Origin of the sequence: Streptomyces sp. NPDC127595 (genome assembly GCF_042671685.1) — a bacterium.
In the GTDB taxonomy this organism is placed as follows: domain Bacteria; phylum Actinomycetota; class Actinomycetes; order Streptomycetales; family Streptomycetaceae; genus Streptomyces.
This window is the reverse complement of the sequence record NZ_JBHXWK010000011.1, coordinates 1-224,918: the sequence shown is the minus strand read 5'-3', so window position 1 is coordinate 224,918 and position 224,918 is coordinate 1. Positions and strand designations below refer to the sequence as shown.

At 70.0% G+C, this 224,918-nt stretch carries 217 protein-coding genes, 2 pseudogenes and 1 riboswitch (1 of these 220 running past the window's edge); of the genes and pseudogenes, 114 read left to right on the top strand and 105 right to left on the bottom strand.

Annotated elements, in window-relative coordinates; all coding sequences use genetic code 11:
- From ACFVKT_RS31115 to ACFVKT_RS31035, 17 genes are all read right to left on the bottom strand, one after another.
- On the bottom strand, window positions 1-358 hold the 5' portion of the coding sequence (locus ACFVKT_RS31115; RefSeq protein WP_385737707.1) for a hypothetical protein. The gene continues 23 nt to the left of window position 1, outside the view; 358 of the gene's 381 nt are visible here — the first part of the coding sequence; the start codon lies at window positions 356-358; its stop codon lies beyond the left edge, outside the window.
- Between the two features lie 134 nt (window positions 359-492).
- Window positions 493-684, bottom strand: a complete 192-nt coding sequence (locus ACFVKT_RS31110; RefSeq protein ID WP_385737705.1) for a transcription factor WhiB — start codon at window positions 682-684, stop codon at window positions 493-495.
- Window positions 681-1,271 (bottom strand): WhiB family transcriptional regulator, encoded by a 591-nt coding sequence (locus tag ACFVKT_RS31105; RefSeq protein WP_385737703.1) that lies wholly within the window; start codon window positions 1,269-1,271, stop codon window positions 681-683. Before ACFVKT_RS31105 ends, ACFVKT_RS31110 begins: the two co-directional genes overlap by 4 nt.
- Window positions 1,268-1,651: a hypothetical protein gene (locus ACFVKT_RS31100; RefSeq protein ID WP_385737701.1), complete on the bottom strand. Its 384-nt coding sequence runs from the start codon at window positions 1,649-1,651 to the stop codon at window positions 1,268-1,270. Before ACFVKT_RS31100 ends, ACFVKT_RS31105 begins: the two co-directional genes overlap by 4 nt.
- Window positions 1,648-2,133, bottom strand: coding sequence for a RusA family crossover junction endodeoxyribonuclease (locus ACFVKT_RS31095; protein ID WP_385737699.1), 486 nt, complete (start codon window positions 2,131-2,133; stop codon window positions 1,648-1,650). Before ACFVKT_RS31095 ends, ACFVKT_RS31100 begins: the two co-directional genes overlap by 4 nt.
- Entirely contained in the window at window positions 2,126-2,413 is a 288-nt protein-coding gene (locus ACFVKT_RS31090) for a hypothetical protein (protein WP_385737697.1), read from the bottom strand. The genes ACFVKT_RS31095 and ACFVKT_RS31090 overlap by 8 nt, the downstream gene beginning before the upstream one ends.
- Window positions 2,410-2,781: a hypothetical protein gene (locus tag ACFVKT_RS31085; RefSeq protein WP_385737695.1), complete on the bottom strand. Its 372-nt coding sequence runs from the start codon at window positions 2,779-2,781 to the stop codon at window positions 2,410-2,412. Before ACFVKT_RS31085 ends, ACFVKT_RS31090 begins: the two co-directional genes overlap by 4 nt.
- The gene (locus ACFVKT_RS31080; protein WP_385737693.1) at window positions 2,781-3,143 is read right to left on the bottom strand and encodes a hypothetical protein; all 363 of its coding nucleotides are present in this window, start codon (window positions 3,141-3,143) and stop codon (window positions 2,781-2,783) included. Before ACFVKT_RS31080 ends, ACFVKT_RS31085 begins: the two co-directional genes overlap by 1 nt.
- A gap of 5 nt (window positions 3,144-3,148) precedes the next feature.
- The gene (locus tag ACFVKT_RS31075; RefSeq protein ID WP_385737691.1) at window positions 3,149-3,982 is read right to left on the bottom strand and encodes an exonuclease domain-containing protein; all 834 of its coding nucleotides are present in this window, start codon (window positions 3,980-3,982) and stop codon (window positions 3,149-3,151) included.
- Window positions 3,979-4,866 carry a hypothetical protein gene (locus ACFVKT_RS31070; protein WP_385737690.1) on the bottom strand — a complete coding sequence of 296 codons (888 nt, stop codon included), beginning with the start codon at window positions 4,864-4,866 and terminating at the stop codon, window positions 3,979-3,981. The genes ACFVKT_RS31075 and ACFVKT_RS31070 overlap by 4 nt, the downstream gene beginning before the upstream one ends.
- Window positions 4,863-5,735 (bottom strand): PD-(D/E)XK nuclease-like domain-containing protein, encoded by an 873-nt coding sequence (locus ACFVKT_RS31065; RefSeq protein ID WP_385737688.1) that lies wholly within the window; start codon window positions 5,733-5,735, stop codon window positions 4,863-4,865. Before ACFVKT_RS31065 ends, ACFVKT_RS31070 begins: the two co-directional genes overlap by 4 nt.
- A complete protein-coding gene (locus ACFVKT_RS31060) occupies window positions 5,735-6,190 on the bottom strand; it encodes a hypothetical protein (protein WP_385737686.1) in 456 nt (151 codons plus the stop codon). Before ACFVKT_RS31060 ends, ACFVKT_RS31065 begins: the two co-directional genes overlap by 1 nt.
- Complete coding sequence (locus tag ACFVKT_RS31055; RefSeq protein ID WP_385737684.1) at window positions 6,190-6,426, bottom strand: hypothetical protein; 237 nt, start codon at window positions 6,424-6,426, stop codon at window positions 6,190-6,192. Before ACFVKT_RS31055 ends, ACFVKT_RS31060 begins: the two co-directional genes overlap by 1 nt.
- Window positions 6,426-7,049 (bottom strand): hypothetical protein, encoded by a 624-nt coding sequence (locus tag ACFVKT_RS31050; RefSeq protein WP_385737683.1) that lies wholly within the window; start codon window positions 7,047-7,049, stop codon window positions 6,426-6,428. Before ACFVKT_RS31050 ends, ACFVKT_RS31055 begins: the two co-directional genes overlap by 1 nt.
- Window positions 7,046-7,264 (bottom strand): hypothetical protein, encoded by a 219-nt coding sequence (locus tag ACFVKT_RS31045; protein WP_385737682.1) that lies wholly within the window; start codon window positions 7,262-7,264, stop codon window positions 7,046-7,048. The genes ACFVKT_RS31050 and ACFVKT_RS31045 overlap by 4 nt, the downstream gene beginning before the upstream one ends.
- Before the next feature lie 79 nt (window positions 7,265-7,343).
- Window positions 7,344-7,529, bottom strand: a complete 186-nt coding sequence (locus ACFVKT_RS31040) for a hypothetical protein (RefSeq protein WP_385737680.1) — start codon at window positions 7,527-7,529, stop codon at window positions 7,344-7,346.
- 5 nt (window positions 7,530-7,534) lie between these two features.
- A complete protein-coding gene (locus tag ACFVKT_RS31035) occupies window positions 7,535-7,759 on the bottom strand; it encodes a helix-turn-helix domain-containing protein (protein ID WP_385737678.1) in 225 nt (74 codons plus the stop codon).
- A gap of 238 nt (window positions 7,760-7,997) precedes the next feature.
- Here ACFVKT_RS31035 and ACFVKT_RS31030 point away from each other — a divergent pair, with 238 nt between their 5' ends.
- Window positions 7,998-8,459, top strand: coding sequence for a helix-turn-helix domain-containing protein (locus ACFVKT_RS31030; protein WP_385737676.1), 462 nt, complete (start codon window positions 7,998-8,000; stop codon window positions 8,457-8,459).
- A 13-nt stretch (window positions 8,460-8,472) separates the two neighbouring features.
- Window positions 8,473-9,018 (top strand): hypothetical protein, encoded by a 546-nt coding sequence (locus tag ACFVKT_RS31025; RefSeq protein WP_385737674.1) that lies wholly within the window; start codon window positions 8,473-8,475, stop codon window positions 9,016-9,018.
- Here the strand turns inward: ACFVKT_RS31025 and ACFVKT_RS31020 are convergent.
- Window positions 8,945-10,549: a recombinase family protein gene (locus ACFVKT_RS31020; RefSeq protein ID WP_385737672.1), complete on the bottom strand. Its 1,605-nt coding sequence runs from the start codon at window positions 10,547-10,549 to the stop codon at window positions 8,945-8,947. The genes ACFVKT_RS31025 and ACFVKT_RS31020 overlap by 74 nt on opposite strands.
- A 318-nt stretch (window positions 10,550-10,867) precedes the next feature.
- Here ACFVKT_RS31020 and ACFVKT_RS31015 point away from each other — a divergent pair, with 318 nt between their 5' ends.
- On the top strand, window positions 10,868-11,236 hold the full coding sequence (locus ACFVKT_RS31015) for a cupin domain-containing protein (RefSeq protein ID WP_385737670.1): 369 nt from the start codon (window positions 10,868-10,870) through the stop codon (window positions 11,234-11,236).
- Between the two features lie 74 nt (window positions 11,237-11,310).
- Here the strand turns inward: ACFVKT_RS31015 and ACFVKT_RS31010 are convergent, their stop codons facing one another.
- On the bottom strand, window positions 11,311-11,865 hold the full coding sequence (locus ACFVKT_RS31010; protein WP_385737668.1) for a methylated-DNA--[protein]-cysteine S-methyltransferase: 555 nt from the start codon (window positions 11,863-11,865) through the stop codon (window positions 11,311-11,313).
- A 369-nt stretch (window positions 11,866-12,234) separates the two neighbouring features.
- Here ACFVKT_RS31010 and ACFVKT_RS31005 point away from each other — a divergent pair, with 369 nt between their 5' ends.
- The 7 genes from ACFVKT_RS31005 (at window position 12,235) to ACFVKT_RS30975 (ending at window position 21,002) form a co-directional block, all read left to right on the top strand.
- Window positions 12,235-13,107 carry an MHYT domain-containing protein gene (locus ACFVKT_RS31005; RefSeq protein ID WP_385737666.1) on the top strand — a complete coding sequence of 291 codons (873 nt, stop codon included), beginning with the start codon at window positions 12,235-12,237 and terminating at the stop codon, window positions 13,105-13,107.
- A gap of 40 nt (window positions 13,108-13,147) precedes the next feature.
- Window positions 13,148-15,277 carry an excinuclease ABC subunit UvrB gene (gene uvrB / locus ACFVKT_RS31000; protein ID WP_385737664.1) on the top strand — a complete coding sequence of 710 codons (2,130 nt, stop codon included), beginning with the start codon at window positions 13,148-13,150 and terminating at the stop codon, window positions 15,275-15,277.
- A gap of 205 nt (window positions 15,278-15,482) precedes the next feature.
- Window positions 15,483-16,049 carry a TerD family protein gene (locus ACFVKT_RS30995; RefSeq protein WP_365428467.1) on the top strand — a complete coding sequence of 189 codons (567 nt, stop codon included), beginning with the start codon at window positions 15,483-15,485 and terminating at the stop codon, window positions 16,047-16,049.
- Between the two features lie 53 nt (window positions 16,050-16,102).
- Complete coding sequence (locus ACFVKT_RS30990) at window positions 16,103-18,130, top strand: TerD family protein (protein WP_385737663.1); 2,028 nt, start codon at window positions 16,103-16,105, stop codon at window positions 18,128-18,130.
- A 285-nt stretch (window positions 18,131-18,415) separates the two neighbouring features.
- Window positions 18,416-19,405, top strand: a complete 990-nt coding sequence (locus tag ACFVKT_RS30985) for a TerC family protein (RefSeq protein WP_385737661.1) — start codon at window positions 18,416-18,418, stop codon at window positions 19,403-19,405.
- Window positions 19,406-19,533: 128 nt separating this feature from the next.
- Complete coding sequence (locus tag ACFVKT_RS30980; RefSeq protein WP_385737659.1) at window positions 19,534-19,836, top strand: hypothetical protein; 303 nt, start codon at window positions 19,534-19,536, stop codon at window positions 19,834-19,836.
- A 65-nt stretch (window positions 19,837-19,901) separates the two neighbouring features.
- On the top strand, window positions 19,902-21,002 hold the full coding sequence (locus tag ACFVKT_RS30975) for a calcium:proton antiporter (RefSeq protein WP_385737657.1): 1,101 nt from the start codon (window positions 19,902-19,904) through the stop codon (window positions 21,000-21,002).
- A gap of 26 nt (window positions 21,003-21,028) precedes the next feature.
- On the opposite strand, the gene ACFVKT_RS30970 is transcribed toward ACFVKT_RS30975, so the two are convergent.
- Entirely contained in the window at window positions 21,029-22,297 is a 1,269-nt protein-coding gene (locus tag ACFVKT_RS30970) for an MFS transporter (RefSeq protein WP_385737655.1), read from the bottom strand.
- A 93-nt stretch (window positions 22,298-22,390) separates the two neighbouring features.
- A complete protein-coding gene (locus ACFVKT_RS30965; RefSeq protein WP_385737653.1) occupies window positions 22,391-23,437 on the bottom strand; it encodes a S66 peptidase family protein in 1,047 nt (348 codons plus the stop codon).
- A 102-nt stretch (window positions 23,438-23,539) separates the two neighbouring features.
- Here ACFVKT_RS30965 and aroQ point away from each other — a divergent pair, with 102 nt between their 5' ends.
- Window positions 23,540-24,013 carry a type II 3-dehydroquinate dehydratase gene (aroQ, locus tag ACFVKT_RS30960; protein WP_385737885.1) on the top strand — a complete coding sequence of 158 codons (474 nt, stop codon included), beginning with the start codon at window positions 23,540-23,542 and terminating at the stop codon, window positions 24,011-24,013.
- Between the two features lie 33 nt (window positions 24,014-24,046).
- On the opposite strand, the gene ACFVKT_RS30955 is transcribed toward aroQ, so the two are convergent.
- The 5 genes from ACFVKT_RS30955 to ACFVKT_RS30935 all read right to left on the bottom strand — a co-directional run bounded on the left by ACFVKT_RS30955 (window position 24,047) and on the right by ACFVKT_RS30935 (window position 28,404).
- Window positions 24,047-24,799, bottom strand: coding sequence for an amino acid ABC transporter ATP-binding protein (locus ACFVKT_RS30955; RefSeq protein ID WP_385737651.1), 753 nt, complete (start codon window positions 24,797-24,799; stop codon window positions 24,047-24,049).
- The gene (locus ACFVKT_RS30950) at window positions 24,796-25,698 is read right to left on the bottom strand and encodes an amino acid ABC transporter permease (RefSeq protein WP_385737649.1); all 903 of its coding nucleotides are present in this window, start codon (window positions 25,696-25,698) and stop codon (window positions 24,796-24,798) included. Before ACFVKT_RS30950 ends, ACFVKT_RS30955 begins: the two co-directional genes overlap by 4 nt.
- Window positions 25,695-26,573, bottom strand: a complete 879-nt coding sequence (locus ACFVKT_RS30945; RefSeq protein ID WP_385737647.1) for an ABC transporter substrate-binding protein — start codon at window positions 26,571-26,573, stop codon at window positions 25,695-25,697. The genes ACFVKT_RS30950 and ACFVKT_RS30945 overlap by 4 nt, the downstream gene beginning before the upstream one ends.
- A gap of 407 nt (window positions 26,574-26,980) precedes the next feature.
- Window positions 26,981-27,637: an MBL fold metallo-hydrolase gene (locus ACFVKT_RS30940; protein ID WP_385737645.1), complete on the bottom strand. Its 657-nt coding sequence runs from the start codon at window positions 27,635-27,637 to the stop codon at window positions 26,981-26,983.
- Window positions 27,638-27,717: 80 nt separating this feature from the next.
- Window positions 27,718-28,404 carry a maleylpyruvate isomerase family mycothiol-dependent enzyme gene (locus ACFVKT_RS30935; protein ID WP_385737643.1) on the bottom strand — a complete coding sequence of 229 codons (687 nt, stop codon included), beginning with the start codon at window positions 28,402-28,404 and terminating at the stop codon, window positions 27,718-27,720.
- Window positions 28,405-28,627: 223 nt separating this feature from the next.
- Here ACFVKT_RS30935 and uvrA point away from each other — a divergent pair, with 223 nt between their 5' ends.
- Complete coding sequence (gene uvrA, locus ACFVKT_RS30930; protein ID WP_385737641.1) at window positions 28,628-31,717, top strand: excinuclease ABC subunit UvrA; 3,090 nt, start codon at window positions 28,628-28,630, stop codon at window positions 31,715-31,717.
- A gap of 60 nt (window positions 31,718-31,777) precedes the next feature.
- Here the strand turns inward: uvrA and ACFVKT_RS30925 are convergent, their stop codons facing one another.
- Window positions 31,778-32,347 (bottom strand): YceI family protein, encoded by a 570-nt coding sequence (locus ACFVKT_RS30925; protein ID WP_385737639.1) that lies wholly within the window; start codon window positions 32,345-32,347, stop codon window positions 31,778-31,780.
- A 100-nt stretch (window positions 32,348-32,447) separates the two neighbouring features.
- On the opposite strand from ACFVKT_RS30925, the gene ACFVKT_RS30920 reads away from it, so the two are divergent.
- A complete protein-coding gene (locus ACFVKT_RS30920) occupies window positions 32,448-33,302 on the top strand; it encodes a helix-turn-helix domain-containing protein (RefSeq protein WP_385737637.1) in 855 nt (284 codons plus the stop codon).
- Between the two features lie 64 nt (window positions 33,303-33,366).
- Here the strand turns inward: ACFVKT_RS30920 and ACFVKT_RS30915 are convergent, their stop codons facing one another.
- From ACFVKT_RS30915 to ACFVKT_RS30900, 4 genes are all read right to left on the bottom strand, one after another.
- Window positions 33,367-34,278: a carbohydrate kinase gene (locus ACFVKT_RS30915; protein ID WP_385737635.1), complete on the bottom strand. Its 912-nt coding sequence runs from the start codon at window positions 34,276-34,278 to the stop codon at window positions 33,367-33,369.
- Window positions 34,275-35,474: a LacI family DNA-binding transcriptional regulator gene (locus tag ACFVKT_RS30910; RefSeq protein ID WP_385737633.1), complete on the bottom strand. Its 1,200-nt coding sequence runs from the start codon at window positions 35,472-35,474 to the stop codon at window positions 34,275-34,277. The genes ACFVKT_RS30915 and ACFVKT_RS30910 overlap by 4 nt, the downstream gene beginning before the upstream one ends.
- Before the next feature lie 147 nt (window positions 35,475-35,621).
- Window positions 35,622-36,569, bottom strand: coding sequence for a hypothetical protein (locus ACFVKT_RS30905; RefSeq protein ID WP_385737632.1), 948 nt, complete (start codon window positions 36,567-36,569; stop codon window positions 35,622-35,624).
- Window positions 36,570-36,796: 227 nt separating this feature from the next.
- Window positions 36,797-37,153 carry a response regulator gene (locus tag ACFVKT_RS30900; RefSeq protein ID WP_385737630.1) on the bottom strand — a complete coding sequence of 119 codons (357 nt, stop codon included), beginning with the start codon at window positions 37,151-37,153 and terminating at the stop codon, window positions 36,797-36,799.
- Window positions 37,154-37,902: 749 nt separating this feature from the next.
- Here ACFVKT_RS30900 and ACFVKT_RS30895 point away from each other — a divergent pair.
- The 13 genes from ACFVKT_RS30895 to pgi all read left to right on the top strand — a co-directional run bounded on the left by ACFVKT_RS30895 (window position 37,903) and on the right by pgi (window position 54,514).
- Entirely contained in the window at window positions 37,903-38,574 is a 672-nt protein-coding gene (locus ACFVKT_RS30895; protein WP_385737628.1) for a response regulator, read from the top strand.
- Window positions 38,575-38,669: 95 nt separating this feature from the next.
- Window positions 38,670-40,742, top strand: coding sequence for an excinuclease ABC subunit UvrC (gene uvrC, locus ACFVKT_RS30890; RefSeq protein WP_385737626.1), 2,073 nt, complete (start codon window positions 38,670-38,672; stop codon window positions 40,740-40,742).
- Window positions 40,739-41,800 (top strand): RNase adapter RapZ, encoded by a 1,062-nt coding sequence (gene rapZ / locus ACFVKT_RS30885; protein ID WP_385737624.1) that lies wholly within the window; start codon window positions 40,739-40,741, stop codon window positions 41,798-41,800. Before uvrC ends, rapZ begins: the two co-directional genes overlap by 4 nt.
- The gene (gene yvcK / locus ACFVKT_RS30880) at window positions 41,797-42,867 is read left to right on the top strand and encodes a uridine diphosphate-N-acetylglucosamine-binding protein YvcK (RefSeq protein WP_385737622.1); all 1,071 of its coding nucleotides are present in this window, start codon (window positions 41,797-41,799) and stop codon (window positions 42,865-42,867) included. The genes rapZ and yvcK overlap by 4 nt, the downstream gene beginning before the upstream one ends.
- Complete coding sequence (gene whiA / locus ACFVKT_RS30875) at window positions 42,858-43,847, top strand: DNA-binding protein WhiA (protein ID WP_365428073.1); 990 nt, start codon at window positions 42,858-42,860, stop codon at window positions 43,845-43,847. The genes yvcK and whiA overlap by 10 nt, the downstream gene beginning before the upstream one ends.
- Before the next feature lie 290 nt (window positions 43,848-44,137).
- The gene (locus ACFVKT_RS30870) at window positions 44,138-47,089 is read left to right on the top strand and encodes a M14 family zinc carboxypeptidase (RefSeq protein WP_385737620.1); all 2,952 of its coding nucleotides are present in this window, start codon (window positions 44,138-44,140) and stop codon (window positions 47,087-47,089) included.
- A gap of 190 nt (window positions 47,090-47,279) precedes the next feature.
- The gene (gene gap / locus ACFVKT_RS30865; protein ID WP_385737618.1) at window positions 47,280-48,290 is read left to right on the top strand and encodes a type I glyceraldehyde-3-phosphate dehydrogenase; all 1,011 of its coding nucleotides are present in this window, start codon (window positions 47,280-47,282) and stop codon (window positions 48,288-48,290) included.
- 127 nt (window positions 48,291-48,417) lie between these two features.
- A complete protein-coding gene (locus ACFVKT_RS30860) occupies window positions 48,418-49,629 on the top strand; it encodes a phosphoglycerate kinase (RefSeq protein WP_385737616.1) in 1,212 nt (403 codons plus the stop codon).
- Window positions 49,630-49,670: 41 nt separating this feature from the next.
- Complete coding sequence (gene tpiA / locus ACFVKT_RS30855; protein ID WP_385737883.1) at window positions 49,671-50,426, top strand: triose-phosphate isomerase; 756 nt, start codon at window positions 49,671-49,673, stop codon at window positions 50,424-50,426.
- Between the two features lie 125 nt (window positions 50,427-50,551).
- Window positions 50,552-50,782 carry a preprotein translocase subunit SecG gene (secG, locus tag ACFVKT_RS30850; RefSeq protein WP_266465805.1) on the top strand — a complete coding sequence of 77 codons (231 nt, stop codon included), beginning with the start codon at window positions 50,552-50,554 and terminating at the stop codon, window positions 50,780-50,782.
- Between the two features lie 242 nt (window positions 50,783-51,024).
- A complete protein-coding gene (locus tag ACFVKT_RS30845) occupies window positions 51,025-51,360 on the top strand; it encodes an RNA polymerase-binding protein RbpA (protein WP_082412914.1) in 336 nt (111 codons plus the stop codon).
- A 183-nt stretch (window positions 51,361-51,543) separates the two neighbouring features.
- On the top strand, window positions 51,544-52,788 hold the full coding sequence (locus tag ACFVKT_RS30840; protein WP_385737614.1) for an MFS transporter: 1,245 nt from the start codon (window positions 51,544-51,546) through the stop codon (window positions 52,786-52,788).
- A gap of 73 nt (window positions 52,789-52,861) precedes the next feature.
- A complete protein-coding gene (gene pgi / locus ACFVKT_RS30835) occupies window positions 52,862-54,514 on the top strand; it encodes a glucose-6-phosphate isomerase (protein WP_385737612.1) in 1,653 nt (550 codons plus the stop codon).
- A 202-nt stretch (window positions 54,515-54,716) separates the two neighbouring features.
- Here the strand turns inward: pgi and pgl are convergent, their stop codons facing one another.
- Genes pgl through tkt form a run of 5 tightly spaced genes read right to left on the bottom strand, consistent with a single transcriptional unit; the run spans window position 54,717 to window position 61,337 of the window.
- A complete protein-coding gene (gene pgl, locus ACFVKT_RS30830) occupies window positions 54,717-55,499 on the bottom strand; it encodes a 6-phosphogluconolactonase (protein WP_385737610.1) in 783 nt (260 codons plus the stop codon).
- Entirely contained in the window at window positions 55,496-56,572 is a 1,077-nt protein-coding gene (gene opcA / locus ACFVKT_RS30825; RefSeq protein WP_385737608.1) for a glucose-6-phosphate dehydrogenase assembly protein OpcA, read from the bottom strand. The genes pgl and opcA overlap by 4 nt, the downstream gene beginning before the upstream one ends.
- The gene (gene zwf / locus ACFVKT_RS30820) at window positions 56,569-58,092 is read right to left on the bottom strand and encodes a glucose-6-phosphate dehydrogenase (protein ID WP_385737606.1); all 1,524 of its coding nucleotides are present in this window, start codon (window positions 58,090-58,092) and stop codon (window positions 56,569-56,571) included. The genes opcA and zwf overlap by 4 nt, the downstream gene beginning before the upstream one ends.
- 4 nt (window positions 58,093-58,096) lie before the next feature.
- Window positions 58,097-59,215, bottom strand: a complete 1,119-nt coding sequence (gene tal, locus ACFVKT_RS30815; protein WP_385737604.1) for a transaldolase — start codon at window positions 59,213-59,215, stop codon at window positions 58,097-58,099.
- A gap of 34 nt (window positions 59,216-59,249) precedes the next feature.
- Window positions 59,250-61,337, bottom strand: a complete 2,088-nt coding sequence (tkt, locus tag ACFVKT_RS30810; RefSeq protein ID WP_385737602.1) for a transketolase — start codon at window positions 61,335-61,337, stop codon at window positions 59,250-59,252.
- Window positions 61,338-61,715: 378 nt separating this feature from the next.
- Here tkt and ACFVKT_RS30805 point away from each other — a divergent pair, with 378 nt between their 5' ends.
- From ACFVKT_RS30805 to ACFVKT_RS30790, 4 genes are all read left to right on the top strand, one after another.
- Entirely contained in the window at window positions 61,716-62,669 is a 954-nt protein-coding gene (locus ACFVKT_RS30805; RefSeq protein ID WP_385737882.1) for a heme o synthase, read from the top strand.
- 93 nt (window positions 62,670-62,762) lie between these two features.
- Complete coding sequence (locus tag ACFVKT_RS30800; RefSeq protein ID WP_385737600.1) at window positions 62,763-63,119, top strand: hypothetical protein; 357 nt, start codon at window positions 62,763-62,765, stop codon at window positions 63,117-63,119.
- A 125-nt stretch (window positions 63,120-63,244) separates the two neighbouring features.
- Complete coding sequence (locus tag ACFVKT_RS30795) at window positions 63,245-64,351, top strand: amidohydrolase family protein (protein WP_385737598.1); 1,107 nt, start codon at window positions 63,245-63,247, stop codon at window positions 64,349-64,351.
- A gap of 20 nt (window positions 64,352-64,371) precedes the next feature.
- The gene (locus ACFVKT_RS30790; protein ID WP_385737596.1) at window positions 64,372-65,148 is read left to right on the top strand and encodes a nucleotidyltransferase domain-containing protein; all 777 of its coding nucleotides are present in this window, start codon (window positions 64,372-64,374) and stop codon (window positions 65,146-65,148) included.
- Here the strand turns inward: ACFVKT_RS30790 and ACFVKT_RS30785 are convergent.
- From ACFVKT_RS30785 to ACFVKT_RS30770, 4 genes are all read right to left on the bottom strand, one after another.
- A complete protein-coding gene (locus ACFVKT_RS30785) occupies window positions 65,135-66,142 on the bottom strand; it encodes a heme A synthase (protein WP_385737594.1) in 1,008 nt (335 codons plus the stop codon). The genes ACFVKT_RS30790 and ACFVKT_RS30785 overlap by 14 nt on opposite strands.
- 42 nt (window positions 66,143-66,184) lie before the next feature.
- The gene (locus ACFVKT_RS30780) at window positions 66,185-66,901 is read right to left on the bottom strand and encodes an ABC transporter permease (protein WP_385737880.1); all 717 of its coding nucleotides are present in this window, start codon (window positions 66,899-66,901) and stop codon (window positions 66,185-66,187) included.
- Between the two features lie 172 nt (window positions 66,902-67,073).
- Entirely contained in the window at window positions 67,074-67,997 is a 924-nt protein-coding gene (locus tag ACFVKT_RS30775; RefSeq protein ID WP_385737592.1) for an ABC transporter ATP-binding protein, read from the bottom strand.
- 11 nt (window positions 67,998-68,008) lie between these two features.
- Window positions 68,009-68,845, bottom strand: coding sequence for an aminoglycoside N(3)-acetyltransferase (locus tag ACFVKT_RS30770; RefSeq protein ID WP_385737590.1), 837 nt, complete (start codon window positions 68,843-68,845; stop codon window positions 68,009-68,011).
- A gap of 160 nt (window positions 68,846-69,005) precedes the next feature.
- On the opposite strand from ACFVKT_RS30770, the gene ACFVKT_RS30765 reads away from it, so the two are divergent.
- The 8 genes from ACFVKT_RS30765 to ACFVKT_RS30730 are packed head-to-tail and all read left to right on the top strand — an operon-like array spanning window position 69,006 to window position 75,584.
- Complete coding sequence (locus ACFVKT_RS30765) at window positions 69,006-69,737, top strand: helix-turn-helix transcriptional regulator (protein ID WP_385737588.1); 732 nt, start codon at window positions 69,006-69,008, stop codon at window positions 69,735-69,737.
- Complete coding sequence (gene sufB, locus ACFVKT_RS30760; RefSeq protein WP_385737586.1) at window positions 69,734-71,158, top strand: Fe-S cluster assembly protein SufB; 1,425 nt, start codon at window positions 69,734-69,736, stop codon at window positions 71,156-71,158. Before ACFVKT_RS30765 ends, sufB begins: the two co-directional genes overlap by 4 nt.
- A gap of 57 nt (window positions 71,159-71,215) precedes the next feature.
- Window positions 71,216-72,397, top strand: coding sequence for a Fe-S cluster assembly protein SufD (gene sufD, locus ACFVKT_RS30755; RefSeq protein ID WP_385737584.1), 1,182 nt, complete (start codon window positions 71,216-71,218; stop codon window positions 72,395-72,397).
- Window positions 72,397-72,726, top strand: coding sequence for a bifunctional 3-phenylpropionate/cinnamic acid dioxygenase ferredoxin subunit (locus tag ACFVKT_RS30750; RefSeq protein ID WP_385737582.1), 330 nt, complete (start codon window positions 72,397-72,399; stop codon window positions 72,724-72,726). Before sufD ends, ACFVKT_RS30750 begins: the two co-directional genes overlap by 1 nt.
- Before the next feature lie 7 nt (window positions 72,727-72,733).
- Window positions 72,734-73,519, top strand: a complete 786-nt coding sequence (sufC, locus tag ACFVKT_RS30745; RefSeq protein WP_385737580.1) for a Fe-S cluster assembly ATPase SufC — start codon at window positions 72,734-72,736, stop codon at window positions 73,517-73,519.
- Window positions 73,516-74,772 carry a cysteine desulfurase gene (locus ACFVKT_RS30740; RefSeq protein WP_385737578.1) on the top strand — a complete coding sequence of 419 codons (1,257 nt, stop codon included), beginning with the start codon at window positions 73,516-73,518 and terminating at the stop codon, window positions 74,770-74,772. Before sufC ends, ACFVKT_RS30740 begins: the two co-directional genes overlap by 4 nt.
- 15 nt (window positions 74,773-74,787) lie before the next feature.
- Window positions 74,788-75,255: a Fe-S cluster assembly sulfur transfer protein SufU gene (gene sufU / locus ACFVKT_RS30735; RefSeq protein ID WP_385737576.1), complete on the top strand. Its 468-nt coding sequence runs from the start codon at window positions 74,788-74,790 to the stop codon at window positions 75,253-75,255.
- Window positions 75,252-75,584, top strand: coding sequence for a metal-sulfur cluster assembly factor (locus ACFVKT_RS30730; protein WP_030612912.1), 333 nt, complete (start codon window positions 75,252-75,254; stop codon window positions 75,582-75,584). Before sufU ends, ACFVKT_RS30730 begins: the two co-directional genes overlap by 4 nt.
- 167 nt (window positions 75,585-75,751) lie before the next feature.
- Here ACFVKT_RS30730 and ACFVKT_RS30725 read toward each other — a convergent pair whose 3' ends face one another.
- On the bottom strand, window positions 75,752-76,732 hold the full coding sequence (locus ACFVKT_RS30725; RefSeq protein WP_385737574.1) for an AbfB domain-containing protein: 981 nt from the start codon (window positions 76,730-76,732) through the stop codon (window positions 75,752-75,754).
- Window positions 76,733-77,039: 307 nt separating this feature from the next.
- Here ACFVKT_RS30725 and ACFVKT_RS30720 point away from each other — a divergent pair, with 307 nt between their 5' ends.
- The 5 genes from ACFVKT_RS30720 to ACFVKT_RS30700 all read left to right on the top strand — a co-directional run bounded on the left by ACFVKT_RS30720 (window position 77,040) and on the right by ACFVKT_RS30700 (window position 80,672).
- Entirely contained in the window at window positions 77,040-78,026 is a 987-nt protein-coding gene (locus ACFVKT_RS30720; RefSeq protein ID WP_385737572.1) for a sulfotransferase family protein, read from the top strand.
- A gap of 146 nt (window positions 78,027-78,172) precedes the next feature.
- Window positions 78,173-78,493, top strand: coding sequence for a DMT family transporter (locus tag ACFVKT_RS30715; RefSeq protein WP_385737570.1), 321 nt, complete (start codon window positions 78,173-78,175; stop codon window positions 78,491-78,493).
- A complete protein-coding gene (locus ACFVKT_RS30710; protein ID WP_385737568.1) occupies window positions 78,493-79,029 on the top strand; it encodes a TetR/AcrR family transcriptional regulator in 537 nt (178 codons plus the stop codon). The genes ACFVKT_RS30715 and ACFVKT_RS30710 overlap by 1 nt, the downstream gene beginning before the upstream one ends.
- Window positions 79,030-79,216: 187 nt before the next feature.
- A complete protein-coding gene (dapD, locus tag ACFVKT_RS30705) occupies window positions 79,217-80,206 on the top strand; it encodes a 2,3,4,5-tetrahydropyridine-2,6-dicarboxylate N-succinyltransferase (protein ID WP_385737566.1) in 990 nt (329 codons plus the stop codon).
- A gap of 229 nt (window positions 80,207-80,435) precedes the next feature.
- Window positions 80,436-80,672 (top strand): hypothetical protein, encoded by a 237-nt coding sequence (locus ACFVKT_RS30700; RefSeq protein WP_385737564.1) that lies wholly within the window; start codon window positions 80,436-80,438, stop codon window positions 80,670-80,672.
- Window positions 80,673-80,765: 93 nt separating this feature from the next.
- On the opposite strand, the gene dapA is transcribed toward ACFVKT_RS30700, so the two are convergent.
- On the bottom strand, window positions 80,766-81,677 hold the full coding sequence (gene dapA / locus ACFVKT_RS30695) for a 4-hydroxy-tetrahydrodipicolinate synthase (RefSeq protein ID WP_385737878.1): 912 nt from the start codon (window positions 81,675-81,677) through the stop codon (window positions 80,766-80,768).
- 178 nt (window positions 81,678-81,855) lie between these two features.
- Between dapA and ACFVKT_RS30690 the strand changes: the two genes are divergently transcribed.
- From ACFVKT_RS30690 to ACFVKT_RS30675, 4 genes are all read left to right on the top strand, one after another.
- Window positions 81,856-81,990 (top strand): hypothetical protein, encoded by a 135-nt coding sequence (locus tag ACFVKT_RS30690; RefSeq protein WP_385737563.1) that lies wholly within the window; start codon window positions 81,856-81,858, stop codon window positions 81,988-81,990.
- Window positions 81,987-82,679, top strand: a complete 693-nt coding sequence (locus ACFVKT_RS30685; protein WP_385737561.1) for a hypothetical protein — start codon at window positions 81,987-81,989, stop codon at window positions 82,677-82,679. Before ACFVKT_RS30690 ends, ACFVKT_RS30685 begins: the two co-directional genes overlap by 4 nt.
- 132 nt (window positions 82,680-82,811) lie before the next feature.
- A complete protein-coding gene (locus ACFVKT_RS30680) occupies window positions 82,812-83,435 on the top strand; it encodes an ArsR/SmtB family transcription factor (protein ID WP_385737559.1) in 624 nt (207 codons plus the stop codon).
- 5 nt (window positions 83,436-83,440) lie between these two features.
- On the top strand, window positions 83,441-84,178 hold the full coding sequence (locus ACFVKT_RS30675) for an SRPBCC domain-containing protein (protein WP_385737557.1): 738 nt from the start codon (window positions 83,441-83,443) through the stop codon (window positions 84,176-84,178).
- A 69-nt stretch (window positions 84,179-84,247) separates the two neighbouring features.
- Here ACFVKT_RS30675 and ACFVKT_RS30670 read toward each other — a convergent pair whose 3' ends face one another.
- Window positions 84,248-86,074, bottom strand: coding sequence for an endonuclease/exonuclease/phosphatase family protein (locus ACFVKT_RS30670; protein WP_385737555.1), 1,827 nt, complete (start codon window positions 86,072-86,074; stop codon window positions 84,248-84,250).
- Between the two features lie 346 nt (window positions 86,075-86,420).
- Between ACFVKT_RS30670 and ACFVKT_RS30665 the strand changes: the two genes are divergently transcribed.
- The 5 genes from ACFVKT_RS30665 (at window position 86,421) to ACFVKT_RS30645 (ending at window position 93,540) form a co-directional block, all read left to right on the top strand.
- Window positions 86,421-87,857 carry a hypothetical protein gene (locus ACFVKT_RS30665; protein ID WP_385737553.1) on the top strand — a complete coding sequence of 479 codons (1,437 nt, stop codon included), beginning with the start codon at window positions 86,421-86,423 and terminating at the stop codon, window positions 87,855-87,857.
- A gap of 407 nt (window positions 87,858-88,264) precedes the next feature.
- Window positions 88,265-89,713 (top strand): alkaline phosphatase PhoX, encoded by a 1,449-nt coding sequence (locus ACFVKT_RS30660; RefSeq protein WP_385737551.1) that lies wholly within the window; start codon window positions 88,265-88,267, stop codon window positions 89,711-89,713.
- Window positions 89,714-90,195: 482 nt separating this feature from the next.
- Complete coding sequence (locus ACFVKT_RS30655) at window positions 90,196-91,779, top strand: TROVE domain-containing protein (RefSeq protein ID WP_385737550.1); 1,584 nt, start codon at window positions 90,196-90,198, stop codon at window positions 91,777-91,779.
- A gap of 79 nt (window positions 91,780-91,858) precedes the next feature.
- Entirely contained in the window at window positions 91,859-92,509 is a 651-nt protein-coding gene (locus ACFVKT_RS30650) for a GntR family transcriptional regulator (RefSeq protein WP_385737548.1), read from the top strand.
- Between the two features lie 14 nt (window positions 92,510-92,523).
- Window positions 92,524-93,540 carry a 1-aminocyclopropane-1-carboxylate deaminase gene (locus ACFVKT_RS30645; RefSeq protein ID WP_385737546.1) on the top strand — a complete coding sequence of 339 codons (1,017 nt, stop codon included), beginning with the start codon at window positions 92,524-92,526 and terminating at the stop codon, window positions 93,538-93,540.
- Between the two features lie 131 nt (window positions 93,541-93,671).
- Here the strand turns inward: ACFVKT_RS30645 and ACFVKT_RS30640 are convergent, their stop codons facing one another.
- The gene (locus ACFVKT_RS30640) at window positions 93,672-95,138 is read right to left on the bottom strand and encodes an MFS transporter (RefSeq protein ID WP_385737544.1); all 1,467 of its coding nucleotides are present in this window, start codon (window positions 95,136-95,138) and stop codon (window positions 93,672-93,674) included.
- A gap of 133 nt (window positions 95,139-95,271) precedes the next feature.
- Here ACFVKT_RS30640 and ACFVKT_RS30635 point away from each other — a divergent pair, with 133 nt between their 5' ends.
- Window positions 95,272-95,838, top strand: a complete 567-nt coding sequence (locus ACFVKT_RS30635) for a TetR/AcrR family transcriptional regulator (protein ID WP_385737542.1) — start codon at window positions 95,272-95,274, stop codon at window positions 95,836-95,838.
- Between the two features lie 370 nt (window positions 95,839-96,208).
- Here ACFVKT_RS30635 and ACFVKT_RS30630 read toward each other — a convergent pair whose 3' ends face one another.
- The 7 genes from ACFVKT_RS30630 to ACFVKT_RS30600 form a co-directional block, all read right to left on the bottom strand.
- Window positions 96,209-97,405: a TerD family protein gene (locus ACFVKT_RS30630; protein ID WP_385737876.1), complete on the bottom strand. Its 1,197-nt coding sequence runs from the start codon at window positions 97,403-97,405 to the stop codon at window positions 96,209-96,211.
- Between the two features lie 85 nt (window positions 97,406-97,490).
- The gene (locus ACFVKT_RS30625) at window positions 97,491-98,480 is read right to left on the bottom strand and encodes a zinc-dependent alcohol dehydrogenase family protein (protein WP_385737541.1); all 990 of its coding nucleotides are present in this window, start codon (window positions 98,478-98,480) and stop codon (window positions 97,491-97,493) included.
- The gene (locus ACFVKT_RS30620) at window positions 98,477-99,346 is read right to left on the bottom strand and encodes a carbohydrate ABC transporter permease (RefSeq protein WP_385737539.1); all 870 of its coding nucleotides are present in this window, start codon (window positions 99,344-99,346) and stop codon (window positions 98,477-98,479) included. The genes ACFVKT_RS30625 and ACFVKT_RS30620 overlap by 4 nt, the downstream gene beginning before the upstream one ends.
- Window positions 99,346-100,284 (bottom strand): carbohydrate ABC transporter permease, encoded by a 939-nt coding sequence (locus ACFVKT_RS30615; protein WP_385737537.1) that lies wholly within the window; start codon window positions 100,282-100,284, stop codon window positions 99,346-99,348. Before ACFVKT_RS30615 ends, ACFVKT_RS30620 begins: the two co-directional genes overlap by 1 nt.
- On the bottom strand, window positions 100,281-101,651 hold the full coding sequence (locus ACFVKT_RS30610) for an ABC transporter substrate-binding protein (protein WP_385737535.1): 1,371 nt from the start codon (window positions 101,649-101,651) through the stop codon (window positions 100,281-100,283). The genes ACFVKT_RS30615 and ACFVKT_RS30610 overlap by 4 nt, the downstream gene beginning before the upstream one ends.
- 104 nt (window positions 101,652-101,755) lie before the next feature.
- Window positions 101,756-102,526 (bottom strand): DeoR/GlpR family DNA-binding transcription regulator, encoded by a 771-nt coding sequence (locus ACFVKT_RS30605; RefSeq protein ID WP_385737533.1) that lies wholly within the window; start codon window positions 102,524-102,526, stop codon window positions 101,756-101,758.
- Window positions 102,527-102,828: 302 nt separating this feature from the next.
- Window positions 102,829-103,653 carry an NAD-dependent epimerase/dehydratase family protein gene (locus ACFVKT_RS30600; protein WP_385737532.1) on the bottom strand — a complete coding sequence of 275 codons (825 nt, stop codon included), beginning with the start codon at window positions 103,651-103,653 and terminating at the stop codon, window positions 102,829-102,831.
- A gap of 261 nt (window positions 103,654-103,914) precedes the next feature.
- Between ACFVKT_RS30600 and ACFVKT_RS30595 the strand changes: the two genes are divergently transcribed.
- Both ACFVKT_RS30595 and ACFVKT_RS30590 read left to right on the top strand, forming a co-directional pair.
- The gene (locus ACFVKT_RS30595) at window positions 103,915-104,859 is read left to right on the top strand and encodes a 5-dehydro-4-deoxyglucarate dehydratase (protein WP_385737530.1); all 945 of its coding nucleotides are present in this window, start codon (window positions 103,915-103,917) and stop codon (window positions 104,857-104,859) included.
- Window positions 104,860-104,926: 67 nt separating this feature from the next.
- Window positions 104,927-106,093, top strand: coding sequence for a hypothetical protein (locus ACFVKT_RS30590; protein ID WP_385737528.1), 1,167 nt, complete (start codon window positions 104,927-104,929; stop codon window positions 106,091-106,093).
- A gap of 10 nt (window positions 106,094-106,103) precedes the next feature.
- Here the strand turns inward: ACFVKT_RS30590 and ACFVKT_RS30585 are convergent, their stop codons facing one another.
- Window positions 106,104-107,300 carry an MFS transporter gene (locus ACFVKT_RS30585; protein WP_385737526.1) on the bottom strand — a complete coding sequence of 399 codons (1,197 nt, stop codon included), beginning with the start codon at window positions 107,298-107,300 and terminating at the stop codon, window positions 106,104-106,106.
- Window positions 107,301-107,364: 64 nt separating this feature from the next.
- Window positions 107,365-108,336 carry an NAD(P)-dependent alcohol dehydrogenase gene (locus ACFVKT_RS30580; protein ID WP_385737524.1) on the bottom strand — a complete coding sequence of 324 codons (972 nt, stop codon included), beginning with the start codon at window positions 108,334-108,336 and terminating at the stop codon, window positions 107,365-107,367.
- 200 nt (window positions 108,337-108,536) lie between these two features.
- On the opposite strand from ACFVKT_RS30580, the gene ACFVKT_RS30575 reads away from it, so the two are divergent.
- The 4 genes and pseudogenes from ACFVKT_RS30575 (at window position 108,537) to ACFVKT_RS30560 (ending at window position 112,613) form a co-directional block, all read left to right on the top strand.
- Entirely contained in the window at window positions 108,537-109,121 is a 585-nt protein-coding gene (locus ACFVKT_RS30575) for a TIGR03086 family metal-binding protein (protein WP_385737522.1), read from the top strand.
- Window positions 109,122-109,220: 99 nt separating this feature from the next.
- Window positions 109,221-109,806 (top strand): annotated as a pseudogene (locus ACFVKT_RS30570) (MBL fold metallo-hydrolase); the annotation flags it as partial.
- Between the two features lie 103 nt (window positions 109,807-109,909).
- On the top strand, window positions 109,910-110,704 hold the full coding sequence (locus ACFVKT_RS30565; protein WP_385737520.1) for an HAD family acid phosphatase: 795 nt from the start codon (window positions 109,910-109,912) through the stop codon (window positions 110,702-110,704).
- Between the two features lie 457 nt (window positions 110,705-111,161).
- Entirely contained in the window at window positions 111,162-112,613 is a 1,452-nt protein-coding gene (locus ACFVKT_RS30560; protein WP_385737518.1) for an NCS2 family permease, read from the top strand.
- A gap of 80 nt (window positions 112,614-112,693) precedes the next feature.
- Here the strand turns inward: ACFVKT_RS30560 and ACFVKT_RS30555 are convergent, their stop codons facing one another.
- Entirely contained in the window at window positions 112,694-114,145 is a 1,452-nt protein-coding gene (locus ACFVKT_RS30555) for a peptidoglycan D,D-transpeptidase FtsI family protein (RefSeq protein ID WP_385737516.1), read from the bottom strand.
- A gap of 100 nt (window positions 114,146-114,245) precedes the next feature.
- Window positions 114,246-115,019 carry an IclR family transcriptional regulator gene (locus ACFVKT_RS30550; protein ID WP_365428249.1) on the bottom strand — a complete coding sequence of 258 codons (774 nt, stop codon included), beginning with the start codon at window positions 115,017-115,019 and terminating at the stop codon, window positions 114,246-114,248.
- Between the two features lie 132 nt (window positions 115,020-115,151).
- Here ACFVKT_RS30550 and ACFVKT_RS30545 point away from each other — a divergent pair, with 132 nt between their 5' ends.
- Window positions 115,152-116,681 (top strand): aldehyde dehydrogenase (NADP(+)), encoded by a 1,530-nt coding sequence (locus ACFVKT_RS30545; protein WP_385737514.1) that lies wholly within the window; start codon window positions 115,152-115,154, stop codon window positions 116,679-116,681.
- A 48-nt stretch (window positions 116,682-116,729) separates the two neighbouring features.
- Window positions 116,730-117,338 carry a DUF1349 domain-containing protein gene (locus ACFVKT_RS30540; RefSeq protein WP_385737512.1) on the top strand — a complete coding sequence of 203 codons (609 nt, stop codon included), beginning with the start codon at window positions 116,730-116,732 and terminating at the stop codon, window positions 117,336-117,338.
- 199 nt (window positions 117,339-117,537) lie between these two features.
- Here the strand turns inward: ACFVKT_RS30540 and ACFVKT_RS30535 are convergent, their stop codons facing one another.
- Window positions 117,538-118,932 carry an MFS transporter gene (locus ACFVKT_RS30535; RefSeq protein ID WP_385737510.1) on the bottom strand — a complete coding sequence of 465 codons (1,395 nt, stop codon included), beginning with the start codon at window positions 118,930-118,932 and terminating at the stop codon, window positions 117,538-117,540.
- Between the two features lie 235 nt (window positions 118,933-119,167).
- Here ACFVKT_RS30535 and ACFVKT_RS30530 point away from each other — a divergent pair, with 235 nt between their 5' ends.
- The 6 genes from ACFVKT_RS30530 (at window position 119,168) to ACFVKT_RS30505 (ending at window position 124,606) form a co-directional block, all read left to right on the top strand.
- Window positions 119,168-120,106: a GlxA family transcriptional regulator gene (locus ACFVKT_RS30530; protein WP_385737874.1), complete on the top strand. Its 939-nt coding sequence runs from the start codon at window positions 119,168-119,170 to the stop codon at window positions 120,104-120,106.
- Window positions 120,103-120,603, top strand: a complete 501-nt coding sequence (locus ACFVKT_RS30525; RefSeq protein WP_385737508.1) for a GNAT family N-acetyltransferase — start codon at window positions 120,103-120,105, stop codon at window positions 120,601-120,603. Before ACFVKT_RS30530 ends, ACFVKT_RS30525 begins: the two co-directional genes overlap by 4 nt.
- Window positions 120,604-120,678: 75 nt before the next feature.
- Window positions 120,679-121,398, top strand: coding sequence for a DsbA family oxidoreductase (locus ACFVKT_RS30520; protein ID WP_385737506.1), 720 nt, complete (start codon window positions 120,679-120,681; stop codon window positions 121,396-121,398).
- A 96-nt stretch (window positions 121,399-121,494) separates the two neighbouring features.
- The gene (locus tag ACFVKT_RS30515) at window positions 121,495-122,544 is read left to right on the top strand and encodes an aminotransferase class V-fold PLP-dependent enzyme (protein ID WP_385737505.1); all 1,050 of its coding nucleotides are present in this window, start codon (window positions 121,495-121,497) and stop codon (window positions 122,542-122,544) included.
- A gap of 54 nt (window positions 122,545-122,598) precedes the next feature.
- A complete protein-coding gene (locus ACFVKT_RS30510) occupies window positions 122,599-123,195 on the top strand; it encodes an RNA polymerase sigma factor (RefSeq protein ID WP_385737503.1) in 597 nt (198 codons plus the stop codon).
- 103 nt (window positions 123,196-123,298) lie between these two features.
- On the top strand, window positions 123,299-124,606 hold the full coding sequence (locus ACFVKT_RS30505) for a maleylpyruvate isomerase family mycothiol-dependent enzyme (protein ID WP_385737501.1): 1,308 nt from the start codon (window positions 123,299-123,301) through the stop codon (window positions 124,604-124,606).
- A 41-nt stretch (window positions 124,607-124,647) separates the two neighbouring features.
- Here the strand turns inward: ACFVKT_RS30505 and thpD are convergent, their stop codons facing one another.
- From thpD to ectA, 4 genes are all read right to left on the bottom strand, one after another.
- Window positions 124,648-125,535: an ectoine hydroxylase gene (gene thpD, locus ACFVKT_RS30500; RefSeq protein WP_385737499.1), complete on the bottom strand. Its 888-nt coding sequence runs from the start codon at window positions 125,533-125,535 to the stop codon at window positions 124,648-124,650.
- A gap of 5 nt (window positions 125,536-125,540) precedes the next feature.
- Entirely contained in the window at window positions 125,541-125,945 is a 405-nt protein-coding gene (locus tag ACFVKT_RS30495; RefSeq protein ID WP_385737497.1) for an ectoine synthase, read from the bottom strand.
- A 59-nt stretch (window positions 125,946-126,004) separates the two neighbouring features.
- Entirely contained in the window at window positions 126,005-127,276 is a 1,272-nt protein-coding gene (ectB, locus tag ACFVKT_RS30490; RefSeq protein WP_385737495.1) for a diaminobutyrate--2-oxoglutarate transaminase, read from the bottom strand.
- Window positions 127,277-127,362: 86 nt separating this feature from the next.
- The gene (gene ectA / locus ACFVKT_RS30485; RefSeq protein WP_385737493.1) at window positions 127,363-127,902 is read right to left on the bottom strand and encodes a diaminobutyrate acetyltransferase; all 540 of its coding nucleotides are present in this window, start codon (window positions 127,900-127,902) and stop codon (window positions 127,363-127,365) included.
- 910 nt (window positions 127,903-128,812) lie between these two features.
- On the opposite strand from ectA, the gene ACFVKT_RS30480 reads away from it, so the two are divergent.
- The 3 genes from ACFVKT_RS30480 (at window position 128,813) to ACFVKT_RS30470 (ending at window position 133,061) form a co-directional block, all read left to right on the top strand.
- Window positions 128,813-131,413: a YfhO family protein gene (locus tag ACFVKT_RS30480; protein ID WP_385737872.1), complete on the top strand. Its 2,601-nt coding sequence runs from the start codon at window positions 128,813-128,815 to the stop codon at window positions 131,411-131,413.
- Between the two features lie 35 nt (window positions 131,414-131,448).
- Entirely contained in the window at window positions 131,449-132,474 is a 1,026-nt protein-coding gene (locus ACFVKT_RS30475) for a glycosyltransferase family 2 protein (RefSeq protein WP_385737492.1), read from the top strand.
- Between the two features lie 101 nt (window positions 132,475-132,575).
- Entirely contained in the window at window positions 132,576-133,061 is a 486-nt protein-coding gene (locus tag ACFVKT_RS30470) for a GtrA family protein (protein WP_385737490.1), read from the top strand.
- Here ACFVKT_RS30470 and ACFVKT_RS30465 read toward each other — a convergent pair.
- Window positions 132,973-134,073 (bottom strand): pyridoxal-phosphate-dependent aminotransferase family protein, encoded by a 1,101-nt coding sequence (locus ACFVKT_RS30465; protein WP_385737870.1) that lies wholly within the window; start codon window positions 134,071-134,073, stop codon window positions 132,973-132,975. The genes ACFVKT_RS30470 and ACFVKT_RS30465 overlap by 89 nt on opposite strands.
- A 203-nt stretch (window positions 134,074-134,276) precedes the next feature.
- Between ACFVKT_RS30465 and ACFVKT_RS30460 the strand changes: the two genes are divergently transcribed.
- Genes ACFVKT_RS30460 through ACFVKT_RS30445 form a run of 4 tightly spaced genes read left to right on the top strand, consistent with a single transcriptional unit; the run spans window position 134,277 to window position 137,950 of the window.
- The gene (locus ACFVKT_RS30460) at window positions 134,277-135,206 is read left to right on the top strand and encodes a basic amino acid ABC transporter substrate-binding protein (RefSeq protein WP_385737488.1); all 930 of its coding nucleotides are present in this window, start codon (window positions 134,277-134,279) and stop codon (window positions 135,204-135,206) included.
- On the top strand, window positions 135,203-136,036 hold the full coding sequence (locus ACFVKT_RS30455) for an amino acid ABC transporter permease (protein ID WP_385737486.1): 834 nt from the start codon (window positions 135,203-135,205) through the stop codon (window positions 136,034-136,036). Before ACFVKT_RS30460 ends, ACFVKT_RS30455 begins: the two co-directional genes overlap by 4 nt.
- A complete protein-coding gene (locus tag ACFVKT_RS30450) occupies window positions 136,033-136,848 on the top strand; it encodes an amino acid ABC transporter ATP-binding protein (protein WP_385737484.1) in 816 nt (271 codons plus the stop codon). The genes ACFVKT_RS30455 and ACFVKT_RS30450 overlap by 4 nt, the downstream gene beginning before the upstream one ends.
- A gap of 10 nt (window positions 136,849-136,858) precedes the next feature.
- Complete coding sequence (locus ACFVKT_RS30445) at window positions 136,859-137,950, top strand: amidohydrolase family protein (protein ID WP_385737482.1); 1,092 nt, start codon at window positions 136,859-136,861, stop codon at window positions 137,948-137,950.
- A 67-nt stretch (window positions 137,951-138,017) separates the two neighbouring features.
- On the opposite strand, the gene ACFVKT_RS30440 is transcribed toward ACFVKT_RS30445, so the two are convergent.
- Window positions 138,018-139,064, bottom strand: a complete 1,047-nt coding sequence (locus ACFVKT_RS30440) for a hypothetical protein (RefSeq protein WP_385737481.1) — start codon at window positions 139,062-139,064, stop codon at window positions 138,018-138,020.
- Window positions 139,065-139,443: 379 nt separating this feature from the next.
- Between ACFVKT_RS30440 and ACFVKT_RS30435 the strand changes: the two genes are divergently transcribed.
- Window positions 139,444-140,352 (top strand): SCO1860 family LAETG-anchored protein, encoded by a 909-nt coding sequence (locus ACFVKT_RS30435; protein WP_385737479.1) that lies wholly within the window; start codon window positions 139,444-139,446, stop codon window positions 140,350-140,352.
- Window positions 140,353-140,524: 172 nt separating this feature from the next.
- Here ACFVKT_RS30435 and cobC read toward each other — a convergent pair whose 3' ends face one another.
- The 6 genes from cobC to cobM are packed head-to-tail and all read right to left on the bottom strand — an operon-like array spanning window position 140,525 to window position 147,046.
- Window positions 140,525-141,625: an Rv2231c family pyridoxal phosphate-dependent protein CobC gene (cobC, locus tag ACFVKT_RS30430; RefSeq protein ID WP_385737868.1), complete on the bottom strand. Its 1,101-nt coding sequence runs from the start codon at window positions 141,623-141,625 to the stop codon at window positions 140,525-140,527.
- Window positions 141,603-142,535, bottom strand: a complete 933-nt coding sequence (locus ACFVKT_RS30425) for a sirohydrochlorin chelatase (protein WP_385737477.1) — start codon at window positions 142,533-142,535, stop codon at window positions 141,603-141,605. The genes cobC and ACFVKT_RS30425 overlap by 23 nt, the downstream gene beginning before the upstream one ends.
- The gene (locus ACFVKT_RS30420; protein ID WP_385737866.1) at window positions 142,532-143,179 is read right to left on the bottom strand and encodes a precorrin-8X methylmutase; all 648 of its coding nucleotides are present in this window, start codon (window positions 143,177-143,179) and stop codon (window positions 142,532-142,534) included. The genes ACFVKT_RS30425 and ACFVKT_RS30420 overlap by 4 nt, the downstream gene beginning before the upstream one ends.
- A 14-nt stretch (window positions 143,180-143,193) precedes the next feature.
- A complete protein-coding gene (gene cobJ / locus ACFVKT_RS30415) occupies window positions 143,194-144,885 on the bottom strand; it encodes a precorrin-3B C(17)-methyltransferase (RefSeq protein WP_385737475.1) in 1,692 nt (563 codons plus the stop codon).
- On the bottom strand, window positions 144,882-146,141 hold the full coding sequence (gene cbiE / locus ACFVKT_RS30410) for a precorrin-6y C5,15-methyltransferase (decarboxylating) subunit CbiE (RefSeq protein WP_385737864.1): 1,260 nt from the start codon (window positions 146,139-146,141) through the stop codon (window positions 144,882-144,884). The genes cobJ and cbiE overlap by 4 nt, the downstream gene beginning before the upstream one ends.
- 44 nt (window positions 146,142-146,185) lie before the next feature.
- Window positions 146,186-147,046 (bottom strand): precorrin-4 C(11)-methyltransferase, encoded by an 861-nt coding sequence (gene cobM, locus ACFVKT_RS30405; RefSeq protein ID WP_385737473.1) that lies wholly within the window; start codon window positions 147,044-147,046, stop codon window positions 146,186-146,188.
- Window positions 147,047-147,269: 223 nt separating this feature from the next.
- On the opposite strand from cobM, the gene ACFVKT_RS30400 reads away from it, so the two are divergent.
- Entirely contained in the window at window positions 147,270-147,998 is a 729-nt protein-coding gene (locus ACFVKT_RS30400) for a ZIP family metal transporter (RefSeq protein WP_385737472.1), read from the top strand.
- A gap of 11 nt (window positions 147,999-148,009) precedes the next feature.
- On the opposite strand, the gene cobI is transcribed toward ACFVKT_RS30400, so the two are convergent.
- From cobI to ACFVKT_RS30350, 10 genes are all read right to left on the bottom strand, one after another.
- Entirely contained in the window at window positions 148,010-148,741 is a 732-nt protein-coding gene (cobI, locus tag ACFVKT_RS30395) for a precorrin-2 C(20)-methyltransferase (RefSeq protein ID WP_385737470.1), read from the bottom strand.
- Complete coding sequence (locus ACFVKT_RS30390; RefSeq protein WP_385737468.1) at window positions 148,738-150,177, bottom strand: cobyrinate a,c-diamide synthase; 1,440 nt, start codon at window positions 150,175-150,177, stop codon at window positions 148,738-148,740. Before ACFVKT_RS30390 ends, cobI begins: the two co-directional genes overlap by 4 nt.
- The gene (gene cobO, locus ACFVKT_RS30385; protein ID WP_385737466.1) at window positions 150,171-150,770 is read right to left on the bottom strand and encodes a cob(I)yrinic acid a,c-diamide adenosyltransferase; all 600 of its coding nucleotides are present in this window, start codon (window positions 150,768-150,770) and stop codon (window positions 150,171-150,173) included. The genes ACFVKT_RS30390 and cobO overlap by 7 nt, the downstream gene beginning before the upstream one ends.
- On the bottom strand, window positions 150,770-152,761 hold the full coding sequence (locus tag ACFVKT_RS30380; protein ID WP_385737465.1) for a putative cobaltochelatase: 1,992 nt from the start codon (window positions 152,759-152,761) through the stop codon (window positions 150,770-150,772). Before ACFVKT_RS30380 ends, cobO begins: the two co-directional genes overlap by 1 nt.
- Window positions 152,758-156,411 carry a cobaltochelatase subunit CobN gene (cobN, locus tag ACFVKT_RS30375; RefSeq protein WP_385737463.1) on the bottom strand — a complete coding sequence of 1,218 codons (3,654 nt, stop codon included), beginning with the start codon at window positions 156,409-156,411 and terminating at the stop codon, window positions 152,758-152,760. Before cobN ends, ACFVKT_RS30380 begins: the two co-directional genes overlap by 4 nt.
- Window positions 156,408-157,916 carry a cobyric acid synthase gene (locus ACFVKT_RS30370; protein ID WP_385737461.1) on the bottom strand — a complete coding sequence of 503 codons (1,509 nt, stop codon included), beginning with the start codon at window positions 157,914-157,916 and terminating at the stop codon, window positions 156,408-156,410. The genes cobN and ACFVKT_RS30370 overlap by 4 nt, the downstream gene beginning before the upstream one ends.
- Entirely contained in the window at window positions 157,913-158,854 is a 942-nt protein-coding gene (locus ACFVKT_RS30365; RefSeq protein ID WP_385737459.1) for a cobalamin biosynthesis protein, read from the bottom strand. The genes ACFVKT_RS30370 and ACFVKT_RS30365 overlap by 4 nt, the downstream gene beginning before the upstream one ends.
- Before the next feature lie 99 nt (window positions 158,855-158,953).
- Window positions 158,954-159,096: riboswitch (cobalamin riboswitch) on the bottom strand.
- A gap of 118 nt (window positions 159,097-159,214) precedes the next feature.
- Window positions 159,215-159,436: a hypothetical protein gene (locus tag ACFVKT_RS30360; RefSeq protein ID WP_365428332.1), complete on the bottom strand. Its 222-nt coding sequence runs from the start codon at window positions 159,434-159,436 to the stop codon at window positions 159,215-159,217.
- A 12-nt stretch (window positions 159,437-159,448) separates the two neighbouring features.
- Complete coding sequence (locus ACFVKT_RS30355) at window positions 159,449-160,693, bottom strand: anion permease (RefSeq protein WP_385737457.1); 1,245 nt, start codon at window positions 160,691-160,693, stop codon at window positions 159,449-159,451.
- Between the two features lie 188 nt (window positions 160,694-160,881).
- Window positions 160,882-161,625 carry a lysozyme gene (locus tag ACFVKT_RS30350; protein WP_385737455.1) on the bottom strand — a complete coding sequence of 248 codons (744 nt, stop codon included), beginning with the start codon at window positions 161,623-161,625 and terminating at the stop codon, window positions 160,882-160,884.
- A 197-nt stretch (window positions 161,626-161,822) separates the two neighbouring features.
- Here ACFVKT_RS30350 and ACFVKT_RS30345 point away from each other — a divergent pair, with 197 nt between their 5' ends.
- The 3 genes from ACFVKT_RS30345 to ACFVKT_RS30335 all read left to right on the top strand — a co-directional run bounded on the left by ACFVKT_RS30345 (window position 161,823) and on the right by ACFVKT_RS30335 (window position 166,240).
- Window positions 161,823-162,554, top strand: a complete 732-nt coding sequence (locus ACFVKT_RS30345; protein ID WP_385737453.1) for a class II aldolase/adducin family protein — start codon at window positions 161,823-161,825, stop codon at window positions 162,552-162,554.
- A gap of 1,011 nt (window positions 162,555-163,565) precedes the next feature.
- A complete protein-coding gene (locus ACFVKT_RS30340) occupies window positions 163,566-164,693 on the top strand; it encodes an alpha/beta hydrolase family protein (RefSeq protein WP_385737451.1) in 1,128 nt (375 codons plus the stop codon).
- 146 nt (window positions 164,694-164,839) lie between these two features.
- Entirely contained in the window at window positions 164,840-166,240 is a 1,401-nt protein-coding gene (locus tag ACFVKT_RS30335) for a hypothetical protein (protein ID WP_385737449.1), read from the top strand.
- A 52-nt stretch (window positions 166,241-166,292) separates the two neighbouring features.
- Here ACFVKT_RS30335 and ACFVKT_RS30330 read toward each other — a convergent pair whose 3' ends face one another.
- Both ACFVKT_RS30330 and ACFVKT_RS30325 read right to left on the bottom strand, forming a co-directional pair.
- Window positions 166,293-166,706, bottom strand: coding sequence for a VOC family protein (locus ACFVKT_RS30330; RefSeq protein ID WP_385737447.1), 414 nt, complete (start codon window positions 166,704-166,706; stop codon window positions 166,293-166,295).
- Window positions 166,707-166,801: 95 nt separating this feature from the next.
- Window positions 166,802-167,692, bottom strand: coding sequence for a neutral zinc metallopeptidase (locus ACFVKT_RS30325; protein ID WP_385737862.1), 891 nt, complete (start codon window positions 167,690-167,692; stop codon window positions 166,802-166,804).
- A 195-nt stretch (window positions 167,693-167,887) separates the two neighbouring features.
- On the opposite strand from ACFVKT_RS30325, the gene ACFVKT_RS30320 reads away from it, so the two are divergent.
- The 4 genes from ACFVKT_RS30320 to ACFVKT_RS30305 all read left to right on the top strand — a co-directional run bounded on the left by ACFVKT_RS30320 (window position 167,888) and on the right by ACFVKT_RS30305 (window position 171,961).
- Window positions 167,888-168,742 carry a hypothetical protein gene (locus tag ACFVKT_RS30320; protein ID WP_385737446.1) on the top strand — a complete coding sequence of 285 codons (855 nt, stop codon included), beginning with the start codon at window positions 167,888-167,890 and terminating at the stop codon, window positions 168,740-168,742.
- Between the two features lie 91 nt (window positions 168,743-168,833).
- Window positions 168,834-170,432: an ABC-F family ATP-binding cassette domain-containing protein gene (locus tag ACFVKT_RS30315; protein ID WP_385737444.1), complete on the top strand. Its 1,599-nt coding sequence runs from the start codon at window positions 168,834-168,836 to the stop codon at window positions 170,430-170,432.
- 384 nt (window positions 170,433-170,816) lie between these two features.
- Window positions 170,817-171,038, top strand: a complete 222-nt coding sequence (locus ACFVKT_RS30310; RefSeq protein WP_006123601.1) for a helix-turn-helix domain-containing protein — start codon at window positions 170,817-170,819, stop codon at window positions 171,036-171,038.
- A 131-nt stretch (window positions 171,039-171,169) separates the two neighbouring features.
- A complete protein-coding gene (locus ACFVKT_RS30305; protein ID WP_385737442.1) occupies window positions 171,170-171,961 on the top strand; it encodes an enoyl-CoA hydratase/isomerase family protein in 792 nt (263 codons plus the stop codon).
- A 214-nt stretch (window positions 171,962-172,175) separates the two neighbouring features.
- Here ACFVKT_RS30305 and ACFVKT_RS30300 read toward each other — a convergent pair whose 3' ends face one another.
- Entirely contained in the window at window positions 172,176-172,901 is a 726-nt protein-coding gene (locus ACFVKT_RS30300) for a nucleopolyhedrovirus P10 family protein (RefSeq protein ID WP_385737440.1), read from the bottom strand.
- An 88-nt stretch (window positions 172,902-172,989) separates the two neighbouring features.
- Between ACFVKT_RS30300 and ACFVKT_RS30295 the strand changes: the two genes are divergently transcribed.
- From ACFVKT_RS30295 to amaP, 5 genes are read left to right on the top strand one after another with little or no spacing between them, the layout of a single operon-like run.
- Entirely contained in the window at window positions 172,990-173,472 is a 483-nt protein-coding gene (locus ACFVKT_RS30295) for an Asp23/Gls24 family envelope stress response protein (protein ID WP_385737438.1), read from the top strand.
- A 55-nt stretch (window positions 173,473-173,527) separates the two neighbouring features.
- Window positions 173,528-173,713 (top strand): hypothetical protein, encoded by a 186-nt coding sequence (locus ACFVKT_RS30290; protein WP_385737436.1) that lies wholly within the window; start codon window positions 173,528-173,530, stop codon window positions 173,711-173,713.
- A 3-nt stretch (window positions 173,714-173,716) separates the two neighbouring features.
- A complete protein-coding gene (locus ACFVKT_RS30285) occupies window positions 173,717-174,136 on the top strand; it encodes a hypothetical protein (protein WP_385737435.1) in 420 nt (139 codons plus the stop codon).
- Window positions 174,133-174,810 (top strand): DUF6286 domain-containing protein, encoded by a 678-nt coding sequence (locus ACFVKT_RS30280; RefSeq protein WP_385737433.1) that lies wholly within the window; start codon window positions 174,133-174,135, stop codon window positions 174,808-174,810. The genes ACFVKT_RS30285 and ACFVKT_RS30280 overlap by 4 nt, the downstream gene beginning before the upstream one ends.
- Before the next feature lie 5 nt (window positions 174,811-174,815).
- Complete coding sequence (amaP, locus tag ACFVKT_RS30275; protein WP_385737431.1) at window positions 174,816-175,394, top strand: alkaline shock response membrane anchor protein AmaP; 579 nt, start codon at window positions 174,816-174,818, stop codon at window positions 175,392-175,394.
- A gap of 16 nt (window positions 175,395-175,410) precedes the next feature.
- Here the strand turns inward: amaP and ACFVKT_RS30270 are convergent, their stop codons facing one another.
- From ACFVKT_RS30270 to ACFVKT_RS30250, 5 genes are all read right to left on the bottom strand, one after another.
- On the bottom strand, window positions 175,411-176,166 hold the full coding sequence (locus ACFVKT_RS30270) for an SDR family oxidoreductase (protein WP_385737429.1): 756 nt from the start codon (window positions 176,164-176,166) through the stop codon (window positions 175,411-175,413).
- Between the two features lie 4 nt (window positions 176,167-176,170).
- Window positions 176,171-177,955 (bottom strand): glycoside hydrolase family 15 protein, encoded by a 1,785-nt coding sequence (locus ACFVKT_RS30265; protein WP_385737427.1) that lies wholly within the window; start codon window positions 177,953-177,955, stop codon window positions 176,171-176,173.
- Between the two features lie 289 nt (window positions 177,956-178,244).
- Complete coding sequence (locus tag ACFVKT_RS30260) at window positions 178,245-179,039, bottom strand: SURF1 family protein (RefSeq protein WP_385737425.1); 795 nt, start codon at window positions 179,037-179,039, stop codon at window positions 178,245-178,247.
- 84 nt (window positions 179,040-179,123) lie between these two features.
- Window positions 179,124-179,357, bottom strand: a complete 234-nt coding sequence (locus ACFVKT_RS30255) for a hypothetical protein (RefSeq protein ID WP_385737423.1) — start codon at window positions 179,355-179,357, stop codon at window positions 179,124-179,126.
- Window positions 179,358-179,477: 120 nt separating this feature from the next.
- Window positions 179,478-180,449 carry a DEDDh family exonuclease gene (locus tag ACFVKT_RS30250; protein WP_385737421.1) on the bottom strand — a complete coding sequence of 324 codons (972 nt, stop codon included), beginning with the start codon at window positions 180,447-180,449 and terminating at the stop codon, window positions 179,478-179,480.
- Between the two features lie 241 nt (window positions 180,450-180,690).
- Between ACFVKT_RS30250 and ACFVKT_RS30245 the strand changes: the two genes are divergently transcribed.
- The 5 genes from ACFVKT_RS30245 to ACFVKT_RS30225 all read left to right on the top strand — a co-directional run bounded on the left by ACFVKT_RS30245 (window position 180,691) and on the right by ACFVKT_RS30225 (window position 185,202).
- On the top strand, window positions 180,691-181,488 hold the full coding sequence (locus ACFVKT_RS30245; RefSeq protein WP_385737419.1) for an acetoacetate decarboxylase family protein: 798 nt from the start codon (window positions 180,691-180,693) through the stop codon (window positions 181,486-181,488).
- A 168-nt stretch (window positions 181,489-181,656) separates the two neighbouring features.
- Window positions 181,657-182,403 carry a VIT family protein gene (locus ACFVKT_RS30240; RefSeq protein WP_385737417.1) on the top strand — a complete coding sequence of 249 codons (747 nt, stop codon included), beginning with the start codon at window positions 181,657-181,659 and terminating at the stop codon, window positions 182,401-182,403.
- A 131-nt stretch (window positions 182,404-182,534) separates the two neighbouring features.
- Window positions 182,535-183,422: a sterol desaturase family protein gene (locus ACFVKT_RS30235; RefSeq protein ID WP_385737415.1), complete on the top strand. Its 888-nt coding sequence runs from the start codon at window positions 182,535-182,537 to the stop codon at window positions 183,420-183,422.
- Window positions 183,423-183,439: 17 nt separating this feature from the next.
- Window positions 183,440-184,117: a lysoplasmalogenase gene (locus ACFVKT_RS30230; protein WP_385737413.1), complete on the top strand. Its 678-nt coding sequence runs from the start codon at window positions 183,440-183,442 to the stop codon at window positions 184,115-184,117.
- A 41-nt stretch (window positions 184,118-184,158) separates the two neighbouring features.
- Complete coding sequence (locus ACFVKT_RS30225; RefSeq protein ID WP_385737411.1) at window positions 184,159-185,202, top strand: zinc-dependent alcohol dehydrogenase family protein; 1,044 nt, start codon at window positions 184,159-184,161, stop codon at window positions 185,200-185,202.
- A 10-nt stretch (window positions 185,203-185,212) separates the two neighbouring features.
- Here the strand turns inward: ACFVKT_RS30225 and ACFVKT_RS30220 are convergent, their stop codons facing one another.
- The 4 genes from ACFVKT_RS30220 to ACFVKT_RS30205 form a co-directional block, all read right to left on the bottom strand.
- Complete coding sequence (locus ACFVKT_RS30220) at window positions 185,213-186,223, bottom strand: CopD family protein (RefSeq protein WP_385737409.1); 1,011 nt, start codon at window positions 186,221-186,223, stop codon at window positions 185,213-185,215.
- 100 nt (window positions 186,224-186,323) lie between these two features.
- A complete protein-coding gene (locus ACFVKT_RS30215; RefSeq protein WP_385737408.1) occupies window positions 186,324-187,700 on the bottom strand; it encodes a CoA transferase in 1,377 nt (458 codons plus the stop codon).
- 105 nt (window positions 187,701-187,805) lie between these two features.
- Window positions 187,806-189,338 (bottom strand): S8 family serine peptidase, encoded by a 1,533-nt coding sequence (locus tag ACFVKT_RS30210; RefSeq protein WP_385737406.1) that lies wholly within the window; start codon window positions 189,336-189,338, stop codon window positions 187,806-187,808.
- Window positions 189,339-189,423: 85 nt separating this feature from the next.
- Window positions 189,424-190,947, bottom strand: coding sequence for a S8 family serine peptidase (locus ACFVKT_RS30205; RefSeq protein WP_385737404.1), 1,524 nt, complete (start codon window positions 190,945-190,947; stop codon window positions 189,424-189,426).
- A gap of 385 nt (window positions 190,948-191,332) precedes the next feature.
- On the opposite strand from ACFVKT_RS30205, the gene ACFVKT_RS30200 reads away from it, so the two are divergent.
- The 3 genes from ACFVKT_RS30200 (at window position 191,333) to moaA (ending at window position 194,439) form a co-directional block, all read left to right on the top strand.
- Entirely contained in the window at window positions 191,333-191,689 is a 357-nt protein-coding gene (locus ACFVKT_RS30200) for a DUF485 domain-containing protein (RefSeq protein ID WP_385737403.1), read from the top strand.
- On the top strand, window positions 191,686-193,305 hold the full coding sequence (locus ACFVKT_RS30195; protein WP_385737401.1) for a cation acetate symporter: 1,620 nt from the start codon (window positions 191,686-191,688) through the stop codon (window positions 193,303-193,305). Before ACFVKT_RS30200 ends, ACFVKT_RS30195 begins: the two co-directional genes overlap by 4 nt.
- A gap of 144 nt (window positions 193,306-193,449) precedes the next feature.
- On the top strand, window positions 193,450-194,439 hold the full coding sequence (moaA, locus tag ACFVKT_RS30190; protein ID WP_385737399.1) for a GTP 3',8-cyclase MoaA: 990 nt from the start codon (window positions 193,450-193,452) through the stop codon (window positions 194,437-194,439).
- On the opposite strand, the gene ACFVKT_RS30185 is transcribed toward moaA, so the two are convergent.
- Window positions 194,436-194,678, bottom strand: coding sequence for a hypothetical protein (locus ACFVKT_RS30185; RefSeq protein ID WP_385737398.1), 243 nt, complete (start codon window positions 194,676-194,678; stop codon window positions 194,436-194,438). The two genes, moaA and ACFVKT_RS30185, sit on opposite strands and share 4 nt — an antisense overlap.
- A gap of 316 nt (window positions 194,679-194,994) precedes the next feature.
- Entirely contained in the window at window positions 194,995-195,381 is a 387-nt protein-coding gene (locus ACFVKT_RS30180; RefSeq protein WP_385737860.1) for a DUF3099 domain-containing protein, read from the bottom strand.
- 245 nt (window positions 195,382-195,626) lie between these two features.
- Between ACFVKT_RS30180 and ACFVKT_RS30175 the strand changes: the two genes are divergently transcribed.
- Window positions 195,627-195,902 carry a GlsB/YeaQ/YmgE family stress response membrane protein gene (locus ACFVKT_RS30175; protein ID WP_385737396.1) on the top strand — a complete coding sequence of 92 codons (276 nt, stop codon included), beginning with the start codon at window positions 195,627-195,629 and terminating at the stop codon, window positions 195,900-195,902.
- A 70-nt stretch (window positions 195,903-195,972) separates the two neighbouring features.
- On the opposite strand, the gene tyrS is transcribed toward ACFVKT_RS30175, so the two are convergent.
- The 3 genes from tyrS to ACFVKT_RS30160 form a co-directional block, all read right to left on the bottom strand.
- A complete protein-coding gene (tyrS, locus tag ACFVKT_RS30170; RefSeq protein ID WP_385737394.1) occupies window positions 195,973-197,241 on the bottom strand; it encodes a tyrosine--tRNA ligase in 1,269 nt (422 codons plus the stop codon).
- A gap of 44 nt (window positions 197,242-197,285) precedes the next feature.
- Complete coding sequence (locus ACFVKT_RS30165; RefSeq protein WP_385737392.1) at window positions 197,286-198,686, bottom strand: metallopeptidase TldD-related protein; 1,401 nt, start codon at window positions 198,684-198,686, stop codon at window positions 197,286-197,288.
- Window positions 198,687-198,768: 82 nt separating this feature from the next.
- Window positions 198,769-200,331 carry a TldD/PmbA family protein gene (locus ACFVKT_RS30160; RefSeq protein WP_385737390.1) on the bottom strand — a complete coding sequence of 521 codons (1,563 nt, stop codon included), beginning with the start codon at window positions 200,329-200,331 and terminating at the stop codon, window positions 198,769-198,771.
- 253 nt (window positions 200,332-200,584) lie between these two features.
- Here ACFVKT_RS30160 and fabG point away from each other — a divergent pair, with 253 nt between their 5' ends.
- From fabG to ACFVKT_RS30145, 3 genes are all read left to right on the top strand, one after another.
- Window positions 200,585-201,304 (top strand): 3-oxoacyl-[acyl-carrier-protein] reductase, encoded by a 720-nt coding sequence (gene fabG / locus ACFVKT_RS30155; RefSeq protein WP_385737388.1) that lies wholly within the window; start codon window positions 200,585-200,587, stop codon window positions 201,302-201,304.
- Window positions 201,305-201,309: 5 nt separating this feature from the next.
- The gene (fabI, locus tag ACFVKT_RS30150; protein WP_385737386.1) at window positions 201,310-202,077 is read left to right on the top strand and encodes an enoyl-ACP reductase FabI; all 768 of its coding nucleotides are present in this window, start codon (window positions 201,310-201,312) and stop codon (window positions 202,075-202,077) included.
- A 151-nt stretch (window positions 202,078-202,228) separates the two neighbouring features.
- Window positions 202,229-202,573 carry a hypothetical protein gene (locus tag ACFVKT_RS30145; protein WP_385737384.1) on the top strand — a complete coding sequence of 115 codons (345 nt, stop codon included), beginning with the start codon at window positions 202,229-202,231 and terminating at the stop codon, window positions 202,571-202,573.
- A gap of 10 nt (window positions 202,574-202,583) precedes the next feature.
- Here ACFVKT_RS30145 and ACFVKT_RS30140 read toward each other — a convergent pair whose 3' ends face one another.
- Window positions 202,584-203,264 carry a FadR/GntR family transcriptional regulator gene (locus tag ACFVKT_RS30140; RefSeq protein ID WP_385737382.1) on the bottom strand — a complete coding sequence of 227 codons (681 nt, stop codon included), beginning with the start codon at window positions 203,262-203,264 and terminating at the stop codon, window positions 202,584-202,586.
- Window positions 203,265-203,352: 88 nt separating this feature from the next.
- Between ACFVKT_RS30140 and ACFVKT_RS30135 the strand changes: the two genes are divergently transcribed.
- The 4 genes from ACFVKT_RS30135 to ACFVKT_RS30120 all read left to right on the top strand — a co-directional run bounded on the left by ACFVKT_RS30135 (window position 203,353) and on the right by ACFVKT_RS30120 (window position 206,054).
- Window positions 203,353-204,696: a CynX/NimT family MFS transporter gene (locus ACFVKT_RS30135; RefSeq protein ID WP_385737381.1), complete on the top strand. Its 1,344-nt coding sequence runs from the start codon at window positions 203,353-203,355 to the stop codon at window positions 204,694-204,696.
- Between the two features lie 131 nt (window positions 204,697-204,827).
- Window positions 204,828-204,944: an SGM_5486 family transporter-associated protein gene (locus ACFVKT_RS30130; protein WP_384385033.1), complete on the top strand. Its 117-nt coding sequence runs from the start codon at window positions 204,828-204,830 to the stop codon at window positions 204,942-204,944.
- Between the two features lie 203 nt (window positions 204,945-205,147).
- Complete coding sequence (locus ACFVKT_RS30125) at window positions 205,148-205,363, top strand: hypothetical protein (RefSeq protein WP_385737379.1); 216 nt, start codon at window positions 205,148-205,150, stop codon at window positions 205,361-205,363.
- A 172-nt stretch (window positions 205,364-205,535) separates the two neighbouring features.
- Window positions 205,536-206,054: a SixA phosphatase family protein gene (locus ACFVKT_RS30120; RefSeq protein WP_385737377.1), complete on the top strand. Its 519-nt coding sequence runs from the start codon at window positions 205,536-205,538 to the stop codon at window positions 206,052-206,054.
- Window positions 206,055-206,186: 132 nt separating this feature from the next.
- Here the strand turns inward: ACFVKT_RS30120 and serB are convergent, their stop codons facing one another.
- Window positions 206,187-207,398, bottom strand: coding sequence for a phosphoserine phosphatase SerB (serB, locus tag ACFVKT_RS30115; RefSeq protein WP_385737375.1), 1,212 nt, complete (start codon window positions 207,396-207,398; stop codon window positions 206,187-206,189).
- A gap of 140 nt (window positions 207,399-207,538) precedes the next feature.
- Window positions 207,539-209,335 (bottom strand): streptophobe family protein, encoded by a 1,797-nt coding sequence (locus ACFVKT_RS30110; protein ID WP_385737374.1) that lies wholly within the window; start codon window positions 209,333-209,335, stop codon window positions 207,539-207,541.
- A 237-nt stretch (window positions 209,336-209,572) separates the two neighbouring features.
- Here ACFVKT_RS30110 and ACFVKT_RS30105 point away from each other — a divergent pair, with 237 nt between their 5' ends.
- Window positions 209,573-212,059: an FHA domain-containing protein gene (locus tag ACFVKT_RS30105; RefSeq protein ID WP_385737372.1), complete on the top strand. Its 2,487-nt coding sequence runs from the start codon at window positions 209,573-209,575 to the stop codon at window positions 212,057-212,059.
- An 84-nt stretch (window positions 212,060-212,143) separates the two neighbouring features.
- On the opposite strand, the gene ACFVKT_RS30100 is transcribed toward ACFVKT_RS30105, so the two are convergent.
- From ACFVKT_RS30100 to ACFVKT_RS30090, 3 genes are all read right to left on the bottom strand, one after another.
- On the bottom strand, window positions 212,144-212,899 hold the full coding sequence (locus tag ACFVKT_RS30100; RefSeq protein WP_385737370.1) for a transglycosylase SLT domain-containing protein: 756 nt from the start codon (window positions 212,897-212,899) through the stop codon (window positions 212,144-212,146).
- Between the two features lie 299 nt (window positions 212,900-213,198).
- Window positions 213,199-214,275, bottom strand: coding sequence for an S-adenosylmethionine:tRNA ribosyltransferase-isomerase (locus ACFVKT_RS30095; RefSeq protein WP_385737368.1), 1,077 nt, complete (start codon window positions 214,273-214,275; stop codon window positions 213,199-213,201).
- Window positions 214,272-214,967, bottom strand: a complete 696-nt coding sequence (locus ACFVKT_RS30090; protein ID WP_385737366.1) for an SDR family NAD(P)-dependent oxidoreductase — start codon at window positions 214,965-214,967, stop codon at window positions 214,272-214,274. Before ACFVKT_RS30090 ends, ACFVKT_RS30095 begins: the two co-directional genes overlap by 4 nt.
- Window positions 214,968-215,156: 189 nt before the next feature.
- Here ACFVKT_RS30090 and ACFVKT_RS30085 point away from each other — a divergent pair, with 189 nt between their 5' ends.
- The 4 genes from ACFVKT_RS30085 (at window position 215,157) to ACFVKT_RS30070 (ending at window position 217,766) form a co-directional block, all read left to right on the top strand.
- Window positions 215,157-216,302, top strand: a complete 1,146-nt coding sequence (locus tag ACFVKT_RS30085) for a GAF domain-containing sensor histidine kinase (RefSeq protein WP_385737364.1) — start codon at window positions 215,157-215,159, stop codon at window positions 216,300-216,302.
- Window positions 216,295-216,936 carry a response regulator gene (locus ACFVKT_RS30080; RefSeq protein ID WP_385737362.1) on the top strand — a complete coding sequence of 214 codons (642 nt, stop codon included), beginning with the start codon at window positions 216,295-216,297 and terminating at the stop codon, window positions 216,934-216,936. The genes ACFVKT_RS30085 and ACFVKT_RS30080 overlap by 8 nt, the downstream gene beginning before the upstream one ends.
- 144 nt (window positions 216,937-217,080) lie before the next feature.
- A complete protein-coding gene (gene chpE, locus ACFVKT_RS30075) occupies window positions 217,081-217,329 on the top strand; it encodes a chaplin ChpE (RefSeq protein ID WP_385737360.1) in 249 nt (82 codons plus the stop codon).
- 197 nt (window positions 217,330-217,526) lie between these two features.
- The gene (locus tag ACFVKT_RS30070) at window positions 217,527-217,766 is read left to right on the top strand and encodes a chaplin (RefSeq protein WP_385737358.1); all 240 of its coding nucleotides are present in this window, start codon (window positions 217,527-217,529) and stop codon (window positions 217,764-217,766) included.
- 207 nt (window positions 217,767-217,973) lie between these two features.
- On the opposite strand, the gene ACFVKT_RS30065 is transcribed toward ACFVKT_RS30070, so the two are convergent.
- On the bottom strand, window positions 217,974-218,762 hold the full coding sequence (locus ACFVKT_RS30065) for a hypothetical protein (protein WP_385737357.1): 789 nt from the start codon (window positions 218,760-218,762) through the stop codon (window positions 217,974-217,976).
- A gap of 121 nt (window positions 218,763-218,883) precedes the next feature.
- Here ACFVKT_RS30065 and ACFVKT_RS30060 point away from each other — a divergent pair, with 121 nt between their 5' ends.
- The 3 genes from ACFVKT_RS30060 to ACFVKT_RS30050 all read left to right on the top strand — a co-directional run bounded on the left by ACFVKT_RS30060 (window position 218,884) and on the right by ACFVKT_RS30050 (window position 221,280).
- Window positions 218,884-219,675, top strand: coding sequence for an ABC transporter ATP-binding protein (locus ACFVKT_RS30060; protein ID WP_362086294.1), 792 nt, complete (start codon window positions 218,884-218,886; stop codon window positions 219,673-219,675).
- Window positions 219,676-219,767: 92 nt separating this feature from the next.
- A complete protein-coding gene (locus ACFVKT_RS30055) occupies window positions 219,768-220,202 on the top strand; it encodes an NfeD family protein (protein ID WP_385737355.1) in 435 nt (144 codons plus the stop codon).
- A 130-nt stretch (window positions 220,203-220,332) separates the two neighbouring features.
- Window positions 220,333-221,280 carry an SPFH domain-containing protein gene (locus ACFVKT_RS30050; RefSeq protein ID WP_385737353.1) on the top strand — a complete coding sequence of 316 codons (948 nt, stop codon included), beginning with the start codon at window positions 220,333-220,335 and terminating at the stop codon, window positions 221,278-221,280.
- A 67-nt stretch (window positions 221,281-221,347) separates the two neighbouring features.
- Here the strand turns inward: ACFVKT_RS30050 and ACFVKT_RS30045 are convergent, their stop codons facing one another.
- The 3 genes from ACFVKT_RS30045 to ACFVKT_RS30035 form a co-directional block, all read right to left on the bottom strand.
- Window positions 221,348-221,854, bottom strand: coding sequence for an HNH endonuclease (locus ACFVKT_RS30045; RefSeq protein WP_266825462.1), 507 nt, complete (start codon window positions 221,852-221,854; stop codon window positions 221,348-221,350).
- Between the two features lie 144 nt (window positions 221,855-221,998).
- Window positions 221,999-222,538 carry a YbhB/YbcL family Raf kinase inhibitor-like protein gene (locus ACFVKT_RS30040; protein WP_385737351.1) on the bottom strand — a complete coding sequence of 180 codons (540 nt, stop codon included), beginning with the start codon at window positions 222,536-222,538 and terminating at the stop codon, window positions 221,999-222,001.
- A 41-nt stretch (window positions 222,539-222,579) separates the two neighbouring features.
- Entirely contained in the window at window positions 222,580-223,362 is a 783-nt protein-coding gene (locus tag ACFVKT_RS30035) for a sporulation protein (protein ID WP_384393312.1), read from the bottom strand.
- Window positions 223,363-223,608: 246 nt separating this feature from the next.
- On the opposite strand from ACFVKT_RS30035, the gene ACFVKT_RS30030 reads away from it, so the two are divergent.
- A complete protein-coding gene (locus tag ACFVKT_RS30030) occupies window positions 223,609-224,220 on the top strand; it encodes a DNA-3-methyladenine glycosylase (protein ID WP_385737349.1) in 612 nt (203 codons plus the stop codon).
- 46 nt (window positions 224,221-224,266) lie between these two features.
- Window positions 224,267-224,584: pseudogene (locus ACFVKT_RS30025) on the top strand (DNA-3-methyladenine glycosylase); the annotation flags it as partial.
- Window positions 224,585-224,918: the final 334 nt, after the last annotated feature.

Genomic DNA, 224,918 nt, shown 5'->3' with positions numbered 1-224,918 from the left:
CGGTCTTGGTGGTGGGCAGGTCGCGGACGTCGAATGCCGCGGTCTGGCGGGGGTCGTTGCGGCTGGCGTTGCCCTCGGGATCGACGAAGTAGAGGGAGGGCGTGCCGGACGCCTTGGGGGCCTTCAGCTCGGAGTCGATGGAGATGACGACGGGGTCGCCGTCGATGTGGCCCTTGGGCGGTTCGACGGTGAGCTTGATGACGAGCTGGCCCTTCTTGCCGTGCTCGTTGACGGCGGCGAGGAGGGCGTGCATTTCGGCGCTGATCTCTTCGTGGGCGCGGCCGCCGACGTGCTGGACGATGAAGGCGGCGAACTCGGCGGGCTGTGCCTCGGCCTCGGTCTCGTGCTGGGTTGTCATGTGCTGGTGGTGCCTTTCGTGTTGGTGGTGCTGGTGTGGTTTTGGTGGGCCGGGTGCACCCCTGCTTGGGGGAAGTCGGGGTGCACCCGGGGCGGCCGCAGCGCTGGGGGTGGCGCTGTCAGGTCGGCCGCCGGTCAAGTGGCTTTGTTGGCTGGGCAGTTGGCCCGGTGGTCGGCGATGGGGTTGGAGCGGACGAAGTCGGCGACCTTGGCGCGGCCTGCGACGCGGCGGTGGGTGCCGCAGGCGGTGCACAGGAAGTCGGCGATGGCGGTCTGGCCGGGCTCCATACGGCGTACGGCGAGTCCGCCGATCCACGGGCCGGTCACGCGGCCACGCCCGCCCGGGAGGCGGCCCACTGCGTGCGCTCGCCCACCGAGATCAGATGGCCGGGCAGGACACAGCGTGTGATGCCGCAGTCCGACGTCACCTGCCCGTCGGGGAAGTGCCCGCGGTCGGCGATGTAGCAGGCCTGCTTGTGGGTGTAGACCTGCCCCCCGAAGTGCAGCTTCTTGGGGCCGGTCCAGGCGAGGTGTCCGCCTTCGAGCTGCGAGGTGCGGGCGGCGACAATCTCGGCGAGCGTGCTGGGCTCGGGTGTCTGGTCCCTGGGTGGCCGGCGGGCCTTGGCGATGCGGGCTGCGAGGGCCGCGTTGTTCAATCCCCAGCGTTGTTTGCTGCGGAGGAGGGAGCGGCGTTCGGTTTCGCTGAGGCCGCCCCAGACGCCGTACTCCTCGCGGGTGTCGAGGGCCCATTGCGCGCAGGCTTCGATGACTGGGCATGCTCGGCAGTAGCTCTTGGCGTGCTCGATCTCAAGCACGGTGCTGCCTGGGAACATGGCGTCCGGCTCGACGCGGCAGGCGCCTTGCTTGACCCACTGGCCTGCGGGTTCGAGGGTGTCGGGGGCGCGGGTCGTCATCGGGTCACCGCCTGGTCTTCGGCGCGCCACCGGTTGACGGTGCGCTGTGTGGTCCTCACTCGGTCTGCGATCTCCGAGGCGGCCACGCGTGCCGCGGTGAGGCGGCGGCAGGCGAGGCGGGCCTCTGCCGGGGAGAGGACGGGGTACGGGCGCAGGCCGCGGACGACGCGCTGTACGGCTTCCTCGTCGATCTCCCGGTGGCGGGGGCGCTTCACGGGCGGGGTGTAGCGCAGTGGCCGGGTCGCGTGTTCGAGGTGACGCGCGGCGCCGCGGAATGCCTTGGCCTGTCCGCGGTCGGCTTCGATGGCGGCGGCGGTGCGGAGGAGCCCGGCGAAGTGGCGTGCGCGGCCGGGCTTGAGGCGGACGGTGATCTCGATCATGAGGTCACCGCCGGCGCGTTCAGCGTCCAGACGTGGATGACGCAGCCGGGCACCGACAGCACGTCGTCGGCGTCGGTCTCCGCGTACCACTTGCCGAGCTGCACATACTCGACAACCCGGGCGTCGTCTTTCCACACGACGCCGGTGAGGGCGTCCTCGGTGGAGCGGACCAGCTTGGACAGGTCCGGCGTTCCGGCGGGGCGGGCGGGTGCCGCGTCGCGCAGCAGGTGGGCGTTGCGGCCCGTGCGGTAGTGCCCCTTGGGCCGGGCGAAGGTGAACGTCATGGCGACGGCGAGGGGGCCGTCGAGGACAGTCCAGTCGGCGAGTTGCTCGGTGATCGCGAGGGCGGAGTGCTTGACGTCCTGCCGCCACGGCTTGACCTTCTTGCTGGACTCGACCATGACGCCGTTGCCCATGTGGCGCTTCGAGCCCTGGGGTGCGGGGAGGCCGTGGACGGTGATGCTGATGGTGGGCTCAGGCATTCCGGGCCTCCTCGGCGAGCGGGTCGCGGCTCGGGTTGCGGCAGTCCATGCAGATCAGCTGCCGCGTGATCCGGGTCCGGGCGTGGAGCGTGACCCTGTTCTCCGTGCTGCACAGCGCCGCGGACCTGTCGAGGGCCTCGACGGGGCGGAGCAGCAGGGGGTTCGCTGGCGCGCGGTGCTTGGCGGTCGGTTCGGGCCGGACGTACCAGCGGGCCGCGAGGGCGCCGAGGATGCAGGCGGACAGCAGGATGGCCGCGCCGATGGTGGTCTGGTCGTTCATGCGTGCTCACCTGCCAGGCATGCCGACTCGTTGGCGGCCTGGACCTCGGCGAGCCGCCGCTCGAGGAGACGGGCCCGGTCCCGCTCGCGGAGCGCGACCGCCTCGGGGCGGACCGGACGGCCGGAACGTCCGCCCTCGATGAGCGGCTCGCCCAAGACGACGGCTACCGCCGTGCGGCTCTTCTCCGCGTCGACGAGCTGGCGCATCAGCGCGGCGTCGGCCGTGACGAACTGTTCCGCGCTCGTCTTGGCAGCCGTCCGGAAAGCGTCACGTTCATCGCGGGCGGTGTCCCGCTCGGCACGCAGCCGCTCGGCATCGGCGCGCAGCGCGGCCATGTCGCGCTCGTAGCGGTGTCGGGAAACGAACATCACCACACCTCGCTTTCTGTCGCGCGGGCGAGGTCGTCCGCGATGTTGTAGTCGTCTTTCAGCTCGATCCCGGCCTGCTCCAGATGGGAGGCGAGGTCGGAGAGGCTGTAGTCGTCGCCGCGGTTGTTCGCGACGACCAGGCGGGCGACCGTCGACCGGAACGCGGTCCGTTCGACTTCGCCGTCGATGAGCCGCCAGGCGAGGGCCTGCGCCCCGCGCAGTGCGCGGACGACGGCGGCTGAGTCGGTGCGGTTCTGGTCGGCGTGCCGGAGGTCGCGGAGGGCGAGGAGGACGCCGTCGCTGTCGGCCGCGGCTACGAAGCTGAGGAGCTGCCGGGCCTGGTCGGCCTGGGCTCGGGTCATGGGCGTCATGAACCGTCACCCGCCTGTGCGGGGAGCGGACGCAGCGGCCAGTGACCATCGATGACCGCGGACGGGTCGTACTTGTCCTTGGCCTTCTCCTCGTTCCGCAGCCACGACTGGTAGTTCGCAGCGTCCTCGCGGAACCACTTCACCTGCCTCTCGTGCAGCTCCTCGACGGTGATGCCCCGCAGGGAGTTGAAGCGGTTCGGCCGCAGTGCGAGCACCCACGCGGGCCTGGCCCGGTACGGGGTGTGCGCGATGACGCCGATCCGGTACGCGGCGCGCGCGGACATGAGCGCGTCGTACTCGGCGCCGTGGGCCTGGTCCTCATCCCACTCCAGGCCGTACGTCTCGGCCGTGGTCCGCATCTGGTACGGGCCCTGCGTCTCCGAGATCCGCTTCCGGAACGGGGCGCACTGCCGGTCCAGGACCATCGTGTCGACGACCCGCGTGATCGGCTGACGGCAGATCCCTTCGAGGCTGTCGCCGAGGTGACGGCGGCACTCGCGGTCGAGGAGGTTGAGGTCGTAGCCGCCGATGTTGTGGCCGACCAGCGGGATGCCGGCGGCGACGACTTCGGCAATGGCTTTAGCGATCTCGCCGACGCCCTGCTCTGCGGGCATGCCGTGCTCGGCGGCGTACTCGTCGGTGATGCCGTGCACCTTGATGGCCTCGGGCTCCATCGGGATGCCGGGGTTGAGCGTCCAGGTGCGGGCGTCGATGCCGCGGCCGACGCCGCCGAGGATGAGGGCGCAGGTGACGATGCGGGCCGTCTCGGAGTCCTTGTCGCTGGACTCGAAGTCAAGGGCCGCCATGTGCTCCAGGTGCCAGGCGGTCATGGGCGGGCCCCCGTACCGGGCTGGGCGGCCGCCGGCCATCCCTGCTCGCCCTGCTCAACCGCAGGGGCAGCCGCGGGAGTCGTGGCCTGCTGCTTGATCTCGTCGACCGTCACGCGAGGCAGCGGGAACTCCTCATCCGCCGTGACCTCACCGCGCTGGATCGACTGGAACGCGACAAGCAGCTGAGCAACATCGTGCTCCGTCCACTTCCCCGACGGTCGGCCAAGCTTCGTCTCGATGCGGTCCTGGACGATTCCGATGCCCTCGAACACGCGGATCGCGTCGGCGATGCGCTGAGGCAGAGGCTTCCCCCCGCCGTCGGCCAGCGTTTTCGTGCAGATCTGCTTCGCCTCTTCGACGAACCACGGCGGGAGGATCGCGAAGATCGCCTCACGGACGCGGCGGGCGCCGTTGTTGGCGTTGTTCTCGTAGATGTCCCGCATGTCGACGAGCTGCTTGGGGCCGCCCTTCTGGTCCCTCTTGTGAGGGACGATGAAAGTGCTGCTGTTGCGGGAGTTCTTCTCGACGTCCCAGGCGAAGGCCTGCATCTCGGACTGTCCGAACTCGTCGTCGCGGCGCATCTCGACGAGCCCGTATTGGATGTTGCCCCAGCAGCGGGCCAGCTCCCGGGCGAGGTGCACGCTGGCGCCGGTGATGTTTCCAGAGCCGCGGGAGTAGCGGAAGAACGCGCGCTCGGCGAGGAAGATCTGTCGGCAGGACTGGCGCATCTCGGCGATCGCGGCGTTGATATCGCGGGGTACCTGCTGCGCGACGACGATTGCGGCCTGGACTTCGGCCACGGCGCGGGACTGCTCGACTGCGGTGCCCTGTCCGATGCGGGCCGGAGCGGTGGCCGGGGCCGGGCGCTCGACGGGGTAGTTCACAGGTACTCCTCGGTGTCACGGACGGCGGCCCACGTGGGCAGGGAGAGGTAGGCGATCTCGTCGCTGTAGCCGGGCCAGACGCCGGACTCGGTGCACTCGGCGAAGACTTCGAGTGCGCGCCGGTTGCGGGCGGCGCCGATGCGGCGGGCTTCGGCGTCCATCTCGACGACCGTCACGACGTACGGGGCGGTCTTCTCCTGGCAGACGAAGACGAACGCGGCACTGTCGTCGGCGAGGTCGAGGGCGCGGGCAGCTGCCCGGTACCAGTCGTCTTGCTGGTGGTAGCCGAACTCCTGCACCGCCCGCGCGAGCGCGGCCGGTTCGGCGCTACGGCACGTCTTGTAGTCCGGGATGATCAGGCGCCCGGACCGCGCGTCGGGCAGCCAGTCGAAGCGGGCCCGCCGCATGACGCCAGTGGGCCGGTCACGCCAGAACAGGGACTGCTCCGGCTTCCCGCGCGCCGGGTCGAACAGGGCCGCGGCGATCGGGTGCCGTCGCAGGGCGTCGGCCATCGAGTGGACCTGCTCGTACTCGGCCGGCTTGAGCGGGATACCGCCCTCTTCGCGGATTGCGGCGACCTCGGCCTTGACGGCGTTCGTCGTCCACTTGTCCGCGTCGACCTGAACCAGGTCGGGGCCCTCGCCGAGGACCAGCTTGTGCGCGGCGGTGCCCAGTTCGAACGTCTTCTTCGGCTCCTGCGGGGTGTCCTGCGCGTGCCGGAACAGGGCCGGGCAGGACGGCGGGAGGAGGAGACGGGCGCCGCTGGAGGAGAGGCTGCCGCGGTCGGCGTGGTACTCCTCGTTGGTCATCTGGTGGATACCGGGCTCGACGGTGAGTGCCGGGCCGGCGGCCGGGGTGGTGGTCGTCATCAGGCGTCGGCCTCCGGGTCGTACTCGGAGGCAACTTCGATGCGGGTGACGGTGTAATCCGTCGTGTTCTCGACGCCGTCCTTCGCGACGACCAGTTCGTACGGGTCGTCAGGCTCGGACTCGTCGCCGATCCAGTCGAAGATGCCGCCCGCGAACTCCGGGGAGTTGTTGAGGGCATCGGCCTCGCAGTGCTCGCGGGCGGCGTCGGAGATGGTGTACGTGCCGAGCGGGGTCATGCCCCACGCGGCGCGGTAGACGTACACGTCCGTCGTCTCCGGCTGCGCGCCGCTGGCTGCCGGGCTCTGCGCGGCGGCGAGGGCGAGCGTCGCGTGCACCTGCGCCTCGGCGGCCAGGGCCGCGCCCGTGACCGGGTCTGCGCCGTCGCCCCAGGAGTAGTGAGTGACCTTCTTCAGGAGGCGCTCGGCCTCGCGGTAGTGCTCGGGGCCAGTCGCCATCAGGCACCGTCCTTCGTGGTCGTGGGGTGGTAGATGCGGCGGCCCTTGTCGTCGATGACCGCGGTGAGCACGCCCCGCGCGGCCAGGTTTCGGAGGTCCTTGCGGACCGTGTTCCGGCCGGACGTGGGCCAGGGGCTGCGGGCGAGGATGCTGATGGCGTGCCGCGTAGTGAGCGGGCGGCCGTCGGCCTGTATGGCGGCGAGGAGGTACCCCCGGCGCGTGATCAACTCGGGCATCAGGCACCGCCCGACTCGGGCAGATCCCGGCCCACGCGGTAGTCGTGGTGCAGCGGCGAGTCGTGCGCGTCCTCGCGGAGGGCCTGCGTCGGAGCGAGCAGCGCGGTCAGCCTGTCGACTGCGGCCTCGGCCTTCGGCGTCAGCGCGAACACGATCGGGTCCTCATCGACCGTCCCCTCACGCGGCGGCGTGTGGCACTTGCAGCGGCAGCCCTCACACAGGGGAGCGGGCTCCGGGCAGCGGCACTCTTCGGCCTCGATGCGGCGCTCCAGCTCGGCAACCCGGTCGAGGGCCTTGAAGAGCGCCTTCTGCATGACGGGCAGGCCGACCTCCAACTCGGCGACCCGAGCCCGCAGCCGCTCCAGCTCGGCCTGGTCGTCCTTCCGATGCGTACCGAGGACGGCCTCCAGCTCCGCCGTCCGCTGCTCGGACCGGATCAACCGCGCGCCGTCGACACGCGCCGACTCCAACTGCCGCCGCAGCTCTACCAGCTCGGCCGCAGTCTCCGGCGACATCAGCAACTGCGCCGACTCCAACGCCAGCGCGATACCCGCAGCCGTACGGTTCTGCATCAGCGCCGCGTTGATCACACCCGCCGCCGTGTTCACGAGCCTCGTATTCACGCGGCACCGCCCAGAGGCAGCAGCTCCGCGCCGAAGATCTCCTCAAGCTCCATCCGCGTCGACATCACCAAACGCGGGCACTTCTCCGGGTCAACACCGTCGATCACGTACAGCGCCGCACCGTTCCGCGTGTGCTGGGTGACGCGCCAGACCTTGCCGTTCGGGGCAACCAAGTCGCCCGTCGTGTTCTCGGGGCCGGTAATCTGAGTGGTCACGGTTACCTCTTCTTTCTGAGTGGATGAGGGTGCCGAGGGGCTTCCTGGACCGGGCATGGTCCGGGTGGCCCCGCTTTCGTCAGGCGGCGTCGACCGCCGAGGCCTGCGACACACGGCCGGCAGGACGGGTGAAGATCCGACGGAGGGCCTCGACGACGTCGGGAGTGGGCTCCGGAGCGGCGGCGACGCACTCGTGGATGTGGGCAATCACGTCGTCGCCGAGGAGGGCCCGCCGGCGTGCGGCTGCCGCTTCAGCGGCGGACATGCCGCTCACGCGACGGACTCGCCGTCGATGCGTTCCATCAGGGTGCGGAGGTCGACGTCGTAGACCTCCGCGAGACGGAGAGCCGTGATCAGGTCAGGTTGTGTCGCTCCGCGGAGGATCCGGTAGACGGTGGAGTTGTTGATCCCGGTCCGCTTCTGAATCGCGTAGCCGCTCTTGTCACCGCGTTCGCGGGCCTTGGCCCTGAGCTTCTTGACGTTCAGCTGGTACACGTGCGTGCTCCTCCTTCCGCAGGTAGCGGTGGGTTTCTGCCTCACGAGGCAGACTTTGGCACACACATTGCCTGCCGCGCAAGGCAGGGCTCACGCGCGGCAGTAGATTTTTTCCATGCGAACGCTTGTTCGATAGCGGGAGTGACCTGTGTTAATGCAGGTCAGTGGCCGATTGGCCACCCTTGCGCGCGAGGCAATCTCTGGCTACTGCCTCGCGCGGCAGGTACTGTGTCGGGACATGACGGATGCCCCCCAAGGCCACGCAGAACGCTTCTTCGCGGTCGTCCTTCCAGCCCTCAAACGCGCCGGCTACGACGGCTACAAGTCCCAGCAGCGCCTGGCCGACGACACAGGCATGTCCCCCAGCACCGTGTCCCGGCTCGTCCGTGGCCTGAAAGTCCCGGACATCAAGTACTTCCCGGCGCTCGCGAACGTCATCGACGCCGACCCGCTTGAACTGGCGGTCCTGGCCGCCCTCTTGCCCCCCGAGTTCCTTCAGTCCCATCGGACACTGTCCGAAACTAAACAGTCACAGGTATGGTCGGGACCTATCACTCCGGAGGAAGCGGCGGAGCGACTCGGCATCAAAGACGACGTGGGCAAGATGATGTTCTTCGGCGCTGTCGAGAAGCTGACGCAGCCGCAGGACCAGGCAAACGACACTGGCGAAGCCCCCGGAGGAACAGCAGCACAGATGTGAGGCGGGGGTACTCATGGATCTGACGGCCGGCACCAAGGCCACCGCAGTGTCCGCGGTGGCAGTCATGGCCGGAGGAATCTCAGTGATCCTCTACGGCATCGTGCGCAACGACCTGGCACGCTCCCTCGGCGGGGCGTGCCTCACCATGACGGCACTGACCCTGATAGCCATGGTCGCGATCAGGCGTTGGACCACTGACACGGGCGACGAACGGCGAATCCTGGCCGCGTCCACGCGAGAAGCCCAAGCCGAGCGGAGCCGCTACGTCGCAGCGCAGGCCGCCCTGGAGAACGAACAGGCCCGCCTCAACAGGGACATGGCGGCCGAGCGGGCCCGCGTCGCGGCCACCCTCGTTGCCGAGCGGCGAAAGATGGAAGCAGCATTCGAGGAGAAGCGGGCCCAGCTCGCGACCGAAGCGTTCACCACAGGCGTGCAGATGGAACGGGCCGGCATGCTGAGCCCGAAGAAGTCCGAGCCCGGCAACCTCATTCAGTTCCCGCAGCAGGAACGGGCCGCAGAGCGGGAGCGGTCCCGCGAGCACGGAGTAGTCGGTCCCTGAAGCCTGGAGTACCGACGAACGACAGCGTGATCCTGCCCGGCTCGATCGTCCGGACTCCCCGCTTGCGGGCCTTGAAGAGTCGCACCGTGACGATCCGGCGGATCGCCTCCCGCCTCTGCTCCATCGGCATCGCGGGATGGTCGGCCGTCCCGAACCACATGTCCCCCGGCTCCGCGGCGCTGAGCAGATCCTGGATCAGCAACGGCACACCCGTCACGGACGTGAGTCGCTCCTGCAACGTCTCGATCTTCGGGAGTAGCTCCAGCTCCAACTGCGAGAAGGAAGCCAGCGACAGCAAGGGCCTCCCCTGCTCGTTGCGCGTGCGGTTCAGCTTCCGAGCTTCGTCCAACTCCTCCTGGTACACATCCAGCAGGTCTTGGGCCTGGCGTACTTCCTCCGCTACCTGCTCCTGGTCCGGGATCAGAGCGGCACGTGCCTGTTCCTTCTCCCGCAGCCACCCCAGGAGACCCTCCTCCACATACCCGTCGAGGACGTCCTCCCGGATCGTGGTGTCGCCATTCTCCGCACACCGGTAGATGAGCCTGCGTTGGTGCCTCGCACCCATCTGGGTGGCCTTGAGTAGATGATCGTCTCCACACTCGCCGCACAACGCGAGACGCGACAGCATGTGCTCAACACGAGAGTCGATCTGCCCCCCGCGAGACGGGTCAGTGAGGATCTTCGTGACCCTCCGGAACAGCCTGCGCCCATCCGGGGTGTCCAGCCCTTTGAGTGGCTCCCAGGTGCCCTTGACGGCCTTCCCGTGGTGCAGCCGCTCACCGAGGTACACACGGTTCAGCAGCATGTATTTGACGAGGTGGTCGTTCCATCTGCTGCCGTCCTGGCGTGCGGCGTCGGTCTCGCTCTTGAGCCACTTCACCAGAGAGTGGAGGCTGCCGCCGGCATCGATGTGCTGCAGTGCTTTGAGCACGATGGGGCCTTGCGTTGGGTGTTCGAACTGGCCTACCAGGTCGCCTGTGTTCTCGTTGTACTTCCGCGCGTACCCGAATGGCAGTTTCCCCCAGACGCCGCCGGCTTCAGCTGTGAGCCGGGCCGTGCGAAGGTTCCGGTCGCGGATCCCCTCGGCCTCGTCCTCGGCAGCGATCGCGTCCATTGCGGTGGCCTTACGGTCCTCCCGCTTGGAAAGGTCGTAGACCTGGCCGTTGTAGCAGAGCAGGACGCCTGCGTCGTAGCAGGCGTTGCGGATACGGACGTACGCCTCAAGATCGCGGTAGTAGCGGGATGCCTCGTAGGCGACGACGATGCGGGCGACGCCGGATCGGATGGTGTCGAGGAGTTCCTCGAAGTCGTCGCGCTGGCGGCGTGCGTGGCGGGAAGCGGAGATGCCGGTGTCTTTGAACTCTCGGACGATGGGCCACTCGAACCGGTGGCAGATGTCTCGGCCGTCGGTGAGCTGGTCCTCGACGGAGCGACCCTTCTTGTGGGGGTCGACCGAGTTGCGGCCGTAGAGCAGGGCGTTGAAGACCTCGCCGGGGTAGACCATATGGAGGTATTCGGGAGCGATCGGCATGGCAGCACCCTAGCCGCACACAATGGTCTCTGGGGTGCATTCGCTGGGGCCACTCCTGGCCCGTCCTGCAGTTCAAGCGTCGGGCGGTCGATGGTCCTGACCTCCACCGCACCCGGCTTGAGATACGCGACTGCCCTGTTTCCGCTCATGCCTGATCGCCGTCCCTTCAGCCCCGTTGCTTCGGACGCCAGCGGCTGTGCGCATGGCGGAGTCTGCTACCAGCCGTGCCGTCCGGCCACCCTCCGCGCCAGGGCCTTTTTCGAAGCGGGGCACCCCGCCCGCACCCTCGGCGCCGGCCTGCGTTTAGGGTGACCGCCCATGACCACGAACTCCCAGGCCACGCCCTCCTTCGCCGTGCACATCCCCGAGGTGGAGCTCGAACCGGAGCCGCTGGACCCGGCCCAGATCCTCTCCGGCGACCCGGTCGTGACGGGCAAGGTCCTGTGGGAGTCGGCGGACGGCAAGCAGCTGCGCGGCATCTGGCAGATCACGCCCGGCGTCGTGACCGACACCGAGGCGAACGAGCTCTTCGTCGTCGTCAGCGGCCGCGCCACGATCGAGGTCGAGGGCGAGGGCGGTGCCGTCATCGACGTCGGCCCCGGCGACGCGGCGATCCTCCGCGAGGGCGACCGCACGACCTGGACGGTCCACGAGACCCTCCGCAAGGCGTACCAGATCAGCCTCTGACGGCCTGCTCGGCGGTTCGCATCGCCCGCGCCCCGGGACACGAGAGAGTTGAGGAGTGCCGAGCGGAGCACCGGTCAGAACAGCGGCTCCGGAAGCACTCCCTCCAGCGCGAGAAGCCTCCGCTTCGTCTCCAGACCGCCGCCGAAGCCGCCTATGCCGCCGTCGCTCTCGACGACCCGGTGGCAGGGCACGACGACCGGCAGCGGGTTCGAGCCCATGGCCACGCCCACGGCCTGCGCCGCGCGCGGCTGGCCGACCCGCCCGGCCAGGTCGCCGTAGCCCACGACCGCGCCGTACGGAACGCCGGACGCAAGCTCGCGCAGCACCTGGCGGTTGAACCCGGATATCAGCGACCAGTCCAGCGGCAGCTCGAAGTCGCGCCGCTCACCGGCGAAGTAGGCCGTCAGCTGACGTATCGCCTCGGCCAGGAGCGGGGAGTCGGGTGCCTCGACGGGCTGGCTGCCCAGACGTGACGCGAGCCGGTCGAGCGCCTTGTCACGCACCACGTCGGTGGCGTGGAACACGACGTTCACCAGGCCGTCGTGCGTCGCCGCCAGCAGCAGCGGACCGATGTCCGTGCCGACGACCACCCACACGACCTGCTGCTCGTACTGCCCGTGGCTGTTCATGCGATCCACCGTACGACGCACCACTGACAACGCCCGCGGCGTGGACGCCGGCCCCCGACCGGGGCCCGCTCGCCGACCGCCCGGAGCCGGGTGGACCACAGAAAGTAGACAGTCGTAGCTCAGTGTCAGGTCGTCACTGGAATATCCACAGGGGAGGGTGCGGGAAAACCACACAATGAACGGAGTTGCCCAAGTCCGCACACCGGCGCCGCACAAGTGGGGCGAGGCCGTAATTCTTTGCCGGAAAAGCGTTCGACCGTTCCGGTGGGAGTCATACTCTCTGCCTCGACCCTGACCGTTCTCGCGGTCCTGAGGGTGGGGGCAATCCGTGGATTTCCGGGCGCAACAGGGCGGGAAGGGCAGCCACCTATGCGGGGCACGGTCGACGACTTCAGCTACGGATTCGTCACACCTGTGGTGGCATTTCTCCTGGCCTGCCTGGGGGGAGCGCTGGGGCTGCGCTGCACCACCAGATCGATGCTGGTCACCCACTCCTGGCGCGCTGGCTGGCTCGCACTCGGTTCGGCGGCGATCGCCTCGGGGGTATGGACCATGCACTTCGTCGCGATGATGGGGTTCACGGTCGAGGAGACCCCGGTCCGCTACGACAAAGCGCTGACGTTCGCGAGCCTGGGCGTGGCCGTCGTGATGGTCGGCATCGGGATCTTCATCGTCGGCTACAGGGGAACCACCGGAACCGCGCTCTTCACCGGGGGCACCATCACCGGCCTGGGTGTCGCCTCGATGCACTACCTGGGCATGGCCGGCATGCGCGTCAACGGGAACCTCGAGTACAACACGCTCACCGTCTCCGCCTCGGTGGTCATAGCCGTCGTCGCCGCCACCTCCGCCCTGTGGGCCGCGGGACAGGTCCGCGGGTTCCTATGGAGCGTGGGTGCCAGCCTTGTCATGGGGCTCGCCGTCAGCGGTATGCACTACACGGGCATGGCCGCCCTCAGCGTCCATCTGCACAACGCGTCCGGCACCCCCGTGGGGGACTCGCCCGCCGCCCTGCTCGCCCCCATGATGATCGGACCGCTGGTCTTTCTCTGTCTGGCGGGTGTCGTGGTGTTGTTCGACCCGCTGATGGTGATGGGGAAGCCCGTCTGGACACCCGTGGAGAACAGGCCGGGAGTCCCCGCCCACCCCGCCGTCCCGCCCCCGGGCCGCCGTCCGCCGCTCCACCCCGGCCACGACCGCGGAAGGCGTAGGTCCCGCACCCGCACCCCGCAGAGCTGGTGATCCGGCCCCGTTGTCAGTGCGGGGTCGTACGGTTGATTCCATGCGGCCCGTATCCAAGATCGAACGTTCGGTGGCGCCCTTCGAGGTCGTCAGCTCCTACCAGCCGAGCGGTGACCAGCCTGCGGCCATCGCCGAGCTGGAAAAGCGCATCCTCGCAGGTGAGAAGGATGTTGTCCTGCTGGGTGCGACCGGCACCGGCAAGTCCGCCACCACTGCGTGGATGATCGAGAAGCTCCAGCGCCCCACGCTCGTCATGGCGCCGAACAAGACCCTGGCCGCCCAGCTGGCCAACGAGTTCCGCGAGCTGCTGCCGAACAACGCCGTCGAGTACTTCGTCTCCTACTACGACTACTACCAGCCCGAGGCCTACGTCCCGCAGTCGGGCACCTACATCGAAAAGGACTCCTCGGTCAACGAGGAGGTGGAGCGCCTGCGCCACTCCGCCACCAACTCGCTGCTCACCCGGCGTGACGTCATCGTGGTCGCCTCGGTCTCCTGCATCTACGGCCTCGGTACTCCCCAGGAGTACGTGGACCGGATGGTCCAGCTCAAGGTCGGCGACGAGATCGACCGGGACGACCTGCTGCGCCGCTTCGTGGACATCCAGTACACGCGCAATGACGTGGCCTTCGCGCGAGGCACCTTCCGGGTCCGCGGCGACACCATCGAGATCTTCCCGGTCTACGAGGAGCTCGCCGTCCGCATCGAGATGTTCGGTGACGAGATCGAGGCCCTCTCCACACTCCACCCGCTCACCGGCGAGGTCATCAGCGACGACACCTCGCTGCACATCTTCCCGGCGTCCCACTACATCGCGGGCCCCGAGCGCCTGGAGCGTGCCGCCAACGACATCGAGAAGGAGCTGGGGGAGCGCCTCGCCGAGCTGGAGAAGCAGAGCAAGCTCCTGGAGGCCCAGCGCCTGCGCATGCGTACGACGTACGACCTGGAGATGCTCCGCCAGATCGGCTCCTGCTCCGGCGTCGAGAACTACTCGATGCACTTCGACGGCCGCGAGCCCGGCACCGCGCCGAACACACTGATCGACTACTTCCCGGACGACTTCCTGCTCGTCCTCGACGAGTCGCACGTCACGGTCCCGCAGATCGGCGCCATGTACGAGGGCGACGCCTCCCGCAAGCGCACCCTCGTGGACCACGGCTTCCGGCTGCCCTCCGCGCTGGACAACCGCCCCCTGAAGTGGGAGGAGTTCCAGCAGCGCATCGGGCAGACCGTCTATCTGTCGGCGACCCCGGGGAAGTACGAACTCTCGCGGGGCGACGGCTTCGTCGAGCAGATCATCCGCCCCACCGGCCTCATCGACCCCGAGGTCATCGTCAAGCCCACCGAGGGCCAGATCGACGACCTGGTGCACGAGATCCGCAAGCGCACCGAGAAGGACGAGCGCGTCCTGGTCACCACGCTCACCAAGAAGATGGCCGAGGACCTCACCGACTACTTCCTGGAGCTCGGCATCCAGGTGCGCTATCTGCACAGCGACGTCGACACCCTGCGCCGCGTCGAACTGCTGCGGGAACTGCGCGCGGGCGAGTTCGACGTCCTGGTCGGCATCAACCTCCTCCGTGAGGGCCTCGACCTGCCCGAGGTCTCCCTGGTGTCGATCCTCGACGCCGACAAGGAGGGGTTCCTGCGGTCGGGCACCTCCCTCATCCAGACCATCGGCCGCGCGGCGCGCAACGTGTCCGGACAGGTCCACATGTACGCCGACAAGATCACCCCGGCGATGGAGAAGGCCATCGACGAGACCAACCGGCGCCGGGAGAAGCAGGTCGCCTACAACAAGGAGAGGGGCATCGACCCGCAGCCCCTCCGCAAGAAGATCAACGACATCGTGGCCCAGATCGCCCGCGAGGACGTCGACACGGAGCAGCTGCTCGGGTCGGGCTACCGCAAGGGGAACGACGGCAAGGGTGCCAAGACTCCGGTGCCCGCGCTCGGCGGCAAGGCGGCCAGGTCCGCGAAGGGCAAGGGCAAGGAGACGGTCCCGACCGACCGTCCCGCGGCCGAACTCGCCGGGCAGATCGAGGAGATGACGGCGCGGATGCGCGCCGCCGCGGCCGACCTGCAGTTCGAGATCGCGGCCCGGCTCCGTGACGAGGTCTCAGAGATGAAGAAGGAGTTGCGGCAGATGAAGGAGGGAGGACTCGCCTGACGCACGTCCTGAAGGTGCCGACCGCCTCCTGTACGCACTGTGTTGCAAGACCGACACAAAGTGCGCCCCAGGGTTCGGCACTGTCAGTGCTGCTGCGTAGGGTTCTGGTCATCCGCGGACTCCGTGGAAACAGGGGACTTTGAGAGGGGATCAGCGCGTGGTCGACGTATCCAAGGGCAGTACGCCCGGTGGGCCTGGCGTCAATCTGACCAAGGGTCAGGCCATCAGTCTGCAGAAGAAGGACGGGGGGACCCTGACGGCGGTACGGATGGGGCTCGGCTGGCAGGCGGCTCCCCGGCGCGGCCTGTTCGGCTCGCGCACCCGGGAGATCGACCTCGACGCCTCCGCCGTGCTGTTCGCCGACAAGCAGCCTGTCGACGTCGTGTTCTTCCGCCACCTCGTCAGCGACGACGGTTCCGTGCGCCACACCGGTGACAACCTCGTCGGCGGTGCGGGCCAGGGCGGCGACGACGAGTCGATCCTCGTCGACCTGCAGCGCATCCCGGTCCACATCGACCAGATCGTCTTCACCGTGAACTCCTTCACGGGCCAGACGTTCCAGGAAGTGCAGAACGCGTTCTGCCGGCTGGTCGACGAGACCAACGGACAGGAGCTCGCCCGCTACACACTGGCAGGCGGTGGGCAGTACACGGCCCAGATCATGGCGAAGGTGCACCGGGCGGGCGCGGGCTGGCAGATGACGGCCATCGGCACGCCGGCCAATGGGCGCACGTTCCAGGACCTGATGCCCGCGATCCTGCCGCAGCTGTAGGCAGTCCGGTGAGCGGCCCACGAAGCGACACAGGGACATAGGGGGACAAGGCGATGACGGCCGAGCTGGTCCGGGGGCAGAACCACCCGCTCTCCCAGGTCCGTCTTGAGGTCCGCGTTTCGGCAGGCAAGCCGATCGTGGCCGGGGCCACGCTCAGCGATGAGCAGGGCAGGGTCCGCGGTGTCGAGTGGGTGGCCCACCCGGGCGCGCCCACCCTGCCGGGACTCGAGGTCTCCCGGCAGGCCGCGGCCGACCATCGCCTCGCCTTCGACCTGGACGCCCTGTCGGAGGCCGTGCACCGGGTGAGTGTGCTGCTCGCGCTGCCGTCCGGGGTCGGCGGCCCGGTCCGGTTCGGAGCCGTCGCCGCCCCCTTCGTCGCGGTCACCGGCCTCGACGGCTCCGAGGTCGCCAGTTACACCGTGACCGGCCTGGACGCCGAATCGGCCGTCGTGGCCCTGGAGCTCTACCGCAGACAGGACGCGTGGAAGGTCCGCGCGGTCGGTCAGGGATACGCGGGCGGACTCGCCGAACTCCTCACCGACCAGGGCCTGCCCGAGGCGCAGCAGCTCGCCGGCAGCATCAACGAGGCGGTGGCCCAGGGCCTGGCCCGCTCGGTTGCGGCACCCCCTTCCCGTACGCCCGACGCGGACCGCTCACGACAGGCGGCCACCTCGGCGACGGCAGGGGACCAGCCGTACGCGGCACCGCCCCAGGGCACTTCCGGGAACGTATCGCCGCCGCAGTCCCCGTACGACGCGTCCGGCGCGCAGGGCGCCACGGCACCGCAGGCGGATTACCCCACGGGCCCGACGCAGGGCGACCCTTCCGCCGCCACACAGGCTTCCGCGGCGGGCGCCGGCGGTCCGGTCAACTACAGCCACCCCGGCCGGCAGAACGCGGCGCCGCCCCCGCCCCCGCCGACCGCACCCCCGACTCCGCCCGGGCAGCCCGCCCTGCCCGTCGCGGGCGACGCGACAGGCTGGTCCATGGAGGAGCGGCTCTACAACCAGGTGTGGGGCATGTTCGAGGACCTGGCCCGGACCGCCGCCGCCTATCGCAGCGCCGTCGACTTCGCCGAGTCGCGCATGGAGCAGGAGCTCGACAGGGCCCTGTCCGACCCGCGAAGCCGGATCGGCGGGCAGGGCGACGCCGCGCGCGAGGCGGCCCAGGCCAAGCACGCCCAGCTGGTCGACCAGGCACGGGCGGCCCTGGACCGGGACCTCGCGCAGCTCCGTGCTGAGGCCGATGTCGTCGAGCCCGCGCTCCCTGTGGCGTTCGCGCGCTGGGACAACCCGGCCTGGCACGGCTACCGGGTGCCCATGGAGGTCCCGATGGCCGTGCGTCTGGGCGACCTCCGGCTGCCCGAGAGTGACGGTCTGAGCATTCCGATGCTGGTCCGGCTGCCGTTGGAGCGCGGACTGTGGATCGACAGCGGCCGCGCCGGCCTCAGCGACTCACTCGCCGACTCCGACGAACTGCGTCGCCTCGCCATGGACACGGCCGTCTCGCACGCCGGGCGCCTGCTCGCCGTCTATCCGGCGGGTGAGTTCACCGTGCACGTCATAGATCCGGCCGGTTCGGCTGCCTCGTCTCTCGGGCCGCTGGTGCGGTCCGGGGTGCTCGACAGCGCGCCCGCCGTCGGCGCCGCGGGGGTCGCCGACGTCCTGGGCCGCCTCACCCAGCGTGTCGACCTGGTGGGGATGGCGGTGCGCGGCGGAGTGGCCGACTCGCTGCCCCCGGACCTCGACACCGCCGAACAGCTGTTGATCGTCAACGACTTCCCGCACGGCTTCGACGACCGTGCCGTGACCCAGTTGCGCTATCTCGCCGACGAGGGGCCGGCCGTCGGCGTCCATCTGATGATGGTGGCCGACCGGGAGGACGCCGAGGCCTACGGACCGTTGCTCGACCCGCTCTGGCGATCGCTGCTGCGACTCACCCCGGTGCCCGACGACCACCTCGCCGACCCCTGGGTCGGGCATGCCTGGACGTACGAGCCCGGGCTCGTCCCGCCGGGCAGTCAGGTGCTCCAGCAGGTGCTCACGGAGGTCGCGGCGGCCCGCCGCTCCTGGAACCGCTGACGCCTCCAGCGCTTATGTCAAGCTTAGGTAAAGCCGCCTGACCAGCGGACTTGCACTTTCTTTTACTAAACCCTTTACCTTTCCTTGGTGATTCGGGTACTGTTTTCCCTACGGAGGGGAGTACTCCCTACCAACTGCGGCGTACCCGTCAATACGGATCAGGCCAGATCCCGGGGCGTCGGCCCGCAGGCACCGGACGCATCGCGCGTCCCGGCCGCCGCGGGTGGAAGAGACCTCCAGCAGCGACGACGCTGAAATTTGCCGTTACGAACTGCCGGAGGCGCAGTGGATGTTTCCGTGACCCTTTGGGTCCTTACGATCGCGGGCCTAGCCGCCCTCATCGCCGTCGACTTCTTCATCGGCCGCAAGCCGCACGACGTATCGATCAAGGAAGCCGGAATCTGGACGGTCGTCTGGATCGCTCTGGCCGCCCTGTTCGGACTCGGACTGCTCGTCTTCTCGGGTGGCCAGCCCGCCGGAGAGTTCTTCGCCGGATTCATCACCGAGAAGTCGCTGAGCGTCGACAACCTCTTCGTCTTCGTCCTGATCATGGCGAAGTTCGCGGTGCCCACGCAGTACCAGCAGCGAGTGCTCCTCGTCGGTGTGCTCATAGCCCTCGTCCTGCGCGCGATATTCATCGCCGCCGGTGCCGCGGTCCTGGCGAACTTCGCGTGGGTCTTCTATATCTTCGGCGCCTTCCTCATCTACACCGCCTGGAAGCTGATCCAGGAGGCCCGGGCGGACGACGAGGACGACGAGTTCGAGGAGAACCGGCTGCTCAAGGCCGCCGAGCGACGCTTCGGCGTGGCCGACCGCTACCACGGCACCAAGCTGTGGATCCGGCAGAACGGCAAGCGTGTCATGACGCCGATGCTGGTCGTGATGCTCGCGATCGGCACCACCGACGTGCTCTTCGCGCTGGACTCGATCCCCGCGATCTTCGGCCTCACGCAGGACCCGTACATCGTCTTCACGGCCAACGCGTTCGCGCTGATGGGTCTGCGACAGCTCTACTTCCTCATCGGCGGCCTGCTGCGGAAGCTGGTCCACCTCAGCTACGGCCTGTCGGTGATCCTCGGCTTCATCGGCGTCAAGCTGGTGCTGCACGCGCTGCACGAGTCGGGCGTCCATGTCCCCGAGATCTCCATACCGGTCTCGCTCGGCGTGATCTGCGGGGTCCTGGTCGTCACGACGATCACCAGCCTCATCGCCTCCAAGAAGCAGGCGGCGCAGGAAGCGACCGAGAGCGCGCCGAAGGACAGCATCGACGTCTGACCGCACCGGACGTAGGAAAAAGCACTCCTGGAGCGGTGCTCGGTCGGTTGCCGGGTGCCGCTCCCGGTGCTTGCTTGGATCGTGAACGCTCCCCAGCCCGGGGACGCCACGGCCGGGTGGAGGCACCCATGAAGTTCGTGCAGATCATCGACTTCGAGACCGAGCGTATGGAGGAGATGCGGGAGCTGGTCGAGCAGGCGGACCGGCGCGCCGTAGGCCGCACCGGCGGTCCCACGCACCGCCTCGTCCTCCAGGACCGCAATACGCAGGGCCGCTATCTCGTAGTGATCGAGTTCGAGTCGTACGAGGACGCCATGCGCAACAGCAACGACCCGGAGACGTCAAGGATGGCGGAGCAACTGGCCGCGCTGTGTACCAGGCCGCCCACCTTCACCGACTGCGACGTACGGGAAATGACCGAGCTGAAGTAGTGGCTCGGTCCCGGGCCCCGCGTCACCGGAATGCGGGGCCCCTGCCCGCCTGAAAGGATCACTGCATGCTCGCTCGATTCCGGTCACTCCTGACGCAGTGGACGTCCGTAGTGCCCGTGATCGGGCTGGTCCTGCTGGCCCTCACCTGGGGGCGTGATCTGCCCGGCGCGGTGGTCGCGCTGGTCACGGTGGTTCTCGCCGGAGCCGTGCTGGCCGCCGTGCACCATGCCGAAGTGATCGCGCACCGGGTCGGCGAACCCTTCGGCTCGCTCGTCCTCGCCGTCGCCGTCACGATCATCGAGGTCGCGTTGATCGTCACCTTGATGGCGGACGGCGGCGACAAGAGCTCGACACTGGCCCGCGACACCGTGTTCGCGGCGGTGATGATCACCTGCAACGGCATAGTCGGGGTGTGCCTGCTCGTCGCCTCCCTGCGCCACGGACTGGCGGTCTTCAACGCGGAGGGCACCGGGGCCGCCCTCGCGACCGTCGCGACGCTGGCCACGCTCAGCCTGGTATTCCCGACGTTCACCACCAGCAAGCCGGGCCCTGAGTTCTCCACCGCCCAGCTCACCTTCGCCGCGCTGGCCTCGCTGGTCCTGTACGGCCTGTTCGTGGCCACCCAGACCATGCGCCACCGCGACTACTTCCTGCCGATCACCCGGCAGGGCAAGGTCATCGAGGTGGACGACCACGCCGACGCCCCGTCCGCCCGTACGACCGGAATCAGCCTGGGCCTGCTCGGCCTGGCCCTCGTCGGCGTGGTCGGTCTGGCCAAGGGCGTGTCGCCCACCATCGAGTCCGGGGTCGAGGCTGCCGGTATGCCGCACGCCGTGGTCGGTGTGATCATCGCGCTGCTCGTGCTGCTCCCCGAGAGCATCGCCGCACTGCGGGCGGCCCGCCGTGACCGCGTGCAGACCAGCCTGAACCTGGCCCTCGGCTCGGCGATGGCGAGCATCGGCCTCACGATCCCCGCCGTCGCGCTCGCGTCCGTCTGGCTCTCCGGACCGCTCGTGCTCGGCCTCGGCTCCACCCACATGGTCCTGCTCGCGCTGACCGTGGTGGTCAGCGCCCTGACGGTGGTTCCCGGGCGCGCCACACCGCTCCAGGGCGGCGTCCATCTGGTGCTGTTCGCGGCGTACTTGGAGCTGGCGATCAACCCCTAGGGTGTGTCGCGTACCGCACCGGTCGGTCACTCGGGGGCGGGTACGACCACCAGCCGGGGCACCGGCCGTGTCTCGGGCAGCAGCGCGAAGCACCCCAGGCTGAGCAGCGCGATCCCCGTCAAATAGGCGGCCACGCCCCAGGGAACCCCTTCCCCCTGGGCCACCGCCGTCGCCACGATCGGCGTGAGCGCGCCCCCGAGGACCCCGCCCAGGTTGTAGCCCACCGCCGCGCCGGTGCAGCGCACCCGGGGCTCGTACAGCTCCGGCAGATACGCGGCGATCACGGCGAACATCGTGATGAACGAGATCAGCGCCACCAGGAAACCGAGGAACATCAGCAGGGGTTCGCCGGTCGACAGCAGCGCGATCATCGGGAACATCCACAGCGCGGCGCCCGCGCAGCCCACCAGACACAGGGGCCGCCGCCCATAACGGTCACCGAGCATGGCCATCAACGGCGTCAGGGAGCCCTTCACCAGCACGGCGGCCATGATGCAGGCCAGCATGACGGTACGGCTCACCCCGAGCCGTTCGACGCCGTAGGCGAGCGCCCAGGTAGTCACCGCGTAGAAAACGGCGTAGCCGACCGCGAGGCCGCCGGCCGTCAGCAGCACCAGCCGCCAGTGATCGCGCACCACTTCGGCGAGCGGCACGCGCGCGGGGTCCCCCATTTCCAGGAACTGCGGGCTCTCCACGAGCGAGCTGCGCAGCCACAGCCCGGCCGCCGCCAGCACCCCCGCCGCCCAGAACGGCACCCGCCACCCCCACGCCGCGAACTGAGCGTCGGACAGCGTCGCCGACAGCACCAGCATCACGCCGTTGGCCAGCACGAACCCCAGAGAGGGGCCGATCTGCGGGAAGCTCGACCACAGCCCGCGCCGCTCGGCGGGCGCGTGCTCGGCGGTGAGCAGCACCGCTCCGCCCCACTCCCCGCCGAGCCCCAGCCCCTGCAGAAAACGCAGCACCAGAAGGAGCACGGGGGCGGCCACACCGATCGTGTCGTACGTCGGTACGCAGCCGACGGCCACGGTCGCCGCGCCGGTCAGCAGCAGCGAGGCCACCAGCACCGGCCGCCGCCCGCGCCGGTCCCCGATGTGCCCGAAGAGCACCGAGCCGAGCGGACGGGCGACGAAGCCGACGCCGAACGTCGCGAAGGCCGCCAGCGTCCCCGCCAGCGGCGAGAACGTCGGGAAGAACAGCGGCCCGAGAACCAGCGCGGCCGCGGTGCCGTAGACGAAGAAGTCGTAGAACTCGATGGCCGTCCCGGCGAGGGAAGCGGCCGCGAGGCGGAGCATGGACGGTTTCTTCACTGTGTGTACGTCGTACATGCCGCGTCAACTACCCACGGTGATCGGCGGTTACGGGGGCGTGCGGGGGCTTGTTCCAGGTCAGTAGGTGACCGTGATGCGCCGGGCGGGGCCGTCCACGCGGATCGTGCCCCCATAGGGGATGACGATCTGCGGATCGGTGTGACCGAAGTCCACATCGAGGACGACCAGCATGTTGGGCGCATATGTGTCTACGGCTCGGAGCACCGCCTCGTGCTGCTCCCGTACGTAACGGGCTCTGGCGGCGGAGTCGTTGGGCTGCTCGAACGACCACGCCTTGGGGCGGGCCATCAGGAGCGCGGGGAAACGTCGCAGCAGTCCGCGCTCGCCCATGCTGCGCAGAATCCAGAAGACGTCGCTCGCCCGAGGCATGTCCTCCGAGGTCTCCAGGAACAGAACACGACCCTCGTACACGGAGGGATCACGGGAGATCTCGCGGTCGGCCATCAGCAGCCAGGAGAGGATCTCGACGTTGCCACCCCAGGAGCGGCCTTCGATCACCTGGTCCGGGCGGTGCCAGGTCCAGCCGTCGCCCGGTTCCGTCGGCGGCTCGGAATCGAAGGTCGCCGGGTCCTCCCAGGGGCTGTTGACCTCGCCGAAACGGTCGGCGGGGCGCAGCTCGTACGGCCCGGAGGTGAACAGCGCGGCCCGCAGCGACTCGGCGGTCAGCGGGTCCATCGCGCCGGGGCGGCCGAGTTCGCACATCACCGATCCCCCGTGGTAGCCGACGATTCCGGCGTTCCAGAGGTAGGCGAGGAGGTTCGTGTTGTCGCTGTACCCGAAGAACGGCTTCGGGTTGGCGCGGATCAACTCCTGGTCAAGGAGCGGCAGCACGGTGATCTGGTCGTCCCCGCCGATGGAGGAGATGACGGCTCTGACCGTCGGATCGGCGAACGCCGCGTGGAGGTCGTCGGCCCGCTCCTGCGGCGTCGAGCCCATCTTCCGGGTCGCCGGATACTCGACCGGTTCGAGGCCGTACTCCTTGCGCAACCTCTCCAGACCCAGCTCGTAGGGAAGCGGGAAAAGCCCGGGGAGCCCGGAGGAGGGCGAGACGACCGCTATCCGGTCTCCCGGCGAGGGCTTGGGAGGGTACGAGGGTGTCGTCATGACGGGAGGGTACGGGGCCGTGCCGTCCGAGCGCACCGTGATAAACCGGGTCTGAGCAGCGGCCCTCCCCGGGCCGGCGTATCTGGAATGACCGGAGGAACTGTGCCCCGCACACTCGCCAACGCCCCGATCATGATCCTCAACGGGCCGAACCTGAACCTTCTCGGGCAGCGCCAGCCGGAGATCTACGGCTCGGACACGCTCGCCGACGTCGAGGCCCTGTGCGCCAAGGCGGCGGCCACGCACGGCGGCAGGGTCGACTTCCGGCAGTCCAACCACGAGGGCGAGTTGGTGGACTGGATCCACGAGGCGCGCCTGAACCACGCCGGGATCGTGATCAACCCGGCCGCCTACTCGCACACCTCCGTCGCGATCCTGGATGCGCTCAACACCTGTGACGGCCTTCCTGTGGTGGAGGTCCACATCTCCAACATCCACCAGCGCGAGGAGTTCCGGCACCACTCGTACGTCTCGCTCCGTGCCGACGGAGTGATCGCGGGGTGCGGGGTGCAGGGGTACGCGTTTGCGGTGGAACGGGTCGCGGCCCTTGCGGGGACGGGACACGCGGAGGCCTGACCGGGCGGGACGCGCGACCTGCCGAGCCGGAGGTCAGAGCCGGCCCGCGTCCACGATGCGCTTCAGAAAGCGCTGCGTCCGCTCCTGCCGCGGGTTCCCGAAGATGTCCTCGGCAGTTCCGCGTTCCAGGACCACGCCACCGTCCAGAAAACAGACCTGGTCCGCGACCTCCCGGGCGAAGCCCATCTCATGGGTGGCGAGGACCATGGTCATGCCGTCCTCCTTCAGGTCCCGGACGACGCCGAGGACCTCGCCCACCAGCTCCGGGTCGAGGGCGGCGGTGATCTCGTCCAGGAGCAGCAGCCGGGGACGTACGGCCAATGCGCGGACGATCGCCGCCCGTTGCTGCTGACCACCGCTCAGCCGGTCGGGGTACTCGCCCGCCTTGGCGCCGAGCCCGAGCCGGTCGAGCAGTTCACGGGCGTGCGCCTCCGCCTCCGCGCGGTTCACGCCGTGCACGCGGCGCGGGGCGAGGGTGATGTTCTCCAGGACGGTCATGTGCGGGAAGAGGTTGTACGCCTGGAAGACCACGCCGATCCGGCGGCGTACCGCGTCCTGGTCGGCCCGTGGATGGGTGATCTCCTCGTCGTCCAGCCAGATCGCGCCGTCGTCGATGTCCTCGAGGAGGTTGGCGCAGCGAAGGAGGGTGGACTTGCCGGAGCCCGAGGCGCCGATCAGCGCGGTCACCGTGTGCGGGGCGACATCGAGGTCGACGTCCCGCAGTACCACCGACTCGCCGAAGGTCTTGCGGACGGACTCCATGCGTAGCACCGGAGCGGCGGTCATATGGTCCCTCCCTGTGCCCGCTGACGGTCCATCCGGGCCGTGACCCAGTCCGTGAAGCGGGTCATCGGGATGGTCAGGGCGACGAAGACCAGTCCCGCGACGATATACGGCGTGTAGTTGAGGCTGCGGCCCACGATGATGTCCGCGGCGCGCACCGCGTCGACCGCCCCGCCGATCGAGACGAGTCCGGTGTCCTTCTGGAGGGACACCAGGTCGTTGAGGAGGGGCGGCACCTGACGGCGTATGGCCTGGGGGAGTACGACGTACCGCAGGGACTGCCGGTTGGTGAGGCCGAGCGAGCGGGCCGCGGCGCGCTGCGAGGGGTGGACGGACTCGATGCCGGCGCGGAACACCTCGGCGACGTAGGCCGAGTACGTGAGCGTGAGCGCGGTGCCGCCCAGGAGTATCGGGTCCACCGTGACGCCCTGGAGCCGCAGCGCGGGGACGCCCAGAACCACGATCATCAGGTTGATGATCAGCGGGAGTCCGCGGAAGAAGTCGGTGTACGCGGCGGCCAGCGCCCGCACCGGGAAGAAGACCGGACCGCGCAGGGTGCGCGCGATGGCGATCAGCATGCCGAGGACGAGCACCGCGGCGCCGCAGATCAGGAGCAGCCGGACGTTGAGCCACAGCCCTTCGAGGACCTTGGGGAACGCCTCGCGCGCGTACTGCCCGTTGAAGAACGTCTCCTTGGTGCGCGGCCAGCCGGGCGCGCTGACGACGACGAAGTAGAGGACGACGCCGGTGATCAGGGTGGAGAGCGCGGCGATCGCCGTCGCACGGCGGGAGCGGATGCGCTTGTAGCGCTCCCGCTCGATCCGCCGCTGCGACGGGACGTACGCCTCTCGCATGTCTCCTTCGCCGGAGTCGCTGCCGGGCGCGTCCTTCACGACCGTCACTTGAGTACCGGAGCGTCGACGGCGTCGGACAGCCACTGCTTCTCGATCGAGGCCAGCGTGCCGTCCTCGCGCAGGGCGTCCACCGCGTCGGTCACGCACGGGGTCAGCGCGCTGCCCTTGTCGAGGACGAGCCCGAACTGCTCGGGTGTGCCACCGGTGTTCTCGAACTGTCCGACGATCTTCGCGTCCGTCACCTCGGCCGCGGTGATGTAGAAGGCGGTCGGCAGGTCGACCACGATGGCGTCGACCTGGCCGTTCTTCAGCGCGGACTTGGCCTGGTCGTTCTTCGCGTACGCGGCCGGCGCCTCGGTCGGCTTCACGACGTCGTTGATGTAGTCGAGGCTGGTGGTGCCGACCTGGGCGCCCAGCTTCACGTCCTTGAGGTCCGCGATGCTCGTCGCCTTCGCCGCCGTGGAGTCCTTCAGCGCGATGACAGCCTGGCGGACGTCGTAGTAGCCGGACGAGAAGTCCACGGCCTTCTTGCGCTCGGCGCTGATCGACACCTGGTTGATGTCGAAGTCGAAGGTCTTCTCACCAGGCGCGAAGGCCTTGTTGAAGGGGACGCTCTGCCAGACGACGTCACTCGTCGCGTAGCCCAGTTGCTTCGCCACGGCGTACGCGACCGCGGACTCGTAGCCCTCGCCGTTGGCGGGCTTGTCGTCCTTGAACCAGGGTTCGTACGCAGGCTCGTCGGTCGCGACCGTCAGCTTGCCGGACGTCTTGGTGGCCAGCTTGCCCTTGTCGCAGGCGTTCGCGGAGGGCGAGGCGGCGGCGTTGTCCTCGGGCTGCGGGGCGCAGCCCACGGCGACGACGGCGAGCAGGGCGACGGTGGCGGCGGGCGCGGTGCGGCGCAGGGCGCGTTGGGCGAGATGCATGGCGGGAGAGTGACAGTGCGGCGTCCTGTTTGTCCAGGTCACAAGGACAACTGTCCGCATATTGGGAACGGGTGTTGCATTCCTGTGAATACACGCTCAGAAGCCTCACCGAGCAGCCCGTTGACATGCTTCGCCGGGGCCGCCGGCCGAGGGCGGGGATCGATAGGCCGGCGGCCCATCCGCGCCGGAGCCGTCATCCTGCGCGGGGCTGCTTCCAGTGGACAGCACCGGGGCGCGCGCCGGGAGCGCACGCGTGACACCGGCGTGTGTGCTCGGTTCACACGGGGCGCGTGCGGGGCGTGTGTGCTGATGGCCGCGCGGGTGCGGGACGGTCACGCGGCGGCGGGCGTGTCATGGCGTGCGCGGGGGAGCGCACGCCAGTGGTTTGCCGCCCCCGGAACGGGGGTTCACCACCCCCGCGCGCGCCACTCCGGCAGATGCGGCCGCTCCGTGCCCAGCGTGGTGTCGTTGCCGTGGCCCGGGTATACCCACGTCTCGTCCGGCAGCGCCTCGAAGATCTTCGTCTCTAAGTCGTGGAGGAGGCTGGCGAACGCGACTGGGTCCTTGCGGGTGTTGCCCACACCACCCGGGAAGAGACAGTCCCCCGTGAACACATGCGGATGCCCGTGCGGGTCGTCGTAGACGATCGCGATCGAGCCCGGAGTGTGTCCCACGAGGTGGCGTGCGGTGAGTTCCACCCGCCCCACCCGGATCGTGTCGCCGTCCTGGACCGGGACATCGGTCGGCACCGGGATGCCTTCGGCGTCGTCCCGGCCCGCGTACGTGCGTGCGCCCGTCGCCGCCACGACCTCCGCGAGCGCCTGCCAGTGGTCGCCGTGCTGATGGGTGGTGACGACGGACGCGATGCCGTCGTCACCGATCAGCGTGAGCAGGGTCGAGGCGTCGTTGGCCGCGTCGATCAGGAGCTGCTCGCCGGTGGTCCGGCAGCGCAGCAGATAGGCGTTGTTGTTCATCGCGCCCACCGCGACCTTGGAGATCATCAGGTCCTTCAACTCGTGCACATCGGCAGGGCCGCCGACCGTCACCGCTCCGCTGTACGTCATGGCGGCAGCCTAATTCCTTGCCGAGGGCTCCAGTGCGGCGGAGGGCGTTTCCGGACTGTTCGAGCGCAGGACCGTGATGCCTACAGCGGCGGGAGAACGGGGAGCGGGCCGCCGTCGGTGGTCAGCGCAGCACCGTCACGGCGTCCGGCGAACCAGCCGAGCAGGTCAGCCGGGCGGCCGGTGACGGTGATCGGCTTCCCCTCGCGACGGCCGGAAGTGATCAGGCGGGCGTCGTCCTCCTCGACCAGGAACGCGGGTACGTCGGGGTGGCCCCGAAAACGTTCCGCTAGGAAGTCGATCTCGCGCCGGATGAACTCCTCGGGAAGGTCCTCCAGCTCGTATCCGGTCCCCAGATCCACATGGTGCAGCTCGACCTCGGCCCACCGCCGGAACGGCACCCGGGACGCGGAGTCCGTGACCCCGTTGCGCAGCTCCACCGTGCGGGACCAGTCCGCGGGTGCGGCCCCGGTCTCCTGGAAGCGTGCCGCGCTCTCCCGCACATCTGTGAGCTGCACGTTCAGCGGGCGCGGGGCGTCTCGCTCGATGTCGGAGTCCCGGGCTTCCCCGGAGGCGTACATGGGGCGTCCGACGAGGACGTTCACCAGTGCGTCCGCGTTGCGGGCGATGTGGGCGAGGACATGTCCGCGGCTCCAGCCGGGAAGCCGTGTCGGCTCGGCCACAGAAGCGTTGTCCAGTTTGGCGGCTGCGGTGAGCAGCCGTTCGGTTGCGTCACGTACAGACGCCAGGTCACGCACATGATCGTTCATGGGGTCGACGATAGCTCCGCCACACGTTCGGGTGAAGGCAGTTGACCAGCACCTCAAATCGAATGCACGTGCTATAGGCTCGGGCGCGGCGTCGGGCATGCTGGATGGCCCGGGATTGTTGTGAACCAGGGAAACCGACCCGGCGCTGTCAGTGGCTCCCCCTACTCTGAAAACGACGGGGGCCTCGCCCCTGTCACTTCTCTCAAGAAAGGTGCGGACCGGCGTGGCCGACCGTCTCATCGTCCGTGGAGCGCGCGAGCACAATCTGAAGAATGTCTCGCTCGACCTCCCGCGCGACTCGCTCATCGTCTTCACGGGCCTGTCGGGGTCGGGCAAGTCCTCCCTCGCCTTCGACACGATCTTCGCCGAGGGGCAGCGCCGGTATGTCGAGTCGCTGTCCTCGTATGCCCGGCAGTTCCTCGGGCAGATGGACAAGCCGGATGTGGACTTCATCGAGGGCCTCTCCCCGGCGGTCTCCATCGACCAGAAGTCGACCTCGCGCAACCCGCGCTCGACGGTCGGCACCATCACCGAGGTCTACGACTACCTGCGCCTGCTCTTCGCGCGCATCGGCAAGCCGCACTGTCCCGAGTGCGGCCGCCCCATCACGCGCCAGTCGCCGCAGGCCATCGTCGACAAGGTCCTGAAGCTGCCGGAGGGGAGCCGCTTCCAGGTCCTGTCGCCGCTGGTGCGCGAGCGCAAGGGCGAGTTCGTCGACCTCTTCGCCGATCTCCAGACCAAGGGGTACAGCCGGGCCCGGGTCGACGGGGAGACGATCCAGCTCACCGAGCCGCCCACGCTGAAGAAGCAGGAGAAGCACACCATCGAGGTGGTCATCGACCGCCTCACGGTGAAGGACGGTGCCAAGCGCCGCCTGACCGACTCCGTGGAGACCGCCCTCGGACTGTCCGGGGGCATGGTCGTACTCGACTTCGTCGACCTCCCCGCCGACGATCCCGAGCGCGAGCGCATGTACTCGGAGCACCTGTACTGCCCGTACGACGACCTGTCCTTCGAGGAGCTGGAGCCGCGCTCCTTCTCCTTCAACTCGCCCTTCGGCGCCTGCCCCGAGTGCACCGGTATCGGTACGCGCATGGAGGTCGACGCCGAGCTGATCGTCCCGGACGAGGACAAGTCCCTGGACGAGGGCGCCATCCACCCGTGGTCGCACGGGCACACCAAGGACTACTTCGGCCGCCTGGTCGGCGCTCTCGCCGACGCGTTGGGATTCCGGACCGACATCCCCTTCGCCGGTCTTCCGCAGCGCGCCAAGAAGGCCCTGCTCTACGGCCACAAGACGCAGATCGAGGTCCGCTACCGCAACCGGTACGGGCGCGAGCGTGTGTACACCACCGCGTTCGAAGGGGCCGTCCCCTTCGTGAAGCGGCGGCACAGCGAGGCCGAGAGCGACGCGAGCCGCGAGCGCTTCGAGGGCTATATGCGCGAGGTGCCCTGCCCCACCTGCGAGGGCACGCGCCTCAAGCCCCTCGTTCTCGCGGTCACAGTCATGGAGAAGTCCATCGCCGAGGTCGCTGCGATGTCCATCAGCGACTGCGCGGACTTCCTGGGCGAGCTGAGGCTCAACGCGCGCGACAAGCAGATCGCCGAGCGCGTGCTCAAGGAGGTCAACGAACGGCTGCGCTTCCTGGTCGACGTCGGCCTCGACTACCTCTCGCTGAACAGGGCGGCCGGCACCCTCTCCGGCGGTGAGGCCCAGCGCATCCGGCTGGCCACCCAGATCGGCTCCGGACTCGTAGGCGTCCTGTACGTCCTCGACGAGCCCTCCATCGGCCTGCACCAGCGCGACAACCACCGTCTGATCGAGACCCTGGTCAGGCTCCGCGACATGGGCAACACGCTCATCGTCGTCGAGCACGACGAGGACACCATCAAGGTCGCCGACTGGGTCGTCGACATCGGCCCCGGCGCGGGCGAGCACGGCGGCAAGGTCGTACACAGCGGTTCCCTGAAGGACCTGCTGGACAACCCCGACTCGATCACCGGGCAGTACCTGTCGGGCAAGAGGTCGATCCCTCTTCCGGACATCCGGCGCCCCGCCGACCCGAGCCGCAGGCTCACCGTGCACGGCGCCCGGGAGAACAACCTCCAGGACATCGACGTCTCCTTCCCCCTCGGTGTCCTCACGGCCGTCACCGGTGTGTCGGGCTCCGGCAAGTCGACACTGGTCAACGACATCCTGTACACGCACCTGGCCCGCGAGCTCAACGGTGCGCGGAACGTTCCCGGGCGGCACACGCGCGTGGACGGCGACGACCTCGTCGACAAGGTCGTGCACGTCGACCAGTCGCCCATCGGCCGCACCCCCCGGTCCAACCCGGCGACGTACACCGGAGTCTTCGACCACGTCCGCAGGCTGTTCGCCGAGACGACCGAGGCGAAGGTGCGGGGCTATCTGCCGGGCCGCTTCTCCTTCAACGTCAAGGGCGGCCGCTGCGAGAACTGCTCCGGCGACGGCACCATCAAGATCGAGATGAACTTCCTGCCGGACGTGTACGTCCCCTGCGAGGTCTGCCACGGGGCGCGCTACAACCGGGAGACCCTGGAGGTCCACTACAAGGGCAAGTCCATCTCCGAGGTCCTCGACATGCCGATCGAGGAGGCGCTCGGCTTCTTCGAGGCCGTCCCCGCGATCGCCCGCCACCTCAGGACGCTCCACGACGTCGGCCTCGGCTACGTCCGTCTCGGCCAGTCGGCGCCGACGCTCTCCGGCGGTGAGGCACAGCGCGTGAAGCTGGCCTCCGAACTCCAGAAGCGGTCGACGGGCCGCACGGTCTACGTGCTCGACGAGCCGACCACCGGCCTGCACTTCGAGGACATCAGCAAGCTCATCACGGTGCTCTCCGGCCTGGTCGACAAGGGCAACACGGTCATCGTCATCGAGCACAACCTCGACGTCATCAAGACCGCGGACTGGGTCGTCGACATGGGCCCCGAAGGTGGCAACGGCGGCGGACTCGTGATCGCCGAGGGCACACCCGAGGAGGTCGCAGGTGTTCCGGCCAGCCACACCGGCAAGTTCCTGCGCGAGGTCCTCGGGGCCGACCGGATCAGCGACGGAGCCGCGGTGAAGGCCCCTCGCAAGGCGGCAGCCAAGAAGACGGTGGCGGCCAAGTCCGCCCCGAAGAAGGCAGCCACCAAGGCGGTCAACAGCACGGCGGTGGACAGCCCTTCGGCCAAGAAGGCAGCCGCGGCCACGAAGACGACGGCCGCGAAGTCAGCCGCCGAACCGAAGACGCCGGCCACGAAGAAGACAACCCCCGCGAAGAAGACCACGCGGGCCGCCAAGGCCTGACAAGTCACCAAAAAAGCGGCGTCCCACGGAACTCTCCGTGGGGCGCCGTCCGTTGCACAGTCAGCCGCCCTGTCCCTGCGGTTCGACGAACTGCATGTCCAGCTGAATCTTGACAACATCACTGAGAAGTCCGGCCCCGAAATCCAGACCGTAGTCGCTGCGCCGGATCTCGCCCGTCGCCTCGAACCCCGCGTGCCTGCGACCGTCGAGGGGGGAATCCACCACCCCGCCGAACTCGACAGCCAGCGTCGTCGGACGCGTCACGTCCCCGATGGTCAAGTCCCCTTCCATCGACCACATCTCGTCGTCGGCGAACACCCGAGTCGATCGGAACGTCATGGTCGGACGCTTCACGACGTCGAGCAGGTCGGCCGCTCGGGCGTGCGTGTCGCGGTCGGCGTTCCCGGTGTCAATAGAGGCAAGAGCGATCTCGGCGCTCACCCGCACGTCGTCGGCCGTCTCACCGACGTACAGTCCGGCCGTCCATTCACCGAACCGACCGCGCACCTTGGCGATCCCGAGGCTGCGAATGGTGAAGTTGACGGCCGAATGGAGGGGGTCGAGCTCCCAGTCGCCCGATACGAGCGGCAGTGAAGTGGCTTGCGTAGCCGTGGAGTTGTCGTAGGTCATGGCTCCACCCTGGGGTGGCCGGCGAGCGGGAGGGAGGCCGGGCTGATGGTGGTAGTGCCAGGGCCACGATCCGGTGACGCGCGCGTTGTACGTTCTATCGGTGAGCGACAACGAGCTGGGTACCTTCCTGCGCGCACGCCGTGAAGCGATCACGCCCGACGAGGTCGGGCTGCCGACCGGTCCACGCCGTCGTACCCCGGGGCTGCGCCGCGCCGAACTGGCCACACTCGCCGGCATCAGCGTCGAGTACCTCACCCGGCTCGAACAGGGCCGCGACCACAACCCGTCGCCGCAGGTACTGGGTGTACTCGCCGACGCGCTGCGGCTGCCGGTGACGGAACGGGTCCTGCTGCGCCGGCTCGTCAAAGAGGCAAGCCCCGGCGCCGTGTTCTGCTCGGCGGCGGTGGAACCCACACGTACGGTGCGCCCGACCGTGCGGGCGATGCTGGACCGGCTGGAACCCGCACCCGCCGTGCTGGTCAACTGGATCGGCGACATCCTCGCGTACACCACCGGCTATCGACGGCTCGCCGGACCGCTCGGAGTGCTCGACGGCAAACAGCCCAACATCCTCAGGTACGTGTTCACCGACGAGCGCGCCCGCGCCGCCTACGCCGACTGGGACCGGGTGGCCGACGAACAGGTCGCGCACCTCAGGGACGAGGCGTCGCTCCAGGACCCGTATGTCGCGGCCATGGCCGACGAGTTGACGGTCACCGCGGGAGCCTCCTTCGCCGACCGGCTCGCCGCCCTACCCGCCCTGCCCCGGCGGGCCGGGACCGACCTGCTCACCCACCCGGAGGCCGGCCCGCTGCTCCTGGCGTACGAAACGCTCGCCCTGCCGGACGACGGCCTCCGCATGGTCGTACACCTGCCCGCCGACGACCCCACGGCCGCCGCGCTGGACCGGCTCAACGGTCGGCAGCCGGGGGCGCTGCGGGTCGTCAGCGGCTGAGTGGCCGGACGTCGAAGAGCGCCGGGTCTCAGGGAGTCCTCCGGCCTCAGGGAGTCCTCCGGCCTCAGGGAGCGTCGAGTTCGGACGCGTACGGCGGTTCCGCGCCCGCTCGTGAGCAGGTGATCGCCGCCGCGCGGGCCGCGAAGCGCAGCAGGTCGGTCCAGCCCGCGGGACCGAGTTCCGCCAAGGCCGCCGGGGACAGGGCGTCGCGGGCGGCCAGGCCGTGCAGGAGGGCCGCGTTCACCGTGTCGCCGGCGCCGATGGTGTCCACGACCTCGACCGCTTCGCCGGGTACTGGGTGCACCGAACCGTCGCGGGTGAACGCCGTCAGACCGTCGCCGCCGTGCGTGATCACCACGGCCGCCGGCCCGGACGCCAGCCACTCGCGGGGGGTGCCCCCGAGCCACAGAGCGTCCTCCTCGGAGAGCTTGAGGAGTGACACCGACGGGAGCCAGCTCTTGAAGCGGGCCCGGTAGGCGTCGGCGTCCGGGATCAGTCCGGCGCGGATGTTCGGGTCGAGGGTGGTGAACACGCCCTGCGCGGCCGCGCTGCGCATCAGCTCCTCGTAGGCGGTGGCGCCCGGTTCCAGGACGAGCGAGCAGGTACCGAAGGACACCGCCCTTGTCGCGTCCGGGAGTTGGGCCGGGGCCGTGAAGAGTCGATCGGCCGTGCCTTCGACGTAGAAGGAGTACGAGGCCGAGCCGTCCGCGTCGATCGAGGCGACGGCCAGGGTCGTCGGCTCCGCTCCGCGCTGCACGGACGACACATCGACGCCCGCCCCGCGAAGCCCGTCCAGGAGCGCTTCGCCGAAGGCGTCGTGCGAGACCCGGGAGCAGAAGGCGGTGGGGGAGCCGAGGCGGCCCAGCGCCACCGCGGTGTTGTAGGGCCCGCCGCCGAGCGCCGGTTGCAGGCCGACGAGCGCGCCCGCGCCCTGCGGCACCAGATCGATCAGGGCCTCACCGGCGACGACGATCACGACACGGGTCCTTTCTCGGGGTTCTCAGGGTTCTCGGGGATCTCAGGACGCCCGGAAGCCGCGTAGCTCCAGGGCCTCCCGGACGTCTCCGGGCAGCCGCACGAGGTGCGGTGGACGAGGGTGGCGGGCAGCCGGACGGTACGGCCCGGACGGCTGGGCGATGCCAGCCGTTCCAGGAGCAGTTGGAGGGCCTGGGCGCCGATCTCCTTACTGGGCTGGGAGATCGCGGTCAGCCGGGGTGTGAACAGATCCGCCCAGGAGAAGTCGTCGAAGCAGCACAGGGCCATGTCGGCCGGCACGGACAGGCCTCGCTCGCGCAGGGCTCGCAGCGCGCCGATCGTCATGGCGTTGTTGCCGGTGACCAGCGCGGTGGGCGGTGCAGCGAGGGACAGCAGCGCGCCGGTGGTGCGCTCGGCGGCGCCGGACTGGGAATCGCCGTGCGCCACGAGCCGCTCGTCGTAGGGGAGTCCGGCGTTCGCCAGGCCGTGCCGGTAGCCGGTGATCCGCTCGGTCGTGGTGCTGAGTCCGGGCAGGCCCGCGACCAGTCCGATGCGTTTGTGGCCCAGCTCTGCCAGGTGGGTGACCAACTGCGCCATGGGCTCGGCGTTCTCGGCGCAGACCTGGTCGAAGTGGAAGGAGGCGGAGTACGCGGCGCCGGAGGAGCCGTCGGAGAGGGTGCGGGAGGAGCCGCCGGAGAGGACGCCGGAGGAGCTCTCGGAGAGGCCGTCGGAGCGGGCGTCGGCGGGCCTGTCGACCAGCCGGTCCAGGAACACGGTCGGTACGTCGTGTTTTGCGAGGTAGCCCAGCAGTTCGCCCGGGTCCGCCGAGGGCGCGATGATCATGCCGTCGACCCGGCGTTCGTGCAGCAGTTGGACGACCTTGCGCTCGTGTACGGGGTCGTCGTGCGGATCGGCGATGAGCAGGCCGTAGCCGTGCTCCAGGGCTCCGGCCTCGACGCCTTGGAGGATTTCCGTGAAGTACGGGTTGCTGATCGCCGACACCGCGAGGCCGACCGACCGCGTGCGTGAGGTGACCAGCGAACGGGCGAGGCCGTTGGGCGTGTATCCGAGCGCGTCCATCGCGTCGAGCACCGCCTGGCGGGTGGCCGGCCGCACGGGGCGCGTGTCGTTCAGTACATGCGAGACGGTCGCGATGGACACACCCGCGCGCTGGGCCACATCGACCATCGTCGTCATTGCGCTCCTGTCCCCGAACTCGACCTTCGCAGGGGGAAGGTATCCCATCCGGCGGAAGACGTAAACGCTTACGTAAGCGTTTACGTCACCGTGCGCCCCGCTCGCGCTCCGCGCGCCTGCCTGCCGGGTGGCCCGGGGAAAGAGCGCCTACCCCCAGGCCCACTCGATCCCCAGGATCCCCGACCGCACCCGTGGCTCGACCAGGTGGACCGAGCGGTGGTGACCGCTCAAAGAGAGCTCCTGGCGGCCACTGCGCGGCGCCGCCGCCGAGTGCTGCGTGAACCGGTGGCAGTGCACGGGCAAGGTCTCCCCGGTGAAGCGCACCTGGAGGGCGTACTGCCCGCCCGCGAAGCTGAATCCGCGTACGTACTCGCTGGACGCCCCGGCCGTGCCGTCGTCGAAGCCGTAGCGGAAGAGATATGTGTCGCCGGCGCGCAGTCGCGTGTCGAAGAGCAGCTCGGCCACGAGGACCCCGGTCTCCTGGTGCCAACGCACCCGCCCCGTACGGCAGTTCTCCAGGGCGCGCACCGCCATCCGCTCCGGAGCGCACCCCGGGTCGCCGTGGTGGATGGCCATATAGCGATCCACGCCCTCTTTGTGGGCGCGCACGATGTGGTGCGACTCGCGGCCCAACAGCTCGCGCTGGGCGCCGATCCGTACGCATTCGTGGTGGCCGAGGGTGTGCAGCCCGCTTTCGAGGGGCGAGTCCAACTCGTCCAGGAGCCGCTCCAGGACGCCGGAGGCCTCCATGAGAGCGCGGTACGAATGGCCCGAGGAGCGGTCCGGCGTGGCCTGCTCCTCGGCCTTCGCGAGCAGCCGGATCAGTGACTCGTCCGGGAGTTGGAGGATCTCCTCCAGGGCGCGGACGGCGCGCAGCGACTCTGGCCGCTGCGGGCGCCGGGCGCCCTGCTGCCAGTAACTCAGGCTGGTCACCCCGACCTTGACCCCGTACCGCGACAGGTGGTGCTGTACCCGCTGCAGGGGCAGCCCGCGGGCGGCGATCGCGGCGCGCAGTGCGATGTGGAAGGGCCCGCCGCGCAGGGCCGTCTCCAGTTCCGCCGTGGCGAGGTCCGCGTGCTGTGTGCCGTGCCGCATGCAGGGGGCCTTTCTGTGAATGCTCACAACGGCTGGTCAGGCCGCTCGTGCCGGTGGGCGGGGCCGCCGTGGCGGAGCGCGGGGTCTGTTCACGCGCGCGTGTCGCCGTTCGCGGCCTCAAGTTCCACCGCATTGAAGCGTGTTGGCCAAGCCGCGACAACACCTGATGCGCAACGTGCCCCAGCAGTCGCCTGAACCCCTGCCGACCCTTGTGTCCCGGTAGTCTCCTAATCCTCACGCCTCAGCAGCTCCCGTATCGCCCCCGCCGAAAGGGACGATTTGTGGAGGAAGCCGCGGGCCGGGCTGGCGGCGACGAGTTCCTGGAAGTCCTCCAGGGAGTGCGTGGAGATCAGGATCACGACGGCCGGGTCGTGCGCGAGCTGCCGCGCCAGGTCGAAGCCGCTCTCGCCGTCGAGGTCGAGATCGACCAGGACGACGTCCGGGGACAGGTCGTGGACCCGCGCGACGGCCTCCGCGCCCGTCGAGGCGACACCGACGACCTGCACCCCGTCACGCTCCAGCAGGGCGCGCGCGGCCTCCAGGAACCGGGCGCTGTCGTCGACGAGGAGACAGCGCATGGACATGCTGAAAGCTTCCCAACGGCTTGTCCGGTGCGCCTTGCAGCTAGCCGGAAAGAGGTGAAGTCCTTTGACCCGAAAGGGAGATTCGTGCTCACGGAGAGCGGCGGTGAGTCACGCGCGGTAGTTTGACGATGCCCTGGGGCGGCCGTGTTCTCTCGCTCGGACAGGGGGCTCGATGAATGTTGCTCCAACGGGGGAACCGCCGGCGGACATGTGACCGCCCGGGGCGTACACGGAGGGGGTCCAATAGGGGGGGCCTTGGACTCGGTGACGTGTGTACGCGCCGGGCGGTCGGTCTCGGACGGAGAGGCAGCCGTCCGGGTCTAGGGGGCAGACACAAGGTCCGTTAGGGGACACCTGGCCTGTCTCGGTGCCTCTATCGGCAGGCGGCGCCGCTTCGTGTCGCGCGCCGCAGACCCTTGGCACGCACGATGTCGGGGTCCCGCGGGTCGAGGGCATCGCGGAAGGAGCCCGCTTCGTCTTCGTAGCGGCGGACACGGACCGGCCGCCGTCGTTTGTCGATCCGTGTCCGCCGCATATCCCGCTGCCCTTCGACCGCTTGACCCGCCGCCCCTCGCCCGGGACGGCCGGTCCCTTGCATCTGCACTGGTTCGAGCATGGCTCCGCGAGGTCCGCGTGTCGTCACGGCCAGCCCCCAATTCCGTTTCCGGCTAGCCGTAACCACCCTGGTTCCGGCAGGCTGTTGGAGGGCGCACCGTGCCGCAGGGGCCGGGCCAGGGGAAGCCGGGACCATGGACGCCAATCAGCAGCTCCCGCGGGGACGGGTCGTCCTCGCCGATGACGACGTCCTGCTCCGGGAGGGGCTCGCGAGTCTCTGCGAGCGTGTCGGCTATCAGGTGGCCGGACAGGCCGGTGACGCCGCACAGCTCCTGGAACTCGTCGCCGACGAACGCCCGGACCTGGCGATCGTCGACATAAGGATGCCGCCCCATCACTCGACCGAGGGCCTCAAGGCGGCCCGCACGATCCGTGAGCGTCACCCGGCCACCGGCATCCTGGTCCTTTCGGCCTATGTCGAGGTCGAGGACGCCCTGGAACTGCTGGCCGGCGGCCACAAGGTCGGATACCTCCTGAAGAGCCGGGTCACGGTTGTGGACGAGTTCCTCGAATCGCTCGACCGGATCCGCCGGGGCGGCTCGGTCGTCGACCCCTCTCTGGTGCGCGAGCTGTTCTCGGCCCAGCGGCGCGACGACCCGCTCTCCTTCCTCAGCAGCCGCGAGCGGGAGGTCCTCGCACTCATGGCCGAGGGCCGCTCGAACGCGGGCATCGGCCGCCGGCTGTGGGTCACCGAGGGGACGGTCGAAAAACACGTCCGCAGCATCCTGGGCAAACTGCACCTCCCGGAGGCCTCCGACGACCACCGCCGGGTGCTGGCCGTGCTGACGTTCCTGGAATCGCGCTGAGACTCCCTCTCCCTACGTCGTGTCCCCCACGATCTGTCCACAGGCGGAGCCGGGAGGACGACGCGGTGTCACCCCCCGCCAGTAGGGTGTGAGACATGGCCGACCCCTCCAGCTACCGCCCCAAGCCGGGCCAGATCCCGGACTCTCCCGGGGTGTACAAATTCCGCGACGAGCACCGCCGGGTGATCTACGTCGGGAAGGCGAAAAGTCTGCGCCAGCGCCTCGCCAACTACTTCCAGGACCTGGCGAGCCTCCACCCGCGCACCCGCACCATGGTCACCACGGCCGCGTCGGTGGAGTGGACGGTCGTGTCCACGGAGGTCGAGGCGCTTCAGCTGGAGTACTCCTGGATCAAGGAGTTCGACCCCCGGTTCAACGTCAAGTACCGCGACGACAAGAGCTATCCGTACCTCGCGGTGACCATGAACGAGGAGTACCCGCGCGTGCAGGTGATGCGCGGCCACAAACGCAAGGGCGTGCGCTACTTCGGCCCCTACGGCCACGCCTGGGCGATCCGCGACACCGTGGACCTGCTGCTGCGCGTCTTCCCTGTGCGCACCTGCTCCGCCGGCGTCTTCAAGAACGCCGTCCGCACCGGCCGCCCCTGCCTCCTCGGCTACATCGGCAAGTGCTCCGCCCCCTGCGTCGGCCGCGTCTCCGCCGACGAACACCGTGATCTGGCCGAGGAGTTCTGCGACTTCATGGCCGGGCGTACGGGGACGTACATCCGCCGTCTCGAACAGCAGATGACGGACGCGGCCGACGAGATGGAGTACGAGCGGGCGGCCCGGCTGCGTGACGACGTCGAGGCGCTCAAGAAGGCCATGGAGAAGAGCGCGGTCGTGCTCGCCGACGCGACCGACGCCGACCTGGTCGCCGTCGCGGAGGACGAGCTGGAGGCGGCCGTGCAGATCTTCCACGTGCGCGGCGGACGCGTGCGCGGCCAGCGCGGCTGGGTCACGGACAAGGTGGAGGCCGTCACCACCGGTGATCTCGTCGAACACGCGATCCAGCAGCTCTACGGCGAGGAGACGGGCGACTCCGTCCCCAAGGAAGTACTCGTCCCGGCACTCCCCGACCCGGCGGAGCCCGTCCAGGAGTGGCTGACCGAGCGCCGCGGGTCGAACGTCTCGCTGCGTATCCCACAGCGCGGCGACAAGAAAGCGCTCATGGAGACGGTGCGCCGCAACGCACAGCAGTCCCTCGTCCTGCACAAGACCAAGCGCGCCTCCGACCTGACCACCCGCTCACGCGCCTTGGAGGAGATCGCCGAGGCCCTCGACCTGGACAGCGCGCCGCTGCGGATCGAGTGCTACGACATCTCCCACCTCCAGGGCGACGACGTCGTGGCGTCGATGGTCGTCTTCGAGGACGGACTCCAGCGCAAGAGCGAGTACCGGCGCTTCCAGATCAAGGGCCGTGTCGGAGACACACAGGTCTGGCACGGCGAAGGGCAGGACGACGTCCGGTCCATGCACGAGGTGATCGCCCGCCGCTTCAAGCGCTACATCGCGGAGAAGGAGAAGACGGGGGAGTGGGCGGACGGCGAGGCTCCGCTCACCGAGGACGACGGGCGCCCCAAGCGCTTCGCGTACCCCCCGCAGCTCGTCGTCGTCGACGGCGGGCAGCCACAGGTCGCGGCCGCCAAGAAGGCTCTCGACGAGCTGGGCATCGACGACATCGCCGTATGCGGCCTCGCCAAGCGGCTGGAAGAGGTGTGGCTGCCGGGCGAGGACGACCCGGTGGTCCTGCCCCGCACCAGCGAAGGCCTGTATCTGCTCCAGCGGGTCCGTGACGAGGCGCACCGCTTCGCGATCACCTATCAGCGCGCCAAGCGGGCCAAACGCTTCAGGTCGGGCCCGCTCGACGATGTGCCGGGTCTCGGCGAGGCGCGCAAGCAGGCGCTGATCAAACACTTCGGTTCGGTGAAGAAGCTCCGATCCGCGACAATCGACCAGATCTGCGAGGTTCCCGGCATAGGCCGTAAAACGGCCGAGACGATCGCCGTGGCCCTGGCCCAGGCGGCCCCGGCCGCCCCCGCCGTGAACATGGCGACTGGAGAGATCATGGAAGACGAGGAATACGGGGCGCCCGAAACGACGGCGGGATCCCCGGAGGAGCCCGTACCCGCGGGCGCCTCGGACAAGCGACGGGGGCAGGAGACATGAGCGAGAACGAACGCCAGGAACACGAACCGCTGACCGGTGCCGGTCAAGAACACCAGCCGCAGACCGGCGACGGTCCGGAGCGGCAGGCGCAGCCCGACGGCGGTCAGGAACAAGAGACACAGCCCGACGGCACTACGAGCGCCCCTGACAGCGCACAGGAGAGTACGACGATGGAGACGGTCGCGGTGCCCGAAGCCGCCATCCCCGAGCTGGTCATCATCTCTGGGATGTCCGGTGCCGGACGGTCGACGGCGGCCAAGTGTCTGGAGGACCTCGGCTGGTTCGTCGTCGACAACCTGCCGCCCGCGCTGATCCCCACCATGGTGGAGCTCGGCGCCCGCTCCCAGGGCAATGTGGCGAGAATCGCGGTCGTCGTCGACGTACGCGGCCGCCGCTTCTTCGACAACCTCCGCGAGTCACTCGCCGACCTGGCGTCCAAGAACGTCACCCGGCGGATCGTCTTCCTGGAGTCCTCGGACGAGGCCCTGGTGCGCCGCTTCGAGTCGGTACGCCGCCCGCACCCCCTCCAGGGGGACGGCCGCATCGTCGACGGCATCGACGCCGAGCGCGAACTGCTGCGCGAGCTGCGCGGTGACGCCGACCTGGTGATCGACACCTCCAGCCTGAACGTGCACGAGCTGCGCGCCAAGATGGACGCCCAGTTCGCGGGCGAGGAGGAGCCCGAGCTGCGGGCCACCGTCATGTCCTTCGGCTTCAAGTACGGCCTTCCGGTCGACGCCGACCTGGTGGTGGACATGCGCTTCCTGCCCAACCCGCACTGGGTTCCGGAGCTGCGCCCCTTCAACGGCCTCAACGAGGAGGTCTCGGCGTACGTCTTCAACCAGCCCGGCGCCAAGGAGTTCATCGACCGCTATGCCGAGCTGCTCCAGCTCATCGCGGCCGGATACCGCCGTGAGGGCAAGCGGTACGTGACCATCGCGGTCGGCTGCACGGGCGGCAAGCACCGTTCGGTCGCCACCGCCGAGAAGCTCGCCGCCCGCCTCGTCTCGCAGGGCGTGGAGACCGTGGTCGTGCACCGGGACATGGGCCGCGAGTGACCGGACGTGCCGCTCTGCGGCTGAGCAGGCTGCGCCGGGTGGCCGCCGAGGGCCAGGGCGGCAAGCCCGTCGTGGCGCGCGGTGGCAAGCCGCGTCGCCGTGGCGCCCAGCCCAAGGTCGTCGCCCTGGGCGGCGGCATGGGCCTGTCCGCCTCGCTCGCCGCGCTGCGCCGGATCACCGGCGACCTCACGGCCGTCGTCACCGTGGCCGACGACGGCGGCTCCAGCGGGCGCCTGCGCGACGAGCTGGGCGTGCTCCCGCCCGGCGACCTGCGCAAGGCCCTGGCCGCGCTCTGCGGCGACGACGACTGGGGACAGACCTGGGCCCGGGTCATCCAGCACCGCTTCCAGTCCAAGGGCGACCTGCACGAGCACGCGGTGGGCAATCTGCTGATCGTCGCCCTGTGGGAGCAGCTCGGCGACCATGTCCAGGCCCTTGACCTGGTCGGCAGACTGCTGGGCGCGCACGGCCGGGTGCTGCCCATGTCCGCCGTACCCCTGGAGCTCCAGGCCCTGGTCAAGGGGCACGACCCGGACCGGCCCGACGACGTCGACACCGTGCGCGGCCAGGCCACCGTGGCACTCACCCCCGGCGAGGTGCAGTCCGTGCACGTCGTGCCGCACGACCCGCCGGCGGTCCCCGAGGCCGTCGCGGCGGTGCTGGACGCGGACTGGGTGGTGCTCGGTCCCGGCTCCTGGTTCTCCTCGGTGATCCCGCACCTGCTCGTGCCCGAACTGCTCGACGCGCTCATCCAGACGAAGGCCCGCCGGGTACTCTCCCTGAACCTCGCGCCGCAGCCCGGAGAAACCGATGGCTTCTCACCGCAGCGTCATTTGGAGGTTTTGGGACGACACGCCCCTAAACTCGCCCTGGACGTGGTGCTGGCCGACGAGGCCGCCGTGCCCGACCGCGACTTGCTCACCGATGCCGCCAAGCGGCTCGGCGCCGCGGTCGAGCTGGCGCCGGTGGCCAGGACCGACGGTAGCCCGAGGCACGACCCGGAGCTGTTGGCCGCCGCGTACGACCGTATTTTTCGGATGCATGGAAGGATCGGCCCATGGCGATGACGGCAGCGGTGAAGGATGAGATTTCCCGGCTCCCCGTCACCCGGACCTGCTGCAGAAAGGCGGAGGTCTCCGCCATTCTGCGGTTCGCCGGCGGCCTCCACCTGGTGAGCGGCCGGATTGTGATCGAGGCGGAGCTGGACACCGCGATGGCGGCGCGCCGGCTGAAGCGGGACATTCTGGAGATCTTCGGCCACAGCTCCGAACTGATCGTGATGGCACCAGGCGGTCTGCGCCGCGGCTCCCGCTATGTCGTGCGGGTCGTCGCGGGCGGCGACCAGCTGGCCCGGCAGACGGGGCTCGTCGACGGCAGGGGCCGCCCGATCCGCGGGCTGCCCCCGCAGGTGGTCTCGGGGGCCACCTGTGACGCGGAGGCCGCCTGGCGCGGGGCGTTCCTGGCGCACGGCTCACTCACCGAGCCGGGCCGCTCGTCCTCGCTGGAGGTGACCTGCCCCGGCCCCGAGGCGGCGCTCGCCCTGGTCGGCGCGGCGCGCAGGCTCCAGATCGCGAGCAAGGCCCGCGAGGTCCGTGGCGTGGACCGCGTGGTCGTACGGGACGGCGACGCGATCGGGGCGCTGCTCACCCGCCTCGGCGCCCATGAGTCGGTGCTGGCCTGGGAGGAGCGGCGGATGCGCCGCGAGGTCCGCGCCACGGCGAACAGGCTCGCGAACTTCGACGACGCCAACCTGCGCCGCTCGGCCCGCGCGGCCGTCGCCGCCGGGGCCCGGGTGCAGCGAGCGCTGGAGATCCTCGCCGACGAGGTGCCCGAGCACCTCGCGGCCGCCGGCCGGCTGCGCATGGACCACAAGCAGGCCTCCCTGGAGGAACTGGGCGCGCTCGCCGACCCGCCGCTGACCAAGGACGCCGTGGCCGGCCGTATCCGCCGTCTGCTGGCGATGGCCGACAAGCGGGCCCAGGACCTCGGCATCCCCGGGACGGAGTCGAACCTCACCGAGGAGATGGCGGACAACATGGCCGTCTGAGTCTCAGTCTGAGACTCAGTCCGAGTCCGAGTCCGAGTCCGTACGGACGACCCATCCGTCTCGGCCCGCACGGACATCCGAGCGGTCCGGATCCGGGGGACAGACCGGCGTTCTGACACCCCCCGCGGACAACTGGGCTGCCTGAGCCCCTCGTTCACGTCTGACGCCGCTGGTGCCGAGTTCGGCACCAGCGGCGTTTGCCGGTCCTTGATGCCGTCTTGACATGATCATGGAGCGTGACCAGCCTGGCGTCTGCGCACAGATGTGCCGGACAAATGCAAGGGGGGCTCATGAGACGAAGAGCGAGATCGATCCTCGCCGTAGCTGCACTCATGCTGGGCGGGGCGAGTCTGGCGCCCATCGCTCAGGCGGAGGGCGGCCGTTCGGCCGACCCGGGTGCGGACGCCGTAAAGGTGTTCCACGCCGATGTCACACAGCAGCAGGTACCCCTGCTGCTGGCGGCCGGTCAGGACGCCCACGAACTCGGCGAGCAGGTCCCGGCGAAGGGCACCGCCCAGGTCGAGGTCTACCTCACCGACAAGCAGGCGGGCCAGCTGGAGGACAAGGGCGTCGACCTCACCGAGTACAAGATCTCGGCGAAGGCGGAGGCGCGCGTCGAGGCTGCCGCGGACGGTGTGTACCGCCCGTACAGCGGAGCGGGAAATATCCAGGAGGAGATCGTCAAGACCGGTCAGGCGAACCCTGACCTCACCAAGGTCGTCTCCATCGGAAAGACCCTCCAGGGGCAGGACATCCTGGCGCTCAAGCTGACCAAGGGCGCCAAGAAGACCAAGGACGGCGCCAAGCCGGCCGTGCTGTACCTGTCCAACCAGCACGCCCGTGAGTGGATCACGCCCGAGATGACGCGGCGTCTGATGCACTACTACCTGGACAACTACTCGACGGACAAGCGTATAAAGAAGATCGTCGACACGACCGAGCTGTGGTTCGTCATCTCGGCCAACCCCGACGGCTACGACTTCACGTTCGACGCGGCCGGTGACCGCCAGTGGCGCAAGAACCTGCGTGACGTGAACGGCGACGGCGTCATCACCACCGGCGACGGCGTCGACCTCAACCGCAACTTCGCCTACAAGTGGGGTTACGACAACGAGGGTTCGTCCCCCAACCCCACCAGTGAGACCTACCGCGGCGCGAGCCCCGGCTCCGAGCCCGAGACCCAGGCACTCGACGCCTTCGAGAAGCGCATCGGCTTCACGTACGGCATCAACTACCACTCCGCGGCCGAGCTGATCCTCTACGGGGTCGGCTGGCAGGTGGCGACCCCGAGCCCGGACGACGTGCTGTACGAGTCCCTTGCCGGTACGCCCGAGAACCCCGCGATCCCGGGTTACCGCCCGCAGGTCTCCTCCGAGCTCTACACGACGAACGGTGAGGCCGACGGCCACGCCTCCAACGTCAACGGCCTGGCGATGTACACGCCCGAGATGTCGACCTGCCAGACCGCGTCGAACCTCGACCCGAACGACGCCTGGAACGCGGCGGACTGCGCCTCGGTCTTCACCTTCCCGGACGACGAGAAGCTGATCCAGCAGGAGTTCGCGAAGAACATCCCGTTCGCGCTCTCCGTCGCCGAGACCGCTGCCCACCCCGACCAGCCGTCCTCCTCGCTCGGCCTCAAGGCGGCCGACTTCACGCCCGCCGCCTTCCCGACCTCGTACTCGCGCGGCGCGGACCAGGAGGTCTCCGTCGTCGTACGGAAGTCCGTGCGCGACAAGGAGCTCAAGTACCGCGTCAACGGCGGCCGTACGTGGGACCAGGCGCTCAAGCCCTGGGAAGGCGGCGAGACCTACGGAGGCGAGGACAACCTCTACTTCGACGAGTACCGCGCCCTCGTCCAGGACGGCGAGCCGGGTGACAAGGTGGAGGTCTGGTTCACCGGAGAGACGAAGGCCGGAAAGCCCACCTCCAGCGAGCACTTCACCTACACCATCGCCGAACGGCCGCGCGCCGACACCCTCGTCGTCGCCGAGGAGACCACCGCCGCCGCGCAGACCCAGACGTACGTCGACGCGCTCAAGGCCAACGGCCGCAAGCCCCTCGTCTGGGACGTCGCCACGCAGGGCGCACCCGATGCGCTCGGAGTGCTCGGCCACTTCGGCACGGTCGTCCACTACACCGGCGCCGACCGCCCCGGCTACACCACCCAGCTCCAGCTCCGCGCCTACCTCAACGAGGGCGGCAAGCTGATCGAGGCGGGCGAGCAGGCGGGCGGCAGCGTCGCTCTGCCGGGCGCCCTGACGAACGACTTCAGCCAGTACTACCTGGGCGCCTACTCCCGTACGAGCACACCCGGCGCCACCGCCTTCACCGGCTCCGGAGCGCTTGCCGGCACCACCGGAGCACTCGCCGGCGCGCCCGGCAACCCGCTCAACGCTGCCGGGTCGTACAGCGTCACCTCGGACAACCTGCCCGCCACCACGTACCCCCAGTTCACGAGCGCGGGAGCAGGACAGTACCCGGGGACCGTCAATCCGTACGGCCCCTACGAAGGCGTGTCCATGGCGGCCGTCACCCACTCCGACTACGCCTGGAACCGTCTCACCCGCACCATCGACCTCACCGGAGTGACCGCGGCCCAGGCGCCCACGCTGCGCACCCAGCTCCTGTGGGACACCGAGGAGGCCTACGACCACGCCGTGCTCGAAGCCCACACGGTGGGGGCGGAGGACTGGACGACGCTCCCCGACAAGGGCGGCGCCACCAGCACGGCCGTACCCGTCGAGTGCGAGGCCGGGTACTTCATCAAGGCGCACCCCGCCCTCAAGCGTTATCTGACGCTGGGCTCGACCGCCTGCACGCCGACCGGCACCAGCGGGTCCTGGAACAGCTTCACCGGAGCCTCCGACGGATGGCAGCAGGTCGAATTCGACCTGTCCGCGTACGCCGGCAAGACGGTCGAGGTGTCGCTGAGCTACATCACCGACCCGGGCTCCGGCGGCCACGGCGTCCTCGCCGACAACGCCACCGTCGTCATCGGCGGCACGGCCGGCCCGGTCGAGGGCTTCGAGACCTCGCTCGGCGCCTGGAGCGTCCCCGGACCGCCCGCGGGCAGCCCCGCGGTCATCAAGGACTGGGGGCTCTCCGGTGAGCTCTTCAAGACGTACGGAGCGGTCACCACGGACGACACCGTGCTGCTGGGCTTCGGCCTGGAGCACGTCACCGCGGCGGCCGACCGCACGGCCCTCATCGGGAAGGCTCTCGCGGCACTGCGTGGCTGACCCCGCGTGACAGTCGCGTGAACACGGAGGGCGGTCCGTACCCCTACTGACGGGTACGGACCGCCCTGCCGTCTATGGGGCATCTCGATGTCACCCCCGGCGCCTCAGGGAGGTAGGGTCGTAGGCGGTCGGGGACATCCCATACAACTCGCCGGCATCTGAGCCGGCGTACCAACGAGGAGATCGGTTCGTGACGATCCGCGTAGGCATCAACGGCTTTGGCCGCATCGGTCGTAACTACTTCCGCGCGCTGCTGAAGCAGGGTGCTGACATCGAGATCGTGGCTGTCAACGACCTTGGTGACACCGCGACCACCGCTCATCTTCTGAAGTACGACACCATCCTGGGCCGCCTCCAGGCCGAGGTGTCGCACACAGCCGACACGATCACCGTCGACGGCCACACCATCAAGGTGCTGTCGGAGCGCAACCCCTCCGACATCCCGTGGGGTGAGCTGGGCGTCGACATCGTCATCGAGTCGACCGGCATCTTCACCAAGAAGGCCGACGCCGAGAAGCACATCGCGGGCGGCGCCAAGAAGGTCCTCATCTCGGCTCCGGCCAAGGACGAGGACATCACCATCGTGATGGGCGTCAACCAGGACAAGTACGACGCGGCCAACCACCACGTCATCTCCAACGCCTCCTGCACCACCAACTGTGTGGCGCCGATGGCCAAGGTTCTCGACGAGAACTTCGGCATCGTCAAGGGCCTGATGACGACGGTGCACGCGTACACGAACGACCAGCGGATCCTGGACTTCCCGCACTCGGACCTGCGCCGCGCCCGCGCCGCCGCCGAGAACATCATCCCGACCACGACGGGTGCCGCCAAGGCCACCGCCCTGGTCCTCCCGCAGCTCAAGGGCAAGCTCGACGGCATCGCGATGCGCGTCCCGGTCCCGACCGGTTCCGCCACCGACCTCGTCGTGACGCTGCAGCGCGAGGTCACCAAGGACGAGGTCAACGCCGCGTTCAAGAAGGCCGCCGACGACGGCGACCTCAAGGGCTACCTGTCCTACACCGAGGACCCGATCGTCTCCTCGGACATCGTCGGCGACCAGGCCTCCTGCACCTTCGACTCCCTCCTGACCATGGTCCAGGAGGGCAACACGGTGAAGATCCTCGGCTGGTACGACAACGAGTGGGGCTACTCCAACCGCCTCGTCGACCTCACGGTCTTCGTCGGCGGCCAGCTCTAAGTCCCAGAGCAGGCAACTCGATGTGAGTCAGGGCTCGGGCAGCGCACGCCGCGCTGCCCGAGCCCTGTGCTACGTAGTGATCGATCAGCCCTCTCGGATCTGAAGAGCCCTCCCTAGGAGTCCCTTTATGAAGACGATCGACGAACTTCTCGCCGAAGGCGTGGACGGCAAGCGGGTCTTCGTCCGCGCCGACCTGAACGTGCCGCTGGCCGACGGCCTCATCACCGACGACGGCCGCATCCGCGCCGTCCTGCCGACCGTCAAGGCCCTCGCGGACGCGGGCGCCAAGGTGGTCGTCGCCTCGCACCTGGGCCGCCCCAAGGGCGCCCCGGACCCGGCGTTCTCCCTGCTGCAGCCCGCCGAGCGGCTCGCCGAACTCCTCGGCGCGCCGGTCGCGTTCGCCCAGGACACCGTCGGCCCCGCCGCGCACGACGCGGTGAACGGCCTGCAGCCGGGCCAGGTCGCGGTCATCGAGAACCTGCGCTTCAACGCCGGCGAGACCTCCAAGGACGACGTCGAGCGCGGCGAGTTCGCCGACCAGCTCGCGGCCCTGGCGGACATCTACGTGGGCGACGGTTTCGGTGCGGTGCACCGCAAGCACGCCTCCGTGTACGACCTCCCGGCGCGCCTTCCGCACTACGCGGGCTACCTCATCGCCACCGAGGTCGGCGTCCTGAAGAAGCTCACCGAGGACGTCAAGCGCCCCTACGTGGTCGCGCTCGGCGGCTCCAAGGTCTCCGACAAGCTCGCCGTCATCGACCAGCTCCTCGGCAAGGCCGACCGCATCCTCATCGGCGGCGGAATGGCCTTCACCTTCCTCAAGGCCAAGGGCTACGAGATCGGCGCCTCCCTGGTCCAGGACGACCAGCTGCCCGCCGTCACCGAGTACGTCGAGCGCGCCGAGAAGAACGGCGTCGAACTGCTCGTCCCCGTCGACGTCGTGGTCGCGCCCGGGTTCCCGGACCTGAAGACCAAGGCCCCGTCCAACCCCACCACCGTCGCCGCGGACGCCATCCCGGCCGACCGGATGGGTCTCGACATCGGTCCCGAGACCGGTGCCCTGTACGCCTCGAAGCTCGCCGACGCGGCCACCATTTTCTGGAACGGTCCCATGGGCGTCTTCGAGCACCCCGACTACGCCGAGGGCACCAAGGCGGTCGCCCAGGCCCTTCTCGACTCCCCGGCCTTCACGGTCGTCGGCGGTGGCGACTCCGCCGCGGCCGTCCGCATCCTGGGCTTCGACGAGACGGCATTCGGCCACATCTCGACCGGCGGCGGCGCCTCCCTCGAATACCTCGAGGGCAAGACGCTCCCCGGCCTCGCCGCACTGGAGGACTGACCTACATGGCTCCATCTATTTCCTCTGGGCGCACGCCGCTGATGGCGGGCAACTGGAAGATGAACCTCAACCACCTCGAGGCCATCGCCCACGTCCAGAAACTCGCCTTCGCCCTCGCGGACAAGGACTACGAGGCCGTCGAGGTCGCCGTCCTGCCGCCCTTCACCGACCTGCGCTCCGTGCAGACCCTCGTCGACGGCGACAAGCTGAAGATCAAGTACGGCGCCCAGGACATCTCGGCGCACGACTCCGGTGCCTACACCGGTGAGATCTCCGGCCCGATACTGGCCAAGCTGAAGTGCACGTATGTGGCGATCGGCCACTCCGAGCGCCGCCAGTACCACAACGAGACCGACGAACTCGTCAACGCCAAGGTCAAGGCCGCCTACAAGCACGGCCTCACCCCGATCCTGTGCGTCGGCGAGGAGCTGGACGTCCGCGAGGCCGGCGAGCACGTCGCGCACACGCTCAGCCAGGTCGAGGGCGGCCTCAAGGACCTCCCCGCCGAGCAGGCCGAGACCATCGTGATCGCGTACGAGCCCGTCTGGGCCATCGGCACCGGCAAGGTCTGCGGCTCCGACGACGCCCAGGAGGTCTGCGCGGCGATCCGCGGCAAGCTCGCCGAGCTGTACTCGCAGGAAGTGGCCGACGCCGTCCGCATCCAGTACGGCGGCTCGGTGAAGTCCGGGAACGTCGCGGAGATCATGGCGAAGCCCGACATCGACGGTGCGCTGGTCGGCGGTGCCTCGCTGGACGCCGAGGAGTTCGTGAAGATCGTCCGTTTCCGGGACCAGTGAGACGCGTACTCGCGGCCGCGAGTATGCCGTAGCGACGATCCGTCGTACCCTTGCGGGGGCCAGGTGGGCAGCCACCCGGCCCCCGTCGTCCGTCCAGATCCGAGGAAGTTGGTCCAGCCGTGGTTATGGGGTTCTCGATCGCCCTGATCGTCTTCAGCGGGCTGTTGATGCTGCTGGTGCTGATGCACAAGGGCAAGGGCGGCGGCCTCTCCGACATGTTCGGTGGCGGCATGCAGTCGTCCGTCGGTGGCTCCTCGGTCGCCGAGCGCAACCTTGACCGCATCACCGTGGTGATCGGTCTGCTGTGGTTCGCGTGCATCGTCACGCTCGGCATCCTGATGAAGGTCAACAACTGACCGACGGCCGACTTTGGCCGACGCACATCGGTACAACTGCACATTACGCACGCACTTTGCGCACGTAAGGCCCCATGTTCGGTACGCGACGTAAATCGCGACCTATCATGGGGCTTGCGTCTAGGGGCGGGGGTGTAACTCCAATCACTGGACGCGCGTTGGGCCTTACGTAGACTGAGGCGCTCGCAGCGAAGCGTCACGCCGACTCGCTTCGCGGCACCATTACGCAGGGAGTTACGACCGTGGCAAGTGGCAACGCGATCCGAGGAAGCCGGGTCGGGGCGGGGCCGATGGGCGAGGCCGAGCGTGGCGAGTCCGCGCCGCGGCTGCGCATCTCCTTCTGGTGCTCCAACGGGCACGAGACGGTTCCCAGCTTCGCCAGCGACGCGCAGGTTCCCGAGACCTGGGACTGCCCGCGCTGCGGCTTTCCCGCCGGACAGGACCGGGACAACCCGCCGGCCCCGCCGCGCACCGAGCCGTACAAGACGCACCTCGCGTACGTACGGGAGCGGCGCAGCGACGCGGACGGCGAGGCGATCCTCGCCGAGGCGCTCGCCAAACTGCGGGGCGAGATCTAGCTGACCGACAACCGGCCGGGTACCAATGGGTGCCTGGCCGGAGCTGTTTCCTTCGCATCCGGGCCGACATGGCTCGCCTGCGCCCCGGTCACCGGGGCGCAGGCGATTGTCAGTGGTGCCCTCTACGGTTCTTGAAGTGGCGGAACCGAGGGGGGCGTTGTGACGTTGACGGAGCCGGTAGGGGTGCGTGCGCCCGCGTGGCGCGGGGGATTCGGGCGGTTGTGGACCGCGGCTGTGGTGTCGCGATTCGGCGATGCGCTGCGGACCGCGGCGCTGCCGCTGCTCGCCGTGCAGCTCACCGACGATCCCCTCGTCATCGCCTCCGTCACGGCCTGCGGCTATCTGCCCTGGCTCCTCTTCGGCCTGCTCGGCGGGGCGATCGCCGACCGGGTCGACCAGCGCCGCGCGATGTGGACCGTGGATGCCGTACGGGGCACGCTGGTCGCCTGCTTCGCCCTCGCCGTCGGGCTGGGGCACGCCTCGATCGTCCTGCTGATCGTGCTCGCCTTCACCCTGACCACCCTCCAGACGCTCTTCGACAACGCCTCCACGGCCCTGCTGCCGTCCCTGGTGGCCCGTGCCGAGCTGGGCAGCGCCAACGCCCGGCTGATGACCGGGCAGCAGCTTGCCGGCGGCCTGCTGGCCAGTCCCCTCGTGCCACTCCTGTTGGTCGCCGGGGCCGCCATGCCGTTCGCCACCGACGCGGTCACCTATCTGCTGGCCGCCGCGCTGGTGGCCTCCCTGCGGATACGGCTGCCCGAGCAGGAGCCGCGTCCGGCCGGGAGCACCCTGCGCGCCGAGATAGCCGCGGGGCTGCGCTCCCTGTGGCGCGACCGGGTGCTGCGGGCGATGTGCGTGGCCACCCTGCTGTGCAACATCGGCATGGGCGCGCTCATCGCGACCCTCGTCCTGCACGTGACGGGCTGGCTGCACGCGGGGAACGCGGAGTACGCGGCAGTGATGACCGCCTTCTCCGTCGGCAGCCTGGCCGGAGGAGCGCTGGCCCCACGGCTGGCCCGCCGGATCGGGAGGGCCGGCAGCCTGTTCCTGGGCGGATGCATCCAGACGACCGCGCTGCTGCTCATGGGCACCGTCCGCCACCTGGGCGCCCTCGTCGTGGGCATGGCACTGCTCGGAGCGATGAACCTGGTGTGGAACGTCAACCAGGTCACGCTGATGCAGCAGCGCAGCCCGGACGCCATGGTGGGCCGCATCAGCTCCGCGTTCCGTACGGCCTCGACGTCCGGAGCGCCGGTCGGTGCCCTGCTGGGAGGCGCCGTGGCGGGTGCGTACGGGCTGAACGGGCCGGCACTGCTCGCGGCCGCGCTGTTCGCACTCGCCGTCACTTCGCTGATACCTGCGCTCAAGCCGGACGTATCTGTTGTTGAGCCGGACGACGGGACTACGACAGCTCACGTCAAGCCCTGATCAATTAGGTTGGGACCGGCAGCGGGGCCAAGGTACGCAGCAGCACAGGCAGGAAAGAAGGCGGAAGTCCGAGATGAACGCAGAAAGCCGTTCCAGGCTCAACCAGACGCCCGAGTGGACCGCGCTGGCCGAGCACCGCGCGGAGCTCGCGGAGACGCACCTGCGCGACCTGTTCGCGGCCGATCCCGGGCGCGGTGGCGGATACACCCTCGATGTCGGCGATCTGCACGTCGACTACTCCAAGCACCTCGTCACCGACGAGACACTGAGGCTGCTGCGCGAGCTGGCCTCGGCGACCGACGTCTTCGGGCTGCGGGACGCCATGTTCCGCGGCGAGAAGATCAACACGACCGAGGACCGGGCGGTGCTGCACACCGCGCTGCGTGCCCCGCGCGACGCGGTCATCGAGGTCGACGGCGAGAACGTCGTACCGGCGGTGCACGCCGTGCTCGACAAGATGGCCGGCTTCGCCGAGCGCGTCCGCTCCGGCGAGTGGACCGGCCACACCGGCAGGCGCATCAAGAACATCGTGAACATCGGCATCGGCGGCTCCGACCTCGGCCCGGCGATGGCGTACGAGGTGCTGCGCTCCTTCACCGACCGCGGCCTCACGGTCCGCTTCGTGTCGAACGTGGACGGCGCCGACCTGCACGAGGCCGTTCGGGACCTGGACCCGGCCGAGACGCTGTTCATCATCGCCTCGAAGACGTTCACCACGATCGAGACGATCACCAACGCGACTTCGGCCAGGAACTGGCTGCTGACCGAGCTGAAGGCCGGTCAGGAAGCCGTCGCCAGGCACTTCGTGGCGTTGTCGACCAATGCGGAGAAGGTGTCGGACTTCGGCATCGACACGGCGAACATGTTCGAGTTCTGGGACTGGGTCGGCGGGCGGTACTCGTACGACTCGGCGATCGGTCTCTCGCTGATGATCGCCATCGGGCCCGAGCAGTTCCGGTCGATGCTCGACGGGTTCAGGCTCGTGGACGAGCACTTCCGCACCGCGCCCGCCGAGTCCAACGTGCCTTTGCTGCTGGGCCTGTTGGGCATCTGGTACGGCAACTTCCACGACGCCCAGTCGCACGCGGTGCTGCCGTACTCGCACTACCTGTCCAAGTTCACCGCCTACTTGCAGCAGCTGGACATGGAGTCCAACGGCAAGTCCGTGGACCGGGACGGGCTTCCGGTGGAGTGGGAGACGGGCCCGGTCGTGTGGGGGACGCCCGGGACCAACGGGCAGCACGCGTACTACCAGCTCATCCACCAGGGCACGAAGCTGATCCCGGCCGACTTCATCGGCTTCGCCGAGCCCGTCGCCGATCTGCTGCCCGGTCTGGTCGCCCAGCACGACCTGCTGATGGCGAACTTCTTCGCGCAGACGCAGGCGCTGGCGTTCGGCAAGACGCCGGACGAGGTGCGGGCGGAGGGGGTGCCCGAGGAACTGGTGCCGCACAAGACGTTCAAGGGCAACCACCCGACGACGACGATTCTCGCGCGTGAGCTGACGCCGTCGGTGCTGGGGCAGTTGATCGCCCTCTACGAGCACAAGGTGTTCGTCCAGGGCGCCGTCTGGAACATCGACTCCTTCGACCAGTGGGGGGTCGAGCTCGGCAAGGTGCTGGCCAAGCGGGTCGAGCCGGCGCTGACCGAGGGGGCCGACGTGCCGGGGCTTGACGCCTCGACGACGGCGCTTGTTGCCAAGTACCGGGAGCTGCGGGGGCGTTAGCCGGGGTGGGCGGAGGGTTTTTTCGCCCCCTCCGCCCCTACCCGTCCCTTGTTCCTGGGGGCTGCGCCCCCAGACCCCCCTTTCGCGCTGAACGCGCTCGTCCTCAAACGCCGGACGGGCTGAAACACTGCCCCCAAGGGACGGGAATGAGTAGGGGCGGAGGGGGCGAAGGAAAGTCCCTTCGCCCCCTCCGCCCCTGCCCTCACGCCGAAGCCGGCGGATACAGCGACCGGGGCAGCTGGGAAGCCGCTGCCGCGTCCAGGAGCCACAGGGTGCGGGCGCGGCCCCGGGCGCCGGCGGCCGGGGCCTGGACCTCGCCCGCGCCGGACAGGGCGATCGCCGCCGCCTCGGCCTTGTCCTCGCCCGCCGCGAGCAGCCACACCTCACGTGCGGAGCGGATCGCGGGGAGGGTGAGGGAGATCCGGGTCGGCGGCGGCTTCGGGGCGCCGTGGACGCCGACCACCGTGCGTTCGGTCTCCCGTACCGCGGGCAGCTCGGGGAAGAGCGAGGCCACGTGGGTGTCGGGCCCGACACCCAGCATCAGCACGTCGAAGGTCGGGACCGAGCCGTGATTCTCGGGGCCGGCCGCCTTCGCGAGCTCTGCCGCGTACGCCTCCGCCGCGGCCTCCACGTCCGAGCCGTACGGCCCGTCCGAGGCGGGCATCGGATGCACCCGGGCGGGATCCAGCGGCACGGAGTCCAGGAGCGCGGCACGGGCCTGCGTGTCATTGCGTTCCGGGTCGCCCTCGGGCAGGAACCGCTCGTCGCCCCACCACAGGTCGAGGCGGGCCCAGTCGACGGCGTCCCGGGCGGGGGCCGAACTCAGCGCCGCCAGGAGCCCGTTGCCGTTGCGGCCGCCGGTGAGCACGATCGAGGCGTAGCCTCGCGAGGCCTGCGCGTCCACGATCTTCGTGATCAGGCGGGCCGCGGCGGCTTCGGCCATCAGCTCCTTGTCGCGGTGGACGACCAGTTGCGGAGTGCTCACTTGGCGGCCGTCCCCTTGGCCGGCGGCATCTGCGCCGGAGTCGGGCGGTTGCCGGCCGCGGCCGTGGCCGACGTCCTCGTGACCGAGTCGGCCACGGCGGACGCCGGAGTCCGGGTGGGCAGCGGAGACCTGTCCGCCGTCGACGGAGCGCCTCCCAGCCGGTCCACCCCGAACCGCAGCGCAGACGCGTACGTGTCGTCCGGGTCGAGGCGGCGCAGCTCCTCCGCCATCAGCTCGGAGGTCTCGCGGCGCTTGAGCGCCACCGGGCGGTTCGGCTGGCCCTCCAGTGTCAGGGTGGCCATCGCTCCGTCAGGGCGTTGCAGTGCGACGGGACCACCGGTGGTCTCCAGGCGCACGCTGGTCAGCCCGGGCCCGGCGGAGACCCCGCGCCTGACGTGTACGTGCAGCCGGTCGGCGAGCCACATGGCGAGCAGTTCGACGCTCGGGTTGAACTCCTCGCCCGTCACCTCCGCGGAGATGACCTCGCAGTCCACCTGGTCGAGGGCGGCGGCCAGCATGGAGCGCCAGGGGGTGATCCGGGCCCATGCCAGGTCGGTGTCGCCCGGCACGTAGTTCTCGGCGCGGGTGCGCAGCTCGTCGACGGGCTTCACCGCCGAGTAGCTGTCGGTGACCCGGCGCTGGCCAAGGGCCCCCAGCGGGTCCTTCGCAGGATCGCTCGGGGAGCCCACCGGCCACCAGACCACCACCGGGGCGTCCGGCAGGAGCAGCGGGAGCGCGACGGACTGGGCGTGGTCGGCGACCTCGCCGTAGAGGCGCAGGACGACCGTCTCACCGGTGCCCGCGTCAGCACCGACCCGTACCTCGGCGTCGAGGCGGGACTTCGTGCGGTCGCGCGGCGAGCGGGAGACGCGCCTGACGACCACGAGGGTGCGCGAGGGGTGCTCGCGCGAGGCGTCGTTGGCGGCCCTCAGGGCGTCGTAGGCGTTCTCCTCGTCGGTGACGATGACGAGGGTGAGCACCATGCCGACGGCGGGGGAGCCGATGGCCCGGCGGCCCTGCACCAGCGCCTTGTTGATCTTGCTGGCCGTGGTGTCCGTGAGGTCTATTTTCATGGGCGCCGCCAGCTCCGTCCGTCTCGCTCCAGCATTTCGTCCGCTTCGACGGGGCCCCAGGTGCCCGAGGGGTACTGCGCGGGCGTGCCGTGCTTGTCCCAGTACCGCTCGATCGGGTCGAGGATCTTCCAGGACAGCTCGACCTCCTCGGTGCGCGGGAAGAGGTTGGAGTCACCCAGGAGGACGTCCAGGATCAGGCGCTCGTACGCCTCGGGGCTCGACTCCGTGAAGGACTCGCCGTACGCGAAGTCCATCGAGACGTCCCGGATCTCCATGGAGGTGCCGGGGACCTTGGAGCCGAAGCGGACCGTGATGCCCTCGTCGGGCTGGACGCGGATGACGATCGCGTTCTGGCCCAGCTCCTCCGTCGCCGTGTGGTCGAAGGGGGAGTGCGGGGCGCGCTGGAAGACCACCGCGATCTCGGTGACGCGGCGGCCAAGACGCTTGCCGGTGCGGAGGTAGAAGGGGACCCCGGCCCAGCGGCGGTTGTCCACCTCGACCTTGATCGCCGCGTAGGTGTCGGTCTTCGACTTGGGGTCGATGCCGTCTTCCTGGAGATAGCCGACGGCCTTCTCGCCGCCCTGCCAGCCGGCCGCGTACTGCCCGCGGACCGTGTTCCTGCCCAGGTCCTTCGGCAGCTTCACCGCGCCGAGCACCTTGGTCTTCTCGGCGGCGAGCGCGTCCGCGTCGAAGGAGGCGGGCTCCTCCATCGCGGTGAGCGCCATCAGCTGGAGCAGGTGGTTCTGGATGACGTCACGGGCGGCGCCGATGCCGTCGTAGTAGCCGGCCCGGCCGCCGATGCCGATGTCCTCGGCCATGGTGATCTGTACGTGGTCGACATAGGACCGGTTCCAGATCGGCTCGAACATCTGGTTGGCGAAGCGGAGCGCCAGGATGTTCTGGACGGTCTCCTTGCCCAGGTAGTGGTCGATACGGAAGACCTGGTCCGGGGCGAAGACTTCCTCGACGGTCGAGTTGAGCTCCTCGGCCGACTTGAGGTCGTGGCCGAAGGGCTTCTCGATGACCGCCCGGCGCCAGGAGCCGTTCGGCTGGTCGGCCAGCCGGTGCTTCTTCAGCTGCTTGATGACCACCGGGAAGGCGGACGGCGGCACGGAGAGGTAGAAGGCGAAGTTGCCGCCTGTGCCCTGTGCCTTGTCCAGGTCCTCGATCGTGGAACGCAGCCGCTCGAAGGAGTCGTCGTCGTCGAAGGTGCCCTGCACGAAGCGCATGCCCTGGACGAGCTGCTGCCAGACCTCCTCACGGAAGGGCGTGCGCGCGTGTTCCTTGACCGCGTCGTGGACCTCCTGTGCGAAGTCCTCGTCGGCCCACTCGCGCCGGGCGAAGCCGACGAGGGAGAAGCCCGGCGGCAGCAGACCCCGGTTGGCGAGGTCGTATACCGCGGGCATCAGCTTTTTACGTGACAAATCGCCCGTGACGCCGAAGATGACCAGGCCCGACGGCCCCGCGATACGCGGGAGCCGTCGGTCTGCGGGGTCACGCAGCGGGTTGCTGCTTGACAAGGTTTCAGCCCTCCGAGGGGGCGAGGCGCTGGAGCTCTGCCTCAGTCGACTTGAGCAGGTCGTTCCAGGACGTCGCGAACTTCTCGACGCCCTCGTCCTCCAGGAGCTGGACCACGTCGTCGTAGGAGATCCCGAGCTTCTCGACGGCGTCGAGCTCGGCACGGGACTGCTCGTACGTACCGGCGATGGTGTTGCCGGTGATCTGGCCGTGGTCCTCGGTGGCCTCGAGCGTGGCCTCCGGCATGGTGTTCACCGTGTTGGGCGCGACCAGCTCGTCGACGTACAGGGTGTCCTTGTACGCCTTGTCCTTGACGCCGGTCGAGGCCCACAGCGGACGCTGCTTGTTGGCCTGCGCCTTGTCGAGGGCGGCCCAGCGGTCGGAGGAGAAGACCTCCTCGTACGCCTCGTACGCGAGCCGAGCGTTGGCCAGGCCCGCCTTGCCGCGCGCGGCCTTGGCCTCGTCCGTGCCCAAGGCGTCCAGCCGCTTGTCGATCTCGGTGTCCACGCGGGACACGAAGAACGACGCCACCGAGTGGATCTTGGAGAGGTCGAGGCCGGCGGCCTTGGCCTTCTCCAGGCCCGCCAGGTAGGCGTCCATGACCTCGCGGTAGCGCGCGAGCGAGAAGATCAGCGTGACGTTCACGCTGATGCCCTTGCCGATGACCTCGGTGATCGCGGGCAGGCCCGCCGGGGTCGCCGGGATCTTGATGAGGGTGTTGGGACGGTCGACCAGCCAGGCCAGCTGCTTGGCCTCGGCGACAGTCGCCGTCGTGTTGTTGGCCAGCCGCGGGTCGACCTCGATCGAGACCCGGCCGTCCTGGCCCTGCGTCGTGTCGAAGACCGGGCGCAGGATGTCGGCGGCGTCACGGACGTCCGCCGTCGTGATCATGCGGATGGCTTCTTCGACGGTGACCTTGCGGGCGGCGAGCTCGGTGAGCTGCTGCTCGTAGCCGTCGCCGCTCGAGATCGCCTTCTGGAAGATCGACGGGTTGGTGGTGACGCCCACGACGTGCTGCTGGTCGATCAGTTCGGCGAGATTGCCGGACGTGATCCGCTTGCGCGACAGGTCGTCCAGCCAGATCGCCACGCCTTCCTCGGAGAGGCGCTTGAGTGCGTCTGTCATGGAAATTGCATCTCCTACGTGTCGTATATCAGCGTCAGCGCTGGGCTGCGGCGATCGATTCCCGGGCGGCGGATGCGACGTTCTCGGCAGTGAAACCGAATTCGCGGAAGAGCACCTTGCCATCGGCCGAAGCACCGAAGTGCTCCAGCGAAACAATGCGTCCCGCGTCTCCGACGAACCGGTGCCAGGTGAGACCGATACCGGCCTCGACCGAGACCCGCGCGCGCACCGAAGTCGGCAGAACGCTGTCCCGGTACCCCTGGTCCTGCTCGTCGAACCACTCCACACACGGCATGGACACGACCCGCGTCGGGATGCCCTCGGCCTGGAGCTGCTCACGCGCCTCGACGGCGACGTGCACCTCGGAGCCGGTGCCGATGAGGATGACCTCGGGCGAACCGCCCTCAGCCTCGAAGAGCACATAACCGCCCTTGGCGGCATCCTCGTTGGGCTCGTACGTCGGGACGCCCTGGCGGGTCAGCGCGAGGCCGTGCGGGGCGCCCTTGCCGAACACCTTGGTGTAGCGCTTGAGGACCTCGCGCCAGGCGATCGTGGTCTCGTTGGCGTCCGCGGGACGGACCACGTTCAGACCGGGGATCGCACGCAGCGAGGCGAGGTGCTCGACCGGCTGGTGGGTCGGGCCGTCCTCGCCGAGGCCGATCGAGTCGTGCGTCCACACGTACGTCACCGGCGCGTGCATGAGGGCCGAGAGACGGACGGCGTTGCGCATGTAGTCGGAGAACACCAGGAAGGTGCCGCCGTAGATGCGGGTGTTGCCGTGCAGTGCGATGCCGTTCATCTCGGCGGCCATCGAGTGCTCGCGGATGCCGAAGTGGATCGTGCGGCCGTAAGGGTTCGCCCCCGGCAGCGGGTTGTCCGCCGGCAGGAAGGAACTCGTCTTGTCGATGGTCGTGTTGTTCGAGCCGGCCAGGTCGGCGGAGCCGCCCCACAGCTCGGGGATGACCGCGCCGAGAGCCTGCAGCACCTTGCCGGAGGCGGCACGCGTGGCGACACCCTTGCCCGCCTCGAACACCGGGAGGTGCGACTCCCAGCCCTCCGGCAGTTCACCGGCGGCGATGCGGTCGAACTCGGCGGCGCGCTCGGGGCTGGCGGTACGCCAGGCGGCGAAGCCCTTCTCCCACTCGCCCTTGGCCTCACGGCCGCGGTCCAGGGCCTTGCGGGTGTGCGCGAGAACCTCGTCGGCGACCTCGAAGGTCTTCTCCGGGTCGAAGCCGAGCACGCGCTTGGTGGCCGCCACCTCGTCGTCGCCGAGGGCCGAGCCGTGCGCGGCCTCGGTGTTCTGCGCGTTCGGGGCGGGCCAGGCGATGATCGAGCGCATCGCGATGAACGACGGCTTGTCCGTGACCGCCTTGGCGGCCTCGATCGCGTTGTAGATGGCGTGCGGGTCGAGGTCGCCGTCCGGCTTCGGGGCCACGCGCTGCACATGCCAGCCGTACGCCTCGTAGCGCTTGACGGTGTCCTCGGAGACCGCGGTCTCCGTGTCGCCCTCGATCGAGATGTGGTTGTCGTCCCACAGCAGGATCAGATTGCCGAGCTTCTGGTGACCCGCCATCGAGGACGCCTCGGCGGAGATGCCCTCCTGGAGGCAGCCGTCACCGGCGATCGCGAAGATGAAGTGGTCGAACGGGGATTCACCCTGAGGGGCGTCCGGGTCGAACAGGCCGCGCTCGTAACGGGTGGCCATCGCCATGCCCACCGCGTTGGCGACACCCTGGCCTAGCGGGCCCGTCGTCGTCTCCACGCCGGGGGTGTGCCCGTACTCGGGGTGACCGGGCGTCCTGCTGCCCCACGTCCTGAAGGCCTTCAGATCGTCCAGCTCCAGGCCGAAACCGGCCAGGTAGAGCTGGGTATAGAGGGTCAGGGACGAGTGGCCCGCGGACAGCACGAAACGGTCGCGTCCGGTCCAGTCGGGGTCCGCCGGGTCATGCCGCAGCACCTTCTGGAAAAGGGTGTACGCGACAGGCGCCAGGCTCATCGCCGTACCGGGATGGCCGTTACCGACCTTCTGTACGGCATCGGCGGCCAGGACGCGGGCGGTGTCCACGGCCCGCTGGTCCAACTCGGTCCACTCGAGGTCTGTGGTGGTCGGCTTGGTGCTCACCCTGGGTCAGGGCTCCTCTCCACATGTTCCACATGTCGAATACCGGCGCGCGTGCGCCCACCGGCCGTTGTCGAGCCTACCCCCGTAGGTACGTGCGTTTTTTCGAGTCATTCCAGACTGCCGGGAGTCGCCGGAATCCGCCTCCCGACCGGTCCATTCCGCATTCGGCAAGTGAATACGGAGCCGCCCGTCCGAGTGCTCAATCGACCTTCGCCACGCCCGTCGCCGGTGCGTCGCAACGCCCCTGGTGCGACGCCTCCCAACACGACCCCACCCCCGCGAATGTCGGGGTATGGGCAACGTCTACAGTGGCGTGGTACGCGCGAGCCTTTACGGGGAGTTCACACCCGGAGGCTTGCTGGGATGTCTCTGTCAGGGGTGTACGTGACGGCCGTCGAATCCCGTCCACCGGGTGTGCTCGGGACGAGCAACAGTCCGACCCACCGGCCGTTCGGGGCCCGTGTCATGGCGTTCGTGGCGCTGACGAAGCCACGGATCATCGAGCTACTGCTGATCACCACCGTCCCGGTGATGTTCCTGGCCCAGCAGGGGGTGCCCGACCTGAAGCTGGTGCTCCTCACCTGCCTCGGCGGCTACCTCTCGGCGGGCGGCGCCAACGCGCTCAACATGTACATCGACCGTGACATCGACGCGCTGATGGACCGCACCTCGCAGCGGCCACTGGTCACCGGCATGGTCAGCCCGCGCGAATGCCTCGCCTTCGGTCTCACCCTCGCCGCGGTCTCCACACTCCTGTTCGGCCTGACGGTCAACTGGCTCTCGGCCTGGCTCTCCCTCGGCGCACTCCTCTTCTACGTCGTCGTCTACACGATGATCCTCAAGCGCCGTACGTCGCAGAACATCGTCTGGGGCGGCATCGCCGGCTGCATGCCCGTCCTCATCGGCTGGTCGGCGGTGACCAACTCGATGTCCTGGGCCCCGGTCATCCTCTTCCTCGTCATGTTCTTCTGGACGCCGCCGCACTACTGGCCGCTGTCGATGAAGGTGCGAGCCGACTACGCGCGCGTCGGCGTGCCGATGCTGCCGGTCGTCGCCTCCAACAAGGTGGTCGCCCGCCAGATCGTCCTCTACAGCTGGGTGATGGTCGGCGTCTCGCTGCTGCTCACCCCGCTCGGCTACACCGGCTGGTTCTACACCTCGGTCGCCCTGCTGGCCGGCGGCTGGTGGCTGTGGGAGGCGCACGGGCTGCAGAACCGCGCCAAGGGCGAGGCGACGGGCGGCCAGCTCAAGGAGATGCGGCTGTTCCACTGGTCCATCACCTATGTGTCGCTGCTGTTCGTGGCGGTCGCGGTGGATCCCTTCCTCCGCTGAGCGTTCTCGATCTCCTCGACGGGCGGGGTGCGTGGTCAAGGCCACGCACCCCGCCCGTCGCCGTTTGATCTACCCGTCGGTAGCATCCTGGCCATGGCAGACACCCAGCAGGTTGACGAGAGCACCGGCGCCGCCCAGGACGCCAAGGCCGAGCGCAAGGCGGCCAGGTTCGCCAAGCAGATCTCCGCCTTCGCCAAGCAGCACGGCGGGGCCGAGGGCCATGTGGAGAACATCGGACAGCGCGGCGCCCGGATCGTGCTCGTCGGCGCGGACGGCGGCTGGGGCGACATCGTGGCCCCGACACACGCGATCGCCGAGCAGGCCGTGAAGAAGGCCGGGATCACTGTTCATGAGGAGTTCGACGGCGAGTTCGCGGCCAAGGTGAAGACGGGGCCGTACGAGTGGAAGCGGATGGCGGGGATCCAGCTCGGCGGGTCGAGCAAGGGCTGACGATCGCGCGCCTCGGAGAGGCCGACAACCGTCGGCTCTTCGCACGGGGTGTGTGCAAGCAACACCTGATACCCGGCTGGCCCGTTAGGACCTGAGGAAGCACGGTCCAGTCACGGGGAGTCCGGATGATCGAAACGCCGTCCCTGGTGGATCAGTACTGCCATGGAGTACTGAGGACGGAGCTGGGCCTCGGGACCTTCGAGGCCCACCTCGCCAGGACCGAAGGGCCGCCCGCTCCGGGAACGACCTTCTTCGACACCCAGACCGGGTTCGCGGTACGCCGCTGGTGTCCGCCCCTGCTGGGTCTGGAGCCGCACTGTCCGCCGGCCCGCTATCTCGCCCGGCGCCGTGAACTCGGCGTCCTGGAGTCGGGGCGCAGGCTGCTGCGGGGGAGTGGCATCACGACGTATCTCGTGGACACCGGGCTGCCGGGCGATCTCACCGGCCCCGGGGAAATGGCCTCCACCGGGGCGGCCGAGGCGCACGAGATCGTCCGCCTCGAACTGCTGGCCGAGCAGGTCGCGGACACCTCGGGCACGGTCGAGTCCTTTCTCGCCAATCTCGCCGAGTCCGTCCACGGCGCCGCCGCGAACGCCGTGGCCTTCACCTCCGTAGCGGGCGTACGGCACGGTCTGGCGCTCGCGCCCGAGCCGCCCGGGCCGGGAGAGGTACGGGGCGCGGCGGGGCGCTGGCTCGCGCGGCGCCCGGTGGGCGGGACGCTCAGTGACCCGGTGCTGCTGAGGCACCTGCTGTGGATCGCGGTCGCCTCAGGCCTGCCGCTCCAGCTCCATGCCGGACTCGGCGAACCGGGCCTGCGCATCGACCGCACCGACCCCGTCCTGCTCACCGACTTCGCCCGCGCCACGGCCGGACTCGGCACCGACCTGGTCCTTCTGCACGGCTACCCCTACCACCGGCACGCGGCGCACCTCGCCGGCGTCTTCCCGCATGTGTACGCCGACCTGGGCGCCGCCCTGGTGCGTACTGGGGCGCGGGCCGCGGCCGTGTTCTCGGAGATCCTGGAACTGGCGCCCTTCGGCAAGCTCCTCTTCTCCAGCGGCGCCCATGGGCTGCCCGAACTCCATGTGGTCGGCGCACGGTTGTTCCGTGAGGCCCTCGCCCGGGTGCTCGGCACATGGGTCGCCGAGGGCGCCTGGTCGCTGGCGGACGCGCAGCGGGTGGCGGGGCTCATCGCGGCGGGCAACGCACGCCGGGTGTACGGGGTGGAGTGAGCGCACCAGACTCTGATCCCATGACTGACGCCGACGCCGACGCCGCCACGGCCCGCCTGCTGGACCGTTTCCTGACCGACCTGCGCGCCCTCGCCCCCGTCGCCGTGTGGGCGCACGGTTCGCTCGCCGGGGGCGACTACCAGGAGGGGCGCAGTGATCTCGACCTGATCGCCGTCCTGGAGGACCCCGTTTCGCTGGGCACGGTGCGGAAGGTGGTCCGGCTGCACCGGCGGCTGCGGGTCGACGAGCCGCTCGCCGTGAAGCTGCACTGCAGCTACATGACCGCCGACAACATGGCGGACGCCGAGCGGTCGTACGTCACCTGGGCACAGAACGTGCTGATGAAAAGGCCGGTCACTCCCGTCACCCGGCGGGAACTGCATGCCTTCGGGCTGGTCCTGCACGGCAGGCCGCCCGGGGAACTGCTGCCTGCTGTCCGGGACCGCGAACTCAAGGCCTTCGTCGTACGGGACCAGAAGGAGTTCTGGCGGCCCGCGGTGGACAGGGCGCGGCTCTGGACGGACGACGGCTGGGTCGACCTCGGACCGGTCACCTTCGCCCGGGCGACCGTCACCCTGCGCGAGGGCCGGCTGATCTCCAAGAAGGAAGCCCTGGAACTGCTGCCGGAGCTGGGTGCGCCCCTCGACCTGGTCGAGGACATCAGGCGTCGGCGGTACGGGGATCCGGCGCCGCACACCGACGGGTGGCCGGTCCGCCGGGCGGAGCTCACCAGGGGCTACCTGGCCCCCGCGATCGATGGACTGGTCGCCACGTACGAGGGGTTCACGCGCGCGTGAGGGTCGATTCCGAGGCGGGACCCGGCACTTCCGCCAGGTTCTCCGGCCGTTCGCGCAGCGACAGCAGGACCCGCAGGACGCCGATCCACACCAGGCAGGAGCCGAACATGTGGAGGCCGACGAGGGCTTCGGGGAGGTCGGTGAAGTACTGGACGTAACCGATGACGCCCTGTCCGAGGAGGATGAGGAACAGGTCGCGGGTGCGGTCGAGGGGGCCCTTGGGGGCGTCGACGGCTTTGAGGACGAACCACAGGGCGAAGCTCAGCGTCACGACGATCCACGCCAGCACGGAGTGCACCTTGGTGACGTTCTCCCAGTCCAGCGGGATGCGTTCGACCTCGCTGGAGTCGCCGGCGTGCGGGCCCGCGCCGGTGACGACCGTGCCGAGCGCGATCAGCAGGACGGTCGCGGCGACCAGCACCCACACCATCTGCTGCACCGGCTTGCCCACCAGGGGGCGCGGCGTGCCGTCGCCCTCGCGGGTGCGGTGCCACATGAGGGTGGCGACGGCGATGAGCGCGGTGGAGAGGAGGAAGTGGGCCGCGACCGTATACGGGTTGAGGCCGACCAGTACGACGATGCCGCCGAGCACCGCGTTGCTCATGACGACCCAGAACTGCGTCCAGCCCAGCCGGGTCAGGCCCCGTCGGTACGGCTTCTGAGAGCGCGCCGCGATGATCGCCCAGCCGACCGCCGCGCACAGCACATACGTCAGCATGCGGTTGCCGAACTCGATGACGCCGTGGACGCCCATCGCGCTCGTCGTGGTGAGCGAGTCGTCGGTGCACTTGGGCCAGGTCGGGCAGCCGAGCCCGGAGCCGGTCAGCCGCACGGCACCGCCGGTGACCACGATCACCACCGCCATGACGAGGGCGGCGAGAGCCGCACGCCGCACCGTCCGGGTGGTCGGGGTCCAGCGATCGGCGATGAAGGCGAGCGGGTTGCGCGCCGCGCGAAGGGCGTCGGCTCGGGTCAGGTTGGGCACGCGCACCATCGTAGGGGGCCGCTTGTGCACGCCTTCACGAGGGCCCCATACCTACTCCCAGCGGAAGAATCTCCCCGCGGCCGCCAGCCCCACGACCGCCCACACCGCCAGGATTCCGAGGTCACCCCACGGCATTCCCGCCCCGTGCTGCAGTACGTCCCGCAGTCCGTCCGACAGGGCCGAGATCGGCAGCAGGCCGAGGACGTCCTGGGCGCCGGAGGGGAACTTGTCGAGGGGGACGATCACGCCGCCGCCGACCAGGAGCAGCAGGAAGACCAGGTTCGCGGCGGCCAGGGTGGCCTCCGCCTTCAGGGTGCCGGCCATCAGCAGGCCGAGGCCGGAGAAGGCGGCGGTGCCGAGGATCAGGAGGAGCAGGACGGCGAGCGGGTTGCCGTGCGGTGACCAGCCGAGGGCGAGGGCGATCGCCGTCACCAGGAGCACCTGGAGGATCTCCGTGACCAGGACCGACGCCGTCTTGGCGGTCATCAGGCCCCAGCGGGGGAGCGGGGAGGCGGCGAGCCGCTTCAGGACGCCGTAGCGGCGCTCGAAGCCCGTCGCGATCGCCTGGCCCGTGAACGCCGTCGACATCACGGCGAGCGCGAGGATGCCGGGGGTCAGGAAGTCGACCGCCTTGCCGGAACCCGTGTCGACGATGTCCACCGCGCTGAACAGGACCAGCAGGAGCGTGGGGATGACGACCGTGAGGAGGAGCTGCTCGCCGTTGCGGAGCAGCATCTTCGTCTCCAGGACGGCCTGCGCGGCGATCATCCGGGGAAGCGGGGCGGCCCCGGGCCTCGGGGTGTACGTACCGGCGGTGGCGGTGGTCACGAACTCAGCTCCTTGCCGGTCAGTTCCAGGCTGTGTCTTCCCGGGGGACGCTGTGCCCGATTGTCGCTGCGCGACGGGCCGGACCCCCGGCCGAAAGACGGGTGGGCCGGGCTCATGAGCGCAACTCCCTGCCAGTGAGCTCCAGGAACACGTCTTCGAGTGTGTGGCGTTCGACGGAGATCTTCTCCGGCATCACGCCGTGCTGGGCGCACCAGGACGTGACCGTCGCGAGCAGTTGCGGGTCGACCTTGCCGCCGATCCGGTAGGCGCCCGGCGTCAGCTCCGCCGCTGTGCTGTCCGCCGGGAGGGCCTTCAGCAGGGACAGCACGTCGAGCCCTGGACGGCCGCTGAAGCGGAGGGTGTTCTCGGCGCCGCCGCGGCACAGTTGCTCGGGGGAGCCGTGCGCGATGACCTTGCCCGCGTCGATGATCGCGACATCGTCGGCGAGCTGCTCGGCCTCGTCCATGTGGTGCGTGGTGAGGATGACCGAGACACCGTCGGTGCGCAGATCACGGACGAGTTCCCAGGTGGCCAGGCGGGCCTGTGGGTCGAGCCCCGCCGTCGGCTCGTCGAGGAAGACCAGTTCGGGGCGGCCGACCACCGCCATCGCCAGTGCGAGACGCTGCTGCTGGCCGCCCGACAGCCGCCGGTAGGTCGTACGGCCGCAGCTTTCGAGGCCGAGCCGTTCGATGAGCGCGTCCACGTCCAGCGGGTGTGCGTGGAGTTTCGCCACGTGGCGGAGCATCTCGTCGGCCCGCGCGCCCGAGTAGACGCCGCCGGACTGGAGCATGACGCCGATCCGCGGGCGCAGTTCCCCGGCCTGCCGGACCGGGTCGAGGCCCAGGACGCGCACCGTGCCGGAGTCCGGTCTCCGGTAGCCCTCGCAGGTCTCGATCGTGGTCGTCTTTCCCGCGCCGTTCGGGCCGAGGACGGCGGTGATGCCCGGCTCGGCCACCAGGTCGAGGCCGTCCACCGCGGTCTTCCTGCCGTACCTCTTCACCAAGGCCTGGACCTGGACCACGGGCTCGCTTCGCATGAGGAGCAAGTCTAGGGACGGGTCCGGGGCTCCCGGGCGCGGGGGGCCGCATCCACGTACGGCTCCCGTGGCCGGTGCAGTGCGAGCCACCGCTCCGCGTACGCCACCGCGTCGGCCACCGGGAACAGCCGGGTGTCGGCCGCGCCCACCCGGCCCCGTACGACGGGACGGTCGCGCTCGAAGTCGGAGCCCAGCTCGTCGAAGCGCTCGGAGGTGATCGACACCTCCGTCACCTTCTCCCAGCCGTCGGCGGCCGGCCGCCCCACCTCGACCAGCGGCGACGGTATCCGGTATTCGGCCAGGTGGAAGGCGGTGCACGCGTCGTATCCCGCGCCCAGCAGCAGCACCCGTGCGTCCAGCAGCTCCAGGCGGGCCAGCGGGCTGCGCTCGCCCAGGCGGCAGTCCGTCGCGTGGCCCTCGGTGATCTCCGCCGCGCGCGGGCCGAGCGCCGCGAACGAGGTCTGCGGGTGCGCGCTGCGCCGGGCGCCGGGCCAGGTCCGTACGGTCTCCGGGATCACGCCGACCCCGCGGGTGGGGGTGACGAGGGGGTCGTACGAGGGCATCTGCGCCCGGATGGCCGGCCACCACTCCTCCGGTACCGGCGGGTTGCTCCACAGGGCCGGGTCGGAGAGGTCGCCGGACTGGGTGGGGACCACCAGGGTTCCGTCGGGGCCGAGTGCGTCGAGGAGCCCCTGGACGACCGCGACGGCGCCGCCGCAGACCCAGCCGAGGGAGCTGAGCGAGGAGTGCACGAGGAGGGTCTCGCCGGGGCGTACGCCCAGTTGGAGAAGCTGTGCGGAGACTGTGTCCCGTGTGACGAGTGGCCCGGTGGGAGGGGGTGTCGGCATGGTTCGGCAGTGTTCCGGAGGGGCCGGTCCGTGGCTACTGAATTGATCGATCAAAGATCGTTTCCGCAGGTCAGCTTAGGTATACCTAAGTGATGCACGGCACCGTCCACGCCTCGGGCGCGGCTTGCCAGGCTCTGAGGAATTACGCAACAATAGCGTTGTGAAAAACGTTGGCGAGGCTCCGCAGGAGGAACTCGCGACCGGTGAGCGATCCACTCGCAACCGGGTCGCGCGCTCCATTCTGGACCACGGCCCCTCCACCGTGACCGACCTGGCCGGCCGGCTGGGACTGACCTCGGCCGCCGTACGCCGTCATCTCGACGCCCTTGTCGCCGACGACGTCGTGGAAGCACGTGAGCAGCGGGTCTACGGAGCGCGTACGCGTGGCCGTCCCGCCAAGGTGTTCGCCCTGACCGACTGCGGCCGGGACGCCTTCGACCAGTCCTACGACAAGCTCGCCGCGGAAGCCCTGCGCTGGATCGCCGAGCGCGAGGGCGGGGACGACGCGGTCGTCGCCTTCGCCCGCGCCAGGATCGCCGCACAGGCGGACGCGTACCGCGCCGCCATAGAGTCCGCCGCCCCCGACAAGCGCACCGAAGCACTCGCCAAGGCCCTGAGCGCGGACGGATACGCTGCCACGGCGCGTAGCGCACCGGTCGGCGAGCAGCTCTGCCAGCACCACTGCCCGGTCGCCCATGTCGCCGAGCAGTTCCCGCAGCTGTGCGAGGCGGAGACCGAGATCTTCTCGCAGCTGCTCGGCACCCATGTGCAGCGGCTGGCGACCATCGCCCACGGCGACGGCGTATGCACGACGTTCATCCCCAAGATTTCCAAGACTGTTTCCGAACTGCCTGACGCATCTGCAAGCACCGCCGGGAGGAACCCCGCATGACGCTCCCCATCGAGGAGACTGCCCACCCCGAGCTCGAGGGTCTGGGCACGTACGAGTACGGCTGGGCCGACTCCGACGTGGCCGGTTCCTCCGCCAAGCGAGGGATCAACGAGGACGTCGTCCGCGACATCTCCCAGAAGAAGAACGAGCCGGAGTGGATGACCAAGCTCCGGCTCAAGGGCCTGCGCCTGTTCGAGAAGAAGCCCATGCCGAACTGGGGCTCGGACCTGTCGGGCATCGACTTCGACAACATCAAGTACTTCGTGCGCTCCACGGAGAAGCAGGCGGCGTCCTGGGAGGACCTGCCCGAGGACATCAAGAACACGTACGACAAGCTCGGCATCCCGGAGGCGGAGAAGCAGCGCCTGGTCGCCGGCGTCGCCGCGCAGTACGAGTCCGAGGTCGTCTACCACCAGATCAACGAAGAGCTCGAGGCGCAGGGTGTCATCTTCATGGACACCGACACCGCGCTGAAGGAGCACCCGGAGCTCTTCAAGGAGTACTTCGGCACCGTCATCCCGGTCGGCGACAACAAGTTCGCGTCGCTGAACTCCGCGGTGTGGTCCGGCGGCTCGTTCATCTACGTCCCCAAGGGCGTGCACGTCGAGATCCCGCTCCAGGCCTACTTCCGTATCAACACGGAGAACATGGGCCAGTTCGAGCGGACGCTGATCATCGTCGACGAGGACGCCTACGTCCACTACGTCGAGGGCTGTACGGCGCCGATCTACTCCTCGGACTCCCTGCACTCCGCGGTGGTCGAGATCATCGTGAAGAAGGGCGGCCGCTGCCGCTACACGACCATCCAGAACTGGTCGAACAACGTCTACAACCTGGTCACCAAGCGCGCCGTGGCGTACGAGGGCGCGACCATGGAGTGGATCGACGGCAACATCGGCTCCAAGGTCACCATGAAGTACCCGGCCGTCTACCTGATGGGCGAGCACGCCAAGGGCGAGACCCTGTCCATCGCCTTCGCGGGCGAGGGCCAGCACCAGGACGCCGGCTCCAAGATGGTCCACATGGCGCCGAACACCTCCTCCAACATCGTGTCGAAGTCCGTGGCGCGTGGTGGCGGCCGTACGTCCTACCGCGGGCTCGTCGAGATCGGCGAGGGGGCCCACGGCTCCAAGTCGAACGTGCTGTGCGACGCGCTGCTCGTCGACACCATCTCCCGCTCCGACACGTACCCGTACGTCGACGTCCGCGAGGACGACGTGTCCATGGGCCACGAGGCGACCGTCTCCAAGGTCAGCGACGACCAGCTCTTCTACCTGATGAGCCGCGGCATGACCGAGTTCGAGGCGATGGCGATGATCGTGCGCGGCTTCGTCGAGCCGATCGCCAAGGAACTGCCCATGGAGTACGCCCTTGAGCTCAACCGGCTGATCGAGCTCCAGATGGAAGGCGCGGTCGGCTGACGCCAACCGCCGTCCCCGTCAAGCCACTCACGCAAGAAAGCGAGCAGACCGACAGCCATGGCTGAGGCTCAGAACATCCCGGTGGGCAGCACGACCGCCGGCCAGATCGCGGTGGCCGCCGAGTCGACCGTCGCCACGCGCATGAGCGCGCCCCCGTCCTTCGACGTGGCGGACTTCCCCGTCCCCCACGGCCGTGAGGAGGAATGGCGGTTCACGCCGCTGGAGCGGCTGCGCGGGCTGCACGACGGCACCGCGGTCGCGACCGGCGACGGCCTGAAGGTCGGCATCGAGGCGCCCCAGGGCGTCACGGTCGAGACCGTCGGCCGTGACGACGCCCGGCTCGGCAGGGCCGGCACCCCGGTGGACCGCGTCGCCGCCCAGGCGTACTCGGCGTTCGAGAAGGCCAGTGTCATCACCGTCCCCAAGGAGACGGTGCTCACCGAGCCGATCCGGATCGCCGTGCACGGTGAGGGCGGGGTCGTCTACGCCCACCAGGTCGTCGAACTGGGAGCCTTCGCCGAGGCCGTCGTCGTCATCGACCACACCGGTGACGCGGTCCTCGCCGCGAACGTCGACTACGTCCTGGGAGACGGCGCCAAGCTCACCGTCGTCTCCGTCCAGGACTGGGACGACAAGGCCGTGCACGTCGGCCAGCACAACGCGCTGATCGGCCGGGACGCCACCTTCAAGTCCTTCGTGGTCACCTTCGGCGGCGACCTCGTACGCCTCCACCCGCGCGTGTCCTACGCCGGTCCCGGCGGCGAGGCCGAGCTCTTCGGCCTGTACTTCACGGACGCCGGCCAGCACCAGGAGCACCGCCTCCTGGTCGACCACAACACCCCGCACTGCAAGTCGAACGTCGCCTACAAGGGCGCGCTCCAGGGCGAGGGTGCCCACGCGGTGTGGATCGGCGACGTCCTCATCGAGGCCAAGGCCGAGGGCACGGACACATACGAGATGAACCGGAACCTGGTGCTGACCGACGGCGCCCGGGTCGACTCCGTGCCGAACCTGGAGATCGAGACCGGCGAGATCGTCGGCGCCGGGCACGCGAGTGCCACCGGCCGCTTCGACGACGAGCAGCTCTTCTACCTGATGGCCCGCGGCATCCCGGCCGACGAGGCCCGCCGACTGGTGGTCCGCGGCTTCTTCGCCGAGCTGGTCCAGCAGATCGGTGTCGACGACATCGAAGAGCGTCTACTCGTGAAGATCGACGAGGAGCTGGAGGCGTCGGTCTGATGGCTGTCCCTTCGACGTTCCTGCGCGCCTGCGGGCTGAGCGAGCTGGAGGAGGACACCCCCAAGCGGGTGGAACTCGACGGCACGCCGGTCTCGGTCGTGAAGACCGAGGGGGAGGTGTTCGCGATCAACGACATCTGCTCGCACGCGAACGTCTCGCTCTCCGAGGGCGAGGTGGAGGACTGTCAGATCGAGTGCTGGCTGCACGGCTCCAGCTTCGACCTCCGCACCGGCAAGCCGTCCGGCCTTCCCGCGACGCGCCCCGTCCCCGTATACCCCGTACAGATCGAAGGAGATGACGTGTTCGTCTCCCTCAACCAGGAGTCCTGAGGAACCCATGGCAACGCTTGAAATCCACGACCTGCACGTCACCGTCGAGGCCGACAACGCCACGAAGGAGATCCTCAAGGGCGTCGACCTGACCGTGAAGCAGGGCGAGACCCACGCCATCATGGGCCCGAACGGCTCCGGCAAGTCGACCCTCGCCTACTCGCTCGCGGGCCACCCGAAGTACACGATCACCGGCGGCACCGTCACCCTCGACGGCGAGGACGTCCTGGAGATGTCCGTCGACGAGCGCGCCCGCGCGGGCCTGTTCCTGGCGATGCAGTACCCGGTCGAGATCCCCGGCGTCTCCGTCTCCAACTTCCTGCGCACCTCGGCCACGGCCGTGCGCGGCGAGGCCCCCAAGCTGCGTACCTGGGTGAAGGAGGTCCGTGAGGCCATGGAGCGCCTCAACATGGACCCGGCCTTCGCCGAGCGCAATGTGAACGAGGGCTTCTCCGGCGGTGAGAAGAAGCGCCACGAGATCCTTCAGCTGGAGCTCCTCAAGCCGAAGATCGCGATCCTCGACGAGACCGACTCCGGCCTGGACGTCGATGCCCTGCGTGTCGTCTCCGAGGGCGTCAACCGGGTCCGTGAGAGCGGCGAGGTGGGCACCCTGCTCATCACCCACTACACGCGCATCCTGCGCTACATCAAGCCCGACTTCGTCCACGTCTTCTCCGCCGGCCGCATCGTCGAGTCCGGCGGCGCCGAACTCGCCGACAAGCTGGAGAACGAGGGCTACGAGGCTTACGCGCTCCACGACACGGCCGACACGAAGGGTGGCGTATCCGCGTGACACAGTTGCCGGGCCTCCTCGACACCGAGGCGATCCGCAAGGACTTCCCCATCCTGGACCGCCAGGTCCACGAGGGTAAGAAGCTCGTGTACCTGGACAACGCGGCGACCTCGCAGAAGCCGCGCCAGGTGCTGGACGCCCTGAACGAGTACTACGAGCGCTACAACGCCAACGTCCACCGCGGTGTGCATGTGCTCGCCGAGGAGGCCACGGCGCTGTACGAGGGTGCGCGCGACAAGGTCGCCGCGTTCATCAACGCGCCGAGCCGCGACGAGGTCATCTTCACCAAGAACGCCTCCGAGTCGCTCAACCTCGTGGCCAACATGCTCGGCTGGGCCGATGAGCCCTACCGGGTCGACCACGAGACCGAGATCGTCATCACGGAGATGGAGCACCACTCCAACATCGTGCCGTGGCAGCTGCTCTCGCAGCGGACGGGCGCGAAGCTGAAGTGGTTCGGCCTCACCGACGACGGACGCCTCGACCTCTCGAACATCAACGAGATCATCACCGAGAAGACGAAGATCGTCTCCTTCGTGCTCGTGTCGAACATCCTCGGCACCGTGAACCCGGTCGAGGCGATAGTGCGCCGAGCCCAGGAGGTCGGGGCCCTGGTCCTGATCGACGCCTCGCAGGCCGCGCCGCACATGCCGCTGGACGTGCAGGCCCTCCAGGCCGACTTCGTGGCCTTCACCGGCCACAAGATGTGCGGCCCGACGGGCATCGGCGTCCTCTGGGGCCGTCAGGAACTCCTCGAGGACCTGCCGCCGTTCCTGGGCGGCGGCGAGATGATCGAGACCGTGTCGATGCACTCGTCGACGTACGCCCCGGCGCCGCACAAGTTCGAGGCGGGCACCCCGCCGATCGCCCAGGCGGTCGGCCTCGGCGCGGCGATCGACTACCTCTCCGCGATCGGCATGGACAAGATCCTCGCCCATGAGCACGCGCTCACCGAGTACGCGGTGAAGCGGCTCCTGGAGGTTCCCGACCTGCGGATCATCGGCCCGACCACGGCCGAGGAGCGCGGCGCGGCGATCTCGTTCACGCTCGGTGACATCCACCCGCACGACGTGGGCCAGGTTCTCGACGAGCAGGGCATCGCGGTCCGGGTCGGCCACCACTGCGCACGCCCGGTCTGCCTGCGGTACGGAATTCCTGCGACCACGCGAGCGTCGTTCTATCTGTACTCCACGCCGGCCGAGATCGACGCACTGGTCGACGGCCTGGAGCACGTACGGAACTTCTTCGGCTGAGGAGCTGGCTGAGTCGTGAAGCTTGATTCGATGTACCAGGAAGTCATCCTGGACCACTACAAGCACCCGCACGGGCGGGGCTTGCGGGACGGCGATGCCGAGGTGCACCACGTCAACCCGACGTGCGGCGACGAGATCACCCTGCGTGTGAAGTACGACGGCGACCGGATCGCGGACATCTCGTACGAGGGCCAGGGCTGCTCCATCAGCCAGGCCTCGGCGTCCGTGCTGAACGAACTGCTCGTCGGCAAGGACCTCTCCGACGCGCAGAAAACCCAGGAGACCTTCCTGGAGCTGATGCAGTCCAAGGGCCGCATCGAGCCCGACGACGCGATGGAGGAGGTGCTGGAGGACGCGGTTGCGTTCGCCGGCGTCTCCAAGTACCCGGCACGGGTGAAGTGCGCGCTGCTCAGCTGGATGGCGTGGAAGGACGCGACGGCCCAGGCTCTGGGCTCGGGCGCCGCTGAAAGGAAGACGGCATGAGCGAGACCATCGAGATGAAGCCTGCCTCGGAGGAGGAGGTCCGCGAGGCGCTGTACGACGTCGTCGACCCCGAGCTGGGCATCGATGTCGTCAACCTCGGCCTCATCTACGGCATCCACATCGACGACGCGAACATCGCGACGATCGACATGACCCTGACGTCCGCGGCCTGTCCGCTCACCGACGTCATCGAGGACCAGGCCAAGTCCGCCACGGACGGCCTCGTCAACGAACTGCGCATCAACTGGGTCTGGATGCCGCCGTGGGGCCCGGACAAGATCACGGACGACGGACGCGAGCAGCTTCGGGCGCTCGGGTTCAACGTCTGAGTCCGGCGTGTACGGCGTCTGAGTCCGGCTTGCGCGAGGACTGAGGTCCGCGTGTTCGACGTCTGAGTTCCGCCTGTACGGCGACTGCGCTCCCCGTACAGCTGTGGCCCCCGGCACTGCGCCGGGGGCCACAGCTGTTTCTGAAACTCCGGCCAGATCCTCGGGGCTCAGCCCAAGCCCTTCACCAGGCGGAAGGCCCAGCCTCCGCGGTCCCGACGGTCGTCACGCCCGTGGTCGTTGCCATAGTCGGTGTTGTCGTCGTACCTCTCCAGGCGGAGCTGGAAGTCGCGGTCGCGCAGGAAGTAGCCCGGGTAGTTGACCGCCTCCAGCACCATCGCATCGGAGGACGGCGTCTGCCGGGGGCAGAAGGTCGCGTCCTGCTTGAAGAGGGCGGAGCCGTCGGTGCGTTCGGCGCGCAGGACGAAGTCGCGGTGACGGAGGTAGCTGCCGTCGGTGGTGACGAAGGAGTAGCAGGAGGAGTCCGCGAGCCCCTCGGCTTTCTTGAAGCTCGCGTCCCGCCTGGTCGCCGCCGGGCTGCTCCCGCTCACCTGGTCGAGGCGGACGGTGCCGTCGCCGCTCACGTGCCAGTAGCGGTCGGGCTGGTCGACGGACTGGACCGACGTCCGCGCGACTGCGGGCGCGGAGGGCTTGCTCGTCGCGGTGGGCTTCGGCGGGGCGGGGGCGGGTTCGGCGGATCCCTGGCCCGAGGGATTCGGTGAAGCGGCACCCTGCGGGGCGGAGGGGGAGGGCACGGGGGAGGACAAGGCGGCCTTGCCGGTCGGTGCCGTGGCGGCGACGCCGCCGGGTATGAACGGGAGGCCCGTGTCGGCGACGGGCCGGTTCGCCTCGTCCTGTGACGAGCCGTCAGAACCCTTGTCCAGTACGGCGATTGCGGTGGCGGTGGCGATGAGGACCGCTATGGCGAGGCCGCCGGCCAGCCACAGCCGCCGGGTGCCGGGCAGTCGTCCTTCCGTCACGGTCTCATCGGACTCCCAGGGCATCGGGACCTCGGCGAAGGGGGGCATTTCCGCCGGGTAGGGAGCGCCGTGCGCTGTGGGGCGCCAGGCGGTGATCTCCGATGAGGGGACGGGTCTCTCCGCGGAGCTGGCGGGCTGGTCGGGCCCGGGCTCCGGCTTCATTTCTGGCATGCAAGTTCCTCCAGCGTCGCCCGTGGCGTACGCGGATTCGTCTTTTGGTCTGAGCCAAGAGCTTCTGGTGGGGGCACGAGAAAGAGAAGGCGCAGGCGCGTGGACAGGCGGTAGCCATGGACACCATGTGCGCGACTGGTGAAACAGTAGTGGACCAACTGACTCCCGAGTAGCCGTTTGCCTCAGTGGTCCCACGGAATTCGCGGCCCGGCAGTGAGGTACCAAAGGCCTGCGGCGCCCCTGAGTTCACATCGCATTCTCAGCGAGGTCCCAGGCCGGGCCCATGGCGGCGCGGCAGCGTGGGCCCGTGCCTGCTCCCGCAAGACCTGTCTTCGTGCTCGGCTGTCCCCGTTCGGGAACCACATTGCTGCAGCTGATGCTGCACACCCATCCGCGGATCGCGCTGCCGCCCGAGACGCGCTTCGTGCTGCCCGCGTACGAGAGGCGGCTGGGCTTCGGGGATCTGCGCCGGCGGAGCAACCGGGCCGGTCTTGCGCAGTGGATCACCGGGCGCGCGGAGACACGGTTCCATGAACTCGGGCTGGACGCCGGACGCGTGGCCGAGCGGATCACCGAAGGGCCGCCGACGCTCGGCTCCGCGCTGGGCACCACGTTCAGGGCGTACGCCGAGGAGCACGGGAAGGTGCGCTGGGGCGACAAACGGCCCGCGTACGCCCTGCATGTGGGGGAGATGCTGCGGCTGTTCCCCGACGCGCAGTTCATCCATCTCGTGCGAGACGGTCGCGACTGTGCTGCCTCGCTCCTCGGCATGCCCTGGTGGCATCGCGGCTTCCACGAGGCCGTCGCCACCTGGGCGCAGGTCATGGACACCACGCGCACGTACGCGCGGAAACTGGGTCCCGGCAGCTGGCACGAGCTGCGCTTCGAGGACCTCGTGACCGATCCCGAGAGCCAACTCCGGCGCGTGTGCGCGTACTTGGGGGAGGAGTACGTCCCCGAGATGCGCGAGCCCTTTACGGTCGCCGAGCTGGCCGTGCCCGCCCGCAAGGCCTGGCACCGCCGTACGCGCGGTGCCCTGGACAGTTCGCAGGTGGCGAACTGGATCACTCGGCTGACACCGAATCAGATCACCTTGTGCGACGAGGTGTTGGGCGACCGGCTTACCTCGCACGGCTACGGACTCGCCGGAGCCGTCCGCCCCGACCCCGCCGAACTGCTGCGCTACCGACGGGTGGAGATGCTGCGACGGGCCGCCCACGCCAAGCGGCGGATGCTGGACCGCCTGGTGCGGGTGCGTGAACAGGGGGCGGTGGCCTGCCAGTTGGGCAGTTGACGAGTGCATACCTCGGAGTTCAGGGGCCGGCGGCCAAGGCCCGGTGCGCGTTCGTAGCGCCGTCGGCGCTCCGGAACCGAAGGATTCCGCGGTGGGGTGGCGGGCTCCGCGGACGGTCGTACACATCGATGCGTACACTCGTACACATGGGATATGTGATGCTCGCCGGCGCCATCGCCGCGGAGGTGGCCGCCACCACCGCCATGAAGTACAGCGACGGCTTCAGCAAGCTGTGGCCGTCGCTGGTGACCCTCCTCGGATACGTCATCGCCTTCGCGCTGCTCGCGCAGACCCTGAAGACCGTCTCGGTCGGCACGGCCTACGCGATCTGGGCGGGCGTCGGGACCGCCGTCATCGCCGCGATCGGCATGGTGTTCCTCGGCGAGGGGCTGAACGCGGCGAAGCTCACCGGGATCGCGCTGATCATCGGCGGGGTCGTGCTGCTGAACCTCGGCGGGGCGCACTGATGGCGCGCCGGTACGACCCCGAGCGGCGCCAACGGATCATCGACGCGGCGATCCGGGTCGTCGGGGACAAGGGGCTCGCCGGGCTGAGCCATCGCTCCGTCGCCGCCGAGGCCGATGTGCCGCTCGGCTCGACGACGTACCACTTCAAGACCCTCGACGAGCTGATGGTCGCCGCGCTGCGGCAGGCGAACGAGGGCTTCGCCAAGGCGGTGGCGGCGCGCGGCGGTCTGGAGGACACCCGCGCCGACCTGGCCGGGGAACTCGCCGCCCTGATGGGCGAGTGGCTCGGCGGCGACCGTACCGGCGTGGAACTGGAGTACGAGCTGTACCTCGCCGCGCTCCGCCGCCCGGCCCTGCGCCCCGTCGCCGCCGAGTGGGCCGAGGACCTCGCTGAGCGGCTGGCCCACCGCACGGACCCGGTGACCGCGCGGGCGTTGGTCGCTGTGCTGGACGGGATCTGTCTGCAGGTGCTGCTGACGGGGGCGGAGTACGACGAGGGGTACGCGCGGGAGGTGCTGGGGCGGGTGGTTCCGTGAGAGGTGTGCGAGGCGGGTGATGCGGTGAGCCGAGCTGCTCCGTTCATGGTCGGCTCACGGTGACCGCCGGGTAGCTGAGATGTCCCGCAGGCTGGTTCGGATCCCCGGCTCACGGTGACCGCCCGGTACCTGAGACGCCCCGCACGCTGGTTCGCATCCCCGGCCCCCGGCCGGTTAGGTTTCCCCTATGACCGACACGACTGCACCCCGTACCACCGGCGCCGTTGCCGCCGGGCTTGCCACCGTCGCCGCCGACGGCACTGTCCTCGACACCTGGTTCCCCGCCCCCGAGCTCGCTGTCGAGCCCGGCCCTTCCGGCACCGAGCGGCTGTCCGCCGAGCGTGCCGGGGAACTGCTCGGCGAGGGCGCCGCGAAGGCCATCGGGCCCGACGCCCGCCGAGGCGTCGAGGTGGTCGCGGTCCGTACGGTCATCGCCTCGCTCAACGAGAAGCCGCTCGACGCGCACGACACCTACCTGCGCCTGCACCTGCTCTCGCACCGTCTCGTACAGCCGCACGGCCAGAGCCTGGACGGCATCTTCGGCCACCTCGCCAACGTCGCCTGGACCTCGCTCGGCCCGGTCTCGGTGGACGACGTGGAGAAGGTGCGCCTGAACGCCCGCGCGGAGGGTCTCCACCTGGCCGTCACGTCCATCGACAAGTTCCCGCGCATGACGGACTACGTCGCGCCGAAGGGCGTCCGTATCGCCGACGCCGACCGCGTCCGGCTCGGCGCGCACCTCGCCGCGGGCACCACCGTCATGCACGAGGGCTTCGTCAACTTCAACGCCGGCACGCTCGGCACCTCGATGGTCGAAGGCCGCATCTCGGCCGGCGTCGTGGTCGGCGACGGCTCCGACATCGGCGGCGGCGCCTCCACCATGGGCACGCTGTCCGGTGGCGGCAACGTCCGGATCACCATCGGCGAGCGCTGCCTGATCGGCGCGGAGGCGGGCGTCGGCATCGCCCTCGGCGACGAGTGTGTCGTCGAGGCCGGGCTGTACGTCACCGCCGGCACCCGGGTGACCATGCCCGACGGCCAGATCGTCAAGGCCCGCGAACTCTCCGGCGCCTCCAACATCCTCTTCCGCCGCAACTCGGTCAGCGGAACGGTCGAGGCGCGGCCGAACAACGCGGTGTGGGGCGGGCTGAACGAGGTCCTGCACAGCCACAACTGACCGCGCAGCACCCTCAGTTCGACGGGCGCCCCCTCATGACATGGCGTGAGGGGGCGCCCGTGTGTCCTCCGCGCTCCACCGCCCGAAGGTGTACGACGCTCCTGCCTTCGCCGAGTGCCAGATGATCACGTACGGGTTACTGAGCGTGACCTCGGGGCGGTTTCCGCAGATGAACGGGTGCACGCGGAATCCGATCAGAAGCCGAACCGATGAGACGAGGGGTCGAACGATGGCGAACGAGACGACGAGCGAGTGGGCGAGGGCAGCAGCCCGTCCGCTGACCGGGATGCTGGCCGCGGCGGCGCTGTGCTCGCTGTCGGCCGGAACCGCGCACGCCGACGAGACCAACACCGGCTCGCACAACGGCCCCCGGATCGGGCTGGTCAACACCGGCCAGATCGACGACCCGCTGGAGGACGTCCTGGAGCACTTCCTGCTGCTCGGCGACGGGTATCGGTGGGACTGACGGGGCCGGCCGCACCGCAAGGGCCGGGGCCCGTACCGCACATGGACGCGGTACGGGCCCCGGCCCTTGTCAACGGGGACGGGGAGCCCCTGTTCAGCAAGCGCTGACCAACTCCTCGTACGCCGCCCGCAGTCCGTCGACCGATCTCCGGCCGGCGGGCCGCAGCGGCGACCGGACGGGACCCGCGGGCAAGCCCAGTGCGCCCAGGAGCCCCTTCGCCGTGACCGTGCCGGGCAGGCCGGACGACATCATCAACTCGATGAGAGGGATGGCCCGTTGCTGGAGTCGGGCGGCCTCTGCCGTGTCCCCCGCGTCGAACGCGTCCAGGATGGCTCGCAAGGGGCGGGGCGCCACATTCGCGACCGTACTGACGTATCCGCTGCCGCCGATCGCGCGCATCGCGAGGACGTACTCGTCGCAACCCGTGTAGTACGCCAACTCCGTGCGGGCCAGCACCTTCTGGGTGCCCAGAAGGTCGTACGCGCAGTCCTTCACCGCCACGATCCTCGGGTGTTCGGCCAGGCGGATCATGGTGTCCGGCTCGATGCGGGTGCCGGTGCGGCCCGGGATGTCGTACAGGGCGATCGGCAGCCCGGAGGCGTCCGCGATCTCCCGGAAGTGCGCCTCGACCGCCTCCTGCGGAGGCCTGCTGTAGTACGGCGTGACCACCAACAGGCCGTCCGCGCCCGCCTTTTCGGCCGCCAGCGCCAGCTCCACGGTGTGCCGGGTGTCGGCGGTACCGACGCCCGCCACGATGGCGGCCCGATCGCCCACCGCCTCGCGGACCGCCCGCACCAGCGCGGACTTCTCCGCGTCCGTCGTGGTCGGCGACTCGCCCGTGGTCCCGGACAGGACCAGTCCGTCGCAGCCTTCGGAGACCAGCCGGTCGGCGAGCAGTTGCGCCCCGTCGAGGTCGAGCGCACCCTCCTCGGTGAAGGGCGTGATCATCGCGCAGAGGGCGCGGCCGAAAGGCGGAGCGCCGTGGGCTGAGGTGGGAATGGTCATGGTCATGGGAGTAGTGTCGGCAGCCCGATCGTGAAGCTCCACTTAATTTTTCTACGAGATATTGGCAAGGGATGCTACGCGGTTGCCGGGCGACCCTCGCGAGGCCCTAGTGCCAACTCGGGCCCGTATGAGTCACCATGGCGAGGACGGGAATCGACGGCAGATCGCGGGAGGCGTCATGAGGCTCGGCAAGGCACTCGCCACCGGAGTCGCGGAAGAGAAGGCTCACACGCAGGACGAGGAATTCCAACTTCCTGAGGAAGCTCAGGAGTTGGAGTCTTCCGCGCCCGAAGAGGTTCCGGCCGCCCGATGAGGCTGCGGCTCCCCGAGGAACGACCGACGGAGCCGCCGACCGGATACAAGATCGCCCACCCGGTGCTGTCCCAGGACGGCACCCGGGCAGGGTTCACCGGCGTCTCCCTGGGCGGCGCGCTGCCGTACGGAGTACTGGACGAGGCGGGCTGCGTCTACGGGCGGCGCCACCGTGCGCCGCACCGCCGCTGCGACTGCGGCTTCCACTGTGTGCACGAACAGGCCACGGCTGAGGCGTTGTTGTGTACCGCCGAACATCGAGCGGCCGTCCTCCTCGAAGTGTCCGTCCTGGGCGCCTACATCCGTTTCGAACGCGGCTTCCGCTATGCCCGCCAGCGGGTGCGGACCGCGACCGTCGGCCCCTGCGCGTGCGGTGCGGTGGCCGGCGCGCTGGCCGACGCGGGCTGGGGTCGGCCCGGGTGGCGCGCCCTGTCCGCCGCGTGCGCAGGATGCGTACGCGGTCGTACGTCACTGTCGCTCGCCTCCTTCGCGCGGCTGGCCGGGGAGGGGCTGCGGGTCCGGGCCGCCGGTGGCGGTCGCGGTGGGATGGACCTGGCCGGCGGGCTCGGCGAGTCCGCCGGGCTCGGTGTGTCCGAGCTGGTCGCCGAGGCGGCCCTGTTGCAGGCCCGACTCGACTGGTTCCAGAGCCAGTTGGCCCGACTCGACGAGCGCGGGTCGCAGAGCGGCTGAGCGCCCACCCGGGTGGGGTGGGTGCGGGTTTCGTGCGGCTATCTGATCGAACTGGAGTTCGGTAAGCGTCGTATCGCATCCGACAACTCGAACCGTCTGGACAAATAAAGTGTTCGGTGAGACGGTGGAGCCATGTTGGACGTGACCGTGATCGAGGACGCAGAGGCCGCCGCCGTTTCGCTCGACCCGATAAGGGCCAGGCTGCTGGCCGAGCTGGCCGCGGGCCCCGCTTCGGCCGCCATGCTGGCCGGCAAGGTCGGGCTGCCCCGGCAGAAGGTGAACTACCACCTCAAGACGCTGGAGCGGCACGGACTGGTCGAGCTGGCGGGCGAGCGGCGCAAGGGCAATGTCACCGAGCGGCTGATGCGCGCGACGGCAGCGTCGTACGTGATCTCACCGCTCGCGCTCGCCGCCGTCCAGCCCGACCCGGACCGGTTCCGCGACCAGCTCTCCGCCCGCTGGCTGCTCGCGCTCGGTGCTCGGCTCGTGCGGGACGTAGGTGCGCTGATCACCGGCGCCGCGAAGGCGCGCAAGCGGCTCGCCACCTACGCGCTCGACGGCCAGGTGACCTTCGCCTCGGCCGCCGACCGCGCCGCGTTCATCGAGGAGCTGACGGTGGGTGTCAGCGGGCTGATCCACAAGTACGACGCCCCCGACGCCGCAGGGGGCCGGAGCCACCGGATCGTCGTCGCGCTCCACCCCACGCTCAAACCCGAGACCCCGGCGGCCGAACTGCCCATCAGTACCGAGGAGTGACCACCATGTCCAAGGAATTCGAGAGCGCCCACGAGATCGAGATCGACGCCACGCCGGAGCAGGTGTGGGACGCGATCACCGAAGGCGTCGGCGGCTGGCTGTGGCCGATGGAGGCGCCCGAGCCGCGCGAGGGCGGCACCGGGCCCTTCGGGTCCACGATCACCACCTGGGACCCGCCGCACCGCTACACGAACCGCGTCGAGGATGTCGACGGCATCTCCGAGCAGACCCTCAACCAGCTCGACTACACCATCGAGCCGCGCGAGGGCGGCCGCCGGGCCTGGGTGCGGTATGTGCACAGCGGCATCTTCGTCGACGACTGGGACAACCAGTACGACGGTGCGAACAAGCACAACGCCTTCTACCTGCGCACCCTGCGCGAGTACGTGACGCACTTCAGCGGCCGCCCGCTCACGTTCGCCATGTTCGACGGACCCGAGGCGTCCAAGGCGTCCGACGCCTTCACCGCCGTAGGACATGCGCTCGGCCTCGCGGACGACACCGCCGAGGGTGCGCGCGTGCAGGCGCGGGGGCCCGAGGGGCAGCTCCTGGACGCCGTACTCGACTACCGCGACCCGTACTTCATCGGGCTGCGCACGGACAGCGCCCTCATCCGCTTCTTCGGGCGCAACCACTGGGGCGCGCCGGTGGGCATCAGCATCCACGACTTCGCACCCGACGCCGACGGCAAGCGCAACGAGGCTGCCTGGCAGGGCTGGTTGAACGGTGTCTTCACCGCCTGACGTGGTGCTGCACGCATGGGACGAGCCCGGCCCTCCGGACGACGGGGCCGGGCTCATCCGCACACAGGGTTACGGCTTGAACCGCAGCACCTGCGGGTCGTGGTCGCTGATCTGGTCGTTGAACTCCGAGTTGATGTGCACGCTGTCGTACTCGAAGTCGTCGTCCTTGCGGATCGACGGGCTGATCAGGATCTGGTCCAGGACCTGGCTGTTGCCCTGGTAGTCGTACGTGTAACGCTCGCTCTTCGGCAGCGACTTGATCGCCGACCAGAGCGCGCCGTCGTCCTCCAGGAGCTTCGCCGTGTCTGAGAACTCGAAGTCGTTGATGTCACCGAGGGTGATGACGTCCGCGTTCTTCTGGGTCGCGAGGATCTCCTTGACGAAGCTGTTCACCTCGGTCGCCTGGAGGTGACGCTGGGTCTCCGAGCTGCGCGCCGGCGGCTGGTACTGCGAGGTCAGACCCTGGTCGCCGCCCTTCGACGCGAAGTGGTTGGCAATCACGAAGACGGTCTTGCCGCGGAACACGAACTCGCCCGCGAGCGGCTTGCGGCTGGTCGTCCAGGCCGTGTTGGCCGGGTCGATGCGGCCGGGGGAGGCCGTGAGGGCCGCCTTGCCGTGCACCTTGGTGACCCCGACGGCGGTCGTCGCGTCGCCGCCCGCGCGGTCCGTGAAGGAGACCCGCTCGGGGTTGAAGAGGAAGACCTGGCGGATGTTGCCGCCGGGCTCGCCGCCGTCCTTGTTGTTCTCCGGGTCGATGGAGCGCCAGTCGTACGCCGGGCCGCCCGCCGCGACGATCGCGTCGATCAGCTTCTGTACCGTCTGGTCGGCGGCGACCGTGCCGTCGTTCGTCGCGCCGTTGTTGTCCTGGATCTCCTCCAGGGACAGGATGTCGGGCGAACGCAGGTTGTTCACGATCGCGGACGCGTGCTCCTCGAAGGAGGCGTCGCCCGGGTCCAGGTTCTCGACGTTGTACGTCGCCACGGCCAGCTCGTTCTTGGACTGCTTCTGCGTCGTCTCGCGCTCCAGGCCGCCCTGCTCCAGGGTTCCGATCTGGTTGGCGACGAGGGTGTAACCGCCGAAGGAGTTGTAGTCGAGCGGGCCCGCGGTGGTGCCCGTGAGCTCGTCGCCCACGTTCGCGGTCGGGAAGTCGGCGGTCGCGCCGAGCGACTGGATCTGCAGGCGCCCGGTGTTCTGCGAGGTGTACGAGCCGTACACCGTGCCGCCGCGGCGGTTGTCGTTCTCGTGCGGCTTCACCGTGACCCACAGCTCGGCGTACGGGTCGGTCGCGGTGACCACACGGGCGTCGGAGACCCGGATGTTCATGCCCTCGAGGGACTCGTAGTAGTCCAGGGCGTACTTCTTCGGCTGCAGGGTCAGGCCGTTGACCGAGCCGCCCGCCGCCGTGTCACCGTCGGCGGTGTAGACGCCCGGGACCGACTTCGAGGTCACGGCCGTGGCGGCCGGAACAGCGTTCCCGCTGGAGAGCACGGTCACCACCGGCTTGGTGATCTCCGTGATCGACTGGTTGCCGGACGCGGCGCCGCCCGGGACGTACTCCGAGATCGTGCCCGACACGGTGACCGAGTCGCCGACGGCGACCTTCGGGACGGAGCTGGTGAAGACGAAGACGCCCTCACTGGTGGCCGGGTTGTCGTCCGCGTTCGGGTCCTGGATCCAGAAACCCCGCGACGAACCGTAGGTGCGCACACCCGTGACGATGCCCGCCACGTCCGTGACCGCCTGGCCCGCGTACGGGGATATCCGGGTGGTGCCCTGGATGTCGTGGATATGAATCGTGTCCGCGTGGGCGGGTGTCGTGAGCACCACGGCGGAAACGGTGGAACAGACCGCGGCGACGGTCAGCGCGCCTATGCGCGCGGTTCTCCTGCTCGGCAAGGGAATCCCTCCGGGGACGTACGTGAGCGCCGGGACGAGGGTGGAGCTGTGGGGGAGCGCGGCCTGTGTGATCGGTGACGCGCGTAGAGGCAGGTGGGCGGGCAGCCCTCGTACTTCTACGCGCGTCAATCTCGTGCGTGAGCGGGAGAGTTGTCAAGGTTTCCGCGGTGTACGGCGCCCGGCAGGGACGTGAACCGGGCGGCTTGGGTGGAAATCCGTCTAGGCTGAGCGGTCGGTGCGGCGCTTGTACTGTCGGTGTTGCTCGTATCGCAGGCGCTGTCCGCGTTGCCTGCTCGCCCTGCCTGCCCGCACCGTATGTCCTGCTTGTCCGGAGGAGATCCAGCCGATGTCAGACAGCTCGCCCTTGCCGCCGGTGCGGCTGCACTCCGAAGCCGAGCTGGCGCGCGACGCCCTCGCCGCGCCGCTCCTCTCCCGCGCCGCCCGGCTCGCCCGCTGGGCCGGCCCGGACACCCGGGTCGGTGCGGGCGGCGAACTCGCCGAGGAACAGCTTCCGGAGGCCGCCGCCGAACTCGGGCTCACCGGTGACGAGGCCGCCGCGTTCGCGAGCGAGGCCTGGCGGGTCGCCGTGGACACCGGGCTCGTCGAGATCGTGGACGAGGAGGAGGGCACGGTCACCGTGGGCGAGGACCTCGCGCTGCTCACCTCCGGGGCGCCGCAGGACGTCCTCGCGGTGTGGCTCGGAGCGCTGGAGACGGTGCTGGCCGACGCGAGCGTGCCCGACCTCGACGATCTCGTCGGCGCCATGGACGAGAGCGGCGAGATCGACCTCGCCTCCCTGGACTGGGACCCGGAGGCGGAGGCCGAGTTCCTCGACGGGGTGCTCGGCAACCTGTACCTGCTCACCGTGGGCGAGGAGGGGCCCGTCGACGGTCCGGTGCCGCTGCCCGCCCTCGCCGCGTCGATGATCGTCCCCGACGACATGGGTGAGCCGACCAACGACGTCCTGGAGCAGGTGTCGGACGCGATGATGCGGCTCGACGACCAGTTCCGGCTCCTCGAACCCATCGGGATCGTCGACTTCCAGCCGGTCGACGAGGCGCTGATGGCTGAGCCCGACGACGAGTCGGCGGAGCCCGCGGCCGCCTTCGACGACACCGATGTCACGCGGTACGGGATGGTGAAGTTGACCCCGCTCGGGCTGTACGGGATCCGGGCACGGCTCCTCGAAGCGGGGCTCACCGCTCCCGCGGTCGGCGAGCTGGCCGACAAGGGCGCCGACGCGCTCCTCGACGGCACCTCCGCCTTCCCGCCCGCCGCGGCACAGGCCGAGACCGAACAGTGGCTCGCCCGACGCGAACCCCTGCCCGCCGCACGGGAGTTGCTCGCCGCGGCCCGCGGAGCCGACACCGGAGCCCCGCTGCGCCGCCTCCGCTGCCAGCAGGCGCTCTCCCTCGTCGGCACGGACGCGGAGCCCGCCCTCCGCGAAGTCCTCGACGACGCCGAGCTGGGCGGGCTCGCCCGGGTCTGGCTGAGCGAGCACGGAGCGGCCGACGTGCCCGTTCCGTCCGAGGCGATGGTTTTCTGGCTCACCATCGACACCCTGGCCGCGCAGCTCGCGGCCGAAGGCAACTCGGCCGAACTGCAGGCCCTCGTGGAGGGCCTCGCCCAGCAGCACAGCAGCTTCTTCGCCGCCGCCTGGCGGGTCGAACACCCGGCCACGCCGGACGTGCTGGAGGCCATGGGCAGGCTGCACCCGGACAAGAAGGTGGCCAAGGAGGCCCGTAAGGCCGCGTTCAAGGCGCGGTCGCAGCAAGGGGGCTAGGTCCCTGTCGTCAGATTCCCGTCGTCCGCCCGGAGGGCGGGCCTCGCGGCGTCAGGTGCGTGCTCTCGGCGTGCCGGGCGTGGACCCTCGTACTGGATGTACCTGGGTCTGTGCCCGGTGCGGCGAGTGGGGGCACCTTCATCGCCTTTAAGGCAGTGGGGGAGCGTGCATGGCGTCGCGGGGCAGACGGGAATCTGACGACGGGGTCTAGGACGGCTCTGGCAATTCCCGGCCTCGGGGGGTCGAAGGGAAGAGCGGGCAAGGCTGGGCGGATTCACGGAAGGGGGTCCCCGGAAGTCGACGTGCGTTCAACTCCCGTTCAGGCGCGGGAGGGACCGTGTGGCCGATACGAGGTCCGCCACACCGCCCCCCACGACAGTCCCCATTCGACCGTCACAGGAGACTCCATGTCGCTCACCCGCAGGGACTTCGCCAGGCAGTCAGCCATCACCGGCGCCGGTGTCGCGCTGGCCGGCAGCGTCGGCGCCCTCGCCACCGCGCCGAACGCCCTCGCTTCCACGGAGTCCGAGAGCGAGGGTGTGGATGCGGCGGGCCACCCGTCCGGTGTCGGCTACGGACCGCTGATCCCCGACCCGAAGGGCCTGCTCGCGCTGCCCGCCGGGTTCTCCTACCGCGTCATCACCTACAGCGGTAGGACCAAGCTGGAGTCGGGCGAGTCCACGCCGTCCAACCACGACGGCACGTCCACCTTCGACGGCCCGCGCGGCGCCACCCTCCTCGTCAACAACCATGAGCTGGCCGGCCCCCGCGCCCAGTGGCCCCACCCCGTCCCGCTCACCGAGGGCCTGGTCTACGACCCGGCTGCGGCCGGCGGCTGCACGGTCGTGGAGGTACGCGGCGACAAGGTGGCCGAATGGGTCGGCATCGCGGGCACCGCCACCAACTGCGCGGGCGGCAACACCCCTTGGGACACCTGGCTCACCTGCGAGGAGACCGAGGACAAGGCCGGCACCAACGGCTTCACCAAGGACCACGGCTACGTCTTCGAGGTCGACCCCAAGGACAGCCGCCGCAACAAGAACCCCAAGCCCATCAAGGCGCTCGGCCGCTACGCCCACGAGGCCGTCGTCGTCGACCCCCAGCGAGGCCGCCTCTACCTCACCGAGGACGCCTCGGGACCCAACGGGCTGCTGTACCGCTGGACCCCGCCGCAGGGTTTCGAGCACGGCCACGGCCGGCTCGCCACCCTCGCCGACGACGCGGGCGCCCTCCAGGCCTTCAAGTGCTTCGACTCCGGCGGGCAGTTCGTCGACGACCTCTCACGCGCCACGAAGATCGGCACGGTGTACGGCGTCGACTGGGTCGACGTCCCCGACCGTGACGCCAGGACCGTCTCCGTCCGCAAGCAGTTCACCGGCAGTCAGGTCACCCGCGCCCGCAAGCTCGAAGGCATGTGGTGGGGCGACGGCGGCATCTACATCGTCTCCTCCTACGCCCGCACCGAGAGCCCCGGTCAGGCACACGACGGCGCCGTCTGGTTCTACGACCCCAAGCGCCGCACCCTGACCCTGAAGGTCCTGATCGGAGTGAACCCCGACCCGTCCGTCGACGGCGCCTTCGACGGCCCCGACAACATCACCGTCTCCCCCTACGGCGGCCTCGTCATCGCCGAGGACGGCTCGGGCATCCAGCACCTGTTCGGCGCCACCGACAGCGGCCGTACGTACCCGATCGCACGCAACGAACTCAACATCGGCACCGAAGCGGAGCCGGAGTACAGCGAGTTCACCGGCGTCACGTTCTCCCCCGACGGCAAGACGCTCTACGCCAACATCCAGGTGCCGGGAATCATGCTGGCCGTCAAGGGCCCCTGGAAGCGCCAGAAGCGCGGATAGTTAATTCACTCGCTGACTCCGCGGTACGCCTCCTACAGTGATGCATGTCCAGGTGCGAAGGCAGGACCTACTTCCACTGATAATGGGGCGGCCGCGGGTTCGAGTCCCGCCACCGGTACAACTCGCCGGTGTAGCTCAGGGGTTAGAGCACCTACGTCGGTTCCGCCGGCCTTGAACTCTGGACACCACAACTTCATGCACCTCCCGGTGCGCAGGCTGCGGCTACTTCTCTCTCAAAGAATCCAGGCCGCCGCCGACTTGATCTCGGGAGGCGCAGCTCATGGTGTGTGCCCGGTGCGAAGGCAACGGTTACTTCAGGGATCGGAAGGCTGCGGGTTCAAATCCCGTCATCGACCTCGGGTCGATGTAGCTCACCTTGGCAGAGCGTCCGAATGAAAAGTCCGTCGCCGACCTCTGAACTCGGGCACGCTCCATTTGCTGCGCCTCCCTCCGTACACCAATGAATTCGGGGGGAATTCACCATGGCTCGATTCAACACCAAGTCCGCGAAGGCGCAGCCCACTTCGCGTGTGACGTCGACGGGGCGTGTGCTCCGTACCTTCGAGGGCGGCCGAGGCCGCGAGCGCGACCGGCGCTCCGAGCTCTTCCTGCTCGCCGTGGCCAACTTCGTCTCGCAGCAGACCTTTTACGAGACCGGCGCGGACCGCGATGACCGGTTCGCCGCGCTGGTGCGTGAGCTCGCCGTCGCGGACCCGTCCTGGACGGCCGCCCTGCTCGGCTGGCTGCGCGGCGAGGGCAACCTGCGTACGGCCTCGATCGTGGGCGCCGCCGAGTACGTGAAGGCGCGCCTCGACGCGGGCGCCACCGACGGCCCGGCCAACCGCCAGGTCGTCGACTCCGTGCTGCGACGCCCCGACGAGCCCGGCGAGCTGCTCGCCTACTGGACCGCGCGGTACGGCCGCAACGTGCCCAAGCCCGTCAAGCGGGGCATCGCCGACGCCGTACGACGTCTCTACCACGGGAAGTCGCTGCTGAAGTACGACACCGCGTCCAAGGGATACCGCTTCGGCGACATCCTCAACCTGGTGCACGCGGCGCCGGACCCCGACAAGGCGTGGCAGGGCGAGCTGTTCCAGTACGCGCTGGACCGGCGGCACAACCCGGACACCGCCGTGCCGCCCGCGTCCGGCCGTGTGCTCGTCGCGCACCGCGAGCTGATGGCACTGCCCGTCGCCGAGCGGCGTGCGGTCGTGACCGCGCCCGATGGCGCCGAGCGGCTCGCGGCTGCCGGCATGACCTGGGAGGTGCTGGCCGGCTGGCTGCAGGGGCCGATGGACAAGGCGGCCTGGGAGGCCGTCATTCCGTCCATGGGCGCGATGGCGCTCGTCCGGAACCTGCGGAACTTCGACGAGGCGGGTGTGAGCGATGCGGTGGCGGCTCAGGTCGCCGCCAGGATCAGCGATCCGGCGGAGGTGGCGCGCTCGCGGCAGTTCCCGTTCCGCTACCTGGCCGCGTACCAGCACGCGCCCTCGCTGCGCTGGTCGTACCCGCTGGAGCAGGCGCTCGGCCACTCGCTGGCCAATGTGCCGGCCCTGCCGGGGCGGACGCTCGTCCTCGTCGACCGGTCCGGCTCGATGTTCCACTCGCGGCTGTCGGACCGCTCGGAGCTCAACCGGGCCGACGCCGCGGCGATCTTCGGTACGGCGCTCGCGCTGCGGGCGGCGGACGCGGATCTCGTCCAGTTCGGTACGACCAGCAAGCGGGTGGAGCTCAGCCGGGGCGAGTCGGTACTCAAGGTGCTGAAGCGGTTCCGCGACCTCGGCGGCACCAACACGACCGAGGCGGTCCGGCAGAACTTCAAGAAGCACGACCGGGTACTGATCGTCACCGACGAGCAGGCCGCGGCGAGCTACTACGGCGACCCGACCGAGCAGGTCCCGGCGCAGGTACCGGTCTATACGTGGAACCTGGCCGGGTACCGGGCGGGGCACGGTCCGTCCGGGCAGGGCAACCGGCACACCTTCGGGGGGCTCTCGGATGCGGCGTTCCGGATGGTGCCGCTGCTTGAGGGGGCTCGGGATGCCGACTGGCCCTGGGCGGTCTGATTGAGAGGGGTGCGGCCCGTACTTCGGTGCGGGTCGCACTCTTGTGCGGGAAGCAAGCTGACATCTAACATGTCAGTTCATGGAGGCGATACGGCCCGTGCGCCGGACCCTGCTCAGGGACCGTGCGTACGAGGCGATACGGGACGCCATCGTGGCCGGCGACATCGCACCGGGTGCGGTGGTGCGGGACGCCGAGCTGGCCGAGCTGCTCGGGCTTTCGCGGGCGCCGGTGCGCGATGCCTTCTCGCGACTGGTCGACGAGGGCCTGCTGGAGTCCAAGCCGCAGAGCTACACCCGGGTGACCCCTGTGGTGGCCGCCGAGGTGCGGGACGCCGCGGCCGTCGTCGGCGCCATGCACGAACTGGTCACCCGGGCGGCCGTGCCCCGGCTTCTCGCGGAGCACATCGGCGCCATGCGGGACTCCAACGCGCGGTTCGCGGAGGCCGTACGGGGCGGTGACGTGGACGGCGCCCTGCGTGCCGACGACGAGCTGCACGACGTACTGGTCCGGGTGAGCGGCAATCGTGCCGCCGCCGCCACCGTCGCCCGGTACAGCCCGCTGATCCGGCGCCTGGAGCGGCGGCGCTTCGGGGAGGGCGGCAACTGCCGGTCGGCCGGGCTGCACGACGAGTTGATCGATGCCTGTGCCGACAGTGATGTGGGCAGGGCCGTCCGTGTCACGGCGGAGATCTGGCGTGGCCTGGAAGACCTTGCCGATCTCGACACCTGATCTGGGGAGGACCCATGTCCCTCGCTTCGTATGCCCGTTACCCGCTGCTTTTTGGTCCGTCGCCCGTGCACCCGCTCGAGCGGCTCACCGACCACCTCGGCGGTGCTTCTCTCTGGGCCAAGCGCGAGGACTGCAACTCCGGTATCGCCTATGGCGGGAACAAGACCCGCAAGCTGGAGTACCTCGTTGCCGACGCGCTCGCGCAGGGCTGCGACACGCTTGTGTCGATCGGCGGGGTGCAGTCCAACCACACCCGTCAGGTCGCCGCCTGTGCCGCGCGGGCCGGGCTCAAGTGTGTCCTGGTGCAGGAGAGTTGGGTGGAGTGGCCCGACTCCGTGTACGACAAGGTCGGGAACATCCTCATCAGCCGGCTCGCCGGCGCCGAAATTCGGCTGGTGCGGGACGGGTTCGGGATCGGCTTCAAGGGGAGCTGGGAGCAGGCGCTGAGGGAGGTCGAGGATGCGGGTGGTAAGCCGTACGCCATTCCGGCGAGAGCCTCCGATCATCCGCTCGGCGGGCTGGGGTTCGCCGGGTGGGCCTACGAAGTTGCCGAGCAGGAACGGGAGTTGGGCGTTTTCTTCGACACCGTCGTGGTGTGTTCGGTGACCGGGTCGACCCAGGCCGGCATGGTCGCCGGGTTCGCCGCTCTGGAGGAGGCGGGCGGGCGGCCGCGGCGCGTCATCGGGATCGACGCGTCGGCGGCGCCCGCCCGGACCCATGAGCAGATCGCCCGGATCGCCCACGGGACGGGGCAACTCATCGGGGTGAAGAAGGAGTTGACCCAGGCGGACGTCGAGCTGGACGAGCGGTATCACGCGGGCACGTACGGGATTCCGGACGAGGCCACGCTGGACGCGATGCGGCTGGCGGCGCGTACGGAGGGGATGGTCACCGATCCCGTGTACGAGGGGAAGTCGATGGCCGGGATGGTGGATCTGGTGGCTCGGGGGGAGATCGGACGGGACTCGACCGTGCTCTACGCCCACCTGGGCGGGCAGCCTGCCTTGAATGCCTACAGTGCGTTGTTCTGAGAGCGTCCGCGGTGTGTGGTTCTGAGGATGTCTACGGTGCGTTGTTCTGAGAGCGTCCGCGGTGTGTGGTTCTGAGGATGTCTACGGTGCGTTGTTCTGAGAGCGTCCGCGGTGTGTGGTTCCGAGGATGCCTACGGTGCGCTGTTCCGAGTCGGCTGCTTGGTTCCGGTGATGACCAGCGCCGTGACCAGCAGGGCTGTTATCGCGATCAGTGAGCCCACTCCGAACGCCCGGGAAGCGCCCTCGGTGAGGATCGAGGCCGGCGAGCCGGTCGCGTGCCGCGTCGCTGTGCCGTAGACCGTGACCAGGATGGACAGGCCCAGCGTGCCGCCGAGCCACTGGAGCGTCTGCAGCAGACCGGACGCGGCGCCCGCGTCGCGCGGTTCGATGTGCGCGAGGATCGTCGCGTTGAGCGGCATGAAGCTCAGGCCGACGCCCAGGCCCATCAGGATGAGCGGGCCGAGCAGACCGGTGACATAGCCGTCGCCGGGGTCGATGCGCCAGAGCCAGCCGCCCGCCGCGACGAGCAGCGCCATGCCGGTGATCAGCAGGGGCTTGGCGCCGTAGCGCTGGAGGAGCCGGGGGACGAAGCGCAGGATCCCGAAGATGCCCAGGGAGAGCGGCAGGAAGGAGATCCCGGCGCGCAACGGGCCGTATCCCAGGACCTGTTGGGTGTACAGCGTGAGGAAGTAGAACGCGCCGAACATACCCGCGGGCAGCAGCAGTACGGCCGCGTAGCCGCCCGCCCGGTTACGGTTGCGGAAGAGGCGCAGCGGCATGATCGGCTGGCCTGCCCGGGATTCGACGAGCACGAAGCCCGCGAGGAGTGCGGCGGCTGTGGTGAAGCCGAGCAGAGCCTGAGTGTCGGTCCAGCCCTCCTCCGAGACGCGGATGAACGCGTAGACGAGAGCGGTCGATCCCGCGGTGCCGGTGAGTGCGCCCGCCGCGTCGAACTTCCCTGCGTGGCGCGGGGTTTCGGTCACGAAGCGGGGCAGGGCGAGGGCCACCGCGATGCCGATGGGTACGTTGATCAGCAGGGCCCAGCGCCAGGACGCCCAGGAGGTGAGCATGCCGCCGAGGACCAGGCCGATGGAGGCGCCGATGCTTGCCATCGAGGTGTAGATGCCGAGCGCGTGGTGGCGGCGGGGGCCCTCCGGGAAGTTCGTGGTGATCAGGGCGAGGGTGCTGGGCGCGGTGAGTGCGGCGCCCACTCCTTGCAGTGCGCGGGCCGCCAGCAACCAGCCGCTCTCGGTGGCGAGTCCGCCGAGCAGCGAGGCGAACGCGAAGAGCAGGACGCCGGAGGTGAGGGTGCGGCGGCGGCCGGCGATGTCGCCGACCCGGCCGCCGAGGAGCAGGAGGCCGCCGAAGGTGAGGGTGTAGGCGTTGAGGACCCAGGAGAGGCCCGTGGGGGTGAAGTCGAGATCCTGTTGGACGTCGGGCAGAGCTACGTTGACGACCGTGGAGTCGACGCCGACCATCAAGTAGGCGGTGACTATGACAAGGAGGGTGGCGCCGAGTCTGGGCGGCTGGTGTGGTGTGGCCCTTGGCGTGGCTTCGGGTGGGCTGGTGCTCGGGGACGGTTTGGGCGGGGTGGACATGGGATGCTCCCTGTCTGGTGTCCCCGGGTGTGTCTCTGGGCAGCACGAACTGCCCGCGGATTAAGCGGGGACTATCTCCGTTTAACTCTCGGTAAGATACGGAGAGGGTCCCCGGTTGGCAAGGAGTATCTGAATGACGCAGGTCAAGCCGATGCGGGCGGATGCGCGGCGGAACTATGAGCGGCTGCTCGAAGAGGCGGCGGTCGCCTTCGGCGAGCACGGGGAGGGTGCGTCGCTCGACGACATCGCCAAGAAGGCCGGGGTCGGGTCCGGGACGCTGTACCGGCACTTCCCTACGCGGCAGGCGCTGTTGGAGGCCGTCTACGTCGACAGGATCGAGGCGATCGCGGCTCGCGCGGACGAGATCGCGGCGGGGTTGCCGCCCGGCGAGGCCCTGGTGGAGTGGCTGAACGAGCTGGCCGCGTCCATGATCGAGGTCCGCGGGCTCAAGGCGTTGCTCGGCTCCGCTGTCGCGGACGGGAGTTCTGCCGTGCTCTCGGTGTGCGGGACCTCGGTGAGGGCGGCGGCCACGCTGCTGGTCGAGGGGGCCCAGCGGGAAGGGACCCTGCGGGCCGACGTGTTGCCGATCGAGGTGCTGCGGCTGGCGCATGGGGTGGCCACCGCGTCGGAGCTGGCGAATGGCGAGGGGACGCACATTCGGCGGTATCTGGCGCTGCTTACGGAAGGGCTGCGGCCGTAGCGCGGCTCCGCCCCACGAGGGGGGGTGGGTCCTGCGGCCGTGGGTGCGTCTCGCCCATGGGTGGTGGGGTGGGTTCTGCGGCCTTGAGTGCGTCTCGCCCATGGGGGTGGGGTGGGTTCTGCGGCCGTAGCGCGGTTCGCCCACGGGGGTGGGTGGGTCGGGGGCGCGCCGGTACATCCGCCCGCATCCGAACGGATCAACTGGGGTTGATCGGTGGACGTGTGTTATCGATCCGTCCGGATGCGGGCATTTGATGTACCGGCACGCCCCCTTCGGTGCGTGGGCGGCCCCGGCTGTGTGGGGCTGCCCGTCCCCGCTGTCGGCTGCGGCTACGGGTGCGTCCGGCCGGGGTGGCGGTTGGTCGTCGGTGTCAGAGGGCCTGGGCTGCCGGTTTGACCATGCCGCGGACTGTGCGGGACTTGACGAAGTCGCCCAGGGCGGTCATTTCCCACTCGCCGGAGAACTGCTTGATCAGCTTGGCCATGATGACGCCGGTCTGGGCTTCGGCGCTGGTGAGGTCGAAGCGGACCAGCTCTTCGCCGGTGGCGGCGTCGAGGAGGCGGCAGTAGGCCTTGGCTACCTCGGTGAACTTCTGGCCGGAGAAGGAGTTGACCGTGAAGACCAGGCCCGTGACCTCCTGCGGGAGACGGCCCAGGTCCACGACGATCACCTCGTCGTCCCCGCCGCCCTCGCCCGTGAGATTGTCGCCGGAGTGCTTGATCGCGCCGTTCACGATGGAGAGCTTGCCGAAGTAGCAGCTGTCGATGTGGTTGCGCTGCGGGCCGTAGGCGATGACCGAGGCGTCCAGGTCGATGTCCTTGCCGCGGAACGCGGGCTCCCAGCCGAGGCCCATCTTGACCTGGGAGAGGAGCGGGCGGCCGCCCTTGACCAGGGAGACGGTCTGGTTCTTCTGGAGGCTCACCCGGCCCTTGTCCAGGTTGATTTTTCCGGAGGAGGGAGGGGCGGGGGCCGCGGCTGTGACGGGGGGCGCTGACGGGGGCGGCGGGGGTGTGACCTGCGGGTGTGCGGCGGGGGCGGGCGGCGTCGGCTGGGGGGCTGCGGGGGCCGGGGCCGGTTCTTCCACCGAGACGCCGAAGTCCGTGGCGATGCCTGCGAGGCCGTTCGCGTAGCCCTGGCCTACCGCTCGGGCCTTCCACGCGCCGTTGCGGAGATAGACCTCCACGATCACCAGGGCCGTTTCCGTGCCCAGCTGGGGCGGGGTGAACGACGCCAGCACGGAGTTGTCGTCCGCGTTGCGGATCGTGGCCGTGGGTTCGATGCCCTGGAAGGTCTGGCCCGCCGCGTCCGGGCTCGCCGTGACGACGATCTTCTCGATACCCGGGGGGACCGCGGTCGTGTCGACCGTGATCGTGTCGGGGGCCGTGCCGCCGCCCGAGCGGTACGTCACTCCCGGGCCCGTGGGCTGGTTGAAGAAGATGAAGTCGTCGTCCGAGCGCACCTTGCCGTCGGCGGTGAGCAGCAGGCTCGACACGTCGAGCCGCACCGGGGCGGCGACGTCCACCGTCACGCGGGCGACGGGGAGAGGGATGTTCGAGCCGGGGGTCATAGCTGTCATGACTGGGGTAACGAGCGGGGGCGCTTTACCGTTCCCTTACCAAGCGAGGTTTTGGCCAGGGCGCCCCCATTCGTCCCTACGGCACCACCACGATCTTCCTTCCCACGCCCGACGCGAACTGGTCGAGAGCCTGGGGGTACTGGTCGAGAGGCAGACGGTCGCTGATGAAGACGTCGGGGTCCAGGACGCCGGTCGCGAAGAGTTCAGCCGCTCGTTCGAAGCTGTGGAGCACCGCCATGGAGCCGGTGATGGTGATCTCCTGGTTGTAGATGCGGTACGGGTCGATCGTGACCCTCGTCGAGTAGTCGGCCACTCCGAACTGGAGGAAGGTGCCGGCCTTCGCCACGCGGTCCAGGCCGTCCTGGATCGCCGCGGCGTTGCCGGTCGCGTCGATGACCAGGTCCCAGCCTTGGGGGCGGTCCAGTTCATCGGCGGTCGTGGCGGAAGAGGAGACTCCCAGTAGCTGGGCCGTCGACAGGCGCTGCTGGTTGAGGTCCACCATGTCCACGCTTGCCGCGCCCGTACGCTTCGCCAGCTCCAGCATCATCAGGCCCATCGTTCCGGAACCGTAGATCAGGACGTGGGCGCCCAGGCGGGACTGCAGGACGTCGTAGCCGCGTACCGCGCAGGACAGGGGTTCGACGAGGGCCGCGTCCTGGGTGCGGACGTGCTCGGGGAGCTTGACGCAGTTGGCCACGGGGGCCACCGCGAACTGGGCGGCTCCGCCGGCCGTGGTGACGCCGATCGCTGCCCAGCGTTCGCAGAGGTTGTTGTGGCCCGTACGGCAGTAGCGGCACTCGTAGCAGTAGAGGGAGGGGTCGACCGCTACACGGTCACCGACCGAGAGTTCCGTTACCTGGGTGCCTACGCCTACCACCTCGCCTGCGAACTCGTGGCCCGGCACGATCGGCAGCTTGGGGGCGAACTCGCCCTGGAGGATGTGCAGATCGGTGCCGCAGAGGCCGCAGGCGGCGACCTCGACGACGACCTGTCGGGGGCCCGGCGTCGGGTCCGGGACCTCCGCCACCACGGCGCGGCCGACGGACTCGATGACTGCGGCCTTCATTTCACGGCTCCCAACGACAGACCCTGGACCAGCTTGTCCTGGGCGGCGAACCCCGCGGCGAGCACCGGCAGGGAGATGACGAGCGACGCGGCGCACACCTTCGCCAGGAACAGGCCCTGGCTGGTGATGAAGCCGGTCAGGAAGACGGGGGCCGTCTCGGCCACCACGCCGGTGAGGACCCTCGCGAAGAGGAGTTCGTTCCAGCTGAAGATGAAGCAGATCAGGGCCGTGGCCGCGATGCCGGGGAGTGCGATGGGGGCGACCACCCGGGCGAGGATCGTGGGGAGTTTCGCGCCGTCGATCTGCGCTGCCTCGATGACTGCTACCGGGACCTCGGCGAGGAAGGACTGCATCATCCATACCGCGATCGGGAGGTTCATGGAGGTGTAGAGGATGACCAGGAGCCAGATGTTGTCCAGCATTCCGGTGTTCTTCGCGAAGAGGTAGATCGGGAGGAGGCCCGCCACGACCGGGAGCATCTTCGTGGAGAGGAAGAAGAACAGGACGTTCGTCCACTTCCGCACCGGGCGGATGGAGAGCGCGTACGCCGCCGGGAAGGCGAGGAGCAGGACGAGGAGGGTGGAGACCAGGGACGCCGTGGCCGAGTTGATGAGCGCGGGCCAGGGGCTTGCGCCGCCGCCCGTGCCGAAGAACTCGCGGTAGCCGTCGAGGGTGAGGGCCGCGCCGAAGGACGGGGGGTTGGTCGCCGCGTCCGTCTCGGAGTGGAAGGACGTCAGGGCCATCCAGGCGATGGGGAGGAAGAAGAGGATTCCCAGGAGCCAGGCGACCAGGCCGAGGCCTGCCCCCCGCTTCCGGCGAGTGGGGCGGGCTTGGACCGTACGTGCGGGTGTCGCTGTCGCGGTCATCAGCGGGACACCTCCTCGCGGAACAGGGACGAGACCACGCGGAGTGCGAAGGTCGCGATGATGATCGAGCCGATGACGACCAGGACGCCGGCGGCGGAGGCCAGGCCGTTCTCGTGGGCCTGGTAGAAGCTCTGGTAGACGGTGTAGGGGAGGTTCGCCGTGCCCAGGCCGCCGGACGTGATCGTGAACACCGCGTCGAAGTTCTGGACGATGTAGATCGAGCCCAGGAGGGCGCCCAGTTCGAGGTAGCGGCGCAGGTGGGGGAGCGTGAGGTAGCGGAAGACCTGCCAGTCGCTCGCGCCGTCCACCCTCGCGGCCTCGATCTGCTGGTGGTCGCGGCTCTGCAGGCCCGCGAGCAGGATCAGCATCATGAACGGGGTCCACTGCCAGACGAGCGATGCCTCGACGGCCAGGAGCGGCGTGTTGGAGATCCAGTCCGGTTCAGGGCCGCCCACATAGTGCAGCAAGCCGTTGAAGAGGCCGTACTCCGGGTTGTAGAGCACATGCTTCCAGAGCAGGGCCGCGGCCACCGGGACCACCAGGAACGGTGCGATGAGGAGGGTCCGGACGATGCCCCGGCCGCGGAACTTTCGGTCCAGGAGCAGGGCCAGGAGCAGGCCGAGGACCAGGCTGGCCAGGACCACGGTGACGGTCAGCAGGATCGTCGTCCAGACCGAGTGACGCAGGTCGGCGTCGGTCAGTACGTCCGTGTAGTTGCCGAAGCCGGTGAAGCGGCGGGCGTCCGGGTAGAGGGCGTTCCAGTCGAAGAAGGAGATCACCAGCGTGGCCACGAAGGGGAGCTGGGTCACGGCGACCATGAAGATCAGGGCGGGCAGGAGGGGGGCGCGGGTGGCCCAGGCGCGCATCCGGTCGGACGGCGGTTTGCGGGTGGCGGGCGCCGAAGCGGCTGCCAGGGGGGCTGTTGTCGTGGCGGTCATCGTCCCTCGTACTCCTTCGAGATCTCTTCGGCGAGACTCTGGGACTTCTTCAGGGCCGACTCGACGGACTGGCGTCCGGCGATGGCCGCGCTGATCTCCTGGGAGACCTTGGTGCCGAGATCGGTGAACTCGGGAATGCCGACGAACTGGATGCCGGGCGCGGGGCGCGGCTGCACGCCGGGGTCGGTGGGCTTGGCGCCCTCGATGGCTTCCTTCGTCATCTCCTGGAAGGCGCCGGCCTCCTTGAGGTAGTCGGCGTTCGTGTAGGTCGAGGCGCGCTTGCCGGCCGGGACGTTGGACCAGCCGATCTCGTCGCCGACGAGCTGCTCGTACTCCTTGCTGGACGCCCAGGAGACGAACTTCCAGGCCTTGTCCGGGTTCCTGGACGCGTCCTGGATGCCCCAGGCCCAGGTGTAGAGCCAGCCGGAGGAGTCGGTCTTCTCCACGGGAGCGGGTACGTAGCCGATCTTGCCCTTGACCGGGGAGTCGGCGGCCTCCAGTGAACCGGCCGCGGAGGTGGCGTCATACCACATGGCCGTCTTGCTCTGGGTCATGTTGTTGAGGCACTCGGCGAAGCCGGACTGGGGAGCGCCCGACTCGCCGTGTTCGCGGACGAGGTCCACGTAGAACTTGGTGGCCGCCTCCCACTCGGGGGAGTCGAGCTGGGCGTTCCAGTCCTTGTCGAACCAGGTGCCGCCGAAGGTGTTGACGACGGTGGTGAGCGGGGCCATGACCTCGCCCCAGCCGGGCAGGCCGCGCAGACAGATGCCCTTCATGCCCGACTCGGCGCCGTCGGCCTGTGCGGCGAGGTCCGCGACCTGTTCCCAGGTGGGATGGGCCGGCATCGTGAGGCCCTTCTCCGCGAACACGTCCTTGCGGTACATCAGAAAGGACGACTCGCCGTAGAAGGGCTGCCCGTAGAGCTTGCCGTCCTCGGCCGTGAGGGACTCCCGCATCGGGGCGAGGATGTCCTGCTCGTCGAAGGCGCTGTCCTTGGCCACGTACGAGTCCATCTCGTGCAGCCAGCCGTTCTTGGCGTAGATCGGGATCTCGTAGTTGCTGAGCGTGGCGACGTCGTACTGACCCGCCTGGTTGGCGAAGTCCTGGCTGATCTTGTCGCGGACGTCGTTCTCCGGCAGCACGGTGAAGTTCACCTTGATGCCGGTCTCCTTGGTGAAATGGGCGGCGGTGAGCTTCTGCAACTCGACCATCTGCGGGTTGTTGACCATCAGTACGTTGATGGAGTTCCCGCCGGAGCCCGCCCCGCCCGCTCCGGTCCAGCAGCCGGAGAGCAGCGGGGTGAGCAGCGTCCCTGCGGCGGCCGCGGCGAGCAGTGCGCGCGGCCTCCGTCGGCTCGGGGTTCGCATGGATCACTCCTGGACTAGACGTATGGGGAGATACGGGACACGGGGAGGTGTGGGTGTGCCCCGGGTGGGTGAGTTGGGTTTTCGGACTTTTGTGAGTTCGCTTTTCAGACTCGGATGACCTGCGGGCCCTGCAGTGAGTACCGGTGGGCCTCGGAGGCCGGAAGCAGCGCGCTCGTGACGATCGCCTCCAGGGAACTGACGTCGGCGAACCGGCAGAAGCTGACCGCGCCGAACTTGGTGTGCACGCCCGCGAAGACCGTGCGCCGGGAGGCCCGGATCGCCTGGGCCTTGACCTCGCTGACCGCCGGGTCGGGGGTGGTGAGGCCGTGTTCGCGGGAGATGCCGTTGGCGCCGATGAACGCCAGGTCGATGACGAATCCGGCGAGCATTTTCGTCGTCCAGTGGTCGACGGTCGCCAGGGTGCCGGGGCGGACCCGGCCGCCGAGCAGCAGGACGCTCGTGTTGTCGGCCTCGGCGAGGGCGCCCGCGGTGGCCAGGGAGGCGGTGACCACGGTGAGCTGCCGGTCCCTGGGCAGCGCCTCGGCGATGAGCTGCGGAGTGAACCCCTCGTCGACGAAGACCGTCTCGGCGTCCCCGAGCAGCTCGGCCGCGGCGGCCGCGATCCGGCGCTTCTCGGGCACCTGGCTCGTGGTGCGGAAGGCGAGCGTCGTCTCGAAGCCGGCGCTCTCCACGGGATAGGCCCCGCCATGGGTGCGGCGGACCAGGCCGTGGTCCTCAAGGGTGCGCAGATCCCGCCGTACGGTCTCCTTCGCGACGCCCAGTTCGGTGGCGAGTGCGGTGACGTCGACCGAGCCCGCGCGGCGGGCGGCCCGGACGATCTCGCGCTGACGCTCCTCCGCCGTCATGGCTGTCATGGCCGTCACCCGCTCCCTTGCCCGGTGTACGGAACCGCTCCCGGTGCGTGCGCCACGCCGCGCACTGCCCGTTCGGGCCCGGTGGATCCTTGTAGGGAAGTTCTACAGCGGGTATCGGCCACTGACCAGGTCTGTTGCATGCCCGATGGTGCCCGGCTGAGCCCGTTTCGCGCCACGGCTGCCCGCGGCGGACCTGGGGCGGAGCGGAGGGGGAGGTGGGATCGGGCAGCGTCGGTGCCCGAACATGGGGGCGGGCGGGCCCGTTCGGTGCCCGCCCGCCTTTATGTGCTGCCGCTGTGGCCTCAGTACGGCCAGATCGGCGGGTGCGTGGTGAAGTGGCCGCCCAGGTAGGCGTGGTCCGGGTTGTCCGGGTCGAGTTCGCCGAGCTCGGCGATGAGCTTCGCGGCGTACGGCTCCGAGTCGTCCTGCGGCTCGTAACCCAGGGCTCGGGCGGTCGAGAGGTCCCACCACAGGCGGGTGTTGGCGGAGGAGCCGTAGACGACCGTGTGCCGTACGTCCTCGGCGGTCAGCGCCGCGTGGAAGAGACGGGCGCCGTCCTCGGGGCTCATCCAGACGGAGAGCATGCGCACGTTCGCCGGCTCCGCGAAGCAGGAGCCGATGCGGACCGAGACCGTCTCCTGGCCGTGCTTGTCCCAGTAGAACTGCGCCAGGTCCTCGCCGAAGGACTTCGACAGGCCGTAGAAGGTGTCCGGGCGGCGCGGTGTGTCGATGGGGATGAGCGCGCCTGGATCGAGAGGTGTGTCGCCCTGCGGGCGCGGGGTGAAGCCCACCGCGTGGTTGGAGGAGGCGAAGACGATGCGGGGCACGCCTTCTTCGCGGGCCGCCTCGTACAGGTTGTACGTCCCCTCGATGTTCGCCTTGAGGATCTTGTCGAAGGAGGCTTCCAGGGAGATGCCCGCAAGGTGGATGATCGCGTCGACACCCCGTACCGCCTCGCGCAGAGCCGCCCTGTCGGAGAGGTCCGCGGTGATCGCGTCCGGCTCGCCCTCGATGGGGAGCAGGTCGAACAGGCGCAGCTCGTAGCCGTACTTCGGGAGCAGGCCTCGCATCAGGGTGCCGAGGCCGCCGGCGGCGCCGGTGAGCAGAACGGTGCGGGGAGCGGGCATCCTCGGGTCTCCTTGAATCGGCAGCCGTAGGTCATGCGCATGTGTGTACGGCATTCACATCCGTGGACACGCTAAGGATTGCCGACGGCTTACGTCAAGTCTCGCGCGGAGGCCGGAAATCCGCCTCTGTGTTGCGGGTTGGCGCGCTTGACCGGCCCCAAGGTCGCGGCTTAGCGTGGAAGCGTTCAGAAATATGGACGTGGATCAGAAACGTGCACCGAGAGACGGGCACTGCGAACGTGCACCGCTTAGGGAGAGTCCGTGACGTCAGCCCCCCTTGCCGCTCGGCTCAGCATCCCCAGCGGGCCGCTGTTCTTCCCTGTCACCCCCTACGGCACTGACGGCGGCGTCGACCTCGACGTCTACCGGGAGCATGTGCGGCGCGGAGTCGAGGCCGGTGCCGCCGCCGTCTTCGCCTGCTGCGGCACCGGGGAGTTCCACGCCCTCGCGCCCGAGGAGTTCGAGGCGTGCGTGGCGGCGGCTGTCGAGGCGGCGGACGGACGCGTGCCGGTCATCGCGGGCGCCGGGTACGGACCCGCGCTCGCCGTGCATTTCGCACGGCTCGCGGAGGCGGCCGGAGCCGACGGGCTGCTCGCCATGCCGCCGTATCTGGTGGTGGCCGGGCAGGAGGGACTCCTGCGGCACTACCGGGAGTTCGCAGCGGCGACCTCGCTGCCGGTGATCATCTACCAGCGCGACAACGCCGTGTTCACGCCGGAGACCGTGGTGGAGCTGGCCCGCACCGAAGGCATCATCGGGTTCAAGGACGGGCTCGGGGACCTCGACCTCATCCAGCGGATCGTCAGCGCGGTGCGCACCGAAGTCCCCGGCGAGGAGTTCCTCTACTTCAACGGGCTGCCCACGGCCGAGCTGACCGGGCTCGCCTACCGGGGAGTGGGCATCACGCTGTACTCGTCCGCCGTGTTCTGCTTCGCCCCCGAGGTCGCCCTTGCCTTCCACAAGGCGCTCAACACCGGTGACGACGAGGCCGTGAACCGGCTGATCGACGGCTTCTACCGGCCGTTCGTCGACCTGCGCGCGCAGGGGCGCGGGTACGCCGTCTCGCTCGTCAAGGCAGGGGTACGGCTGCGGGGGCTCGACGTGGGTGAGGTTCGGCCGCCGTTGCACGAGCCGAACGAGGACCATGTGAAGCAGCTCGCGCAGCTCATCGAGCGCGGTTACGGGCTCATCGAGGAGGGCGTGTGACCGTGCCGGTACGGATTCCTGGGGTGAGCAGTGTGATGGTGCCGGTGCGGACCCCTGGGGTGAGCAAGTGAAATCGTCCGCGTTCGTCTATCCCTGGGATGTCAACGGAGACCCGGAGGCCGCCGGCCGGATCGCCGGGCTCGGCGTACAGCAGGTGACACTCGCCTCCGCGTACCACTCGACGCGCGCGCTGACACCGCGCCACCCCCGGCACCGAATCGTCACCGCCTCGCACGCCGCCGTGCTCTACCCCGTCGACGAGCGGTGGGAGGGGCGCAGGCTCTGGCCGTACACGGCGGGCGACTGGGCGCCGGGTGACGCCTACGGAGAGGCCGCCGGCGCGCTCGCCGGGGCCGGACTCGACGTACACACCTGGGTGGTGCTCGCGCACAACTCCCGTATGGGGGAGGAGTTTCCGGAGACCTCCGTGGTCAACGCCTACGGGGACCGCTATCCGTGGGCTCCGTGCATCGCCCAGCCCGAGACGCGCGCGTACCTGGTGGAGCTGGCCGCCGAGGCGGCGGTGCGGCCCGGGGCGGGCGGTACGGAGCTGGAATCCCTCGGCTGGTACGGCCTCGCGCATCTGCACGCCCACGACAAGACGGCGGGGGTGGCGCTCGGGGACGCCGGGCAGTACCTGATGTCGTTGTGCTTCTGCCCCTCCTGCCGTGACGGCTATGCGCAACAGGGGCTGGATCCACAGGAGTTGGCGGTCGCGGTACGGCGGGCTCTGGAACCCGTGTGGCGGGGCGAGGCTCCCGCCGGGGGCTGGGAGGCCGTGGAGAAGCTGCTCGGAAGCGAACTCGCGGCGGCCACCCGCACGTGGCGGGACTCCGTCGCCCGTTCGCTGCAGTCGGAGGCCGTCACCGCGGTGCGCCTGGCCGCCCCCGAGGGGTTCCGGATCCTGCTGCACGCGGACCCGGTCTCCTACCACTGCGGCGCGAACGCGGGAGTCGATCCCGGGCATGTCCTGTCCGTCGCCGACGGCGTCGTCGTACCGTGCGCCGCGGGGCCCGCACTGCTGACTCCCTTTGCCGACAGGGGTGTTGAAGGGAGCGTGCTGGCGGCCAACTTCACCGTGGTGAGCGGGATGGGTGGCCGCCCGGCGGAGCTCGGTGCGGACGTGGCGCGGGCGGTCGAGCTGGGAGCCACCGAAGTGCGGCTGTATCACGCGGGGTTGGCGTCCGACGAGGATCTGTCGCTGGTGACTCAGGCGCTGGCGCGGCTCGGCTGAGGCTCGTGACTCAGACGCTCGCGCGGCTCGGCCGAGGCCGCAGCAGGGGGAGCACCGTCACCAGCCGCGCGAGGCCGATCACCACCAGCAACACCTGGTAGTCGAGGAGTTCGACCAGGCCGGCGCCCACCGCGAGGCCCACCGCGTTCGGGGCGAACATCAGGGTGTTGGCGGTGGCCGTCGTACGGCCCAGAAGGGCGCCCGGGGTCTCGTGCTGGACCGCGGTGAGCGTCGCGATCAACACGCAGGGGAGGCCGATGCCGACCGCCGCGGCCGAGGCGAGCGCCACCGTGTCGTACGGCAGCGCGCGAGCAGTCACGGCCAGCGCGGTGAGCGCGATGCCGTACCCGGCGAACCGGCGCTCGCCCAGGCGGCGCAGGAGGGGTCCCGCGGCAAGGCCGGCCGTCACCGAGCCGGCGCCCTGGACGGCGTACAGGAGTCCTACGTACGTGGGTGAGTGGCCGAGGCCCTCGGTGACCGCGTAGACCGTCGCGCCGTTGAGGCCCGCGAAGAACATGGTCGCGCCGGCGGTCAGGACGAGGGGCCGCAGCCGGGCGTGGGTCCACAGGAAGCGGGCACCTTCGGTCGTCTGCGTACGCCAGTCGGTCGGGGCCGGGAGCGGCTTGGTCTCGTTCACGCGCAGGAGTGTGCACAGACCTGCGGCCAGCACGAACGTGAGCGCGTCCAGGAGCGCGACCCGCGCCCCGCCGTACACCGCGTACAGGCCGGCACCGGCGAGCGGGGCCAGCAGTTTCATCCCCTCGTTGGCCGTCATGCGCAGGCCGTTGAAGTCACCGAGGAGGGACTTGCCGACGGCCGAGGTGATCAGGGCCGACTCCGCCGCGTCATGGACGACGCCCGTGGCGCCGTAGACCAGGAGCACCGCGAAGAGGATCCACAGGCGGTCCGGCGCGTCCACTGCGAAGAGGGTCGGCAGCAGCGCGGCGAGCAGCAGGTTCATGCCGATGAGCAGCGGTCGGCGGCGGGTGCGATCCGCGAGGGTGCCAAGCGCGGGACCGATGAGCGTAGGGGCCCAGAGGGCGAAGACGCACAGGGCCGCCAGGCCGTCCGAGCCGGTCAGATCCTTGACCCAGATGCCGGACACCAGCCACAGCGCCGACGAGCCGAAGCCGGAGACCACGACCACGCTCAGATACAAAACTGCGTTCCGGTCCCGCAGGACGCGTGTGCCTGTCCATGTCGCCATGGCTCGTCAGCGTGATCCTAAGCGCCTACCTCGGGCATCAGGCAGATGCCCTATTAAGACGCCGTCAGATCGTGACGACCAGCTTGCCTCGTGGGTGGCCGTTCTCCAGGTGGCGGACCGCGTCCGCGGCCTCGGCGAGCGGGTAGGTGCGGTCGATGGCCGGGGTGATCTTTCCCTGCTCGGCGAGGTCCTTGAGGGTCAGGAGGTCCTCGTGGCGGGGGAGGGAGATGAGATTGCGGAGGTTCTGGCCGATGAAGGGTGAGAGCAGGGAGGCCCGGATCTCGCGGCCCAACCCGCCGAAGAAGGCGCTCCCGCCCTCGCCGCCGACCATGACGAGGGTCCCGCGTGGGGCGAGGACGCGACGCAGCTGGGGCACTGGGCGCAGGCCCGCGCAGTCGACGATGACGTCGTAGCGGTCGGACGGTCCGGCGGTGACGTCCTCCTGGGTGTAGTCCAGGACGTGGGCGGCACCCAGGGATCGTACGAAATCCGTGTTGGTGGGGCCGCAGACGCCGGTCACCACGGCGCCGTACATCGTGGCCAGCTGGACGGCGAAGGAACCGACACCGCCGGAGGCGCCGATGACGAGGACACGGTCGCCCGGCTGCGGACGGGCCGTCCCCTTCAGGGCCTGGAGGGCCGTCATGCCGGAGACGGGGAGGGCGGCTGCCTGTTCGAAGGTGAGGTGGGGAGGCTTGAAGACGAGCCTGCGGGCCTTGGCGCGCGCGAACTCGGCGAACGAGCCGTCGCAGTTGCCGAATACCTCGTCGCCCGGCTTGAACTCGGTCACCTTCGCGCCGACCGCCTCGACCAGGCCGGCACCGTCCCAGCCGCGGACGGGGTTCTTGGGCTTGCGGAGGCCGAGGGCGACGCGGGCCACCAGCGGCCTGCCCGTCATCAGGTGCCACACGCTCGGGTCGACCCCGGCGGCACGCACCTCGACGAGCACCTCGTCGTCACGGGGCACGGGCCGGTCGATGTCGCGCGCCTCCAGCCGGTCTGCGGTTCCGTAGGCATCCTGGACGATCGCTCTCACGGTGACTCTCCTTCTCACGGACCTCTGGCATCGAGCATCCCGGCGGCTCGAACGTGTGACCAGCCTCCGGAGGACGGTCATGAAGGCGAGACCGATGAGTTCTCGTACGTTCGTCGGTCTACCCCAGGAGGGGAGACGTGTGCGCAGCCGTTCGGCGGCGAGGCAGACCAGGACGACGGACGAACTCTGAGGAGAAGCGGATGACTGGCGGGATTCTTGACCTCGGGCCGCAGGCCCGGATCGTCGCCCACCTCGCGGCGGGGGTGACCGACGAGCAACTGTCGGCCGTGACCCCCTGTCCTGAACACGCGGTGCACAACATGCTGGGGCACCTGACCGGGCTCGCCGCCGCCTTCCGGGACGCCGCGCGCAAGGACCTGGGGGCCACCACGGACACCAACCCGAACGAGGCCGTGCCGGACATCGAGCCCGGCTGGCGCGAGGCGCTGCCCATGGTGATGGACGAACTCGCCGAGGCCTGGCGCGACCCGGCCGCCTGGACCGGGGAGACCCGGGCGGGTGGCATCTCCCTGCCGGGCGCGGTCGGAGGTGCCGTCGCCACCAACGAACTGGTCGTGCACGGCTGGGACCTGGCCCGCGCCACCGGCCAGGAGTACGAGCCCGACCCCGCCGCGCTGCAGGTGTCGTACGAACTCCTCCTCGCCTCGGCCGAGGACCCGAGCCGGGGCGCCATCTTCGGCCCCGTGGTGCCGGTGCCCGACGATGCGCCGCTGCTCGACCGGGCGATCGGGCTCAGCGGGCGGGATCCGGGCTGGAAGCCGTAGCACTGCGGTTCCGGGGCGGAAGCCGTAGCGCCGCCATTCCGGGTCGGAAGGCGTAGCGCCCCGGCAAGGAGGCGCCCGCGGGACGGCGGTTTTGTAGGCTCCATGCATGTGCTCGCCGCCTTTTACGGGCTGGCGCACGGCGGACTGGCCCCTGCCTCGCCCGTTCCCATGTGCGCGCCGCGTGATCTCGGGCTGGGGGCACCGCCCACGCTTTAGGCAGTGGGGGAGGCTCGCCGGGTTCTTCGGGCAGGGCGACTCCGGGTTCCTGGGCGGGATCTTCGACTTCCGGACCCTGTACGACGGTCATGAGGTGCGGGTGGGAGACCTGCGGCTCCTCAGTAGTGCCGTCGTGCACGACACCGAGGCGTACGGGCTGCGGGCCGAGTGCGACGGGAGTGTGCTGGCGTACTCCGGGGACAGTGGGCCCTGCGCTCAGCTCGCCGAACTCGCCCAGGGGGCCGACCTGTTCCTCAGCGAGGCCGACATCGACCGGCATCGCGAAGGCGAACGCGTCCATCTGACTCCGGAGGACGCGGGCGCGGTTGCGCGTGCGGCGGGCGTGCGGGAACTGCTCGTCACCCACGTCGGGCCCACGCTCACGCCGGAGGACGCGACGGCCCGCGCGGCCCGTGCCTTCGGTGGCCGTACCGTCCAGGCCCGCGAAGGCGATGTGAAGATCGTCTGAGCGTCCACGCCGGCTTCATTTGGCTTAAAGATTGCCTATGGACTAGGTAAGTATCGGGTAACGAACCTCGCGTTCGGACGGGTTACGCGCGTAGAAACCTGTCATGCATAAGCCATTGCGTATAGCGGCCATCGCCGCCACCTGTGCCGTCGCCGGTGCCGCCCTGTACGGCACGGGTGTCGCCACCGCCGACCAGTCGACGGCGAACAGCACCAAGGAGCCCCACAACATCGGGCTTCTGGTGGGGGAGATCGACACCTACTACGGCACCACCCTCGACAGCAACGGTGTGTACCAGGCGTCCAGTACCAGCCCGTATGCCAAGGACCTGGCGCGCATCGATTCCGACGCGAAGAAGTACATCAACAAGGTCGCCGACAGGGCCGGACACAAGGGTGAGAAGCTCGCGGTCGTCTTCGACATCGACGACACGCTGCTGCTCTCCCTCGACTACGAGAAGAAGACCAACTACACGTACAACTCGGCCACTTGGGCCGACTACGTGGCCAAGGCCGACCGTCCGGCCGTCTTCGGCACCCCCGAACTCGTCGCGTACGCCGAGTCCAAGGGCGTCGAGGTCTTCTACAACTCGGGCCTGAAGGAGTCGCAGCGCGCCGCCGCGGTCGCCAACCTGAAGAAGGTCGGTGTCGACATCAACCTCGACGCCGACCACATGTTCCTCAAGAACGCGGCCAACCCGCCGTCCTACCTGAGCTCCTGCGCCACCGCCGCCGCCTGGACCTGCACGACCGTGCAGTACAAGTCCGGCACGCGCAAGCACATCGAGTCCCTCGGATACGACGTCGTCGCCAACTTCGGCGACCAGTACTCCGACCTCGAAGGGGGCTACGCCGACAAGACGTACAAGCTCCCCAACCCGACCTACTACGTGAGCTAGGCCCCCGACGTACCAAGGGTGAGCCCCCGCCGATCGTCATCGGCGGGGGCTCTTCTGACTGGCCGAGGGGGGCTCAGGCCAGCAGATCAATGTGGTCACTGGTTGAGACGTCGAGAACGAACATCTGGTTGTGTCCTACGAGTCACCTTTGTCGGTGCTCCGGCTCGCGAAGTCCCTTGCGTATACGGCTACTTGGGTCACCCGCAAAGAAGTGGTGTGTCCGTGGGGCGCGACGTGTGAGCGTATCAGCGGCTCGTACAGGATATCGAACAGCATGTGGCGGGCCGAACTCGATTCCGTAACACGGGGAAAACCTGAAAGCGGTTCAACACGGGAACAATCCAGCCATCATCCGCACACCCCAGCACGCAGGCAACGACCGTCATCCGCACACCCCAGCACGCAGGCAACGACCATCATTCGCACACCCCGCACGCAGGCAACGAGGAGTCTCGCCATGTCCGATCAGCAGAAGGCGGCCGACCGGCCGGATGCCTCGCCGCACCCGGCGAACAGCGTCGACCAGTTCTTCAAGATCTCCGCCAGGGGCTCCACCTTCGGCCGGGAGATACGCGGCGGCTTCGCCACGTTCTTCACGATGGCCTACATCCTTGTCCTGAACCCCATCATCCTGGGCAGCGCCAAAGACAAGTTCGGCCACCAGCTCGACGCCGTCCAACTGACCACCGCCACCGCCCTGGTGGCCGCGGTCATGACGATCATCATGGGCATCGGCGGCAATCTCCCGCTCGCGCTCGCCGCGGGCCTCGGCCTCAACGCCGTCGTCGCCTTCCAGATCGCCCCGCTGATGAGCTGGGACGACGCGATGGGCCTGATCGTCCTCGAAGGCCTGCTGATCTGCGTGCTGGTGGTCACGGGGCTGCGGGAAGCCGTCATGCAGGCGATTCCGCAGCCGATGAAGCAGGCGATCAGCGTCGGGATCGGACTGTTCATCGCCTTCATCGGCTTCATCGACGCCGGATTCGCCACCCGCATCCCCGACATCGCCCAGACCACCGTGCCGGTGCAGCTCGGCGCCACCGGCGCGCTCGCAGGCTGGCCCGTTCTCGTCTTCTGTCTCGGCGTGCTGCTGACCATCGGGCTGCTCGCGCGCAAGGTCAAGGGCGCGATCCTGATCAGCATCGTGACCATGACGGTCGTGGCGATCATCATCAACTCCGTCGCGGACATCAAGAGTTGGGGTCTGACCACACCGAAGGTCCCTGACGACATCGTGGCCTCACCGGACTTCGGACTGCTCGGTCACTTCAGCCTGTTCGGCGCCTTCGGCGAGACCAGTGCGATCACCGTCGTGCTGCTTGTCTTCACGCTCATCCTGTCCGACTTCTTCGACACCATGGGGACGGTCGTCGGCATCAGCGCCGAGGCGGGACTGCTCGACGAGGAGGGCAAGGTGCCCAATCTCGGCCGGGTGCTGCTCATCGACGGGGCGGCCGCGGTCGCCGGCGGCGCGGCCTCGGCGTCCTCCGCGACCTCGTACATCGAGTCGGCGGCGGGGGTCGGCGAGGGCGCCCGTACCGGTTTCTCGAACCTGGTCACCGGCGGGCTCTTCGCGTTCGCGCTCTTCCTTACCCCGCTGCTCACGATCGTCCCGCTGCAGGCCGCGGCGCCCGCGCTCGTCGCGGTCGGGTTCCTGATGATGACCCAGGTCAAGCACATCGACTGGGACAAGTACGAGATCGCGATCCCGGCGTTCCTGACCATCGCAGTGATGCCGTTCACGTACTCGATCACCAACGGCATCGGGGCGGGATTCCTGGCGTACGTCCTGATCAAGGCGGTGCTTGGGAAGGCGAAGGAGGTGCACTGGCTGCTGTGGGGCGCGTCCGCGCTGTTCCTGGTGTACTTCGCGATCGACCCCATCGAGCAGCTGTTCAACGTGAAGTAGCGCGAGGGTTGGACGTGAAGTAGCACGAAGGGCCGTCCTCCAGGGGTGCGAGGGCGGCCCTTCCGTCGTGTCGGCGGTGCTCAGTCCTTCAGTGCCGCCTGCATCATCGCCCTGGCCACCGGCGCCGCCAGGCCGTTGCCGCTGACCTCCGAGCGTTCCGCGTCCGACTGCTCGACCAGGACCGCCACGGCGACCTCCTTGTCGTTGGAGTCGGACTTCGCGTACGAGGTGAACCAGGCGTACGGCGTCTGGCTGTTGTTCTCGCCGTGCTGGGCCGTACCGGTCTTGCCGCCCACCGTCGCGCCGGAGATCTGCGCGTTCGTGCCCGTGCCGTCCTCGACGACCGTCTGCATCGCGGACTGGAGCTGCTGGGCCGTGGAGGAGCTGACGACCTCCTTGGTGTCCGTGCTGTCGTCGTAGTCCTTCAGCACATTGCCGTCGGAGTCACTGGTCTGCGACACCATGTGCGGCGACACCAGCTTTCCGTCATTGGCAATAGCGGCCGACACCATGGCCATCTGGAGCGGTGTGGCGGTCACATCGAACTGGCCGATGCCCGTGAGCGCGGTGGACGACTCGTCCATGTCGGAGGGATATACGCTGGTGTACGCCCGTACCGGCACATCCTGCGTCTCGTCGTTGAAGCCGAACTTCTCGGCCTGCGCCTTGAGCTTGTCCTGGCCCAGGTCGACGGCCATCTTCGCGAAGACGTTGTTGCAGGAGTACTGGAGCGCCACCCGGATCGAGGCGTTCTCGCAGGGCGCGGACGCGTTCTCGTTCTCCAGGTCGGTGGTCGTGTTCGGCAGCCTGTACGGGTTCGGGCTGTCCGTCTTCGCGTCGACGTCCGGGTACAGCCCGTCCTCCAGCGCGGCCGCCGCGACGACCAGCTTGAACGTCGAGCCCGGCGGCAGCGGCTGGCGCAGCGCCCGGTTCGTCATCGGCTTGTCGGGGTCCTTGGTCAGCGTCGTCCAGGCGTCCGAGTCGCCGGTGCTGAGCTGCGAGGGGTCGTACGACGGGGTGGAGACCACCGCGAGGATCCTGCCGGTCGTCGGGTCGATCGCGACGGCCGCGCCCTTCTTGTCACCGAGGGCTTCGTACGCCGCCTTCTGTACATCCGGGTCGATGGTCGTGATCACGTCACCCGGGTCGGCGCGCTTGTCGGTGAGCGTGTCCAGCGGGGTCTTGAGCTGGAGGTCCGTGCCGTCGAGCAGGTCCTGGTAGATGCCCTCCAGCTGCGTCGCCCCGTACACCTGCGAGCTGTAGCCGGTGACCGCCGCGTACAGACTGCCGTCCGTGTACGTGCGCTTGTACTTGAGGTCACTGCCCTTCGTCTGCGCGGAACCGGTGATCGCGTCTCCGGCCACGATGATGTTCCCGAGCGGGTTCGCGTACTGCTCTATCGCGTTCCGTCGGTTGTCCTTGTCGTCCGCGAGCGCCTGGCCTTCGTAGAACTGCACCCAGGTCGCCCTCACCAGCAGAGCGAGTATGAGCAGCAGCGTGAAGACGGCGGAGCGCCTGATCGTCTTGTTCATTCCGCTCACAAAGACGAGCGGGCGGGAGGGAAACGTTCCCTTCCGCCCGCATTTCTCATAGACCGTTCATGAAGCCCGCCGCCCGCGGACGGACTCCGGGTCACAGCCTGCGCGTCGCCAGCGTCAGACGGTCGCGGGCGTCGAACAGCGCGTCCTTGACCAGCTGCTCGTGCGCCGGCGTCAGGCGCGCCACGGGTACCGAGCAGCTGATCGCGTCGCGGGCGGGCGTCCGGTACGGGATGGCGACGCCGAAGCAGCGCAGGCCCAGCGTGTTCTCCTCGCGGTCCACGGCGAAGCCCTGCTCACGGACCTGGTGCAGCTCCTCGATGAGCTTCTCCCGGTCGGTGATCGTGTGCTCGGTGAGCGCGGGGAGCGTCTCCGGGAGCAGCTTGCGGACCTGCTCGTCGGTGTGGGTGGCGAGCAGCGCCTTGCCGAGCGAGGTCGAGTGCGCGGGGAGGCGGCGGCCGACCCGGGTGAAGGGGCGCAGGTAGTGCTGCGACTGGCGGGTGGCCAGATAGACGACGTTCGTGCCGTCCAGGCGGGCCAGGTGGATGGTCTCCGTCGTGTCGTCGGAGAGGCGGTCCAGGGTCGGGCGGGCCGCGGCGACCACCTCGTCGCCGTCGATGTACGAGGTGCCGACGAGCAGGGCCCGTACGCCGATGCCGTACCGCGTGCCCGTCGCGTCCGTCTCGACCCAGCCGAGCTCGACGAGCGTGCGCAGCAGCATGTACAGGCTGGACTTCGGATAACCGACGGCTTCCTGCACGGAGGCGAGCGAGTGCATACCGGGCCGGCCGGCGAAGTACTCGAGCAATTCCACGGTCCGCACCGCGGACTTCACCTGCGCCCCGCCGCCTGTCTCGACTGCCGACATCGCCCTTGACCCCTTCGTTCGACGGGAAATAGTCTCCAACAGCATATTCACCATCAGAGACAGTGTTCAGCATATCGAACGCCCCTGGTGAGTGACACAGAACTGCGGCATCACATCTTGGAGGGACCCGCGGTGGCAGCAGCACCAGTCTGGAGTGTCGACCCCCGAACCGGGAAGCAGCGGGAACAGGTTGCGGTGGAGGCCACGGCCCAGGAGGTGGACGAAGCCGTCCGCGCCGCGCACGCCGCGCGCCCGGCCCTCGCCGACCGGACGGTCCGCGCGGCCTTCCTGCGCACCGCCGCCGACCTGCTCGAAGGCTCCAAGGAACACCTCGTCGAGGCCGCGGACGCGGAGAGCGCGCTCGGCCCCGTCCGGCTCACCGGCGAACTCGCCCGCACCTGCTACCAGTTGCGGGCCTTCGCCGACATCGTCGACGAGGGCGCCTTCCTCGACGTCGTGATCAACCACCCCGACGACACCGCGACCCCGCCGATCCCGGATCTGCGCCGCTACAAGGTGCCGCTCGGTGTCGTCGCCGTCTACTCCGCCTCGAACTTCCCCTTCGCCTTCTCGGTCGCCGGCGGCGACACCGCGAGCGCGCTGGCGGCGGGCTGCCCGGTCGTGGTCAAGGCGCACCCGGACCACCCGGGGCTCTCCGAGCTGGTCGCGGCCAACCTGCGCCGGGCCGCCGCCCAGCACGACATCCCCGCGGGAGTGGTGGGCCTGGTCCACGGCTTCGAGGCGGGCGTCGAGCTGGTCAGGCACCCGCTGGTCTCGGCGGCCGGATTCACCGGTTCCGTACGCGGCGGCCGTGCCCTCTTCGACGCGGCGGCGGCACGCCCCGTGCCGATCCCCTTCCACGGCGAGCTGGGGTCCCTGAACCCCGTCGTCGTCACCGAGGCAGCGGCGGCCGAGCGCGCCGAGGCGATCGGCGCCGGCCTCGCGGGCTCGATGACGCTGGGCGTCGGCCAGTTCTGTGTGAAGCCGGGCCTGGTCCTGGCCCCGGCGGGCGCGGCCGGCGACCGCTTCGTCAAGTCGCTCACGGACGCCGTCAGCGACACCGACGCCGGCGTCCTGCTCGACCACCGGATGCGTGACAACTTCATCGCCGGGGTCGCCGAGCGCGCCGAACTCCCCGACGTGGAGGCCCCGGTGACCCCGGGCGCCGGCAGTGAGCACACGGTGAGCCCCGGCTTCCTGACCGTGCCCGCGAGCAAGCTCACCGCCGAGGGCGAGCACGATCTGCTCCTGGAGGAGTGCTTCGGCCCGCTCACCGTGATCGCCCGCTACGAGGACGACGCCGAGGCCAGCGCGGTCCTCTCCCGGCTGCCCGGCAACCTCACCGCCACCGTGCAGCTCTCCACCGAGGAGGCGGCGGGCGAGGGGCGCGGCGCCGAGATCCTCGCCGAGCTGACCCCGCTCGCGGGCCGCGTCCTGGTCAACGGCTGGCCGACCGGCGTCGCGGTCGCTCCCGCCCAGCACCACGGCGGCCCCTACCCCGCGACCACCTCCACCTCAACCTCGGTCGGCGGTACGGCTATTGAGCGCTGGCTGCGTCCTGTGGCGTACCAGAACACGCCTGAGGCGCTGCTGCCGCCCGAACTCCGGGACGACAACCCGCTGGGGCTGCCGCGCCGTTACGACGGCCGGCTGGAACGCTGAGTGGGAGCCGCCCGGGACATGCCAGGGGTGACCTGGGAGACTCGGCGGATGGACGTCGAACTCCCCGAACTCCCGTTCCGGCTTCGCACCTACGGGCCTGACGGTCACTGGTCGTACGAGGACGGAGTGCTCACCGGCTGGGCGGGGGCCCGGCAGGACCGCTTCGTGCCGCCCACCGGTGAGGGGCTTGACGCCGCCTCCGACGCGCCCCGGCTGCTCGGGGAGCCGGAGGGTGACTTCCAGCTGATCGCCAGGGTCACTGTCGGGTTCGGGGGCTCCTTCGACGCGGGTGTCCTCTACGTCCACGTGGGGGAGCGGGCCTGGGCGAAGCTCTGCCTGGAGTACTCCCCGGATGTCGCCACCGTCTGCACGGTGGTCACCCGGGGGCACTCCGACGACGCCAACTCCTTCACCGTCGACGGCAGTTCGGTCTGGCTGCGGGTCAGCCGGACCGGGCGCGCCTTCGCCTTCCACGCGTCGCGGGACGGGGTCCGCTGGACCTTCGTCCGGCTCTTCACCCTCGGGGACGAGAAGGAGACCTCGGCGGCGCTGGTCGGCTTTATGACGCAGTCGCCTCTGGGGGAGGGGTGCGTGGTGACGTACGACGAGGTTGAGTTCCGGGCGAACTGGCCGCGGGACTTGAGGGACGGGAGCTGATTTTCGCCCCCTCCGCCCTTCCCGTCCCGTTTCCGGGGGCTGCCGCCCCCAAGGCCCCGCTTCGCGCTGAACGCGCTCGTCCTCAAACGCCGGACGGGCTGAGGGGGGTCAGCCCGTCCGGCGTTCGAGGAGCGGGGGGTCTGGGGGTGGAGCCCCCAAGGGACGGGAATGGGCAGGGGCGGAGGGGGCGAAGAGTCCTCTAGCGCGCCACCCGCAAGCCCACCGATGCCACCGCCGTCACAGCCAGTGCCCCCGCGCTCAGCGCGAGACTCACCCGCAGGCCCGCCTCGAAATCACCGGCCACCAGTGACCCGAACGCCGCGATGGCCAGTCCCCCGGCCACCTGGCGGGCCGAGTTGAGGACCCCCGCCGCCAGCCCGGCCCGGTCGGAGGGGACCGCATCCATCATCACGGCCGTCAACGGCGGAATCGTCAGAGCACAGCCAAGAGCCATGGGGACGAGGAGCGCGGCGACCAACGCGGCGGGCGTCGAGGCGTCGACGTACAGCAGGAGCAACGCTCCGACCGCGGCGGACGACTGCCCGAGCAGCATCGGCAGGCGAGGCCCGAACCGCCCCGCCAGCTTGCCCGCGGCGATGTTCGTGACGGCGATGAGACCGGTCATGGGGAGGAACATCAGCCCCGCGTAGAGCGCGGAACGCCCCTGGACCTGCTGGAAGAACAGGGAGAAGAGGAACACCACCCCGTAGAAGGCCACGCTGCACGCCGCCCCCGCTGCGACGGCCACACTCACGTTCCTGCTGCGGAACAGCTCCAGCGGCACGACCGGACACGTCTGCCGCGCCTCGACCCGGACGAAGACCAGACCCGCGACCACGGCCACCACCAGCGAGACCACCCCTGCCGTACCGCCCTCGATGACCGCGAACGTCAGCGCCGTGAGCGCCACGACCGCCGCCAGCTGGCCCGGCAGATCCAGCGGCGCGGGCCGGCGCTCCGAACGCGGCGCCCGTACCAGCAGCGCCAACGCCACCGCCCCCAACGGCACGTTGATGAAGAAGATCCCCCGCCAGTCCCACACCGTGGTCAGCGCACCGCCCGCCACCGGCCCCAGCGCCACCGCGACCGACCCGCCGGCCGCCCACAGGGCAACGGCTCGCGCCCGCTTCGCGGCATCCGGGTACGCCTGCCGCACCAGCGCGAGCGAGGCGGGCAGCACCACGGCCGCCGCGGCCCCCTGGACGACGCGCGCGCCGACCAGCACCGGCAGAGTCGGCGCGAGACCGCACGCCACGGAAGCGAGCGTGAACACCGTGATCCCGATTCCGTACGCCCGGCTCGCCCCGGCCCGGTCCGAGAACGCACCGGTGGACAGCATCAGCGCCGCGAAGGAAAGCGTGTACGCGTCCACGACCCATTGCAGTCCCGACATCCCGGCCCCGAGCGTCGACCCGATCGACGGGAGCGCCACGTTCACGACGGACGCGTCGAGCGTGATCAACGCGAAGCCGAGGAGGGCGGCGGTGAGCGTGAGGGCGGGGGAGGAGGGGGCAGGTGGGTGCACCAACTCCTGACTTCCCGCAGGGGCTTGACGTGCGGCGGACAGGGTTTCGGTGGTCGGGTCGGGTGCCATGCCTCCATGCTGCGGATCTGCGTCGGCGTACAGTAGTGGCCCGAACGCCATACCTCCGGAGGTTCTGGCCATGCCCCGACCGGCTCGCTCGGCCCAACCGGCCCAAGCGGCCCAGTCGACCCGGCCGGCTCGCTCGGCCCAACCGGCCCAAGCGGCCCAGTCGACCCGACCGGCCCAGCCGACCCGGCCGAGCGGCCTGCGCCGCGTCGCCGTCATCGCGGCGACTCCCGTCTCGATGTTCAACCTCGCGATTCCGGAACTCCTTTTGGAGAAGGTCGAGGTCGACGGCGGGCCGGGCTACGAAGTGGCGATCTGTGCTCCGGATCCGGGTCCGGTGCCGACCACCGGCGGCCTCGATCTGTATGTCCGGCACGGTCTCGACGTCGTGCGGGACGCGGACCTGGTCGTCGTCGTGGGTACCGGGCAGCGGTACACGCCCGACCCGCGTACGGTCGGGGCCCTCCGGGAGGCCGCCGCCGCGGGCAAGCGGATCGCTTCCATCTGCAGCGGCGCCTTCGCGCTGGCCGAGGCGGGCCTGCTGGACGGCCGCCGGGCCACGACCTACTGGAACCAGGCCGAGGAACTGCGCAGGCGGTACCCGCGGATCGATCTCACGGACGACGTCCTCTATGTGCAGGACGGTCAGATCATGACGTCGTCCGGGTACGCCGCCGGAATCGACCTCTGCCTCCACATCGTCCGCACCGACTACGGCGCCGCCGTCGCCAACGAGGTGGCCCGCACGGCGCTGGTCGCCCCCGTACGGCCCGGTGGCCAGACCCAGTTCACCCAGACTCCGCTGCCGCCCGAGCGCGGCACCGTGTGTGCCGACACCCGGGGCTGGGCGATGCGCAACCTCGACAAGCCGCTCACGCTCACCGACCTGGCCCGCCACGCGGGCGTCAGCGTACGTACCCTCACCCGCCGCTTCCACGCCGAGAGCGGGGTCAGCCCGCTCCAGTGGCTCCTCCACCAGCGCATCGAACGAGCCAGGGAACTCCTGGAAACGACCACCTTCCCCATGGACAACGTGGCCCGCGCCAGCGGCCTCGGCACCGCCGACTCACTCCGCGCCCACCTGGTCCGCCGCACCGGTCTGACCCCGAGTGCCTACCGCACCCAGTTCACCCGCCTGGGAACCGCACCGACGCCCGCCCCGTCCTCCCCTGCATGATCAGAACCCACCGCACCGTCGGCTCTCTCGTGATCAGGACCGCTCTGCCCAGCGAGGCCGCCGCCATCGCGGAGCTGCATGGCAGGGCACGCGCGACCTACTACCCGGACGGTCTGCCGGACGACGGGTTCGACTGGCCCGCGCGCTGGAGGGGCGCCATCGAGCGCCCGGACGGGCATGTACTGTGCGCGGTCCGCGACGGGCGCCTCGTGGGCATCGCCTCGTTCCGTACCGCCGAGGCGGCCCCCGCCGACACCGTGACCCTCTTCCAGTTCCACGTCGACCCCGGCAACTGGCGGACGGGCATCGGCGCGGACCTGCACACGGCCTGCCTGGAACAGTGGCGGGCCGACGGGAAGCGGACCGCAGCCCTCGACGTGCACGTCGACAACGAGCGGGCGCAGGCCTTCTACGCCCGCCAGGGCTGGACCCGGGAGCGGGAGCCAGTGGCGGACGAGCACCATGTGACCCTGCGGCGCGTGGTGTCCGGGGAATGAGCGGGGCCGCTTGAACGTTCACGTACTGAGCGGAGGGCGCCTCCGTACCCGTACGACCTGGAAAGAGCCGAAGACATGCGCGTCGAGATCTGGAGCGACATCGCCTGCCCCTGGTGCTACGTGGGCAAGGCCCGCTTCGAGAAGGCGCTCGACGCCTTCCCGCACCGCGACGAGGTCGAGGTGGTGCACCGTTCCTTCGAGCTCGACCCGAACCGCGCCAAGGACGACATTCAGCCCGTCCTGAAGATGCTGACCAAGAAGTACGGCATGAGCGAGGCGCAGGCGCAGGCCGGCGAGGAGAACCTCGGCACGCAGGCCGCCGCCGAGGGCCTCGAGTACCGTACCCGGGACCGCGACCACGGCAACACCTTCGACATGCACCGCCTGCTCCACTTCGCCAAGGCGCAGGGCAGGCAGGACGAGCTGATCGGCGCCCTCTACCGGGCGAACTTCGCCGAGGAGCGGTCCGTCTTCGGGGACGACGAGCGTCTCGTGGAGCTGGCCGTCGCCGCCGGGCTCGACGCGGACGCGGTCCGCAAGGTGGTCGCCGACCCGACCGCATACGCCGACGACGTCCGGGCCGACGAGCGCGAGGCCGCCGAGCTGGGTGCGAACGGTGTCCCGTTCTTCGTCCTCGACCGCAAGTACGGCGTCTCCGGCGCCCAGCCCGCCGAGGTCTTCGCCCAGGCGCTGACCCAGGCGTGGGGCGAGCGCCCGCCACTGAAGCTGATCCAGCAGGCCTCCGACGACTCCGAGGTCTGCGGACCGGACGGGTGCGCCGTACCGCAGAACTGAAAAGCCCAGGTCGGAGGGCATGCATAAGCGGCCCTTGGCGGATCTGAGTAGAAAATGGCGATGGACGGGGAGTTCGCGCGGCCGCAGAGTGGTCCCATGGAGACCTTCGAGACTCTCGTACGAGCCGAGTTCGCCCCGAAGAACACCTACCTGAACACCGCGAGCACCGGGCTGCTCCCGGTCCGCGCGGTGGACGCCATGCGGGCCGGCGTCGAATCCGTGGCGGCAGGTCAGCCGCAGGACATGTTCGCGGACGTGGAGGCGGCCAGGGCCGCCTTCGCCCGGCTGGTCGGCGTCCCGGAGGTCCGGGTCGCGGCCGGGGCCTCGGTCGCCGTCTACACCGGCCTGATCGCCGCCTCGCTCCCCGAAGGCGCCGAAGTCCTCACCGCCGAGGCCGACTTCGCCTCCGTCGTGAACCCCTTCCACATGCGCCGCGACCTCAAGGTACGCGCGGTGCCGCTGGAGCGGATCGCCGAGTCCGTACGCCCGGACACCGCGCTCGTCGCGGTCAGCGCCGCGCAGTCCGCCGACGGCCGGCTCGCCGACCTGCCGGCCATCCGCGCGGCCGCGCGCGAGCACGGCGCCCGTACGTATGTGGACGCGTCCCAGGCGATGGGCTGGCTGCCGGTCGAGGCGGACGCGTACGACTACGTCTCCTCCGTCGCCTTCAAGTGGCTCGTGTGCCCGCGCGGCGTGGCCTTCCTGGTCGTCCCGGAGGACCTCGGCGGGCTCACTCCGGTCTTCGCGGGCTGGGTCGCGGGCGAACACCCCTGGGACAGCTGTTACGGTCCGGTCCAGGAACTCGCCCACTCCGCACGGCGGTTCGACGAGAGCCCCAGCCTCTTCTCGTACGCGGGCGCCCGGCACTCACTGGAGCTGATCGGGAAACTGGGCGTCGACACCGTACGCGCCCATGACCTGGCACTCGCGGACCGTTTCCGCGCAGGTCTGCACCGACTGGACCACGAGCCCGTCCCCGCTCCCGGCTCACCCATCGTCTCCGTGCCCGGACTCGGCCACCGGCAGCCCGAGTTGAGCCGCGCCGGCGTCGAAGTCTCCGACCGGGCCGGAAACCTGAGGGCCGCTTTCCACCTGTACAACACCTCCGCCGACGTCGACCGGCTGCTCGACGTCCTCTCCGGCTGAGTCCCCCACCCACTGGCGCGGGTTCCCCGGGAACGCTAGGAAGGGCACCACGAGGTGGTGGTGCCGGTGGAACCGACGCTCGTGGACGCCGAGTTGCATCGGCGGCTGGTGTACGGGGACGAGTCCGCGCTCGCCGAGGTGTACGCCGCGTACGGCGCTCTCGTACGACGGGTGGCCGTCCGGGTCACACGCAGCCCGGCCGCCGCCGAGGATGTCGCACAGGAGGTCTTCGCCCAGCTCTGGAGCAGGCCGTACGCCTTCGACGCGCGCCGTGGTTCGTTGCGCACCTGGCTGTCCATGCTCGCCCACCGGCGGGCCGTGGACTGGGTGCGCAGCGAGGCCAGGCACCGCAAGGACCTCCGCGCGGACGACTCGGTGCTGCACGCCATCCCGGACGCCGCGCCCGGCCCCGACGAGACGGTCGTCGACCGTGAACGCTCGCTGCTCCTGCACACCGCCCTCGCCGAACTCCCCCGGTCCCAGCGGGAGGTGGTCCACCTCGCCTACTTCGCCGGCCGCACCTACCGGCAAGCTGCCGTGGAGCTGGGCATCCCGGAGGGCACCGCCAAGACGCGGCTGCGTTCGGCGTTGCGCAAGCTCGCGGAGACCCTGGCCGATCCGCCGGACCCGGCAGTGGGAAGGGGTGCGTGATGACGTTCGGGGTGACTCCGGGAGGGCGGGGCGTGCGTATGGTGGGCTCAGCGGGGCGAGGTGCGGCCGCCATGCCGGCCAAGTCCCGGAAGGGCGGCATGCGATGAGCACCGAGCACGAGGACGTACGGGACCTGCTGGCGGCCTGGGCCCTCGGCGCGCTGCCGGCCGCCGACCGGCGCACGGTCCCCGCGCACCTCGCCGACTGCGAGTCCTGCGCGGCGGAGGCGGAACGGCTACGGGAGACGGTACGGCTGCTGGACGGGCGGGCGGGGGGCGCCGGCCGCGCTGAGCGGTCCGGCGGTTCCGAGCGGTCCGGCGGTTCCGAGCGGTCCGGCGGTTCCGAGCGGTCCGGCGGTTCCGAGCGGATCGGCGGCTTCGAGCAGGCGGGTGGTTCGGAAGAATCCGGCGGCTTCGAGCGGGCGGGCGGTTCCGAAGAGCCCGGCGGTTCCGAGCAGTCCGGTGGCTCCCAACCGGCAAGCGTCTCGGATCAGTTCGGTGGTTCCCAACCGTCAGGAGTCTGGGAGCAGTCCGGCGGTTCCCAACCGGCAAGCGGCTCCGAACAGTCCGACGGTGCCCTCGCCCTCGCCCTGCGCACCCGCCGCGCGGTACCCCGGGTGGCCCCGCACGCCGCCCCCTACGCCGCCGCGGTGTCCGGACTTCAGGCGCTGCTGCGGGAGTTGGACGGGAAAGCGCCCTGGAGTACGCCGGTCGTGCACGGCTGGGACGTGCACAGCACCGTCGCCCATCTCATCGCAGCCGACGAACCGCTGGCCACCAGGCTCGGCCTCGACGCGCACATGCCCTCGTCGGGGCCCACACCGGACGGGACACGGCCGGACGGGACACGGCGGGAGGACGCCTGGGCCGCCCGGACCGCCGAGGTGATCGCGTACGAGCGACGGCGCACGCCAGAGGAAACCGTCGCCGCATGGAGCGCCCGGGCGGCGGCGCTGCTGTCCACGTCCGAGGCGAGGGATCCCGAACTGGCGTCCCAAGCCACGACGTTGATGGGCGTCCGGCTGTCCCTCGCGGACCACTTCGTCGTGCGGGCCTTCGAGGCGTGGATCCACACCGACGACATCGGGCGCGCCCTTGGTCTCGCCGTGCCTCCGCCACCAGATCCGCACCTGTGGCAGCTCGCTCGCCTCGCGGTCCGTGTCCTCGGCAGGGCGCTGGGGCCCGCGTCACCCCCGGTGCTGTTCGGGCTGACCGGGGGAGGCGCGGACGCCCAGTGGGTGCTGGGCGCCGAGGGTGAGCCCGTACGAGCCGAACTCGTCCTGGATCCCGTCGACTTCTGCCTGCTGGTGGGCGGCAGGTACGCGCCGGGGGACGTGCCGCGGGGCGCGGTGGGGGACGCCGCCGCCGTCAGCCACGTACTGGAGAGGGCGGCGTCGCTGGCGTGGCTGTAGCGCAGCGACCTGCATCCCGTGCACCCACCCGCGCCCACCGCTCACCTCACCGGCGTGAAGTCCCGCGCCCCGATGAACTCCGGCCGCCGTACAGGCGCCGCGAACGGCTCGACCGCCGAGTTCTCCACGCTGTTGAAGACGATGAAGACGTTGCTGCGCGGGAACGGGGTGATGTTGTCGCCCGAGCCGTGCATGCAGTTGCAGTCGAACCAGGTCGCCGAACCGGCCTTGCCCGTGAAGAGCTTGATGCCGTGCCGGGTGGCGAGGCGGGTGAGTGCCTCGTCGGAGGGTGTGCCGGCGTCCTGCATCTGGAGGGACTTCTTGTAGTTGTCCGTCGGCGTGGCCCCCGCGCATCCGAGGAACGTCTTGTGCGACCCCGGCATGATCATGAGGCCGCCGTTGGTGTCGTAGTTCTCGGTCAGCGCGATCGAGACGGACACGGTCCGCATGTTGGGCAGACCGTCCTCGGCGTGCCAGGTCTCGAAGTCCGAGTGCCAGTAGAAGCCGCTCGCGCCGAAGCCGGGCTTGACGTTGATCCTCGACTGGTGGACGTACACGTCGGAGCCGAGGATCTGCCGGGCGCGGCCGACGACCCGCTCGTCGCGCACGAGACGGGCGAAGACCTCGCTGATCCGGTGTACCTCGAAGACGGACCGGATCTCCTGCGACTTCGGCTCGACGATGGACCGCTCGTCGGCACGGATCGCGGGATCGGTGACGATCCGCTCCAACTCCTGCCGGTAGACGGCGACTTCGTCGTCGCCGATGAGCTCCTCGACGGGGAGGAAGCCGTCGCGCTCGTACGTCTGGAGCTCGGACACCGCGATCGGCCCCGGTGTGCCGGGGGCGCCCCAGACGACCGGGTCCTGGCGGGGCGCGGACACCTCGTTGGCGGCGCGGCTCGGGTAGAGATCGGTGAGCGTGGTCATGGGGTTCAGACCTCCTCGGGTTCGGTCAGCAGGGGGTAGACGCCGTTCTCGTCGTGGTCCTCCCGTCCGGTGACGGGCGGGTTGAAGACGCAGACGCACCGGAAGTCGGTCTTGGGACGCATGGTGTGGCGTTCGTGGCCGTTCAGGAGGTACATCGTCCCGGGCTCGATCCAGTGCGTCTCGCCGGTCTCGTCGTTGGTGAGTTCGGCCTCGCCCTCGACGCAGAGCACGGCCTCGATGTGGTTCGCGTACCACATCGACGTCTCGGTACCCGCGTACAGCGTCGTCTCGTGCAGGGAGAAGCCGACCTTCTCCCTGGCGAGCACGATGCGCTTGCTCTCCCAGGTACCGGATGCCGCCTTCACATGCCGGTCGGTGCCTTCGACGTCCTTGAACGAACGGACTATCACGGTGGTGCGCTCCCTCTCTCTCGTGCTCTGTTGCTGTTCGCTTTGTTCTCTCGTGCCGCTCAGACGGTTTCCCGTACGGCGCGGGCGAGGGTGCGCAGCCCCTCGTCCAGCTCGTCGGGCGTGATCGTCAGCGCCGGAAGCAGCTTGACGACCTCGCTCTCGGGGCCCGAGGTCTCGATGAGCAGCCCGAGTTCGAAGGCGCGCTGCGCGATACGTCCGGCGCGCTTCTTGTCCTTGAACTCGATGCCCCAGACGAGGCCGCGGCCCCGGTACTCCTTGATGTCGGCGAGGTTCTCCTCGGTGATGGAGATCAGCGCCTGCTCGACCTGCTCGCCGCGGGTGCGGGTCTGCTTCTCCATGGCGGAACCGTCGGTCCAGTACGTCTCCAGCGCGGCGGCGGCCGTGACGAACGCCGGGTTGTTGCCGCGGAAGGTGCCGTTGTGCTCGCCCGGCTCCCAGATGTCCAGCTCGGGCTTGAACAGGCAGAGCGACATGGGCAGTCCGTAGCCGGAGATGGACTTGGACACGGTGACGATGTCGGGCACGATCCCCGCCTCCTCGAAGGAGAAGAACGCCCCCGTACGCCCGCAGCCCATCTGGATGTCGTCGACGATCAGCAGCATGTCCTGTCGCTCGCACAGCTCGGCCAGTGCCCGCAGCCACTCCGGGCGCGCGGCGTTGATGCCGCCCTCGCCCTGCACCGTCTCGACGATCACGGCGGCGGGCTTGTTGAGCCCGGAGCCCTGGTCCTCCAGGAGCCGCTCGAACCACAGGAAGTCCGGGATCTGGCCTTCGAAGTAGTTGTCGAACGGCATCGGCGTGCCGTGCACCAGCGGGATGCCGGCGCCGGCCCGCTTGAACGCGTTGCCGGTCACGGCGAGTGAGCCCAGTGACATCCCGTGGAAGGCGTTGGTGAAGGACACGATGGCCTCGCGCCCCTTCACCTTCCTGGCCAGCTTCAGCGCGGACTCGACGGCGTTGGTGCCCGTCGGACCCGGGAACATGACCTTGTACGGCAGATCGCGCGGCCGCAGCACCACCTTCTGGAAGGACTCCAGGAACGCCCGTTTGGCGGTCGTCGACATGTCGAGACCGTGGGTGACACCGTCCCGTTTCAGATAGTCGATCAACGCCCGTTTGAGTACGGGGTTGTTGTGCCCGTAGTTGAGTGATCCGGCGCCGGCGAAGAAGTCCAGGTACTCATGGCCGTCCTCGTCGTACATACGGCTGCCCTGCGCGCGGTCGAAGACGGTGGGCCAGCTGCGGCAGTAGCTACGCACCTCCGACTCCAGGGTCTCGAAGACGCTCAGGTCGGGCTGGGTGATGGTCACAGTGAATCTCCTTCTGGGAGACGGAAGTCGTGGGGGTTTCGAGCCGTGGGGGGTTCGAGTCGTGTGGGGTTTGAGCCGTGTGCGGTTCAGAACGTCAGGGGCCCGATGCGGTACAGCACCTCGGGGTCGTGCGGACCGTCCGGGAACTGCCCTGCCTGGAACAGCACTTCACGTTCGACGTCCGCGCCGTGGCGACGCGCGTACGAGGTGAACAGCCGCTCGGAGGCGGTGTTGCCCGGCGTGATGGTGGTCTCGACGGCGGTCATCGGCTGCTCCTGGGCGACGCGTGCGGTCAGCCCGTCGAGCAGCGCCGCGGCGAGGCCCCGTCCGCGGTGGGCGCCGTCGACGGCCACCTGCCACACGAGCAGCGTGTCCGGTCGGTCGGGCCTGACATACCCGGTGACGAAACCGACGGGTACGCCCTGTTCGTCCCGTGCCACCGCCGACGTACCGGCGAAGTCACGGCACCACAGCAGATAGCTGTACGAGGAGTTGAGGTCGAGGGTTCCGGAGTCCTTGGCGATACGCCAGAGCGCGGCCCCGTCGGCCACCTCCGGGTGGTCGATCCGAAGGCTCTCCGGCATTTCCAGGAATTCCGCTTGCGGGTCTGCGTGTGCGGCGTTCATGCGGAGTGAATTTACCCAGGGAAATTCCAGATTGCATTGCCGGTTGGGGTTACATGCGAGGCGCCCACGTGTTATCACGCGGGCGCGGACCGCCCACGGCTGGGTTCTATTTAGTACCTTTTGCCCGTAAAATTATCCAGAAAACGGACCCATTGAGACTTCCTGTGGAGTGCGTCACAGCCGCGTAATCACCACGAGATGTGCCCGAATCACGAGATTCCCGTTCGCGAAATCTTGGTGTTTACGCACTGAAAAAGCGGGCAGCAGAATGTGGGGAGCTGCGCCGAATTAGTTTCTGAATGCGCCTCCGGATAAGCCCCGCCAATTAGGCTCCCGTGGCCCTGTCGGCGGGTGGTGGGCGATGCCGGACGGGCGCCCGGAGCAGGCCGGTGTCCAGGCCTGCGACCCCGGCCGGGGCACCCGCGTCTTGTCGAGTTCACCTTCTCGTCACCTGGCGCGCGTTTATCTTCTCTGTAGCCCTAGATGCCTGATGCCGAACTGCCCAAGTGCGAAGTGGAGTTCATGTTCACACTTGCGGCCGCAGGACAACCCCTCCGAAGGGGTGCGCATCTAAGACCGCGAATCGATGACCCGGGGGAGTACCCCGGGACCGGGGGCCATGTGCCCACAATTCTGGGGGCTTGTTGAGGATGGTTGGTTCGGGCATGCGCACGGACGGGCTACTCCCTGGTGGAGGCATAGCTCACGGGACCGCGTCGCATCGATCGGCCGGGGCCGGGGTGTGAAGCACATAGCCCGCCCCGAGCCGCTGACCGGAACCGTCCACGACGCCGACCGGTCGCCCGCTCCCGCGCCGCGCCCGACGGCCGAGTCGCCGACCGGCTGGGGCCACGGCCGGTGGACATGGCTCCGGCCCCCGGGCCCGGCGGGACCGAGGCCCACCGCCGCCCTGCTCGCGGCCGTCATCACCGTCACCGTGTTCTGCGCCGGCGACGTCATCGCCGGCAGCTACCCGTTCGGCCCCCGGACCCGGAGCGTCAACGACCTCGGAAACCAGTACGTCCCCTTCCACGCGCACCTGTGGGACCTGCTGCACGGCAGGGCCGACGGCGGGTTGCTCATCAACTGGCAGTCCGGCTTCGGCTCCAGCTTCCTTCCCGACCTCGGTACGTACCTCAGCAGCCCGTTCGCCCTGCTCGTGGGGGTCTTCCCACGGGACGAGATCGACCTCGCGGTGTATGTGATCACGCTGCTGAAGGTGGCGTCGGCCGGGGCCGCCATGGCCTGGCTGCTGCTCAGGATGCGCCCCGGCCCCTGGTGGGCCGCGGGACTGCTGGGCGCGTCCTACGCCCTGTGCGGCTGGACCCTGACGAGCGCCGCGTACAACGTGATGTGGCTCGACGGCCTCATCGCCCTGCCGCTGCTGTGCCTGGTCGGCGAGTGGACGCTGAACGGCCGGCGCCCGTACCTCGGTGTGCTGGTCGTGGCGGTCGCCTGGATCGCCAACTTCTACACGGCGTACATGGCCACGCTGGCCGCCGCTCTCGTGCTCCTGCTCCGGTTGTGGCTCGCCGGCCGCACGCGCCGGCAGTCGCTCGCGGTGGTGGGCCGTGCCTGTCTGACCGTCGGGCTCGGCATCGGCCTGGCCGCGCCGCTGCTGATGGTGGTGTACGTCGGCACCACGCACGCCTACCCGGGCGTGTACGAACAGTTCGAGCAAGCGACGACGCAGGACCTGCTGGCCCATCTGCTGCCGACGACGTACGGCTTCGGTGCGCCGGCGCTGTACGTGGGCACCACGGCGCTGCTGCTCGCACTCGCCCTGCCCTTCCACCGGGCGGTACCCCGCCGGGTGCGCACCGGGTGGACCCTGCTGGTGGTCGCCGTGGCGCTGTCCCTGCAGTGGGGCCCGACACACCTTGTCTGGCACGCCTTCGCCACCCCCCAGGGAAGTCCCTACCGGCAGGCCTTCGTTCTCTGCGCGCTGCTCGTGATCGCTGCCTGGCACGCGCTCTCCTACGGCGTTCCCGGCCGGCGCGCGCTGTGCGCGGCGGGCGCTCTGCTCGCGCTCATCACCGCCGTCGCGAGCGCGAGCGAGCTGACGGACCCGCCCTACGTACTGCCCCTGGTGGCACTCGCCGCCGTGGGCGCGCTGGGCGGACTGGCCCTGCTGGCCCTCCAGGACCGCGGCCGCGGCGGCCGGCGCCGTGCCGCGCTGTCGGGGCTGGCCGTGACACTCCTCATCGGTACGCAGCTCGGCGAGGCCTCCGCCACCGCCGCCGTGACCACCCGGCTGCGATACGTGAACCTGGACAACTACGCGCCCTGGGGCACGCGCCAGGAGCAGCAGTCGGAGAAGATCGCGGAGGCCGACGGCTGGCCCCGGTACCGCACCGACCCGGGGCGCGAGCAGACCGCCGGCAACGACCCGCTGCTGGTGGGCGGCCAGGGTGCCCAGTACTACAGCAGCCTCACCTCGGACGTCCTCAGCCGCACGCTCACCGCCCTCGGGGACGGCTGGACCTCGCGGGGCCGCAGCCTGCAGAGTCTGGACAACGCCGTCACGGACGTGATCTTCTCCGTCGGCGCGCGGGTGCACTCCCCGCCGGACCCGCATCAGAACTGGTTCCCGGACGACGGGAGCCAGGTGAGCGTGACCCGCCAGGACGTACCCCCGCTGGTGACGGTACGGCCTTCCGGTTCCGGCGCGCAGGAACGTACGGGCCTCGCCGACTTCGGTCCTTCGCCGTACCGGAATCAGGAACTGCTGCTGGGCTCCCGTGTCTACACCGTGCCCCGCCTCACCGTGCGGGACAGCGCCGGGCAGACACCGGAGCGCAGTGACGACGACCGGCCCGGCCTGCTCATCCGCGTTCCTCGCGGGACCGCCGGCCAGGATGCGACGATCACGGCCAACTGCCGGGCCGACAGCGAGGTGTACCTGTGGGCGCCGCACTTCTCGGGCACCGCGCGGCTCACCGGTGCGAGCGCCCAGGGCCCGACCGGCCGGTTCAGGGCCGACCACCCCGTCACCAAGATCGCGCCGATGCAGCCGCTCGGCACGGTTCCGGCATCGGGACAGGTCCGGATCGAGCTGTCCCCCGACAGGACGGGCGTCATCCCCGACGGCGCGGTCGGCTGCCTGGACACCGCCCGGCTGCGCACCGCGGCCGAGCAGCTCAGGACCACCGGCGCCACCGAGGTGACCGTTTCCGACGGCACCGTCCGGGCCCAACTCCCGGCGGGCAGTACGGGAACCGCCGTCCTCGCGGCTCCCCGGATCGCCGGGTGGCGCTGTGCGCTGGGTGACGGCCCCGCCGTACCCGCGCAGGAGTACTACGGGCTGATCGCCGTACCCCTCGACGGTTCCGCGACCAGCGTCACCTGCACGTTCCACCCGCCCGGCCTGCGGCTGGGCACGGCTGTCGGAGCAACCTCACTGCTGGCCGTGATTCTGCTCGGTACCCTCACAACCCTCCGCCGACGGTGTTCCACGGGCCGCCTCGCAGTACCAACGTCCGCACGCCGGCACGACGGTACGCCCGCATGACCGGCGCTCACCGGCCAAGTCCCAGGGAGAGAAGCATGCTCATCTCGATCGTCGCACCCTGTTACGACGAGGAAGACGTCATAGGACGATTCCAGGACCAGGTCATGAAAGTCGCGGAGGAACTCCTTCCGCTCGGCCACGACATGGAGTTCGTGTACGTCGACGACGGCAGCAGCGACGGGACCCTCGCCGCCCTGGAAAAACTGGCCGAACTCGACTCGCGCGTGCGGTACGTCTCCTTCAGCCGCAACTTCGGCAAGGAGGCGGCGCTGCTCGCCGGTCTGCGGCACGCCTCGGGAGACTCCGTGATCGTCATGGACGCGGACCTCCAGCACCCTCCCGAACTCATCAAACGCATGGTGGACCTGCGCGGGCAGGGCTACGACCAGGTCATCGCCAAGCGCACCAGGGGCGGCGACCGGATCAGCCGCACGGTCACAGCCCGGCTGTACTACCGGCTCGTCAACCGGCTCGTCGACGTAAAACTCGTGGACGGCGTCGGCGACTTCCGGCTGCTGTCCCGGCGGGTGGTGGACGCGGTCCTGGAGCTCACCGAGTACAACCGCTTCTCCAAGGGCCTGTTCGCGTGGGTGGGCTTCCCCAGCACCACCGTCGAGTACGAGAACGCGGTGCGCGCGCAGGGCCGCAGCTCATGGACCTTCCGGAGCCTGCTCAACTACGGGCTCGACGGACTGCTCTCCTTCAACAACAGGCCGCTGCGCGCCGCCCTCTACCTCGGTATGGGGCTGCTGCTGTGCACCGGGCTCTACACGGCGTGGATCGTGGTCGCCGCGCTCGTCCACGGTGTGGATACCCCCGGCTATGTCACGATCATCACCGCCGTCACCGCTGCCGCGGCCATGCAGATGATCATGATCGGGGTCATCGGGGAGTACACGGGACGGATCTACTACGAGGTCAAGGGCCGCCCGCACTTCCTGGTGAAGGCGACCAACGTCGAAGGAACACCGGACCGGACGCGGGGCCGAATACCGGAACAGAAGCAGCAGGGAACGCAGGCTCGCACGCCGCGCGCCACGACCAAGAACCTCACTCCCTGATGCGAAATCGCCTGACGCGAAGTCCCTCGACGCGAAATCTCCTGAAGCGAAGCCCCGTGACGCGAAGTCACGTGACGCGAAGCCCCCTGAAGCGAAGTCCCTTGACGCGAACCGGACTCACCCGCCCGATATCGCGGCAGATCCTCGCCTTCGCACTCGTGGGCGTCGTCAACACGCTGACGTACTACGGCTTCTACCTGCTGCTCCTGACCCGGCTGCCGTATCTCGCCGCACACATCCTTGCGTCCGTGCTCAGCATGATCGGGTCCTTCTTCCTCAACGCGCGGTTCACCTACCGCACGCGGCCGACGCTGCGGAAGTTCCTGCTGTTCCCGCTGACGAACGCGACCAACTTCGTGGTCACGACGGCAGGTGTGTACGTGGTCGTCGGCGTCTTCCACGTCGGAGACCGGATCGCTCCGCTGCTCGCCTCCGTGGTGGCGATCCCGGTGACCTTCGTGGTCTCCCGCATGATCATGCTCCCGAAGGGCGCACCCGCTACCGCCACGCCTGCGTCACAGCACGCCGAGCCCCCGCCGCGTCCACCGGCACTCCCTGCTCCGCCAGCGCGGCCCCCAGCGCGCTGAGGCAGGAGAGGACCACCCGCTCACTCGCGTCCGCCCCGTAGTGATTGACCCGGATCATATCCTTGGCGAGCGCGCCCCCGCCCGCGGCCAGCGGCAGCGCCGGATCCGTGGCCAGCGCCCCGGCGACAAGCGCGGACGCGTCGACCCCCGGCGGAGTCCGCAGCGTCGTGGCGACGGGCGCCGCGTCGGCTGCCTCGTACACATACGGCTCAAGCCCCCCGCCCAGAGCGAGGGTCCCCGCCCGGGTGGCCGCCGCGGCCGCCGCGTGCCGGGCCATCACGGCGTCGAGCCCCTCGCCCTCGATCCGCTCGACACACGCCTCCAGGGCCAGCATCTCCAGCTGCGCGGGCGCGTGCAGCAGCGCCTTGCGGCCCCCGTCGATCCACCGCGACTTCCAGTCGAGGAGCGAGAGATACGACCGCCGCGGCGCCCGCGGGTTCGCGGCCATCCGCGCCCACGCCCGCTCGCTCACCGACACGGCCGACACCCCGGCGGGCCCGCCCATCGCCTTCTGCGCCCCGATCACGCACAGGTCGACACCCCACGCGTCCGGCAGCACCGGTTCGGCGCCGACCGAGGCGACGGCGTCGAGGTAGAAGAGGGCGCCGTGTTCCCGTACGACCTCACCGATCTCCGCGACGGGGTTGGTGTTCCCGGTCGCCGCCTCCGCGTGCACCAGGGACACGAAGTCGATCGACGGATGCCCGGCGAACGCCTCCCGCACCTGCGCGGCGGTGACCGCCGTGTGGAACGGCACCGCCAGGTCGATCACCGTCGCCCCGCAGTCCCGCAGCCAGTCACCGAAGGTCTGCCCGTACGGGCCGGTGATCACGTTGAGCGCGGTCGTGCCGGGCCCCGCCGTGCCGCGGATGGCCCCCTCCAGGGGAAGCAGCGCCTCGCCCTGCATGATCACGACGTCCCGCTCGGTGGAGAGCAGCCGCGCCACACGGTCCTCGATCGCCGCGAAGTGCGCCGCGCCGAGCGGGGCCAGGTCCAGGAAGGGGTGTGTCACGACGGTGCTCTCTTCGCTCACAGGGTCTAACGAGGCCCACGAGGGGCAATGAATCGGATGGGTCAGAGCGTAACCGGCGCTGTTGTTCAGCCCCGGACCGGCGACTTCTGAGGCCGGACAGCTCAGTGACCATCGGATTGGTTTGAGTGCTCCAAACCTTTCCTTATAATCAGAACCCACTGTTCCCCCACAGGAGGTCCCCCGTGAACCCGGTCCTCGGACGCCGATCCCGCTTTCTGGCCGCCACCACCGCGACGGCCGGGCTGCTGCTCGTGGCCGGCTGCTCCTCGGACGACGGCGGCGGCTCGACCACAGTCAAGGGCGTCAAGCTCGTCAAGGCGGGACAGATCACCACCTGCACCCACCTCCCGTACCCGCCCTTCCAGTCGGAGATCGACGGCAAGGTGCAGGGCTTCGACGTCTCGCTGATCGACCTGGTCGCCAAGGACCTGGGCGTGAAGCAGGAGTTCATCGACACGCCCTTCGAGAACTTCAAGACCGGCGCGTTCCTCAACTCCGGCGAGTGCGACCTCGCCGCGGCCGGCATGACGATCACCGACGAGCGCAAGAAGAACGTCGACTTCTCGGACCCGTACTTCGACGCGACGCAGGCCGTCCTCGTCGACAAGAAGAGCGGCATCACCTCCTTCGCGGACCTCAAGGGCAAGAAGGTCGGCACCCAGGCCCAGACCACCGGCGAGGACTACGCCACGAGCCACGGCCTCGACCCGGTCTCCTTCGAGTCCTCCGACGCCGTCCTCAACGGCCTGCGCACCGGCCAGGTCCAGGCCGTCATCATCGACTACCCGGTCGTCCAGGGCTGGCTGAAGGACAAGGCCAACGCGGACGCCTTCGAGGTCGCCGACAACATCAACACCGGTGAGCAGTACGGCTTCTCGGTGAAGAAGGGCAACACCGCGCTCCTCGACGCCATCAACAAGGCGCTCACGGACGCGAAGGCGGACGGCACGTACAAGACGCTGTACGAGAAGTGGATCGGCCCGTACGACGAGTCCGCGGCCTCCGCGTCCCCGTCGGCCTCGCCGTCCGACTCGGCCGCCGTCTCCACCCCGTCCGACTCCGCCACCCCGACGGACGCGGCTTCGGCCTCCGTCTCCCCGTCCGCCTCATGAGTGGTACCGACACCCGACTCCAGCCCCGCAAAAGCGGCCTGACCCGGCGTCAGAAGCGCGCGCTGTCACGCGGCGCCCAGTACGCCGTGTTCGTCGCGGCCGTGGTCGCCTTCGCGGTCACGGCCGACTGGGCGCAGCTGAAGAACCAGTTCGCGCAGTGGGACCTCGTCACGCAGATGTTCCCGGACGTCATCACGATGGCGCTGAAGAACACCGTGCTCTACACGATGTCCGGCTTCGTCTTCGGCCTGGTGCTCGGCATGGTCGTCGCCCTGATGCGGCTGTCCCCGGTGGGCCCCTACCGCTGGGTCGCCGGCATCTACATCGAGATCTTCCGCGGCCTGCCCGCCCTGCTGATCTTCGTCTTCGTGGGCGTCGCCGTGCCGCTCGCGTTCCCGGGCACGGAGATCCCCGGCGGCACCTACGGCAAGGTGGCCCTCGCCCTCGGCCTTGTCTCGGCCGCGTACATGGCGGAGACGATCCGCGCGGGCATCCAGGCGGTGCCCAAGGGGCAGATGGAGGCGGCCCGTTCACTGGGCTTCTCGCACACCCGGGCGATGGTCTCGATCATCATCCCGCAGGCGTTCCGCATCGTGATCCCGCCGCTCACCAACGAACTCGTCCTCCTCTTCAAGGACTCCTCGCTGGTGCTGTTCCTCGGTGTCACGCTGGAGGAGCGCGAACTCACCAAGTTCGGGCGCGACCTGGCGAGCCAGACCGCCAACTCCACGCCGATCCTGGTCGCGGGCCTGTGCTATCTGCTGGTCACGATCCCGCTCGGCTTCGTCGTACGCCGACTGGAGACGAAGGCCGGGGAGGCCACCAAGTGAGCCAAGTGAGCAGTACTCCAGAAATCCAGGTCAAGGGCCTGCACAAGTCCTTCGGTGACAACGAGGTGCTGCGCGGCATCGACCTGGAGATCGGCTCGGGCGAGGTCGTCTGCGTCATCGGCCCGTCCGGCTCGGGCAAGTCCACGCTGCTGCGCTGCGTGAACCTCCTTGAGGAGCCCACCAAGGGCGAGGTCTTCGTCGGCGGTACGGAGATCACGCACCCTGACGTCGACATCGACGCCGTACGCCGCCGTATCGGCATGGTCTTCCAGCAGTTCAACCTCTTCCCGCATCTGTCGGTGACCGACAACCTCACGCTGCCGCAGCGCCGGGTGCTGAAGCGGGACAAGGCCGAGGCCGCCAAGGTCGCCGCGGAGAACCTGCGGCGCGTGGGCCTGTCCGAGAAGGCCGACGCCTACCCCGCCTCCCTCTCCGGCGGTCAGCAGCAGCGCGTCGCCATCGCCCGCGCGCTGGCCATGGGCCCCGAGGTGATGCTCTTCGACGAGCCGACCTCGGCCCTGGACCCCGAACTCGTCGGCGACGTACTCGCCGTCATGCGGATGCTCGCGAACGAGGGCATGACGATGATGGTCGTCACCCATGAGATGACCTTCGCCCGCGAGGTCGCCGACCGCGTCGTCTTCATGGACGGCGGCGTGATCGTCGAGGAGGGCGCCCCCGCCCAGGTCATCGGCAACCCGAGCCACGAGCGCACCCGCCACTTCCTGTCCCGCCTCCTCGACCCCGCGATGGCGGACGTGGAGGAAGGGGTCTCGGACCAGGTGGGCAAGGGGGAGCAGGGCTCCAATTAGGGTGCAGTGCATGAGCGATCGCACCGTGCTGCACGTGAGGGGACGGGTTCTCGTCGGGCCCGAGGACGTCCGGGACGAGCTGTGGGTCGTCGGCGGCCGGATCTCGTACGAGCGCCCCGCCGGCGCCCGTGACATCCGCACCGTCGACGGCTGGGCCCTGCCCGGCCTGGTCGACGCGCACTGCCACGTAGGGCTCGGCCTGCACGGCCCCGTCCCCGCCGACGTCGCCGAGAAGCAGGCGCTGACGGACCGCGAGGCCGGAACGCTGCTGCTCCGCGACGCGGGCTCGCCCTCGGACACCCACTGGACCGACGACCGCGAAGACCTCCCGAAGATCATCCGTGCGGGCCGCCACATCGCGCGCACCCGCCGCTACATCCGGAACTTCGCGCACGAGATCGAGCCGGAGGACCTCGTCGCGTACGTCGCCCAGGAGGCCCGGCGCGGTGACGGCTGGGTCAAGCTGGTGGGCGACTGGATCGACCGCGGCACCGGCGACCTGAGCGCCTGCTGGCCCCGGGACACCGTCGAGGCCGCGATCGCCGAGGCCCACCGTCTCGGCGCCCGCGTCACCGCGCACTGCTTCGCCGAGGACTCCCTGCGGGATCTGGTCGAGGCCGGCATCGACTGCATCGAGCACGCGACGGGCCTGACCGAGGACACCATCCCGCTCTTCGCCGAGCACAAAGTGGCGATCGTCCCGACCCTCGTCAACATCGCGACCTTCCCGCAGCTCGCCGACGGCGGCGAGTCGAAGTTCCCCCAATGGTCCACGCACATGCGCCAGTTGTACGACCGCCGCTACGACACCGTGCGCGCCGCGTACGACGCCGGAATCCCCGTGTACGTCGGCACCGACGCGGGCGGCGCGCTGGCCCACGGCCTGGTGGCGGACGAGGTCGCCGAGCTGACAAAGGCAGGCCTCCCGCCGGTCGAGGCGCTGTCGGCCACGACATGGGGCGCACGGCAGTGGCTGGGGCGCCCTGGGCTGGACGAGGGGGCACCCGCGGACCTCGTGGTGTACGAGGGGGATCCGCGGGCGGACGTACGGCTGCTGGCCGCCCCTCGGCGGATCGTGCTGAACGGACGGGTCGTGGGGTAGGGCCCCCAGGGCAGGGGTCAGGCGGAGAGGGAGGACATCGCCCCGGCGTAGCTCTTTTCTCTCTTTCTCATTTCTCGTCGTCGAGCAGGACGCGCATGCTGTCGACGGCCCGTGCCGCCTGTTCCGACGTACGGCGGCCCAGGCCGCAGGCGGTGGCGATGTCCGTACGGCGGCCGAGTGCTTCTTCGACGAGGGCCCGGACCGCCAGCTGGTCGCCGGCCGGCTGCTCCTCGTGCGCGATTCCGGCCACCACGGATACGTCCGACGGAACCCGCAGCCGGCGGAGCGGGGCGTAGTAGGCGGTGGAGGTGACGGGTGGCTGATCACCGCCGGACAGCGGGAGGTGGACGAACTCCAGCGGCCGGCCTTGGGGCCAGCGGCGCACCAGAGCGTTGGCCAGCACCGCCTGGGGAGCTGCCGACGACGGTATTTTCAAGGCCCGGTGACCGAGATCTCCGAGGCACAGGTGGACGCCGAAGCGGCTGCCCTGCGGCGCCTTCGAGACCTGGCTGGTCACCAGCCGCGCCATGAGCCGGGCCAGCAGTGGCCGCAGCGGCCGCGGCGCCGACACCACGGCGATGAGGGCGGCGGGCACTTCGAGCTGGAAGACCAGGGCGTCGCCTGCCGTGCGGTGCACGTCCGCGATCTGCCCGGCCGTCGCGTCGCGGAAGGCGCGGGCGTGGCGGAAGACACCGACCGGTCCGAAGATGAAGAGGGCCATGTCGAGGTAGCCCGGAACGCCGACCTGGAGAGGCAGGTCCGCGGATGCCGGCGTGCCGAGGGCGTCCAAGGCGGCCAGTTCCTCCCGCGCGTACTCGCTCAGCCGCATCGGGATGTCGCCCGGTGTGAGGCGGCTGCCGCGCTGGACCTTCAGCCGGTCCGTGTCGTCGTAGCCGGTCCACTCACCGTCCTGCACGGTACGGATGTGCGGCAGCGCCTTGATGGCCTTGACCAGCGGCACGAACCACTGCAGTCGCGGTCCGGTCTCCCCGCCGGACAGGCGCCGCACGCGTCCCGCCAGCTCGTGCTGCTGCCAGCGGAACGCGGATGTGGCGTCGTCGAACTGCGGCAGGCTGCCGACGAAGTGCAGACGACGGCGGTCGGTGGAAGCCACCTGGGAACACTCCTGGTGTCGTGATGATCGCCGGAAAGAAGGACGGTCTGATCACCGTAGGACATCGCGTGGCACGCACCTCCGGCAACCCCAGCCCGGCGCACACCCAGGAAGCGATCGCACAGGGCGCTCTGGTTGACAGAGCGTGACGAGCAGGTGTGCCGGCTCGTTGTGCACTCCGTCCTGCGCGCCCGGCAGTAACCGGTGTGTTCGCGCAGGGTTGTCGAACGGGTGACGGTGGCGAACAGCCGTGTCGTGTGATTCGAAGAATTGTGCGGAATCTGCCCGTTGGAGTGAAGTCACGCCAGATTACTGACTGTTCACTCTCAGTGCGTAATTCTTGCCGGGTCCCGAGCTATCTCTTATGGGGGTCCCACCCTTGAACAGCAACAACTTCCGCATGCCCGCACGCCGTTGCGCCGTCGTCGCCGCAGCCACCCTCCTCGCCGCCGGTCCCACGGCGCTGGCCGGAGCGGTGTCCGCGCACGCGACCGACGACACGGCAGGGCAGGGCCGCGCCAGTGCCGTGGTCCTGCGGACCGGTCTCGACGTGTCCCTGCTCAACAAGACGGTGAACGTCCCACTCGCCGTCTCCCTCAACGAGGTTCAGGCGCCGCAGAGCGCCGAGAAGACCGCGCTCACCGCCCGTCTGGACGGCGTCGACGGCGGAAAGGCGTTCACCGTGCTGGGCGCGGAGGTCGCCACCGCGAGGGCGACGGTGTCCGAGTCGAAGGCCGAGGGGTACACCAATCTCGCGCACGCGAAGGTCCATGTCCCCGGGCTTCCGCTGCTCTCCCTCATCGAGGTCGAGTCGGTCACGTCGAAGGCGACCTGCGAAGCGGGCAAGCAGCCGGTCGCCACCTCGAATCTGCTGGGCGCGGTCACGGTGCTCGGCAAGAAGGTGACGTTGTCCGCCGGCGGCCCGACCGTGGTGGACGTACCCGGCATCGGCGAAGTCCGGCTCGACCTCTCCAAGACCCAGACCACGTCCCGTACGGCAGCCGCGTCCGCGCTCGAACTCACGGTGTCCATCAACCCGTTGAAGCTGAACGTGGCCGAGGTGGAAGGAACGTTGACCCTGGCGGGGGCGACCTGCGAGGCGCCGGCCGTACCGACGACGTCCTCCGAAACGCCGGTGGCTGAGGTGAAGCCGCAGGGGGCGCCCGCGGAGGCGGGGCTCGCCGAGACCGGGGGCGGGGCGATGACACCGTACGTGGTGGGCGGGGCGGTTGTGCTGCTTGCGGTGGGTGGGGGAGTGGTGGTGATGGGGCGGCGTAGTCGGGGCTGAGGAATGGGTTTTTCGCCCCTCCGCCCCTGCCCGTCCCATCCTTCCGGGGCTACGCCCCGTTTCAGCCCGTCCGGCGTTTGAGGACGAGCGCGTTCAGCGCGAAGCGGGGGTCTGGGGGCGGTAGCCCCCAGAAACGGGACGGGTAGGGGCGGAGGGGGCGACAGACCCCACCTCACCCCCCAACCACCGTCACCGCCCGATCCAGCGCCTGCAGAAACCGGTTCACCGTCACCCGGTCCCGAACCGCCACCCGTATCCACTCCTCGCCAAGCCCGGGAAAGGTGTCCCCCCGTCGCACGGCGAAGCCCAGTCCCCGCAGCCGGCGGCGCACGGCAGCCGCCCGAGGAAGCCGGACCAGCACGAACGGCCCCTCCGCAGGCCCGACCACCCGCACCCCGTCCGGCGCGAACTCCTCAAGCCCGGCCACCAGATGGGCCCGATCCGCCGCGCCCCGCCGCGCCGCATGGGCGGCTTCCGCGAGCGCCCGGGAGGACACGCACGCCGCCGCCGCGGCAAGCGCGGGCGTGGACACCGGCCACAGCGGCTGGGCACGCTCCAGGTCGACGATCGTCTCGGGGGAGGCGAGGACGTAGCCGATGCGAAGTCCGGCCAGCCCCCACGTCTTCGTGAGGCTGCGCAGCACCACGAGACCGGGCACGTCCGTCCGCCCGGCGAGCGCCTCCCGCTCGTCCGGCACGGCGTCCATGAACGCCTCGTCGACGACCAACGTCCGTCCGGGCCGGGCGAGTTCAGTGATCAGGGCGGCCGGATGCAGCACGGACGTCGGGTTGGTCGGGTTCCCGACCACGACGAGATCCGCGTCCTCGGGAACGGCCGCCGGATCGAGCCGGAAGCCGTCCTCCTCGCGGAGCAGGACACGGTCGACAGAGTGCCCGGCATCCCGCAGCGCCGCCTCCGGCTCGGTGAACTGCGGGTGCACGACCACGGGCTGACGCACCTTCAGGGCACGCGCGAGCAGCACGAACGCCTCGGCGGCACCCGCCGTGAGCAGCACCCGTTCGACGGACAGCCCGTGCCGCGCCGCCACCGTCGCCCGCGCGTCCCGCCCGTCGGGATAGGCGGCAAGCCCGGTCAGCGAGGCGGCGATCCGCTCGCGCAGCCACTCCGGAGGGGTGTCGGCGCGGACGTTCACGGCGAGATCGGTGAGCGCCGAACCGTCGTCGCGCACCTCGGCGTCCCCGTGATGGCGCAGATCGTGCCAGTCGCCGACGCCCGCCGAGGGCGCCCCCTCAGTGGGCGTGGGCGTGGGCATGGCCGTCATGGTGGTGTCCGTGGTGCTGGTGGTCACCGTCGTCGTCCGGGTGGAAGTGCGGCTGCTGGGGCAGTCCGACCTTGTCCTCGAAGCCGGGCAGCGCGATGCGGTAGACGCAGGAGTCGCAGTTCATCCGCAGGTCTCCCTGCACGGCCTCGCGGTAGCGCTCCATGACCAGGTCGAGCAACTCCGGCTCGGGGCCGATGACATCGGCGGAGCGCACCTCGACGTCCGGGTGCGCGGCACCCCAGCCCTCGGTCTGCCGGCGCACCCGGTCGGGCAGGATGCCGGTGAAGAGGAAGTAGGGCAGGACGACGATCCGGCGGGCGCCCAGCTTCACGCAGCGGTCGAGGCCGGAGGGCACGTCGGGCGCGGCCAGCGACACGAACGCCGTCTCGACGCCCGCGTACCCCCGGCCCTCCCAGAGCAGCCGCGCCGCCTTGAGCACCTCGGCGTTGGCGTCCGGGTCGGTGGAACCGCGCCCCACCAGCAGCACGGTCACATCGGCCCGGTCCTCGGGCGTCCGGGAAGCGGAGCCCAGGGCCTCGTCGAGCCGCCGCTCAAGGACGGTGAGGAGCGCCGGGTGCGGACCCAGCGGACGCCCGTAGGTGTACGAGATCCCGGGGTGCCGCTCCTTCTCACGGGCCAGCGCCGCCGGGATGTCCCCCTTGGCGTGCCCGGCGGAGACCAGCATCAGCGGTACGGCGGCGAAACGTCGTACCCCCTGCTCGACCAGTTCTGTCACGGCGTCACCCAGCGGCGGCGGGGACAGCTCGATGAAGCCGCCCGCGACGGGCAGTTCGGGGTTGCGGCGCCCCAACTCCCGTACGAAGGCGCGGAAGGCATCGGCACCGGCCTCGTCCCGGGTGCCGTGTCCGGCGATGAGCAGGGCGGGGGGCGGGGTGGTCACGATTTCTCCTCAGAAGAAACAGAAACAGAAGCAGAGACAGGCTCCGAGCCGGCAACAGAAACAGGCTCAGGAGCAGAAACAGGTTGGTACAGCAGGGCGTTGAGCGCCGCCGCGGCGACCGCGGAGCCGCCCTTCTCGGACACGTTGCTGACGGCGGGCAGCCCGCTCGCGCGCAACGCGGCCTTGGACTCGGCGGCGCCGACGAACCCGACGGGCAGACCGATGACGAGCGCGGGATCGGCGTCCAGGGTCAGCAACTCCTCAAGGGCGGTCGGCGCGCAGCCGATCACCCAGAGCGCGCCGGGCCCGACCTCCTCGTACGCGAGCCGGATCGCGTGCGCCGAACGGGTCAGCCCAGGACCGGACCTGGCGTCCTTGAGGCGACAGACCGTGTCGCGCCGGGTGATGCCCGCCGCGACCATCTCGACGTCGACGACGACGGGTGCCCCCGCGTGCAGCGCGATATGCCCGCGCTCCAGGGCGCGTTCGTCGACGACGAGATCGTCCGCGTACTCCAGGTCGGCCGCGGAGTGGATGACCCGCTCCACGACCGCCCGGGTCAGCGGCGGGAAGTGCGAGGTGTCCAGGCGCGCGCGCAGCCGCCGGAAGGACTCCTGCTCGATGGGGTGCACCACACGGGTCACCCCGGTCGTAGCGCTCACTTGGCCTCCTCCTGCCAGCGGTAGCCGCGCGGTGTCACCATGCGGCCGGCGATCTCACGGGTCGCAGTGTTGCCCACGGTCACCACGGTCATCATGTCCACCGTCGCCGGGTCGAGCCCAGAGAGGGTGGTGAGGCGGCTGGACTCGTCGGGGCGTGAGGCGTTCCGTACGACACCCACGGGCGTCGTCGGTTCCCGGTGCTCGGCGAGGACCGCCAGCGCCTTCGGAAGCTGCCAGTCGCGGCCCCGGCTGCGCGGGTTGTAGAACGTCACGACGATGTCGGCCTCGGCCGCCGCCCGTACCCGACGCTCGATGACCTCCCACGGCGTGTGCAGATCGGAGAGGCTGATCGACACATGGTCGTGCCCGAGCGGCGCGCCCAGGATCGCCCCGGCGGCCAGCGCGGCGGTCACCCCGGGCACCCCGACCACGTCGATGTCGTCGGACGCCTCGGCCAGCGCGGGCGACGCCATCGCGTACACCCCCGCGTCCCCACTGCCGATCAGCGCGACGGCCTGCCCGCGCCGCGCCTCCTCGACCGCCGTACGCGCCCGTTCCTCCTCGGCGCCGAGCCCCGACTCCAGGACGCGGGTCCCCGGCCGCAGCAGATCGCGGATCTGGTCGACGTACTGGTCGAGCCCGACGAGCACGGACGCCCGCCGCAGCTCGGCCTTCGCACGGGGCGTCAGCAGATCACGGGCGCCGGGCCCGAGCCCGACCACCGCGAGCCGGCCGCGCGCGGCCCGGCGTACCACCGCACAGGTCGCCATCGCCGGCCGCCCGTCCGCGCGTACCGACTTCCGCTTGGGGAGCAGGAGTTCACCGCCGCCCGCGAGCGCCGCGGCCTCCGCGACGGAGGGGGTGCCGACCGCGGCGAGCGGCGCGTCGGAGGGGTTCGGCACGTCGACCGTCGCCAACTCCTCGGCGCTGTACGTCACCAGGGGCACCCCGAGCCGCTCGGCGGCCCCGACGATGCCGGGCTCCTGCGCCTTGGCGTCGACGGTGGCGATCTGGGCGACGGACCTCGGCGACAACCCGGCTTCCCGCAGGGCGTCCTGGACGAGCCCGAGGACCTCGTCGACAGGGGCACCCTTGGAGGCGCCGACTCCGACGACGAGGGAGGGCGGACGCAGCACCACGTTCCGGTCGGCGGGCGGAACCAGACGGTCGGTGACCCGGATCGCGTGCACACCTCCCGACGCGACCGGCAGCGGCGGCAGGGGCCACGCCAACTCGGCGTGCAGCGCGACGGGTTCACCGTCGAGCAGGGCCCGGGTGACTCCCGCGACATCCCCCTCCACGGGGAAGCCGAGCGTGTCGAGCCCCGGCATCCCCACCGAATCGGTCGCCGTGGTCACCACCGGCTCCGCCCCGAGCAACTCACCCACCTCGCGAGCGAGTTCATTGGCGCCACCCCCGTGACCCCCCACCAGGGACACGGCGAACCGCCCCGCCTCGTCGACGCACACGACCCCCGGGTCGGACGCTTTGTCGCCCAACAGCGGCGCGATCAGCCGAACCACCGCCCCGGTGGCAAGGAAGCACACCACCTGGTCACACTCGGCGAACGCCCGCCGCACGGCGTCCCCGACGGACCCGTCGTACACCCGGGCACGCGTGGGCCAGGCCGCGGCCAGCCGGTCACGGCCGGCCGCACCCGCCGCCGTGGCGGAAATCAGGCCGATCACTGGGGGACTCCTTCGGTATGCGCCGGGGGCCGGACGCCCCACAGCAGGAAAACGGGATTGGTGGCCGAGAGCCGGTCGACGCCGCCCGGCAGCGGTGCGAGCCGGGACGACTGCAACAGCACGCCCTCGCAGTCGAACCCGGCACCGTTGAGCGCGTCCCGCACCGCGGGCACCCGGTCGAGCGCGGCCATGGCGACCACGACGGCCCGCCGGGCGCGCCGGGCGCAGGCCGTGACTATGGCGGGCAGTTCGCGCCCCCCGCCGCCGATGAAGACCGCGTCCGGATCGTCCAGATCGGACAGCACCGTCGGCGCGGCCCCGTGCACGACGTGTACGTCCACGCCGTGCGCCTCGGCATTGGCGCGGACGCGCTCGCAGCCGTCCAGCGTCTTCTCGACGGCGGTGACGGCGGCTCCGAACCGCGCGCACTCGACGGCGACGGAGCCGGAGCCCGCGCCGATGTCCCAGACCAGCTCGCCGAGCCGCGGCCCGATCCGGGCCAGCGCGAGTGCCCGTACCTCGAACTTGCTGATCATCGAGTCGCGGTGGGTGAACTCCTGCTCCTCCAGCGCCCATTGGGCGGGACCGGCGGACGGCCCGGCGACGGTCCGCACGGGGTTGAGAGCGCGCGACTCGTCCAGGCACAGGACGACACTCACCGCCGTACCCCAGTCACGGGCGGCGGCCTCGGCGGGCGTGACCCGTTCCACGCGCTCGTGTTCGGGGTCGCCAAGGGCGCTCGCGACGACGAGGACACGTTCCCGGGAGTGGTAGGCAAGCGCGGCGCCCAGTTCGGCGGGCCCGGAGCCGGGGCCGGTCAGCACCGCCACCTTGGGCCGGGCCCGGCAGACGTTGACGGCCGTACGCAGCTCACGACCGTGGGCGCTGACCACCACGGCGTCGTCCCAGGGCAGCCCGACGCGGGCGAAGGCGGTGGCGACGGACGACACACCGGGCCGGACGTCCAGCCGCTCCGCGCCGAAGCGTTCGGCGAGCGCCCGCACGATACCGAAGAACCCGGGATCACCGGAGGCGAGCACGACGACCCGGCCCTGCTTGTCCGCCTTGTTCACATATCGCTCGATCCCGTCGAGCGCGGGCGCGAGCGGACCGAGTACGACCTGCTCCGCCCCCTCCAGGGGCCCTGCCGCCGCCAGATGCCGCCGGCCCCCGACGACGAGCCCGGCCTCGGCTACGGCGGACGCCGCTTCGGGGGCCAAGGGCGCCCCCGTACCCGTACCGAAGACGGTGATCACACCCGCACCGGTCACGGTGTTCGCGTCTCTGCCCGCGACGGTCGTCACGAAGGACTGCCCTTCCGAGCCGTGCTCCGAGCCGCGTTACGAGCCGCGCTCCGCTCCGCGCGCAGCTCCGCCCGCGCCCGCGGGTCGGCCTTGCGGAACTCGTGGAAGTGACCTGGGTGGTAGAGGTGGGAGCGCGTGCCGCTCGCGTCCAGCGCCGGGCCGACCAGGAAGAGGGTGTGCTTCCAGAGCTTGTGTTCCTTGACGGTCTCTTCGAGGGTCTCGATCGTGCACCGCACGAGGAGTTCCTCCGGCCAGGTCACCTGGTACGCCACCACGACCGGCGTGGACGTCGGATAGCCGCCCTCCAGCAGCTCGCGCACGAGCTGGCCGCTGCGCGCCGCCGACAGGAACAGCGCCATGGTCGTCCCGTGCCGGGCGAACTCCCGTACCTCCTCGCCCGGCGGCATCGGCGTCTTGCCGCCGCCGAGCCGGGTGAGGATCACGGACTGCGCGACCTCGGGAATCGTCAGCTCGCGCTGCGCGAGTGCGGCCACGGCGGAGAACGAGGAGACGCCCGGGATGATCTCGGTCTCGACCCCGATGTCCGCACACCGGTCGAGCTGCTCCTGCGTACCGCCCCACAGGGCGGGGTCCCCGGAGTGAATGCGGGCAACCTTCAGGCCCTCCTCGGCGGCCCGCTCGTACACGGCCACCACGTCCTCCAGCGACATCGTCGCCGAATCCAGGATCTCCGCACCCTCCCGCGCATGGTCCAGGACCTCCGCCTGCACCAGACTGGCCGCCCAGATCACGACGTCGGCCTCCGCGATGGCGCGCGCGGCGCGGAACGTCAGCAGGTCGGCGGCGCCGGGCCCGGCCCCGACGATGGTCACCTTGCCGGTGGGGGCGTCGGCCATGGGATGGAGTCCTCTCCTACAGAACATGCGGATCATGCGAGTCATGCGAGTCATGCGAGTCATGCGGGTCATGCGGGTTATGCGGAACATAGGGACACGCGGATCGTGCTGAACATCAGTGCGCTCGAACAGTGCGTGCGTGCGTTGCGAAACTTCAGGGTGTACCCGCGGACACGGGCCCGCGGAGGTGCGTGAACGGTGGTTGATCGGATAGCAAGGGCTTATGGCGGTCCTCGTCGCGCTCGGCGCGTTCCTGATGACGCTGGCCGGCGGCTGGACGGCACAGCGGGTGACCGACCGCCGTCATCTGGTCCTGGGCCTGGCCGGCGGCCTGATGCTCGGCGTGGTCGGCCTCGATCTGCTGCCGGAGGCGCTGCACGCGGCGGGCGAGGAGGTCTTCGGCGTACCGGCCGCGCTGCTGCTGTTCGTGGCCGGGTTCCTGCTGGCCCACCTGGTGGAACGCCTGCTGGCGGCACGGCAGGCGGCGCACGGCGGTGAGGAGAAGGCCGGCCGGGCGCCCGAGGTGGGCCTGACGGCGGCCGGCGCGATGGTCGGCCACAGCGTGATGGACGGTGTGGCGATCGGCGCGGCCTTCCAGGTCGGCGGCGGCATGGGCCTGGCCGTGGCCCTCGCCGTGGTCGCCCATGACTTCGCGGACGGCTTCAACACGTACACGATCACGAGCCTGTACGGGAACGACCGCCGCAAGGCGATCATGATGCTCGTCGCCGACGCGGCGGCTCCGGTGGCCGGCGCCGCCTCGACGCTCTTCGTCACCATCCCGGAGCAACTGCTCGGCTGCTATCTCGGCCTCTTCGGCGGCGTACTCCTCTATCTCGCCGCCGCCGAGATCCTCCCCGAGGCACACCACGAACACCCCGCCCGCTCGACCCTGCTGTGCACGGTCGCGGGCGCGGGCTTCATCTGGCTGGTGGTGGGCCTCGCGGGCTGACGGACGGGGATTCACAGTTTCCCGCCGCGCCCGCTCTCGCGCCGCGCGGGCGCGATGAGCGTCGACAGATACGGCAGCGGTCCGCCGTCGAGTTCGGCCGCGGGCCGGATCGACTCGCTCTCCAGGCCGAGCGCGGACCCCCACACGGCGTCGTCGAGCCGCCCGGTCTCGCGCAGCGCCTCGGCCACTTCCGCGGCCTGCCGCCCGAACTTGTACGCGACGACGGTGCCCGGCCCGTTGAGGGCGTCCTTGAGGACCGCGGCCCCGGCGGTCACCGGCACCAGGGTGAGCGGCTCGGTTCCCTCGGTGAGCACGGCTCCCGACCGCGCGGCGAGGTCCTGCATGGCGGTGATACCGGGCACGGTCTCGACGACGGTCCCCGGTACGAGTTCCGCGATGGTCTGCGCGAGATAGGTGAAGGTGGAGTACACGTTGGGATCGCCGATGGTGGCGAAGGCGACGACGGCGTGCGCGCCCAGCAGCCCGGCCACCCGCTCCCCGGCCGCGTCCCAGGCGGCCTCCCGCCGCCCCCGGTCCGTCCGCTCGTTCAGCGCGAACACGACCCGTACGACCTTCTCCTCGGGCACGTAGTGCAGGACGGTGGCCTCCGCCCGCCCCCGCTCACCGGTATCCATCACGGGTACGACGACGACCTCGGCGGCGCGCAGAGCGTTGACGCCCTTGACGGTCACCAGCTCCGGGTCACCGGGCCCGACCCCGACTCCGATCAGCTTGCTGCTCATGACGTCAGGCACCTCTCCACGAACCGACGGGCGACACCGGGCTCGGACGCCCAGTGCGTGTGCAGATAACTCGCGTGCACACCGTGTTGTACGAAACCTTCGACCCGCTTCTGAGGGGCTCGCACACCCCAGGCGGGAGCCGCCCCGGCACCGGGCTCGACGACGGTCCGGTGGAACTCGTGCCCCCGCATCCGCGTCCCGGCCACGGCGAGCACACTGTCCGACACGGCGACGGCGTCCCGGTATCCCAGGGTCAGCCGCTCGTCCATACGGGCCTTGGCGTCGATCACCCCGCACATCGGCTGCCCATCGAGCTCACGCGACAGATACAGCAGCCCGGCACACTCGGCGGCGACCGGCGCCCCACTCTCGGCCAGCGCCGCAACGGCCTTCCGCAACGGCTCATTTGCGGATAGCTCGGGCGCGTACACCTCGGGAAACCCACCCCCGATGACCAACCCGCCCACACCGGCGGGCAGTTGCTCATCCCGCAGGGGGTCGAAGGTGACAACTTCGGCCCCGGCGGCGGAGAGCAGCTCGGAGTGTTCGGCGTAGGAGAAGGTGAAGGCAGGTCCCCCGGCGAGGGCAACGATTTTCAGCCCGTCCGGCGTTTGAGGACGAGCCTTTCGGGCGACCGGGGGTTTGGGGGCGGAGCCCCCAAGTTCAGGAACGGGAAGGGGCGGAGGAGGCGAAGAACCAACAACCCCAGCCGCATCCCAGGCCGCACCCGCCAACACAGGCGCACTACGCGCCAACGCAAGCAACGCCCCGAGATCACACCCCTCCCGCACCTGAGAGGCCATGGCGGCCACCGCATCCACGGCCGCCGCCCCCCGCTCGGCAACAGGCACAAGCCCCAGATGCCGAGAAGGCGTCTCCACCTGAGGCGCCCGCCGCAGGACCCCGAACACGGGAACCCCCGACTCCTCGAGAGCCTCCCGCAGCATCCCCTCATGCCGCACGGACCCCACCTTGTTGAGGATCACCCCCGCCACCCGCACCTCGGGATCCCAGGAGGCGAACCCATGCACGAGCGCGGCCACGGACCGGGACTGCGAAGAAGCATCGACAACAAGAACGACCGGCGCCCGAAGCAACTTCGCGACATGAGCGGTGGAGGCCAACTCCCCTTCCCCCGCGGCCCCGTCGAACAGCCCCATCACACCCTCGACGACAGCGAGATCGCACCCCCGGGCGCCATGCCCGAACAACGGCGCGACCAGCTCCGCCCCACACAGATACGCGTCGAGATTCCGCCCCACACGCCCGGTGGCGAGCGCGTGATACCCGGGATCGATGTAGTCGGGCCCCACCTTGTGCGGGGACACGGCAAGCCCCCGCGAGGCGAACGCGGCCATCAGCCCCGTGGCAACGGTGGTCTTGCCGCTGCCCGAGGAGGGCGCGGCAATGACCAGCCGAGGAACGGAAATCACCACTCGATGCCCCTCTGGCCCTTCTGGCCGGCGTCCATCGGATGCTTGACCTTGGACATGTCGGTCACCAGATCGGCGAACTCCACCAGCTTCTCGGGGGCGTTGCGCCCGGTGATGACCACGTGCTGGGTCCCCGGCCGGTCGCGCAGCACGCCCACGACCTCGTCGACATCGATCCACCCCCAGTGCATGGGATAGGCGAATTCATCCAGCACATAAAACTGGTACGTCTCGGCAGCCAGGTCCCGCTTGACCTGCTCCCACCCCTCGCGGGCCTTCTCCTCGTTGTCCATCTGGGAGTCGCGCTGCACCCAGGACCAGCCCTCGCCCATTTTGTGCCAGTCGACGGTCCCGCCCTCGCCGCTGGCGCCGAGCACCCGCAGCGCGTTCTCCTCGCCGACCTTCCACTTCGCCGACTTGACGAACTGGAACACACCGATGGGCCAGCCCTGATTCCAGGCGCGCAGCGCGAGCCCGAACGCGGCCGTCGACTTGCCCTTCCCCACGCCCGTGTGCACGACGACCAGCGGCCGGTTCCGCCGCTGCCGTGTCGTCAGCCCGTCCTCCGGTACGACACTCGGCTGCCCCTGCGGCACTACGCGGCCCTCCTGTTGTTGCCCTGCACGTCCCTGACAAGACCGGCGATGGAGTCGGCCCGCAACTCGTCCAGGGTCACCGCGGTACCCGCCAGCTCCACGGCGAGCTGCCCGGCGAGCCCCAGTCGCACGGCCCCCGCCTCGCAGTCCACGACCACGGACGCGACCGAGTCGGCCGCGAACAGCCGCGCCGCCCGCCCGGCGAGCGCCACCGGCTCCGGACCTCCGGTGGCCCGTCCGTCCGTCACCAGGACGACCAACGGCCGCCGCGCGGCATCCCGCAGCCGCTCGACCCGCAGCACGTCGTGCGCCTTGAGCAGACCCGCCGCGAGCGGCGTCCGGCCGCCCGTCGGCAGGGACTCCAGCCGTGCCGCCGCCGCGTCCACCGAGGAGGTGGGCGGCAACGCGACCTCGGCCGCGGACCCGCGGAAGGTCACGAGCCCCACCTTGTCCCGCCGCTGATACGCGTCGAGCAGCAGCGACAGCACCGCACCCTTCACGGCACTCATCCGCTGCCGCGCCGCCATCGACCCGGAGGCGTCCACCACGAAGAGCACGAGGTTCCCCTCACGCCCCTCCCGGGTGGCCTGCCGCAGATCGTCCCGCCGTACGACAAGACCGCGCCCCGAGCGCCCGCGCGCCAGCTGATGCGGCGCCGCCGCCTGCACGGTCGCCGCCAAGTGGAGCTTGGTGAGCGCCCCTTGGGGCCGCCGCGAGCCGGTTGTCCGCCCGTGCTCGGTCCGCGCCCGCGAACGCCGCCCGGCGGCACCTTCGCCGAGCCCCGGCACGCTCAGCACCTTGGTGCGAAAGGGCTCGGCGGCCTGTACGGGGGCCTGCTCGCCGCCGCCCTGCGGCTGCCCGCCCTCACCGGGCTCGCCCTGCGCCGGGGCGGCATCACCGGCGGGGGAGTCACCCTCCGGCGGCTGCCCGCCGCCACCGGGCCCGTTCGGATCCGGATCGGGGTCGGGGTCGTCGTCGGATCCCCCGAACTCCTCCAGCGTCTCGTCGAGCTTGTCCTCGTCAAGTCCCGGCGCGTCGAAGGGATTACGCCGACGCCGGTGCGGCAGCGCGAGCAGCGCCGCCTGCCGCACATCCTCCGGGAGCACCTCGGTGCGCCCGGCCCACGCGGCCAGCGCGGTCGCCGTCCGCGCCATCACGATGTCGGCGCGCATACCGTCCACCTCGAAGGCCGCACAGGTCGCCGCGATCTGCCGCAGCGCCCCGTCCCCGAGATGCACGGACGGCAACAGCTCACGCGCCGCCACGATCTGCGCCCGTACGGCGGACTCCTCGTCCGCCCACCGCGCCGCGAAGCCGTCCGGATCGTCGTCGTACGCGAGCCTCCTGCGCACCACCTCGACCCGCTGATCGGGCTCCCGCGAGGCGGCGACCTCGACGGTCAGCCCGAACCGGTCGAGGAGTTGAGGCCTGAGCTCACCCTCCTCGGGGTTCATGGTCCCCACGAGCAGAAAACGGGCGGCATGCCGTACGGAGACACCCTCGCGCTCGACGTAGGAGGCACCCATCGCGGCCGCGTCGAGGAGCAGGTCGACCAGGTGGTCGTGGAGCAGGTTGACCTCGTCGACGTAGAGGATCCCGCGGTGCGCGTCGGCCAACAGGCCCGGCTCGAAGGCCTTCACGCCCTCCGCGAGCGCCCGTTCGATGTCCAGGGCACCCACGAGCCGGTCCTCGGAGGCACCGACGGGCAGCTCGACCATCCGGGCGGGACGCTTCGTACCGGGACCGACCTCGTGCGGACCGTCCGGGCAGGCGGGGTCGGGGGAGGCCGGCGCACACGAGAATCGGCATCCGGCGACGACGTCCACCTCGGGGATGAGCACCGAAAGGGCGCGTACGGCAGTGGACTTGGCCGTGCCCTTCTCGCCGCGCACGAGCACACCGCCCACCGCGGGCGACACGGCGTTCAGCAGCAGTGCGAGCCGCAGGTCGTCCTGGCCGACAACGGCCGTGAACGGAAAGGGAGTACTCACTGGTCGTCGCCCTCCAAGTCGCCTTCGAGCTCCAGATAGGTGGCGCGCAGCCGCTCCAGCGTCTCCGCGTCGGGCTCGGCCCACAGCCCCCGGTCGGCGGCCTCAAGCAGCCGCTCCGTGATCCCGCGCAGCGCCCAGGGGTTGGACTTCTTCATGAAGTCCCGGTTCTCGGGGTCGAAGACGTACTCGGCGCTGAGCTTCTCGTACATCCAGTCGTCCACGACCCCGGCCGTCGCGTCGTACCCGAAGAGGTAGTCGACGGTCGCCGCCATCTCGAAGGCGCCCTTGTAGCCGTGCCGCCGCATCGCCGCCATCCAGCGGGGGTTGACCACGCGGGCGCGGAACACCCGGTGCGTCTCCTCGCCCAGCGTGCGGGTCTTCACCTGGTCGGGCGTGGCGGAGTCGCCGACGTACGCCTCGGGGCTGGTGCCCGTCAGATGGCGGACCATGGCGACCATGCCGCCGTGGTACTGGAAGTAGTCGTCCGCGTCGACGAGGTCGTGCTCGCGGGTGTCGACGTTCTTGGCGGCGACGGCGATCCGCTTGAACGCGGTCTCCATGTCGCCGCGCGCGGCCCGCCCGTCGAGCCCGCGCCCGTAGGCGTAGCCACCCCAGACCGCGTACACCTCGGCGAGGTCGGCGTCCGAGCGCCAGTTCCGCGCATCGATGAGCGGCAGCAGTCCGGCCCCGTACGCGCCGGGCTTCGACCCGAAGATACGAGCCGTCGCGCGCCGCCGGTCGCCGTGCTCGGCGGTGTCCTCGTCGGCGTGCTTGCGCACGTAGTTGCCCTCGGCGGGCTCGTCCAGCTCGGCCACCGCCCGCACCGCGTCGTCGATGAGACCGACCACGTGCGGGAACGCGTCCCGGAAGAACCCGGAGATACGGACCGTGACGTCGATGCGCGGCCGGCCCAGCTCCTCAAGGCCCACGATCTCGAAGCCCGTCACGCGGCGCGACGCGTCGTCCCACACCGGGCGGCAGCCGAGCAGCGCGAGGATCTCCGCGATGTCGTCGCCCTGGGTGCGCATGGCGGAGGTGCCCCAGACCGTGAGGCCGACGGACGTCGGGTACGCGCCGGTGTCGCTCAGGTACCGCTGGATCAGCGAGTCCGCGAGCGCCTGCCCGACCTCCCAACTCAGCCTGGACGGGATGGCCTTGGGATCGACGGAGTAGAAGTTGCGGCCGGTCGGCAGGACGTTGACGAGTCCGCGGGTCGGGGACCCGGAGGGGCCCGCAGGGACGAAACCGCCGTCAAGTGCCTTCAGGATGTGGCTGATCTCGTCGGTCGTCTTCGCGAGCCGGGGTACGACCTCGTCGCAGGCGAACTTCAACACCGCGACGGCGTCCGGGAGTTCGACGCCCACGACCTCGCGCACGAGAGCGGGGACGGCCGCCGCGTCCCAGCCGCGCTCCTCCATGCCCTCGGCGAACCGGCGGCACAGCTGCTCAAGGAGGTCGATGGCGTCGGCGCCGGTCCGCGCGGGTCCCTCGACCAGCGAGGTCAGCCCGTCCGGCACCTTCACCGGCGCACCCGGCTCGCCGAGCAACTCCTTCTCCACCAGCCCGAAGTGCTCGGCGAGGCAGGCCCGCAGACCGGGCAGTGCGTTCGCCGTGCCGCCCCACACCTGCGAGGCGCGCAGCACGGCCAGTACGAGGTTCACCCGCGGTTCGGCCTCCGGACCGCCGCCGAGAATGTGCAGCCCGTCCCTGATCTGCACGTCCTTGATCTCGCACAGATAGCCGTCGATGTGCATGACGAACGAGTCGAAGTCGTCGTCGTCCGGCTGGTCGTCGACATGCAGGTCATGGTGCAGCTCGGCCGCCTTGACCAGCGTCCAGATCTGCGCGCGCACGGCCGGCGCCTTCGTCGGGTCCAGGTCGGACACGAGCGCGTACTCGTCGAGGAGCTGCTCCAGCTTCGCCAGATCGCCGTACGTGTCGGCGCGCGCCATCGGCGGCACGAGATGGTCGACGACCGTGGCGTGCCCGCGCCGCTTGGCCTGGGTGCCCTCGCCGGGGTCGTTGACGATGAAGGGGTAGATGAGGGGCAGTTCACCGAGTACGGCGTCGGGCGCGCAGCCGCCGCTGAGGCCAAGTCCCTTGCCCGGCAGCCATTCCATCGTGCCGTGCTTGCCCATGTGGACGACCGCGTCGGCGCCGAACGAGTTGTCCAGCCACCTGTAGGCCGCCATGTAGTGGTGCGAGGGCGGCATGTCCGGGTCGTGGTAGATCGCGATCGGGTTCTCGCCGAAACCGCGCGGCGGCTGGATCATCACGACGACGTTCCCGAACTGGAGGGAGGCCAGCACGATGTCGTCGCCGTCGATGTACAGGTTGCCCGGCGGCTCGCCCCACGCCTCCAGCATGCCGTCGCGCAGCGCGGGTTCGAGCTTGTCGAACCACGCCTGGTAGTCGGCGAGCGGTACGCGTGCGGGGGCCGAGGCGAGCTGTTCCTCGGTCAGCCACTCGACGTCGTGGCCGCCGGCCGCGATGAGGCGGTGGATCAACTCGTCGCCGTTGTCCGGGTATTCGGTCAGCGCGTACCCGGCGCCCTTCAGCGCGTCCAGCACCCGCACCGCCGAGGCGGGCGTGTCGAGACCGACCGCGTTGCCGACCCGGGAGTGCTTCGTCGGGTAGGCGGTGAAGACGAGCGCGAGCTTCTTGTCCTTGTTCGCCTTGTGCTTCAACCGGGCGTGGCGCACGGCGATTCCGGCGACGCGCGCGGCCCGCTCCGGGTTGGCGACGTACACCGGGACGTCGTCGGGACCCTGCTCCTTGAAGGAGAACGGCACGGTGATGAGCCGCCCGTCGAACTCCGGGATCGCGACCTGCATCGCCGCGTCCATGGGGGAGAGGGCGGCGTCCGACGCCTCCCACGCGGCATGCGAGGAGGTGAGGCAGAGTCCTTGCAGGACAGGGATGTCGAGGTCGGCGAGCGCCCCGATGTCCCACGCTTCCTCGTCACCGCCGGCGGAGGCCTCTGAGGCGTGGGTGCCGCCGGCCGCGAGCACGGTGGCGACCAGCGTGTCGGCCTTGGCGAGGATCTCGTACAGTCCCGCGTCGGCGTCGCGCAGCGAACCGCAGTACACGGGAAGGGCGTTGGCGTCCCGCGCCTCGATCGCGTCGCACAGCGTGTCCACGAAGCCGGTGTTGCCGGACAGCTCGTGCGCCCGGTAGAAGAGCACGCCGATCGTCGGCCGACCCTCGACGAACGCCCGCTCGCCGTGGACCCCGAACTCGGCCGTCTTCCGCGGCTCTTCGAAGCCCTCGCCGGTGAGCAGCACGGTGTCGGAGAGGAAGCGGGCCAGCTCGGTCAGGTTCTCCGGGCCGCCCTCCACGAGATAGCGCAGCGCCTCGGCGACCACACCGGCGGGCACGGACGACTCGGCCATCAACTCCGCGTCGGGGACGGCCTCCCCGCCGAGCAGCACGGTCGGAATACCGGACGCCTTGAGGAAGGCGAGCCCGTCCTCCCAGGCGCGCTTCCCGCCAAGGAGCCGTACGACGGCGATGTCCGCGCCCCTGACCAGCTCGGGGAGTTCGGCGGTGACGTCCACCCTGGTCGGATTGCCGATCCGGTACGCGGCGCCGGAGGCCCGGGCCGCCAGCAGATCCGTGTCGGCGGTCGACAACAACAACACTGTGCTCATGCGGGCGCTCCCGGTGGGATGAAAGGCAGTCCTGACGGCGCGCCCGACTCGATGAGCCGCCACAGCGCGTCCGTATCCGCGTGTTCCTCGATCAGATCGCCGAGCAGGTCCAACTGCTGCTCGCGCAGCGCCGCGAACGACGTGCCGGCGGCCGATACGAAGCGACGCCCCGCGGCGGCCGCCACCTCGCGCAGGAAGGCACGCCGGAACCCGTCCGACTCCAGCGAGCCGTGCCAGTGCGTGCCCCAGACCTCGCCGACCCGGCAGCCGTCCAAGAAGGCGTCCCCGCCGGTGACTTGGGCGACACCGTGATGAATCTCGTACCCCTCGACGTGTTCCCCGAGGGCCTCGCCCACGGGCCGTGTGAGCGTCTTCTCCCGAGCGAACCGCACCCGTACGGGCAGCAGTCCGAGCCCGTCGACATGACCGGCCCGCGACTCGACCTCGTCCTCGATGTGCTCACCGAGGAGCTGGAAGCCGCCGCAGATACCGAGCACGGGCCGCCCCTCGGCGGCCCGCAGGGCGATCGCGTCCGCGAGCCCGCGCTCCCGCAGCCACTCCAGCGCCTTCACCGTCCCCCGGGTGCCGGGTACGACGACGAGGTCCGCGTCGGCCAGTTCCTCGGCCCGGTCCACGAAGCGCACGACGACACCAGGTTCGGCGGCCAGCGCGTCCACGTCCGTGAAGTTGGACATCAGGGGGACCGCGCAGACGGCGACCCGCAGCACGTCCGCGCCGACGGGCGCGGCGACCGCGGACTCCCGGACGGCGCCCCTGAGCGAGACCGCCATCCCGTCCTCCTCGTCGATCCCGAGGCCGTGCCGGAAGGGCAGCACGCCGTAACTGGGCCGCCCGGTGAGCCCATGGAGCATGTCGAGCCCCGGCTCCAGCAGGGAGACATCCCCGCGGAACTTGTTCACCAGGAACCCGGCGACGAGTTCCTGGTCCTCGCGCGACAGCAGCGCGACGGTCCCGAAGAAGGACGCGAAGACGCCCCCACGATCGATGTCGCCCACGACAAGCACGGGCAGTCGCGCGTTCCGTGCGATCCCCATGTTCACGATGTCCGTCCGCCGCAGATTGATCTCGGCAGGACTCCCCGCCCCCTCACAGATCACCGCGTCATACGTGCCCCGCAACTCGGCGAGGCACTCCAGCACGGTCCCGAGCAGCGCTTCCTGCCGCCCCCCGTGGTAGCCGCGAGCGCTCATCTCACCCACGGGCTTCCCCATGAGGACGACCTGACTGCTCCGGTCACTGCCCGGCTTGAGCAGCACGGGATTCATGAGCGCGGTCGGCTCCACGCGAGCGGCCTGCGCCTGCATCGCCTGTGCCCGCCCGATCTCGGCGCCCTCCCGCGTCACGAACGAGTTCAGTGACATGTTCTGCGCCTTGAAGGGCGCGACCTTGACGCCCTGCCGCACAAGCCACCGGCAGATCCCGGCGGTCACGACACTCTTGCCCGCGTCGGAGGTGGTCCCGGCGACCAGCAGCCCGCCGCTCACGAGGCACGCCCCTTCCGGAGAAGCCGCCCGGCGACGCTCACGCCCAGCGCGAGCCAACTCACGCGCCGGGACAGCCGTACGGCCCGCTCGATGTCACCGACCACCACGGCACGCCCCCCGCCGTTCAGTACGGGCCGATGCTCGACCCTTCCGCCGTACGCGAGGGTCCCGCCGAGCCGCACACCGAGCGCCCCCGCGAACGAGGCCTCCACCGGCCCGGCGTTGGGGCTCGGATGCTTGCAGGCGTCCACCCGCCAGGCCCGCACGGCGCCTCGCGGATCATCTCCGGCAGCGGTGGCGAGGGCAGCGGTGAGCCGCGCCCCCGGCCAGCCCGCGACATCGTCGAGCCGAGCGGAGGCCCAGCCGTAGCGCCGGTACCTGGCTGACTTGTGCCCGACCATCGCGTCGAGCGTGTTCACGGCACGGAACCCGACAAGCCCGGGCACACCGCCGATGGCCCCCCATACGAGGGCGCCCACCACGGCGTCGGAGGTGTTCTCGGCGACCGACTCGACGACGGCACGCGCGATGCCGTCCGCATCGAGCGCCTGCGGGTCCCGCCCGCACAGATGCGGCAGCCGCTCCCGGGCCACCTCGACATCGCCGGCTTCCAGCGCGCTGCCGATCGCCCGGGCCTCCCGGCCGAGGGAGGTTCCCCCGACGACGGCCCAAGTGGCGGCGGCGGTCAGCGCGATGGAGGCGGTACGGGATCCACGTACGGCATGACTGGCGAGCGCCGCGAGCCCGGTGGCACCGCCCGCACACACGGCGGTGTGCAGCGCGCCCCACCCGCGGTGGTCCCGCCACAGCACCCGCTCCACGGCTCCCGCGGCCCGGCCGAACGAGGCGACCGGATGCCCCCGGCGGGGATCGCCGAGCAGCAGGTCACCGAGGAGGCCGGCGGCGGCGCCGTACGCGAAGACGCGATCGGCACGCACCGGTTCAGCCGACCGTCAGGTCAGGCACAACCGTCGTTCGCAAGGCACTTGGGCAGCCGCGCATGGCGATATGTCCTCACTCAGGGTGTCCACGCCCTGGTTCGAAGAGACCGACGGTGAGAGTTCCTGGCTCCCGGGGACTACTTCCCCGGTCACAGTGGCGGGACCGCGCCGGATTCGCACCGGCTTCCTCTCGTGCCGTCGTACTTGGCTCCGGCAGTCCACCACGGTGTTGGAAGACCCGTCAACTTGCTGTTGACCTGCGGAGGGAGAGTGTGCGAAGGCCCACACAGGGGTGGGGCGCGGGACGTTGACACGTCCCGCGCCCCACCTTGTTCGTGCGCTTGTCCGACGTGACCGTCAGGCCACGATCAGATAGATCCCGTACGCCACCGCCGCCGCGCACGCCGCGAAGCAGGCGTAGGCGCCGGTGACCGCGAGAGCGGCGGAGCCGCCCTGTGCCGAGGCCGACTCGCGCCTGGAGAGGCCGACGATGCCCAGGGTGAAGAGGCCCACGAGGGCCACGGTGGTCACGAGGCTGACTCCGAAGACGGAGCCGAGGGCTGCCCAGTCGATGTGCATGCTGTCCGTTCCTTACACCGTGGCCGGAGAGGTGGGCTCCGCGTCCGGGGACGGGATGGTGGCTTTCAGGTCGCCTGCCAGGTCGCCGGCGAGCGGGCCCGCGGGGGGCGGGGTGACCGCGGCGATCGCGGCGGTGACGACTCCCGAGGGCTCGGCGGTGATCTCGTTGACGTTGTCGATGGTCACCGGCCGGCGGCGCGACAGCTTCCAGATGGTGCCCGCGCCGGCCACCAGGAGCGCACCTGTCAGGACGATGCCCCAGGTGCCCTGCTTGGTGAGGACCTCGGCGCCCGCGCCGACCAGGCCCGCCGCCGGGAGCGTGAGGCCCCAGGCGATGAACATGCGGGTCGCGGTCGACCAGCGGACGACACCGCCCTTGCGGCCCAGGCCCGAGCCCATCACGGCGCCGGAGCAGGACTGCGTGGTGGAGAGCGAGAAGCCCAGGTGGGAGGAGGCCAGGATGACGGTTGCCGCGCTGGTCTGGGCGGCGAAGCCCTGTGGCGGCGCGAGGTCGGTGAGGCCCTTGCCCATGGTGCGGATGATGCGCCAGCCGCCCAGGTAGGTGCCGAGCGCGATGGCCGTACCGGCCGAGACGATGACCCAGGTGGGAGGGTTCGAGTCCGGCGCGATCACACCGCCGGTGACCAGCGCGAGGGTGATGATGCCCATCGTCTTCTGCGCGTCGTTCGTACCGTGGGCCAGCGAGACGAGGCCCGCCGAGGCGATCTGCCCGGCCCGGTAGCCCTTGGCGGTCGCCTTCTCGTCGGCACGGCTGCCGATCCGGTACGTCAGCCGGGTGGCCAGCATCGCGGCGAGTCCGGCCACGACGGGTGCGGCGATCGCGGGGAGCAGCACCTTGGTGACGACGGTCGAGCCGTTCACCGCCGACCAGCCGGCCGACATGACCGCGGCGCCGATGAGGCCGCCGAAGAGTGCGTGGGAGGAACTGGAGGGCAGACCCAGAAGCCAGGTCAGCAGATTCCAGAGGATGGCGCCGACGAGCGCCGCGAAGATCACTTCGGTGCGTATGCCCTCTTCGTTGATGATCCCGCCGGAGATCGTCTTGGCGACCTCCACGGAGAGGAACGCCCCGACGAGATTCAGCACGGCGGACATGGCCACCGCCGTCTTCGGTCTCAGAGCGCCGGTGGAAATGGTCGTCGCCATCGCATTGGCGGTGTCGTGGAAACCGTTCGTGAAATCAAACACGAGAGCGGTGACGATCACGATTCCGAGGAGGAGCGTGATGTGTTCCATTAACCCAGGCTTCTGTTGGACGTCAGTGGCACGAGGACCGTAGGTAGCCTGAATGAACGGAAGATGAACGTAGACGGGCATTCGAGTGTCTCTTCCTTGAGTCGCCCCTCCGAATGCGCCGGAGGGGCGACTCCGGGGCCGGCCCGATGTCTCGAACCAAGGCGGAATGCCGGGTTCCGTGGCCGGTGCTAGCCCTTCGCGAGCTTCTTGAGCTGGGCCGTGGATCCGTTGAAGAGATTCTGGTCACCCGGCAGGCTGCCGCTGTTGTCGTACTGCCAGAAGGTCCAGAAGGACCAGCCGGCCGGCAGGGTGCCCGCGGTCGCCGAGTCGTAGCGCGCGAGCCACAGGGAGTGGTTCGCGCCGAAGGCGCGGCTGCTGCCGGTGCAGGTGTTCCACCAGTGCGTGGTCGTGTAGATCACCGGACGGCGTCCGGTCTGCCGCTTGACCTCGTCGCTGAAGGCCTTGATCCAGCTCACCATCTTGGCTTTGGTCAGGCCGTAGCACTTGTTCTTGCCGTACGGGTTGTACTCGATGTCGAGCGCGGGCGGCAGCGTCCAGCCGTCCCCGCTCCAGCCGCCGCCGTTGCGCACGAAGTGCGCGGCCTGGGCGGTCCCGGACGACTTGTCCGGCAGGGCGAAGTGGTAGGCGCCGTGGATGATGCCCACATCGCGCGCCCCGTTGTACTGCTGGCCGAAGTACGGATTGCGATAGGTGTGGGACTCGGTCGCCTTGACGTAGACGAACTGGGCGCCCTTCGACCTGGCGCTCTGCCAGTCGACGTTCTTCTGGTGCGAGGAGACGTCGTGCCCCTTGGGCTTTCCGGCCGCGGCGGCCGGAACCTCGGCGAGCGCGGTCCCTCCGACGGTGAGCGCTGTGATGGTGGCCGCGACGACGCGGGCGCGATGGCGGGACGGTCTGTTACCACGGGCCATATTTCCCCCCGGAATGGCTACGTGCGTGACAAAACCCCCAGAGGCTACTGGAAGATCATCGAAAGCTCGTCGATCTCCGGCCAATTGCCCATAGGGCGGTGATATATGCCCATATGTGTTCTTACGGACGCGCGGATTCCGTTCTAAAGTGCCCTCGCCGCTGCCACGTTGACTCCGCCGCCTGGCAGGATCGCGGCATGGCTGAGCAGCGGCGGGACGCACGGGTCGATCGGGGCGGACGGGAAGGCGCGCAGGCTGCGCGGGAGCGGCACGCGCCGGACGCGCGCGGCGCGGAGGAGCGGGCGTGGGACGAACTCGTCGCCACGGCCCGCCGTACGGTGGCCGAGGGACTGGTGGTCGGTACGTCGGGCAACGTCTCGGTGCGCGTCGGGGACACCGTCCTGGTCACACCGACGGGAGTGCCCTACGACAGGCTGACGCCCGGTGACGCCGTGGGCGTGGACCTCGACGGCCGGCAGGTACGCGGTTCGCTCCTCCCGACGAGCGAACTGCCCATGCACCTCGCCGTCTACCGCACCACCGACGCACGCGCCGTCGTCCACACCCACGCACCGCACGCGACGGCCGTCTCGACGCTCGTCTCCGAGCTCCCGCTGATCCACTACATGGCGGGCGATCTCGGCGGCCCGGTCCGTGTTGCCCCCTATGCGACCTACGGCACCCCGGAGTTGGCCGAGAACATGCGCCAGGCCCTCACCCACCGCACGGCCTGCCTCCTCCAGAACCACGGCACGATCGCCTACGGCTCGTCCCTCGGCCAGGCCTACGACCGCACCGCCCAGCTGGAATGGATGTGCCGAGTCTGGCTGACCGCCTCCTCCGTACCTGGGCTGTCACCCACGCTGCTGACCCGGGAGCAGGTGGCGGAGGTGGGAGAGCGGCTGAAGGGGTACGGGCAGCGGGGGTAGGGGCGAAGCGGGTGCACGCGCGACGGATGCACCAGAGGCAGGCGCCGCCCACCCCTCCGCGGTCGCGCTCGCCTTCGCGCTCGCGCTCGCCCTCGCCTTCGCGGTGCCCTCGCCTTCGCGGTCGCGCTCGCCTTCGCGGTGGCGGTCGCGGTCGCCTTCGCCCTCGCGGTCGCCCTCGCCCTCGCCCTCGCGCCGGGAGGTTACCCCCAGCCCACCGGCCGGCCTACCCGCGCGGCATCGCCGAACCACCCCTCGCCCCTCCGCCGCGGGTGCAGCCCACCAACCGCCCGGCACGGAACTCCCCAACCCAGGAACGCAGCCCCAGTCGCGCCGAGCGCTACTCCACTTCGCCCCGCCGGGGTGGCAGTTCCTCCCGCCGCAGCGGAGCTCGGCCCAGACGCACCGATTCGGCGGTGCCGAACCATCCGGCGGCCGGAGGACCGCCCGCCCCACGCGGGCGAAGGCGTTCAGTCGACGCAGGATGCCCGGGTGGGAAGCGGGCATCGACGTCCCGGAGCAGTCGAATCATGCGTGACGGGGACTGCAGGACCGCCCGCCCCACGCGGGCGACGGCGCGCGGCCGTCGCCGGACGCCCCGGCGCTCTGTCGCGGCTGAGTCATGCGCATTGAGCCCGCAGGCCCGCTCGCGCGCGGCATGGGCGACGGCGCGCGGCCGTCGCTGGACGCCCGGCGTTCCGTCGCGGCTGAGTCATGCGCATTGAGCCCGCAGCCGCGCCCGCGCGCGGCATGGGCGACGGCACCGCGGCCGTCGCTGGACGCCCCGACGCTCCGTCGCGGCTGAATCATGCGCATCGAGCCCGCGGCCCGCCCGTCCGGCATGGGCGACGGCGCGCTGCTAGCGCCGGACGCCCCGGCGTACAGCCGACCTCCACGCCCGCCGCGGAATCACCCGCGCCGGCGGAAACAGCGGCCCCGTCCCCGCCGGGGGAGGTGTCATCCCGAGCCCCGCCCCCGCTGGCCGATAACCGGCTCCCCCGGGAGACTGGACGCGTGCGCACTGTCAAAGCGGCGGCCGCAGCCGTCACCGTAGCCCTCGCCGCGGGCGCGGCCTCCGTCGCGGCGGGCCGGTTCGCCAGTGACGCCGCGCTGAAGGCGCCGCCCGGCAGGCCGCTGCCCACCGAGCCCCGGCTCACCGTGCACGCCACGGCGGCGGGCGGGATCACGCTCACCCGTGACCTGGCCTCGCTGCGCCCGGGCACCTACGGTCTCGCCGGCGACGGCTCCCACGCGGTCGTCGGCCCGGTCATGGAGGCCGTGCCGCACCCCGCCGACACCGTCGTACGGCGGCTGGAACGCGTCACCCACGGCACCCTGGAGCCCGGCGACAAGGTGTGGTTCACCCCGAACGTGCACATCGGCAACCCGAGCGCCGCCCTCGGTCTCGACCACGCCGACGTCGACGTCCCCGGCGAACTCGGCGCCCTGCCCGCCTGGTTCGTACCCGGCGTCCGCGACACCTGGGTGATCACCGTGCACGGCCTGGGCACCACCCGCGAACACCCCATGAACGTGCTGGAGTTCCTGAACCGCTACCAGTTCCCCGTACTCGACCTCGCCTACCGCGGCGACCTCGGCGCACCCCGCTCCCCGGACGGCCTGAACCACCTCGGCGAGACCGAGTGGCGCGACGTCGACGCGGCGATCCGCTACGCCGTGCGCTACGGCGCCGACCGGGTCGTCCTCTTCGGCTGGTCCACCGGCGCCACCATGGCCCTGCGCGCCGCCGCGCACTCCGCGCTGCGCGAGCGGATCTCCGGCCTCGTGCTGGACTCGCCCGTCCTCAACTGGGAGACCACGCTGCGCGCCCTCGCCACCGCCCGCCACACCCCCAGCGCCCTGCTGCCCCTCGCGGTGCGCGCCGCCCAGGGCCGGACAGGCGTGCACGGCGACCGTATCGAGAACGCCGCGCACCCCGACCACCTCAAGGTGCCGACCCTGCTGCTGCACGGCCCGGACGACACCATCGCCCCCTGGGGCCCCTCCCGCCGCCTCGCCGAGAGCCGCCCGGAGCTGGTCACCCTGCACACGGTCCCGGACGCCCCGCACGGCGCCATGTGGAACGCCGATCCGGCAGGCTACGAAGAGACCCTGCGCCGCTTCCTCACCCCGCTGATGTAGGAGCAGGTAGAGGGGCTGTTTTCAGCCTGTCAGCGGTGCGAGGACGGGCCTGTTCCGGCTGAACGGCGGCTTGCGGACGGGGCCCTCGGAAGGGCCATGCCTCATTCCGTTTGGGTTTTCGGACTGTCAACCGGAAGACTGCACCCGTGACGTCCCGTAACCCGCGCGACTCCAGGCTCCGACTCGTCCGCCCGCGGCCCCTGTCCGCCGCCCCCCGAGCGGCGACCCAGCGCCGCTCGCAACGCCCGGCACCGCGCCCGCCCGAGGGCACTCCGCCGCCCGCAGAACTGGCCCGCATGGCCCGCACAGGTCTCTCCGACGCGGCCCGTGTGGCCCGCTGGGCCGACGCCGCACTCGGCCCCGGCCGCGACGGCGCGATGCCCGACGACAAGGGCAACCTCTCCGACGCGTCCGCCGAACGGGCCGCCGCCGAAATGGGACTGACCCCGGCTCAGGTCCGCGGGGACTGGGACACCGCACGTCTGGCCGGCCTCATCGAGGTGCACGGCGGCAGCGCCCGCCCCGGCTGGCGGCTGCGCGCCTGGAACCGCGACGACAGTGCCGTACTGCGCGGCTGGGTCGCCCTCTTCGACGCCTGGTCGCTCGCCTATCCGGAGCCCGCGGACCGGGAAGCGTCCGCCGTCGCCGAGGTCGTCTCGGCGATGCCCCAGGTGCTCTCCTTCCTCCAGCTCTCCGCCGGCCCCGTCCCCGTGGAGCAGCTCCTCGACCTCCTCGAACAGCGCGTCACGGAACTGCGCACCGAGCGCTGCGAAATCCCCTACGGCCCCCAGCCGGAACCGGTCGCCCAGGCAACCGCCGAGGACACCCCCCTAGCCCCCCTCCTCGACTGGGCCCTGCACGCCCTGGCCTCCGTGGGCGCGCTCACCTGCGCCGACGGACAGGCCACCCTCACCCCGCTCGGCAGCTGGGCGGTCTGGGTCAAGCTGGAGCAGATCTGCGTCGCCGCGCAGAGCCCCGCCGGGAACATCGAGGCGTCCGCCGAGGACATGCTCCGCGGCTGCGCCCAGCTGCGCCCGAACGCGGCACGCGCCGAGTACCGCGCCTGGCTCGCCGCCAGACCCGTCGGCAGCGCCGTCACCGAACTCCTCGACGCCGCCCGGGGCGAGGACGCGCTCACCCGCGGGCTCGCCTTCGAGGCGCTGCGCGTGGTCGGCGCCCCCGCCGAACCCGACGTACGCGCGGTGGCCGAAGAGACCTCGCTGCGCCCCTACGCCCTGCTGTGGCTCGCCGTGCACGACGGCCACGACCCCGAGGACGCCCACGAGGTGCTCACCCGCGCGGAGGCCACCTGGCTCTGGGTCGACACCGCCGCAGCCGTCGCCGACCACGGGGAAGCGCCGCTCCTCGTGCGCCACCTGGAGTCGGCCGTGCAGCCCACCGTGCCCATGCTCCTCGACGAGGTCCGGGCCGTCGGACACCCGCGCACCGTGCAGGTCCTGGTCGCGCTCGCCGCCGCCCACCCGGACCCGGCACTGGCCAAGGCCGTACGCCGGGCCGCCTTCCAGGTGCATACCGGGGGGAGCTGACCGGAGCCCGGCGCCTGCCCGTGTGACGCGCGCTACGGCCCCGGGACGCGTCCTACGCCGCTATCTCGGGGGCGTAGGTCCCGAAGCTCCAGATGTTGCCCTCGATGTCCCGGGCCATGTAGTCCCGCGAGCCGTAGTCCTGGTCCGTCGGAGGCATCAGGATCTCCGCGCCGTGGTCCACGGCCTGCTGGTGGTGGGTGTCGACGTCGTCCACGGCGACGTACACCCCCACCGGGCCCGCGCCCTTCATCGCGCTGTCGAAGAGGCCGCCGCGGCCCTTGGAACCGAGCATCACCGCGCCGTTCCCCAGCGTCAGCTCGGCGTGCATCACCATGCCGTTCTCGCCCTCGTACACCGACAGCTCGGTGAAGCCGAAGGCCTCCGTGAGCTGCCTGATCGCCGCCTTCGCGTCCGCGTACAACAGTGTCGGACAGATGCTCGGGCGCCCGCTGTCGATGCCTGCCATCCCGGTCACTCCCTCTCGTCCCGCCGCCGGAATCCGATCCGCTGCCCAGTCTGGCACCGGGCACTGACAACGCCTGGCCGAGCGGCCGCGACGGATCAGCCGAAGGTGTTGCACCGGGCCATGTCGCCGGTGCTGTAACCCTGGTGGAACCACTGCTGCCGCTGCCCGGCCGAGCCGTGCGTCCAGGTTTCCGGCGTCACCCGGCCCTGGAACCTCTCCTGGATCCGGTCGTCGCCGACGGCGGCCGCCGCGTCCATGCCGTCGCGGATGTCGGCGTCGGTGAGACTGGTCAGCAGCGGCTTGCCCGTCGACGGGCTCTTCGTGGTCGTCGCGTGGTGCGCCCACACCCCGGCGTAGCAGTCGGCCTGCAGCTCGACCTTCACCGAGTTGCTGTCAGCGCCGGTCACACCGTCCTGCGCCCTGCCCAGCGTCCCCATCAGATCCTGCACATGGTGCCCGTACTCGTGCGCCACCACGTACGCCTGCGCGAACGGGCCGCCGCTGGAGCCGAACTTGCTGCGCAGCTCGTCGAAGAAGCCCAGGTCCAGATAGACCTTGCGGTCTCCCGGGCAGTAGAAGGGCCCCACGGCGGACGTCGCGGTCCCGCACGCCGTGCCGACGCGGCTGCTGAAGAACACCGTGGGCGAGCGCGTGTAGGTGCCGCTGCGGCGTGTGAACTCCTGTGTCCAGTACGTCTGCACGCTGTTGACGACCGCCACGATGCGGCAGTCGTCCTTGGTGTTCGCGTCCTGTCCCGTCCTACAGGTCTGCTGGACCTGAGCGAGGGAGGAGGCGGTCGCCGCGGGCTCGTCGTTGCCGGAGGAGAGTCCGAGCTGGTCGGGTCCCACCCCGAAGAACAGCCCGAGGAGGAGGGCGATGAGCCCGGCCAGGCCGCCGCCCACGGTCGCCCTGCCGCCGGGGATCCGGCTGCCGCGTACATCCTGTACCTCGGAGGTGTCCAGGCCGGCGTCGTCGTCGAACTGCATGGAGACACCACCCTCTGCCGTACGGCTGTCGCTCTGTGGCGCCATCTTCGTACGCCCCAAGGACCCCGGCGCCGAGCGGAGGTCCGAACGGGGGACGCCCCCGCGCCCGGCCGCCGTGTCCCGGCGGCCACCTCGCCGACCCGCGCCTACGCTCTGCGCCTGATCCGTGGACCGAGTGGGCGAAGAGGGGGAAACGTGGCTGTTCTACCGGTCGAGGTGACGGCCCCGCACCCGCAGGACGCCTTCCCGGCCGTCACCGCGCCCGCCACGGTCGCACCGGCGCCGGGCCGCCCGGCGCCCCTGCACTCAGCGACGGCGCGGCACCACTCCCTTTTCCTCCGTCGCCTCCTTCCCGCGACCCTCGCGCTCCTCCTCGCGGCCCCCGTCCTCGCCGCGGCCGACCAGGCGCGCCCCGCCCCCTTCGGGGACCACATCACCGTCCACGCGCGCGTGGACAGCGCCGCCCGGCCCTCGCTGCGTACGACGAAGGACGCCGTCGAGGCGTACGACGAGGCGACCGGGCGCCCTCGCTGGAGCTACGCACGGGAGGGGCGTCGTCCGCTGGCCGTGGTCCCCGCGCGCGGGGACGCGATCGCGCTATGGGACGACGGACTGGTCACCGCCACCGCCACCACCGCCGCCACCGCGCCCGGCGGCAAGGCGGTGCGCTGGCACCGAGCCCTCCCCGGGGCCGCCCCCTGGCTCGCGGCCCAAGGCGGGAGTGGCGTACTGCGGCCGCTCGGCGCCCGTATGCTCGCCGTCCTCACCCCGCACCGCATCGCCGCCTACCGCATCGCGGACGGTGATCTGCGCTGGGTGCTGCCCGCGAGCCGGGGATGCGAGTTCGTGCCCGCGCGCGCGGTGCGCCACCGCGCGGCGCTCCTGGTCGCGCAGCCCTGCCCCGGCGACGGAGGCATCGACGACTGGACCGCCGAGATCATCGCGGTGGACGACCTCGGCCGGATCACCCCGGACCGCACGCCGCTGGGCAATGAGCGTCACAGTGCCGAACGCCCCAAGGCAGAAAAAGTGGTTGCACGGTCCCGTTAGACTTGGCCCATGGCCATTCTCCTCGCGCATTAGACGGCGGGAACGTCCTCAGCCGTCCACCCCGCCAACCACCCTGCCCTGGAGTCTGTCCGTGATCTCCGCCTCCGGTATCGAGCTGCGCGCCGGCGCCCGCCTTCTCATCGAGTCCGCCACCTTCCGTATCGCCAAGGGCGACCGCATCGGTCTGGTCGGCCGCAATGGCGCGGGCAAGACGACGCTCACCAAGGTCCTCGCAGGTGAGGGCACCCCCGCCGCGGGCAATGTCACCCGCTCCGGCGAGGTCGGCTACCTCCCGCAGGACCCGCGCACCGGCGACCTCGACATGCTCGCCGGCGACCGTATCCTCTCCGCCCGCGGTCTGGACACCCTGATCCGCAAGATGCGCGAGAACGAACAGCGCATCGCCAACGGAGCGGGCGCCACCCGCGAGAAGGCCATGCGGCAGTACGAGCGCCAGGAGACGGAGTTCCTCACCAAGGGCGGGTACTCCGCCGAGGCCGAGGCCGCCACCATCGCCGCCGCGCTCAACCTGCCCGACCGCGTGCTCGGTCAGCCCCTGCACACGCTCTCCGGCGGTCAGCGCCGCCGTATCGAGCTGGCCCGCATCCTCTTCTCGGACGCCGACACGCTCCTCCTGGACGAGCCGACGAACCACCTCGACGCCGACTCGATCGTCTGGCTGCGCGACTACCTGAAGACCTACCGCGGCGGCTTCATCGTGATCTCCCACGATGTCGACCTCGTGGAGACGGTCGTCAACAAGGTGTTCTATCTGGACGCCAACCGCGCCCAGATCGACGTCTACAACATGGGCTGGAAGCTCTACCAGCAGCAGCGCGAGGCCGACGAGAAGCGCCGCAAGCGCGAGCGGCAGAACGCCGAGAAGAAGGCCGCCGTACTGCACTCGCAGGCCGACAAGATGCGCGCCAAGGCCACCAAGACGGTCGCCGCGCAGAACATGGCCAAGCGGGCCGACCGGCTGCTCGCCGGACTCGACGCGGTGCGCGTCTCCGACAAGGTCGCCAAGCTGCGCTTCCCGGAGCCGGCGCCCTGCGGCAAGACCCCGCTGATGGCCGAGGGCCTGTCGAAGTCGTACGGCTCCCTGGAGATCTTCACCGACGTCGACCTGGCCATCGACAAGGGATCCCGCGTCGTGATCCTCGGCCTGAACGGCGCGGGCAAGACGACCCTGCTCCGTCTCCTCGGCGGCGTCGAGACCCCCGACACCGGCTCGGTCGTCGAGGGCCACGGCCTCAAGCTCGGCTACTACGCGCAGGAGCACGAGACCCTCGACCCGGAGCGCTCGGTCCTGGAGAACATGCGTTCCGCGGCCCCCGACCTGGACCTCGTCGAGGTCCGCAAGACGCTCGGCTCGTTCCTGTTCTCCGGGGACGACGTCGACAAGCCGGCCGGCGTCCTCTCCGGCGGCGAGAAGACCCGGCTGGCGCTCGCGACCCTGGTGGTCTCCTCCGCGAACGTCCTCCTCCTCGACGAGCCGACCAACAACCTCGACCCGGCAAGCCGCGAGGAGATCCTCGGCGCGCTGCACACGTACAAGGGAGCCGTCGTCCTCGTCACCCACGACGAGGGCGCGGTCGAGGCGCTCCAGCCGGAGCGCATCATCCTGCTGCCCGACGGCGTCGAGGACCTGTGGGGCTCCGACTACGCGGACCTGGTGGCCCTCGCCTGAGCCCCGGGAGGCCTCGGCCGAGCCCCTGGCGGCCGGTCAGCGCCGCTTGATCGAATGACTGATCCACTGCGTATGGATCATTCGGCCGATCCGTGATCCATCAATGGTGTGAGATCTCCTCGTACCGAGGTGTGTCCTACACCGATTTTCCGGCCGAGCCCTTCGATCCCGAGGGCTCGGCCGTCTTGCGTCTCTGACCTGGCACTTCACGGATGAACCCGTTCAGCGGTATGAACGCGACACGTCGGAATCACAGGTTCCACTTGTGGGGATGGGCTCCTGTCGTCAAAACCTTGTCTTACGGACCTTGCCGAATGGCTGGCCATGAAGCCCGGGAGGGGTGATCATGAGAGTCCAGAGCGCACTTCCGCTGAGGAGGCACGGGTGGCCGAGACTCTGAAGAAGGGCAGCCGGGTAACCGGCGCCGCGCGCGACAAGCTCGCGGCAGACCTGAAGAAGAAGTACGACTCCGGTGCGAGCATTCGAGCGCTGGCCGAAGAAACCGGCCGTTCGTATGGCTTTGTACACCGGATGCTCAGCGAATCGGGCGTCACCCTTCGTGGGCGTGGCGGAGCGACGCGGGGCAAGAAGGCCGCCTCGGCCTGAGGCCGGGCGTCCCCATCGGCTTCGGTGGTGACCACCCGGTCGGTCCTGTGATCGGCCGGGTGGTTACTGTGCAGTCACTTAAGAATGCCGTCGTACGGCATCCACCGTGACCGCACGCATCGGAGGCGTCCATGGCTTCACTCGACCCGGTTTTCGACAAGGACGGCGTACGGCTCACCGTCGACGAGTCCCTCGCCACGGTGACGCTGACCAATGCGGCCAAGCGCAACGCCCAAAGTCCTGCTCTGTGGCGGGCGTTGACGCTGGCCGGTCGGTCACTGCCGGGCACCGTCCGGGTCGTTGTGCTGCGCGGCGAGGGCAAGTCCTTCTCCGCGGGGCTCGACCGGCAGGCGTTCGCGCCCGAGGGCTTCGAGGGCGAGCCGTCGTTCATCGATCTCGCGCGCGGTTCCGAAGCCGACCTCGACGCGACCATCGCCGAGTACCAGGAGGCTTTCACCTGGTGGCGGCGCAGTGACCTGGTGTCCATCGCCGCCGTGCAGGGACACGCCATCGGTGCGGGGTTCCAGCTCGCCCTCGCCTGTGACCTGCGCGTCGTCGCGGACGACGTCCAGTTCGCCATGCGTGAGACGAGCCTGGGCCTGGTGCCCGACCTCACCGGTACACATCCGCTGGTCAGCCTGGTGGGCTATGCCCGTGCGCTGGAAATCTGCGCGACGGGGCGCTTCGTCCTGGCCGAGGAGGCCGAGCGCACCGGGCTCGCCAACCTCGCGGTGCCCGGCGACCAGCTCGATGACGCGGTACGGGATCTGGTGGCCGCGCTGGTGGCCGCGCCGCGCGACGCCGTCATCGAGACGAAGGCGTTGCTGCGCGGGGTCCAGGACCGTACGTACGAGGAGCAGCGCGTCGCCGAGCGTGCCGCTCAGGGGCGTCGGCTGCGGGACCTCGCGGGTCTGGGGGACTGAGGCCGCACGCAGGCTGCGGGCCGGTGGGGGCTGGTCGCGCAGTTCCCCGCGCCCTTGAAAGACGCGCTGTGGTGCGGAGTTTCCCGCGCCCCTGAGAGGCGTGCTGTGGTGCGCGGAGCCCCGCGCCCTGAGAGGCGTGTGGCGGCGCGCGCAGTTCCCCGCGCCCCTGAGAGGCGTGCTGTGGTGCGCGGAGTTCCCCGCTCACCCGTGAGGTCTAGTGCGCGGCGGTCACCAGCACCGCCACCGACGGGCTGTCCGGCAGAGCGCTCGTGACCGCGGTTCTGACCGCCCGTGCCACATCGACGGCCCGCCCGGAGACCGCCACCTCAACGCGGACATGGCGGCGCGGCAGGGCACTCTCCCCGCCACGGCCGTCCTCGATACGCACCGGGCGGCCCAAGGCGTCCGTCAGGTGGAGCACCCCCGGTACGGACAGCGCGGCCGTGGCCACCAGTGCCTCTTCGGCATCGGTCGGCCGGGCGGCCGGCTGTACGTCACCGGGGCGTACGACGGCTGGTTCCTCGTCCCCCTCCAGCAACCCCGCCACCCGCAGATCCACCTCCGTGACCGTCAGACCGAGACGCTCCTTCGCCGCCGTGACCAGGGCCCGGCGCAGACGGGCCGCCGTTGCCGGGAGCGGTTCGGCGCCGGGGGCCGTGGGATCCGCCGAAGCCGTGAAGTCGGCGCTGATACGGAGCGGGCCGGGTGGCAGTGCGCTGGGCGGCGGGAGCACCGCGGGGTCGTACGACCGGTCGGGTTCCGCGAGGGCGATCCGGAGCGTGCCGAGCCGCGCCCCGCGCATGGGAGCCGCCGCCCGCCGCAGCAGGGAGTCGGCGGCATCCTCCGTGATCCACGCGCCGTCGCGCGGGCCGCCGAGAGGCAGCAGCCTGCCGAGCCCGAGCTGGTGTCGTACAACCTGCGCCCACCCGTCCGCCGTCATTGCTCCAGCCTGCCGCATCCCCGGCGCGCAAGCGCGCGACCCGACTTAGTGTGGGCGAAGGGACGACGACCGAAAGGGATGTACGGCGATGACCGACATGACAGAGCGGAAGCGGCCGGAGACCCCCGAGGGCGAGCAGGAGCCGGTGGGGACGCGCAAGGCCACCAAACGTGGCGGCGGTGACCCCGCGACCCGGGGACGGACCACCATCGCGGACGGAGTCGTGGAGAAGATCGCCGGGCTCGCCGCCCGGGACGTACTCGGCGTGCACGCGATGGGGAGCGGGCTGAGCCGGACCTTCGGGGCGGTGCGGGACCGGGTGCCCGGCGGTACGAAGTCCGTCTCACGGGGTGTCAAGGCCGAGGTCGGAGAGCTGCAGACCGCGCTCGACCTGGAGATCGTCGTCGACTACGGCGTGTCGATCGGGGACGTGGCCCGCGCGGTGCGGGAGAACGTCATCGCGGCCGTCGAGCGCATGACCGGACTCGAGGTCGTCGAGGTCAACATCGCCGTCAGCGACGTAAAGCTGCCGGACGAAGAGGACGACGAGCCGGAGTCGCGGCTCCAGTGACATCCCGGTCCCACTACCGCTCAACCCCGGCCACCGAACTGCTGAGGAGCGCATCATGAGCTTGGCCGTGATCGGCATGATCGCCGGAATGGCGCTGGGCTTCGCCGGGTATTTCGGGGGTTTCGGGGCCTTCCTCCTGGTGGCCGCCCTCGGTGCCGTCGGCTTCGTCGCCGGGCGGTTCCTCGAAGGGGACCTGGAGCTCGGCGACTTCTTCCGTTCCCGCGATGACCGGCGGCGGTGACGCGTGCCCGCACAGTCAGGCCGGCTCGGTGAGACGCGGCGGCCTGTGACGGCCGTCGCGCCGGCCGAGCGCGGCGCGACCCGGATCGCCGACCGGGTGGTGGCGAAGATCGCCGGGCAGGCGGCGCGCGAGGCGCTGGAGGCGCTGCCCCCGGACGCCATGGCCCCGCACGCCACGGTCGTCGTCCGCCCCCACCCTCGGCTTCGCTCGGGCGGGGGGACCCTCATCGACACCGCCCACGTCCGCGTCAGCCTCGAACTCGACTACCCCTCCGACATCGGCGGGCAGTGCAACGCGGTGCGTCGACATGTCGCCGAGCGGGTAGGTGCGTTGGCGGGGATGGAAGTACCGGAGGTGGCCGTCCAGGTGGAGCGGCTGCACCTGGCGCAGACACCCGGCGCCGCACACGGGAGGACGCAGTGAGCGAGTCCCAGGGACCCGACGGCAGTACCCAACGGCTGCCCGTGCTGGAGAAGGCCGCCGAGAGCGAACTCGGCCAGTCCGCTTCCGCGGCGGCATACGAACCGCTGCCCACTCTCGACGAGGAGGGCGGGGGAGAGGGCCGCTTCTGGTCGCCGCGCCGCGTCCCCGCGGGGATTCTCGCGGTGCTGCTCCTCGTCGGCGCGGGTCTCTTCCTGTACGACGTCGCCGCCGTGCGCGCCGGCCGGCCCGCCATGCACTGGCGCAGGTCACTGGCCCGGCAGCTCGCCGAACGCCCTCTCGACGACACCTGGGTGCTTGTCGGTGCCGCAGTGGCCGCGGTCCTCGGGCTCTGGCTGATCGTCCTCGCGGCGACGCCGGGGCTGCGCGACGTACTGCCGATGCGCCGCGTCCACGCCGATGTACGGGCCGGGCTGCACCGGGGCGCCGCCGCGACCGCGCTGCGCGACCGGGCCATGGAGGTCGCCGGAGTGCAGTCGGTCCGCGTCCGGATGCGCCGGAAGAAGGCCGACGTCCGAGCGGTCTCGCACTTCCGTGAACTCGACGACGTACGAGCCGACTTGGACGCCACGCTCGCCGACGGCATCAGGGGGCTCGGCCTCTCCCGGCCGCCCGCCCTGTCGGTGCACGTCGCACGCCTGGGCCGGAAGGGGTGAGGCGGATGCTCCGGATCGTCAACCGCGTGCTGCTGGGCGTGATCGGCCTGGCGCTGGTCGTCCTCGGCGGCTCCGTGCTCGCCGTGGGGCTGGGGGCCGGTCCGCCTTCGTGGTGGATCCACGACGGGCGGCACGACGTGCTGCTCAGCGACGCGGACCGCGCGCGGTGGCGGGACGAGGGCTGGTGGTGGCCGGTCGTCATCGCCGTCCTCGCGGTGCTGGTGCTGCTCGCCCTGTGGTGGCTGACGGCCGTGCTGCGCCGCCGCCGGCTCGCCGAGGTGCTCGTTGACACCGGCGACGGCGAGGGCGCGCTGCTGCGCGGGCGGGCCCTGGAGGGCGTACTCGCCGGTGAGGCAGGGCAGTTGGACGGCGTCCAGCGGGCGCAGATCCTGCTGACCGGGCGGCGCAGCGGCCCCGAGGCGCGTGTGCAGCTCCTGTTGGAGCCGCATGTGGATCCCGGGCACGCGCTGCACTCGCTGACCACGGAGGCGCTGGCCCACGCGCGCGACTCGGCGGGCCTTGCGGCGCTCCCCGCGGAGGTACGTCTGCGCGGGGTCAAGCACCGTGCCGAGCGCGTGAGTTGAGCCTCGACCACGTGTCCTAGAACCCGCTCAGCACGCCGCCGTCCACCGGCAGCATGATGCCCGTCAGATAGGACGCGGCCGGCGAGAGCAGGAACGCGGCCGTGCGGCCGAACTCCTCCGGGGTGCCGTAGCGGCGCAGCGGAATGCGGGCCTCGTTGGCGGCGCGGGTCGCGTCCGGGTCGGCCGAGAGGCCGTCCAGCTCGCGGACGCGGTCCGTGTCGATGCGGGCCGGGAGCAGCCCGAGGACACGGACACCGCGCGGTCCCAACTCGTCCGCGAGGGACTTGGCGAAGCCCGCGAGGCCGGGGCGCAGCCCGTTGGAAATGGTCAGGCCCGGGATCGGCTCGTACACGGAGGTCGAGAGCACGAAGCCGATGACGCCGCCCTCGCCGAGTTCCGCCGCGGCCGTGCGGGCCAGCCGCACCGCACCCAGGAAGACGGACTCGAACGCGGCGGTCCACTGCTCGTCCGTGTTGTCCGCGAGGAACCCGGGCGCCGGGCCGCCGACGCTGATCAGGATGCCGTCGAAGCGGCCGAAGTGCAGCCGCGCGGCCTTGACGAGCTGCTCGGCGGCCGCGGGGTCGGCGTTGTCGGCGGCGACCCCGACCGCGTTCGGGCCGAGCGCGGTCGCCGCCGCACCGGCGGTCTTCTCGTCGCGTCCGGTGATGACCACTTTCGCGCCGTCGGCGACGAGTTCGCGCGCGGTGGCGTTGCCCAGGCCACGGGTCGCTCCCGTGACGACGTACACACGGTCCTTCAGTCCAAGATCCATGGCCCTATTCTGGACCCTGGCCCTTGAACAGTACGAAGGCGGCGCTCACCAGGCCGATATGGCTGAACGCCTGGGGGAAGTTGCCGAGCTGGCGGCCGGCCAGGGGGTCGTACTCCTCGGCGAGCAGGCCCACGTCGTTGGCCACCGACACCAGCCGTCCGAACAGCTCCCGCGCCTCCTGGGTACGGCCCGTCAGATGCAGGGCCTCCGCCAGCCAGAACGAGCACGCCAGGAACGTACCCTCGTCGCCCGGCAGTCCGTCGACGTCGCTCTCCTCGACGCTGTAGCGGCGCAGGAAACCGCTGTGGCCGAGCTCGTCGCGGACCGCGTCGATCGTGCCGATCACCCGGGGATCGTCGTACGGCAGAAAGCCGACGCGGGGGATGAGCAGCGCCGAGGAGTCCAGCTCCCGCGAACCGTAGGACTGCGTGAACGTGTTCCGTTCGGGGTCGAAGCCGCGCTCGCACACCTCCCGGTGCACCTCGTCCCGCATCGCGCGCCAGCCGGTCAGATCACCGTCGAGGTTCGGGTCGGCCTCCAGCGCGCGTACGGCGCGGTCGGCGGCCACCCACGCCATCACCTTCGAGTACACGAAGTGCCGGCGCGGGCCGCGCACCTCCCAGATCCCCTCGTCCGGCTGCCGCCACGCCGTCCGCAGGAACTCCATCAGCGCGACCTGCACCCGCCACATGTGCGGCTTGACGGGCATGCCCGAACTCCGGGCCAGCGAGAGCGAGTCGATGACCTCGCCGTACACGTCGAGCTGCAACTGGGTGACGGCTTCGTTGCCGACCCGCACCGGGCGGGAGCGGGCGAAGCCGGGCAGCCAGGGGATCTCGTACTCGGGAAGCCGGCGCTCGCCGGAGAGCCCGTACATGATCTGCAGGTCCGCCGGGTCGCCGGCGACCGCGCGCAGCAGCCAGTCACGCCAGGCCTCGGCCTCCTCGTGGTAACCGGCCGTCAGGAGCGCGCCGAGGGTGAGGGTGGAGTCGCGCAGCCAGCAGTAGCGGTAGTCCCAGTTGCGGACGCCGCCGAGCTCTTCGGGCAGTGAGGTGGTGGGGGCGGCCACGATGCCCCCGGTCGGCGCGTACGTGAGGGCCTTGAGGGTGATCAGCGAGCGCATGATGATGTCCCGGTGCGGTCCGCCGTGATGGCAGCGCGCCGACCACGCCTGCCACTCCTCGACGCTGGTCCGCAGAGCCTCGTACGGGTCGCACAGTGGCGGGCGCGGCCGGTGCGAGGGATGCCAGGTCAGGACGAAGGCGACCTTCTCGCCCGCGGCGACGGTGAACTCCGAGTGCGTACGGAAGTCCTTGCCCCAGGTGCGCACGGGCGGCTCGCTGCGCAACCACACAGCGTCCGGGCCCGCGACCGCCACCCGGTGGCCCTCCGCGCGGCGCATCCACGGCACGACCAGGCCGTAGTCGAAGCGCAGCCGGAGCAGGCCGCGCATGGTCACCCGGCCGCTCAGCCCTTCGATGATGCGTACGACGTCGGGGGCGCCGTCGCGCTTCGGCATCACGTCGGTCACCCGGACGGAGCCCTCGTCCGTGTCCCACTCGGTGTCGAGCACCAGGGTGTCGGGGCGGTAGGCGCGCCGGGTGCAGTCACCCGCCCCCTTGGGCGCGATCCGCCAGTGGCCGTGCTCGTCGTCGCCGAGAAGCGCGGCGAAGCAGGCTGCGGAGTCGAACCGCGGCAGGCACAGCCAGTCGATGGAACCGTCCCGTCCCACCAAGGCGGCGGTCTGTTCGTCCCCGATGAGCGCGTAGTCCTCGATGCGTCGCTGCACGGTGGACGGGTTCCCGACCGGGAGGCCCGTCAATCGGGCCGCCAGAGTGGCGTGAGTGCCGGTCGGGGTCCGGGATCCGGTGTTGCACGGGTCGTGGTCGGGGGTCGAGACCTGGTGTTATGGCGGTGCCGGTCGAAGTCCCGGACCCGGTGTTTGCGCCCGGTGCCGGTCGAAGTCCCGGACCCGGTGTTGCACGGGTGCCGGTGGCGGCTCGGCCCTGTTGTGCGGGTGCCGGTCCGGGGCTGAGTCCCGTGTCATACGGGTGCCGGTCGAGGTCCCGGACCCGGTGTCACACGGGTGCCGGAGCCGCCTCCGGCGCGTCCTGCGCCGCCGCCGCTGCCTCCGCCCGGTCGCGGCGTTCGCGGCGGACCAGGATCACCCAGCCCACGGGTACTCCCGCGGAGAAGAGCCACCACTGGATCGCGTACGCCATGTGCGGACCGATGTCGCTGTGTTCCGGGTCGGGGATCAGCTCGGGGGAGTCACCCTTGGGTTCCGGGGCGGTCTGCTCGATGTAGCCGCCGAGGACCTGCTCGCCGAGCCGCTTCGACTCCTGCTCGCTGTTGATCAGCATGACCATCCGGGCGGGCAGACCCTGGACGTTCTTGATGCCGCTCTCGGCGGTCGTCTCGTCGGCCATCAGCCTGCCGGTGACGGTGATCTCGCCCGTCGCGGGCGCCGGGACCTTCGGGAACGCGCTCTGTGAGGCATCCGCCGCGATCCAGCCCCGGTTGACCACCAGGACCCGGCCGTCGTCCAGGACGAACGGGGTCAGGACGTGGTAGCCGACCTCACCGTCGGAGTTGGTGCGACGGCGTACGACCTCCTCGTGCGCGGTGTCGAAGTGGCCCTTCGCGGTCACCCGGCGGAAGAGGTCGTCGTGCTTGATCTCCTGACCCGGAGCGGTGAGCGACTCGGCCGGCACGGGTGTGGCGGCGAGGGAGTCGGCGATCACCGTGTTCAGCGCGACCTTGTGCTCATGCCTGTGCAGTTGCCAGTAGCCCAGCTTGATCATCGTGGGGATGAGCGCGAGAGCCACGAGGGTGAGAATCACCCACTGCCGGGACAACAGGAAGCGGTACACCCCACGACCGTACAACTCGGTCGTGGGGCGCATTGAGGGGGGTGCGTGTCGAGGCGGACGCGGGGCCCGGCCTCCGGTACGGGCTCAGACGTTGTCGATGATCCCCACCTTCCCCTCCGCGCGGGCGCAGTGCGCGCCGCAGAACCAGCGGCCCTCCACCTCGACCCCCTGGCCGATGATCTGCACCCGACAGTGCTCGCAGATGGGGGCCATCCGGTGGATCGCGCAGGAGAAACAGTCGAAGACGTGCACCGCGCCCTGCGCGTGCACCTCGAAGGTCATGCCGTAGTCATTGCCACATACTTCACATCTCGCCATGCGCCACAGGGTGGGGCGCCGACGGGGCGCGGGCGAGTGGACGCCGGGCGAGTCGCCCCGCAATCACCCGTCTGACGCCCACGTCGGCCAGGCCTGCGGCACCCGCCCGCGTGAGGCCTGCTATGCCGGGTCCACATCCCGCAGCAGCTGCCCGAACGCCGCCTCGTCGATCACCGGTGTCCCGAACTGCCTGGCCTTGACCACCTTGGACGTACTGGAGTCCGGATCGTTCGTCACGAGCAGGCTGGTGAGCCGGGACAGGCTCGTCGCGACATGCAGCCCGGCCTCGACGGCTCGGTCCTCCAGCAGCTCACGGTCGATGGACGTGTCCCCGGAGAACGCGATCCGCATGCCCTGCTTGAGTGGCCTGTCCGCTTGGTAGCGGCCCGGGTTGGGATACGGGCAGGCGGGGCGCTTGCGGGAGGGCCGCCAACTCCCGGACGGGTAACCGCCGCCGCCGGACTGCCGGCCGATCGACGGGCTGGATGACCACTCCGTGAGCGGACGGCATTCCAGAAGAGGCAGCCGCACGCCGCGGTCTGCGGCGACCCGCAGGCTCGGCCGGAACGCCTCGGCCAGCACGCGCGCGTCGTCCAGCGCGTGGTGCGCCCGCTGCTGTACGACGCCGAAGTGCGCGGCCAGCGACTCCAGCTTGTGGTTGGGCAGCGGAAGCCCCAACTCCTTGGAGAGCGCGATGGTGCACAGCCGCTGCCGCACCGGAGCCTCGCGCTCCGCACGCGCGTACTCCCGCGCGATCATCGACCAGTCGAAGACCGCGTTGTGCGCGACGAGCACCCGGTCCGCGAGCCGGCCTGCGAACTCCTCGGCGATGTCCTGGAAGAGCGGGGCGCCTTCGAGTACGTCGCTCGTCAGGCCGTGGATCCACACCGGGCCCGGATCGCGCTCCGGGTTGACCATCGTGTACCAGTGGTCCTCGACCTCACCGCGCGCGTCCAGCCGGTAGACGGCGGCCGAGATGATCCGGTCGTCCCGGGCCAGGCCTGTGGTCTCGACGTCGACGACCGCGTACCCCTGTGGATACGCGGCCGGCCAGGAGACGGGGGACGCTGCGGTCGTCAGGTCTTCGAGCATGGTCACTGAGAATACGGGGCCCGACTGACAGTCACGTCGCCGGACTCCGCACTCATCGGAGGGTCCGTCACATACCTGCGTCGAGGGCGCGCCCCGCACGGCGAGGGCGGGGAGTTGCGCCAGTTCCGCGCGCGCCCCATCGGCGCGAAGCCCGGTGCGCACGGCTATGGACCTTTCGCCCGCCTGGTGCAAGCGTGCTGCGCGCCCGGTGGACGACGGCCTGCGAAGGGCGGTACGAGACATGGCACGAGTGAGGTACGGCGCACGGACCGAGGCGGAGCTCGCCGCCGCGCGCACCGCGAGCTCGAAACTCCCCGACATCTGGTCCACCGGTGTGGTGGCCCTCTGGGAGAGCGACCCGGACGCGGTCGCGGCGGTGCTGCCGCCCCCGCTCAAACCCACCGGGAGCCCCCTGGTGCGGGTCGGCATCAGCAGGGTCGACCTGGCCGGATACCCGCTGGGCGCCGGTTCGTTCGCGGTCGCCGCCGCGCACGACGGCGTCGAGGGCTGGTATCCGCTCGTCATGCCGATGACCCACGAACGGGCCCTCATCGGCGGGCGTGAGGTCTTCGGGGAGCCCAAGAAGCTCGGCGAGGTGACAGTCGAGCGCGACGGTCTCGTCGTACGCGCCGCACTCGCCCGGCACGGCATCGCGTTCGTAGAGGTACGCGGCGCCGTCAGCGGTGACCTGCCGCTGCCCGAGCCCGTGCAGAAGACGGACTTCTACTTCAAGTTCCTTCCCGGGGTGGACGGTTCGGGCTTCGACGCCGGGCCCGTCCTGGTGCACTGCCTGCGCAACGAGAAGGTGCGCAAGCTGGAGCGGATCACCGGGGACGTCGTGCTGCGCGAGTCGATGTACGACCCGGTCGCCGACCTCCCCGTGCGACGGCTCGTCGAGATCACCCTCGGCGAGAAGACCACCGACCAGCGCGGCAGGGTCGTCGAACGCGTCAGCGCCCAGGCCCTGTTGCCGTACATCCACCAGCGCTACGACGATCCGCGGCAGGTCCTCGACGGGGGGCCCGAGGGGGGCTTCTGATGGATCTGCGGGAGGGGTAGGCCGGGTAGGCCGCCGTCGCCACCGGCGCGGCGATGAAGGCGCACGCGCGCGTGACGACGGACCGGTGCGCGCGTGGCGACGGGTCGATACGCGCGTGACGACGGGTCGGTACGCCGGCGGCCGCGCCCGGGGTGCGATCCTCCCCGTGTGAGCGAACCCACGCGCGACGAACCCCATGCCCAACCCGGCAAAGAGCCCCACGACGAACCCCACGGCGGCACCCTCGGTTCCCGGCTGAACTGGCTGCGTGCCGCCGTCCTGGGCGCCAACGACGGCATCGTCTCCACCGCGGGCATCGTGGTCGGCGTGGCGGGCGCCACCAGCGACCGCTCCGCGCTGTTCACCGCCGGGCTCGCGGGGCTGCTCGCCGGATCCATGTCCATGGCGGCGGGCGAGTACGTCTCGGTCTCCACCCAGCTGGACTCGGAGAAGGCCGCTCTGGCGGTGGAGAAGCGGGAGCTGCGGGAACAGCCGGAGGCCGAACTCGAGGAGCTGACCGGGCTCCTGGAGGAGCGTGGCCTGTCACGTGACGTGGCCTTCGAAGCGGCCGAGCAGCTCACGCAGCGGGACGCCCTGAAGGCCCACGCGGCCGTGGAGCTCGGCATCGACACCGACGACCTCACCAACCCCTGGCACGCGGCCTGGGCGAGCTTCCTGTCGTTCACGATCGGCGCGCTCCTCCCCCTGCTCGCGATCGTCCTTCCGCCGAGCGACTGGAGGGTGCCCGTCACCGTGGTCTCGGTCCTCGCCGCCCTGGTCGTCACCGGCTGGGTGAGCGCGGGCCTCGGCGCGGCGGGCGTGCGACGGGCGGTGCTGCGGAACGTGGGCGGGGGCGCGCTGGCGATGGCGGTGACGTACGGGGCGGGGGCCCTGTTGAATGCGACAGGGGTGTGAGCGCCCTGTTCAGAGCCCCATACCCGGGGCGGCCGTTGGCGAAGACCGCCAAGAAGCAAGCGCGTACCGCCGGTAATACTTGTCAGTAACAACCCCTAGCCGGGGCCCGCCGGCGGTTCTACGGTTCACCCATGCCGAACCCGAACCTGCCCGATGTCGTGCTGTGGTCGATACCCGCCTTCGTGCTGCTCACCGTGATCGAGGTGGTGAGTGTCAGGATCCGTCCAGATGCCGAAGGTGCCGCAGCGGGGTACGAGGCGAAGGACGCCGCGACGAGCGTCGGCATGGGGCTCGGCAGCCTCGCCTTCGACTTTCTGTGGAAGATCCCGATCGTCGCCCTCTACACGGCGATCTACGAACTGACACCCCTTCAGGTGCCCGTCCTGTGGTGGACCATCCCGCTGATGCTGCTCGGGCAGGACTTCTTCTACTACTGGTCGCACCGCGGACACCACGTCATCCGCATCCTCTGGGCCTGCCACGTCGTCCACCACTCCAGCCGCAGGTTCAATCTCACCACCGCCCTGCGCCAGCCCTGGACGACCTGGACCGTCTGGCCCTTCTACGTCCCGCTCATCGCCCTCGGTGTGCATCCGGCCGCGCTCGCGTTCTGCTCGTCCGCGAACCTCGTCTACCAGTTCTGGATCCACACCGAGCGCATCGGCAAGCTGCCCCGGGCCTACGAGTTCGTCTTCAACACGCCCTCCCACCACCGCGTCCACCACGCCTCCCAAGGCGGCTATCTGGACCGCAACTTCGGGGGGATCCTCATCGTCTGGGACCGGCTCTTCGGGTCTTTCGTCGAGGAGACCGAGCGGCCCGTCTACGGCCTCACCAAGAACATCTCCACGTACAACCCCCTGCGTGTCGCCACCCATGAGTACGCCGCCATCGCCAGGGACCTGAAGGCGGCGGGGAGTTGGCGCGAGCGTGCGGGGCGGATCTTCGGCGGGCCGGGCTGGCAGCCGGCGCCGAAGGCCGCCGCTCCGAAGACACCGGTCACCGAGCCCGTCGCGTGAACCCACGCCTCACGCGCGTGGGTGCGGACCCACGCCTCGCGCGCGTGCTCCTCGTCTCCTTCGGCGCGGCGGCCGCCGTTGACCTCGTCTCGCTGGCCGCCGGGTTCGACCCGGGGCACATGGTCGCCAAGCCGCTCCTGATGCCCCTGCTCGCCGCTCACGTGGCCACGCGCGGCGGCCCCCGGCTGCTCGTCGCGGCCCTGCTCTTCGGCTGGGGCGGCGACACCCTGCTGCTGTTCGACACGGACCCCGCCTTCCTGGCCGGGATGGCCTCCTTCGCGGCGGGGCACGCGTGTTATCTCGCACTGTTCAGAAGTGCTCCACGCGCGCGTGGAGCATGGTTTCTCTGCGCGTACGCCATCGCACTCGTCGCCGGCGTCACCCTGCTGTGGCCCGACCTCCCCGCCGAACTGCGGCTCCCAGTAGCCGGATACGGCCTGCTGCTCACCGCGATGGCGTACGGCGCGACCCGGATCGGGCTCGTGACAGGCCTCGGCGGCGCCCTCTTCCTGCTCTCCGACACCCTCATCGCGACCGGGATCGCCGACTGGCCGCAGCTCCCCAGGCCGGACTTCTGGATCATGCTCACGTACATCGCCGCCCAGTTCCTGCTGTTCAAAGGCGTGCTGGGCACGCTCGGCGCGCAATCCGTACCGAGGGCGGCGTACGGTGAGATGAGCTCGACCACCCGCTGAGGACAGCCGCGGACGCCCCCGCAGGAGAAGGAGCCTCGCCCATGCGCGCCACCACCATCCACGCCCCGTACGACATGCGCGTGGTTGACGTGCCCGAGCCCGTGGTGCAGTTGCCCACCGACGCGGTCGTCCGGGTGCTGCGGTCCTGTATCTGCGGCAGCGACCTGTGGGCGTACCGCGGCGAGTCGCACCGGGAGCCGGACCAGCGGATCGGGCACGAGTTCCTCGGCACCGTCGAGGACACCGGCTCCGAGGTGACCGGCGTCAAGCGCGGCGACCTGGTCGTGGCGCCCTTCATGTGGTGCGACGGAGTGTGCGACTACTGCCGTGAAGGGCTCACGACGTCCTGCGAGCACGGCGGCATCTGGGGCGATGTCGGATACGACGGCGGGCAGGGCGAGGCGGTCCGTGTCCCCTACGCCGACGGCACCCTCGTACAACTGCCCAAGGAGGCGGCCTCCGACGACCGCCTGCTGGCGGCCCTGCTGTCGCTGTCCGACGTGATGGGCACGGGTCACCACGCGGCCGTCGGCGCGGGGGTCCACGAGGGCGCCACCGTAGCCGTCGTCGGGGACGGAGCCGTCGGACTGTGCGCCGTGCTGGCCGCCAAGCGGCTGGGCGCCGAGCGGATCATCGCGCTCGGACGCCACCAGGTGCGTACGGACATTGCGCGCCGCTTCGGAGCCACGGACATCGTCGCCGAGCGCGGCGACGCGGCCGTCGAGGCCGTCCGTGAGCTGACCCGCGGTCAGGGGGCGCGCTGCGTCATCGAGGCGGTCGGGACAGAGCAGTCCATGAGCACGGCCGTGAACATCACCCGCGACGGCGGCGCCATCGGCTTCGTCGGGGTTCCGCACGGCAGCGGTACGGGGCTGGACCTGAGCGTGCTGTTCGACCGGAACATCGCCCTGCGCGGCGGGGTCGCACCGGTGCGCGCCTACATCCCGGAGCTGCTGCCCGACATCCTCGACGGGACCATCGACCCGTCGCCGGTGTTCGATGTGACCGTCGGCCTGGAAGGCGTACCCGACGGCTACAAGGCGATGGACGGGCGCACGGCTCTCAAGGTGCTCGTCACGACCTGATGGGTCACCGTCACCACCTGATCGGCACAGGCACCGCCGTCAGCACCCCCGACACCACGACGACGATGCCCAGTGCCACGACCTCCGCACGCGCGGGGGAGCAGGCACTGAGCGGGTCCGCGGCGCGGCGCAGCCGCAGTCGCGCACTCAGGGCAAGGACGGCCACGACGGCCACCAGCAGCAACTTGGCCAGCAGCGTGCGCCCGTACGCCGTCGCCGTGAGCTGGTCCAGGACCGTCCCCGGCGGCATCCGGCGCAGCGCGCTCCAGGTGCCCGTCGCGGTGAGCGCCGCGAACAGGACGACCGCCACGCGCGCGTAGAGGCCCAGTAGCGCGGCCCCCGCCTCCGAGGGACCCCATTTCCGCAGCATCCGCAGCACGTGCAGCAGACCGCCGGTCCACAGTGCCGCGCAGACCACGTGAACGAGCGTCAGGCCGGAGCCGACCAGAGGGCTGTACTCCGTCGTGGGATGGGCGCGCAGCGCCTCCGCGACCGCCACCGCGGCCAGTGGCCACACCTGGAGGGCGGGACGACGGTAGAGCGTGCAGAGGCCGGTCACCACGAAGGCGTTGACCTCCAGGAGCGCCAGCTTGCCCTCCCTGCTCTCGTAGAGCCCGCCGATGTCCATGTCGGAGAGCTGGTCGGGCAGCAGGTTCCCGGTGGCCACGACCGAGGCGAGACCGAGCGCGGCCACGAACCCGGCGACGGCGGCGACAGGCGCCCAACTGCGGGGCGCGTCCTCCAGGAGCGCGCCCGGCACCCGGCGGGCCAGCCGGGCCGCGAACAGTTCCCCCGCCGGGACGCACAGCGCCGCGAACAGCACGGTGCGCAGCAGGGCGATGGCCCCGGCGCCGGGGGCCCCGGCCTCGCCGGTGCCGTCGAGCGCGGCGTCCGGGCCGAGCAACGGGATCACGGCCGCCGACGCCACCAGGGCGAGCAGGGCGACGGCCCGTCCGGTGGCCCGGCGCCGCGCCGGCTCGTCGGCGTCGGTCACCTCGGCTTTCGGTCTCGTCAACGTCACCTCAAGATCTTCACCAGTCGTCACAGACCGGGGCAAGCGCAGGGAAACAACTGGCGGAACGGCATTCCGCCCATGGGTACGTCCGCGGCCGTCCCGCGGCTCAGGACCAGCGCGCGGGATCGGTTCCCCAGGCCCCCGGCGGCCGTGCCCAGTCGTCGGGCCCGCCGGCGAAGGACACCGGCGACCGGGCGTACCGCAGCCGCCCCAGGCCGCTGTCGGCCTCGGCGAGCCAGGGTTCAGGATCGTACGAGCCGTGCGAGGGCTCCGGGGCGGGCCCGTTCATCAGCCACGCCGCAGTCCGCGCCAACGCCGTCCGTACGATCCTGGTCCCGCCCTCCTCCGTCTGCTCGGTCAGCGAACGGAGCACCGCGGCAGCCAGCAGATACCCCGTGCCGTGGTCGAGGGCCTGCGCGGGCAGCGCGCCCGGCCGCTCCGCCGAACCCTCCGTCTCCGCGATCCCGGTGGCGACCTGCACCAGACTGTCGAAGCCCCGCCGACCGGCCCACGGCCCGTACCCGCCCCACGCCGACAACTGCGCCACCACCAGCGCGGGCCGCCGCTCGGCCAGCGCCTCGGGAGTGAGCCCGAACCGGTCCAGGGCGCCGGGCCGGTATCCGGTGATGACGACGTCGGCTCCGGCGAGCAGCTCCTCGAAGGCCCGCCGGTCCGTGGCGCGGTCGAGATCGAGACAGGCGGACCGTTTGCCGAAGCCCGTGTCGGCGTGCTGGTCGGGGAGTTCGGGCAGCCGTGGCGAGTCCACCCGCAGGACGTCGGCTCCCAGCAGGGCGAGGGTGCGGGTCGCGACCGGGCCCGCGATGACCCGCGTGAGGTCCAGCACGCGTACGCCCGCCGCGGGCAGCAGCGGGTCACCGGAGAGCGCCGTGAACGCGCGTACAGGCGCGTCGCCGATCCGCTCCCGGCTCAGCAGCGGCCTGCGCGCCACCGCCACCCCCTGCTCGTGCGCCGCCCACTCCTTCGCCGAACGCAGGGCGACGGCGAGGCCTCCGGCCGCGTAGACGGTGTCCTCCACGTCCACGGCGGACCGCTCCGCGAGATGCGCGGCGACGGCGTCCACCGTCGCGTCCTCAGGGAGTCCGAGCGCGCTCAGCAGACGCGAGCGGTGATGCGGATAGTTCGCGTGCGTCCGCACCCAGCCGTCCGCGGTACGCCAGAACCGGGACAGCGGCGCGAAGTTCACCGGTGCCCGTCCGTCGACCAGCAGATGCCGCTCGCTGACGAAGGCCGTGGCGACGGCCCCGTCGTCGACCCGCACCCCGGGCACGTCCGTGAGACCGGCCCGCCGTGCCGCCAGCTCGGCGCCCGCGAGAGCGCACGCCCCGACACAGGCCCGCGCCAACTCCCGTACGGGCAGCCGCGCTTGCAGCGTCCCGCTCCGTTCGACGTGCTCGATCCGCCGGACCAGGGCGGGATCGCCACCCAGGGCCGACCAGACGAACGTGGTGTCCTCAGCAGTCATAGGGCCACTATGCCGGGTGCGTCGAATCACCATGCCGGCCTGGGGACGGACGAAGAGAGGCCGGGCGACCCACTGCCGCCCGGCCTCGTCAAACGTCAACCCTCGTTACTTGGTGACCGCGTCCAGCGCGTCCGCGGTGCCCCAGCCGTAGAAGCCGTTGCGGTTCTTCGAGCCCTCGCACACCGCGTCGATCTTGCCGTCGCTGTTGATGTCGTACGGGTCGGTGCACGGCGTGGCGTCGGCCTCGGCGTACAGCAGCGCCTTCACCAGGGCGGCGGAGGCGTGCGGGTGCGTCGACTTGATGAGGGCGGCGACGCCGGCGACGTGCGGGGACGCCATCGACGTACCGGCCATGTAGCCCCACTTGCCGCCGGGCAGCGGGCCCAGGATCAGGCCGCTCGTGGCGGGCGGCGCGGGCGTCTGGTAGGCCGTCGAGTCGCCGCCGGGCGCGGCGATGTCGATGACACCCTGGCCGTAGTTGGAGAAGGACGACTTGATGCCCTTCGCGCCGGTCGCCGCGACCGTGACGACACCCGGCAACTGGGTCGGGATGTCATAGCACTTGGACGGGTCGATCACCCGGTCCGAGGGGGTCCCGTCGTTCGGGGACACCGGGTCGGTGATCGAGTCGGCCGCCAGGTCGTAGTTCTCGTTGCCCGCCGCGGCGACGTTGACGGTGCCCTTCTTCTCGGCGTACTGCGAGGCGCGGGTGATCGCGTCGACGAGGGCCTTCTGGTCCGGGTCGTCCTTGCAGTTGAAGTACCAGGGGTCGGTGTAATAGCTGTTGTTGGTGACGTCCACACCGTGCTCGGCGGCCCACACGAAGCCGCAGACGACGGCCTCCGTGTAGAAGTAGCCGGCCGTGGTCGACACCTTGATGCCGGCGACCTTCACGCCGGGCGCGACACCGGTGATGCCGACGCCGTTCTTGGCGCCGGCGATCTCGCCCGCCACGTGCGTGCCGTGCGGGCTCTCGGCCGCGCTCGGCCGCCATGCCCCGTCGGCCGTGTCCGGCTTGCCCGTCACGCAGTTGACCGACGCGTCGCGGTCGAAGTTCGGCGCGATGTCGGGGTGCGTGTCGTCGACGCCGGTGTCGATGACGGCGACCGTCACCTTGCTGCTGCCGAGCGACTTCTCGTGCGCCTTGTCCGCCTTGATGGCGGGCAGGTCCCACTGCAGCGGCTCCAACGGGTCCTGCCCGGCGACCGCCTGAGTGTTCGTCACCTCCGCGACCTCCTCGGCGGTGAGGGCCTTCGGAGTCCCCACGTCGGTGGTCGACTGTGCGGGCAGCGGCGCGTTGCGCGTGTTGCCGGCCGACTGCACACCGCGTACGCCACGGATCGTCTTGGCGAAGTCGGCGTTCGACGAGTGGACGACGATCACGCCGATCTGGTCGTACGACGTCACGATCGTGCCGCCCGCAGCGGCGATGGCCTTCTTCACGGTGGAGGAAGGCGCGTGCCCGGGGCTGACGTTGACGACATAGCTGAGCGCGGTCGCATCGGCGGCGACCTGCTGGGGTGCCTCCGCCTCGGCCGCCGACGCGGTGACGTTCGGCAGGAAGGCGAGGGCGGTGGCCGTGGCCATCCCCAGCGGGATGGCTATGGCGCGACGGGAGCGCTTGAGAGGCGCTGTCATGGGTGTCTCCAGTTTCGTTCGCGATACGAGCTGTACGAGCCGTGCGGAGGCTCAAATGGCAGGCAGCCGGGGGTGGTTGACAGTGTTACTTGACTGCCCGCAGTGCATTGATGATCCCGGCTCCGTAGAAGCCGTTCAGGCCCTTGCCGCCCACGCAGGTGGCGTCCACGACGCCGTCACCGTCACCGTCGTACGCGGTCGGGCAACTCTGGCTGTCCGCCTGGGCCTTGAGGAGCGCCTGGAGCTGGGCCGGGGTCGCCTTGGGGTGCGTGGACTTCAGCAGCGCGGCGACACCGGCGGCGTGCGGCGACGCCATCGAGGTGCCCTGAAGGAAGGCGTACTGGTTGTTCGGCATCGTGGAGAGGATGCGGCCGTTCTTCGACGGCGTGTCCGGGATCTGGTACTTGTCGCCACCCGGTGCCGCGACGTCGATGACGCCCTTGCCGTAGGTGGAGAAGTACGACTTGGTGCTGTTGACGCCGGTCGAGCTGACCGTGACGACACCCGGCAGCTGGGTCGGGATGTCGAAGCACTCGTGCGGGTCGATCGTGCGGGGCACCGGAGTCGAGTCGTCGGGGCTGGAGTCGTCGACGATGGCGTCCGAGTCGAGGTCGTCGTTGGCGTTGCCCGCCGCGGCGACATTGAGGGTGCCCTTCTTCTGGGCGTACAGCTGGGCCCGGTTCACCGCGTCGACGATCGCCCGCTGGTCGGGGTCGTCCAGGCAGTTGTAGAGCCACGGGTCCACGTAGTAGCTGTTGTTGGTGATCTCGACGCCGTGGTCGGCGGCGAACACGAAGGCGCAGACGACGCTCTCCGGGAAGAAGAGCTGCCCGGCGTCCGGCTCGGCGACCGTGATGCCGGCGACCTTCACACCCGGTGCGACGCCCGCCACACCGATGTCGTTGCGGGCGGCGGCGATCTCACCGGCGACATGCGTGCCGTGGTAGTGGTCGGCGTCCACGGGGCGCCAGGCGCCGTACGTCGTGTCCGCCTTGCCGCCCACGCAGTTGGCGGACTGCGAGGCGGAGAAGTTCGGGGCGAGATCCGGGTGGGTGTCGTCGACGCCGGTGTCGATCACGGCGACCGTCACGTTCCTGCTGCCCGGGTTGATCTTCGCGGCCTTGTCGGCGCCGATCGCGCGCAGGTCCCACTGGTCGGCCTCAAGGGGCTCCTGGCCGGCCGTGGCGCTCTGCGAGAGCTCGGCGGCGTCCGCGGCCGAGAGCATTTGCGCCGCGCCCTCTTCCGTGGTCCCCGCGGCGGTCAGCGGCGCCGTGTGCGTCGCGCCCGCCGACTGCACTCCACGCGCCGCGCGGATCTGCTCGCCGAAGGCGGGGTTGGCCGAGTGGACGACGATGACACCGATCTTCTCGTACGCGATGACGACGGTGCCGCCGGCCTCGGCGATGGCCTTCTTCACCGACTCGACCGTGCGGTGGTCGGCCTTGGTGTTGACGACGTAGGGCACAACCGGGCCGTCCGCACTCGTCGCGGCCGTCGCCGTGAGCGGGGCCGCCGACGCGGCACCCGGCAGGAAGCCGAGCGAGGCGGTGAGCGACAGAGCGACCGGCACCGCGAGGGCGAGCCGGCGTCTGGAACGCAGATGAGCCATGGGATCTCCATAACATCCGGAAAGCGAGCTGCCCGAACACAGGTTTGGTGCTCGGGCAGGTACATGACGGAATGGTTCAGGCTGAAGCTATCTCCCCTCCGACCTGGGCAGCAATGACTTCCGGCAGTGACTTCCGAAAGAAGTGCCGTGAGTTGAACCTGCCCACGCGTGGCGCCGTGACGTTGAGCAGGGAGCCCGAGCACGATCGAGCCCCTGCCGGATCACGCCCGTGGCCACCTGACAGTGCCGTCCGGTCCACGTGATCCACGTCATCGTGAGGTCAGAAACAGCCATGTCCGTACCCAGACCGTCCCCGTCCCCGTCCGCGAGCCCCGGCTCGCACCCGTCCGCCGTCGCAACCGCACCCGCAACGTGAGGAGACTTCGTGGCCACCGATGCACCACCCCCCTCGAAGGCAGATCCTGAACTCCCGTCGACCGAGAAGTTCGTCGAGATGCAGGAGAGCGCGGAGTTCGGTGAACTGCGCCGCTCCTACCGCTCCTTCGCCTTCCCGCTGACCATCGGCTTCATCGCCTGGTACCTGCTGTACGTCCTGCTCTCGAGCTACGCGGGCGACTTCATGGGCACCAAGCTCTTCGGCAACATCAACGTCGCCATGGTCCTCGGCTTCGCCCAGTTCCTCACCACGTTCCTCATCGCCTGGTGGTACTCGCGGTTCGCCGCCGCGAACCTCGACCCCAAGGGCGAAGCCATCAAGTCCAGGTTGGAGGGCGGCGAATGAGCCCCCAGTTCGTCATCGCCGCCGGTGAAGCCAGCGAGCACCGGCCGCTGATCGTCTCCCTGTTCGCCGTCTTCGTCGTGGCGACCCTCGTCATCACCGTCTGGGCGGGCCGCCAGACCAAGGACGCGGCCGACTTCTACGCGGGCGGACGCCAGTTCAGCGCCTTCCAGAACGGCCTCGCCGTCTCCGGTGACTACATGTCCGCCGCGTCCTTCCTCGGCATCGCGGGCGCGATCGCCCTCTTCGGCTACGACGGCTTCCTGTACTCCATCGGCTTCCTGGTCGCCTGGCTGGTCGCGCTGCTCCTGGTCGCCGAACCGCTGCGGAACTCCGGCAAGTACACGATGGGCGACGTCCTCGCGTACCGCATGCGCCAGCGCCCGGTCCGTACGGCCGCGGGCACCTCCACGATCGTCGTCTCGATCTTCTACCTGCTGGCCCAGATGGCGGGCGCCGGTGTCCTGGTCTCCCTGCTGCTCGGCATCACCAGCGACGCGGGCAAGGTCGGCATCGTCGCGCTCGTCGGCCTGCTGATGATCGTGTACGTGACGATCGGCGGCATGAAGGGCACCACCTGGGTCCAGATGGTCAAGGCCGTCCTGCTCATCGCGGGCACCCTGCTCATCACCTTCCTGGTGCTGCTCAAGTTCAACTTCAACATCTCCGACCTGCTCGGCTCGGCCGCCGAGAACAGCGGCAAGGGCTCGGCCTTCCTGGAACCGGGTCTCAAGTACGGCCTCACCACCACCTCGAAGATCGACTTCATCTCGCTGGGTATCGCGCTGGTCCTCGGCACGGCCGGCCTGCCGCACATCCTGATCCGCTTCTACACGGTCCCCAACGCCAAGGCGGCCCGGAAGTCCGTGATCTGGGCGATCGGCATCATCGGCGGCTTCTACCTGATGACCATCGCGCTCGGCTTCGGAGCGGCCGCCCTCATCTCGCAGGACGAGATCGTCGCCTCCAACAAGGCGGGCAACACGGCGGCTCCCCTGCTCGCGCTCCATCTCGGCGGCGTCGACTCGGCATGGGGCGCGATCCTGCTCGCCACCATCTCGGCGGTCGCCTTCGCCACGATCCTCGCGGTCGTCGCCGGCCTGACCCTCGCCTCGTCCTCCTCGTTCGCGCACGACATCTACGCGAACGTCATCAAGAAGGGCACGGCCACTGAGAAGGAAGAGGTCAGGGCCGCCCGCTACGCCACGGTCGCCATCGGTGTCGTCTCCATCGGCCTCGGCGCCCTCGCCCGCGACCTGAACGTCGCCGGCCTGGTCGCCCTCGCCTTCGCGGTCGCCGCCTCGGCCAACCTGCCGACGATCCTCTACAGCCTCTTCTGGAAGAGGTTCACGACGCAGGGCGCGCTCTGGTCGATCTACGGCGGTCTCGTCACGGCGGTCGGCCTGGTGCTGTTCTCGCCGGTGGTCTCGGGCAAGCCCACGTCGATGTTCCCGGACGTCGACTTCCACTGGTTCCCGTTGGAGAACCCGGGCATCATCTCGATCCCGGTCGGCTTCCTGCTGGGCTGGATCGGCACGCTCCTCTCCAAGGAGGAACCCGACACCGGCAAGTACGCCGAGCTGGAGGTCCGGTCCCTCACCGGTACCGGAGCGCACTGAGCACTTCCCTGTGACGGCCGCGTCGTAGATCCCTACGACGCGGCCGCGCCGTGTCTGGTGGGATCGGGCCTCCACCTATGTCAGTCCCGTCACGTAGGCTCGCTGGTGTCAGGAAAAGATCCGCATCGAGGGGAGGGGGCCCACGTGCTCATCGACACCTACGGCCGGGTGGCCACCGACCTGCGCGTCTCGCTGACCGACAAGTGCAATCTGCGATGCACGTACTGCATGCCCGAAGAGGGCCTGCAATGGCTGGCCAAGCCCGACCTGCTCACGGACGACGAGATCGTCCGCCTCATCGGCATAGCGGTCACCGACCTCGGCATCACCGAGGTCCGCTTCACCGGCGGCGAGCCCCTGCTCCGCCCCGGCCTGGTCGGCATCGTCGAGCGGGTCGCCGCGCTGGAGCCCCGCCCCCAGATGTCCCTCACCACCAACGGCATCGGCCTCAAGCGCACGGCCGCGGCCCTGAAGGCGGCAGGCCTGGACCGGGTGAACGTATCGCTGGACACCCTGCGCCCCGACGTCTTCAAGACCCTCACCCGCCGGGACCGTCACAAGGACGTCATCGAGGGCCTCGAAGCCGCCCGCGACGCCGGCCTGACCCCGGTCAAGGTCAACACGGTCCTGATGCCGGGCCTGAACGAGACCGAGGCCCCGGACCTGCTGGCCTGGGCCGTCGAGCACGACTACGAACTGCGGTTCATCGAGCAGATGCCGCTGGACGCCCAGCACGGCTGGAAGCGCGAGGGAATGGTCACCGCCGGTGACATCCTCACCTCGCTGCGCACGCGCTTCGAACTCACCGAGGAGGGCACTGCAGAGCGCGGTTCCGCCCCCGCGGAGCGCTGGCTCGTCGACGGCGGTCCGCACCGCGTCGGCGTGATCGCCTCGGTAACCCGCCCGTTCTGCTCGGCCTGCGACCGTACGCGCCTGACGGCCGACGGCCAGGTCCGCACCTGCCTGTTCGCCTCCGAGGAGACCGACCTGCGGGCCGCCCTGCGCTCGGACGCCCCCGACGAGGAGATCGCCCGCATCTGGCGGCTCGCGATGTGGGGCAAGAAGGCGGGCTCCGGCCTGGACGACCCCTCCTTCCTCCAGCCGGATCGGCCGATGTCGGCGATCGGCGGCTAGTGGTCTTCTGCGGACTCCCACTCCGCCAGGGGCACGACGTCCTTCAGGAACCCCCGTACGCCAAGGAACTTGGAGAGATGCTCGCGGTGGTCCTCGCAGGCGAGCCAGGTCTTGCGGCGCTCCGGAGTGTGCAGCTTCGGGTTGTTCCACGCGAGCACCCACTCCGCGTCGGCACGACAGGCCTTGGCCGAGCACTGAGGAGTGGAGGGGGCGGCATCGGGGAAGAGCGGGAAGGTCACGCACCCACCCTAGACGGCTCCGAAAAACAGCTCCGGAACAGCTCCGAGAACGGCTTTGGAAACAGCGCCGAGAACGGCTTGGGAAACAGCTCCGAAAAGGCGACGCCGAGCAGCCACGGGGGGAGCTGCCCGGCGTCGGTCCGTCGCTCCGACGGGGGATGCGGAGCGCGTACGAAGTATGTCATGGGGGACCCGGTGCCTGGCACCGGAACAACATGATTGATCTGAGCTTTTCTTGAGCTTAGCGCACCTTTGGGTTCCGTTTCCGACGGATCCTCCGTGGTCAGCTCCAGGGTGGTGCCGGGCGGCCGCGGGGTCAGCTCGGGTCGTGCGGTTCGGCCCGAAGACGCGCCCCCGGGTCGGCCGCGACGTCTTCCGGTTCGGGCTCCGCGAAGCCGTCCTGCCGCGGCGGCGCGATCATCGGACGGGTGGGGGCGGCGATGAACGTCGAGGGCAACGACGGCACGTTCTCCCGGCCCGCGTTGGCGATGACCACGGAGATGTAGGGGAGAAGTACGCCCAGTACCAGGGCGACGACGGCGACATGACGCTCGACGTTCCAGAGGACGGCGGTGAGGATCACGGCGACGGTGCGGACGGACATCGAGATGACATAGCGGCGCTGTCTGCCGCGTACGTCCTCGTCGAGCCCCTGCCTGGCTCCGGTGATCCGGAAGACCTGGCCGTTGCTCTGCTTCCGCAGCACGTTCCACCACCCGCCCGTGTCGGACTCTCCCCGGCCCGGACCCAGTCCGACCCCGGTCAGGGAGGCAGGCCCGAACAGCCTTCAGGTTACGCCGTGGCTGCGTCGTCTTCGAGACCGGGGGCGGTTCCCACGGGCCGGACCTGATGCGCCGTACCGCGTATGGCTCCGCCCGACATGCGCCGTATGGCGGACGGTCCGACACTGAGCGTAATGCTCGCGTAGAGCCGTACTAGGAGGCAGCCATGGGCTGGTTGTGGGCGATCATCGTAGGGTTTGTGCTGGGCCTGCTGGCCAAGGCCATCCTTCCGGGCAAGCAGCACAGCCCACTCTGGCTGACCACCGTCTTCGGCATCATCGGCGCCATCGTCGGCAACGCGATCGCCCGGGCCGTCGGCATCGACGAGACGAGCGGCATCGACTGGGGCCGGCACGCGCTGCAACTCGGCGCCGCCATCGTCATCGTCTTCCTGGGCGACATGGCGTACATGGCGGTACGGGGCAACAAGCAGCGAGCCTGAGCGTCCGGACGTACGCCGAAGGGGCGGACCCCATCACGGGTGTCCGCCCCTTCGGCGTGCATACGAGTGTTCAGGCGCCGGTGACCTCGACGGCCGCCAGATTCTTCTTGCCCCGGCGCAGCACCAGCCAGCGTCCGTGCAGCAGGTCCTCCTTGGCGGGGACCGCGTCCTCGGCGGGGACCTTCGCGTTGTTCAAGTACGCGCCGCCCTCCTTGACCGTGCGGCGCGCGGCCGACTTGCTGGCCACCAGGCCGACCTCCGCGAAGAGGTCCACCGTGGGCGCCAGCTCGGCGACCTGGATGTGCGGCACCTCGGAGAGGGCCGCGGTCAGCGTCCTCTCGTCCAGCTCGGCCAGCTCGCCCTGCCCGAAGAGGGCCCTGGACGCGGCGACCACGGCGGCCGTCTGGTCGGCTCCGTGCACCAGCGTCGTCAGCTCCTCGGCGAGCGCGCGCTGGGCCGCGCGGGCCTGCGGGCGCTCCTCGGTCTGCTTCTCCAGCTCCTCGATCTCCTCGTGGGACCTGAAGCTGAAGATGCGCAGGAACTTGGAGACGTCCCGGTCGTCCGCGTTCAGCCAGAACTGGTAGAACGCGTACGGCGTGGTCATCTCGGCGTCCAGCCAGATCGTGCCGGACTCCGTCTTGCCGAACTTGGTGCCGTCCGCCTTGGTGATCAGCGGGGTGCCCAGCGCGTGCACCACGGCCTCCGGCTCGACCCGGTGGATCAGGTCGGTGCCCGAGGTGAGGTTGCCCCACTGGTCGCTGCCGCCGGTCTGCAGCGTGCAGCCGTGCCTGCGGTACAGCTCCAGGAAGTCCATGCCCTGGAGGATCTGGTAGCTGAACTCGGTGTAGCTGATGCCCGCGTCGGAGTTGAGCCGCCGGGAGACGGCCTCCTTCGCGATCATCTTGTTGACCCGGAAGTGCTTGCCGATGTCCCGGAGGAACTCGATGGCCGACAGGCCCTCGGTCCAGTCCAGGTTGTTGACCATCACCGCGGCGTGCGGGCCCTCGAAGTCCAGCAGCGGTGCGATCTGCGCGCGCAGCCGCCCCACCCACTCGGCGACGACCTCGGGGGAGTTCAGCGTGCGCTCGGAGTTCGGCTTCGGGTCACCGATCAGGCCGGTCGCGCCGCCGACCAGGCCCAGCGGGCGGTTGCCCGCCTGCTGGATCCGGCGCATCGTCAGGATCTGCACGAGGTTTCCGAGATGCAGGCTCGGCGCGGTCGGGTCGAAACCGCAATAGAACGTGACGGGACCGTCCGCGAACGCCTTGCGCAATGCGTCCTCGTCAGTGGAGAGGGCGATCAGCCCCCGCCACTGCAGTTCGTCGACGATGTCCGTCACGGTTCTCGTATCTCCTTGGAAGGTCCGGTCGAGCTCGTACGAGGTTATACGCCCTGGCTGACAGAGCTCATATTGAAGTCCGGGATGCGCAGCGCCGGCATCGCGGCCCGAGTGAACCAATCGCTCCACTCGCGCGGCAAGGTCTTTTCGGTCCGCCCCGCCTCCGTCGCCCGCCCCAGCAGGCCCACCGGCGACTCGTTGAACCGGAAGTTGTTGACCTCGCCGACGACCTCGCCGTTCTCCACGAGGTAGACGCCGTCCCGGGTCAGCCCGGTCAGCAGCAGGGTCGCCGGGTCGACCTCGCGGATGTACCAGAGGCAGGTCAGCAGCAGTCCGCGTTCGGTGGCGGCGACCATCTCGTCCAGGGAGCGGTCGTCACCGCCGTCCAGGATCAGGTTGGTGATCGACGGCGCCACCGGGAGCCCGGTCAGGCCCGCGCTGTGCCGGGTGGTGGTCAGGTGCTTCAGCTCACCTTCGCGGATCCACTCGGTCGCTGTGAGGGGCAGCCCGTTGTCGAACACGGACGCGTCGTCGCCTGAGGAGTGGGTGAGGACGAACGGCGAGGTTTCGAGCCCCGGCTCGTGCGGGTCGCTGCGCAGGGTCAGCGGCAGCTCGGTGAGCTTCTCGCCGACGCGGGTCCCGCCACCTGGCTTGCTGAACACCGTCCGGCCCTCGGCCGCGTCCCGGGCCGACGCCGACCAGAGCTGGTAGATCAGCAGGTCCGCGACGGCGGTCGGCGGCAGCAGCGTCTCGTAGCGCCCGGCGGGCAGGTCGATACGCCGCTCCGCCCATCCGAGCCGTACGGCCAGCTCGGCGTCCAGCGCCGCCGGGTCGACGTCCTTGAAGTCCCGTGTCGACCGCCCCGCCCACGCCGAACGCGTACGGTCCGGCGACTTGGCGTTGAGCTCCAGCGTCCCCTTGGGCTGGTCGTGCCGCAGCCGCAGCCCTGTCGACGTACCGAGATAGCTGGACACGAGCTCGTGGTTGGCGAACCCGTACAGCTCGCGGCCGCCAGCACGCGCGCGGGCGAACGATTCACCGAGCGCCGGCGCGAAGTCCGCGAACACGGCGGACGACGTCTCGGCGGGCGCGTCCGTGAAGTCGGGGGACTCCGGTACACCGGAGACGAGCGGCTGGGCGTCCTCGGCCGGACCCGCGCCGCGCGCCGCCGCCTCCGCCGCCCGCACCAGGGGCTCCAGCTCGTCGGCGGTCACCGCCGCGCGCGAGACGACTCCGGACGCCGTGCCCTCGCGGCCGTCGACGGTGGCGATGACGGTGAGCGTGCGCCCGCGCGTGACCCCGTTCGTGGTCAGCGCGTTGCCCGCCCAGCGCAGGTTCGCGGTCGACTCCTCGTCGGCGATCACCACGCAGCCGTCGGCACGGGAGAGTTCGAGGGCGCGCTCGACAACCTCGTGCGGCTTGTTCGTAGAAGTCGTCGTGCTCATCGACCGGCCTCCTGCGTGGTGTTGAGACTGTGCTTGCCCGGGGAGTAACCCCCGGACCCCCAGCCGACTTCGGTGCTGGCACTCATCGACCGGCCTCCTGCGTGGTGTTGAGAATGTTGACGCCCTTGAAGAGGGCCGACGGGCAGCCGTGCGAGACCGCCGCGACCTGACCCGGCTGGGCCTTGCCGCAGTTGAAGGCACCGCCCAGGACATACGTCTGCGGGCCGCCGACGGCTGCCATCGAGCCCCAGAAGTCGGTGGTCGTCGCCTGGTACGCGACATCGCGCAGCTGGCCCGTGATCCGGCCGTTCTCGATCCTGAAGAACCGCTGCCCGGTGAACTGGAAGTTGTAGCGCTGCATGTCGATGCTCCAGGAGCGGTCACCGACCACGTAGATGCCCCGGTCGACGCTCCCGATCAGGTCCTCGGTGGAGAGCCCGGCGGGATCCGGCTGGAGCGACACGTTCGCCATGCGCTGCACGGGCACATGGCCGGGGGAGTCGGCGTACGCGCACCCGTTGGAGCGCTCGAAGCCGGTGAGCTTCGCGATGCGCCGGTCGAGCTGATAGCCGACGAGCGTCCCGTCCTTCACCAGGTCCCAGGACTGGCCGGCGACACCCTCGTCGTCGTACCCGATGGTCGAGAGTCCGTGCTCGGCGGTCCGGTCGCCGGTGACGTTCATCAGCTCGGAGCCGTACCTCAGCTTGCCCAGCTGGTCGAAGGTGGCGAAGGAGGTCCCGGCGTACGCGGCTTCGTAGCCGAGCGCCCGGTCCAGTTCGGTGGCGTGCCCGATGGACTCATGGATGGTCAGCCACAGGTTGGACGGGTCGACGACCAGGTCGTACAACCCCGCCTGCACGCTCGGGGCGCGCATCTTCTCGGCGAGCAGCTCCGGAATCCGCTCCAGCTCGGACTCCCAGTCCCAGCCGGTGCCCGTCAGGTACTCCCAGCCGCGGCCGACCGGCGGCGCGATGGTCCGCATCGAGTCGAACTCACCGCTGGACTCGTCGACGGCGACGGCGTTGAGCTGCGGGTGCAGCCGTACGCGCTGCTGCGTGGTCACCGTCCCGGCGGTGTCGGCGTAGAACTTGTTCTCGTGCACGGTCAGCAGTGAGGCGTCGACATGGCTGACGCCGTCGGCCGCAAGCAGCCGTGCGCTCCACTCCGCGAGTAGCCCGGCCTTCTCCTCGGCCGGCACGGAGAAGGGATCGATCTCGTACGACGAGATCCACGTCTTCTCCGCGTGCACCGGCTCGTCCGCCAGCTCCACCCGCTCGTCGGACCCGGCCGCCTTGATCACCTGGGCGGAGAGCTTCGCCATCGCCACGGCCTGCGAGGCGACCTTCGCCGCCGCGTCCATCGTCAGATCCACCCCCGACGCGAATCCCCAGGTCCCGCCGTGCACCACCCGCACCGCATACCCGAGGTCCGTGGTGTCCGAGGACCCGGCGGGTTTGGCGTCCCGCAGCCGCCAGGCCGCGCTGCGCACCCGCTCGAACCGGAAGTCGGCATGGTCGGCGCCAAGGGCTCGGGCCCGCGCGAGCGCGGCGTCGGCCAGAGCGCGCAGCGGTAGTGCCGTGAAGGCTTCGTCGATGGAATGAGGCACGGAGGTCTCCCTGCTGTCGTGGCCTGTCGGTCCGATCATGTCGTGCGGGCGGGGTCGGAGGCCACGTCTTTCCGGTGCCTTGCGACACCTTTAGGACGGCCGGGTTGTCCGTCGATGGGCGGTGCACGGGCTTTCGGCGGGCGAGCCGCGGCTTTCTGTAGGGACCCGACAGTGAGTCCCCTATGCGACTGTCGGTGCCCGATTCTCCGCAAGCGGGACGGGACCGATAGGTTTTCGAGTAAGGCGCCTGACGTGTGCAGGGGCTTCGGACCGTTATCGAAAGGGTGATTCGTTGAGCCGCTCGGTTCTCGTCACCGGAGGCAACCGGGGCATCGGCCTCGCCATCGCCCGCGCGTTCGCCGAGGCCGGCGACAAGGTCGCGATCACATACCGTTCCGGCGAGCCACCGGCCGCCCTCACCGATCTCGGCTGCCTCGCGGTGAAGTGCGACATCACCGACTCCGAGCAGGTGGAGCAGGCCTACAAGGAGATCGAGGCCGAGCACGGTCCGGTCGAGGTTCTGGTCGCCAACGCGGGTGTCACCAAGGACCAGCTCCTGATGCGCATGTCGGAGGAGGACTTCACGTCTGTCCTCGACACCAACCTCACGGGCGCCTTCCGCGTGGTGAAGCGGGCCAACCGAGCCATGCTGCGTGCCAAGAAGGGCCGCGTGGTGCTGATTTCGTCGGTCGTGGGGCTGCTCGGCTCCGCGGGCCAGGCGAACTACGCCGCCTCAAAGGCCGGCCTGGTCGGCTTCGCTCGCTCGCTCGCCCGTGAACTCGGCTCGCGGAACATCACTTTCAACGTCGTCGCGCCCGGTTTCGTCGACACCGACATGACCAAGGTGCTCACCGACGAGCAGCGCGCGGGCATCGTCAAGCAGGTGCCGCTGGGCCGCTACGCGCAGCCCGAGGAGATCGCCGCCGCGGTGCGGTTCCTCGCCTCGGACGACGCCTCGTACATCACTGGAGCCGTCATTCCCGTAGACGGCGGATTGGGCATGGGTCACTGATCACCATGAGCGGAATTCTCGAGGGCAAGCGCATCCTGATCACGGGTGTGCTGACGGAGTCCTCCATCGCCTTCCACGCCGCCAAGCTGGCCCAGGAGCAGGGCGCGGAGATCATCCTGACCGCGTTCCCGCGGCCCACGTTGACCGAGCGCATCGCCAGGAAGCTTCCCAAGCCCACCAAGGTCATCGAGCTCGATGTCACCAACAACGAGCACCTCGCAGGCCTGGCCGACATCGTCGGAGAGGAACTCGGCAGCCTCGACGGCGTCGTGCACTCCATCGGCTTCGCGCCGCAGGACGCCCTGGGCGGCAACTTCCTCAACACCCCGTTCGAGTCCGTGGCCACCGCCATGCACGTCTCGGCGTACTCCCTGAAGTCGCTGACCACGGCCTGCCTGCCGCTGATGCAGAACGGCGGCTCCGTCGTCGGCCTCACCTTCGACGCGCAGTACGCCTGGCCGCAGTACGACTGGATGGGCCCGGCCAAGGCCGCCCTGGAGGCCACCAGCCGCTACCTCGCCCGCGACCTGGGCAAGCAGAACATCCGCTGCAACCTCATCTCCGCGGGCCCGCTCGGCTCGATGGCCGCCAAGTCCATTCCCGGCTTCACCGAGCTGGCCTCCGTGTGGGACAACCGCTCCCCGCTGGAGTGGGACCTCAAGGACCCGGAGCCGGCCGGCAAGGGCATCGTCGCGCTGCTGAGCGACTGGTTCCCGAAGACCACCGGCGAGATTATCCACGTGGACGGCGGTCTGCACGCCATCGGTGCGTGATTTCCCGTACGTCGCCGACGCCCCGTTTCCCGCAGTCCGCGGGGAGCGGGGCGTCACCCGTTAGGCCTATTTGACGGGCATCCGGGACGGCACACCGCGCACGCTGGGAGGACGCACCGCCCCGCAGCCGTACGGCCGAGGAGGTCCCCTTGTGCGCCTGTCCCGCCGTTTCGCCCCGGTGTTCGCCGCTGTCGCTCTCGTGACGGCTCTGCCGTCCGACGCCGTGCCCCACGCGCGCGTGGGCTCCGAGAATCCGCCCGTGCAACAGCCGTTCGGCGCCGAGTGCCGCACCACGGTCACCGGCTCGCATGCCGTCGCGTACTGCCACAACCCCTACGTGGACACCGATCGCGTACGCCTGCACATCGAGTGCGACCGCTGGTGGGACATCGACAGCGACGGCGCCCCCGTCGGCGCGGGGCCGGCGGAGACCGTACGGCTGACCGGCCGGTGCTGGAAGGAGATCAGGTCGGCCTGGGTCAGCCACCAGAAGTGACCGCAGGGGCCTACTGGTTGAGCCGCCCCGGACGGCACAGGAACGGATAGCTCGCGGCCTCCGTGGCGGCCGCCTCCGCGTCGCCCGTACGGATCGCGTCCACCAGCCGGGCGTGGTCCATGTACGTCTCCGGCGTCAGCTCCTTGCCGACGTCCTCGCGCAGCCAGTCGCGCAGTACTTCGCCCAGGTCCGCGTACATCGCCGTCATGACATCGTTGTGGGAGGCCGCCACCACCGCCAGATGGAAGGTCGCGTCGGCGGTCACGAAGGCCTCCGCGTCGCCCGACTCCCAGGCCTCCTCACGGCGTACGAGCAGGCCGTCCAGCTGTTTGAGATCGCGCTCGGTGCGCCGCTCGGCGGCCAGCTTCGCGGCGCTCGACTCCAGCGTGGCGCGCAGCTCGGCGATGTGCCGGGGATCGGCGTCCGCGAAGCGGCGGTGCATCACGCCCGCCAGCTCGCTGGTCGCCACCACATAGGTGCCCGAGCCCTGCCGGATGTCGAGCAGGCCGTTGTGCGCGAGCGCGCGGACGGCCTCGCGGACCGTGTTGCGGGCGACGCCGAGCTGCTCGACGAGCTCGGGCTCGGTCGGGATACGGGAGCCCACCGGCCACTCGCCCGAGGTGATCTGGTTCCGCAGCTCGGCGATGACCTGCTCGGACAGTGCCGAACGGCGAGGGTGGCTCAGCGGCATGACGGTCCTTCGAACGGGGCCGGAGGCTCCGGAGACTAACGCAAGGGGATTGGACAGCCAATCATCCCATGATTCTATGATGGGCGACATGGTGAGCGAGGAGACCCGGACGATGCAGGCCACACCCATACGCAGCTCCGCAGGCACCGGGACGGAGACCGAGAGCGAAACGCCCGCCACGCGCGCGTGGATGACGCGTCTGGTGGTCGTCGCGATCGTCCTCACGGCCCTCAACCTGCGGCCCGCGATCACGAGCCTCGGCGCCCTCCTGGAAGAGGTGCGCGACGGACTCGGCATGAGCGGCAGCGTCGCCGGGCTGCTCACCTCCGTGCCGCCGCTCTGTTTCGCGGCCTTCGGGGTGATGGCACCGCGGCTCGCCCGCCGTTTCGGGCCCGGCGCCGTCGTCTGCGCGGGCATGGTGGCCATCGCGACAGGCCTGGCGGTCCGGCCGTACGCCGGGAACACGGCCGGTTTCCTGGCCGGCACCGCACTCGCGCTCATGGGCATCGCCGTCAGCAATGTGCTGATGCCGGTGATCGTGAAGAGCTGGTTCCCTGAGCGGGTCGGCTCGATGACCGGCCTGTACTCCATGGCCCTCGCACTCGGTACGGCGGCCGCGGCGGCGGTGACCGTTCCCATGACCGATGCCCTGGGCGGCAGTTGGCGGTCCGGGCTCGTGGTGTGGGCGGGGCTGGCGGTGGTGGCCGTACTGCCGTGGATACCGCTCGCAGGCGTACGGGGGGCCGGCGTCAGCGGCCGGCAGGGGACCTCCGTGCCTGGTGCGCGGAGGTCTTCGAGGGCCGGTGTTTCCCGCCCGGTCACGGACGTGCCCGATGGGCTGCGGATCACCCGGAGCCGTACCGCCTGGGCGCTCGCCGTGTTCTTCGGGCTTCAGGCCACCGCCGCCTACATCACGATGGGATGGATGGCACAGATCTTCCGCGACGCGGGAGTCTCCGCCGGCACCGCGGGTCTGCTCCTCGCCGTCACGATGGTGATGGGCGTGCCGCTGGCCTTCGTCATACCGCGCCTTGCCACCCGCCTGCCCCACCAGGGGCCCATCGTGGTCGCGCTCGGCGTCTGCGGCCTCGCCGGGTACGCGGGCCTCTACCTCGCCCCCGCGGGCGGCGCCTGGGCCTGGGCCCTGCTGCTCGGCGTCTCCAACTGCGCCTTCCCGCTGGCCCTCACGATGGTCGGCATGCGGGCCAGGACCGGTGCGGGCGTGGCCAAGCTGTCGGCCTTCGCACAGAGCGCCGGCTATCTGATCTCCATTCCCGGACCGCTCCTCGTGGGCGTGCTCTACCAGCACAGCGGCGGCTGGGGGCTGCCCCTCGCTCTCATGGCCGGGCTGATGATCCCGCAGATCGCGGTGGGCATCCTCGCGGGCCGTGACCGCACGGTGGAGGACGAGGCCGCGCGCCGAACCTGGTGATGAGGGATCCGAATGTGCCCTGGAGGGATCCGAATGTGCCCAGGAGAGCCCGATCCCGTTCGTGCCGATCCCGTTCGTGGGGTGGTGACCCCACCCGCGATGGGGCGGGCGAAGGGTGCGAGACTGGCCGTATGCCAGTGCTCGATCCGAACCCCCAGAACGGCCAGAAGAAGATGCTGCTCATCTTCGGCACGTTCCTCGCCATCACCGTGATCATCGGCATCATCGCGACGATCGCCTCACCCTGACCGCCGCGCCGTCACATGTCCGGCCGCCTCTCCGCGGGGCACGCCCGGTGTCCGTGGTGGTGCTAGCCCCCCCATCCCCTAGGGGGTGAGTGTCAGGGTCAAGTGGGTGGATCACCGGATGGGTTGAGGGCTCCGGATTCCGTAACTTCGAACTGTGGCCGCGAGGACGCGGCCACAGACCACTCGAAGACCACGGAGGCGGCATGTCGGCCCCTACGCACCCCCGGCTCCACCCGGCGACCAAGGGCCGCATCGACATCCGGCTGCCCTGGTGGGCCCTCGCGCTGCCGATGCTCGCCTTCGTCGCCCTGCTGCTCCTGATACTCAATCCGGCGGACGCGCACGCGGCGGGCGGCAGCCCCGCGATCACGGATGTCTTCGAGCGCGTCCAGCAGACGGTGCTGAACCAAGCACCGTGATCTGCCGGGCCACCAGCAGCCTGGACGCGCCCCGCCACCAAGCCCGTAACCGCCCTGCCCCAGGCGTCGTCAACCGCCCCGCGCCTTCGCCCCAGGAGCCCCGGTCACCCCTCCTGGGGTAGCGAGTCAACTCCCTGCGCCCCATGGCGTGTTTCATGCGAAGCTGGGACACATGAGCGTCGCAGAACCCCGCAGGATTGTCCTCTTCCGGCATGCGAAAGCCGACTGGCCACAGGTGTCCGACCACGAGCGGCCGCTCGCCGACCGGGGCCGCAAGGACGCAGCCGTCGCCGGACGCAAGCTGGCCGACACCGGCATCCCCTTCGATCTGGCCCTCTGCTCCACCTCGGCCCGGACCCGCGAGACCTGGAAGCTCGCCGTCCATGAGCTCCCGCACCGGCCGAAAACGGTCTATGAGGAGCGGCTCTACGAAGCCTCGCCGGGCGAGCTGATCGCCGTACTGAACGAAACCCCCGAAGACGCGCAGGACGTGGTCCTGATCGGCCACAACCCAGGAGTGCAGGGCCTCGCCGACATCCTGGCCGGACAGGCCGAGGGCGACACCCGTACCCGGATGAACGACAGAGGATTCCCCGCCGCCGCCTTCGCGGTGCTCTCCTTCGACGGCTCCTGGAAGTCCCTGGAGCCCGGAGTGGCCACGCTGATCGACTACTGGGCGCCGAGCGACTGACCGGACCCGGCCAAGAGACGGACAGAGGGGCCCGGCACCATCACGGTGCCGGGCCCCCGTCACGAGCAGCCTGACCTCAGCAGCTCAGCAGCTCAGCAGCTCAGCAGCTCAGCAGCTCAGCAGGTCTTGGGATCAGTGGTCGTCCCGGTGCATGTCCGCCGCCTCGACCTCTTCGCGTGTGACACCCAGCAGATACAGAACGGTGTCCAGGAAGGGGAAGTTCACCGCGGTGTGCGCGGCCTCGCGCACGACCGGCTTGGCGTTGAACGCGACGCCGAGGCCGGCCGCGTTGAGCATGTCGAGGTCATTGGCGCCGTCGCCGATCGCCACCGTCTGGGCGAGCGGCACACCCGCCTCGGCGGCGAACCGGCGCAGCAGCCGCGCTTTGCCCGCGCGGTCCACGATCTCGCCGGTGACCCTGCCGGTCAGCTTCCCGTCGGCGATCTCCAGGGTGTTGGCCTGCGCGAAGTCCAGCCCGAGCCGCTCCTTGAGATCATCGGTGACCTGGGTGAACCCGCCGGAGACGACGCCGACTTGGTAGCCGAGCCGCTTCAGGGTGCGGATCAGCGTGCGCGCGCCCGGCGTCAGCCGCACCTCCTCGCGCACCTTGCTCACCACCGAGGCGTCCAGCCCCTTCAGGAGCGCCACGCGCGCGTGCAGCGACTGCTCGAAGTCCAGCTCGCCGCGCATCGCGGCCGCCGTCACCTCGGCGACCTCCTTCTCGCACCCGGCGTGCGCGGCGAAGAGCTCGATCACCTCGTCCTGGATGAGCGTCGAGTCCACATCCATGACGATCAGCCGCTGGGCCCTGCGGTGCAGCCCGGCCGCGACCACCGCGACATCGACGCCGAGCCCGGCGGCCTCGGGTGCCAGCGCGGTGCGCAGCGCCTCGGTCTCCGTACCGGACACGGCGAACTCGACCGCTGTCACGGGGTACTTGGCAAGCCGGAAGATCCGGTCGATGTTGCCGCCGGCCTTCGTGATCCGCGCGGCGATCGCGGCCGTCGACTCGGCCGTGAGGGGGTGCCCGAGCACGGTGACGAGCGAGCGCCCCAGTCCGCGCGGCCGGTTGTCACCGAGCCCGGAGATGATCTCCGCCTGCATCTTCACCGACTCCGCCCAGCTGTGGACGGTCGACCGCAGATCACCTTCGAGCCCGCCCGGCGGCTCGGTCACGAGTGCGCACAGCACCATCCGGCCACGGGTGACGACCTGCTCGATGTCGACCACGTCGACGGAGTAGGCGGCGAGGGTGTCGAAGAGCCCGGCTGTGATGCCCGGCCGGTCCTTGCCGAAGATCTTGACGAGAAGAGTGGGGACGTCAGAGGTCTGCGATGCGCTCATGGTGGTATCCACCGTATCGGGCACCCTGTGCCTTCCGCCCCCGAGGTCCGCTCTGCGGACGGGAAACACTGGGTGTCCGGTTCGTGGCGCGGGCATGTCCCGGCGGCGATCAGCCCACAGCGGTCGAGTCCACTGTGCAGTCAGTCCCGGCGCCGTGAGCTCCCAGGTGGCGGCGGCCCCTCCTCGGGCGGGGGCGGCGGAGGAGGCGTACTCCGCGACTGTGACCGCCGCTTCGACGGCGCGGGTGGCGGTGTGTACGGCCCGATCACCGTCGGTGCGCCGTAGACATCGGGCGGCCGCGCCCGCTCGGCAGGCCGGTTGTCCTCGGGCCGGTGGTCGTCGGGCCGGCTGTCCTCGGGCTCCCGCAGTTCGTCGGGCAGGCGCAGATACGGATTGGTGTCGGGGTTCGGCGCCCGGTGCGGCGTACTCGGGCTGTACGGGCCCGACTGCGCGGGGAGCTCCGCGGACTCCTGAGCAGCCGGAGCGGTGACGCCGGCCCGTGCCAGCGGCGCCGCCCGGTGTCCCGCGGCCCCGCTCGCGTACGCCAGCAGCGCCCCCGCCGCTCCCGCGCCCGCACCCCACAGGGCGCCGAGGAGCAGCGCCATGCCCGGTTGCCCCTGCAACTCGATCCCCGCGCCGAACGCGTCGAAGCCGAGCACCGACAGCGAGGCGTCCACGGACACCTCCGTCAGCCACCCCAGCAGCGGCAGTGCCAGTGCCGTCACGATCCCGAGCCGAAGAGCGCAGCGCCCCGCGAAGCCGAGAGCACCCTGTCCCCGTACGTCTGTCCCACCCGCTCCTCCGGCGAGGGCGGCATCCCGGGCCCGTACAAATGGCGTACGCGCGGCGGCCAGCACCCCGGCGAACAGCATCGTCATGGCGGCCGCGACCCCCAACAGCCAGACGCGACCGTCGAGTTCGGCGAGTCGGCTCAGCGTGACCGGCTGGTCGGAGCTGATGCTGAGCAGCTCGTCCACGGGGTCCGGCAGCAGCTTGGCGAGTTCGCCCGTGGCCTGGCCGTCCACGGGCACGAGGAGACCGACGGGGATACCGAGCCAGACGCCGTTGGGTGCGCCGAGCAGGGCCGCGCCCGTGATGCGCTTGGGGTTGTCGTCGCCGATCGCCGCGTAGGCAGCCGCCGCGAACCCCGCGAGGACCGCCACCAGCAACACCGTGACCAGCGCGGACACGGCCGGTCGCACCACCCGGTGCACGGCGTCCCAGCCGCGCGGCAGCGGCGTACGACGGGAGGCGAGCAGTGCGATCACCAGGATCCCGGCGGCCCAGGCGGCGCCGCCGAGCAGTGTCGGCACGGTGTCGACGGTGAATCCCACGGCAGCCTGTGCGTCCACGAGGTCGCCGATCTGGTCGGGAAGGAGCCCGCCGATGTCCCCGATGTCCCCGAGCCCGCCGGGGAGTTGGTCCGTGATGCCGCCGAGGCCGTCGGCGCCCGGCACCTGGTCGAGACCGAGTTCGCTGCCGTCGATGGTGATGATGTCGTGGCCGGCCCAGGCGAGCCCGCCCAGCATTGCCACGAAGAGGACGATCACCGAGCCCGTGCGCGCGAGGAGTTCGGACGGCGCGATCACAACTCCCGCTCCGCGCAAGGACCGTAAGAAGAACCACGACAGCAGGAGCGCGCCCACGAGGCCCACCCCGAGTGGCGTGATCTGTATGGCCGTGGTGGCCTCCGCTCCTTTCAGGCCGAAGGCCGACACATCACCGGACGGCGTGACCGAACCACCCGCCCCGAGTGCCACAACCGCCGCGGTCATCGGCCCCAGAGAGCCCGCCGCGTCCGCGCCGAGCAGATGCAGACCCAGCGCGGCCGTGCCCGCCATGCCGATCAGTGCCCAGCTCACAGCGGCGACCGCTGACAGCAGCACGTCTCCCCACGGCACCCCCCTGCCGTGCTCAGTGCTCTCGATGTTCCTCATCAGCCCCCCGATCCGCGCCGCGGCGAGCCACCGCGCATGTCCCCCTCGCGTGGGATTACCACTCTCCGGGCCGGTTTCAACCCCGTCAACGGAAACGGGCAACCCGCCCGTACTCACCCTTCACAAGGCCCGACTTTCGGTCAGGGGGCTCCAACTGAAATAGTTCCCCAGGATGTTCGACATCCCTAAACTCCCTGTGATGGGGCAACTTCGGGGGACAACTCAGTGGGGCATGGAGTGCCAGAACTCGTACTGGAATTGAATGGAAGGACCTGGACGCTCGACGCGTCCAGGCCATACACCCTCGGACGTGATCCGCAGGGGGACATCGTGCTCGACGACGCCAGGGTGTCCTGGCGGCACGGCACGATCAGCTGGGACGGCCGCAGCTGGGTCATCGAGGACCACGGCAGCACCAACGGCACGTTCGTGCAGGGCCAGCGGATCCACCAGATGGAGATCGGCCCCGGCTCGGCCGTGCACCTCGGCAACGCGACCGACGGGCCGCGGCTGAACCTGTCCGGCGCCGCGGCCGCCGTCGCGCAGCCGCGCCAGCAGCCGTTCGCCGCGCAGGGCGCGAACCCCGGGTGGGCGCAGCCGCCGCAGCAACAGGCACCGGAGCAGAGCTGGCAGCGGCCGCAACAGGCCGCGAACATCCCGCCGCAGCAGGGCGGTGGCGGCGCGGGGGCGCCACCGGTCTACGGCGACCGCAGCCCGACCACGTTCCACCAGTTCTCGCTCGGCCGCGTGATGCGTATCGGCCGTGCCCTGGAGAACGAGCTGGTCGTCTCGGACCTCCAGGTCTCGCGCAACCACGCCGAGTTCCACGCGACGCCCGACGGCCGCTTCGAGATCCGCGACCTCGGCTCGCACAACGGCACGTACGTCAACGGTATGCCGATCGCCAAGGGCGGCACGGCGCTGCTCGGCCCGAACGACATCGTCGGCGTCGGCCACTCGACGTTCCGCCTCGTCGGCGACCGCCTCGAGGAGTTCGTCGACACCGGTGAGGTCTCCTTCTCGGCCCGCCACCTGACGGTGACGGTCGACGGCGGCAAGCAGATCCTGAAGGACGTCTCCTTCGGCGTACCGGAGAAGTCGCTCGTCGCGGTCATCGGCCCCTCGGGCTCCGGCAAGTCGACGCTCCTGAAGGCGCTCACGGGCTACCGCCCCGCCAACGAGGGCGATGTCCTCTACGACAACCGAAACCTGTACAAGCAGTTCGCCGAGCTGCGCCAGCGCATCGGTCTGGTCCCGCAGGACGACATCCTGCACAAGGAACTGACCGTCAAGAAGGCCCTCAAGTACGCGGCCAAGCTCCGCTTCCCCGCCGACACCACGGGGCAGGAGCGCAACGCCCGTATAGACGAGGTGCTGCGCGAGCTGAAGCTGGACATCCACAAGGAGAAGAAGGTCACCTCCCTCTCCGGTGGCCAGCGCAAGCGTGTCTCGGTGGCCCTGGAACTGCTCACCAAGCCGTCGCTGATCTTCCTGGACGAGCCGACCTCCGGCCTCGACCCGGGCATGGACCGCGACGTCATGCAGCTCCTGCGCGGCCTCGCCGACGACGGCCGTACGGTCCTCGTCGTCACGCACTCCGTGGCCGAACTCGCCATCTGCGACAAGCTCCTGGTGATGGCGCCGGGCGGCGCGGTCGCCTACTTCGGTCCGCCCGAGGAGGCCCTCAACTTCTTCGGCTACGAGACCTGGGCCGACGTCTTCTCCTCCTTCGAGAACTACCGCGACTACGACTGGGCGGGCCGCTGGAAGGGCTCGCAGCACTACCAGATGTACGCCGCGGACATCGACGCCGTCGCCGCGCAGTCGGTGCACATGCCGCCGCCGCAGGCGATGCGGCCGCCGAAGCCGCAGGGCTGGCTGTCCCAGCTCTCCACGCTGATCAGACGTTATGTATCGGTGATCGCGTCCGACAAGGGCTTCCTGGCGCTCACGGTGATCCTGCCGCTGGTCCTCGGCTCGGTCAGCATCCTCATCGACCAGGGCGACGACCTGCTGCCCCGCTTCAACAAGTCCGGCGTGAACCAGGGCAACGCCACCGCCCAGACGGTCCTGCTGATCCTCGCGGTCGGCGCGTGCTTCGCCGGCGCGGCCAACTCCGTCCGAGAGCTCATCAAGGAACGGGTGATCTACGAGCGGGAGCGCGCGACGGGCCTGTCCCGCTCGGCGTACCTGATGTCCAAGGTGATCGTGCTCGGGGTGATCACCATCCTTCAGGGCGGTCTGGTCGGAGCCATCGGCTTCGCCACCCGTGAGGTCCCGAAGGAGGGTCTGTTCCTCGGCAGCATGACGAAGCTGGAACTGACCATCCCGATCATGGCGCTGGGCTTCGCCTCGATGATGTTCGGCCTGGTCATCTCCTCGCTGGTGAAGACGGCCGAGAAGACCATGCCGCTGCTCGTCATGTTCGCGATCGTCCAGGTCGTGTTCACGGGCTGCCTGTTCGCCCTGAACGGCGCGATCGGCGTCAACCAGTTCTCGTACCTGATGCCCTCGCGCTGGGCGGTGGCCGCGGCGGGCGCCACGCTGGACTTCAATGTGCTCAGCCCGAACAAGGACGACCCGACCAGCACGGACCCGCTGTGGGACCACACCATGACCGCGTGGACCCTCGACATGGTCGCCCTCATCGCGCTCGCCGCGGTCTGCGGCTTCCTCGTGGCCCGCTTCCTGCGCCGCCACGAGCCCGAGGTCATGCGCAAGTAAGCGTGCGGGCACGACGGAAGGGCGGCACCCCGGCGAGGGGTGCCGCCCTTCGGCGTACCGGTCGGAGCTCCGCGCCCGGACTGCTCAGTACGCGCTGTTGACGTTGTCGATCGAGCCGTACTTGTCGGCCGCGTAGTTGGCGGCGGCCGTGATGTTGGCGACCGGGTCGTACTGGCTCCAGGCCGTTCCGGCGACGTGGTAGGCGTCGAAGGTCGGCTTGATGACCTGCAGCAGACCGATCGACGGGGTGCCGTTCTGGGCGTTGACGTCCCAGCCGTTGATGGCGTTCGGGTTGCCCGTCGACTCCCGCATGATGTTGCGGTACAGACCGTTGTACGTACCGGGTATGCCGTTCTTCGCCATGATGTCGAGGGACTGGCGGATCCAGCCGTCGAGGTTGTTGGCGTACGTCTTCACGGCGACGGTCTCGATCTGCGGGCGCGCGGCGGAGCGGCTCGCGGCCTGCTCCTTCGTGCGTGCGTCCGCGGCCTTCTTCTTGGCGGCGGCGTCGGCGGCAGCCTTCTTCTTGGCCGCGGCGTCTGCGGCCTTCTTCTTGACGGCGTCGGCGGCCGCCTTCGTCTTCGCGGCGATGTCCTGCGTCTTCAGGTCGGTGCCGGCCAGCTGGTCGGTGACGCTGGCCTTCACGTCCTTGATCTGCTGGTCGCTGTAGGCGACCTTGGCCGAGGAGACGGCGGCGTCGCTCGTGGTGGTCCCGGCGTTGCCCGGCACCAGCGAGAACGCGAGGGCGGCGGCACCCAGGGTCGCGACACCGGCGATCGACAGCTTGTGGGCCTTGGTCAGCTTGGGACTATGACCAGGAGTGGTGGTGTTCTTGGGCATGACTGATGGACCTCTTCGAATAGCGCGGAGGTCGCTCCCGGTCCGGGTGGGGACAGAGTGTTTCCGGAACAAACGCCGCGGGGCGGAACCCGCGGCGCTGAGCGACGGAGGCCATTCTTAGCGGCCGCAAAAACCTGTGGCAAAGGTGTGACGTACGAAGCCCGATAGTGGACCGTGGAAGGGCAAAACGGGACAGACTGTCACGCCTGTCCCGCTCACGTAGGTCCCCTTTATCTCCTATGCCCCTTCGTACGTGATGTGCGCCCTATGCGCGGGGTCACACCGGCCACCCGCCGGTCTCACCAGCAGTTGCTGGAGCAATGCCCTGAGTGAGGGTTCTCGTCCGGAAGGATGAGGTGCACGTCCCCGAACTCGTGCCAGAGGTAGAGCCCGCTCAGCGCGGCGTCGTAGCTGCGGTCCACGGCAGCCCTCCCCGCGATCGCCTCCAGCATCAGCAGATGGGAGGCCTCCGGCTCGTGCAGCCCCGTCAGCAGCCCGTCGACGACCCGCACGCCCCGCTCCGGGGTCACCACGAGGTCCGTCCAGCCCTTCCGCGCCCGGACCACCCCCTCGGCGTCCGCCGCCGACTCGACGGCGCGTACGGCCGTCGTACCGACCGCGACGACCCGGCCGTCCCCCGCCTTCGCCGCGTTGATCAGCCGGGCGGACGCCGGCGGCACCTCGTATCTCTCCGGATACGGCGGCTCGTGCGCCTCGGCCGACGCGACCCCGGTGTGCAGCGTGATCGGCGCGAACTGCACGCCCCGGCTCACCAGCTCCGCCACCAGACGCGGGGTGAAGGGCCGTGCGGCACTCGGCATCTCCGCGCTGCCCGCGCCGTCACCGGACGGCAGGGCGAACACCGTCTGGTAGACGGACAGCGGCTGGTCCCTCTCCGTATAGGAGTAGCGAATAGGCCGCCCGTGCCGCCGCAGCAGCCCGAGGACGTCCGCGTCGGACACCCGCCCCCACCACAGCCGCGCACTGCGCGCTGTCAGCGGCTCCTCCAGTACGAGGCGTACGCCCCCCGGGAGGCGCACCTCCGTTCCTGCCGGCCCGCCCGCACGCGCACGCGTGGTGCCCCTTCCGTCAGGATCCCGCAGCTCGACGGCCCACCGTCCGTCATCACCGCGCGTGGAGAAATGCACCACCACGCGCGCGTGCCCGATGCTCCCGTCGACGGCCGCGGCCAGCGTCGCGGAGGTGTTGACGACAAGCAGGTCTCCGGCCCGCAGCTGCCCCGGCAGGTCCACGAACTCGTGGTGCGAGACCTCGGTGCCCCGCGAGACGAGCAGCCGCACCGCGTCCCGGTCCAGCCCCGGCCCCCGCTGCTCGGCCGGCACCCGTGCCGAGAGAACCTCCGTCGTGGTCGTCATCGCGTCTCCAGCAGAGCGGGCGCACCGTAACGACCACTGACCGGCCGCTGGTCAAGGAGCCGCAGAAAGGCCGGAACCACACTGGCCGGCGCCGGCCGTGGATCCTCGTCGTCCGGTACGGCCGCCGCGTAAAGGTCCGTGCCCATGTCGCCGGGGTCGACCGCCCAGACCCGCAGCCCGGGCTCCTCCTCGGCGAGCACAGCCGACAGATGGTCGAGCGCGGCCTTCGACGCCCCGTACCCGCCCCACGTCTCGTACGCCTCGGAGGCCGCGTCCGAGCTGATGTCGATGACCGAGCCCGCCCGCGCGGCCCGCAGCAGCGGCAGCGCCTCCTGGATCAGGCCCAGCGCGGCGACCACGTTGACCTCCAGAGCCAGCCGCAGGCCGTCCAGGGGCAGCCCCTCCAGACGTACGAGCGGTTCGGCGCCCAGCGCGCTCGCGTTGTTCACCAGGAGGTCGACGCCCCCGAGCTTTCGGGCGGCCGCCACCAGATCGGCGCGGTGTCCGGCATCCGTGACATCCCCGGGCAGCGCCTCCACCCGCGTCCCGTACGCGGACAGCGCCACCGCCGTCTCCTCCAGCACCCCCGCCGTCCTGGCGTCCAGCACCAGATCCCAGCCGCGTTCGGCCAGGGCCGCGCCGAGCGCCCGCCCCAGCCCCTTCGAAGCCCCCGTGATGATCGCTACCGGCATGTCACACACGTCCCCTCGTCCTCGACCGCCTTCCTTCGGCGGTGACCTCAACGTAGGAACCGGACCGCCCCGGCCGCGTCGTACAGGGGTCGCGAAGATCAGGGGCCCTTTGCCCTAGGCCCACAGGACCAGGCCTCGGCGGCCACAGGTCGGATACGGGTTGTCACACCCCGCGGGTACGTTGTGGTCATGAGCCAAGGCCCCCGGTCCGGTCTGTACGCGGTGAGTTCCGCGCTGCTGGCCATGAGCAGGCACCTCGAGGTGCGTGACGTCCTCAAGACGATCGTCGCCTCGGCCCGCGAACTGCTGGACGCCCAGTACGCGGCGCTCGGTGTCCCGGACGACCACGGAGGCTTCGCCCAGTTCGTCGTCGACGGCATCAGCGACGCCCAGTGGAGGGCCATCGGCCCGCTCCCGCGCCAGCACGGCATCCTCGCCGCGATGCTCCAGGAGGCCCGCCCCGAGCGCCTCGCCGATGTCCGCAAGGACCCGCGCTTCGAGGGCTGGCCCGGCGCCCACCCCGACATGTCCGACTTCCTCGGGCTGCCGATCCGCGACGGGGACGAGGTCATCGGCGCCCTGTTCCTCGCGAACAAGAACTGCCCGAAGCCTCAAGGCAGTTGCGGCTTCACAGAGGACGACGAAGAACTCCTCACGATCCTCGCCCAGCATGCGGCGATCGCCCTGACGAACGCCCGCCTCTACGAGCGCAGCCGCGAACTCACCATCGCCGAGGAGCGCTCCCGGCTCGCCCACGAACTCCACGACGCCGTCAGCCAGAAGCTCTTCTCCCTGCGTCTCACCGCACAGGCCGCGGCGGCCCTCGTCGACCGCGACCCCGCGCGGGCCAAGGGCGAACTTCAGCAGGTGGCCGCGCTCGCCGCGGAGGCGGCCGACGAACTGCGCGCCGCCGTCGTCGAGCTGCGCCCGGCCGCCCTGGACGAGGACGGACTGGTCGACACCCTGCGCACGCACATCCAGGTCCTGGACCGTGCCCACTCTGCGCACGTGACCTTCAGCAGCTGCGGTGTACGAGCACTGCCCGCCTCCCAGGAGGAGGCCGTGCTGCGCGTCGCCCAGGAAGCCCTGCACAACGCGCTGCGCCACTCCGGCGCGGCACAGGTGGACGTCACCCTCGAGCGGGACGGACAGGGCGCCGTCCTGCGCGTCACCGACGACGGCAGCGGCTTCGAGCCGGCCGCCATACGCAGTGCCGGACGCCACCTGGGCCTGGTGTCCATGCGGGACCGGTCGAGCGGGGTCGGCGGCACGCTCACCGTGAAATCGGCGCCCGGCAAGGGCACCACGATCGAGATGGAGGTTCCTGGTGGCTGACGCGATCAAGGTGCTGCTCGTCGACGACCACCAAGTGGTCCGCCGGGGCCTGCGCACCTTCCTGGAGATCCAGGACGACATCGAGGTGGTGGGAGAGGCGTCCGACGGCGCCGAAGGAGTCGCCCGCGCCGAGGAGTTGAAGCCCGACGTCGTCCTCATGGACGTCAGGATGCCGGGCATGGACGGCATCGACGCGCTGCGCAAGCTCCGCGAACTCACCAACCCCGCGCGCGTGTTGATCGTCACCAGCTTCACCGAGAAGCGCACGGTCGTCCCGGCCCTGCGCGCGGGCGCCGCCGGGTATGTGTACAAGGACGTCGACCCCGACGCGCTCGCCGGCGCCATCCGCTCCGTGCACGCGGGCCACATCCTGCTCCAGCCCGAGGTGGCGGGTGTCCTGCTGTCCCAGGAGGAGGTCAACTCGGGCCAGGGAAGAGGAGGTTCGCTGACCGAGCGGGAGCGTGAGGTGCTCGGCCTGATCGCGGACGGCCGCTCCAACCGCGAGATCGCCCGCGCGCTCGTCCTCTCCGAGAAGACCGTCAAGACACACGTCTCGAACATCCTGATGAAACTCGACCTCGCCGACCGCACCCAGGCCGCGCTGTGGGCCGTACGCAACGGCGCGGCCGGGTGACCGGCAATTCGGAGGGTTCCGTTCCGGGCTGAGATTCATACCGTCGTGTGTATGTCCCCCGGATGGCGCAACCCCTGTGGATCTCGGGCGTTCTCCATTGCGTGCTGCGGGACTTGCCGCAGTGATCGCTAGGAGGGCTTAGAAGTGAAGAACCTGAAGAAGGCCGCAGCTGTCACGATGGTGGCGGGTGGCCTCGTTGCCGCCGGTGCCGGTTTCGCCTCCGCCACGGACGGTGGCTCGCACGCGGACGGCAAGGCCGTGGGCTCGCCGGGCGTCATCTCGGGCAACGCCATCCAGGCCCCGATCCACATCCCCGTGAACGCGGTAGGCAACAGCGTGAACGTCATCGGCGTTCTCAACCCGGCCTTCGGCAACCTCGGCGTCAACCACTGAGGTCCGTACCGGACAGATCATGACCACCGGCCTCCCGGGTGCCCCCCGGGAGGCCGGTCAGGTTGTCCGCTCGTCGGCCCAATGGACCGAATGGGCCGTTCAGTGAAGTCCCCCGTGCCATAAGGGGTGTTCCAGGCGTTGCTCAGCGTACGACCCGCGGCCGGGTCGGATCCGCAAACGCAGGAGGAACGCTTCTCATGAACATCGCCAAGAAGGCCGCCGTGGCCCTCACCGTCGCCGGTATCGCCGCTGGTGCCTCCGCCGGTGCCGCTGTCGCCGACGCGGGTGCCGAGGCCGCGGCCGTGAAGTCCCCGGGCGTCGGCTCGGGCAACGCCGTCCAGCTCCCCATCCACGTCCCCGTCAACGTCGTCGGCAACACGGCCAACCTGATCGGCCTGCTGAACCCGGCGTTCGGCAACACGGGCGTGAACGACTGACGTCCGCCCCAATCAAGAAAAGCCCCGCGCCCGAAAACGGCACGCGGGGCTCTTCTCTTTGGTGGCTGCCCCAGCTGTGGGCATGCGTGCCGCCAGGGGCGGCACGGGTGGGCACAGCGGCACCCCGTAAGCGCCGGGCCGCGCGACCTACCCCGACCTCAGCCCCGACGTGGGGCAACGGGAAACCGGCGCTCACGGCATCCCCGCTCAGCGAACCCCCCGCTCCCGCTCCTCCACAAACGCGTTGTACGCAGCCACCTGCGCCCGTCGCCCCGTCCGCTCCACCGGCCGCAACGCTTCCGCCCGAGCCGCCATCTCCGACGCACTCACCGCCCCGCCATGCCCGTTCTCCTGCGCGACGGAAATCAGCAGCCCCACCCGCTGGGCAAGCTCCAACACCCTTACCGCACGCGGTGGATACCCCGGAGCCAGCACCTCCCGCCCCCGCTCCGCCCGAGCCCGGTACGCCTCGATCGCCGCCTCGGCAACCGGCCCCGACCCCGCCACATCCAGCCGCGACAACAACTCCGTGGCGTCACGCAACGCCTCCGCCAGCTCCCGCTCGGCCTCCCCGAGGGACGGCACATCGGCCGGCGGCGCCTCCCGTACGGGGAGGCAGTGCCAGACGACCTCGACGTGCACATCGCCGTCGGGCCCGGCCTCGTACACCTCGGGGACCAGCCCGAGCGCCACCCCGTGGCAGACGACGGCCTCCTCGGCGTCGAGGGCGCGCGCGTTGAAGTCCGGCGGTCCGCTGAGCCCGAGCGGGTGCCCCGGCGCGGGCAGCGCGACCCGCAGCCCGGTCGCCCCGAGCGCGCGCAGCCGGCCGAGAGCGAGCGTGAGACCGACGGGCCCCACCTCGCCCGGCAGCCCCTCGACCCGGTGCACCGCGTCCTCCCCGACGATGGCGAGGACCGCGTCATCCGGCGAAACAAGTCCGGCCAAAAGGGCGTTTCCCCATGCGGCCAGTCGTCCTGAGCGTGGTTCCGAGAGCATGCCTCCACCCTAAGGACCGGCCGATGGAATGGAGCGGCCGACCGGTGGCGTAGGTTTTGCCTGGGGGCTGCGTCCACAGACGTAAGCGACGGCCGAGACTGCAATGGGAGACAACGCGCTCATGAGCGATGTACTGGAGCTGGAGGACGTATCCGTGGTCCGCGAGGGCCGGGCTCTGGTGGACCAGGTCTCCTGGTCGGTCAAGGAAGGCGAGCGCTGGGTCATCCTCGGCCCGAACGGCGCCGGAAAAACGACCCTCCTGAACCTCGCCTCCAGCTACCTCTTCCCCAGCCAGGGCACCGCCACCATCCTCGGCGAGACCCTCGGCAAGGTCGACGTCTTCGAGCTGCGCCCGCGCATCGGCGTGGCCGGTATCGCCATGGCCGAGAAGCTCCCCAAGCGCCAGACCGTCCTGCAGACCGTGCTCACGGCCGCGTACGGCATGACCGCCGGCTGGCACGAGGACTACGAGGACATCGACGAGCAGCGCGCCCGCGCCTTCCTCGACCGCCTCGGCATGAGCGACTACCTGGACCGCAGGTTCGGCACGCTCTCCGAGGGCGAGCGCAAGCGCACCCTCATCGCCCGCGCCCTGATGACCGACCCCGAGCTGCTGCTCCTGGACGAGCCCGCCGCGGGCCTCGACCTCGGCGGCCGCGAGGACCTCGTACGCCGCCTCGGCCGCCTCGCCCGCGACCCGATCGCCCCCTCCATGATCATGGTCACCCACCATGTCGAGGAGATCGCCCCCGGCTTCACCCACGTCCTGATGATCCGTCAGGGCAAGGTGCTCGCCGCGGGCCCCCTGGAGCTCGAACTCACCTCGCGCAACCTCTCCCTCTGCTTCGGCCTCCCGCTCGTCGTCGAGCAGGTCGGCGAGCGCTGGACCGCGCAGGGCCTGCCCATGTCCTGACCGCGCAAACCCCAAAAGCCCCCGGTAAGAAGCCTGTTCCAACCTGATCGGCGCCCTGTCCGCGACAGGACCCGCGGACCTACCATGACCATGTGGACGACATCAACGCATGGGTGTGGTGGCTGATCGCCGCCGCCGGGCTCGGCATTCCGCTCGTCGTGACCGCGATGCCCGAGTTCGGGATGTTCGCGGTGGGCGCCGTCGCCGGCTCCGTCACGGCCGGCCTCGGAGGCGGTGTCGTACTCCAAGTCGTCGTCTTCGTCGCCGTATCGGTCGCGCTGCTCGCCGTCGTACGCCCCATCGCGGCCCGGCACCGCGCACAGCAGCCCCAACTCGCCACAGGGATCGAGGCGTTGAAGGGCAAGCAGGCGGTGGTCCTCGAGCGGGTCGACGGCTCGGGCGGCGGCCGGATCAAGCTCGCCGGGGAGATCTGGTCGGCCCGCTCCCTCGACTCCGGAGTGGCCTACGAGGTGGGCCAGGAGGTGGACGTCGTCGATATCGAGGGCGCCACGGCGATCGTCATGTGACCTCGCACGACGCAAGTGAACCGAACGCCCCACAGCACAGACAACTGTCTGTCACACTCGTCCAGCAAGATCTTCAACAACCATAAGATCTTCAGGAATTACCGAGCGGAGAAGGGTACGGGGAGCAACGATGGAACCGATCATCATCGTCCTGATCATTCTGGTGGTGTTGGTCTTCATCGCCCTGATCAAGACCATCCAGGTGATCCCACAGGCAAGCGCAGCCATCGTCGAGCGCTTCGGCCGCTACACGCGCACGCTGAACGCCGGACTGAACATCGTCGTCCCGTTCATCGACTCCATCCGCAACCGCATCGACCTGCGTGAACAGGTCGTACCGTTCCCGCCGCAGCCGGTGATCACCCAGGACAACCTGGTCGTCAACATCGACACCGTCATCTACTACCAGGTGACCGACGCCCGCGCCGCGACGTACGAGGTCGCCAGTTACATCCAGGCGATCGAGCAGCTCACCGTCACCACCCTGCGCAACATCATCGGTGGCATGGACCTGGAGCGGACCCTCACCTCCCGCGAGGAGATCAACGCGGCCCTGCGCGGCGTCCTCGACGAGGCAACCGGCAAGTGGGGCATCCGCGTCAACCGCGTCGAGCTCAAGGCGATCGAGCCGCCGACCTCCATCCAGGACTCGATGGAGAAGCAGATGCGCGCGGACCGCGACAAGCGCGCCGCGATCCTCACCGCCGAAGGTATCCGGCAGTCCGCGATCCTCACCGCCGAAGGTGAGAAGCAGTCCGCGATCCTGCGCGCCGAAGGTGAGGCCAAGGCCGCCGCCCTGCGCGCCGAGGGCGAGGCCCAGGCCATCCGTACGGTCTTCGAGTCCATCCACGCCGGAGACGCCGACCAGAAGCTCCTCGCCTACCAGTACCTCCAGATGCTCCCGAAGATCGCCGAGGGCGACGCCAACAAGCTCTGGATCGTGCCGAGCGAGATCGGCGACGCCCTCAAGGGACTCAGCGGCGCCATGGGCAACTTCGGCCCGATGGGCGGCAATTCCGGCGGCAATTCGGGCGGCGGAGGCACCGAGCGCCGCGAGAAGCCGTCCGTCACCGACTGACGAGCACGCGTATACGTGACTGGGGCCCGCCTTCCGGAGAAGGCGGGCCCCAGTCACGTACGACCAACTACGCGGCCGGCTGCACCAGCCACTGCGGCAGCGCGTCGAAGTCGTCCCGGCCGAGCGCCAGCAGCATCGCGTCCGCAGGCGTCGGCTCGAACGGCTGCCGCAGCAGCGGCATACCCGCCTGGTCCGGCGTACGGGCCGCCTTGCGGTGATTGTCCTCCGCGCACGAGGCAACCGTGTTCAGCCAGGAGTCCTGACCGCCCTGCGCCCTCGGCACCACGTGGTCCACGGTCGTCGCCCGCCTGCCGCAGTACGCGCACCTGTGCCGGTCGCGGATCAGCACACCGCGCCTCGACCACGGGGCTTGTCTTCGGAACGGCACCCGGACATAGCGGCAGAGCCTGATCACCCGCGGCACGGGTATGTCGAGCGCGGCTCCGCGCATACGCAGTTCGGGGTGGGCCTGCTCCACGACAGCCTTGTCCTGCAGCACCAGGACGACGGCTCGGTTCAACGTCACCGTCGACAGTGGCTCAAAGCTCGCATTCAGCACCAGCGTGTCCCGCATCCAGCCCACCTCCTCTGCGCACAAGCCCACTCCCCGGCGGGCTTGGATCAACTCTGGCCGGGCGCGCCGGGATGGACAACGCAATAAAAATGCCCGCCTCTGATCACTTCCAAGACCAGAGGCGGGCAAACGTTCCGTGAACCCTCAGCTGTCAGCACCTGCCGCGTACTCGGCGATCAGCTGGGCTCGTGCCAGGGTGTGGAACCGCAGATTGAAGCCCACCACCGCGGGCGACGCATCCGCGTCGGGACCGAGCTTCTCCTGATCGACGGCGTACACCGTGAAGACGTACCGGTGCGCCGGGTCCCCGGGCGGCGGTGCGGCGCCACCGAAGTCCCTGGACCCGTAGTCGTTGCGCACCTGGACAGCGCTCTCGGGCAGCCCTTCGAACTTGCCGGTGCCCGCACCCGTCGGCAGCTCGGTGACCGAGGCCGGAATGTCGAAGACGGACCAATGCCAGAACCCGCTGCCCGTAGGGGCGTCCGGGTCGTAACAGGTCACGGCGAAGCTCTTGGTCTCCGGCGGGAAGCCCTCCCAGCGCAGCTGCGGCGAGGTGTTCCCCGCCGCATAGACCTGAGCGTCCTTGAGCGTCGCACCCTGCTCGACATCATCGCTCGCGACCGTGAAGGACGGCACGGGCGGATGGAAGTCGTGGGGGAGCGGCGGCCGCTTGAGCTCGGTCACCTCGGTACCTCCTGATCGGTGGTGACGGTTCCCGGCCGAGCCTAGAACCAGCTGCGCTTGCTGCCGACCTCCGACAGCCACTGGTTCAGGTACGCGGCCCAGTCCGTGCCCTGATAGTCGTGCAGCCCTACCTGGAAGGAACGGAACGAGTCGCTGCCCTCACTGAAGAGGCCCGGCTTCTTGTCCATCTCCAGGATGACGTCCATCTCGCGGTCGTCCGCGACGAAGCTCAGCTCCACCTGGTTCAGCCCGCGGTACTGCGACGGCGGGAAGAACTCGATCTCCTGGTAGAAGGGCAGCTTCTGCCGCGTACCCCGAATGTGACCGCGCTCCAGGTCCGCGTTCTTGAAACGGAAGCCCAGCTGGATGAACGCGTTCAGAAGCGCCTGCTGCGCCGGCAGCGGGTGCACGCTGATCGGGTCCAGGTCGCTGGAGTCGATGGCGCGCGCGATCTGCAGCTCCGTCGTCACCCCGATGTTCATCCCCCGCAGCGGCTGACCGTCGATCGTCGTGATCGGCGTCTCCCACGGGATCTCGAGGCCGAACGGAACCGCGTGCACACCATTGGCCTGCAGCTCGAAGGCCCCACCGAGCCGCAGCTTGGTGAACTCGACGTCCTGCTTGTACTCCTGGTCCTGGCCCTCGACCTCGACCTTGGCCTGCAGACCGACCGACAGGCCCTCGATCGCCTGGTTCACGGACCCGCCCTGGATCCGCACCTCCCCCTGGACGACGCCGCCCGGAACCGTGTTGATCTCGGTCAGCACCGTCTCGACCGAAGCCCCGCCGGCCCCCAGGCTCGCAAGCAGCCGCTTGAACCCCATGTCACTTCCTCCCCAGGCAACGCCTGATTCTGTTCTGTGTCTGCCGTCTGTCCGGATTCCTTGATCCGTACAAACGCAATCCGACCGTCGCCGGTTCCGCGCCCTCACCCTTCCAAGGGAGACGCCCCCTGACCACCCCGCCGACACGCACCCGTCTGGACTACGCTCGGATGCCATGATCACGGCCCCTGACCGTACGCCACAGGTGTACGTCTACTTCACCTACGGCACGTCAGGGTGGTGGGCATGAAAGTCATGGATCTTGCTCACCCCGCTGAAGAGGTCGCCCCCAAGCTGCTCGGTGCCATCCTCACCCACGAGACGCCCGAGGGAACCGTGAGCATCGCGATCACGGAGACCGAGGCGTACTCCGGTTCGGACGACCCCGCCTCCCACGCGTACCGAGGCAGGACACCCCGAAACGCCGTCATGTTCGGACGTGCGGGACACCTGTACGTCTACCGGTCTCACGGACTCCACTGGTGCGCCAACGTCGTCACCGGGGCAGACGGCGTCGCCACAGCCGTCCTCATCCGGGCAGGCAGGGTCATCGAAGGGGAAGACCTGGCCCGCGAGCGCCGAGGGAACAAGGTCGAGGGTCCACGTCTCGCGCGGGGTCCGGGGAACCTCTGCCAAGCGCTCGGCATCACCGCAGAGCACAACGGCACAGACCTGCTGACAGGCGCTTCGGTCGCGCTGTCCGGGGGCGAGCCGGTACCCGCCGCACTCATCCGGGCCGGTCCCCGGGTAGGCGTGAGCAAAGCTCATGACTGGCAGCACCGCTTCTACCTCGCCGGTGATCCAACGGTCTCGGCGTACCGACTGAGCCCGAGAGCCAAGCCGTCTGCCGGAGCATGAGTGGGGGATGCCCCCTTGGCTGCCTGCTGTCCCTCACGGCGCAGGCGGCGAGGTCACCGAGGGCGCCGAACTCACTCGCAAACGTCGACTCTCGGCCCGAAATGACAAGGAACTGGCCAAAGGGGCCACCCGCCTGGCCACGGCCCTCGACGTGGCCCGCAGCCTCGACGGCACCGACCCTGTGCCCCGAGGGCGACCCGCTGCCCCTTCTCACGGGCGCTCCTATCCACTCCGACCAGGTACGCAGCGGTGCCCGCAGGGGCGTGGCCGGTGACGGGAGCGTTCGCCCATGGCGCTTTGGATCGCCAACGACCCGACGGCGAGCCCCTATCGGGCCCATGGCCCCAGGCGCCCCCGAACTTGACTCGCCCCTGGGGGGTACGTAGTGTAGCCCGAGCCGCTTGAACCGGTTACGGCGTTCAGCCAGCAGCCGAGAGCGGCCAACCCACTACCTACGACTCCCCTCGACGGGGTCCAATTCGGCGTGCCTGCATGCCGTAATTCGAACTCGCGGAACTCGATTATGAGTTGCGGAGGGAGTCGGCTAACGTAGTGAATGTCGAAAAGCCGCGAAGCGAAAGCATCGAATGGCTTTAGGCAAATCCCGCTGACTGGGAATCAGGCCCGAAAGGATCTGATAGAGTCGGAATCGCAAGACCGAAGGGAAACGCCCGGAGGAAAGCCTGAGAGAGTCTCTC

Bases quoted from the DNA above. Each gene is read 5' to 3' on its own strand.
- ACFVKT_RS31085 (WP_385737695.1), bottom strand. From the start codon at position 2,781: ATGTTCGTTTCCCGACACCGCTACGAGCGCGACATGGCCGCGCTGCGC.
- ACFVKT_RS30305 (WP_385737442.1), top strand. From the start codon at position 171,170: ATGGCTTCACTCGACCCGGTTTTCGACAAGGACGGCGTACGGCTCACC.
- ACFVKT_RS30330 (WP_385737447.1), bottom strand. From the start codon at position 166,706: ATGGCAGGCATCGACAGCGGGCGCCCGAGCATCTGTCCGACACTGTTG.
- ACFVKT_RS30355 (WP_385737457.1), bottom strand. From the start codon at position 160,693: ATGGAACACATCACGCTCCTCCTCGGAATCGTGATCGTCACCGCTCTC.
- ACFVKT_RS31010 (WP_385737668.1), bottom strand. From the start codon at position 11,865: ATGAACAGCCACGGGCAGTACGAGCAGCAGGTCGTGTGGGTGGTCGTC.
- ACFVKT_RS30675 (WP_385737557.1), top strand. From the start codon at position 83,441: ATGTCCAAGGAATTCGAGAGCGCCCACGAGATCGAGATCGACGCCACG.
- ACFVKT_RS30035 (WP_384393312.1), bottom strand. From the start codon at position 223,362: ATGGGGTTCAAGCGGCTGCTTGCGAGCCTGGGGGCCGGCGGGGCTTCG.
- whiA (WP_365428073.1), top strand. From the start codon at position 42,858: ATGGCGATGACGGCAGCGGTGAAGGATGAGATTTCCCGGCTCCCCGTC.
- ACFVKT_RS31065 (WP_385737688.1), bottom strand. From the start codon at position 5,735: ATGACGACCACCACCCCGGCCGCCGGCCCGGCACTCACCGTCGAGCCC.
- ACFVKT_RS30135 (WP_385737381.1), top strand. From the start codon at position 203,353: ATGGTGAGCGAGGAGACCCGGACGATGCAGGCCACACCCATACGCAGC.
- ACFVKT_RS30970 (WP_385737655.1), bottom strand. From the start codon at position 22,297: ATGCTCCGCCTCGCGGCCGCTTCCCTCGCCGGGACGGCCATCGAGTTC.
- ACFVKT_RS31020 (WP_385737672.1), bottom strand. From the start codon at position 10,549: ATGCCGATCGCTCCCGAATACCTCCATATGGTCTACCCCGGCGAGGTC.
- ACFVKT_RS30215 (WP_385737408.1), bottom strand. From the start codon at position 187,700: ATGACTGCTGAGGACACCACGTTCGTCTGGTCGGCCCTGGGTGGCGAT.
- ACFVKT_RS31095 (WP_385737699.1), bottom strand. From the start codon at position 2,133: ATGCCTGAGCCCACCATCAGCATCACCGTCCACGGCCTCCCCGCACCC.
- ACFVKT_RS30270 (WP_385737429.1), bottom strand. From the start codon at position 176,166: ATGGATCTTGGACTGAAGGACCGTGTGTACGTCGTCACGGGAGCGACC.
- ACFVKT_RS30975 (WP_385737657.1), top strand. From the start codon at position 19,902: ATGCTCGCTCGATTCCGGTCACTCCTGACGCAGTGGACGTCCGTAGTG.
- ACFVKT_RS30160 (WP_385737390.1), bottom strand. From the start codon at position 200,331: ATGATCGGACCGACAGGCCACGACAGCAGGGAGACCTCCGTGCCTCAT.
- ACFVKT_RS30910 (WP_385737633.1), bottom strand. From the start codon at position 35,474: ATGACGACGATGGTCGATGTGGCCCAGCGCGCGGGTGTGTCCATCGCG.
- tal (WP_385737604.1), bottom strand. From the start codon at position 59,215: ATGACAGACGCACTCAAGCGCCTCTCCGAGGAAGGCGTGGCGATCTGG.
- ACFVKT_RS30620 (WP_385737539.1), bottom strand. From the start codon at position 99,346: ATGACCGCGACAGCGACACCCGCACGTACGGTCCAAGCCCGCCCCACT.
- ACFVKT_RS30710 (WP_385737568.1), top strand. From the start codon at position 78,493: ATGGCGCGCCGGTACGACCCCGAGCGGCGCCAACGGATCATCGACGCG.
- ACFVKT_RS31055 (WP_385737684.1), bottom strand. From the start codon at position 6,426: ATGCCCGAGTTGATCACGCGCCGGGGGTACCTCCTCGCCGCCATACAG.
- ACFVKT_RS30785 (WP_385737594.1), bottom strand. From the start codon at position 66,142: ATGGTGCGCGTGCCCAACCTGACCCGAGCCGACGCCCTTCGCGCGGCG.
- cobN (WP_385737463.1), bottom strand. From the start codon at position 156,411: ATGAGCACAGTGTTGTTGTTGTCGACCGCCGACACGGATCTGCTGGCG.
- ACFVKT_RS30895 (WP_385737628.1), top strand. From the start codon at position 37,903: ATGGACGCCAATCAGCAGCTCCCGCGGGGACGGGTCGTCCTCGCCGAT.
- ACFVKT_RS30455 (WP_385737486.1), top strand. From the start codon at position 135,203: ATGAGTGGTACCGACACCCGACTCCAGCCCCGCAAAAGCGGCCTGACC.
- opcA (WP_385737608.1), bottom strand. From the start codon at position 56,572: ATGAAAATAGACCTCACGGACACCACGGCCAGCAAGATCAACAAGGCG.
- ACFVKT_RS30800 (WP_385737600.1), top strand. From the start codon at position 62,763: ATGGCAGACACCCAGCAGGTTGACGAGAGCACCGGCGCCGCCCAGGAC.
- rapZ (WP_385737624.1), top strand. From the start codon at position 40,739: ATGAGCGAGAACGAACGCCAGGAACACGAACCGCTGACCGGTGCCGGT.
- ACFVKT_RS30630 (WP_385737876.1), bottom strand. From the start codon at position 97,405: ATGACCCCCGGCTCGAACATCCCTCTCCCCGTCGCCCGCGTGACGGTG.
- ACFVKT_RS30725 (WP_385737574.1), bottom strand. From the start codon at position 76,732: ATGCCAGAAATGAAGCCGGAGCCCGGGCCCGACCAGCCCGCCAGCTCC.
- ACFVKT_RS30715 (WP_385737570.1), top strand. From the start codon at position 78,173: ATGGGATATGTGATGCTCGCCGGCGCCATCGCCGCGGAGGTGGCCGCC.
- ACFVKT_RS30775 (WP_385737592.1), bottom strand. From the start codon at position 67,997: ATGCGAAGCGAGCCCGTGGTCCAGGTCCAGGCCTTGGTGAAGAGGTAC.
- ACFVKT_RS30255 (WP_385737423.1), bottom strand. From the start codon at position 179,357: ATGGCGAGATGTGAAGTATGTGGCAATGACTACGGCATGACCTTCGAG.
- uvrC (WP_385737626.1), top strand. From the start codon at position 38,670: ATGGCCGACCCCTCCAGCTACCGCCCCAAGCCGGGCCAGATCCCGGAC.
- ACFVKT_RS30345 (WP_385737453.1), top strand. From the start codon at position 161,823: ATGGCTGAGCAGCGGCGGGACGCACGGGTCGATCGGGGCGGACGGGAA.
- ACFVKT_RS31025 (WP_385737674.1), top strand. From the start codon at position 8,473: ATGGATCTGACGGCCGGCACCAAGGCCACCGCAGTGTCCGCGGTGGCA.
- ACFVKT_RS30210 (WP_385737406.1), bottom strand. From the start codon at position 189,338: ATGACAGCGCCTCTCAAGCGCTCCCGTCGCGCCATAGCCATCCCGCTG.
- ACFVKT_RS30600 (WP_385737532.1), bottom strand. From the start codon at position 103,653: ATGCCCGCTCCCCGCACCGTTCTGCTCACCGGCGCCGCCGGCGGCCTC.
- ACFVKT_RS30980 (WP_385737659.1), top strand. From the start codon at position 19,534: ATGAAGTTCGTGCAGATCATCGACTTCGAGACCGAGCGTATGGAGGAG.
- ACFVKT_RS31030 (WP_385737676.1), top strand. From the start codon at position 7,998: ATGACGGATGCCCCCCAAGGCCACGCAGAACGCTTCTTCGCGGTCGTC.
- ACFVKT_RS30965 (WP_385737653.1), bottom strand. From the start codon at position 23,437: ATGACGACACCCTCGTACCCTCCCAAGCCCTCGCCGGGAGACCGGATA.
- ACFVKT_RS30225 (WP_385737411.1), top strand. From the start codon at position 184,159: ATGCGCGCCACCACCATCCACGCCCCGTACGACATGCGCGTGGTTGAC.
- ACFVKT_RS30290 (WP_385737436.1), top strand. From the start codon at position 173,528: ATGAGCTTGGCCGTGATCGGCATGATCGCCGGAATGGCGCTGGGCTTC.
- ACFVKT_RS30565 (WP_385737520.1), top strand. From the start codon at position 109,910: ATGCATAAGCCATTGCGTATAGCGGCCATCGCCGCCACCTGTGCCGTC.
- ACFVKT_RS31005 (WP_385737666.1), top strand. From the start codon at position 12,235: ATGCGGGGCACGGTCGACGACTTCAGCTACGGATTCGTCACACCTGTG.
- dapD (WP_385737566.1), top strand. From the start codon at position 79,217: ATGACCGACACGACTGCACCCCGTACCACCGGCGCCGTTGCCGCCGGG.
- ACFVKT_RS30665 (WP_385737553.1), top strand. From the start codon at position 86,421: ATGTCAGACAGCTCGCCCTTGCCGCCGGTGCGGCTGCACTCCGAAGCC.
- ACFVKT_RS30130 (WP_384385033.1), top strand. From the start codon at position 204,828: ATGCCAGTGCTCGATCCGAACCCCCAGAACGGCCAGAAGAAGATGCTG.
- ACFVKT_RS31105 (WP_385737703.1), bottom strand. From the start codon at position 1,271: ATGACGACCCGCGCCCCCGACACCCTCGAACCCGCAGGCCAGTGGGTC.
- ACFVKT_RS30070 (WP_385737358.1), top strand. From the start codon at position 217,527: ATGAACATCGCCAAGAAGGCCGCCGTGGCCCTCACCGTCGCCGGTATC.
- ACFVKT_RS30585 (WP_385737526.1), bottom strand. From the start codon at position 107,300: ATGGCGACATGGACAGGCACACGCGTCCTGCGGGACCGGAACGCAGTT.
- ACFVKT_RS30860 (WP_385737616.1), top strand. From the start codon at position 48,418: ATGAAGACGATCGACGAACTTCTCGCCGAAGGCGTGGACGGCAAGCGG.
- ACFVKT_RS30475 (WP_385737492.1), top strand. From the start codon at position 131,449: ATGCTCATCTCGATCGTCGCACCCTGTTACGACGAGGAAGACGTCATA.
- sufB (WP_385737586.1), top strand. From the start codon at position 69,734: ATGACGCTCCCCATCGAGGAGACTGCCCACCCCGAGCTCGAGGGTCTG.
- ACFVKT_RS30635 (WP_385737542.1), top strand. From the start codon at position 95,272: ATGACGCAGGTCAAGCCGATGCGGGCGGATGCGCGGCGGAACTATGAG.
- ACFVKT_RS30955 (WP_385737651.1), bottom strand. From the start codon at position 24,799: ATGACCGCCGCTCCGGTGCTACGCATGGAGTCCGTCCGCAAGACCTTC.
- ACFVKT_RS30175 (WP_385737396.1), top strand. From the start codon at position 195,627: ATGGGCTGGTTGTGGGCGATCATCGTAGGGTTTGTGCTGGGCCTGCTG.
- ACFVKT_RS30050 (WP_385737353.1), top strand. From the start codon at position 220,333: ATGGAACCGATCATCATCGTCCTGATCATTCTGGTGGTGTTGGTCTTC.
- ACFVKT_RS30640 (WP_385737544.1), bottom strand. From the start codon at position 95,138: ATGTCCACCCCGCCCAAACCGTCCCCGAGCACCAGCCCACCCGAAGCC.
- ACFVKT_RS30090 (WP_385737366.1), bottom strand. From the start codon at position 214,967: ATGCCGGTAGCGATCATCACGGGGGCTTCGAAGGGGCTGGGGCGGGCG.
- ACFVKT_RS30125 (WP_385737379.1), top strand. From the start codon at position 205,148: ATGTCGGCCCCTACGCACCCCCGGCTCCACCCGGCGACCAAGGGCCGC.
- ACFVKT_RS30645 (WP_385737546.1), top strand. From the start codon at position 92,524: ATGTCCCTCGCTTCGTATGCCCGTTACCCGCTGCTTTTTGGTCCGTCG.
- fabI (WP_385737386.1), top strand. From the start codon at position 201,310: ATGAGCGGAATTCTCGAGGGCAAGCGCATCCTGATCACGGGTGTGCTG.
- ACFVKT_RS30350 (WP_385737455.1), bottom strand. From the start codon at position 161,625: ATGGCCCGTGGTAACAGACCGTCCCGCCATCGCGCCCGCGTCGTCGCG.
- ACFVKT_RS30045 (WP_266825462.1), bottom strand. From the start codon at position 221,854: ATGCGGGACACGCTGGTGCTGAATGCGAGCTTTGAGCCACTGTCGACG.
- ACFVKT_RS30610 (WP_385737535.1), bottom strand. From the start codon at position 101,651: ATGCGAACCCCGAGCCGACGGAGGCCGCGCGCACTGCTCGCCGCGGCC.
- ACFVKT_RS30525 (WP_385737508.1), top strand. From the start codon at position 120,103: ATGATCAGAACCCACCGCACCGTCGGCTCTCTCGTGATCAGGACCGCT.
- ACFVKT_RS30100 (WP_385737370.1), bottom strand. From the start codon at position 212,899: ATGCCCAAGAACACCACCACTCCTGGTCATAGTCCCAAGCTGACCAAG.
- ACFVKT_RS30550 (WP_365428249.1), bottom strand. From the start codon at position 115,019: ATGTCGGCAGTCGAGACAGGCGGCGGGGCGCAGGTGAAGTCCGCGGTG.
- ACFVKT_RS30685 (WP_385737561.1), top strand. From the start codon at position 81,987: ATGAGGCTGCGGCTCCCCGAGGAACGACCGACGGAGCCGCCGACCGGA.
- ACFVKT_RS30940 (WP_385737645.1), bottom strand. From the start codon at position 27,637: ATGACGTACAGCGGAGCGGTGACGGTCGGCGGCCCTGCCGATGTGCAC.
- ACFVKT_RS30400 (WP_385737472.1), top strand. From the start codon at position 147,270: ATGGCGGTCCTCGTCGCGCTCGGCGCGTTCCTGATGACGCTGGCCGGC.
- ACFVKT_RS31015 (WP_385737670.1), top strand. From the start codon at position 10,868: ATGACCACGAACTCCCAGGCCACGCCCTCCTTCGCCGTGCACATCCCC.
- ACFVKT_RS30925 (WP_385737639.1), bottom strand. From the start codon at position 32,347: ATGACCTACGACAACTCCACGGCTACGCAAGCCACTTCACTGCCGCTC.
- cobM (WP_385737473.1), bottom strand. From the start codon at position 147,046: ATGGCCGACGCCCCCACCGGCAAGGTGACCATCGTCGGGGCCGGGCCC.
- ACFVKT_RS30555 (WP_385737516.1), bottom strand. From the start codon at position 114,145: ATGAACAAGACGATCAGGCGCTCCGCCGTCTTCACGCTGCTGCTCATA.
- ACFVKT_RS30195 (WP_385737401.1), top strand. From the start codon at position 191,686: ATGAGCCCCCAGTTCGTCATCGCCGCCGGTGAAGCCAGCGAGCACCGG.
- ACFVKT_RS30625 (WP_385737541.1), bottom strand. From the start codon at position 98,480: ATGAAGGCCGCAGTCATCGAGTCCGTCGGCCGCGCCGTGGTGGCGGAG.
- ACFVKT_RS31040 (WP_385737680.1), bottom strand. From the start codon at position 7,529: ATGTCCGCCGCTGAAGCGGCAGCCGCACGCCGGCGGGCCCTCCTCGGC.
- ACFVKT_RS30110 (WP_385737374.1), bottom strand. From the start codon at position 209,335: ATGAGGAACATCGAGAGCACTGAGCACGGCAGGGGGGTGCCGTGGGGA.
- sufD (WP_385737584.1), top strand. From the start codon at position 71,216: ATGGCTGAGGCTCAGAACATCCCGGTGGGCAGCACGACCGCCGGCCAG.
- ACFVKT_RS30445 (WP_385737482.1), top strand. From the start codon at position 136,859: ATGAGCGATCGCACCGTGCTGCACGTGAGGGGACGGGTTCTCGTCGGG.
- ACFVKT_RS30095 (WP_385737368.1), bottom strand. From the start codon at position 214,275: ATGACGACCACGACGGAGGTTCTCTCGGCACGGGTGCCGGCCGAGCAG.
- cobI (WP_385737470.1), bottom strand. From the start codon at position 148,741: ATGAGCAGCAAGCTGATCGGAGTCGGGGTCGGGCCCGGTGACCCGGAG.
- thpD (WP_385737499.1), bottom strand. From the start codon at position 125,535: ATGACCACGCTCACCGATCTCTACCCGAGCCGCGCCGCCAACGAGGTG.
- ACFVKT_RS30360 (WP_365428332.1), bottom strand. From the start codon at position 159,436: ATGCACATCGACTGGGCAGCCCTCGGCTCCGTCTTCGGAGTCAGCCTC.
- ACFVKT_RS30530 (WP_385737874.1), top strand. From the start codon at position 119,168: ATGTTCAACCTCGCGATTCCGGAACTCCTTTTGGAGAAGGTCGAGGTC.
- ACFVKT_RS30235 (WP_385737415.1), top strand. From the start codon at position 182,535: ATGCCGAACCCGAACCTGCCCGATGTCGTGCTGTGGTCGATACCCGCC.
- ACFVKT_RS30650 (WP_385737548.1), top strand. From the start codon at position 91,859: ATGGAGGCGATACGGCCCGTGCGCCGGACCCTGCTCAGGGACCGTGCG.
- ACFVKT_RS31060 (WP_385737686.1), bottom strand. From the start codon at position 6,190: ATGGCGACTGGCCCCGAGCACTACCGCGAGGCCGAGCGCCTCCTGAAG.
- ACFVKT_RS30990 (WP_385737663.1), top strand. From the start codon at position 16,103: ATGACGGCCGAGCTGGTCCGGGGGCAGAACCACCCGCTCTCCCAGGTC.
- ACFVKT_RS30575 (WP_385737522.1), top strand. From the start codon at position 108,537: ATGACTGGCGGGATTCTTGACCTCGGGCCGCAGGCCCGGATCGTCGCC.
- ACFVKT_RS30030 (WP_385737349.1), top strand. From the start codon at position 223,609: ATGAAAGTCATGGATCTTGCTCACCCCGCTGAAGAGGTCGCCCCCAAG.
- ACFVKT_RS30690 (WP_385737563.1), top strand. From the start codon at position 81,856: ATGAGGCTCGGCAAGGCACTCGCCACCGGAGTCGCGGAAGAGAAGGCT.
- ACFVKT_RS30605 (WP_385737533.1), bottom strand. From the start codon at position 102,526: ATGACAGCCATGACGGCGGAGGAGCGTCAGCGCGAGATCGTCCGGGCC.
- ACFVKT_RS30900 (WP_385737630.1), bottom strand. From the start codon at position 37,153: ATGTCCATGCGCTGTCTCCTCGTCGACGACAGCGCCCGGTTCCTGGAG.
- ACFVKT_RS30615 (WP_385737537.1), bottom strand. From the start codon at position 100,284: ATGACCGCCACGACAACAGCCCCCCTGGCAGCCGCTTCGGCGCCCGCC.
- ACFVKT_RS30795 (WP_385737598.1), top strand. From the start codon at position 63,245: ATGATCGAAACGCCGTCCCTGGTGGATCAGTACTGCCATGGAGTACTG.
- ACFVKT_RS30325 (WP_385737862.1), bottom strand. From the start codon at position 167,692: ATGCAGTTCGACGACGACGCCGGCCTGGACACCTCCGAGGTACAGGAT.
- cobC (WP_385737868.1), bottom strand. From the start codon at position 141,625: ATGCCCACGCCCACGCCCACTGAGGGGGCGCCCTCGGCGGGCGTCGGC.
- ACFVKT_RS30870 (WP_385737620.1), top strand. From the start codon at position 44,138: ATGAGACGAAGAGCGAGATCGATCCTCGCCGTAGCTGCACTCATGCTG.
- ACFVKT_RS31080 (WP_385737693.1), bottom strand. From the start codon at position 3,143: ATGACCCGAGCCCAGGCCGACCAGGCCCGGCAGCTCCTCAGCTTCGTA.
- ACFVKT_RS30535 (WP_385737510.1), bottom strand. From the start codon at position 118,932: ATGGCACCCGACCCGACCACCGAAACCCTGTCCGCCGCACGTCAAGCC.
- ACFVKT_RS31100 (WP_385737701.1), bottom strand. From the start codon at position 1,651: ATGATCGAGATCACCGTCCGCCTCAAGCCCGGCCGCGCACGCCACTTC.
- pgi (WP_385737612.1), top strand. From the start codon at position 52,862: ATGAACGCAGAAAGCCGTTCCAGGCTCAACCAGACGCCCGAGTGGACC.
- ACFVKT_RS30165 (WP_385737392.1), bottom strand. From the start codon at position 198,686: ATGAGCACGACGACTTCTACGAACAAGCCGCACGAGGTTGTCGAGCGC.
- tpiA (WP_385737883.1), top strand. From the start codon at position 49,671: ATGGCGGGCAACTGGAAGATGAACCTCAACCACCTCGAGGCCATCGCC.
- ACFVKT_RS30780 (WP_385737880.1), bottom strand. From the start codon at position 66,901: ATGATCGCCGCGCAGGCCGTCCTGGAGACGAAGATGCTGCTCCGCAAC.
- ACFVKT_RS30945 (WP_385737647.1), bottom strand. From the start codon at position 26,573: ATGCATCTCGCCCAACGCGCCCTGCGCCGCACCGCGCCCGCCGCCACC.
- ACFVKT_RS30060 (WP_362086294.1), top strand. From the start codon at position 218,884: ATGAGCGATGTACTGGAGCTGGAGGACGTATCCGTGGTCCGCGAGGGC.
- ACFVKT_RS30140 (WP_385737382.1), bottom strand. From the start codon at position 203,264: ATGCCGCTGAGCCACCCTCGCCGTTCGGCACTGTCCGAGCAGGTCATC.
- ACFVKT_RS30700 (WP_385737564.1), top strand. From the start codon at position 80,436: ATGGCGAACGAGACGACGAGCGAGTGGGCGAGGGCAGCAGCCCGTCCG.
- ACFVKT_RS30245 (WP_385737419.1), top strand. From the start codon at position 180,691: ATGGCACGAGTGAGGTACGGCGCACGGACCGAGGCGGAGCTCGCCGCC.
- ACFVKT_RS30730 (WP_030612912.1), top strand. From the start codon at position 75,252: ATGAGCGAGACCATCGAGATGAAGCCTGCCTCGGAGGAGGAGGTCCGC.
- ACFVKT_RS30935 (WP_385737643.1), bottom strand. From the start codon at position 28,404: ATGAACGATCATGTGCGTGACCTGGCGTCTGTACGTGACGCAACCGAA.
- ACFVKT_RS31075 (WP_385737691.1), bottom strand. From the start codon at position 3,982: ATGACCGCCTGGCACCTGGAGCACATGGCGGCCCTTGACTTCGAGTCC.
- uvrB (WP_385737664.1), top strand. From the start codon at position 13,148: ATGCGGCCCGTATCCAAGATCGAACGTTCGGTGGCGCCCTTCGAGGTC.
- secG (WP_266465805.1), top strand. From the start codon at position 50,552: ATGGGGTTCTCGATCGCCCTGATCGTCTTCAGCGGGCTGTTGATGCTG.
- ACFVKT_RS31090 (WP_385737697.1), bottom strand. From the start codon at position 2,413: ATGAACGACCAGACCACCATCGGCGCGGCCATCCTGCTGTCCGCCTGC.
- ACFVKT_RS30520 (WP_385737506.1), top strand. From the start codon at position 120,679: ATGCGCGTCGAGATCTGGAGCGACATCGCCTGCCCCTGGTGCTACGTG.
- serB (WP_385737375.1), bottom strand. From the start codon at position 207,398: ATGAGCGCATCGCAGACCTCTGACGTCCCCACTCTTCTCGTCAAGATC.
- ACFVKT_RS30790 (WP_385737596.1), top strand. From the start codon at position 64,372: ATGACTGACGCCGACGCCGACGCCGCCACGGCCCGCCTGCTGGACCGT.
- ACFVKT_RS30505 (WP_385737501.1), top strand. From the start codon at position 123,299: ATGAGCACCGAGCACGAGGACGTACGGGACCTGCTGGCGGCCTGGGCC.
- ectA (WP_385737493.1), bottom strand. From the start codon at position 127,902: ATGAACGCCGCACACGCAGACCCGCAAGCGGAATTCCTGGAAATGCCG.
- ACFVKT_RS30750 (WP_385737582.1), top strand. From the start codon at position 72,397: ATGGCTGTCCCTTCGACGTTCCTGCGCGCCTGCGGGCTGAGCGAGCTG.
- sufC (WP_385737580.1), top strand. From the start codon at position 72,734: ATGGCAACGCTTGAAATCCACGACCTGCACGTCACCGTCGAGGCCGAC.
- ACFVKT_RS30770 (WP_385737590.1), bottom strand. From the start codon at position 68,845: ATGCCGACACCCCCTCCCACCGGGCCACTCGTCACACGGGACACAGTC.
- ACFVKT_RS30655 (WP_385737550.1), top strand. From the start codon at position 90,196: ATGGCTCGATTCAACACCAAGTCCGCGAAGGCGCAGCCCACTTCGCGT.
- dapA (WP_385737878.1), bottom strand. From the start codon at position 81,677: ATGACCATTCCCACCTCAGCCCACGGCGCTCCGCCTTTCGGCCGCGCC.
- ACFVKT_RS30300 (WP_385737440.1), bottom strand. From the start codon at position 172,901: ATGACGGCGGACGGGTGGGCGCAGGTTGTACGACACCAGCTCGGGCTC.
- ACFVKT_RS30085 (WP_385737364.1), top strand. From the start codon at position 215,157: ATGAGCCAAGGCCCCCGGTCCGGTCTGTACGCGGTGAGTTCCGCGCTG.
- ACFVKT_RS30680 (WP_385737559.1), top strand. From the start codon at position 82,812: ATGTTGGACGTGACCGTGATCGAGGACGCAGAGGCCGCCGCCGTTTCG.
- ACFVKT_RS30205 (WP_385737404.1), bottom strand. From the start codon at position 190,947: ATGGCTCATCTGCGTTCCAGACGCCGGCTCGCCCTCGCGGTGCCGGTC.
- ACFVKT_RS30250 (WP_385737421.1), bottom strand. From the start codon at position 180,449: ATGCTCGAAGACCTGACGACCGCAGCGTCCCCCGTCTCCTGGCCGGCC.
- ACFVKT_RS30120 (WP_385737377.1), top strand. From the start codon at position 205,536: ATGAGCGTCGCAGAACCCCGCAGGATTGTCCTCTTCCGGCATGCGAAA.
- ACFVKT_RS30540 (WP_385737512.1), top strand. From the start codon at position 116,730: ATGGACGTCGAACTCCCCGAACTCCCGTTCCGGCTTCGCACCTACGGG.
- ACFVKT_RS30515 (WP_385737505.1), top strand. From the start codon at position 121,495: ATGGAGACCTTCGAGACTCTCGTACGAGCCGAGTTCGCCCCGAAGAAC.
- ACFVKT_RS30295 (WP_385737438.1), top strand. From the start codon at position 172,990: ATGACCGACATGACAGAGCGGAAGCGGCCGGAGACCCCCGAGGGCGAG.
- ACFVKT_RS30905 (WP_385737632.1), bottom strand. From the start codon at position 36,569: ATGCGGCACGGCACACAGCACGCGGACCTCGCCACGGCGGAACTGGAG.
- amaP (WP_385737431.1), top strand. From the start codon at position 174,816: ATGCTCCGGATCGTCAACCGCGTGCTGCTGGGCGTGATCGGCCTGGCG.
- ACFVKT_RS30560 (WP_385737518.1), top strand. From the start codon at position 111,162: ATGTCCGATCAGCAGAAGGCGGCCGACCGGCCGGATGCCTCGCCGCAC.
- ACFVKT_RS30065 (WP_385737357.1), bottom strand. From the start codon at position 218,762: ATGCTCTCGGAACCACGCTCAGGACGACTGGCCGCATGGGGAAACGCC.
- ACFVKT_RS30660 (WP_385737551.1), top strand. From the start codon at position 88,265: ATGTCGCTCACCCGCAGGGACTTCGCCAGGCAGTCAGCCATCACCGGC.